206 protein-coding genes, 1 tRNA gene and 1 riboswitch (2 of these 208 only partly in view) are annotated in these 230,686 nt (G+C 48.8%); of the genes, 120 read left to right on the top strand and 87 right to left on the bottom strand.

Translation table 11 applies throughout. The features are described from left to right. The 3 genes from acs to NH568_RS06595 all read left to right on the top strand — a co-directional run. Positions 1-393 carry the end of an acetate--CoA ligase gene (acs, locus tag NH568_RS06585; RefSeq protein WP_253045932.1) on the top strand. It extends 1,545 nt beyond the left edge of the window, so only the last 393 of its 1,938 coding nucleotides appear in the window; its start codon lies beyond the left edge, outside the window; it ends in the stop codon at positions 391-393. 86 nt (positions 394-479) lie between these two features. Further along, the gene (locus tag NH568_RS06590; protein ID WP_054014446.1) at positions 480-1,133 is read left to right on the top strand and encodes a response regulator transcription factor; all 654 of its coding nucleotides are present in this window, start codon (positions 480-482) and stop codon (positions 1,131-1,133) included. Positions 1,134-1,171: 38 nt separating this feature from the next. Next, the gene (locus NH568_RS06595) at positions 1,172-1,597 is read left to right on the top strand and encodes a hypothetical protein (protein ID WP_253045936.1); all 426 of its coding nucleotides are present in this window, start codon (positions 1,172-1,174) and stop codon (positions 1,595-1,597) included. A gap of 74 nt (positions 1,598-1,671) precedes the next feature. Here NH568_RS06595 and purU read toward each other — a convergent pair whose 3' ends face one another. Beyond that, positions 1,672-2,502, bottom strand: coding sequence for a formyltetrahydrofolate deformylase (purU, locus tag NH568_RS06600; protein WP_253045939.1), 831 nt, complete (start codon positions 2,500-2,502; stop codon positions 1,672-1,674). A 276-nt stretch (positions 2,503-2,778) separates the two neighbouring features. Between purU and NH568_RS06605 the strand changes: the two genes are divergently transcribed. Together NH568_RS06605 and NH568_RS06610 are read left to right on the top strand one after the other, a co-directional pair. Then, a complete protein-coding gene (locus NH568_RS06605; RefSeq protein WP_253045943.1) occupies positions 2,779-6,345 on the top strand; it encodes an amino acid adenylation domain-containing protein in 3,567 nt (1,188 codons plus the stop codon). A 71-nt stretch (positions 6,346-6,416) separates the two neighbouring features. Further along, positions 6,417-6,902, top strand: coding sequence for a DUF1579 domain-containing protein (locus NH568_RS06610; RefSeq protein WP_253045947.1), 486 nt, complete (start codon positions 6,417-6,419; stop codon positions 6,900-6,902). Between the two features lie 48 nt (positions 6,903-6,950). Here NH568_RS06610 and folE2 read toward each other — a convergent pair whose 3' ends face one another. Together folE2 and NH568_RS06620 are read right to left on the bottom strand one after the other, a co-directional pair. Continuing rightward, the gene (folE2, locus tag NH568_RS06615; RefSeq protein ID WP_253045949.1) at positions 6,951-7,844 is read right to left on the bottom strand and encodes a GTP cyclohydrolase FolE2; all 894 of its coding nucleotides are present in this window, start codon (positions 7,842-7,844) and stop codon (positions 6,951-6,953) included. 16 nt (positions 7,845-7,860) lie between these two features. Continuing rightward, positions 7,861-9,192 (bottom strand): dihydroorotase, encoded by a 1,332-nt coding sequence (locus tag NH568_RS06620; protein WP_253045951.1) that lies wholly within the window; start codon positions 9,190-9,192, stop codon positions 7,861-7,863. A 200-nt stretch (positions 9,193-9,392) separates the two neighbouring features. Between NH568_RS06620 and NH568_RS06625 the strand changes: the two genes are divergently transcribed. From NH568_RS06625 to NH568_RS06645, 5 genes are all read left to right on the top strand, one after another. Beyond that, on the top strand, positions 9,393-11,546 hold the full coding sequence (locus NH568_RS06625) for a M3 family metallopeptidase (protein ID WP_253045954.1): 2,154 nt from the start codon (positions 9,393-9,395) through the stop codon (positions 11,544-11,546). A gap of 293 nt (positions 11,547-11,839) precedes the next feature. Continuing rightward, entirely contained in the window at positions 11,840-12,514 is a 675-nt protein-coding gene (locus NH568_RS06630; RefSeq protein ID WP_253045957.1) for a DUF1826 domain-containing protein, read from the top strand. Positions 12,515-12,565: 51 nt separating this feature from the next. Beyond that, positions 12,566-15,040, top strand: a complete 2,475-nt coding sequence (locus NH568_RS06635) for a M1 family metallopeptidase (protein WP_253045959.1) — start codon at positions 12,566-12,568, stop codon at positions 15,038-15,040. Further along, positions 15,033-15,533 carry a DUF6702 family protein gene (locus NH568_RS06640; RefSeq protein ID WP_253045964.1) on the top strand — a complete coding sequence of 167 codons (501 nt, stop codon included), beginning with the start codon at positions 15,033-15,035 and terminating at the stop codon, positions 15,531-15,533. Before NH568_RS06635 ends, NH568_RS06640 begins: the two co-directional genes overlap by 8 nt. A gap of 66 nt (positions 15,534-15,599) precedes the next feature. Continuing rightward, a complete protein-coding gene (locus NH568_RS06645) occupies positions 15,600-16,502 on the top strand; it encodes a GTP-binding protein (protein ID WP_253045973.1) in 903 nt (300 codons plus the stop codon). Positions 16,503-16,528: 26 nt separating this feature from the next. Here the strand turns inward: NH568_RS06645 and NH568_RS06650 are convergent, their stop codons facing one another. From NH568_RS06650 to exbB, 8 genes are all read right to left on the bottom strand, one after another. After that, positions 16,529-16,918, bottom strand: coding sequence for a MerC domain-containing protein (locus NH568_RS06650; RefSeq protein WP_253045978.1), 390 nt, complete (start codon positions 16,916-16,918; stop codon positions 16,529-16,531). 221 nt (positions 16,919-17,139) lie between these two features. Next, positions 17,140-17,904 carry a hypothetical protein gene (locus NH568_RS06655; protein WP_253045979.1) on the bottom strand — a complete coding sequence of 255 codons (765 nt, stop codon included), beginning with the start codon at positions 17,902-17,904 and terminating at the stop codon, positions 17,140-17,142. 26 nt (positions 17,905-17,930) lie between these two features. After that, positions 17,931-19,808 (bottom strand): 6-hydroxymethylpterin diphosphokinase MptE-like protein, encoded by a 1,878-nt coding sequence (locus NH568_RS06660; RefSeq protein ID WP_253045980.1) that lies wholly within the window; start codon positions 19,806-19,808, stop codon positions 17,931-17,933. A 326-nt stretch (positions 19,809-20,134) separates the two neighbouring features. Further along, positions 20,135-20,620: a YbaN family protein gene (locus NH568_RS06665; protein WP_366040903.1), complete on the bottom strand. Its 486-nt coding sequence runs from the start codon at positions 20,618-20,620 to the stop codon at positions 20,135-20,137. Beyond that, entirely contained in the window at positions 20,610-21,227 is a 618-nt protein-coding gene (locus NH568_RS06670) for a biliverdin-producing heme oxygenase (protein WP_253045981.1), read from the bottom strand. The genes NH568_RS06665 and NH568_RS06670 overlap by 11 nt, the downstream gene beginning before the upstream one ends. Before the next feature lie 123 nt (positions 21,228-21,350). After that, positions 21,351-22,223 (bottom strand): energy transducer TonB, encoded by an 873-nt coding sequence (locus NH568_RS06675; RefSeq protein ID WP_253045982.1) that lies wholly within the window; start codon positions 22,221-22,223, stop codon positions 21,351-21,353. Further along, positions 22,220-22,651 (bottom strand): biopolymer transporter ExbD, encoded by a 432-nt coding sequence (locus NH568_RS06680; protein WP_253045983.1) that lies wholly within the window; start codon positions 22,649-22,651, stop codon positions 22,220-22,222. Before NH568_RS06680 ends, NH568_RS06675 begins: the two co-directional genes overlap by 4 nt. Beyond that, positions 22,651-23,490, bottom strand: a complete 840-nt coding sequence (gene exbB / locus NH568_RS06685; protein ID WP_253045984.1) for a tonB-system energizer ExbB — start codon at positions 23,488-23,490, stop codon at positions 22,651-22,653. The genes NH568_RS06680 and exbB overlap by 1 nt, the downstream gene beginning before the upstream one ends. Positions 23,491-23,741: 251 nt before the next feature. Here exbB and NH568_RS06690 point away from each other — a divergent pair, with 251 nt between their 5' ends. The 4 genes from NH568_RS06690 to NH568_RS06705 all read left to right on the top strand — a co-directional run bounded on the left by NH568_RS06690 (position 23,742) and on the right by NH568_RS06705 (position 30,552). Continuing rightward, entirely contained in the window at positions 23,742-24,251 is a 510-nt protein-coding gene (locus NH568_RS06690) for a sigma-70 family RNA polymerase sigma factor (RefSeq protein ID WP_253045985.1), read from the top strand. A 10-nt stretch (positions 24,252-24,261) separates the two neighbouring features. Further along, the gene (locus NH568_RS06695; protein WP_253045986.1) at positions 24,262-25,248 is read left to right on the top strand and encodes a FecR domain-containing protein; all 987 of its coding nucleotides are present in this window, start codon (positions 24,262-24,264) and stop codon (positions 25,246-25,248) included. Between the two features lie 124 nt (positions 25,249-25,372). Beyond that, positions 25,373-28,069, top strand: a complete 2,697-nt coding sequence (locus NH568_RS06700) for a TonB-dependent receptor (RefSeq protein WP_253045987.1) — start codon at positions 25,373-25,375, stop codon at positions 28,067-28,069. Between the two features lie 29 nt (positions 28,070-28,098). Then, complete coding sequence (locus NH568_RS06705; RefSeq protein ID WP_253045988.1) at positions 28,099-30,552, top strand: hypothetical protein; 2,454 nt, start codon at positions 28,099-28,101, stop codon at positions 30,550-30,552. Positions 30,553-30,637: 85 nt separating this feature from the next. Here NH568_RS06705 and NH568_RS06710 read toward each other — a convergent pair whose 3' ends face one another. The 3 genes from NH568_RS06710 to NH568_RS06720 all read right to left on the bottom strand — a co-directional run bounded on the left by NH568_RS06710 (position 30,638) and on the right by NH568_RS06720 (position 33,295). After that, entirely contained in the window at positions 30,638-31,021 is a 384-nt protein-coding gene (locus NH568_RS06710; protein ID WP_253045989.1) for a hypothetical protein, read from the bottom strand. Between the two features lie 47 nt (positions 31,022-31,068). Continuing rightward, positions 31,069-31,665 (bottom strand): hypothetical protein, encoded by a 597-nt coding sequence (locus NH568_RS06715; protein WP_253045990.1) that lies wholly within the window; start codon positions 31,663-31,665, stop codon positions 31,069-31,071. Positions 31,666-31,795: 130 nt separating this feature from the next. Continuing rightward, positions 31,796-33,295 (bottom strand): calcium-binding protein, encoded by a 1,500-nt coding sequence (locus tag NH568_RS06720; RefSeq protein ID WP_253045991.1) that lies wholly within the window; start codon positions 33,293-33,295, stop codon positions 31,796-31,798. Positions 33,296-33,605: 310 nt separating this feature from the next. Here NH568_RS06720 and NH568_RS06725 point away from each other — a divergent pair, with 310 nt between their 5' ends. The 6 genes from NH568_RS06725 to NH568_RS06750 are packed head-to-tail and all read left to right on the top strand — an operon-like array spanning position 33,606 to position 41,285. After that, the gene (locus tag NH568_RS06725) at positions 33,606-36,443 is read left to right on the top strand and encodes a TonB-dependent receptor (protein ID WP_253045992.1); all 2,838 of its coding nucleotides are present in this window, start codon (positions 33,606-33,608) and stop codon (positions 36,441-36,443) included. Between the two features lie 58 nt (positions 36,444-36,501). Continuing rightward, positions 36,502-37,815 (top strand): DUF5690 family protein, encoded by a 1,314-nt coding sequence (locus NH568_RS06730; RefSeq protein ID WP_253045993.1) that lies wholly within the window; start codon positions 36,502-36,504, stop codon positions 37,813-37,815. A gap of 28 nt (positions 37,816-37,843) precedes the next feature. Continuing rightward, positions 37,844-38,650, top strand: a complete 807-nt coding sequence (phnX, locus tag NH568_RS06735) for a phosphonoacetaldehyde hydrolase (RefSeq protein WP_253045994.1) — start codon at positions 37,844-37,846, stop codon at positions 38,648-38,650. Then, complete coding sequence (locus NH568_RS06740; RefSeq protein ID WP_253045995.1) at positions 38,647-40,041, top strand: FAD-dependent oxidoreductase; 1,395 nt, start codon at positions 38,647-38,649, stop codon at positions 40,039-40,041. The genes phnX and NH568_RS06740 overlap by 4 nt, the downstream gene beginning before the upstream one ends. Then, positions 40,038-40,586, top strand: coding sequence for a phosphohydrolase (locus NH568_RS06745; RefSeq protein ID WP_253045996.1), 549 nt, complete (start codon positions 40,038-40,040; stop codon positions 40,584-40,586). Before NH568_RS06740 ends, NH568_RS06745 begins: the two co-directional genes overlap by 4 nt. Positions 40,587-40,592: 6 nt before the next feature. After that, positions 40,593-41,285, top strand: a complete 693-nt coding sequence (locus NH568_RS06750) for a UTRA domain-containing protein (protein ID WP_253045997.1) — start codon at positions 40,593-40,595, stop codon at positions 41,283-41,285. 66 nt (positions 41,286-41,351) lie between these two features. Here the strand turns inward: NH568_RS06750 and phnW are convergent, their stop codons facing one another. Continuing rightward, positions 41,352-42,446 (bottom strand): 2-aminoethylphosphonate--pyruvate transaminase, encoded by a 1,095-nt coding sequence (phnW, locus tag NH568_RS06755; RefSeq protein WP_253046172.1) that lies wholly within the window; start codon positions 42,444-42,446, stop codon positions 41,352-41,354. Between the two features lie 427 nt (positions 42,447-42,873). On the opposite strand from phnW, the gene NH568_RS06760 reads away from it, so the two are divergent. Beyond that, positions 42,874-44,166 (top strand): FG-GAP repeat protein, encoded by a 1,293-nt coding sequence (locus NH568_RS06760; protein WP_253045998.1) that lies wholly within the window; start codon positions 42,874-42,876, stop codon positions 44,164-44,166. A gap of 112 nt (positions 44,167-44,278) precedes the next feature. Here NH568_RS06760 and NH568_RS06765 read toward each other — a convergent pair whose 3' ends face one another. From NH568_RS06765 to gorA, 3 genes are all read right to left on the bottom strand, one after another. Continuing rightward, positions 44,279-45,169, bottom strand: coding sequence for a hypothetical protein (locus NH568_RS06765; protein ID WP_253045999.1), 891 nt, complete (start codon positions 45,167-45,169; stop codon positions 44,279-44,281). After that, a complete protein-coding gene (locus NH568_RS06770) occupies positions 45,169-48,594 on the bottom strand; it encodes a hypothetical protein (RefSeq protein ID WP_253046000.1) in 3,426 nt (1,141 codons plus the stop codon). Before NH568_RS06770 ends, NH568_RS06765 begins: the two co-directional genes overlap by 1 nt. A gap of 384 nt (positions 48,595-48,978) precedes the next feature. After that, positions 48,979-50,337, bottom strand: coding sequence for a glutathione-disulfide reductase (gorA, locus tag NH568_RS06775; RefSeq protein WP_253046001.1), 1,359 nt, complete (start codon positions 50,335-50,337; stop codon positions 48,979-48,981). 254 nt (positions 50,338-50,591) lie between these two features. Between gorA and prlC the strand changes: the two genes are divergently transcribed. The 6 genes from prlC to NH568_RS06805 all read left to right on the top strand — a co-directional run bounded on the left by prlC (position 50,592) and on the right by NH568_RS06805 (position 60,238). Further along, positions 50,592-52,637 (top strand): oligopeptidase A, encoded by a 2,046-nt coding sequence (gene prlC, locus NH568_RS06780; RefSeq protein ID WP_253046002.1) that lies wholly within the window; start codon positions 50,592-50,594, stop codon positions 52,635-52,637. A gap of 157 nt (positions 52,638-52,794) precedes the next feature. Beyond that, a complete protein-coding gene (locus NH568_RS06785) occupies positions 52,795-53,934 on the top strand; it encodes a response regulator (RefSeq protein ID WP_253046003.1) in 1,140 nt (379 codons plus the stop codon). An 86-nt stretch (positions 53,935-54,020) separates the two neighbouring features. Then, entirely contained in the window at positions 54,021-54,776 is a 756-nt protein-coding gene (locus NH568_RS06790; protein WP_054014482.1) for a class I SAM-dependent methyltransferase, read from the top strand. Between the two features lie 716 nt (positions 54,777-55,492). Next, positions 55,493-57,418 (top strand): methyl-accepting chemotaxis protein, encoded by a 1,926-nt coding sequence (locus tag NH568_RS06795; RefSeq protein ID WP_253046173.1) that lies wholly within the window; start codon positions 55,493-55,495, stop codon positions 57,416-57,418. Between the two features lie 140 nt (positions 57,419-57,558). Next, positions 57,559-58,557, top strand: coding sequence for a DUF4350 domain-containing protein (locus tag NH568_RS06800; protein WP_253046004.1), 999 nt, complete (start codon positions 57,559-57,561; stop codon positions 58,555-58,557). A 121-nt stretch (positions 58,558-58,678) separates the two neighbouring features. Then, the gene (locus NH568_RS06805) at positions 58,679-60,238 is read left to right on the top strand and encodes a bifunctional GNAT family N-acetyltransferase/carbon-nitrogen hydrolase family protein (protein WP_253046005.1); all 1,560 of its coding nucleotides are present in this window, start codon (positions 58,679-58,681) and stop codon (positions 60,236-60,238) included. 134 nt (positions 60,239-60,372) lie between these two features. On the opposite strand, the gene NH568_RS06810 is transcribed toward NH568_RS06805, so the two are convergent. Together NH568_RS06810 and NH568_RS06815 are read right to left on the bottom strand one after the other, a co-directional pair. Next, the gene (locus tag NH568_RS06810) at positions 60,373-60,798 is read right to left on the bottom strand and encodes a hypothetical protein (protein WP_253046006.1); all 426 of its coding nucleotides are present in this window, start codon (positions 60,796-60,798) and stop codon (positions 60,373-60,375) included. A gap of 11 nt (positions 60,799-60,809) precedes the next feature. Next, positions 60,810-62,618 (bottom strand): S8 family peptidase, encoded by a 1,809-nt coding sequence (locus NH568_RS06815; protein WP_253046007.1) that lies wholly within the window; start codon positions 62,616-62,618, stop codon positions 60,810-60,812. Between the two features lie 274 nt (positions 62,619-62,892). On the opposite strand from NH568_RS06815, the gene NH568_RS06820 reads away from it, so the two are divergent. Next, positions 62,893-65,310, top strand: a complete 2,418-nt coding sequence (locus NH568_RS06820) for a PAS domain S-box protein (RefSeq protein ID WP_253046008.1) — start codon at positions 62,893-62,895, stop codon at positions 65,308-65,310. 311 nt (positions 65,311-65,621) lie between these two features. Here the strand turns inward: NH568_RS06820 and NH568_RS06825 are convergent, their stop codons facing one another. The 3 genes from NH568_RS06825 to pepA form a co-directional block, all read right to left on the bottom strand. After that, a complete protein-coding gene (locus tag NH568_RS06825) occupies positions 65,622-68,468 on the bottom strand; it encodes a valine--tRNA ligase (protein WP_253046009.1) in 2,847 nt (948 codons plus the stop codon). Between the two features lie 23 nt (positions 68,469-68,491). Then, entirely contained in the window at positions 68,492-68,938 is a 447-nt protein-coding gene (locus tag NH568_RS06830; protein ID WP_046004999.1) for a DNA polymerase III subunit chi, read from the bottom strand. A gap of 148 nt (positions 68,939-69,086) precedes the next feature. Next, positions 69,087-70,598 (bottom strand): leucyl aminopeptidase, encoded by a 1,512-nt coding sequence (gene pepA, locus NH568_RS06835; RefSeq protein WP_054014488.1) that lies wholly within the window; start codon positions 70,596-70,598, stop codon positions 69,087-69,089. Positions 70,599-70,829: 231 nt separating this feature from the next. Here pepA and lptF point away from each other — a divergent pair, with 231 nt between their 5' ends. Both lptF and lptG read left to right on the top strand, forming a co-directional pair. Next, positions 70,830-71,942: an LPS export ABC transporter permease LptF gene (gene lptF, locus NH568_RS06840; RefSeq protein ID WP_253046010.1), complete on the top strand. Its 1,113-nt coding sequence runs from the start codon at positions 70,830-70,832 to the stop codon at positions 71,940-71,942. Continuing rightward, on the top strand, positions 71,939-73,009 hold the full coding sequence (gene lptG, locus NH568_RS06845; protein WP_253046011.1) for an LPS export ABC transporter permease LptG: 1,071 nt from the start codon (positions 71,939-71,941) through the stop codon (positions 73,007-73,009). The genes lptF and lptG overlap by 4 nt, the downstream gene beginning before the upstream one ends. 69 nt (positions 73,010-73,078) lie before the next feature. Here the strand turns inward: lptG and NH568_RS06850 are convergent, their stop codons facing one another. Next, positions 73,079-73,576: an RDD family protein gene (locus tag NH568_RS06850; protein ID WP_253046012.1), complete on the bottom strand. Its 498-nt coding sequence runs from the start codon at positions 73,574-73,576 to the stop codon at positions 73,079-73,081. A 250-nt stretch (positions 73,577-73,826) separates the two neighbouring features. On the opposite strand from NH568_RS06850, the gene NH568_RS06855 reads away from it, so the two are divergent. The 3 genes from NH568_RS06855 to NH568_RS06865 all read left to right on the top strand — a co-directional run bounded on the left by NH568_RS06855 (position 73,827) and on the right by NH568_RS06865 (position 75,668). Then, positions 73,827-73,911, top strand: a tRNA-Leu gene (locus NH568_RS06855). Between the two features lie 651 nt (positions 73,912-74,562). After that, a complete protein-coding gene (locus NH568_RS06860; RefSeq protein WP_253046013.1) occupies positions 74,563-74,937 on the top strand; it encodes a hypothetical protein in 375 nt (124 codons plus the stop codon). A 341-nt stretch (positions 74,938-75,278) separates the two neighbouring features. Further along, positions 75,279-75,668, top strand: coding sequence for a DUF6746 family protein (locus NH568_RS06865; RefSeq protein WP_253046014.1), 390 nt, complete (start codon positions 75,279-75,281; stop codon positions 75,666-75,668). Positions 75,669-75,808: 140 nt separating this feature from the next. On the opposite strand, the gene NH568_RS06870 is transcribed toward NH568_RS06865, so the two are convergent. Beyond that, positions 75,809-79,771 carry an ATP-binding protein gene (locus tag NH568_RS06870; RefSeq protein WP_253046015.1) on the bottom strand — a complete coding sequence of 1,321 codons (3,963 nt, stop codon included), beginning with the start codon at positions 79,769-79,771 and terminating at the stop codon, positions 75,809-75,811. Between the two features lie 262 nt (positions 79,772-80,033). On the opposite strand from NH568_RS06870, the gene NH568_RS06875 reads away from it, so the two are divergent. Both NH568_RS06875 and NH568_RS06880 read left to right on the top strand, forming a co-directional pair. After that, entirely contained in the window at positions 80,034-81,551 is a 1,518-nt protein-coding gene (locus NH568_RS06875; RefSeq protein WP_253046016.1) for a hypothetical protein, read from the top strand. Positions 81,552-81,671: 120 nt separating this feature from the next. Further along, positions 81,672-82,100: a BLUF domain-containing protein gene (locus NH568_RS06880; RefSeq protein ID WP_054014496.1), complete on the top strand. Its 429-nt coding sequence runs from the start codon at positions 81,672-81,674 to the stop codon at positions 82,098-82,100. Positions 82,101-82,165: 65 nt separating this feature from the next. Here the strand turns inward: NH568_RS06880 and NH568_RS06885 are convergent, their stop codons facing one another. The 3 genes from NH568_RS06885 to NH568_RS06895 all read right to left on the bottom strand — a co-directional run bounded on the left by NH568_RS06885 (position 82,166) and on the right by NH568_RS06895 (position 85,063). Beyond that, positions 82,166-83,422, bottom strand: coding sequence for a uracil-xanthine permease family protein (locus NH568_RS06885; RefSeq protein ID WP_253046017.1), 1,257 nt, complete (start codon positions 83,420-83,422; stop codon positions 82,166-82,168). 10 nt (positions 83,423-83,432) lie between these two features. Continuing rightward, positions 83,433-84,062: a uracil phosphoribosyltransferase gene (upp, locus tag NH568_RS06890; protein ID WP_253046018.1), complete on the bottom strand. Its 630-nt coding sequence runs from the start codon at positions 84,060-84,062 to the stop codon at positions 83,433-83,435. 143 nt (positions 84,063-84,205) lie between these two features. Further along, positions 84,206-85,063, bottom strand: coding sequence for a hypothetical protein (locus tag NH568_RS06895; protein ID WP_253046019.1), 858 nt, complete (start codon positions 85,061-85,063; stop codon positions 84,206-84,208). Between the two features lie 121 nt (positions 85,064-85,184). On the opposite strand from NH568_RS06895, the gene NH568_RS06900 reads away from it, so the two are divergent. The 5 genes from NH568_RS06900 (at position 85,185) to NH568_RS06920 (ending at position 92,422) form a co-directional block, all read left to right on the top strand. After that, on the top strand, positions 85,185-85,592 hold the full coding sequence (locus tag NH568_RS06900; protein ID WP_253046020.1) for a hypothetical protein: 408 nt from the start codon (positions 85,185-85,187) through the stop codon (positions 85,590-85,592). 191 nt (positions 85,593-85,783) lie between these two features. Next, complete coding sequence (locus NH568_RS06905; protein ID WP_253046174.1) at positions 85,784-86,227, top strand: DUF411 domain-containing protein; 444 nt, start codon at positions 85,784-85,786, stop codon at positions 86,225-86,227. Beyond that, a complete protein-coding gene (locus NH568_RS06910) occupies positions 86,227-87,561 on the top strand; it encodes a TolC family protein (RefSeq protein ID WP_253046021.1) in 1,335 nt (444 codons plus the stop codon). Before NH568_RS06905 ends, NH568_RS06910 begins: the two co-directional genes overlap by 1 nt. Then, positions 87,554-89,257 (top strand): efflux RND transporter periplasmic adaptor subunit, encoded by a 1,704-nt coding sequence (locus NH568_RS06915; protein ID WP_253046022.1) that lies wholly within the window; start codon positions 87,554-87,556, stop codon positions 89,255-89,257. The genes NH568_RS06910 and NH568_RS06915 overlap by 8 nt, the downstream gene beginning before the upstream one ends. A 15-nt stretch (positions 89,258-89,272) precedes the next feature. Beyond that, a complete protein-coding gene (locus NH568_RS06920; RefSeq protein ID WP_253046023.1) occupies positions 89,273-92,422 on the top strand; it encodes a CusA/CzcA family heavy metal efflux RND transporter in 3,150 nt (1,049 codons plus the stop codon). Positions 92,423-92,427: 5 nt separating this feature from the next. Here the strand turns inward: NH568_RS06920 and dctP are convergent, their stop codons facing one another. After that, entirely contained in the window at positions 92,428-93,486 is a 1,059-nt protein-coding gene (dctP, locus tag NH568_RS06925) for a TRAP transporter substrate-binding protein DctP (RefSeq protein ID WP_253046024.1), read from the bottom strand. Positions 93,487-93,780: 294 nt separating this feature from the next. Here dctP and NH568_RS06930 point away from each other — a divergent pair, with 294 nt between their 5' ends. Continuing rightward, on the top strand, positions 93,781-95,601 hold the full coding sequence (locus tag NH568_RS06930; protein ID WP_253046025.1) for a HAMP domain-containing sensor histidine kinase: 1,821 nt from the start codon (positions 93,781-93,783) through the stop codon (positions 95,599-95,601). Here the strand turns inward: NH568_RS06930 and NH568_RS06935 are convergent. The 7 genes from NH568_RS06935 to NH568_RS06965 form a co-directional block, all read right to left on the bottom strand. Continuing rightward, on the bottom strand, positions 95,598-97,436 hold the full coding sequence (locus NH568_RS06935) for a DUF885 domain-containing protein (RefSeq protein WP_253046026.1): 1,839 nt from the start codon (positions 97,434-97,436) through the stop codon (positions 95,598-95,600). The genes NH568_RS06930 and NH568_RS06935 overlap by 4 nt on opposite strands. 132 nt (positions 97,437-97,568) lie before the next feature. Continuing rightward, the gene (gene hemW / locus NH568_RS06940) at positions 97,569-98,705 is read right to left on the bottom strand and encodes a radical SAM family heme chaperone HemW (RefSeq protein WP_253046027.1); all 1,137 of its coding nucleotides are present in this window, start codon (positions 98,703-98,705) and stop codon (positions 97,569-97,571) included. Further along, a complete protein-coding gene (gene rdgB, locus NH568_RS06945; protein WP_253046028.1) occupies positions 98,702-99,295 on the bottom strand; it encodes an RdgB/HAM1 family non-canonical purine NTP pyrophosphatase in 594 nt (197 codons plus the stop codon). Before rdgB ends, hemW begins: the two co-directional genes overlap by 4 nt. A 1-nt stretch (position 99,296) precedes the next feature. Continuing rightward, positions 99,297-99,743 carry a DUF4426 domain-containing protein gene (locus tag NH568_RS06950; RefSeq protein ID WP_253046029.1) on the bottom strand — a complete coding sequence of 149 codons (447 nt, stop codon included), beginning with the start codon at positions 99,741-99,743 and terminating at the stop codon, positions 99,297-99,299. Positions 99,744-99,761: 18 nt separating this feature from the next. Further along, on the bottom strand, positions 99,762-100,295 hold the full coding sequence (locus NH568_RS06955; protein WP_253046030.1) for a YggT family protein: 534 nt from the start codon (positions 100,293-100,295) through the stop codon (positions 99,762-99,764). Positions 100,296-100,305: 10 nt separating this feature from the next. Beyond that, positions 100,306-101,127 (bottom strand): pyrroline-5-carboxylate reductase, encoded by an 822-nt coding sequence (proC, locus tag NH568_RS06960; protein ID WP_253046031.1) that lies wholly within the window; start codon positions 101,125-101,127, stop codon positions 100,306-100,308. A 15-nt stretch (positions 101,128-101,142) separates the two neighbouring features. Then, positions 101,143-101,826 carry a YggS family pyridoxal phosphate-dependent enzyme gene (locus NH568_RS06965; RefSeq protein WP_253046032.1) on the bottom strand — a complete coding sequence of 228 codons (684 nt, stop codon included), beginning with the start codon at positions 101,824-101,826 and terminating at the stop codon, positions 101,143-101,145. A 29-nt stretch (positions 101,827-101,855) separates the two neighbouring features. On the opposite strand from NH568_RS06965, the gene NH568_RS06970 reads away from it, so the two are divergent. Genes NH568_RS06970 through NH568_RS06980 form a run of 3 tightly spaced genes read left to right on the top strand, consistent with a single transcriptional unit; the run spans position 101,856 to position 104,961 of the window. After that, complete coding sequence (locus NH568_RS06970; RefSeq protein WP_054014515.1) at positions 101,856-102,902, top strand: type IV pilus twitching motility protein PilT; 1,047 nt, start codon at positions 101,856-101,858, stop codon at positions 102,900-102,902. Positions 102,903-102,917: 15 nt separating this feature from the next. Then, positions 102,918-104,042, top strand: coding sequence for a PilT/PilU family type 4a pilus ATPase (locus tag NH568_RS06975; RefSeq protein ID WP_253046175.1), 1,125 nt, complete (start codon positions 102,918-102,920; stop codon positions 104,040-104,042). Continuing rightward, positions 104,014-104,961, top strand: coding sequence for a hypothetical protein (locus NH568_RS06980; RefSeq protein ID WP_253046033.1), 948 nt, complete (start codon positions 104,014-104,016; stop codon positions 104,959-104,961). Before NH568_RS06975 ends, NH568_RS06980 begins: the two co-directional genes overlap by 29 nt. On the opposite strand, the gene ruvX is transcribed toward NH568_RS06980, so the two are convergent. From ruvX to NH568_RS07010, 6 genes are all read right to left on the bottom strand, one after another. Then, complete coding sequence (ruvX, locus tag NH568_RS06985) at positions 104,924-105,370, bottom strand: Holliday junction resolvase RuvX (protein ID WP_138544015.1); 447 nt, start codon at positions 105,368-105,370, stop codon at positions 104,924-104,926. The genes NH568_RS06980 and ruvX overlap by 38 nt on opposite strands. Before the next feature lie 62 nt (positions 105,371-105,432). Further along, entirely contained in the window at positions 105,433-105,990 is a 558-nt protein-coding gene (locus tag NH568_RS06990) for a YqgE/AlgH family protein (RefSeq protein ID WP_054014518.1), read from the bottom strand. 18 nt (positions 105,991-106,008) lie between these two features. Further along, entirely contained in the window at positions 106,009-106,968 is a 960-nt protein-coding gene (gshB, locus tag NH568_RS06995) for a glutathione synthase (protein ID WP_054014519.1), read from the bottom strand. 75 nt (positions 106,969-107,043) lie between these two features. Beyond that, positions 107,044-107,778 carry a 16S rRNA (uracil(1498)-N(3))-methyltransferase gene (gene rsmE / locus NH568_RS07000; RefSeq protein ID WP_253046034.1) on the bottom strand — a complete coding sequence of 245 codons (735 nt, stop codon included), beginning with the start codon at positions 107,776-107,778 and terminating at the stop codon, positions 107,044-107,046. A gap of 63 nt (positions 107,779-107,841) precedes the next feature. After that, on the bottom strand, positions 107,842-108,324 hold the full coding sequence (locus tag NH568_RS07005) for a hypothetical protein (RefSeq protein WP_253046035.1): 483 nt from the start codon (positions 108,322-108,324) through the stop codon (positions 107,842-107,844). Positions 108,325-108,336: 12 nt separating this feature from the next. Further along, a complete protein-coding gene (locus NH568_RS07010; protein ID WP_138544010.1) occupies positions 108,337-109,230 on the bottom strand; it encodes a hypothetical protein in 894 nt (297 codons plus the stop codon). Positions 109,231-109,301: 71 nt separating this feature from the next. Between NH568_RS07010 and glnE the strand changes: the two genes are divergently transcribed. After that, positions 109,302-112,097 (top strand): bifunctional [glutamate--ammonia ligase]-adenylyl-L-tyrosine phosphorylase/[glutamate--ammonia-ligase] adenylyltransferase, encoded by a 2,796-nt coding sequence (gene glnE / locus NH568_RS07015; RefSeq protein WP_253046036.1) that lies wholly within the window; start codon positions 109,302-109,304, stop codon positions 112,095-112,097. Between the two features lie 35 nt (positions 112,098-112,132). Here glnE and NH568_RS07020 read toward each other — a convergent pair whose 3' ends face one another. From NH568_RS07020 to tolC, 3 genes are all read right to left on the bottom strand, one after another. Next, positions 112,133-112,741, bottom strand: a complete 609-nt coding sequence (locus NH568_RS07020) for a TcpQ domain-containing protein (protein WP_253046037.1) — start codon at positions 112,739-112,741, stop codon at positions 112,133-112,135. Between the two features lie 31 nt (positions 112,742-112,772). Beyond that, positions 112,773-113,696, bottom strand: coding sequence for an LpxL/LpxP family Kdo(2)-lipid IV(A) lauroyl/palmitoleoyl acyltransferase (gene lpxL, locus NH568_RS07025; protein WP_253046038.1), 924 nt, complete (start codon positions 113,694-113,696; stop codon positions 112,773-112,775). A gap of 163 nt (positions 113,697-113,859) precedes the next feature. Beyond that, entirely contained in the window at positions 113,860-115,206 is a 1,347-nt protein-coding gene (tolC, locus tag NH568_RS07030; RefSeq protein ID WP_253046039.1) for an outer membrane channel protein TolC, read from the bottom strand. Between the two features lie 233 nt (positions 115,207-115,439). On the opposite strand from tolC, the gene NH568_RS07035 reads away from it, so the two are divergent. From NH568_RS07035 to NH568_RS07065, 7 genes are all read left to right on the top strand, one after another. After that, positions 115,440-116,069, top strand: coding sequence for an NUDIX domain-containing protein (locus NH568_RS07035; RefSeq protein WP_253046040.1), 630 nt, complete (start codon positions 115,440-115,442; stop codon positions 116,067-116,069). Positions 116,070-116,093: 24 nt separating this feature from the next. Beyond that, positions 116,094-116,534: a DUF1249 domain-containing protein gene (locus NH568_RS07040; protein WP_253046041.1), complete on the top strand. Its 441-nt coding sequence runs from the start codon at positions 116,094-116,096 to the stop codon at positions 116,532-116,534. Next, positions 116,521-117,294, top strand: a complete 774-nt coding sequence (locus tag NH568_RS07045; protein ID WP_253046042.1) for a metallophosphoesterase — start codon at positions 116,521-116,523, stop codon at positions 117,292-117,294. The genes NH568_RS07040 and NH568_RS07045 overlap by 14 nt, the downstream gene beginning before the upstream one ends. Continuing rightward, a complete protein-coding gene (locus NH568_RS07050; protein WP_253046043.1) occupies positions 117,279-117,869 on the top strand; it encodes a YqiA/YcfP family alpha/beta fold hydrolase in 591 nt (196 codons plus the stop codon). The genes NH568_RS07045 and NH568_RS07050 overlap by 16 nt, the downstream gene beginning before the upstream one ends. A gap of 2 nt (positions 117,870-117,871) precedes the next feature. Next, the gene (parE, locus tag NH568_RS07055; RefSeq protein ID WP_138550469.1) at positions 117,872-119,761 is read left to right on the top strand and encodes a DNA topoisomerase IV subunit B; all 1,890 of its coding nucleotides are present in this window, start codon (positions 117,872-117,874) and stop codon (positions 119,759-119,761) included. Positions 119,762-119,870: 109 nt separating this feature from the next. Then, positions 119,871-122,177 (top strand): DNA topoisomerase IV subunit A, encoded by a 2,307-nt coding sequence (parC, locus tag NH568_RS07060; RefSeq protein WP_253046044.1) that lies wholly within the window; start codon positions 119,871-119,873, stop codon positions 122,175-122,177. A 365-nt stretch (positions 122,178-122,542) separates the two neighbouring features. After that, positions 122,543-123,115, top strand: coding sequence for a hypothetical protein (locus tag NH568_RS07065; RefSeq protein WP_253046045.1), 573 nt, complete (start codon positions 122,543-122,545; stop codon positions 123,113-123,115). A gap of 138 nt (positions 123,116-123,253) precedes the next feature. Here the strand turns inward: NH568_RS07065 and NH568_RS07070 are convergent, their stop codons facing one another. Continuing rightward, the gene (locus NH568_RS07070; protein ID WP_253046046.1) at positions 123,254-124,591 is read right to left on the bottom strand and encodes a radical SAM protein; all 1,338 of its coding nucleotides are present in this window, start codon (positions 124,589-124,591) and stop codon (positions 123,254-123,256) included. Between the two features lie 46 nt (positions 124,592-124,637). Then, positions 124,638-124,817, bottom strand: coding sequence for a hypothetical protein (locus NH568_RS07075; protein WP_054014534.1), 180 nt, complete (start codon positions 124,815-124,817; stop codon positions 124,638-124,640). 386 nt (positions 124,818-125,203) lie between these two features. Between NH568_RS07075 and NH568_RS07080 the strand changes: the two genes are divergently transcribed. Further along, complete coding sequence (locus NH568_RS07080) at positions 125,204-126,676, top strand: alpha/beta hydrolase (RefSeq protein ID WP_253046047.1); 1,473 nt, start codon at positions 125,204-125,206, stop codon at positions 126,674-126,676. Between the two features lie 85 nt (positions 126,677-126,761). On the opposite strand, the gene NH568_RS07085 is transcribed toward NH568_RS07080, so the two are convergent. Next, on the bottom strand, positions 126,762-127,643 hold the full coding sequence (locus tag NH568_RS07085) for a LysR family transcriptional regulator (protein ID WP_253046048.1): 882 nt from the start codon (positions 127,641-127,643) through the stop codon (positions 126,762-126,764). A 101-nt stretch (positions 127,644-127,744) separates the two neighbouring features. On the opposite strand from NH568_RS07085, the gene NH568_RS07090 reads away from it, so the two are divergent. After that, positions 127,745-128,860 (top strand): FAD-dependent monooxygenase, encoded by a 1,116-nt coding sequence (locus NH568_RS07090; protein WP_253046049.1) that lies wholly within the window; start codon positions 127,745-127,747, stop codon positions 128,858-128,860. A 66-nt stretch (positions 128,861-128,926) separates the two neighbouring features. Here the strand turns inward: NH568_RS07090 and NH568_RS07095 are convergent, their stop codons facing one another. Beyond that, positions 128,927-129,187, bottom strand: a complete 261-nt coding sequence (locus NH568_RS07095; RefSeq protein WP_253046050.1) for a hypothetical protein — start codon at positions 129,185-129,187, stop codon at positions 128,927-128,929. A gap of 313 nt (positions 129,188-129,500) precedes the next feature. Here NH568_RS07095 and NH568_RS07100 point away from each other — a divergent pair, with 313 nt between their 5' ends. Next, positions 129,501-131,006 carry a hemolysin gene (locus tag NH568_RS07100; RefSeq protein WP_253046051.1) on the top strand — a complete coding sequence of 502 codons (1,506 nt, stop codon included), beginning with the start codon at positions 129,501-129,503 and terminating at the stop codon, positions 131,004-131,006. Between the two features lie 198 nt (positions 131,007-131,204). Here the strand turns inward: NH568_RS07100 and NH568_RS07105 are convergent, their stop codons facing one another. Together NH568_RS07105 and NH568_RS07110 are read right to left on the bottom strand one after the other, a co-directional pair. Then, positions 131,205-131,531: a hypothetical protein gene (locus tag NH568_RS07105; protein ID WP_253046052.1), complete on the bottom strand. Its 327-nt coding sequence runs from the start codon at positions 131,529-131,531 to the stop codon at positions 131,205-131,207. A gap of 17 nt (positions 131,532-131,548) precedes the next feature. Continuing rightward, positions 131,549-132,094: a DinB family protein gene (locus NH568_RS07110; RefSeq protein WP_253046053.1), complete on the bottom strand. Its 546-nt coding sequence runs from the start codon at positions 132,092-132,094 to the stop codon at positions 131,549-131,551. Between the two features lie 238 nt (positions 132,095-132,332). On the opposite strand from NH568_RS07110, the gene NH568_RS07115 reads away from it, so the two are divergent. After that, positions 132,333-132,896 (top strand): phosphoribosyltransferase family protein, encoded by a 564-nt coding sequence (locus tag NH568_RS07115; protein WP_054014546.1) that lies wholly within the window; start codon positions 132,333-132,335, stop codon positions 132,894-132,896. Between the two features lie 116 nt (positions 132,897-133,012). Then, on the top strand, positions 133,013-133,942 hold the full coding sequence (gene glsB / locus NH568_RS07120; protein WP_253046054.1) for a glutaminase B: 930 nt from the start codon (positions 133,013-133,015) through the stop codon (positions 133,940-133,942). A 51-nt stretch (positions 133,943-133,993) separates the two neighbouring features. Here glsB and NH568_RS07125 read toward each other — a convergent pair whose 3' ends face one another. Next, on the bottom strand, positions 133,994-135,298 hold the full coding sequence (locus tag NH568_RS07125; protein WP_253046055.1) for an inosine/guanosine kinase: 1,305 nt from the start codon (positions 135,296-135,298) through the stop codon (positions 133,994-133,996). 170 nt (positions 135,299-135,468) lie between these two features. Here NH568_RS07125 and tadA point away from each other — a divergent pair, with 170 nt between their 5' ends. Beyond that, complete coding sequence (gene tadA / locus NH568_RS07130) at positions 135,469-135,990, top strand: tRNA adenosine(34) deaminase TadA (protein ID WP_253046056.1); 522 nt, start codon at positions 135,469-135,471, stop codon at positions 135,988-135,990. Here tadA and NH568_RS07135 read toward each other — a convergent pair. Beyond that, positions 135,981-136,145 carry a hypothetical protein gene (locus tag NH568_RS07135; protein ID WP_171045292.1) on the bottom strand — a complete coding sequence of 55 codons (165 nt, stop codon included), beginning with the start codon at positions 136,143-136,145 and terminating at the stop codon, positions 135,981-135,983. The two genes, tadA and NH568_RS07135, sit on opposite strands and share 10 nt — an antisense overlap. Before the next feature lie 281 nt (positions 136,146-136,426). Next, on the bottom strand, positions 136,427-137,815 hold the full coding sequence (mltF, locus tag NH568_RS07140; protein ID WP_253046057.1) for a membrane-bound lytic murein transglycosylase MltF: 1,389 nt from the start codon (positions 137,813-137,815) through the stop codon (positions 136,427-136,429). A gap of 182 nt (positions 137,816-137,997) precedes the next feature. On the opposite strand from mltF, the gene purL reads away from it, so the two are divergent. From purL to NH568_RS07165, 5 genes are all read left to right on the top strand, one after another. After that, a complete protein-coding gene (gene purL, locus NH568_RS07145) occupies positions 137,998-141,882 on the top strand; it encodes a phosphoribosylformylglycinamidine synthase (RefSeq protein ID WP_253046058.1) in 3,885 nt (1,294 codons plus the stop codon). Between the two features lie 355 nt (positions 141,883-142,237). Next, positions 142,238-142,780 (top strand): hypothetical protein, encoded by a 543-nt coding sequence (locus NH568_RS07150; protein WP_253046059.1) that lies wholly within the window; start codon positions 142,238-142,240, stop codon positions 142,778-142,780. Between the two features lie 120 nt (positions 142,781-142,900). After that, positions 142,901-145,492 carry a YdbH domain-containing protein gene (locus NH568_RS07155; protein WP_253046060.1) on the top strand — a complete coding sequence of 864 codons (2,592 nt, stop codon included), beginning with the start codon at positions 142,901-142,903 and terminating at the stop codon, positions 145,490-145,492. Positions 145,493-145,504: 12 nt separating this feature from the next. After that, entirely contained in the window at positions 145,505-145,684 is a 180-nt protein-coding gene (locus NH568_RS07160; protein WP_010383032.1) for a YnbE family lipoprotein, read from the top strand. An 11-nt stretch (positions 145,685-145,695) separates the two neighbouring features. Then, positions 145,696-146,016, top strand: a complete 321-nt coding sequence (locus NH568_RS07165) for a YdbL family protein (protein ID WP_253046061.1) — start codon at positions 145,696-145,698, stop codon at positions 146,014-146,016. 30 nt (positions 146,017-146,046) lie between these two features. Here the strand turns inward: NH568_RS07165 and NH568_RS07170 are convergent, their stop codons facing one another. Together NH568_RS07170 and waaA are read right to left on the bottom strand one after the other, a co-directional pair. Next, positions 146,047-146,595 (bottom strand): DUF1415 domain-containing protein, encoded by a 549-nt coding sequence (locus NH568_RS07170; protein ID WP_253046062.1) that lies wholly within the window; start codon positions 146,593-146,595, stop codon positions 146,047-146,049. After that, complete coding sequence (waaA, locus tag NH568_RS07175) at positions 146,596-147,867, bottom strand: lipid IV(A) 3-deoxy-D-manno-octulosonic acid transferase (RefSeq protein WP_253046063.1); 1,272 nt, start codon at positions 147,865-147,867, stop codon at positions 146,596-146,598. 147 nt (positions 147,868-148,014) lie between these two features. Between waaA and NH568_RS07180 the strand changes: the two genes are divergently transcribed. From NH568_RS07180 to hldE, 3 genes are all read left to right on the top strand, one after another. Next, entirely contained in the window at positions 148,015-149,463 is a 1,449-nt protein-coding gene (locus NH568_RS07180; protein ID WP_253046064.1) for a capsule assembly Wzi family protein, read from the top strand. 90 nt (positions 149,464-149,553) lie between these two features. Then, positions 149,554-150,147, top strand: a complete 594-nt coding sequence (locus tag NH568_RS07185; protein WP_253046065.1) for an SIS domain-containing protein — start codon at positions 149,554-149,556, stop codon at positions 150,145-150,147. After that, entirely contained in the window at positions 150,144-151,589 is a 1,446-nt protein-coding gene (hldE, locus tag NH568_RS07190) for a bifunctional D-glycero-beta-D-manno-heptose-7-phosphate kinase/D-glycero-beta-D-manno-heptose 1-phosphate adenylyltransferase HldE (protein WP_253046066.1), read from the top strand. The genes NH568_RS07185 and hldE overlap by 4 nt, the downstream gene beginning before the upstream one ends. A 30-nt stretch (positions 151,590-151,619) precedes the next feature. On the opposite strand, the gene NH568_RS07195 is transcribed toward hldE, so the two are convergent. Further along, positions 151,620-152,354, bottom strand: coding sequence for a 3-deoxy-D-manno-octulosonic acid kinase (locus tag NH568_RS07195; RefSeq protein ID WP_253046067.1), 735 nt, complete (start codon positions 152,352-152,354; stop codon positions 151,620-151,622). 134 nt (positions 152,355-152,488) lie between these two features. On the opposite strand from NH568_RS07195, the gene NH568_RS07200 reads away from it, so the two are divergent. The 7 genes from NH568_RS07200 to NH568_RS07230 all read left to right on the top strand — a co-directional run bounded on the left by NH568_RS07200 (position 152,489) and on the right by NH568_RS07230 (position 157,729). Next, positions 152,489-153,532 carry a glycosyltransferase family 9 protein gene (locus NH568_RS07200; RefSeq protein WP_253046068.1) on the top strand — a complete coding sequence of 348 codons (1,044 nt, stop codon included), beginning with the start codon at positions 152,489-152,491 and terminating at the stop codon, positions 153,530-153,532. After that, the gene (gene gmhB, locus NH568_RS07205) at positions 153,529-154,086 is read left to right on the top strand and encodes a D-glycero-beta-D-manno-heptose 1,7-bisphosphate 7-phosphatase (protein WP_253046069.1); all 558 of its coding nucleotides are present in this window, start codon (positions 153,529-153,531) and stop codon (positions 154,084-154,086) included. Before NH568_RS07200 ends, gmhB begins: the two co-directional genes overlap by 4 nt. Before the next feature lie 172 nt (positions 154,087-154,258). After that, the gene (locus NH568_RS07210) at positions 154,259-155,455 is read left to right on the top strand and encodes a glycine C-acetyltransferase (protein ID WP_138550438.1); all 1,197 of its coding nucleotides are present in this window, start codon (positions 154,259-154,261) and stop codon (positions 155,453-155,455) included. Positions 155,456-155,521: 66 nt separating this feature from the next. Next, positions 155,522-156,547 carry an L-threonine 3-dehydrogenase gene (gene tdh, locus NH568_RS07215; RefSeq protein WP_253046070.1) on the top strand — a complete coding sequence of 342 codons (1,026 nt, stop codon included), beginning with the start codon at positions 155,522-155,524 and terminating at the stop codon, positions 156,545-156,547. A gap of 86 nt (positions 156,548-156,633) precedes the next feature. Then, a complete protein-coding gene (gene glpE / locus NH568_RS07220; protein WP_253046071.1) occupies positions 156,634-156,951 on the top strand; it encodes a thiosulfate sulfurtransferase GlpE in 318 nt (105 codons plus the stop codon). Further along, entirely contained in the window at positions 156,948-157,175 is a 228-nt protein-coding gene (locus NH568_RS07225; RefSeq protein ID WP_253046072.1) for a hypothetical protein, read from the top strand. Before glpE ends, NH568_RS07225 begins: the two co-directional genes overlap by 4 nt. Positions 157,176-157,177: 2 nt before the next feature. After that, complete coding sequence (locus tag NH568_RS07230) at positions 157,178-157,729, top strand: rhomboid family intramembrane serine protease (protein WP_253046073.1); 552 nt, start codon at positions 157,178-157,180, stop codon at positions 157,727-157,729. Between the two features lie 18 nt (positions 157,730-157,747). Here the strand turns inward: NH568_RS07230 and NH568_RS07235 are convergent, their stop codons facing one another. Continuing rightward, positions 157,748-158,143 carry a flagellar basal body-associated protein FliL gene (locus NH568_RS07235; RefSeq protein WP_253046074.1) on the bottom strand — a complete coding sequence of 132 codons (396 nt, stop codon included), beginning with the start codon at positions 158,141-158,143 and terminating at the stop codon, positions 157,748-157,750. Between the two features lie 239 nt (positions 158,144-158,382). Between NH568_RS07235 and NH568_RS07240 the strand changes: the two genes are divergently transcribed. Beyond that, the gene (locus tag NH568_RS07240; protein WP_253046075.1) at positions 158,383-158,829 is read left to right on the top strand and encodes a chorismate lyase; all 447 of its coding nucleotides are present in this window, start codon (positions 158,383-158,385) and stop codon (positions 158,827-158,829) included. Next, positions 158,826-159,692 (top strand): 4-hydroxybenzoate octaprenyltransferase, encoded by an 867-nt coding sequence (gene ubiA / locus NH568_RS07245; protein WP_253046076.1) that lies wholly within the window; start codon positions 158,826-158,828, stop codon positions 159,690-159,692. Before NH568_RS07240 ends, ubiA begins: the two co-directional genes overlap by 4 nt. Before the next feature lie 183 nt (positions 159,693-159,875). Here ubiA and NH568_RS07250 read toward each other — a convergent pair whose 3' ends face one another. From NH568_RS07250 to NH568_RS07260, 3 genes are all read right to left on the bottom strand, one after another. Next, entirely contained in the window at positions 159,876-160,781 is a 906-nt protein-coding gene (locus NH568_RS07250) for a LysR family transcriptional regulator (protein ID WP_054014569.1), read from the bottom strand. 109 nt (positions 160,782-160,890) lie between these two features. Continuing rightward, positions 160,891-162,417 (bottom strand): DUF3369 domain-containing protein, encoded by a 1,527-nt coding sequence (locus NH568_RS07255; RefSeq protein WP_253046077.1) that lies wholly within the window; start codon positions 162,415-162,417, stop codon positions 160,891-160,893. A gap of 59 nt (positions 162,418-162,476) precedes the next feature. Further along, positions 162,477-162,875 carry a DUF2721 domain-containing protein gene (locus NH568_RS07260; protein ID WP_253046078.1) on the bottom strand — a complete coding sequence of 133 codons (399 nt, stop codon included), beginning with the start codon at positions 162,873-162,875 and terminating at the stop codon, positions 162,477-162,479. Between the two features lie 63 nt (positions 162,876-162,938). Here NH568_RS07260 and NH568_RS07265 point away from each other — a divergent pair, with 63 nt between their 5' ends. From NH568_RS07265 to tsaD, 3 genes are read left to right on the top strand one after another with little or no spacing between them, the layout of a single operon-like run. Beyond that, positions 162,939-163,271: a DUF2007 domain-containing protein gene (locus tag NH568_RS07265; RefSeq protein ID WP_253046079.1), complete on the top strand. Its 333-nt coding sequence runs from the start codon at positions 162,939-162,941 to the stop codon at positions 163,269-163,271. Next, entirely contained in the window at positions 163,255-163,851 is a 597-nt protein-coding gene (locus tag NH568_RS07270) for a YjaG family protein (RefSeq protein WP_253046080.1), read from the top strand. The genes NH568_RS07265 and NH568_RS07270 overlap by 17 nt, the downstream gene beginning before the upstream one ends. 36 nt (positions 163,852-163,887) lie before the next feature. Continuing rightward, positions 163,888-164,901 (top strand): tRNA (adenosine(37)-N6)-threonylcarbamoyltransferase complex transferase subunit TsaD, encoded by a 1,014-nt coding sequence (tsaD, locus tag NH568_RS07275; RefSeq protein ID WP_253046081.1) that lies wholly within the window; start codon positions 163,888-163,890, stop codon positions 164,899-164,901. Between the two features lie 10 nt (positions 164,902-164,911). Here the strand turns inward: tsaD and plsY are convergent, their stop codons facing one another. Continuing rightward, positions 164,912-165,502 (bottom strand): glycerol-3-phosphate 1-O-acyltransferase PlsY, encoded by a 591-nt coding sequence (gene plsY, locus NH568_RS07280; protein ID WP_253046082.1) that lies wholly within the window; start codon positions 165,500-165,502, stop codon positions 164,912-164,914. A 109-nt stretch (positions 165,503-165,611) separates the two neighbouring features. Between plsY and folB the strand changes: the two genes are divergently transcribed. Genes folB through NH568_RS07295 form a run of 3 tightly spaced genes read left to right on the top strand, consistent with a single transcriptional unit; the run spans position 165,612 to position 167,252 of the window. Further along, a complete protein-coding gene (gene folB, locus NH568_RS07285; RefSeq protein WP_138550426.1) occupies positions 165,612-165,962 on the top strand; it encodes a dihydroneopterin aldolase in 351 nt (116 codons plus the stop codon). Position 165,963: 1 nt separating this feature from the next. Next, the gene (gene folK, locus NH568_RS07290) at positions 165,964-166,452 is read left to right on the top strand and encodes a 2-amino-4-hydroxy-6-hydroxymethyldihydropteridine diphosphokinase (protein ID WP_253046083.1); all 489 of its coding nucleotides are present in this window, start codon (positions 165,964-165,966) and stop codon (positions 166,450-166,452) included. Continuing rightward, on the top strand, positions 166,449-167,252 hold the full coding sequence (locus tag NH568_RS07295; protein WP_253046084.1) for an undecaprenyl-diphosphate phosphatase: 804 nt from the start codon (positions 166,449-166,451) through the stop codon (positions 167,250-167,252). Before folK ends, NH568_RS07295 begins: the two co-directional genes overlap by 4 nt. A 35-nt stretch (positions 167,253-167,287) precedes the next feature. On the opposite strand, the gene NH568_RS07300 is transcribed toward NH568_RS07295, so the two are convergent. Continuing rightward, positions 167,288-167,827: a GNAT family N-acetyltransferase gene (locus NH568_RS07300; protein ID WP_253046085.1), complete on the bottom strand. Its 540-nt coding sequence runs from the start codon at positions 167,825-167,827 to the stop codon at positions 167,288-167,290. Between the two features lie 63 nt (positions 167,828-167,890). Between NH568_RS07300 and NH568_RS07305 the strand changes: the two genes are divergently transcribed. The 5 genes from NH568_RS07305 (at position 167,891) to NH568_RS07325 (ending at position 174,163) form a co-directional block, all read left to right on the top strand. Next, a complete protein-coding gene (locus tag NH568_RS07305) occupies positions 167,891-168,559 on the top strand; it encodes a tRNA-uridine aminocarboxypropyltransferase (protein WP_253046086.1) in 669 nt (222 codons plus the stop codon). An 882-nt stretch (positions 168,560-169,441) separates the two neighbouring features. Further along, positions 169,442-170,446, top strand: a complete 1,005-nt coding sequence (locus NH568_RS07310; protein WP_253046087.1) for a Fe(3+) ABC transporter substrate-binding protein — start codon at positions 169,442-169,444, stop codon at positions 170,444-170,446. Continuing rightward, positions 170,447-172,078, top strand: coding sequence for an iron ABC transporter permease (locus NH568_RS07315; RefSeq protein WP_253046088.1), 1,632 nt, complete (start codon positions 170,447-170,449; stop codon positions 172,076-172,078). It begins immediately after the preceding gene. Next, positions 172,078-173,109 (top strand): ABC transporter ATP-binding protein, encoded by a 1,032-nt coding sequence (locus NH568_RS07320; protein WP_253046089.1) that lies wholly within the window; start codon positions 172,078-172,080, stop codon positions 173,107-173,109. Before NH568_RS07315 ends, NH568_RS07320 begins: the two co-directional genes overlap by 1 nt. 142 nt (positions 173,110-173,251) lie before the next feature. Then, on the top strand, positions 173,252-174,163 hold the full coding sequence (locus NH568_RS07325; RefSeq protein WP_253046090.1) for a Dyp-type peroxidase: 912 nt from the start codon (positions 173,252-173,254) through the stop codon (positions 174,161-174,163). Positions 174,164-174,172: 9 nt separating this feature from the next. Here NH568_RS07325 and argR read toward each other — a convergent pair whose 3' ends face one another. Beyond that, entirely contained in the window at positions 174,173-174,640 is a 468-nt protein-coding gene (gene argR / locus NH568_RS07330) for a transcriptional regulator ArgR (RefSeq protein ID WP_054014583.1), read from the bottom strand. Positions 174,641-174,913: 273 nt separating this feature from the next. Here argR and mdh point away from each other — a divergent pair, with 273 nt between their 5' ends. Next, positions 174,914-175,846, top strand: a complete 933-nt coding sequence (gene mdh / locus NH568_RS07335) for a malate dehydrogenase (protein ID WP_125716590.1) — start codon at positions 174,914-174,916, stop codon at positions 175,844-175,846. A gap of 92 nt (positions 175,847-175,938) precedes the next feature. On the opposite strand, the gene serA is transcribed toward mdh, so the two are convergent. The 5 genes from serA to NH568_RS07360 form a co-directional block, all read right to left on the bottom strand. After that, complete coding sequence (gene serA, locus NH568_RS07340) at positions 175,939-177,168, bottom strand: phosphoglycerate dehydrogenase (protein WP_253046091.1); 1,230 nt, start codon at positions 177,166-177,168, stop codon at positions 175,939-175,941. A gap of 12 nt (positions 177,169-177,180) precedes the next feature. Then, positions 177,181-177,834: a ribose-5-phosphate isomerase RpiA gene (gene rpiA / locus NH568_RS07345; RefSeq protein WP_125716588.1), complete on the bottom strand. Its 654-nt coding sequence runs from the start codon at positions 177,832-177,834 to the stop codon at positions 177,181-177,183. Positions 177,835-177,980: 146 nt separating this feature from the next. Then, positions 177,981-178,598, bottom strand: coding sequence for a 5-formyltetrahydrofolate cyclo-ligase (locus NH568_RS07350; RefSeq protein ID WP_253046092.1), 618 nt, complete (start codon positions 178,596-178,598; stop codon positions 177,981-177,983). Beyond that, positions 178,598-179,134, bottom strand: a complete 537-nt coding sequence (locus NH568_RS07355; RefSeq protein WP_253046093.1) for a hypothetical protein — start codon at positions 179,132-179,134, stop codon at positions 178,598-178,600. Before NH568_RS07355 ends, NH568_RS07350 begins: the two co-directional genes overlap by 1 nt. Before the next feature lie 225 nt (positions 179,135-179,359). Next, positions 179,360-180,886 (bottom strand): carboxypeptidase, encoded by a 1,527-nt coding sequence (locus NH568_RS07360; protein ID WP_253046094.1) that lies wholly within the window; start codon positions 180,884-180,886, stop codon positions 179,360-179,362. A 337-nt stretch (positions 180,887-181,223) separates the two neighbouring features. Here NH568_RS07360 and NH568_RS07365 point away from each other — a divergent pair, with 337 nt between their 5' ends. The 4 genes from NH568_RS07365 to mrcB all read left to right on the top strand — a co-directional run bounded on the left by NH568_RS07365 (position 181,224) and on the right by mrcB (position 186,680). Beyond that, complete coding sequence (locus NH568_RS07365) at positions 181,224-182,459, top strand: diguanylate cyclase (RefSeq protein WP_253046095.1); 1,236 nt, start codon at positions 181,224-181,226, stop codon at positions 182,457-182,459. 192 nt (positions 182,460-182,651) lie between these two features. Next, on the top strand, positions 182,652-182,990 hold the full coding sequence (locus tag NH568_RS07370; RefSeq protein WP_138543947.1) for a P-II family nitrogen regulator: 339 nt from the start codon (positions 182,652-182,654) through the stop codon (positions 182,988-182,990). Between the two features lie 11 nt (positions 182,991-183,001). After that, on the top strand, positions 183,002-184,231 hold the full coding sequence (locus NH568_RS07375; protein ID WP_138550412.1) for an ammonium transporter: 1,230 nt from the start codon (positions 183,002-183,004) through the stop codon (positions 184,229-184,231). A 106-nt stretch (positions 184,232-184,337) separates the two neighbouring features. After that, positions 184,338-186,680, top strand: coding sequence for a penicillin-binding protein 1B (gene mrcB, locus NH568_RS07380; RefSeq protein ID WP_253046096.1), 2,343 nt, complete (start codon positions 184,338-184,340; stop codon positions 186,678-186,680). A gap of 22 nt (positions 186,681-186,702) precedes the next feature. On the opposite strand, the gene NH568_RS07385 is transcribed toward mrcB, so the two are convergent. From NH568_RS07385 to NH568_RS07405, 5 genes are all read right to left on the bottom strand, one after another. Beyond that, positions 186,703-188,544, bottom strand: coding sequence for a methyl-accepting chemotaxis protein (locus tag NH568_RS07385; protein WP_253046097.1), 1,842 nt, complete (start codon positions 188,542-188,544; stop codon positions 186,703-186,705). Positions 188,545-188,683: 139 nt separating this feature from the next. Then, on the bottom strand, positions 188,684-189,970 hold the full coding sequence (hemL, locus tag NH568_RS07390; protein WP_253046098.1) for a glutamate-1-semialdehyde 2,1-aminomutase: 1,287 nt from the start codon (positions 189,968-189,970) through the stop codon (positions 188,684-188,686). A gap of 78 nt (positions 189,971-190,048) precedes the next feature. Next, positions 190,049-191,065, bottom strand: a complete 1,017-nt coding sequence (locus tag NH568_RS07395) for an aspartate carbamoyltransferase (RefSeq protein WP_054014594.1) — start codon at positions 191,063-191,065, stop codon at positions 190,049-190,051. A gap of 173 nt (positions 191,066-191,238) precedes the next feature. Beyond that, positions 191,239-191,673, bottom strand: a complete 435-nt coding sequence (locus NH568_RS07400; protein ID WP_138550408.1) for a CopD family protein — start codon at positions 191,671-191,673, stop codon at positions 191,239-191,241. A 28-nt stretch (positions 191,674-191,701) separates the two neighbouring features. Next, on the bottom strand, positions 191,702-193,384 hold the full coding sequence (locus NH568_RS07405; RefSeq protein ID WP_253046099.1) for a chloride channel protein: 1,683 nt from the start codon (positions 193,382-193,384) through the stop codon (positions 191,702-191,704). Between the two features lie 249 nt (positions 193,385-193,633). On the opposite strand from NH568_RS07405, the gene erpA reads away from it, so the two are divergent. Further along, positions 193,634-193,972, top strand: a complete 339-nt coding sequence (erpA, locus tag NH568_RS07410) for an iron-sulfur cluster insertion protein ErpA (RefSeq protein ID WP_054014597.1) — start codon at positions 193,634-193,636, stop codon at positions 193,970-193,972. A gap of 156 nt (positions 193,973-194,128) precedes the next feature. Here erpA and NH568_RS07415 read toward each other — a convergent pair whose 3' ends face one another. Continuing rightward, the gene (locus NH568_RS07415; RefSeq protein WP_164881440.1) at positions 194,129-194,305 is read right to left on the bottom strand and encodes a hypothetical protein; all 177 of its coding nucleotides are present in this window, start codon (positions 194,303-194,305) and stop codon (positions 194,129-194,131) included. 339 nt (positions 194,306-194,644) lie between these two features. Between NH568_RS07415 and NH568_RS07420 the strand changes: the two genes are divergently transcribed. Beyond that, complete coding sequence (locus NH568_RS07420; RefSeq protein WP_010382949.1) at positions 194,645-194,890, top strand: helix-turn-helix transcriptional regulator; 246 nt, start codon at positions 194,645-194,647, stop codon at positions 194,888-194,890. Positions 194,891-194,982: 92 nt separating this feature from the next. Here the strand turns inward: NH568_RS07420 and NH568_RS07425 are convergent, their stop codons facing one another. From NH568_RS07425 to NH568_RS07440, 4 genes are read right to left on the bottom strand one after another with little or no spacing between them, the layout of a single operon-like run. Continuing rightward, entirely contained in the window at positions 194,983-196,365 is a 1,383-nt protein-coding gene (locus NH568_RS07425) for an MFS transporter (RefSeq protein ID WP_253046176.1), read from the bottom strand. Between the two features lie 55 nt (positions 196,366-196,420). After that, a complete protein-coding gene (locus NH568_RS07430; protein ID WP_054014657.1) occupies positions 196,421-197,023 on the bottom strand; it encodes a peptidylprolyl isomerase in 603 nt (200 codons plus the stop codon). A gap of 36 nt (positions 197,024-197,059) precedes the next feature. Further along, positions 197,060-197,623: a YajG family lipoprotein gene (locus NH568_RS07435; protein ID WP_253046100.1), complete on the bottom strand. Its 564-nt coding sequence runs from the start codon at positions 197,621-197,623 to the stop codon at positions 197,060-197,062. 2 nt (positions 197,624-197,625) lie between these two features. Further along, positions 197,626-198,789 (bottom strand): methyltransferase, encoded by a 1,164-nt coding sequence (locus NH568_RS07440; RefSeq protein ID WP_253046177.1) that lies wholly within the window; start codon positions 198,787-198,789, stop codon positions 197,626-197,628. A 78-nt stretch (positions 198,790-198,867) separates the two neighbouring features. On the opposite strand from NH568_RS07440, the gene NH568_RS07445 reads away from it, so the two are divergent. From NH568_RS07445 to ung, 21 genes are all read left to right on the top strand, one after another. Further along, positions 198,868-199,470, top strand: coding sequence for an alpha-ketoglutarate-dependent dioxygenase AlkB (locus tag NH568_RS07445; protein WP_253046101.1), 603 nt, complete (start codon positions 198,868-198,870; stop codon positions 199,468-199,470). Between the two features lie 55 nt (positions 199,471-199,525). Further along, positions 199,526-199,843 carry a BolA/IbaG family iron-sulfur metabolism protein gene (locus NH568_RS07450; RefSeq protein WP_253046102.1) on the top strand — a complete coding sequence of 106 codons (318 nt, stop codon included), beginning with the start codon at positions 199,526-199,528 and terminating at the stop codon, positions 199,841-199,843. Positions 199,844-199,915: 72 nt separating this feature from the next. Continuing rightward, entirely contained in the window at positions 199,916-201,106 is a 1,191-nt protein-coding gene (gene fabV / locus NH568_RS07455; RefSeq protein ID WP_253046103.1) for an enoyl-ACP reductase FabV, read from the top strand. A 381-nt stretch (positions 201,107-201,487) separates the two neighbouring features. Next, positions 201,488-202,831 carry a Na(+)-translocating NADH-quinone reductase subunit A gene (locus tag NH568_RS07460; protein ID WP_253046104.1) on the top strand — a complete coding sequence of 448 codons (1,344 nt, stop codon included), beginning with the start codon at positions 201,488-201,490 and terminating at the stop codon, positions 202,829-202,831. A 1-nt stretch (position 202,832) separates the two neighbouring features. Next, entirely contained in the window at positions 202,833-204,032 is a 1,200-nt protein-coding gene (locus NH568_RS07465) for an NADH:ubiquinone reductase (Na(+)-transporting) subunit B (protein WP_046002970.1), read from the top strand. Beyond that, positions 204,025-204,771 (top strand): Na(+)-translocating NADH-quinone reductase subunit C, encoded by a 747-nt coding sequence (locus tag NH568_RS07470; protein ID WP_253046105.1) that lies wholly within the window; start codon positions 204,025-204,027, stop codon positions 204,769-204,771. Before NH568_RS07465 ends, NH568_RS07470 begins: the two co-directional genes overlap by 8 nt. Next, positions 204,771-205,403, top strand: coding sequence for an NADH:ubiquinone reductase (Na(+)-transporting) subunit D (locus tag NH568_RS07475; protein ID WP_010382928.1), 633 nt, complete (start codon positions 204,771-204,773; stop codon positions 205,401-205,403). Before NH568_RS07470 ends, NH568_RS07475 begins: the two co-directional genes overlap by 1 nt. A 10-nt stretch (positions 205,404-205,413) precedes the next feature. After that, positions 205,414-206,022: an NADH:ubiquinone reductase (Na(+)-transporting) subunit E gene (nqrE, locus tag NH568_RS07480; protein ID WP_010382927.1), complete on the top strand. Its 609-nt coding sequence runs from the start codon at positions 205,414-205,416 to the stop codon at positions 206,020-206,022. Between the two features lie 20 nt (positions 206,023-206,042). Next, positions 206,043-207,269: an NADH:ubiquinone reductase (Na(+)-transporting) subunit F gene (gene nqrF, locus NH568_RS07485; protein ID WP_058797332.1), complete on the top strand. Its 1,227-nt coding sequence runs from the start codon at positions 206,043-206,045 to the stop codon at positions 207,267-207,269. Between the two features lie 344 nt (positions 207,270-207,613). Continuing rightward, the gene (locus NH568_RS07490) at positions 207,614-208,591 is read left to right on the top strand and encodes an FAD:protein FMN transferase (RefSeq protein ID WP_253046178.1); all 978 of its coding nucleotides are present in this window, start codon (positions 207,614-207,616) and stop codon (positions 208,589-208,591) included. A 109-nt stretch (positions 208,592-208,700) separates the two neighbouring features. Then, positions 208,701-208,913: a (Na+)-NQR maturation NqrM gene (nqrM, locus tag NH568_RS07495; protein WP_010382924.1), complete on the top strand. Its 213-nt coding sequence runs from the start codon at positions 208,701-208,703 to the stop codon at positions 208,911-208,913. 77 nt (positions 208,914-208,990) lie between these two features. Next, positions 208,991-209,590: a histidine phosphatase family protein gene (locus NH568_RS07500; protein WP_253046106.1), complete on the top strand. Its 600-nt coding sequence runs from the start codon at positions 208,991-208,993 to the stop codon at positions 209,588-209,590. An 8-nt stretch (positions 209,591-209,598) separates the two neighbouring features. Then, positions 209,599-209,724, top strand: a riboswitch (cobalamin riboswitch). A 305-nt stretch (positions 209,725-210,029) separates the two neighbouring features. Then, complete coding sequence (locus tag NH568_RS07505) at positions 210,030-210,827, top strand: ABC transporter ATP-binding protein (RefSeq protein ID WP_253046107.1); 798 nt, start codon at positions 210,030-210,032, stop codon at positions 210,825-210,827. Continuing rightward, entirely contained in the window at positions 210,824-211,816 is a 993-nt protein-coding gene (locus NH568_RS07510) for an iron ABC transporter permease (RefSeq protein ID WP_253046108.1), read from the top strand. The genes NH568_RS07505 and NH568_RS07510 overlap by 4 nt, the downstream gene beginning before the upstream one ends. 16 nt (positions 211,817-211,832) lie before the next feature. After that, positions 211,833-212,897: a nicotinate-nucleotide--dimethylbenzimidazole phosphoribosyltransferase gene (gene cobT, locus NH568_RS07515; protein WP_253046109.1), complete on the top strand. Its 1,065-nt coding sequence runs from the start codon at positions 211,833-211,835 to the stop codon at positions 212,895-212,897. Further along, positions 212,894-213,670 (top strand): adenosylcobinamide-GDP ribazoletransferase, encoded by a 777-nt coding sequence (locus NH568_RS07520; RefSeq protein WP_253046110.1) that lies wholly within the window; start codon positions 212,894-212,896, stop codon positions 213,668-213,670. Before cobT ends, NH568_RS07520 begins: the two co-directional genes overlap by 4 nt. Beyond that, positions 213,667-214,209 carry a bifunctional adenosylcobinamide kinase/adenosylcobinamide-phosphate guanylyltransferase gene (cobU, locus tag NH568_RS07525; RefSeq protein ID WP_253046111.1) on the top strand — a complete coding sequence of 181 codons (543 nt, stop codon included), beginning with the start codon at positions 213,667-213,669 and terminating at the stop codon, positions 214,207-214,209. Before NH568_RS07520 ends, cobU begins: the two co-directional genes overlap by 4 nt. Beyond that, entirely contained in the window at positions 214,206-215,687 is a 1,482-nt protein-coding gene (locus NH568_RS07530; RefSeq protein ID WP_253046112.1) for a cobyric acid synthase, read from the top strand. Before cobU ends, NH568_RS07530 begins: the two co-directional genes overlap by 4 nt. Continuing rightward, positions 215,684-216,283, top strand: coding sequence for a cob(I)yrinic acid a,c-diamide adenosyltransferase (cobO, locus tag NH568_RS07535; protein ID WP_054014613.1), 600 nt, complete (start codon positions 215,684-215,686; stop codon positions 216,281-216,283). Before NH568_RS07530 ends, cobO begins: the two co-directional genes overlap by 4 nt. Continuing rightward, positions 216,283-217,161 carry a cobalamin-binding protein gene (locus NH568_RS07540; protein ID WP_253046113.1) on the top strand — a complete coding sequence of 293 codons (879 nt, stop codon included), beginning with the start codon at positions 216,283-216,285 and terminating at the stop codon, positions 217,159-217,161. The genes cobO and NH568_RS07540 overlap by 1 nt, the downstream gene beginning before the upstream one ends. A gap of 2 nt (positions 217,162-217,163) precedes the next feature. After that, a complete protein-coding gene (gene ung / locus NH568_RS07545) occupies positions 217,164-217,823 on the top strand; it encodes a uracil-DNA glycosylase (RefSeq protein ID WP_253046114.1) in 660 nt (219 codons plus the stop codon). 44 nt (positions 217,824-217,867) lie between these two features. On the opposite strand, the gene NH568_RS07550 is transcribed toward ung, so the two are convergent. Together NH568_RS07550 and tal are read right to left on the bottom strand one after the other, a co-directional pair. After that, positions 217,868-218,059 (bottom strand): DUF3545 family protein, encoded by a 192-nt coding sequence (locus NH568_RS07550; protein ID WP_125557981.1) that lies wholly within the window; start codon positions 218,057-218,059, stop codon positions 217,868-217,870. A 312-nt stretch (positions 218,060-218,371) separates the two neighbouring features. Next, positions 218,372-219,322 (bottom strand): transaldolase, encoded by a 951-nt coding sequence (gene tal, locus NH568_RS07555; RefSeq protein ID WP_253046115.1) that lies wholly within the window; start codon positions 219,320-219,322, stop codon positions 218,372-218,374. Positions 219,323-219,621: 299 nt separating this feature from the next. Between tal and yaaA the strand changes: the two genes are divergently transcribed. Genes yaaA through NH568_RS07570 form a run of 3 tightly spaced genes read left to right on the top strand, consistent with a single transcriptional unit; the run spans position 219,622 to position 221,902 of the window. Then, the gene (yaaA, locus tag NH568_RS07560) at positions 219,622-220,401 is read left to right on the top strand and encodes a peroxide stress protein YaaA (RefSeq protein ID WP_125716554.1); all 780 of its coding nucleotides are present in this window, start codon (positions 219,622-219,624) and stop codon (positions 220,399-220,401) included. Positions 220,402-220,414: 13 nt separating this feature from the next. Beyond that, positions 220,415-220,672, top strand: a complete 258-nt coding sequence (locus tag NH568_RS07565; protein WP_253046116.1) for a hypothetical protein — start codon at positions 220,415-220,417, stop codon at positions 220,670-220,672. Between the two features lie 54 nt (positions 220,673-220,726). Further along, the gene (locus NH568_RS07570) at positions 220,727-221,902 is read left to right on the top strand and encodes an MFS transporter (RefSeq protein ID WP_253046117.1); all 1,176 of its coding nucleotides are present in this window, start codon (positions 220,727-220,729) and stop codon (positions 221,900-221,902) included. Here the strand turns inward: NH568_RS07570 and NH568_RS07575 are convergent. Continuing rightward, a complete protein-coding gene (locus tag NH568_RS07575) occupies positions 221,874-222,674 on the bottom strand; it encodes a hypothetical protein (RefSeq protein WP_253046118.1) in 801 nt (266 codons plus the stop codon). The genes NH568_RS07570 and NH568_RS07575 overlap by 29 nt on opposite strands. Positions 222,675-222,743: 69 nt before the next feature. Continuing rightward, complete coding sequence (locus tag NH568_RS24185; protein ID WP_253046179.1) at positions 222,744-224,291, bottom strand: tyrosine/phenylalanine carboxypeptidase domain-containing protein; 1,548 nt, start codon at positions 224,289-224,291, stop codon at positions 222,744-222,746. Here NH568_RS24185 and NH568_RS07585 point away from each other — a divergent pair. Continuing rightward, entirely contained in the window at positions 224,211-224,507 is a 297-nt protein-coding gene (locus NH568_RS07585) for a hypothetical protein (RefSeq protein WP_253046119.1), read from the top strand. The two genes, NH568_RS24185 and NH568_RS07585, sit on opposite strands and share 81 nt — an antisense overlap. Before the next feature lie 69 nt (positions 224,508-224,576). Here the strand turns inward: NH568_RS07585 and gshB (NH568_RS07590) are convergent, their stop codons facing one another. Together gshB (NH568_RS07590) and srmB are read right to left on the bottom strand one after the other, a co-directional pair. Beyond that, the gene (gene gshB, locus NH568_RS07590; RefSeq protein WP_125778864.1) at positions 224,577-225,623 is read right to left on the bottom strand and encodes a glutathione synthase; all 1,047 of its coding nucleotides are present in this window, start codon (positions 225,621-225,623) and stop codon (positions 224,577-224,579) included. A gap of 171 nt (positions 225,624-225,794) precedes the next feature. After that, the gene (gene srmB, locus NH568_RS07595; RefSeq protein ID WP_054014621.1) at positions 225,795-227,027 is read right to left on the bottom strand and encodes an ATP-dependent RNA helicase SrmB; all 1,233 of its coding nucleotides are present in this window, start codon (positions 227,025-227,027) and stop codon (positions 225,795-225,797) included. A 67-nt stretch (positions 227,028-227,094) separates the two neighbouring features. On the opposite strand from srmB, the gene NH568_RS07600 reads away from it, so the two are divergent. After that, complete coding sequence (locus NH568_RS07600; RefSeq protein ID WP_253046120.1) at positions 227,095-227,793, top strand: methyltransferase; 699 nt, start codon at positions 227,095-227,097, stop codon at positions 227,791-227,793. Between the two features lie 134 nt (positions 227,794-227,927). Next, positions 227,928-228,461: a hypothetical protein gene (locus NH568_RS07605; protein ID WP_253046121.1), complete on the top strand. Its 534-nt coding sequence runs from the start codon at positions 227,928-227,930 to the stop codon at positions 228,459-228,461. A 48-nt stretch (positions 228,462-228,509) separates the two neighbouring features. Here the strand turns inward: NH568_RS07605 and NH568_RS07610 are convergent, their stop codons facing one another. Together NH568_RS07610 and NH568_RS07615 are read right to left on the bottom strand one after the other, a co-directional pair. Then, a complete protein-coding gene (locus tag NH568_RS07610) occupies positions 228,510-228,743 on the bottom strand; it encodes a helix-turn-helix transcriptional regulator (protein WP_054014624.1) in 234 nt (77 codons plus the stop codon). Between the two features lie 335 nt (positions 228,744-229,078). After that, on the bottom strand, positions 229,079-230,686 hold the 3' portion of the coding sequence (locus tag NH568_RS07615) for a hypothetical protein (RefSeq protein WP_253046122.1). The gene runs 189 nt beyond the window's last position; 1,608 of the gene's 1,797 nt are visible here — the last part of the coding sequence; the start codon falls outside the window, past its right edge — the gene reads right to left on this strand; the stop codon is at positions 229,079-229,081.

Genomic DNA, 230,686 nt, shown 5'->3' on the forward strand with positions numbered 1-230,686 from the left:
GTGCTGAATGTCTCTGGCCACCGTTTGGGCACCGCCGAGATTGAAAGTGCACTGGTTGCGCACGAAGCTGTTGCGGAAGCAGCCGTAGTGGGTTACCCGCACGATATTAAGGGTCAGGGGATCTATGTATACGTCACTCCAAACGAGGGGGTCGCAGTCACAGAAGAACTGACCAAAGAAGTGCGTAACTGGGTACGCAAAGAGCTCAGCCCAATTGCCTCACCGGATATGATCCAATGGTCACCAGGCTTGCCGAAGACGCGTTCGGGTAAAATCATGCGCCGTATTTTGCGTAAAATTGCGGCCAATGAGTATCAGCAACTGGGCGATACCTCGACTTTGGCTGACCCAAGTGTGGTCGATGAATTGATCGAAAACAGACTAAACCGTTAATTGAGCGTTAATCGCTTGAATTGTGACAAAATATTGACCTACTATATCGGCTGTCGACATGACAGCCGATTTTTTAGGAGCTAAGCATGAACCAGTTTTTAATTGCGGACGATCACCCTTTGTTTCGCGAAGCATTAAAAGGGGCGCTGCAAAACCAGTTTGACGGGTTGGAGATTTTCGAATCTGAAAACTTCGAGCAAACCTTGCAACAATTATCCGAACAGGACGAGCTGGATCTGCTGTTGTTGGATTTACATATGCCGGGCAATGGCGATTTGTATGGCCTGATCCGCATCCGTGAGGATTATCCGAGTTTGCCTATTGTGGTGGTCTCGGGCAGTGAAGACCTCAATGTGATCTCTAAAGTGATGGGCTATGGCGCCATGGGTTTTATTCCCAAGGCGTCTTCATCAAAGGAGATTGTCGAGGCACTTAACCAGGTGCTCGAGGGCGATGTCTGGTTACCAGCCAGCCTTAAAGATCAGATTGCTGAGCTCGACGGAGAAGATAAACAGCTGGCACAGCAAATTGCGTCACTGACACCACAACAATACAAGGTGTTGCAATATTTGCACGAAGGGCTGCTTAACAAGCAAATTGCTTATGAACTGAATATCTCAGAGGCGACGGTCAAGGCACACATTACGGCGATATTCCGTAAACTGGGGGTCTACAACCGTACTCAGGCGGTATTGATTGCAGCTAAGCTGCAACTGGAGCCCCTTGACAGTCAGAGTTAACCTTTACAAGGTAATGATGTATCAGAGTAAATAATATTATGGAGATTAAGCAGTTAAAGGGGTACCGGACTGTTGCGACGATAACAGCGCTAATTTGCTTAGTTAGCATTCAGACCTCATTCCAATCCGAGGTTCTTGATGGAGTTGGTTTCATTGCTGGTGTGTTAGGCAGCTTTTTACTTGGACTTGCGGCAATCAATGTCACCATCAGGTTTGTGATCTGCCTTATTACCAGATTTACTCAAATTGGCTTTGTTAATTGGCTCTCAGGTTTGCTATTACTGTTATTAAGTGTGCTGCTATGGCTTTCTGCACTTGTCAGATTTGTTATCGGACCACTAGCGCAAAGTGATATTGAGCAACTGGGTCATTTTGTTGTCGTAGCTGGTTTGATAAATGGGGTTGCTGGGATTGTTTATTTCTACTTTATCTGGCCATTAAAACAAAGATGTATACCAAGCTAAGAACAATCAAAGAGTTAGCCAGCCACTATTAAAGTGAGACGCCAGTACAAAGGTGCTGGCGTTTTTATTGGATGCTAGGCAAACACCACGGTTTTGTTGCCATTAATAAACAGCTTATGTTCCGCGGCCAGTTGAATGGCTTTACAGAACACCACTTTTTCAATATCCCGGCCCATTTTCGCCATAGCCTCTGCGCTATCGGCATGACTCACCTGAGTGACATCCTGCATGATGATCGGACCTTCGTCCAATTCGTCATTGACGAAGTGTGCCGTCGCACCAATGATTTTTACCCCGCGCTCAAACGCCTGATGGTAAGGCTTTGCTCCGATAAACGCTGGCAGGAAAGAGTGGTGAATATTAATGATCTGATTGCTAAAACGGGCAACAAACTGTGGGCTGAGCACCCGCATATATTTGGCCAGGCCGATATAATCGGGCTGGTATTGCTCAATAACCTGAGCCATGGCATTGTCATGTTGCTCTCGTGTTAGTCCCTGATGAGAAACCAGATGGAAAGGGACGCCAAAGCCCTCTACCAAAGGCTTCAGGGTATCATAGTTGGCGATCACCGCCTGAATATCAACGTTAAAGGCATTCTCGTATTGCTTTAGCAGCATACCACCCAGGCAGTGAGCTTCTTTGGTGGCAAGCAGGACCACTTTGGTTTTTTCATTACCATGTAAGTGTACTTGTGCACCGTCTGGCAACACACTGCGTAGTTGCGGCAAAAACTGTTCACCGACATCACCTGTCAGTTCTGTACGCATAAAAAAGCGCTCACCAGCTTTATCTACAAATTCGTTGTTACGGACTATATTCAGGTTATGCTCAAAACAGAGCCCGGTCACTTTGGCAATTAATCCCACATCATCACGACACTGGGTGGTTAAAACAATACTCATATCCTCATTCCATATGCGCTTTTTATGAACCTTCCACCTTACCCCGTTGAGCGTAAAAAACAACCAGACAAAAGTCCGCCGTATCTGGGTCTTTCAGGTTGCTGGCTTCCTTGTGTTAATAAGTGTTAGTGTTGGTGTTGAATTTATATGAATAAATGCGGGTTTTGCAACGTCTGCTGTTATATCCAACATCCGCAAGGTCATTAAGGCGACGTAACGCATTCAGCGCCCAATAAAGTATCGACAAGCTTGATAATAACAACAAAGGAAATCAATATGGATCAGTTAACGGACTCGTTAGTCTCACCTTATCAATCAACGCACTTACAAAGAAAAGATATCACCCACAATGCAATCGCTATCACCGATTCGGTCGCTGATATATTTACCGCCCAGGCGCAGCGACACCCCGGCAAAATCGCGCTGATTGATGGCACACAGGAAATAAGCTTTCAGACATTATTACACCGTACAGAGGCGATTGCCGCTAAACTGGCAGAAAGTGGCATTGTACCCGGTGCTTTAGTAGGCGTGTGTATGGAGCGCAGCTGGGAGCTGGTAGCAACCCTGCTTGGTGTGCTCAGAGCGGGTTGCGTTTATGTGCCGTTGGATCCGGCCTATCCGCGTGCCCGCACTGACTATATGCTGGCGCACAGCAAAGCCGCTGCGGTGATTGTAGATAGCACTGCGTCGGCAGAGTTATGTCAAAGAGTCAGCACGCATATTGTGCTGGCCGACATAAACGATGAGCCATTGTCTCTGTCAGCGCCTGAATGTGATCCACAAGCTCTGGCTTATGTGATTTACACCTCGGGGTCGACAGGTGAACCAAAAGGTGTCGCAGTCACACAAAGCAATGTCCTTGCGATGTGTAATGCTATGGGCGAGTTGCTTTGTGAGGAAGAGCTGAGCGGCGTATTGGCGGCCACCTCGGTGTGTTTTGACCCGTCCGTGATGGAGATCATTGGTACCCTGTTACTCGGGGGGACGGTGATCCTGGCAAAAAATATTCTGGCATTACCTGATCTACCGCATTTGTCACGTGTTCGGACTTGCATTGCTGTGCCTTCAGCCATCCGGGCCATGCTCAGTGGTTATACCCTGCCGAATACGTTGCGCTGTGTGATTTTTGGTGGTGAGGTGCTTAATCCTGCACTGGTTAAACAGGTCTATAACCAGCAGCCGGGCCTGCGTGTGATCAATGTTTATGGCCCGACCGAAGATACCGTCTTTTCGACGGCTGTACAACTGCATCCAGACATGGCAGAAATCACCATTGGCCAGCCTGTGGCTAATACCCGGGCTTACGTGCTGGATAGAGACTTGCAACCGGTACCTGAAGGTGCAGCGGGAGAGCTTTATCTTGCAGGAGACAAGCTGGCTGCGGGCTACCTGTTTGATATACCACGCACAGATGCGCGCTTTGTTACCCCTGCACCTGATAGTGACATTAGTGAATCGCGCTTATACAAAACCGGGGACATGTGTCAATGGACCGAACAAGGCGAATTACGCTTTATTTCCCGGGTGGATCAGCAGGTCAAAATTCGTGGCTTTCGCGTTGAGCTTGAGGAAATCGAAACGGTGCTGAACACCATGCCGGGAATCGCAGAAGCCGCTGTGAACGTGTTGCAGGGAGAAAACAGACAGGCCAGATTGCAAGCCTGTATTGTCTGTCAGCAGGGGGAAGTACTCAGCCCCGATGTGATTTTATCCTTTGTGGCCCGTCATCTGCCAAATCATATGGTGCCACGTAGTGTCCGGTTTATTGATGCATTGCCTTATCTGCCCAACGGCAAGCTGGACCGCAGCCGTTTACCCGATATATCGGAGGATCGAGAACCACGGGAGTCATGCAACACTGGCGATTCTGAACAGGCAGTAATAGAGATGATCTGTGATGAGCTGAGCACTTTGCTTGGCCACACTGCTGATACTGTGTTGTCGCAAACTTTTGAGCAGGCAGGGCTGGACTCATTAACGACGCTGGAACTGAGCAATCGTCTGGGCAATATACTTGGTGTAGCTTGTTCCGTGCAGGCAATTTATGAGTTTAATACGCCCCAGCGTCTGGCTCAGCATCTGCTGAGTGTAAGCGCGGGTGAATCATTAACCGTCTATCAGAGCCCACTGCGCGATACACTCGAAGAGTTACAATTTCAATTACGTGCCAGTCATCCCCCCTTTGCTTTGGCTAAGGCCCAGTCGTGGTCGGCCGCGGATAAAAGTAAATTGGTTCAGGCTGCCACTCAGATGGTGAGTAAGCGTCGTGCTAACCCCTATAGCAAGGTGCTGCGCACCGGAAGCGGGACGCGTGGCACGGTAGCCGATGCCCGGCACAGCGATGCACGTGAGGCGATTATCTGGACCACTAACTTATACCTGGGGCTGAATCGCGATGCTGCCGTTATTGAAGCTGCACGTCAGGCTGTGGCAGAGTTTGGCACTGGCATGGGGACCTCCGCGGCGGCGTCTGGTTTAACGGATCTGCACCTGGCATTTGAGCAACAGTTTGCCAGCCTGGTGGGCAAACCCGCCGCTTGTTTGTTTCCAACGGGCTATACCGCCAATGTCGGTGCGGTAGCTGGATTATTGGGTGAAAACGATGTCGTCGTGATCGATCAGCTCTGCCACGCGTCCATCGTTGATGGCGCGCGTTTGTGTGGTGCCAAAGTACGTACTTTTAAACACAATGATGTAAACGATTTGGCCTCTGTGCTTGAGACTGAGGCTTCTCCCTATCGCACCGTATTGGTCGTTATCGAAGGTGTTTACAGCATGGGAGAGGGCGCCGCGCCTGTGGCAGAGATTGTCCGCATGGCAAAGTATTATCAGGCACTGGTACTGGTTGATGAGGCACACTCCTTTGGTTTTTATGGTAAGCAGGGTGCCGGGATTTGTGCTGAGCAGGGGATAAGCAAGGATGTTGATTTTATCATGACCACGCTGAGCAAATCGCTGGGCAGTCTGGGCGGCGTCGTTGCAACCAGTGCTGAGTATGTTGAGCTGCTAAAAGCCTCTTCCAGAGCCTACATTTTTCAGGCGTCAGTGAGTCCGGCAGATATCGCCGCAGCGCTTACGGCATTGCAGCGGATCAGTCAGGATGACTCACTGCGTAAACGGTTGTGGGACACCGCCCGTTACATGCGGGCTCAATTCAGTGCTGCCGGGTTTGATTTGGGCAGTGGGGACGGACCGATTGTGACCCCACATTTTGGCGACAAAGATAAACTATATGCGATTGTGCAGCGCTTGTTTGAAAAAGGCATTCAGGCTTCAGCCGTGACTTATCCGATAGTCGAAACCGGTCGCGGGCGGCTGCGTTTTATCTGCTCTGCAGCGCACACCAAAGACGATGTAGATGCGACCTTGGCGGCATTGCAAGATGCGGTGCAAGAAGTGGAAGTATTGTTTGCCAGGGCACCGGTATCCGAGCCTAAAAGGTCGATTGAGGCAACGGCGCTGGATAATTGGTGGGCTGAATTTTTAGCCTATCTGCAAAGGTGGCAAAAGACGCAGCCTGGCAAGGTACCTGACTTACGACTGGAGATCAGCACATCAGCCAGTAAACATACGCTGACTTTGTTGCAGGGCACGGTCAGCGAGGATAGTAAGATTAGGGCGCAGTTACCCGTATGCCGTATACGTCTTATAACACCTGAGGCGGTCGCTGCTCTGATCTGCGCAGATGTGCAGCAGGTGCTACAGGGCATATGCGACGGTGAATGCAACTTGAGCGGCCAGAGCGAAGTGTTCAGCTGGTTTATGGGCCGACTACTGGCATTTTGCGCCAAGTCAGAACCAGTCACTGCCATGTCTGAAACTGTCGGGATTTCGTCATAAATGCACTGTTTACTTATACAGTGCCCATGCTAGAGTAGCTGCCAATGACGATAATAAAACAAGGGATTACTATGCTTCAATCCAATGCACCTGGTGCACCCGGCGACTTCGATTTTATGATTGGCCAGTGGTCGGTACAGCACCGCCGTCTGAAGGACATACTTAATGGCGGCGATGAATGGATAGAGTTCACCGGGGAGTCATCAACGCTCAACACGCTGGGCGGATTTGGCAACGTGGAAGACAATTATCTGCATTTTCCAGAAGGCTCTGTGCGAGCAAAGGCGATCCGTTCATACAACGAGCGCACCGGGCAGTGGTCAATCTGGTGGTTGGATGGGCGCAACCCAGGCATGATGGATACCCCGGTGGTAGGCGAGTTTAACGATGGTGTAGGGCGTTTTTATGCGGACGAGGAGTATAACGGTGAAGCCATTAAAGTGCGCTTTATCTGGGACGCGACTAACCCTGAGCAACCAACCTGGGCACAGGCTTTTTCTAAAGATGGTGGCCAGAGCTGGGAAACCAACTGGGAAATGAGATTTACCCGTCTCTAACCCTTACAGCACATCCGCGCACTATGCCGCGTGGATGTGCTGTTTTACTTATGATTTGCGGTCGTATACGACGGCGTTATGAGCATGTAAGCTTTCCTGATGCTCCACTTTAAACTGATAATCCACGACCTCAGAAATGGACTCCAGCGTTGCTTTAATGCGCCTTGCCGCATCCTCACAAAACATCAGATTTTTCGCATTCAATGCAGCAAATGCCTGCTCATCTTCGCGTTTCACCGCCGTTTGTACAGGTGTTGCCAGCGTTTCTTCAAACAGTGCAAGCCAGTGCGCCAGATCCGGCAAGTGACCGCCAGCCAGATCGGCTTCAATGTACGCATAAGAGCGCTGGCTGTGTGGCGTAGCGACAGAGCCGAGCGGTCCTTTCAGCCATTCCAGCAGCTGCGCCTTGTCTATATTGTCCTGTGTGGCAAATTGCTGTGCCACTGTTTCGCTCAGTAACTGGCGAGACAAAGCTGCTGAGCAAGGGCAAGTACTGCTGTAGGTAATGGTACTGATAAGCTTACAGTGGGTTTTACCTTCAAGGTGCTCACAGTGCAGCTCTATTGGGTAGGCGTTGTAGCCGCTGTAGCTGCTTTTCAAAGCTGGTCTGCTCAATGGCAGCTCAAACTTCAGTACTAACTTGGCAGACCGACTGAGGCCTTGTTGAGACGCGACTATCTCTTTGAGTACCTTATCGAGCTGTGCAAAAGTGAGTTCTGTCCCCACCAATGCTTCGTTGGCAAGCAGGTAAAGGCGCGACATATGGATGCCTTTTGCGCCTGTATCCAGGCTGACAAAAACGTCCATAAGCGTGTTGATGTTGACGCTGGTCTGATCGCAGCGTACCAGCATCGGCAGTGCAATTTTTTCCATCCCAACCCACTTTAGCGGGCTCTGGCTGTCTGGCTCAAAATGGGTCGCAATATCGGGAAGTTGCATCATAGGTTATGAGTCTCACTTAACGGTTAAAACGTAATGCCTGTGCGGCATTGTGATGTGTGGTGACCTTGTCACCATCAAATACCATTTCGCCATTTACAAAGGTGGCGCGGATCTGATGAGAGAAAGTGGTGTTGTGAAACGGACTCCACTGACATAGGTAACGGGTTTGCTCGTGTTGTACGTGTGTTGAGTGATTTGGATCAACCAGCACCAGGTCGGCAAAGTAACCTTCTCTGAGATAGCCCCGCTTGTCGATGGCAAAGCGGGTTGCAACGTTGTGTGCGGTTTTCTCGACCACTTGCTCAAGCGTCATTGTGCCGCGTTTGACCTGCTCCAAAAGAGTTAGCAAAGCATGCTCAACCAGTGGCAGGCCTGCAGGGGCCTGCGGATAGGGCACGTTTTTCTCTTGCCAGGTATGAGGGGCATGATCGGTGGCTATGATATCAATGCGTCCGTCATGCAGAGCTTTTAGCAAAGCAAGCCGGTCGGATTCTGCTTTAATGGCCGGGTTACATTTGATCAGATTCCCCAGCGCCGGATAATCTTGCTCGTTAAACCACAAATGATGGACACAGGCTTCTGCTGTGATGTGCTTTTCTGCCAGAGGGGCAGTACTGAATAAGCTCAGTTCTTTTGCTGTGGTTAAGTGCAGCACATGTAGTTGAGTACGGTATTTTTTAGCAAGCGCCACAGCATACGAGGATGACTGATAGCAGGCTTCGTCGTCGCGGATCATCGGGTGATGGGTGATTTGCGGCGTGCCGTATTGTTGCTCGATGCGCTTGGCATTTTGTTGGATCACTGAACCTTGCTCGCAATGCGTGGCAATCAGTGTGGGACACTCTCTGAAAATTGCATCCAAAGCAGCTGGATGCTCGACCAGTAAATCGCCGGTCGATGCACCCATAAACACTTTAACCCCGCACACTGATTGTGGGTCAACGGCTTTGATTTCATCTAAGTTATCGGGCGTGGCGCCGAGGTAAAATGCGTAGTTAGCGACTGAATCTCGTTGTGCAATGGCTTGTTTGTCTGCCAGTGCCTGTCGGGTGGTGGTCGAAGGGGAAACGTTGGGCATTTCCATAAAACTGGTGATCCCACCGGCAACTGCCGCGGCTGATTCGCTGGCAATGGAGCCTTTATGCGTAAGGCCCGGCTCTCTGAAATGGACCTGGTCATCTATCATGCCGGGCATCAACCACATGCCCTGGGCATCGATGACTTCTTCATTAGACTTAGCCGATAAGTCCGGGCCAATCTCTGCAATATACTGGTTTTCAATTCTGAGATCAGAAACGTAAAGCTTACCTTCATTCACTAAGGTGGCGTGTTTTATTAAGCGTGCCATTGGTATCCTGATTAATTATACAGATAAACAAAAACTTAAGGCGGTTCAACTGGGCCACGACGCAGGCCCAGGCGACATTGCGCATGCCTTTTCTTTTCGTACCCAACTCACATATGGGTCTGTTTAGCGCAACAAAGATTGTTGATTGTTTTGTTATATTATAACATATCTATTCTATTTTACAGATGAGAGAAACAACGATGAAAAAGTTGCTAGCACTGGCGGTGAGTTCCGCCTTACTTGTAACGGCCTGCACGGGTGGGGATCGTACTTCAGGCTTGCAAAAAGGCGCAGCCTCTGCGACGGTAACTGAAGGGAACCCACTACAGGTATCAAGCACATTGCAATATCAATCACCGGATTTTAATACCATCAACGACGCACACTTCGCGCCGGCATTTGAACAGGGCATGGCTGAACAAATGACTGAAGTGAATGCAATTATCAGCCAAACTGATCCTGCCAGTTTTAGTAATACCATTGTTGCGCTGGAGCGAAGTGGTGAATTACTAAAGCGGACCCAGGCGATATTCTTTAACCTGTCTGGCACCGACTCCAATGCAGAGCGCCGGGCGCTACAGTCTGAATTGGCTCCTAAACTGGCCGGTCACTACGACAACATTTACCTGAATAAAGCCTTGTATGAGCGTGTAGCCCAGGTTTACGGACAGCTGAATGTGCTTAATCTCGGCGCGGAAGAAAAGCGTCTGACAGAAGTCTTTTACAAGCGGTTTGTCAGAGCGGGAGCCAAACTCAATGAGACACAACAAAAAGAGATCCGTGAGATCAATGCGTCATTATCGTCATTAACCACGCAGTTTTCACAACATTTGCTGGCACTGTCGAAAAGTAATGTTGTTTTAGTTCAGGACAAAGCAAAGCTGGCAGGCCTGACAGATGCCCATATCGGGCAGCTGGCACAAGCGGCTGAACAAGCCGGGCATCCGGGACAGTATCTGATCAAAATTACCAATACCACGCGTCAGCCTATTCTGGCCAAGCTCGAAGATCGTCAATTGCGTGAGCAGGTATGGCGCGCATCGGCTTATCGTGGTTTAAAAGGTGAAAACAACAATCGTGAAATTGTCGCACAGCTGGCACAGTTGAGAGCAAAAAAGGCGGCGCTATTGGGCTATGAGAGCTGGGCACACTATGGCCTGGATGAGCAAATGGCCAAGACACCAACCGCGGTTTATGACATGTTTGCCAGTATGGTGCCTGCGTTGTTGAAAAACGTTGAAGCCGAAGCACAAGCCATCAAAGACAAAGTTCGCGCCACGGGCGGCGACTTTGAACTACAGGCCTGGGACTGGTTATACTATGCCGATAAGGTTCGTCAGGATAAGTTCGATCTGGATGAGTCACAAGTCAAAGCCTACTTTGAATTTTATCGCGTTCTGGAAGATGGCCTGTTCTTTACGATGGAGCGCTTGTATGGCGTAACCTTTAAGCCACGTAACGATATTCCGGTTTACCACCCGGATGTGAAAGCCTATGAAGTCTTTGATGCCGACGGTACCAGTCTGGCACTTTTTATGGCTGACTACTTTGCCCGAGATGGCAAGCGCGGTGGCGCCTGGATGAGTTCGTTTGTACAACAATCAGGCCTGGATAATCAGCGCCCGGTTGTTATCAATGTGATGAACATCGAAAAAGCGCCTGATGGCCAGCCAACATTACTGAGTTACTCTGAAGCGACCACCATGTTCCATGAATTGGGTCATGGCCTGCACGGCATGCTGTCTCAGGTGACTTATCCGAGCTTAGCGGGGACGTCTGTATCCCGTGACTTTGTGGAGTTCCCGTCAACGTTTGAAGAAGACTGGGCGATCCACCCGGAAGTTATCCAAAACTATGCGAAGCATTACCAAACCGGAGAAGCGATCCCACAGGCATTGCTGAACAAAGTCATTGCCAGTCGCAGTTTTAATATGGGTTTCGATACACTGGAGTATGTAGCCGCTGCGCTTTTGGATATGGAATGGCATGCACTGGCAGCGGATGCGCCTTTGCAGGATCTGGTTGAGTTCGAACAAACTGCGCTGAGCAAGCACGACGTGAACATCGATTATGTGCCACCCAGATATAAATCGGCTTACTTTGCTCACTCAATGGGGGGCGGCTACTCTGCAGGTTACTATGCCTACATGTGGAGTGAGATCCTGGCGGCCGATGCCTTTGCCTATGTACAGTCACAAGGCGGGCTCAATCGCAAGATTGGCACTCACTATCGTAAGAATATTCTTGAAGTGGGTAACTCCCGCGACCTGATGGAATCTTACAAAGCTTTCCGTGGTGCAGAGCCGACCACCGAAGCGCTGCTTAAGCGCCGCGGACTGAACGTCGCACCATAAAGCCAACGACAGAAGGACTGCCATCAGGCAGTCCTAATACCAATTCACATTAATACATAACCAAATGGAGAGATTAAATTTGCCGATAACAGGGTTGAAAATTTCTCATTTAGAACCTTTACCTGAGGTATCAGTTCGCAAATTTTTGCCTCGTTATCGGCGAGATTTACTCGTCTCAAGATTGGCTGCTTAATTATGCGGGTTGGTATTACCAGCTTAAAATTCTTCGATATGTTATAATGTATCCTTTGTTGTGAAAGCCGTACAACCAGATACAGATGTAGGAGAAGATCATGACTAATGCTTTAGCCACCAATGAAAACCCAGAAATCCCAGCCAATCGGTATGCTGCCATATCCTCTGAGCCGAATATTCTGACGGATATTTATCGCGAAGAAATCAACCTGAGTGTCTGGCAATGTACGCTGAGTCAAGCACTTAACTCAGAAGTGGCGGATCTACTTAACGCTGCTAGTGAGTTGCAGCTGTCGATTGCGGCGACACCTGAGCATACCCTAGGTGAGTTGCACGCGGCGTCTGCTCTGCTTATTGATAAGCCAGCGCTGAGTGAGCATTTGGCAATGCTGGTGGATATGTTTTGTACGCTGTTTGAACTCAAACGTACCGGGCTCAGGCTCACGGTACTCAATAAAGCCATGTGTCCTAAATTCCATGTTGATCACATTCCCTGCCGACTGGTGAGTACATTGGGCGGGGTTGCCTCTCAGTGGTTGCCGCATGAAAAAGTGGATCGCAGCAAGCTGGGCGCGGGAAGCAAAGGCAAAAAGGACCATGAATCCGGGATTTATATCTGTCAGTCGGACATTCAGCAACTCAATACTGGCGATGTTGCCCTGTTGAAAGGATCTGGCTGGCTTGGCAATGAAGAGGGAGCCCTGGTACACCGTTCGCCGGCTCCGGCAGCAGGTGAAACGCGCTTATTGCTCACACTGGACTTTATTGACTAAGTGGTCGTTACTGTCTGCTGTTTGAGTGCACTATTAACTTAAGATAATGATATGAATAATAAAAAATATATATTTCCCTTTATAGCTTTGCTTACTCTGGTCGCGACTGATGCAGCTAAGGCATCTGTGGTTAACCAGACTAAAGGCAGTTTTGAGGACAAGTTTCGTCAACTTGACGAGGTATTGCCGACACCAAATGGATACAGGAATGCCGCTGGTGAGCCTGGAGAGCGATACTGGCAGCAGCAGGTTGACTACAAAATTAATGTGACTCTGGATGAAGCGCGCCGTCGTCTCTCTGGCAAGGAAGAAATCACTTATCACAATAACTCACCATACACACTGAAGTATTTGTGGGTGCAGTTGGATCAGAACATCTTTAAGCCAGATTCAATGGCGAACCAGAGTAATAATTTTGGTGGCATTGGGCGCAGGGGACCTAAAACACAAATTGGTAATGGCAAAGAGCCTGCCAAACTGAGTCTGGGGGAACTTCGCCGTCAGCAATTTATGGCCGATAATGAACTCGGTTATGAGATCCATGGTGTGACTGATAATTTTGGTAAGGCACTGAGTTTCACAACTGTGGGCACACAAATGCGCATTGACTTACCGCAGCCATTAAAGCCAAACAGCCAGCTCACATTTAACATTGATTTTGCCTTTAATATAGTAGAAGAAGATGCTGTATCAGCGCGTTCTGGATATGAGCATTTTGCTGACGATGCTCGCCCTGGCGGTAACGACATCTTTTTGCTAGCGCAGTGGTTTCCGCGTTTACATGCCTATACTGATTATGAAGCCTGGACCAATAAAGAGTTTTTAGGTCGCGGCGAGTTTACCCTGGAATTCGGTAACTACGAGGTGAATATTACTGTGCCTGCAGACCACATCGTCAGCGCGACGGGTGAATTGGTCAATGCTCAGGAGGTGCTGACTGCAACACAACTTGAGCGTCTTGAACAAGCCAAGCACACTAAGCGTCCGGTCTTTATTGTGACTGAGGAAGAAGCATTGGAAAACGAAAAAGCTGGCACCTCGAAACAAAAAACCTGGCAATTCAGAGCAGACAATGTGCGGGATTTTGCCTGGGGTTCATCACGCAAGTTTATGTGGGATGCCAAGGCATACCATCAGGATAGTGAAGAAACACCGATGGTGATGGCCATGTCTTTTTACCCTAAAGAGGGTGGAGACTTATGGAAGAAATACTCGACTGAGTCTGTTATTCATACCATGGAGGTCTATTCTCGCTTCTCTTTTGACTATCCTTACCCAACGGCGCAATCAGTCAATGGCCCGGTTGGTGGGATGGAATATCCCATGATCACCTTCAATGGCCCGCGTACAGAGCTGCAAGAAGATGGCTCCCGAACCTATTCACAGGCTGAAAAACGCTTTCTGATAGGGGTCGTGATCCATGAAATTGGTCATATTTACTTCCCTATGATTGTTAATTCTGACGAACGTCAGTGGACCTGGATGGATGAGGGCCTTAACAGCTTTTTAGATGGCGTTGCTGGCCGGGAATGGGATCCTAATATTCCCTGGGGCGTAGAGCCCAGAGACATCGTGGACTATATGAAATCTGAAATCCAGGTGCCGGTGATGACCCAGTCTGACAGTGTGCTCCGCTTAGGGCCAAATGCTTATACTAAGCCTGCAGTTGCTTTGAACATTCTAAGAGAAGTTATTTTGGGGCGTGAATTGTTTGATTTCGCTTTTCAGGAATATGCACAACGCTGGAAGTTTAAGCGCCCTACGCCTTCGGACTTTTTCAGAACCATGGAAGAAGCGTCAGGTGTTGATCTCGACTGGTTCTGGCGCGGTTGGTTTTATACGACAGATCATGTAGATATCGCTATCGACAAAGTATACAAGCTGCGTCTGGATACCCATAACCCGGACATCGACTTTGCCCGTTTACGCACTATTGAACAGAACAAGCCATCTTCTTTATTTGTTGAGCGTAATAAGGAAGAAGGACGTACTTTGTGGGTTGAGCGTAACCCGGATGTCCTTGATTTTTATGATGAACATGACCGCTTTACGGTCACGAATAAGGAACGAAATAAGTATCAGGAGTTTCTGAAGTCTCTTGAACCTTGGGAGCGTCGTACTCTGGAACGTGCTGTTCAGGAGGATAAAAACTACTATGTCTTAGAGTTTTCTAATCTGGGTGGTTTGGTGATGCCAATTTTGCTGGAGCTGACTTATATGGATGGCACCAAAGAGCAGCAATACATACCTGCTGAGATATGGCGTCGGGCCCCGAAAAAAGTACGAAAGCTCATTGTCACCGAAAAAGAGAAAGAAATCCAGAGTGTGGTCGTCGATCCGGGTTGGGAAACCGCCGATGTTGACGTCGAAAACAACCACTATCCAAGACAGATTGTTCCATCACGGCTGGAAGCGTTTAAAGCCAAAAAGCGCTCACAAAAAGTGCATCGTGACATTATGCAGGACATTAAAACTGAATTAGCACCTGAGAAAGAAAAGGATGAGACACAAGAGCGACATGATTAAGAGGTTACTAAGTACGCTTGGGGCTCTATTGTTAATGATAGGGCCGGCTTATGCGCATCAGCTAAAAGCTGCCCAGACAACGGTATTGTTTAACGAACAGACACGTTTGCTGGAGGTAATGCATCGTTTTTATCTACATGATGCTGAGCATGCCGTGGAGCACTTGTTTGGTGGGGGAGCGGATATTCTCCGCTCTGCTCATACACAGGCACAGTTCTCTCAGTATGTGGCTGGACAGTTTGCTATCAGGTCATTGCAAGATAAAGCCTTACCTCTGGCGGACGTTGGATTCGAAGCAGAAGGTAAGTTTTTCTGGGTTTACCAGGAGACAGCAATCCCTGAGCAGGTGAAAGGGCTTAAACTTTTCAATGGCGCATTGCGGGATCTGTGGCCAACGCAAGTTAACATGGTCAATGTAGAGGGCAAGGGTAAGGTAAAAACCTTGTATTTTGCCGATCAGGCTGACTGGTTACAGGTCACGTTAGAGCACTGATTTAGCGTTAGTTGCTTGTTTTTGCGTTTTATTGCCCTACTCAGATAGGGTTTTTCCGGAGGTAGAGTGGAACCTATCCTTGTACTGGTAGGCTTTTTGGGGGCGGGCAAAACCACGCTGTTGAAACGCTTGCTGCTTGAAGCTCAGCAAGCCGACAGGGATCCCTATGTGATCCTCAATGATTATGAGCACGCCGAACTGGATGCCAGACAACTGGCCGGACAGCTGAGCAAAGGGGCGTTAAAACCGCTTGATGGCAGCTGTATTTGTTGCAGCGGCATCACGGCATTGCGTGACAGTATTAATCGCATTCCACAGCGTAAACAGGGGATCACACTGATTGAAGCGAATGGCACATCCGATGCCTGCCGTTTAATGGGGTTTCTTGGCGTGGGATTGGATACTCGTTTTAAACCACCGGTACAGATTGCAGTGGTTGATGCCAAAAACTGGCAACGGCGTGGTGAGCACAATGCGCTGGAAGCGAATCAGGTGCAGGTCTCTTCGCTGGTTGTGCTCACACATACCACAGGGTTATCTGACGTGCGCATACAGGCCGTTAAGGATGAGCTGCACCAGGTCAATCCGAATGCCGCAATTCAGGATGTCAGTGAATTTGCCACTCTGCAACTGCCAGAGCTGTCGCCGGTATCGGGCAGTGTTGATGCATTTGAGCATCAAAAATCACACTGGGCATCCTGCTCTGTGGCGTTACCTTCGTTGCCAGACGAGGCTTGTATTGAGACTTTGTGCGCGCGCATTCCAAAGACCATACTGCGCGTTAAAGGCTGCACCCGGGTTGGCACAAGTCAGGACTATACCTATTTTGAGCGATGTCCGGATGGTGCTGTGTCGATAAGGCCATTTAAGGGGGAGCCGACCACAGGAAGCAAATTGCTGGTGGTTGGGCCAGGGAGTGACCCAACCAGACTGGGAGAGATTGTCAGTCTGGTTATGAGCGCGCGGTGAGTGCAAAGTGCGGCCATGTTGGTTGTCTAATGACAACGACCTGTTTGGCACAGATTGAAATTTTTATAGTGGCTGATCACCAGCAACACGCTGCCCAAAATAGTCAGCAGCTTTTCCCCTTCTTCGGCCATTAAGTCATGGGCAAAAAAGGCCGCGAAAAATAACACGCCAATGCCTGCCGTACCGTAGCCTAAAATACGCCACTGATTATGTTTTTTGCACCCGAGGAACAATGCGCTACTGCTGGTGGCCAGCACGCCAATCAGCAACCAGCGATGAAACGCTTCATCTGAAAAGAAGGTGGCACCGAATGCCGGAAGCAGAGCTACCAGCAGAGGCACAAACAAGCAATGAATGACGCACATCGCAGACAGGCTGATGGCGTATCTATCTAGCTTTTCAGATAAGTTCTTCATAGGTTCCTCATTTCAACAGACTGCTTAGATATTGTAAAAAGTGTGAGAACAACGACACAGATCTGATGGCGCAGATAAGACCTGAGCTGCTGGGTTTGTTATGTTATAACAATTTTGGTGTGTTGGAAATATGCAAATGACGAGCTTGTATAGATGAGATATAAGGTAAAGATAAAAAAGGCCTCAGTAGAGGCCTGATAAGTTGCTAATTGGCAGCGATATTAATGCCCTGAAGAGTTAGAACAGGACTCGTTATAATAGGCATCAGCCCCTTTATAATATGCACGAACCTCGCCCATGAAATCCTGTCTTAAATAGGTCTGACCATAAAACTCATACTTACCAGCGCTCGCATCTGTCTTAGTCAGTCTGATCCGTTCCTGTTTGTCGCTACGGAAGTCATTCAGGTTAAGTTTCAATGACTGAAACTTCTCTCCATTGCTCCCTTTGCCGTAATTGCCTTTCATTATGTAGCGACGATTATGCTGGCTGTAGTCGAAATGAGAGTAACCGCCGATAACCATCTGCCTGCTGGATTTTACGCAAACATGCAAATATTCCTGAAAGTCACTGAACGGATCACGCTTTATTTCTAAGTACAGTACGCCGTGATGCATAAAGTCACCGGTGAAGAAGTGTGGTTCGTTGGTTGGAAATGGCACGAAGTCGCCTGGACGAGTGGCTGAACCTGATGAATCACCTGCACCGAAAGAGTCGCTGCCGCCAAATGAATCACTCGCACCGAAAGAGTCGCTACCGCCAAATGAGTCGCTCGCACCAAATGAGTCATTTGCACCGAAAGAATCATTTGCGCCAAACGAATCGCTGGCCATCAGGGTGTCTTCAAATGCTTGTTGCTCAAACCCCGTTTCGTGATAGGGGGTTTGCTGGCCATCCATAATGGCGTCAACGGTATTCGCGATGGATTTACCTGCTGTGGTTGCCGCAAGTGCAACAGGCAGTACGGTCATAATATTGAATTTCATTTTCTATCCTTATGTTTTTTTGGAGGTTATTGTCCAAGGGACAATTTTGTTAAAACAGACTCACAGAATGTATCTAAACAGGGTTTCAGCTCAGTGAAATAATCCTGACTGGTTGCTGGTGGCAGATGATTAATATGGCTTGCTATCTGGCTATTAAGGTATTTGATTGACCCACTGAGAATGACATGGCTTAGCATCAGTTCAGGTTTATGGGTCAAATCTGTCAATGTGTTTATCAGGGTATTTTGCACCTCGAGGGTTGAATGGGCACGCAGCAGCGCGTTGCGCAATTGCTGTATTATCGCTATGCCAGGGTGTAATAATGAAGCGATATCAATGCCGCATGGCGTGTGATCTGAGGCATAAGTCTTTATGGTAGTGCGCGTTGCATCAATCGAGTGTTCCCCAAGTGTGATATCGGCAAGTCGAATAGTACGAGTGCCTTCAATAAACGCGCCGTGGCTGGTGTTATCGACGCGCAGGCGGGGTTGGGTTCGAAGAAGGGCTTCCTGTGCCAGCCTGGATTCATTATAAATCCTTGTTGTATAGACCTTATCACAGAAGTTACCCCGTACACTAAACTCTGCTGCAAACCTGGCCTCAGAGAGTGCACTGTCTGGATTAAAATACCCCGAGTGCCGGCTATGATGGTGCTGAGCTGTTTCGTAGCCATAATCGCAACCAAGTAAAATAAGGTGCTGAAATCCAAGCCGACACAGCGCAGCCGTAGCCATATTAGTCACTGTCGGGTTGCAGTGAAAGAGCGGGGTTAACCCAGGTTGTCGACTGGCCAGTGCGTGCGCACCAAGGTCATGACCTTTAGCAAACAAGATACGGTATTTAAACTGGTCGACAAAAGCCGGGTAGAGTGTATTCAGCCCTATCAGCACGACATCATTGAGTCTGGGGTCGGTCAGTTGCTCCTTTTTTAAGTAAAAAGTTGCTGCAGTACGTTCCATCTCGATTTGCAGATCGGGCACTATATTGTTGTGCAGCAGTGCGTTTAAGGCCGTACCGCACGATGCAACCAGCACTCGATTACGCACCGATTTTAAATAGGTGATATCTTGGTCCAGTGAAGGGCCATTACCAACCACAACCACTGGCACTTCCCCAACACCTGACAATGCAGCGCCATGGCCTGTGATGCGGTGCTTTTGGCTATTACTTTGGGTGTGCCTGAGCCCCATCAATTCGTCCTCAACAAAGCCCCACATACTTAATGCACTGTTGCGCCAGGCTTTAAACTCAGCCAAAAGTTGGTCAAACAAGGGGTGTGAGTAATGCCTGAAGACGCTGATGTCTGCAACCAGTTGTGTACCATGTTGTTTTATCAGTTGTTTGAAGGCTTGCTCAAAGTGTGTAAATTCGCTGCAACTCAGCACTGACAAGGTGCCGCTACGCTGCTGACAGAGGCGCTGTAATGCTTGCAGGTCACTGTGTATACAGGTCATTGCCCATTGCTCAGCATGCGGCTCGATCACTATCACATCGCTGTAATTGATGCGCTGAAGTAGTTCACTAATGTGATAGCCCGCACCACTTCCTAATATGACTAACGTGCCGCGCTGTGGTTTGGAGTTTGGCCGCCACCCCAGCTTAGTGGCATGTTCATTGAGCCGATTTATGGCTTGCTGGTGTGCATTATCTGAGTTTGGGGCGCTTTGGAAATGGACACTCAGATGCTGAGGATGCTGTAAGAATACCCCGGTTTGTGCCCGGCAACTCGCCTGTGCATCTGCACCGTAAAAGTCATGGGTGAGCTGCTGACTATCGGCCAGACTGAATGAGGTTATCTGCTGATTTAATGCATCGGGCAGTCGGTCAGCAAGAAAAGCCTGATTGCTTGACAGCAAGCGCTGCTGATCAGACGAAGGGGTGAGTTCCTTTACCGGTGAATGCACAGTTAAGCGTCCTTTTATTTTGTTTTTCTATACAGTTAAAGCCAGCTCATTGTACTCAAATTGATGTTGAGTGTATGCAATAAATTAGAGCAAATGTTATTTTAAGTCAAAATGATATGGAGCCTTCCAGAGGGGGGAAGGATTGCTTGCAAACGCAATTGTTGCAATTGTTTATTCTTGCGATTGGATAATGAAATAGTATGATATTTGGCTGTAAGCAGAGTCAGGTAAATAAGAGAAAGCATACCGAGTCAGGTGCACCGTAAATACTCGGATTTGTCGCTATTTTTTAGTTGTAAATGAGGTATTGTGGTGCAGCTCTAGGCTTACGGCTGCACGAAATATCCTTGCCATATGATAAGGAGGCAAACCGAGGTGATAGCCAGTGCAAGGTTAATGTATTTGTGTCTCTTTGTATTTACCATGTCCGTCACGGCACTTGGTTTGGAAAACAAGTAATTACATATAAAAGCAAACACTATAAATAAGCACACCTGTAGCCAGCTGAAGTTAAACAGTAATCCCGTCAAAATCAAGCTGCCAATCATGCTGAACGCGGCAAAATATTTAGCCTTTTTAGGTATTACCTGACATGCGCGCCAGTCACGTAAAATACAGCCAAATTTAGGGTGGTTAAGTAGCCAGGCTTCTAAAAAATCTGATGAGCGAGTAAAGCACCACAGTGCAATGATCAGGAACACTGTGGTTGGCATGACAGGTAAAATGGCGCCGATGAACGCCAGTATTAGTGCCACATAGCCACCTAACATATAGCTATATTTGGCGGCATTTTGTTTTAGTTTAAGCAACATCGGTTGTGAGGTTTGGAGTTTGGTTATAGCTCAACTCAACTAGCTGGTTGGCAAATTTAAAGGCTGCCTGAGCGCCACTGAGCATCTCTTGTTCTTGCTGTTCACTCAGGGTCAGTGATTCAATGTCTTGCATAAACTGGCGCCAGTGTGAACCCCTGCCTGCACCGGAACCAGAAAGAAAACGCGCGCCAAATGCACTATCCAGGCCCAATTTTTTAGCCTCTTTAGCCAATACCGCTGCACCCAGTTTTGAGCCTTCAACAACATAGAGCCAGCCCAGGCTTTCATGCAATGAAGCATTGAATTGAGCATTATTAATTATCTGAGTAGGTTGGGCCATATCCAAATCTTGAAAATCAGCAAGTAGCTGCTCGGTACGGTCTCGTGATTTTAAGTTGTTAATCATCAAGGCTAGCTGGTCACCCTGATATAAAGACGCAACATAGTTCATCAGGTGATATTGATAGCGTAAGAACAGGCCATAATGTTCTTTGCTGGCAAACGGAGACTGATCCATGATCTTTTTATCAAGCTGATCATGCACAGCGGATGTAGATGTTCTCAGTTTACTCATTCGGGGGTAATGCTCTGCTCTTAAGTTACTCATTTTGTCACTCAATAAAAAAGGTCTTACTATAGAGAACGAATGAGTTGGCAAAACCCTCAATATTCAGTGAAAAAAGAGTAGTGAGGGTTTTTTGAGCAGTGAAGGGGTAGGTAAAGTTGTCTGTCACTTCTTAATGAAAAAGGCAATGGGAACAGCCATTGTGATAGGGTTGCCCTCAACACTCCCCGGCGGTACTGGTAATGGCGCTGCTCTGTTGACCAGCGCGACAGCTTCATCATCCAGGGCGGCAATGCCACTAGCCCGATACAGGCTGACACTGAGCACGTTTCCCTGTCTGTCGATACTGAACTTGACCCAGGGCGCACCCTGTTGTGCACGAATTTTGGCACTGCGAGGGTAACGCTTCTTTCGTTCCAGGTGTGCCTGTACCTGGCCCCGCCACTGCATTTCAGCCTGCATATGGCTATTATTTTGCGTACCCTGCTGCTTAGCTGAGGTGTTCTGGCTGGCCTGGGCTTGTGCACTGGCCGGACTGCTTTTGGCACTATTATGGCTACTTTGAGTATCGCGCGGGGTATCTGGTTTTGCTGGTTCTGGTTCCTTTTGAACTTTCGACAGCGCTTTTTTTGGCGGCTTTGGTGCAGGCTTAGTGTCTGGCTGTTTCTGCTCTTTTGGCTTTTCCTTTGGTTTTGCTAATTTGACAGGAGATTCCGCGGACTCATTGGGTTTGACCTGAGTATCCGGCTGTGGTTGAACTTCTGGTTGTGGCTCAGTTTGTGTCGGCTGTACAGCTTTGGACTCTTCCTGCTGAGGGCCTTGTAATTCCTGGTTTTGCACCTGAGTTGATGCCGAAACAATACTAACCTCAAAAGTCTTTGGGCTTGATGCGGGAGGTGGTATCAGTTTAGTCGGAGCGTGCCACAATAGCGCCAGGGCAATGAACAGATGCAGTATCAATGCAGCTGCAATGGCAAACACCCACTTTCTGCGTTGTTGAGTATGCTGTGCGTAACTAGGACCTGCGAGCAGACTCATGGGTTTTGATCTACCTGCTCTTCACCCATCAGGGCGATTTTACTATAGCCAGCCTCAGCCAGTTGATTCATTAGTGCAATAAAGTCGCCATAGGGGACTGTGGTATCAGCACGTAATAAAATACTTTTGTTAACATCGACGCCTTGGTTTTTCAGTGTTTCAGCCAATGCACTACGCACAACAGGGGTCTCTTCTCCCAGTGTCAAAGACAAGTCTTTTTGCAGTGTAAGATATATCGGTTTTTCGTCCTGTGGTGTTGGCTCGCCGGTAACTGCGGGCAGGTTGACTGGCACATTGACTGTGGCTAATGGCGCTGCCACCATAAAAATGATTAGCAGTACCAGCATCACATCAATAAATGGCGTTACATTGATTTCGTGCTGCTCATCGGGTACTGCCGGGTTTTTATTGCCGCTCGAAAAAGCCATTAGCTCGCCGCCTTTAGGTTAGTTTGCTGATCCTGCGCGGTTATATTAAGCTCTTCGGACATCGCTCTGGCTTGAGGGTGAGTCCGATCCAGATCTCGACTGATAAGCACCATTACTGCGGTGACAATGTCGGCGGTTTGAGCGCTATAATGGGCGATGGCGCGAGAAAAATGGTTGTAAATCACTACGGCTGGAATAGCGGCAACAAGGCCTATTGCTGTGGCCAGCAAAGCCTCGGCAATGCCCGGAGCAACAACAGCCAGGTTGGTAGTCTGAGTCTCTGCGATACCGATAAAGCTGTTCATGATCCCCCAAACGGTGCCAAATAACCCGACGAAGGGCGCAACAGAGCCCACTGTCGCCAGCACACCCGTACCCTGATTCATATTGCTAGAAAGGCTTGTTTGTACGCGTTCCAGTCGTGCTATTATCCGTTCCTTGAGGCCGTCATCCGACACCACACCAGCACCAGATAGTTCGAGCTCATGCTTGGTAGCTGCCATCAGTAACATGACTTCGTGATCTATGTGCTCTGCGGCCTTATCAGCGTCTTTGAAGCTCTGACTGTTGACGAGTTTGGTTAACAATGTACTCGCATGGCTTGTGGCTTTATTCAGTTGCAGCGTTTTGAGTAACCAAATACCCCAGGTTGCAACGGACGCCAGTACAAGTCCTATCATTACACTTTTAACAACAAAGTCGGCAGCCATATACATGCCCCAGGGGGATAAATCATGGCCGGCAAAGGCGCTGTCTGTGCTATTTGCCAGCGCAAAACCCGGTAAAAACATGCAGGCAAAAAGAGTGAACATAAAACCTTGTATCGGGCGAAGAGACATGGACAGCTCCTGAATAACTAGAATATTGGTTAATAGAATCAAAATATTAAATCTTTTATATGAAAAGTGCTGCTCCATAGCGGGCGATAAATTTATCGCTTCCACTAATATTAGACGGCTGAAAACGCTAAACCCGTAAAATAAAAACGAAAAAAGTTATCAGAATAATTTATCAAAAATTACGCTTTAAATGAGATTGAATATCATTTACACTTTTGCGCTTTCCAGAACATAGTCCGAGAGAAAACGCTTTGTCCAGTAACACTTCAAACAGTCTTGATAGCTTATACCAGGAGCATTATGCGTGGCTGGTAAAGTGGATTTCGCGCCGTACACAAAACTGGGGAGATGCCCAGGATGTAGCGCAGGATACCTTTGTAAAATTACTGGGACGCCCAGATAAACTGGAAAACGTAAAAAGTACTAAAGCCTGGCTTGCAAAAATTGCAGATAATCTGGTTATCGATAAAGTGCGTCGTGAGATCCTGGAAAAAAATTATCTGACCATGCTGGCAAATATGCCAGAGGCACACACGCCTTCTGCCGAACAGAAGTGGGAAACATTGGAGTTACTTGAGCAGGTAGACCGATTATTGAATGGTCTCAAGCCAAAAGAAAAGTTGGCTTTTTTGTTGGTGCGCCTAGAGGGGATGGCGTATAAAGACGTGGCAGCTCAGCTGGAAGTGAGCTTGTCTTCAGCTGAAAAGTACGTGGCAAAAGCAATGATGGCTTGCTATGTCAATATGTATGGCCTGGAATGAGAAGACCGCTATGCTTGAATCATCACATACATCTTTAAGCATCTCTGAAGAAGTGGTGCGTCAGGCAATCGCCTGGCGAGTACGTTTGGAATCACGCGGGCAGGACGGTGACATAGTACGGGCATGTGAGCAATGGCGGCAAGCTGAGCCAGAACATGAACAGGCCTGGCAAAGGCTCTGTATGCTCGATGCCACGTTTAATAAAGTGACTGACTCGTCCACTGAGTTGGTCAAGCAAACCATTATCAATACCGATAGTGAAGTGAAGCTCAGGGGACGCAGGCAAGCTATCAAAACGTTGGGCGGTTCAGCCTTTGCACTGGCTAGTGTCAGCTGGTTGTCGTATGAACAAGGCTTATTAGACCCAATCTATACAGATCACTCCACCCGTGGAGAAAAAGCGCATGTGGCGTTGGCCGACAATAGCCAATTGTGGCTCAATCAGCATAGTAGTGTCAGCGTTGATTACAGCGACACCTGGCGCCGTATCGAAGTACCGCGTGGAGAAATACACCTTAGCGCAGCAAAAGATAAGCGACCGTTCGAAGTACATTCTAGTCATGGAGTGTTGAGCACCTTATGGGCGCAATTTAATTTGCGTGAGGGCAAAGATGCCTCCGTCATTCAGGTTGATGAAGGTGAGGTATGGATTGCAGCGAATAGTGGTTACGCACAGCGTGTAAAAGCAGGTGAAGTTGTGCAGTTTAGTCAGTATGACACTGATCAGCTTGTTGCAGAGATGTTTGATTACAGCGCCTGGGTAAATGGTTTTTTATCAGTGCGTGATATCCCATTGCAGCAATTACTCAGTGAACTGGGGCGCTACCGTACAGGTATACTGCGAAGCGATCCGAAACTGGCAAAGCACCCGATATCAGGTGTTTTTCAGCTGAATGACCATGATCTTATCTTGAAAACACTCGCACATACCCTAGGTGCAGAGCTTCAATATCGAACCCGTTTCTGGGTTCAACTTTCTTTAAAAGCAAACGCTTAAGTTCACTTACCTCAGTTAGCTCCAGACTCAATTGAAGTAATGAGAATAAATTTCATTTTCTTTTACGGGTTTGGGACCGCTATTCGGCTCAGTATATGAGAAACAAATTACGGAACCTAGTTTAATGCACAATCGCACGTCTTTACCTTTTATCCCAACTGTATTGGCCGCAGTCCTGAGCTGTGTTGGTTTACCTGCCATGGCAAACGAAACCAATATGCTGCCACAAACAGTCGAGTTCCGTCTGCCTGCTGGTAAGCTGGGTGATGTGCTGAACATATATTCGCGTCAGGCTCGGGTGACCTTATCGTTTGAAGAGCAGCTAGTTGAAGGCGTAACAGTACCTGCGATTTCAGGTCAGTTTGACAGTCAGACCATGTTGCTGACTTTGCTGAGCAATACCAATTTACAGGCCATTCCTGTTGGGGCGGGTGCTTGGGTCATACAGCCTAAATCCACCGAGGGTGTTGTCACCCTAGATACCATCCAGGTTGAAACACGCAGTGACAGTGCCAAAGCCAAAACTTATCAGACCTCAGCATCCGTGAATGTCGTTACAAAAGAGAATATTGAACGCTTTCGCGGTACCAGTGTGGGGGATGTTTTCCAGGGTATCCCCGGTGTCTTAGTCAGCGAAAATCGTAACTCGGGTGGTCTGGATATTAATATTCGTGGTATGCAAGGGCAAGGTCGGGTACCGGTTGTGATCGATGGTAGTCGTCAGGAAACAACTGTTTATCGGGGATATTCTGGCGTTTCAAGCCGCAGTTATATCGACCCGGATCTGATTGGTAACATGCAGATCAACAAAGGCCCTACGATGAGTGCATCGGGTACTGGAGCTACCGGTGGTGTTGTAAATGTTAAAACACTAAGAGCTGAGGATATTGTAGCCGAGGGAAAGTTAAGTGGTTATAGGGTGCGTCTTAGTGGCATAGGAAATAGCACCGAAGCTCCTGAACCTGGTACATATGCCGGCTACTATCTACCGCGTAATGCTTATCGCTCGGATTGCCGTTTTTCGGAATATTGTGAAGAAAAGTATTTAATGCCCGAACGTTTTGCACCGGAAGAGGGCATGGATCGTCCGTCTCTGTTTGATTTTTCCAGCTATGCCATGAGCCTGGCTGGCGCACAGCGGTTTGAGTGGGGTGATGTGCTGATGGCATATGCACATCGCAAACAGGGTAACTACTATGCAGGTACAAACGGGCCTGCACCCTCGTTGCACTATAGTGAGCCCCAAAAGCAGGCTTGGTATACCGAAACTGAAGTAGCAATGGAGGGGGTGTCACGCTTTCGAGCGAGTGAGCGTATTCCCAATACCAATTTTGCAAGTACCTCATGGCTACTTAGTACCACATTGGTATTACCACACGACCAAAGCCTGGAGTTGAGCTACATTCGCTACGATAGTGAATATGGTGAAATGATGCCGTCGCAGATACAGTCATTTGGACACGCTCGACAGTGGTTGAATAGTGAAGTGCTGAATCAGACCTATACCATCTCATATGGCTGGCAACCAGTGGAACTGGATGGTATCGATTTGGAGGCAAACTTGTGGCACACAGATACTGTAACAGATTTGAACACGCCTGGCGTTGGGTCGATTGAGCTGGAATCAAACACGGCGCGTACCGATGCATATCAACGTTGGGGGGCGGATGTCTCAAATACGATGCGCTTCTACCCAAAAGGTGAGTTGAAGTGGTCTTACGGTATTGCCGGCCAGTGGGAGGATATGGATACAGATACGCCGACAGACAGTGGGTTTTATGCTGGTTCCAGAAGTGGCTGGCGGGATGAATATAGCGCATTTACCAATGTGCTCTGGCAGCCTTGGCAGGCCTGGACCTTTGAGGCCGGCCTGCGATATACCCGCTTTACGTCGAAAGACAATAACCCATTGCCATTGAGCACCGATGATCCGGCCTGTGTAAGTGATGGTACTGGAGGATGTGAGGCTGTTTACTATCGTAATGAACACTCGGGCGGTGCACCTGTGTTCGCAGTTACGTGGGGATTTGCCAAACATACCCAACTATACGTACGTCATGCCAAAGCACTACGCATGCCGAGTTTATTTGAAAACACCTCTGGCTGGTCTGTGAGCCCGACATTGGATGTCGCTGTTAAACCCGAGCGTGCACTGAACCGCGAGCTAGGGATTAACTATTTCAATGAGAGTGCTTTCAAATGGGGGCATCAGGTTGGCGCCAAGTTGGCGGTGTTTAATAACCATGTTGATGATTATCTGACTCGTACTCGAGCTAATGCATGGGAGCAATCTCAGGGTTTGCAGGGCTATTTCCGATTGCGCAATATTGACAGTCTGACACTCAATGGAATGGAGGCGAACCTTAGCTATGATGCCAGAACCTGGCTGGTTGAATTAAATGGAACCCATTACAGCAAAATTGAAGTATGTAATGTTGCCAGCTACGTACGCTACTACTGCAACGACTGGGGCCTGCCTGAAAGCTATGTCAATAACATGATACCGCCAAACTGGCATGCCAGCCTGAATCTTGGTTTGCGACTGATGGGAGAAAAGTTGGAGTTAGGTTTGCGTGGTACGCTAATGGGCAAACGGAACTCTGTACCTGCAAACAATGCGAACCCCGGTTTTATCAAGCCTGTAGAGTGGCACAGCTATCGCCTTATTGATTTTTATTCTCGCTACAAATTTAACGACATGGTCGCAGTGGACCTGACCATAGACAATATCACGGATCGTTACTACCTCGATGCTTTGAGCCTCGGCTTAGTACCAGCTCCAGGCAGAACTGCAAAACTCAGCTTAACCCTCGAGTTTTAAACTCTTTAATCCTGACAACGGAGACATATATGAATCGCGCACTCAGTATTCTGGCTGCATTAGGGGTATCTGTTACCTTGACCGCCTGTGGCGGCAGCTCTGAAAACACTCAAACCACAACGCCATCAACGCAGAGGGGCAATGTTGCGAAACCGGTTGCAACCATCACGACAACATCAGCGAGTGAGAACATCTTTTCCGTTGAGGAAGGTGCCGTCAAAGTGCAATTAAGCGGTTCGCAAAGCTCAGGTGCCGAAAATAGTACCTTAACCTATGATTGGCAAATCACGACATTACCAGCCTTTAGTAAGGCTACTCTGAGTAGTAAAGATAGTGTGAATACTGAGTTTGAAGCAGAACTGCCGGGTGACTATGTGATCACGTTAGTGGTCAGCGACGGTGAGGTGAGCAGCGAAGTGAGCAAAGTTCAGTTTGAGGCAACCAGTAAAAAGCCGGTTGCGGTAGTGCCAAAAACACATTACCAGGTCCCTCTGGGCACTTATTCACTGGATCTGGATGCCAGCAATAGTATCTTGCCAACAGGTTCAGAAGGTGAGCTAACCTATACATGGAAACTACTCGAAAAACCAGCCGATAGCGCGGGTAAGTTAAACAATGCAGGCAGCGATGTTGCGTCAATTGAGCTGGATGTGACCGGTGATTATAAAATGCAGTTGGTGGCTAGCTTGGGCGACAACAATAGTGAGCCAGTTGATATTGTGGTAAGCGTTGAAGCTGCAAATGTGGCACCTGTGGCTAAGGTAGAGGATGTGACTGTTACTTTGGGTCAGACTGTGGTTTTGGATGCACATGAAAGCTACGATGCGGAAGGCAAGCCATTACAATATCGCTGGCAATGGCCATCAAGAGCTGTTGAACCGAGCAATGCTCCTGTACCTGAACTGACTGGTGATAAAACCAGTGCTGTGAGCTTTACACCGGTTGCAGCCGGGGAATACACCATGACCTTGTTTGTTTTCGATGGTGACCGAAAGAGTGATCTGACGGAAGTTAAAGTGACGGTTGAAGCCAATCCTAATGCACAGACTAATGCCGCCCCTGTGGGTGAACTACAGGCGACAGGTTACTTCCCATCTTACAGCATTGGTGAGCAAGAGTTAGGCCTGAGAGCCGAGTTTAACTTTGTTGGCTACGATCCTGAAAACGATGATATGCAAATTGTGGATGCCCAGCTGATCACAAAACCTCAGGGAAGCACCGCAGAATTGGTCGACATTGGGTCTTGGAAGCCACTGGGTAAAAAGATCCAAAAACTCGATGTTGTGGGTGATTACATTGTCCGCATGACGGTATCTGATGGTGTTAATGAGGTGACACAGGAAGCCAAAATGGTGGCCAAGATTGGCAATGTAAATGGCCAACCTTCTACACGTAGTGTTGATGCTCAGGCGAAGTCTGTGATTGTCGGTAATGATCTGGTCTTCGACGCTTCCAGCAATGATCCTAATGATGACCCTATTACTTTCCACTGGGAGCTGATTGATAAACCAGATGGAAGTAATGCTGTAATTGAGCCAGTTATTGAACCTGAGTCGCAGGAATATCGCCGTGCTAAGGTGAAGACTGATGTGCCTGGGTCCTATACTGCCCGCTTGATTGTTGAAGATGACCGTGGGCTGCGAGCTAAATCGTATTCACAGGACAGTGGTTTTGCGAAAGTCTCGAATTCAGTACCAGAGATTAGAACAGTGGTGTGGGCGCGCAACTGGAGTCGATTAAGTGCAGGTGAAGACTACTATCAGATCTTGCCATGTATGTCTTTATTGCATCGTCCGGTTGTTGTTGATGCGGATGGTGATGAAGTTTATACCCATGAAGAGCTGATCAGTACGCCAGCCTCTGGTGGCGAATTTACCAGCTATCCGGACGAAGCAGATTGTCCTGATAGCCGCGGTCAGGTATTCACTAAACCAGGTACTTATGTATTCCGTTATTCGGCAACTGATCTGATAGATGACGCTGAAGACTACGACTTTGTTGTGAAGGTAGATGCGATGGAAGATGCCAAAGGTGTCCGCCTGCGTAGTCTGAACGAAGACAATGAAAGCTTATGGCACCCATTACCATACGAAAATAAACCGCCTTACGCGAGTGACTTCTACGCAAGCTCTAAACCTCATCTGACAGAAGGCGCTGTGCAGTGGTCATTAACTGCAGTTGATAGTGATTACACGATTGAGAACGTCAAGGTTAGTCACATCAATGGTGGTCTTGCTAGTCTGACTCCTTATTTTGAGGGGCTGGCCGAAGGCACTGTGATCCCAAAAGGTGGTGATCTGGACTTCCGCACCATCGTACCAGCCGTCCCTTGCGTTCGTACTGAAGACAGAGCTGAAGGGTTCCACTTCTCTTTCAATATTAAAGAGGTACCTGAAATTACGTATGTATATGAAAGTTGGCGCGCAGCCAGCAATGGTATTTTGAGCGAATGGAAAGAGTGTGAACCAGGCGAATTGAACTAAATCATTGAGAGCAAAAGCAAGCCAAAGCGCGTTGAGGTAATTTAACGCGCTTTTTTATATCTGATAAATATAGAAAGTAAAGCTGTCAGTTTTGACCGTTTACCCCAGCGGTTAAAGTGAGCACACTCACCACAGCAAACAATAGCCAGGACCAATGCTTTCCTTTTGATAGACCTAACGCCAGCACGCTGTGAAGCGCAAAGGTCACCGCGGTGATTTTCAGCAGCGCAGCAGCGGTAAATTCAGGTGATGCCAGTGTAATTAACAGTGTGGCAAACCCCAGCCAGGCGATGGAAGTCAGATGCCAGGCAAAACGCAGCGTGCGAATGGTAAAATCGCTACTGCCAAACAGTTCAGGCAGGTTATCGCGCTTAAACAGCCGAATGAGAATATAGCGCTCACCAAGGTAGGAGTGGGCCAGCGAAACTAAAATTAACAACGCAGCGGCAAGGTAAAGCAGTACAGTCATAAATAAACTCCTGATTTGTAAGTTATTATATTAATTTTCTTTCGAGGCTAAACTCGGCATTGATCAGGTGTCAGCCTCAATAAGGAACACGGTGCTGCTCTGATCATGTCATCTGTTACCGACTGCGTCTTCGGTGACGGGAAGACATATTCGCTTTGCGCCGTTTGATATAAGTTGAAGACTGAAGTTGTATGGTGTGTTAGTTGTGTTAACGCTTCTTCCGTCAGGCCATCATAGCTGCAACTAATATTTGCGCTGTGCGTATAGTCTCCCCGGTCAAATCTGGCCTGGATAAGTACTTGGTATGATTCAGACGTCGGGCTTTCACGGGTAAGGCTGAACTGTATTGGCGTATTTACACCGGATAACTGAAAGGATTGCTGGTATTCCCTGTCTGTTGTTCGAATGGTCGTTAACTCGCTGAAAGCAGAGCTGTCTGCCAGGCCTGTCATGGTTGGCCAGTCTCCTGTCAATACGTGATTTCTGCAAGTGCGCCAGATCAATTGGTAACTGGGCATCACCACCTGGGTACGAATAAAAGATTCAGTGTAGCGTTCGGTGTCTGGTTGATTGACGTGTGCTGGTGAGGTCATGCACCCACAGAGCAAAGCAGGGAGCAGGCAATATCCGGGGTGGGCGTTCATAGGGTCACAATCCTTGGCTCAACAGGCTTTCTTTGTACCTTATTTATTCGGATATGGCTATGTTTTACAGGCCTGAATGCCAGAACACATGTCTCTGGCTGGCGTCCCTGCCAGTGAGAACAAAGCGTGATTAACTACAGCTAATAGAGTCACCACTGCTGTTATAACAGGTCTCAGTTTGCTGAATAATGTGACGGCACATATAGGCCACATTGTTTTCCATGCAGTTGAAGTAAGTGCCATAAATGCCTGAGCTTCCGACATTATAATCAACCCGCCATTCATAGTAAGAATACGGCAGAGTCGATTGGTCGCTCAGCCAGCGCGCAAAGACGGCACCGGATACAATGTCGTATAACGGAGTCGGGCGGACACCCAGGCTACGCCAGCCATTGTTATAGCCAGAGTATTCACCGGACATTTCAACCACCGCGTTGGCCGCCTCGTAATAGGGGTTATTAAAGTTACTGCGGTTATCCACCTTAGACAACAAGCCCTGATAGTCTTTTACCCAGGTGGTGCCTTCACAGCTGTTCAGAAACACCATACCCTTGTCATCGCCTTTACCACAGGTGCCCTGAGGCGCAGCGTCGGCACTCCAGATGTAGTCGGCACTTTTTCCGCCATGAATTTTTGCTTCATAGCCACTCGAAGAAGTGATGATCACATCATTGTCTTTACCGCCTTCCTGGTTGGAGTTTTCGCCATTGGTAAAGAGGATATCGTCACCATTGTTACCCCAGGCTTTGTGCCAGCGCAGGCTGTTTGGATTACCATCGCCATTTTCGAACAAGGCATCGTTGCCATTGCCGCCATGTAAGCGATCTTCGCGGCCGCCATTGCCGGTCAGGTAGTCATTGCCATCTTCGCCATACAGGGTGTCATGACCGTTGTCGCCGCTGAGTACATCATGACCCGCGCCGCCGTAGAGTTTATCGTTACCATCGCGATTACTGTTACAACTGCTCTGCTCATAAATATAGCCATTGTTGGCATTGGCCAGACGACAGCCACCGCCCAGATAGTCGTTGTCGTTGCCACCATAGAGTACATCGGTACCCTGGCCACCCATCAGCAAGTCGCCGCCATTATCACCCCATAGGGTGTCGTCGTTATAGTCACCAAACAGTTTGTCATGATGGTTGCCGCCCTTGAGCTGGTCGTTACCCCAGCCACCGTGAAGCGTGTCGCTGCCATCTTCACCGAACAGCTGGTCATTACCACTATTGCCCTTGAGGGTATCGTTGCCCCGGCCACCGTAGAGCCGATCGTTCTGATTACCCGAGATCAGGGTGTCATTACCATATTGACCGTACAAGGTTTGCGGCACCGAAATATTGCTGGCATTGAACGAATCGGCCCCATTGCCCAGGCGGGCTTCAAGCGCACTGATCTGGCTCATAAAGAAGGTTTCACAGCTACTGTTGCTACCCAATTTACGGGTCACGGTCAGAGTATCGCCAGATTTACTGAGGGTGAACTGTTCGCTGTGACCTGAGCCCTTAACTTTCAGTGTTTCGCCATCCAGGTATGCTGAAGCGCCGCCCGTAAGCCCGCTACAGGCTGCCATTGCCTGCCCAGAGGTGCCCAGCGTAACCGCCAGGCAGAGCGCATTTAACTTGGTGTTCATTCGCGTTCCTTAGTTTCTTATTTTAGGTACTTTTATGCTGAGGGTAGCGGACAAATCTGCATGGAATATGGAGTGACTGGTCTGTACTGTTTTGTTTTTACTTCTTTTTAATGAAAAAGCACTATGCAGCCAGTGAACAATACCAAGTACCCGTACAGTCGTTTGTGCCACGCCGAAATGCCACCTGCCCATTAATATCAGTTTCAAAAATGCGACACACCTTTGTCATACATGCCCCATAAACTGTTTCTCAAAATCTGGTCTAGACCAAATGATTGCTAATTATTAAATAACTTTTCTTGGGGATGACATGAACAAACTGACACCGATAGCCGCGGGCATATTGGCCATGACAAGTTTTTCTGCGCTGGCAGATGGCTCAATTACAGGCTTAATTACGGATGCATCAGGCACGCTATCAGGCGCTAAAATTTCAGTGGTGGGTACTAAATCAACCACATCGACCGATTATCAGGGGCAATTCAATTTATCGCGCCTGCCTGCGGGCACACACACGCTGCGTGTGGAGTATCTGGGCTATCCGTCTGCTGACTTTGATATCACGGTCGTGGATGGGGAGGTTGTGGATTTGGGCAGTTTAAGCCTTAATCGTAACGACAATACACTGGAAGAAGTGGTCGCCGTGGGCCATATGCGCCGTGGTGCTATGAAGGCCATCAACATTCAAAAAGAGTCCGACAATATTAAAAATGTACTGTCGGCGGATGGTATAGGTAAATTGCCGGATCGTAATGCGGCGGAAGCCGTGCAGCGTATGCCGGGCGTATCCATTGAACGGGATCAGGGGGAAGGTCGCTTTGTGGCTGTTCGTGGCTTGCCGGCTCAATGGAACTCTACGTCGATAAACGGTGATCGCTTACCGACCGCGGAAGAAGAGACGACCAGCCGTGCGGTGGCCTTTGATTTTTTCCCGACCGATATGATTGAGCTGGTGGAAGTATCCAAAGCCATTACGCCGGATATGGAAGGAGATGCGATTGGCGGTAACATCAATTTTGTGACACGCCGGGCACCAGATGAGCGCCTGCTTTCTGTGAATGTGGGCGTGGGAGATTCTGAGAAAGCCGAAGGCGGCAGTCATTCCTTTAACCTGCTCTACGGTGACCGCTTAGCCAATGATAAGTTTGGCTTTTTAATTAACGCCACCGCCTGGGAACGTGACTGGGCGACTGACAACTATGAACCACGCCGCGAAGTAGATGAAGAGGGCGTCGCAGGTGTACACAGATTAGAACTACGTGACTACACAGGAACGCGCAAAACCTACGGTCTGAATATGTCGGGCGAATACCTGCTGGATAAGGGAGTTGTCTATGCTAAAGCCATGTATGGCACCTTGTCGGACGTGGAAACCCATTACAAGCATCGAGTGCGCTACAACAAAAATCGCGTAGAGCTTCAGCATATTCATGATGAACTGATCACCGAGATGACGGGGTTTGAGTTTGGTGGTGAGTTCGACATCGACTTCAATACGCGTCTGGAATGGAAGCTGAGCACCTATGAGAATCAGTTTGAGTATGGTGACATTCCTAATGGTAAAGACAATGCCTATTATGTGGTTAAGTTTAAACAAGGTGTCGAGTTTGATGCTGATGTGGGCATGCGCGATGGCGAAAACAAAGAAACCGGCCTGATCTATAACACCATAGATGGCGGCACCGATCCGGCGCACCAGATTGGCATGCATCTGCCGGATGACTGGGTGATGGATCCCAACAAAGCCGTGCTGGCAGATGTTGAGCTCTATGGGGTAGATATTAAAGAAAAAGACAAAATCGTCGCCCAGTTTGACCTGATCCACACATATTCAGACCAGCTTGAGTTTAAAACTGGCTTTAAATACCGAGACAAAGAACGTAATGCCAGCTTCTTCGATAAGTTTTACAGCTGGAACGACGACGAGTTTGGACCAACGCCGACACTGGCGCAGGTAGCAGATGAGTTAGGCGTCAGCTTAGTGGATCAACCTGGTCGACGTGACTACCTCGATAACTATGAGATTGACTATCAAAAGCACTTCTCAAAAGTGATCCCAGTGAATGATCTGAAGCGCTGGTGGGACGAAAATAATCACAAGTTAAATTACGACCTGGACGACTCTGAGGTGGTAGAAAACGGCGGTGGTTTAAGTCGTAACTTTGACCTGGAAGAAAGCCATTTATCTGTCTACGGTATGTCGACTTACACGCCTTCAGAGCGCTGGACAATCTTAGGTGGCCTGCGTGCAACGCAGACCAAAACGGATGTATTTGGTTATGTGGCGGTGAAGAATGATGACGGAACCCGCGTTGAACCAGAGCATGGCGGTAAAGACTATTGGTCCGTGTTGCCTTCAGTACATGTTACCTATCATCAGGACGAAATGACCAATGTACGACTGGCGTTGACTCGTACGTTCGCCCGTCCTGGTTTTGGCCAGCTATCACCGGGCAGCACGTACCTGGAAATTGAAAACCAGTTGCGCTCAGGCAACCCTGAGCTGGACCCGACTTACTCAAATAACCTTGATTTGATGTATGAGCACTACTTTGATAATGCTGGCGTTATCTCCGCAGGGTACTTTTATAAACAGATCATCGATCCGGTTTTCTCTCAGAGCTATCAGGGCACTTATCGGGGCAATTCCGTGACGGTGAAAAGCCCGCTGAATGGCGATGATGCCTGGTTGCATGGGATTGAGTTCAATGCCAACTCCAGTCTGGCATTTGTCAATGAGTCATTCGATAACTTTGGTATGAGCGTGAACTTTACCCTGATGGATTCAGAAATGGACATCCCGGGTCGTGACGATAAAGTGAAGATCTCCCGTCAGGCCGATGCGCTGTATAACGTTGCTTTTTACTATGACAATGGTGACTTTGCGGCGCGTATTGCAGTGAACCATAAGGGGGAGTACATCGAAGATCACGGCGATAACACGACGCTGGACACGTATTATGGAGATTATACAAGCGTCGATGCCACCGCGTCTTACTACCTCAACGACAATGCCATGATTTATCTGGAACTCAACAACCTGACCGATGAGCCGCTACAGTATTTCACTGGATCGGAACAGCGTCCGAACCAAATCGAATACTACGGTATCCGTGGTCAGATTGGTTTTAAATACGATTTCTTTTAATCGCACTGTCAACTGGGAAGGTTAGCCTTCCCAGTCTTCTTTTTCAGGTAATAGTGTTATGTCATTCATCAATCGCGTTATTCAGCGCAGCCACACCTGGGTGTTTGTTGTGTATGCTTCTTCGGCGGCATTTATGACTTACTTCTGCATGTATGCGTTTCGTAAACCCTTTTCTGTTGGCAAGTTCGAGCAGGTTGAGGCGTTTATTGGCGTGCTTGATTTTAAGATAGCGCTGGTGCTGGCTCAGGTGTTTGGCTATTTGTTGTCTAAATTCATAGGTATCAAGGTGGTATCCGAGTTAACTGCAAATCGCAGAGCGCTGGCCATACTGACACTGGTGATGGCCGCGCAGTTAGCGCTGGTGTTATTCGCACTGGTACCGGAGCAACTCAAACCGCTGATGATGTTCTTAAATGGCGTGCCGCTTGGCATGATCTGGGGGATTGTTTTTAGCTTTTTAGAAGGGCGAAAAACCTCTGAGATCCTCGGTGCGTTTTTAAGTGTGACCTTCATCGTGGCATCGGGTTTGGTGCGCACTGTGGGGCAATGGCTGATAGTCGATCTGAACGTAACAGAATACTGGATGCCAGCCACAACCGGGGCCATTTTCACGGTACCTTTATTTGTATCGGTGTATTTGCTGGCGCAAACCCCGCCGCCTTCGCTGGACGACCAAAGTGCAAGGCAAGCCCGTGCGCCTATGAATGCTCAGCAGCGTCTGGCGTTTTTCCTCCGTTATGCGCCGGGCATTTTACTGCTTATCACTAGTTTTTTGCTGTTTACCGGTTTGCGAGATTTTCGCGATAACTTCTCTGCGGAGATCTGGCAGGCACTCGGTCACGGCGAAGAGCCTGCGATTTTTGCCTATGCGGGCATTCGCATCGCCGGTGTCGTGTTGTTTGTGCTCGCTGCTATGGTGATGATTAAGAACAACACCAGTGCGTTTTTAAGTAATCATGGCTTTATTTTGTTGGGTTGCGTGCTGCTTGGAGGCACCACCTATGCGTTTGAGCAGCACTGGATAGACGGCAAAAGCTGGATGGTGTGGCTGGGTGCCGGACTGTATATCGCTTACATCCCTTATAACTGCTTTTTGTTTGATCGCATGATTTCAGCCGTAGGCTCAACGGCGAATGCGGGTTTTTTAATTTACCTCGCCGATTCAGCGGGTTACCTGGGGAGTGTCAGCATCTTGTTGTATCGCACATTTGCCTCCCCGGAGATCAGCTGGCTCGCGTTTTTTATTCAACTTTGTTACCTGGTAGCAATCCTTGGTGGCGCGCTGGTGGTTGGCTCTATGGTGTATTTCAGTATCCGCCTGTTACGCCGGGGCCACATGCCACTGACCAACTCGCCTTCACGGCCGGCATAAGCGCCGCACATTATCATAAGGAAACCACATGAATCATATTGAAGCTGTCATTTTAGACTGGGCTGGAACTGTCGTGGATTATGGCTCTGTTGCCCCCACTACCATTTTTGTTGAGGCCTTCAAGCAGGCTTATGACTTTGATATTTCTCTAGCAGAAGCCCGTGTACCAATGGGCATGGGCAAGTGGGATCACATAAAAACACTTGGTCAGCTGCCTTCGGTTGATGCGCGCTGGCAGGCACAGTTTGGCCAGGCCATGAGCGATGACACGGTCGATACTATTTACAACACTTTTATGCCGTTGCAAAAAGCCAAGGTGGCGCAACATGCAACGCCGATTGCCGGTGCACTTGATACCATCGGCTGGTTACAGGCGCAGCAGATCAAAGTGGGTTCTTGCTCAGGCTATCCACGCGAAGTGATGGAGATCCTGGTACCAGAAGCGGCAAAGCAAGGGTATAGCCCGGACTGCTGGGTCGCCAGTGACGACACCATAGGGTCAAGACCGGGTCCCTGGATGGCATTAGAAAATGTACAGAAGTTGGGGATCAATGACGTGGCCAACTGCATCAAATTTGACGACTCAGCGCCGGGTATTACAGAAGGGCTACGTGCAGGTATGTGGACTGTGGGTCTGGCGGTCACTGGCAATGCCATCGGTTTAACCGAAGCTGAGTGGCGGGACCTGACGGCTGAGCAGCAAAGTGTGCTGAAAGAAAAAGCTTATTCTGAGCTGTATCAGGCTGGCGCCCATTTTGTGGTCGACTCTTTGGCGGATGCCATTCCCGTGATCCAGCAGATCATGGCGAAACGAGCCAGACACCAGCGCCCATGAGCCACAGTCAGCCATTTTGGTTCAGGCAGGCGCAGGCGTTGACGGACGACAAAACAACCAAGCCATTAACTGCCCATATTCACAGTGATGTGTGTATTGTCGGTGGCGGTTATACCGGGCTTTGGAGTGCCATTAAAATAAAGCAACAGTCGCCCAACACCGATGTCACCCTGGTTGAGAAAGGCCGCTGTGGCGAAGGGGCATCCGGGCGCAACGGCGGTTGTATGCTGACCTTTGCGACTAAGCTGAATACCTTGCTCAGGCTGTTTGGTGTTGAAGAAGCCATTCGTCTGGTACAGGCATCCGAGCAGGCGGTATTCGATATTCAGCGATTTTGTCATCGCTACAATATTGACGCTGAGGTGCGCGCTGAAGGCGCGCTTTACACTGCCACCAATGCGGCACAGGCGCAATCTTTGTCACATCCAGTGTCTTTGCTTGAACAGCATGGTATCAATCGCTGGCAGGCGTTAGCGCAGGCTGATGCCATCAGGCTTTCAGGCAGCACACAAACCCGTGCAGCGATTGCCACTGATGCCGCAGGCAGTGTGCATCCGGGCAAGCTGGTGCTGGGCCTCAAAAAAGTGGCCCAGTCGCTGGGCGTGAAGATTTATGAGCAGTCACCTATGACGGGGTTGCAGGGCAGCACTAATCCGACGGTTGAAACACGCCTCGGTAGCGTGAAAGCAAAGAAAGTGGTTATCGCCATTAATGGCTGGATGGGGCAATGTTTCCCGCGCTTTAATCGCCACTATGTACTGGTGTCTTCCGATATGATGATCACCCGGCCGATGGGGCAAGCCCTGGCCGACATAGGCCTGTCCCACGGTAAAGCGGTGGCTGATTCACGTATTTTTGTACACTATTACAGAACCAGTGCGGATGGCCGCCTGATGCTGGGTAAGGGCGGTAATCTGTTTGCTTATGGCAATAAAATGCTCAGCGCATTCGACAAACCCAGTGGTTTTGAAGCCATGCTCAAAGCCAGCTTTCGGCATCTGTTTCCTGCACTGGGTGGCGCGTTTGAAACGAGCTGGACAGGGGCGTCAGACAGGTCTGCTACCGGCCTGCCATTTTTTGGCCGACTGAATGGTAACCCCAATGTATTTTATGGGCTGGGTTATTCGGGCAATGGTGTTGTACAAAGCTATCTGGGTGGTGAGATCTTGTCGTCGCTGGTATTGGGGTTAGACAATGCCTGGGCACGCAGCGGTCTGGCACAAGGACCGCTGGGCACATTCCCGCCTGAGCCAATACGTTATTTAGGGGCGCAACTGGTAAAACAGTCGGTGCAGCGTAAAGAGCGGTGTGAAGATGCCGGCCACTCCCCCTGGTGGCTTGATATGCAGTTATCAAAGCTGGCGGCCGCCGCCGGTAAGGCTGATAAATGACAGACACCATAGATGAAATTGCCTGTTTGTTTAGACTGTTCGGTGACAATACTTACGGCGAAGCATGCACACAGATCAGCCATGCAGTCAGCAGCGCCTGGCATGCACAACAGCATCAGGCAGCGCCTGACATGGTGTGCGCAGCATTTTTGCATGATATTGGCCACTTTATCGCGGACAAAGCTCAGTTAGAGGGGCTGGACCAATGGGGGCACAGTGAGCATGCTGACATTGCCAGTCACTGGCTCGCACAAAAGGGGTTTCCCGCTAGCGTTTATTTGCCAATTCGCTATCATGTGCAGGCAAAACGCTACGCTGCCAGAATAGCTGGAGCCCGGTGCTTATCTGACGCAAGCTGGCAGACCTTGCAACAGCAGGGCGGAGCAATGACTGACAGCGAAGCGCGTGCGTTTGAAGCGCTCGGCTGTTTTGCTCAGGCGATGGAACTGCGCCGATATGACGACTCAGGCAAACCCAGCCACATCATCGACACAGACATTGCACCCTGGCTGGCGCTGACCACTCAGGTGTTAACAGGACAATAGGGACTTATGCTGCTTTATAAAGAAATCAGGCAATATTTATTTGCGTTGATCGCCGATCATCCCGAGCTGAAAAAGCTGCCTTCCGAGCGCGAGCTACAAGATACGTTCCGCTCCACCCGGATCACTGTAAGAGAAGCGCTTATCAGGCTGGAAGCCGAAGGCGTGATTTATCGTCAGAACCGTAAAGGCTGGTTTATCTCTCCACCCCGGCTGAAGTGGGATCCGGTTAAAAAGGTGAACTTTTACCAGCTTGCACAGGAGCAGCAGTTTACGCCATTAACCCAGGTGGTGTCCTTTGAGACAACCCTGGCTTCGAATGTCGTCAATCAGGCATTTGCAGTACAAAGCCCGGCAACGTTCCATGCCATTTGCCGGGTGCGCTCTTTGGATGAACGTCCTGTGATGGTTGAAGAGATCTACTGTTTGGCCGCCCAGTTTGATGATCTGGCGTCTAAGTCCTTAGAAGGCTCGGTGACCACCATTTTTGAACGAGATTATGGGATTAACGTGACCCATGAACGCAGCAGCCTGGTTGTCACAGCTATTCCCGATGACAAAGCTGACCTGCTTAACGTGAACAGTGGCGCGTTATGCCTGAAGATAATTCGCCATCGCTTTAATCAGGCCGACAAGTTGGTCGATTACAACATAGAATACTGGGTACACAGTGCGATAGAAATCGAAGTGGACAGTCAGTAGGTTGACTCGCTGTTTGACCCATAAAAGGCCGCACATTGCGGCCTTTTTAGTGGCTTATGGTGGAGTTTATTCCCAGTATTTGACCTCAGCAATCGCGCTGATAAGTCGTGCTATGTCTTCGGGGTACACGGCGCCGATATTGCCAATTCGAAAGCAGTCTGCGTCGGATACTTTACCGGGGTAAATCACAAAGCCCTTAGCCTTCAGAGCTTCATAAAAGCGTTTAAAGTCATAGTTAGGTGCCGTGGGGGAGTAGAAAGAAGTGATGATGGGCGAGTGCAAATTAACCGGTAACAAAGGCTCAAATCCTAATTCCTGCATGCCCTGACATAACAGCTGCTGATTTTGCATATAGCGCGCCTGTCTGGCTGCTACGCCGCCTTCATCGGCCAGCTCAGTGAGTGCCTGAGCAAAGGCCCTGACCACATGGGTTGGTGACGTAAAGCGCCACTTGCCATTCGATACTTCCATGGTATGCCACTGATCATACAGATCCAGGCTGAGCGACTTTGCATTGCCTTTACAGCGCTCAATGGCTGCTTGCTTGCCGATCACAAAGCCAAAGCCTGGGACACCCTGAATACACTTATTGGCGGAGCTGATTAAAAACTCAATATTCAGCTTTGCCACATCCATAGTGATGCCGCCAAAACTCGACATAGCGTCAAGGATAAAACGCACCTCATAATCGCTACATAGTTGTGCTACGGGCGCCAGGGGGTTGAGCATACCTGTGGTGGTTTCGCAGTGCACCATTGCCAGGTGACTAAACCCGCCAGTAGCCAGCTTTACAGCAATCTGTTCTAAATCTGGCAGCTGGGTTTCTTTAAAGCTCAGCACTTCATGCGCCAGGCCAAGTATCTGACAGATCTCTGCCATGCGTTTGCCATATGCGCCATTGTTGATCACCAGTATTTTGTCTTCGGGCAACAGGGCGCTGCCAAGCACAGATTCAACAGAGGCGGTGCCGCTGCCTTGCATCAGTACGCTGGTGTAACCGGCTGAGGGGGTTGCCAGCTTAATTAATGTACGGCGGATTGTTTGGACTACGTCCAGGTTATAGTCATCATCCCAGGTGCACCAGTCTTTCAGCATTGCTTGTTTCACTGTATCTGAGGTGGTTAACGGGCCAGGTGTTAAGAGTAAGTAGTGAGTCATAATGGGTATACCTCTGTTGGTCTAGACCAAATTGTATGAAGCCCAAAGTGTTTAAACAATATGGCACCGTCACCTTTCACAGAAATGTCATGTTAAAGGGGCAAGCACGCGCTGTGTGCGAGGTCGCTTAAAGCAGGATAATTATCTGTATTTATAATTGGTTACATTTATTTCAGCGCACAGGTATCGCCCTACCTGAAGTGCTATGTTGTTTTATTACTAAATCCCTAAAAAAGGTAAAAGTAACGCGCAGTTAGTCACTTAGGGCTTACCGGGCCGTCAACGGTGTCACTTCAGTCAGAAGCAGGTATGCACTTTTGTCAGCTCAGGCTCATTGAGAATATCTTGGTTAGTAAAATAGATTGTTGAAATTTCATCAAAAATGAGACAAGTTTGGGCCCGATGTATTGGAAGAAAAAGGAAGGAACGGGTGAAAATACAATCAACTATGAAATATACCCTGTGTGCCATGCTAACAGCACTGGCTGGTCATAGCTTTGCGGCGCCAGACCGATTGCTTGCCAATGACGGCAAGGCGGAAGACTATTTTGGCTATGGTGCAGCGATTGACGGCAACACGGTTGTGGTGGGCGCGCACAAAGCGGATATCAATGGGATTAATGACGGCGGCGTGGGCTATGTCTACGTATTAGGGGAGAAGGGCTGGCAGCAACAAGCTAAGCTGGTTGCAAAGCCTCTGTCTGCTGATGACACCCTGGGTGGTAAGGTGGTCTTAAAGAATGACATCGCCATGCTCGGCGGTATGAGACGAGATGACAAAGGCAAAGATGCCGGTGCGGTGGTGGCCTTTGCGCGTAAAGCAGACACATGGACACAAACTGAGATTTTCACCGCGCCAGATGCCAAACCGGGCGATGCCTTTGGCCAGAGTGTGGCATTTACTGACAAAGTGCTGGTGATCGGTGCTCCACGTAACGATGCAAAGGCGAATGATGCCGGTGCTGCATATATTTATATTCGCTCTGGTGATATCTGGCGCTATCAGAGCAAAATCATGGCCAGTGATGGCGCGGCAGGCGATCTGTTTGGCATCGACGTCGCAGTTGATGGCAATACCATAGTCGTTGGCGCTGACTTGCATGATAAAACGGCAGAAAACGCCGGAGCCGTATACATTTACGTGCAAGACGGGGAGCAATGGCATCAGCAGGCCAAGTTGATGGCGTCCGATGGCGGTGATACCGATATCTTTGGCGTCAGGGTCGCAATTTCAGGAGATACGGCACTCATCTCGGCACGACGCGATGACGTAGAGGGTCTGGGCGTGGATGCCGGCTCTGCCTATATTTTTGAGCGCAACGGCACACGCTGGACCGAGGCGCAAAAACTGACTTCTCCTGATGGTGCAGCTGATGATCGCTTTGGCCGCGGTGTGGCACTCAGTGGTGACATGGCGATCATCAGTGCGATGAACCATGACGCACAAGGCAAAGACACCGGCGCGTTATATGTTTATAAAAAGCGCGCTGATGGCTGGCACTATTCATTCAAAGTGGTCGCTAAAAATGCGCAGCCAGGCGATCAGCTCGGCTGGAATGTCGGCCTCTCCGACGGTAAAGCTGTGATAGCCACTCCACATCATGACGCCAATGGTAAAGAGTCCGGTGCGGTCTACGTACAGGACCTGAACCAGTACAGCGCATTTCATATTGAAAACCATATTTCTGTCGCGGAGAAAGGGAAAGTGAAGTCTACGCGGTAATGTGATTTCACTATATGGGGGGAGTAAATCGCTACAGTAAGAAATAGAATCTTAGGTTATTTTCGACTGGGCTTCAGGGTGAAGCCCTTTCTTTCAGAGCTGAATCGAAAAATTAATTTTTTTCTGAGATACAGTCTTTTAAGTATGAGAGCAATTCATCTTTGTTACACGGCTTAGATGAAAAATATGTTCGAGCTTTTGCTAATAGTTTACCTACCTCAGGTCCGGGAGCCAATCCTAATATGGTAATAATATCATTTCCCGTTATGGGGATAACTAAGGTGCTATCATCAAGCATTGACTTTTCTATGAGCCTGGTAGCTTCGAACTCAAAACTAAAGCCGTCTTCAAGTATTTCTAGTGCTTTGGTCCATCGGCGTAGGTTTCTGTTTCTGAACTCAACTGTGTTCAATGAGTTTCTTCCCAAACGTATTTTGATATCTTCGATTAGAGGATCAAATTTTGCTGCTGGCCATGAGCGCTTTAATCTATTGTGCCATTCAGCTGCATAGTATGCACAGTTCTCTGAATCCTGTTCTAAGCTTCTAACTACTTCTTCTATTTTTTTTAGTAAAGAAGTCGCTTCAAGAACTAATTGTGTGTAGCAAGCTGCCCAGTCTTCATCTTTATTTGGTATTGAAGTGCTACATGCCCCTCTACACCAACTCTCTGCTACACGCCTAGTTTCGGCATCGGAGTTTTCAAAACCTAAGTTGTGATGCAGTTCTGTCCTGAGTGAACGAACAACCTCAAGATGCTCGTCTATGATACTTTTATCTACAACTGAATAAGTTTGCCCTAAGTCTTTTAGAAATTTTATACTTACACGACCACTCTCAAAATACAGGCAATATAACCAAGAAGTAGCCCTAATAAACGATGGCTCCGGACTATTTCGGTTAGGTAAAGCTACATTTTGTTCCTGAAACGCATGAGTATGGATAATGCTTTGAGATAGCCGATTAATACGTTGGCTAATAATAAGGATTTCTTCAAAACTCATTACCTTACTCCTCTTCTTCGTACAGGTTCAGCGACTGGGCCGATAAAGTTAAATGCGATGTAAAAGCCTCCTCTGATTTGGGCTCCACGCCTAAATTCTTGCTCTGGAAAATCTTTTTGAAAAATATCGATCTGTTGTCGAGTACCCTCAACTTGCACGCGAGCTTTCCCTGAGTTATTTCTATCATTTTGCGTTATTTTTCCATAAAACAGCTTTGGTTTTCCATCGGAACCAGTCCATAGGTGATGCTTAATTATCCTCCTTGGGTCGCTAAAAGCTGTATCACGGCTCAAGTCTCGCCAAATTTCAATAGCTAGGTTCTCTCGATTTGATCTCCAACGAATAACTGCTTGTAAGTATTTGAAACGATTATCCCCATTATCGCCCTCTATACTCTGCAAGTGCTCTAGTATGTTAGATATACTTTGCAAGTCTTGGGCGTCATTTGGTATGGCGGATTTTTCTTTATCAAATAGATAGCTACGTGTTGCTACTAGCCAATGCGCGCGCAGCAAATATCTAAGGCTACGAGAGTCAAACTTAATATCCTCCCAGTTGCTTTCTAGGAATGGAATAACTTTACCTGCTCGGTCAATATCCTGTTGTTTTTCTTCTTTGTTTCGCAGTGAACCGCCCAGCTTATGGGCCCTTAGATAAAATCCAGCTGGAGAATTCATTAAGTCCAATTGCTCAAGTGCGTGCTCTTCGAGCTTTTTGTCTTCCAGTACTAATGAGAGTTTATGTTGACGCTCTAAATATTGTTGTCTTTGGACTGAGTCTAGTTGCGTGTCATCGACCTGTTCTAAACTATCTAGAATATCGGCTACTAATTCCGCGTGATGAGTGAGCTCCCATGTTCTTTTTTTTAGCAAGTCATGAGGCACCCACAAGCTGACATCAATTGCATGGTATGTGTCTGCCACATTTCTAGCGGATTTCGCTGAAGCTCGGGCTGCTTCGTAAAACCCCCAAATTTCATGTTCTGCCATAGGCTCTTCGATTTGTTGTACAGCCCTAAAACCATAAATTGCTGCCCTCTCAACTCTTAGGTTTGCACAAGCTCGCTTTAAACCCGGAGAGCTACTATCACCAAATTGAGCTAAAGCAAGATCAATTATTTGGCGAGCATCGTCCAGTATTTCGCTAGTATCTAATTGATCAACTGCACTTGGTGCCTTTATTGCTCTACGCCGAAGAGTTGCTTCTTGCAACATCAAACTAGGATCTGCAAATCTCCGTTGATTTCTCATGTCAGTCAATGCTAATGCTATATCGTAATACCATTCTTGATATCGCGTATTGAAGAGACCATCGACACCGAGCCGATTAATTAGATCTAACAGAAATCTCTTTTCACTATTTGAATTTGAAACTGATGTCGGGTTTGCTGCCTGTATAAGCTCTACAACAATCGCCGCTTCGGCGGCTGTGCTGCCTAACCTGCGTGCAGTTATCAGCTCTGCTTCGACTTGCAGCCTTGGGTGAATAAATACGTCATCATATTCATTGGAGCTCCAACGAAATAAGTCGATTTCAGAAAATAAGCAGCTAATATCTGTTTTGTTGTCGCTACCTTCAACTAGTCTCATTAGCAGACTTATTGGGACTGCAACATCTAGCTTTCCTGCCATCATTACACAATCTACTATCTTGGATGCGCCGTCAGAGACAACTCCCATGAATTCATTTAAACGCTTTGCTAGTAGCTCTATTGGCGGCGATTTGTAGCCTGCATCGATAAAGGCTTGCGCAAATGCGTTATTGGACTTTATTGAACTTGTTCTTTTTTGATGTCCTTTTGTGCGCAGAGTGCTTTCCATAACATGGGCTTCTTTACCTAGGCCTTGAGCAAGCTGATATCTCGATGTTGGTAAGAGTCTGTATATTGTAGGAAGTAGATAGGACGTGTCTGAAATTTTGTAATCTTGATCTGTATATTCTTTAAGAAGTGTTACAAGAATGGTTCTCTCTAATTCATTCAGCTCTGCATCGGCTTCAACTAGCTTCTGACGTGAATCAGATTCGATTTTTATTCGGTAAGTGCTACCAACAACAATAACTTTTCTACCTCGACTATAAAAGCCCCGAACAAGGTCTTGGTACCACTTCATTGGAGCATTGGCGTCGCAAACTATGAGTGTACATGCGGCCCCTACGTTTTCAGATAACAAACAAAAATCATCGAGTTCCTCTACTGAAGGCACTCTTTTTGCCCTGCTAGATAACAGTACGGGAAACTCGTATTCTTTACGAATATTATATGCAAGTTTGGCCAGCGATATGCTTTTCCCTGATCCAGATTGGCCATGAAGTAAAATAGGTTCTTTATTTTTAGTTGGATCAGAAAGCGCACTCTTGACTATATGTAAAAGCTCATCGTCAAACTGGCGATCTATGGAGAAGCCTCGTTGTATGCCTTCAATGATGTTTAATGAGCCTTCACTGTGCCCATGGAACTTTCTAAATTCGGCAAAATTCAAGTCGCTTGCTAGAGGCTCAGGAGCCGCTAACCAAGAATCTTCAATAATGCTAGCGCCTGTAGAAGTTTTAAGCCTAACAGATGGGTCAACATCTAGAGTGCGGTCTTTGATAGTAACGCAACTCGGAAGGAGAGTGTGTGCTACATCTTTTAGAGGTAGCTGCCCGAGTTCTTTTAATGTAGATACAGCAGAAGATAGTCTTTCAGGTATAAATGTTATAGGACCATTTGGTTCAGACAACATCTGCAACAAGCTACTGTTTTTATTTTCACTTGAGGACCATCCGAACCACAAAACCTGTCCAGGTTTAAACTTTGCGAGCACACCATAAAGATCTTCTGGATCAAGCCAATCATCTTCTAAACTCACACCATCTATTATTAGTGTTCCAATTGACGTTGTTGTATCGTAAAGCCTACTCAGAAGGGGAGAAGCGTTACTAACTCTTCGTTGATAGTATTGCTGAATGCTTGAAGGGGGTTTTTCATTATCAGCTAGTTCCCCTGCAACTCCATAAAGGTAAGTCAAATGTAAGTTATTTTTCTGACGAGGAGAAATGAGGGAGTGCGAATTGCACAAGACAGACTCAACATCTCTGATTCCTGTTCTGAAAAAAGATGGAAGGGTAGGGCTTATGTGGCTTGTAAATACTGCATTCCAGGGTAATTGAGCAATATTTTCAAACCAGTCAGGCTCAATTTGCATCTGATAGCGAGCAGCTATCCACTCATAAAATTTATCATCAAGCTGTGTTTTATTTAGGAGCGATGATAGAGAAGCTGTTTGATTTAAGGGTATCTCCAATTGAAATCTTTCAACAGCTGATTGGATTACTGGGTCTGGGTGTTTACCAGTAGATAGGAATCGTTGACCTGCCAAAAGGACAAGCGGTCTTTTTTCAAGAACGGTTTCAACTAAAATTTGAAGGTCGGATACTGATCGCATAGCTACCTTAATAATGTTATTACTATGTCGTATGCAACACCTTGAATGGCAACTTAAATTTCACAATTTGTATGCAGAAAGAGGCTGTGATAACTAAGTGTTAAGGTATCGGTGAATACTTATTGGTTAAAATACTAACAGGCTACACTAAGGTTTTACAGGTTATTTCATCGTAACATTAAAGTTTACCTAAATATTTTCATGATTGAAGTAAACTGTCATATTGACTTAAGTTTAGCAGTAGCTACTACCTCTGTTGCGATTTAGTTCGAATGAATACTAACAATTCATGTTTAAAGTGGTACCGGAATAGTTAATACATTGTTGAGTTTCTTTAGGCTCAACAATGTATGCATGTTTGTTATATTGCAGGAATGACTGCGCTTAGCGCATAGTAACAAACTCTTCAGACCCTGTTGGGTGAATCGCCACTACCGAGTCAAAATCCGCTTTGGTGGCGCCCATCTTCATGGCCACACCAAAGCCCTGGATCATTTCATCTACGGCAAAGCCGATGCCGTGCAGACCGACGATTTTTTCGTCCTCGCCGGCACACACCAGTTTCATTTTGCAGGGCTGGCGGTGCTGGGTTACCGCGGTATACATGGCCGCAAAGGTGGAAGTGTATACCTTGATGTTGTCTTCACCATACTGTTCGATGGCTTCTGGCTCGGTCAGGCCGATGGTGCCGATGGGCGGGTGGCTGAAGACCACGGTTGGGACCAGGTTGTAGTCCATTTTTGCGTTGGGCATATCCGGATTAAACAGGCGCTCTGCCAGCATACGGCCAGCTTTAACCGCGACAGGCGTCAGCTCAATGCCGCCGTCCATAATGTCGCCCAAAGCATAAATGCCAGATACCGAAGTGTTCTGATATTCGTCTACTTTGACGTAGCCGCCTTCTGTGATGGTCACATCGGTGGCAGCCAGGTTGATTTTATCAGTCACTGGCTCACGACCAATCGCCCAGATCACTTGCTCAACCGTGTGTGATTCGCCGTTTTCTAAGTGCAGGGTTACGCTGCCGTCGTCGTTTTTGCTCAGTGATTTAGGTACGCTGTGAGTGTGTAGTTTGGGCCCTTCTTTGTCCATGACTTCGGTCAGGGTGTCGACCAGGATAGGGTCAAAGTTACGCAGCGGGGCATGCTTACGCACAAACAGATGTGTTTCTGTGCCCAGGCTGTGTAGTACGCCTGCCAGTTCAACGGCAATGTAGCCTGCACCAATCACAGCCACGCTCTTTGGCTGTGCCTTGAGCTCAAAGAAATCATTAGAATCTATGCCCAGCTCCGCACCCGGGATATTTGGAATCGACGGGCGGCCACCCACGGCGATACAGATATGGTCAGCGGTGTAGTGCTCGCCGTTAACTTCTACCGTGTTGTTATCAACGAATTTGGCAAAGCCGTTGATCACGGTCACGCCATTGCTGGCCAGGTACTTATTATAGCCCTGGTGAATACGGCCAATGTAGGCTTCGCGGCTTTCAACCAGTTTGCCCCAGTCGAAGTCTTTAACTTCTACATCAAAGCCATAATCCGGTGCGTACAGCTTAATGGCTTCGGCCACCTGGGCACCGTGCCACATCACCTTTTTGGGCACACAGCCCACGTTTACACAGGTGCCGCCCATATGCTTAGCTTCGATGAGTGCCACTTTGGCGCCACGCATTGCAGCGCGGTTGGCTGAGGCAATACCACCGCTACCGCCACCAATGGCGATATAATCAAAATGTTGTGCCATGATTAATTCTCTATAAATGCTGATAAATGGCACTAGCTTAACACTATATTAGCCGGGGCAAAGTCCGGTGGGATAAATTTTTCCGATAGAGGCCATCGCTTTTTTCGATGGCACACGGGTAAGGTCCATCAGGTCAAACTAACACCGACTGAACAAACCCCGGTTTAATTTGTCTGGATTGGCTGGTGTACCTTGTTTTTTTTAAAGAAACACCCCAAATACAAAAGATAATCAAAGATCAACAGAGAGGCGTTATGACTAACCCGTTAATTGGCATGGAAGGCTTGCCACCGTTTTCAAAAATTAAACCAGAACACGTTGTGGAGGCACTGAAACAAGCCATCGCACATTGCCGAGACACCATAGACGAGGTGCTGAAAAACGATTCATACAGCTGGGAAAACCTGGTGCTGCCACTCGAAGAAGCCGACGATAAGCTGTCGCGCATGTGGTCGCCGGTTTCGCATATGCACTCGGTGGTTAATAACGATGCATTACGTCAGGCATTCGATGCTTGTCTGCCTTTGATCTCAGAATACAGTACTTATGTAGGTCAACATCAGGGCTTATATCAGGCATACAAGTCGCTCAAAGAATCAGACACCTTTGCAACACTGAGCACTGCCCAGCAAAAAACCTTAGAAAACGCATTGCGTGACTTCAAGCTGTCGGGCATTGCGCTGGCACCAGAACAGCAAAAACGGTACGGCGAGATCAGTGCGCGTTTGTCTGAGTTGTCGTCTAAGTTTGGCAATAATGTGATGGATGCGACACAAGCCTGGACTAAGCATGTGACCGACGAAGCTGCATTATCAGGTCTGCCTGAGTCCGCACTGGCACTGGCGGCACATACAGCGCAAAGCAAAGAACTTGAAGGCTGGGTGTTCACGCTGGACATTCCTTCGTACCTGCCGGTCATGACGTATGCCGATAATCGTGAGCTGCGTGAAGAAATGTACCGTGCTTATGTGACCCGTGCGTCTGATCAAGGTCCGAATGCTAAAGAATTTGATAACTCAGAATTGATGAGCGAAGAGCTGGCACTGCGCCATGAACTGGCTCAGTTACTGGGTTTTGACAGCTATGCGCATAAATCACTGGCCACAAAAATGGCACAATCTCCTGAGCAGGTATTTACTTTCCTGAACGATTTGGCGCTACATGCCAAGCCTCAGGCCGAAAATGAGCTGGCTGAGTTAAAAGCATTTGCTGAAAAAGAGTACGGAGCTACAGAGCTGGCTGCCTGGGACTATGGCTATTATGGCGAGAAGCTGAAACAGGCCAAATATGCTATTTCTGACGAAATACTGCGCCCTTACTTCCCGGCAGATACCGTATTAAACGGCTTGTTCGAAACCGTGAGCCGTCTGTTCGGCATTAAAGTGACTGAGATTCAGGACTTTGATACTTATCATCCGGATGTGCGCTTCTTTGCAATTCACGATGCACAAGGCACTTTGCGCGGTCACTTCTATCTCGACCTGTATGCCCGTGAGCACAAACGTGGCGGCGCCTGGATGGACGACTGCATGGGTCGTAAAGTACGTGTCAGTGGCGAGTTACAAACGCCGGTTGCCTACCTTGTGTGTAATTTCAATAAAGCGGTAGGTGATAAACCTGCGCTGTTTACTCACAACGAAGTAACCACTTTATTCCATGAATTTGGCCATGGTATTCACCATATGCTGACTCAGGTTGATGCATCAGCGGTTGCGGGTATCAACGGGGTTGCCTGGGATGCGGTAGAGCTGCCAAGTCAGTTCCTGGAAAACTGGTGCTACGAAGAAGAGGCACTGGCGTTTATTTCCGGTCATTATGAGACGGGTGAGCCATTACCAAAAGCACTACTGGACAAGTTGCTGGCGGCGAAAAACTTCCAGTCAGCCATGCAGATGTTACGTCAGTTAGAGTTCTCGTTGTTCGATTTCCATATCCATGCAGACTTTGACCCGGCTAAGCCATGCCAGATCCAGCATACTTTGAATGCGGTCAGAGAGAAGACTGCGGTCGTCAAGGCGCCGGAATTCAATCGCTTCGCACACAGCTTTAGCCATATTTTTGCTGGTGGTTACAGCGCTGGTTACTACTCGTATAAATGGGCTGAAGTACTGTCGGCTGACGCATTCTCGCGCTTTGAGGAAGAAGGGATCTTTAACGGCCAGACAGGTTCCGACTTTATGCAGCATATCCTTGAGAAAGGGGGATCTGAAGATCCTATGACGCTGTTCACTCGTTTCCGTGGCCGTGAACCCAGTGTCGACGCACTGCTGCGTCACAGTGGCATCGAAAAAGCGGCATAAGCCGTCTTTCTGGCGGCTTTTTGAACACCTGTTCCCCGCATGCCGCCAGACCTGACTTAAAAACACCACATAAGTCGCTTGTGTGGTGTTTTCCATTCGCAAATTAGACAGTTCGCGCTATGCTGTTTTAGAGAACCAACCTTGTAGGGACCGCTGCATGAGCAATTTAGTACTGGCCATTGATGACGATAAACTGGTACATCACATTGTCGAACAATCCTTATTGCACAGCTGTAAAGTTATCCACGCATACAGTGGCGAAGAAGGGCTGAAAATGGCCCAGGAGCAACAGCCGGATATTATTTTGCTCGACATAGAAATGCCTGGCCCTTCGGGCTTTGAAGTGTGTGAGCGGCTGAAAGCGAACCCTCAGTTGTGTGATATTCCGGTGATGTTTTTGTCGTCTAAGAGTGCCATTTCTGAGCGAATGCGCGGCTACAATGCTGGCGGGGCCGACTACATTGTTAAGCCTTTCGACAGCGATGAAATGCTGGCGCGTATTAAGGTGTTGGATGAATATCGCCGCCAATCGCTCAAGCTTAAGCAGGATGTGCAAAAAGCACAGATCACTGCCGAAATCGCGATGTCGGATTCTGGCGATATGGGTCGGATCATGCGCTATGTGGGTCAGTCATATCATGCTCATGACCTTAATACCCTGTCTGAGTACTTTTTTGAATTTTTTGTACCCCTGCAATTGCAGGTTGCGGTGGCATTTTGGTATCACGAAGGCGAAGTCTTTTATTCTCAGGAAGGCGCCATTCAGCCACTGGAGCAGGAGCTGCTTGAGAAACACCGCGATGGCGATCGCTTTGTGGACTTTGGTCGTCGTACCATTATTAACTATCCCAAAGTATCTCTGCTGATCAAAAACATGCCGATGGACGACGTAGGGTTATACGGCCGTTACAAAGATTTGTTGCCGCATATTCTCGAAGCCACCAATGCTAAAATCAAGGATATGGAGGTCAGTGAGGTGGCATTGAACAAAGTAGAGCAAATTGGCCTGGCGTTTGAATCGCTGAGCGATCAACTCGGTGATGTTGCCGCGGCATTTAACAGCAAACTGACCGAGTTTTCAGAGTATGTGGCCGATGAGCACGTCAATGGCAAGCAGGCTGAAATAAAACAATTGTATGAGCACTTTTCACTGGTTAATGATGAATTCTCGATTATTCGCTATAAACTGGGTGAAATCACCGAAGTTCGGCATGAACTTATCCAGAGTTTAAATCAGATGGCTAAACCCTGGGGTGAAGAAGACGTGCCAGCACAGACAGATATCGAGCTGTTTTAATCGCAGCTCGGCATGTGTAAGACAGAGATTTCATAACCGTGATGATCCAGATATAATCTCTGCGTTACTATTTGCGGAGCCTGCTGTTGATCATCCATACCCCTTTTGCCGAAAACCGTCCTTATTTAGCGCGTATTGAACAACAGTTTGCCTTGCAAACCTGGCAGCAGGACAATCCTAATTTTCGTTTAACCTTTGATGAGGCCGGATTGCAGCTATTAAAGCTTGATGAGCCTAAGCTGGGGGGGATCAGGGTTGACTTTGTTACGGGAGCGAGCGCACATCGTCGTAAGTTTGGCGGCGGTAAAGGGCAGGCCATAGCCAAGGCAGTGGGGCTAAATAAAGGGGCTACTCCTGTGGTACTGGATGCCACTGCGGGGCTAGGGCGAGATGCCTTTGTGTTGGCAGCGCTGGGCTGTGAAGTGATCTTACACGAGCGTCACCCGGTTGTGGCGGCATTGCTGTTTGATGGCCTGGAGCGCGCTTATCAGGACGCTGAGATAGGCAGCTGGATGCAGCAAAATATGCGTATGGTGTTTGGCTCCAGCCACGACCTGCTGGCACAGAGCGAGCTACAGCCAGATGTGGTGTATCTGGATCCTATGTTTCCGCATCGTGAGAAATCGGCGCAGGTTAAAAAAGAAATGCGGGTGTTCCAGTCTTTGGTAGGCGGAGATGCCGACGCCGATGCCTTGCTACCGTTTGCTCATGCACTGGCATCGAAACGTGTGGTGGTCAAGCGACCCGACTATGCGCCATTTTTGAATGAGCAAAAACCCAGTATGCAGATCGAGACCAAAAAGAACCGCTTTGATGTTTATGTTAAAGCGGCAATGAAGTAATACCAATCTCCAAAACTTTGCCTGTTATCTCGTATTCGATTTGAGCGCTAAGAAACAGGCGGCTCATCCGGTCATCCCGTACTTGATGCGGAAACTACCAGCAGACGGCTCAGCAGATCATCCATGGCACTAACCCTAAACCCACCCCCAGTCATCCCGCACTTGATGTGGGATCTATCAGCAAGCTGCTCAGCAGATCACTAATGGCACCAACCCCAACCCCACCTCCGGTCATCCCGCACTTGATGCGGGATCTACCAGCAAGCGGCTCAGGGGGTATTGGTGGTCCATATTAAAATGCTAATGGTTCCCGGCTCGGAGGCCGGGATGACGAAGGTTCGGAGGCAGGGATAACTGAGAGGCCGAGATGACGAAGGTGGTCAATCATCGATACCGTATGCAACGGTATTGAGCTGGTATATCGGCTGAGTAGCGAGCGGTAGAGCCACACAGTCAGAACCACAGTCAGAACCACAGGTAAAGTCATAAAAATGGATGTCCAAACAGATTTTGGCTACAACAAAAGACAGCCAAAGCACCTGTCAGATCTGCTTGTCATTTGTTTGACGTAAAGTTCCTGTAAAAGGTATTCACTTCTTCTACGCCAAAAGTATGTTTTTAAAATTGACTGGTTGATTTCTGAGCAATCTACATCAAACTGTCATAAAATGTTAATAGTCTACGCCCGAATTTGAATCAATATGGCTGTAGTATCTATGCGTGTTTCTACTTTTACTCGGTTGCTTGCCGTGTTACTGGCCCTGGCCAGTATCGTGCTGGCTGCCACCTTGTTCTGGGCCAGTCAGGTCTTTAGTGAATTAGACAAACAAAACAACGCTTATGTTACGCTGAAAAACACCATACTGATCGATCTTGCCGGTACGATCGAAGATTATCTGAGCACAGGTGACAGCCAGGAGCTCAGCAAGGCCAGCGAACAAATAGCGACCCTCAAACAGCATCAATTGACAGCGTTGCCTTCAGTGCTTGCTTCTGACATGACGAATCAACTTGATGCACTCGATAGCGACATTAATGGTAAATACCGTGCCCTTGGTAAGCTGTCGGGCAATGAAATGGCGCTGCTGGACAACGCCATCAGACAAATGTCGGGCTCGGCGTCCTCTTTAATGAGCTATACGGCCAAAGCCCCGGATCATCCGCTTGCACCACGCTATTACGCGCTGGCATCAGATTACTATGGGGAAGTCAGCAACCTCAGTATTTACACCTATCAGCTGGTGATCCACTTTGAGCAGCAAACACGTCAAAACCTGTTAAACAGCGTGCGTCGCCTTCAGGATTTGGCACAGCAGATAGACCGCCTGGCCGACTTAGGGGTAATGAGTGAAATTGACGAAGACGAGTTATTTCTGGGGGCTGAGGCAGAAGACTTAGCACTGGAGATCAAAGCGGAATTGATCAGCTGGCCCAAGCGTTTTAGTCGCGACCTGGAAAATACCTTGGCTCAGGCTGAACAGCGTCAGCAGGGCATAGCTCAGCTGCGAGGGGATATTAAGGCGATTTCGGCGCTGGTGTTGAGCGCTGAAGAAGCCCTGCAGGCAGAGCAAAATACGCTTAAGCAAAACGTCTTTACGATTTTTGGTGTGGCCATTGGCTTGCTGGTGCTACTAGCCATTGCTGTATATATCGTGCAGTTTAGTCAGGTACTGACGCCACTTCGCCAGCTCCGCAATGGCTTTGCGTTCCTGATAGAAAGCAATGAGCTGAAAAACATCGACAGTCAGAATGCCAATACTGAGATTGGCGAGATAGCCAGTTACTTTAATCAGCTTATTGAACGTCAGCGTGGTGAAGCGCAGGAGCGGGAGCAAATGCTGGCGGTGATCAATGACTTTATGCAGGATATGAATACCAACCTGGCCAGTATTAGTGAGCTGGCAGAAACCACCTCCTCTCAGGTGGAGCAGAATCAGCATCAGCTTGACGAGATCAAAGCGTTGGGTTCAGAGGCCAGTGAAATCAATCAGCAGGTGTCGGATAACGCCAGTGAAACTTTCTCTGCGATGAAGCAAAGCGTGAGCTATGCCGAGTCAATGCTCAGCGCAAGTTCCAGTACCCAGCAGCGAGTAGAGCAGGGCTTATCCAGCCTCAACGAACTGTTAAACGGGGTGGCTGATGTGGGCAAAGTGATTGAAATGATCCGCACTATTGCAGAGCAAACCAACTTGCTGGCACTGAATGCGGCCATTGAGTCGGCGCGTGCCGGGGAGCACGGGCGAGGGTTTGCAGTGGTGGCCGATGAAGTGCGCAAGCTGGCTCAGCAAACGCAGGACTCGTTGTCAGACATCAATGAACAGCTGAACATCCTCAGTGACAATTCAAGTAAAGTGTCGTCGCAGATCAGCGCACTGGCAGACGAAGCACAGCAACAAACTGAACATGCGCAGGAACTGAAGAGTAATTCTGAAGGGGTTGCTGAGCGCGCTCAGGGAGCCAGCCAGGTGGCTGAGCATGCCATGGAGCTGGCTCAGCAACAAAGTTCGCTGGTAGATAACTTCAGCAGTGCGATGGCCCTGATGAAACAACAGGTGAACGGCTCAAATCAGCAGGTACGGGATATTCAACACAGTTTGCAGGAGCAGATGATCAAAATTCGTGAAAGTATTGGTATTCAATAACTCACACAGCTGTTCTTTGCTCGCTGACATGATGTATTGATGTCGGCGAGCAGCTGCTCACCTTTTCGTCTATTTCTGGTAACTTGCCGGTATCTTTGCTACAACTTGGCCATGCGTTATCTGCTATTAAGGACAGCAAGATGAATTGGTTAGTTAACACGCTAACGGCAAGTTTATTTGCTCTGACTCTGAGCGCCTGCTCCGACAGTGCACAACAAGCCGACCCTGACTTTACCCCACAAAACACCGAGCGCAGCTTTTTATCCGACAATAGTCCGGTCGTTTTTATCGATGAAGCCCACCATAACTTTTTAACTATGAATGGTCGTTTCCGGCCTTTTACGCAGGTGCTGCAAAGTGATGGCTATACGGTTAAAGCAAGCAAGGTTACGTTCAATACAGAGCACCTGAATCAGGCTGATATTTTAGTGATAGCCAATGCGCTGGACAAAGACCGGACTGACTGGAATCCCCCCTTTGGCAATGCTCTTACCATGCAAGAAGTCACGGTCGTGACAGAGTGGGTGAAGCAAGGTGGCGCGTTGTTTTTAGTGGCCGATCATACGCCGTTTCCTAAAGTGATAGAAAACCTGACCCATGCACTAGGATTTGAATTCAGCCATGGTCACGTAGGTAATGCACAGTTCACAACTCATGCTAATACCTTAGCACAGCATGCAATTACCTTAGCGGTCGTGCCTGCGCTGAGAAAGCTGCCAGGTGCGTCATCCATGACAGGGTTTGGTCTGACGGGCGCTGTAGGTGGTGCAGCTTCAGCGGCAGCAACAGACCAATCGACAGGTCAAATCGAACAGGTTCGCTCGTTTGGTGGCTCGGCATTCAGAGCACCAGAAGGCGCGATTTCACTGCTTACGCTTGGCCCGCAAGCTATGTCGGTTAACCCTCAGGTACCTTTTCAGATCACGGCGGACACGCCACGTATGTCTGTGGATGGCTGGAGCCAGGGCGCGGTGCTCGAGTTTGGTAAAGGGCGGGTCGCTGTATTTGCCGAAGGCATGATGTTTTCCTCGCAAGTGGATACACAATCAGGGCAAAAATATGGGCTGACTTCAGAAGGGGCTGAGCACAACGAAGGTTTTCTGCTCAATGTGATGCGTTGGCTGGCAAACGCCGAGTGATCGTCAGGGCATACACTGGGTGACTTGGTGTGTGTCAGTTTGTGAGCCGGTTTAGCAGCGACTATCTTTATCAGGGTGAGTGTCTTACAAAGAAAAAAGTTGAAAGCAAGCAGGAGTAATAATGAGCGACAGTAACTTAACTGAAAACTTTGAACATAAACTCAATCTGCGCAGCCTGAAGGTGGAGGATTATGCAGCTCTTAAAGAGGTGATGGGTATTGTTTACCCTGATCTGGGAGGCGCCCCGTCAGAGAAGCAGTTCAAGGCTCAGCTCAGCAGCTTTCCCGAAGGTCAGATCTGTATTGAAGACCATGGTAAAGTGGTCGCCGCAGCATTCTCCTTGATTGTGGATTACGACAAGTTTGGCGATCACCACACTTATGATGAAATTACCGGTGACGCCTACCTCACCACACATGACCCGCAGGGAGATGTGCTTTACGGTGCCGAAGTTTTTGTGCACCCTGACTATCAGGGCATGCGTCTGGGACGTCGCTTGTACGAGGCCAGAAAAGAGCTATGCCAAAACCTCAACCTTAAATCGATTGTAGCCGGTGGTCGTATTCCTAACTATCAACACCATGCCAGTGAAATGTCGCCACAAAAGTACATTGAGCTGGTAAAGAAAAAAGAAATCTATGACCCCATACTCAGCTTTCAGCTGTCAAACGACTTTGAAGTAAAGCGCGTACTCAATAAATACCTGCCGGAAGATAAAGAATCCAAGGGGTATGCAACCTTGCTGGAATGGACCAACCTGTACTACGAGCGCCATGAATCCCCTTTGTTTGGCGCGGTCAAAAAATCCGCCCGGGTAGGCTGTGTACAATGGCAGATGCGTCCGCCTAATTCCGTTGCAGAGTTGACCCAGCATGTGGAGTTCTTTATTGATGCACTGGCTGACTATCAGTGCGATCTGGCATTGCTGCCCGAGTTGTTTAATGCGCCATTGATGGGCATAGAGGCGCACGAGAACTCGCTGGACTCCATCAAAGCATTGGCGGCATTTTCCAATGAAGTAGTGGAAGCCATCTCCCATCTGGCGGTCAGCTACAACATTAATATTATCGCAGGGTCAATTCCGGTGATAGAAGACAAAGCACTCTACAATGTGTCTTATTTTTGCCGGCGCGACGGTACCATAGAGTCGCAAACTAAAATTCACCCGACCCCGTATGAAAAAAGTGCCTGGATCATGCAAGGTGGCGACAGCCTGAGTGTGTTTGATACCGACTTTGGCAAGATTGGTATTCTGATCTGCTACGATGTGGAGTTTCCTGAGCTGGCGCGCCTGCTGTCAGAGCAGGGGATGCAGATCCTGTTTGTGCCTTTCTGGACAGATACTAAAAATGCCTACCTGCGGGTACGTTGTTGCGCGCAAGCCCGTGCCATTGAAAACGAATGTTATGTGGTGACGGCGGGCAGTGTGGGGAACCTGCCCAAGGTGGATGGGGCCGATATTCAGTACGCTCAGTCTGCAGTGTTTTCACCGTCTGATTTTGCGTTTCCCCACGATGCCACTATGGCCGAAACCACCCCCAACACAGAGATGACTCTGATAGTCGATTTGGATCTGGAGAAGCTACACGAGTTGCGTCACGAGGGCTCCGTCAGAAACTATCTGGACAGGAGGCGGGACCTGTATCGAATTAACTGGTTGGGCGAACAAAAAATTAAATAAACGGGCTATGCGCTGTACTGATATGGTCGTAGCCTCTGGCGTATCGAATCTCTGTGAGTTGATTAAGGGGGCCTGATTTATTAGGCGTCTTTGAAGGGCGATATCCAGCGCCTGTGCTGGATATCGCGACTGGGTTATTCTGATTCTAACCCTTCGATTTCAATGCCGAATTGTGTGCTGGTGACCCCCGCCAGGCTTGCAATATACGCTTTAAATTCACGCAGCTCAGTGTTGGCGTCGGCAGCGAAGATAGCACGGTTGGCTCTGACATAAACCAGCTTCAGCTTGTGTGCTGCGGCAAACTCCCGGGCATCAATCAGTGGCTCCAGTTCCGCTACTACCTCACCTGTTAGAATATAGATCGAACCAGACTTGGCATCTGTGATGGTGGCACCGCTCAGTAATGTCTCGCTGGTGGTGAGGTAATGTTTACCGTTCAGTGTAACGCTGTGACTCAGTGCAGAACTCAGTGGTTGTGCCTCATAAACATCTGTGGTGGACGCGCTGGCAGTGGATATACCGCAGGCGAGTAGCACGGTCGCGATTAGTTGTTTTTTCATGTCAGTACTCCTTATTTACGACCGATGAAACGAATGTCCCACGATTTCAGCAGGCCATTTTCAAGGTTGTTTCTGTGCACCATATTAACATTAGGTGCGCCTGCAGTACGGGGATCAAAAATATAGTATTCATCCTCAGCGGCTGTATCAATAACACGTAAGGTCCAGTCACCTTGTGCCTGTTCCCCATAGAAGTGGTGGGTCAGCATTTGCGTGTTGTCCATACCACTTTTACCCAGAATTGTACCGGTGCGTGGTGTCATGATGACGCTGCGAGTACCAGCTGGAGAGATCAACTCAATCGCGAGATCTCGGGTGCTGGTGTGGTCGATATTGACGCGCACCTGAACAGCGTCAACCGTCATCTCTTCTGTGGACTGGTAAGTGCTTTGTACACCGTTCACATCACCGTCTGGGATCTCAGCGTTAGCGCTAATCACAAAGCGCTCGGTCTGAGTAAACTGCCCCAGAGTCTGGTTGTAGAATCGCGCCATATTGACCGCCGCGTCTACATCCACGGCACCAAAGCCGTAATAATTATGGAAGGTATAGCCAGCAGCATTGGTCTGCCAGGCATCAATAGCCTGATAACTGACGGTAGTACCTTGTGCATTATCAAAAGCCAGCGAGACACCCGGGTTATCAGCATCAATTTTGCGTGCCGTCGTGGCCAGGATATGGCGCACATCTTGCCATGTTAGCGCGGGGTTGGCCGACATGATCAGGGCGATGGCACCGGCTGCACTGGGTGCGGCAGAAGAAGTACCGTTAAAACGTGCGCCATAATCACAGGTCGGATCCAGTGGATGACCGCCGTGCAGATCGTTGCGGCCGTATGCCGGGTTATAGCCAGCATCACACCCGCTCAGATCAGTGGTGATCATCGCCGGAGAATAGACTCCATACTGTCCGCCTGTGGCAGAGACGAAAACGGCAGAGCCTACGGTTGAATATGAAGAGAGCTGACCATCAGCATTATAGGCCGATACAACCAAGTTCCAGAATGACGTATCCATTCGCTCCAGATTGACATTTTGCAGCGGTAAACCATGGTTATCATTGTCGAAACGCAGGTAGCCGGAACCTAAATTAGGGTCCTTAAAGGTTTGTCTGGCATAGCCGTTACCAGCCGATTTGACGAAGAGTGCACCGCGGCCACCATGTGTTGTACGCGTAATTTCTTCCTGTGCATCTTCATAGGTTTTAAGCCAGGGCTCTTGGTCATAGTCAAAGCTGACAGGTGAGGACAGTGTACGGCCATAACTTTGGTTAAAAACTCTGGGAAAATCAAAAGAGTGCTTGCTGTAACCATCCGAGTACATGCCGTGTGACTGTAGCCAGTTGGCGGTGTTGTAATTACCTGATGAGATCAGATTAAAGCCCACAAGCCCTGCACGAGGGGCAATACCTCTGCCGCCAACGCCATTAAATGCACTTGCCGCGATAATACCGGCAACGGCTGTACCATGGCGATCTGTGGGGCCGCTGGGCTCCAGGTTGGGTGTATCAGTGGTAAAATTCCACGAACCCGGCCGCACATTATCGCGCAAGTCCGGGTGAGTCAGCTCTACGGCTCCGTCAATCACGGCAGTGGTAACGCCGGTGCCCAGAATGCCCAGCGCATGGGTCAGAGACAGGTTCATATCCTCGCCTGCCTTACCGCCGCGCTCTGAAAAGGCAGCCTGTCCGGTATTTTGTAAATGCCACTGGTGAGATACCAGTGGATCGCCCAGCATCAGTGGATAGTCGGCAGCCGAGACGGCCACACTGTGCGAAGCCGCGATACATGCAGCCAGTATGGTGAGTTTCGTTTTGATCATGAGTTTGGATTCTTCTTGTTGATGATTTGTCCCTGTTTTCATGTACCCTATATTGTCACATTTGAAAATGCAAGGTTGCCATATTTAATGTATGGTTAATAGCTTTAGGTGTTACAAGGAAGTAAGGTCTAAAAATGCGGCTATTTGGCTGATTTATGAAAGACTTTTACCTGAACGGCTAGGTGTGTGTTCTAACTCATGCGCAAAAATGCACACTTTCTAATTCGCTCAATTTCGCCTACATTTTTAACATAAATTCTTTCTTGATTTCATTATGACCAACTTATCGGATATAAATGGCGTTGATGGAGGGACATATAGTGAAGCAGACTTAACCGCATTTCCTGCATCGATGAATGAGGCCGAGCTGCTCAGCTTTCTTAAAGTGTCTATGGAATACGCCGCTGATGAAGTGTTTTGGGTGACATCTGACTCTAGAGTTCTCTATGTGAATAAGGCTGCATGTAAAAAGTTGGGCTATAGGAGAGAAGAGCTGATAGGGATGAGGCTGTGGCACTGGGACCCTTGTTTTTCTCGGCAGCGATGGCCTGCGTTTTGGCAACAGCTTCAGAAAAACAAGCATATTGATTTTGAAACCCAGCATCAGCATAAAACAGGGACATATTTTCCTGTCAGAGTGCGCGGTCACTTGATTGAACAAGGCGGTAACGCTTTTTTGCTGGCATTTGTCTCTGATATTTCTGACATAAAAGCGCGAGAGCATGCGCTTCAAGATAGCAGCGACAAGGTGAAGGTGCTGCTGGAACAAGAAAGGCAGAAGTTTGCAGAGTTTGTAAACCTCGCGCCGGTTGGTATTGCCATCAACCATCTCGAAGATGGGCGGTTCGATTATATCAATGCAGAATTTAGTCGCTTTACGGGCTACAGTGTTGATGAATTGAACCAGATGGATTACTGGCAACTGACTCCCAAAAAATATGCCGAACAGGAGGCGAAACAACTCGCTGATATGGCTGACTCGGGGAGTTATGGGCCATATCAAAAGGAATATATCCATAAACTCGGACATACCTATCCTGTGTTGTTATCGGGTGTTCTGATCACTGATGCGAGCGGTCAGGACTTTATCTGGTCCATTGTACAGGACATCTCAAAGCAAAAAGAAGTTGAAGAGCAGTTACGTGCAGCCAAAGAGAAAGCGGACGTCAGTGCATTCAGAATGCAGTTGGCGAATGACTCGGCCGGGATAGGTGTTTGGGAGTGGGACTTGCTGAGCAATGCTTTGGTATGGGATGACTGGATGTATAAGTTGTACGGTATATCAGAAGAGGCATTCTCAGGCGCTTATGAAGCCTGGGAGAATAGTGTTCACCCTGATGATATTACGTCAGCTAAAACTTTGCTTGAGTCGGCCATCGCAGGCACTGGTTACTATGATACTGAGTTTAGAGTGGTCCACCCAGATGGGCAGATAAGAACAATGAAAGCGACAGCTGAGGTGATCCGAAATGAGCAAAATCAGGCTGTCAAAGTTATAGGCGTTAATTACGATATCACTGAAAAAGTGAACGCCATGAAAACTATGGCAAAAGCCAAACAAGTAGCGGAGAATGCTGTTAAGGCTAAAAGTGATTTTCTTGCCAATATGAGCCATGAGATCCGCACGCCGATGAACGCCATACTGGGTGGGCTGCAGCTTCTTCATCAAGCCAAACTGGAACCTGATTTAAAAGTTATTTTGGATAACGCCGCTTTTTCTGCTCAGAGCTTGTTGACCATTATTAATGATATTTTGGATTACTCTAAGATCGAATCGAACCAGTTAACACTGGAGCAGGTGCCTTTTTCTTTGCTTGATGTGCTGGATTCAGTGAAATATGACCTGGATAGTTTGGTGAGCCGAAAAGGTATTGATCTTCTAGTGACCATTGATGAGTCTTTTACTGATGGGTGGTCTGGGGATCTGGTCAGGGTCAAACAAGTATTGCTGAATCTTGTCTCGAATGCTGTGAAATTTACGGATCAGGGCTGTGTTAAAGTCATTGTCAGCTGTATAGAGCACAATCGGCAGCAGGCGTTGTGTATAGATGTTATTGATTCAGGTATCGGGATGAGCCCGGAAGCTCAGCAGCGAATATTTGAACGTTTCTCTCAGGCTGACAGTTCAACGACACGAAAATATGGTGGAACAGGTTTAGGTATGTCCATTACTTTGAGCCTCGTGAAGTTAATGAATGGCGCGTTGGAGCTAACCAGCCAAGCGGGAAAGGGGACCCAAATCAAAGTTGTATTGCCATTGGCACAAACGGCTCTCAAATCAAACGCGCAACAAAGCGAATCACTGTCGCCTCCGGATATGAAAGGTCGCCACATTCTAGTTGCAGAGGACAACAAGATTAATCAAATGCTCATTAAGGCATTTTTAAAAGGTACACAGGCAACACTCACGATTGTTGAAAATGGCAAGCTGGCGGTTGAGGCGGCAATGTGCACCGAGTTTGATTTAATACTAATGGATATTCATATGCCTGAAATGGATGGCAATGAAGCTCAGCGACAGATACACGCTCGTAACCCAGGTATTCCGGTCATTGCACTGACGGCGAATGTGATGACGGAGGATGTGAAAGGCTACCAGGCACAAGGCTTTGTGGCGCACGTTGGCAAGCCTATAGATATGAATAGCTTATATCAAGTTTTGGCACGGTTCTCAGTGCCTGAGAAAGAGTGATAATACCAATTTGCTTAATTAAGTGTTCTATTTTGAGGCGAGAAAATATGGTCGATAACACCGCTCACGCGTCCTGCTATCGCTGAGGTACCTACGTCCATATAGGCAAGGCGAAAATTTTGCTATTTAGTTGTTCTAAATGAGAAATTTTTAACGCCGTTAGCGTCATATTTGCTCCTTCAAATTGAACAGGTATTAAGTGAAATTGGTATAATATTATGGTCATTACAAAGAGTTAAAAAAAGAAGCCGCTTAGCGGCTTCTTTTTTCATATTTAACCCAGAGCCAGGTAACCGACTCTGGTTAAACCATTACAGACTCTCGATTTTCGCTTTTTGCTCAAGCAGCTTAGCTTTTGCATCGCTGTACTCGGCCAGTTTGGCTTTTTCTTTGTCGAGTACCGCAGCAGGTGCGTTGTTGACGAACTTCTCGTTTGCCAGCTTTTTCTCGACCTGTGCCAGACCTTTTTCTGCTTTTTCAAGTTGCTTGGCGATACGGGCCATTTCAGCTTCGACGTCAATCAGACCCGCCATTGGGATCATGATCTCCAGGTCGCCGATAAAGGCAGTTGCCGATGCCGGCGCATCGTCTTTGCTTGCCAGTACCTTGATGTCTTCCAGTTTAGCCAGTGAGCTCAAAAATGCCTGGTTGTCGTCAAGACGACGCTGGTCCTGCTCAGATACATTGGCCAGTAACACGCTAAGTGGCTTGCTTGGGCTAATGTCCATTTCACCACGGATGTTACGAATAGCCAGAATGAATTGCTTAACCCACTCCAGATCTTCCATCGCCTGCGTGTCTACCTGCGATGCATCAAACTGTGGGAAGCTCTGTAACATAATGGTATTGGCTTCGATACCGGCCAGTGGTGCAACACGCTGCCAGATGGTTTCTGTGATGTAAGGCATCAGTGGGTGCATTACTCGCAACAGGCCTTCGAGCACAGTGATCAGGGTATGACGTGTACCGCGTTGTTGTGCTTCGTTACCCTTGAACAGAATTGGCTTGGTCAGCTCCAGATACCAGTCACAGAATTGGTTCCAGGTGAACTCATAAATGGTGTTTGCCGCCAGGTCAAAGCGGTAGTTGTCCAGGTGCTCACTGAAGGTTTTTACTGTGTTCTGGAACTGGCCCAAAATCCAGCGATCAGCAAGAGACACCTGCATCTCGCCACCGTTGAAGCCACAATCCTGCTCTTCGGTGTTCATCAGCACGTAACGGCTGGCGTTCCACAGCTTGTTACAGAAGTTACGGTAACCTTCCAGGCGGTTCATGTCCCAGTTGATATCACGACCGGTTGAGGCCATCGCTGCCAGGGTAAAGCGCAGCGCGTCTGTGCCGTGTGCTTCAATACCGTCAGCAAAGGTCTTGCGGGTGTTCTTTTCAATCTTTGCGGCCAGCTGTGGCTGCATCATGTTGCCGGTACGCTTCTGAACCAGGCTTTCCAGATCGATACCATCGATCATGTCCAGTGGATCCAGCACGTTACCTTTGGATTTTGACATCTTGTCGCCATTTTCGTCGCGGATCAGACCGGTCACGTAAACGGTTTTGAATGGTACCTGAGGTTTGCCTTGGTCATCTTTCACAAAATGCAGTGTCATCATGATCATACGGGCAACCCAGAAGAAAATGATGTCGAAACCGGTTACCAGCGTGTCTGACGGGTGGAACATTTTCAAATCGTCGGTGTTCTCTGGCCAGCCTTGCGTGGAGAAGGTCCACAGGGCAGAAGAGAACCAAGTGTCCAGTACGTCGTCGTCCTGGCTCAGAGCCACGTCATCTGCCAGGTTGTTGTCGCGGCGCACTTCGGCTTCGTCGCGGCCAACGTATACATTACCTTCGTTGTCGTACCAGGCCGGAATACGGTGTCCCCACCACAGCTGACGAGAAATACACCAGTCCTGAATATCACGCATCCAGGAGAAGTACATGTTTTCGTATTGTTTAGGCACAAACTGAATGTCACCGTCTTCTACTGCTTTGATTGCCGGCTCAGCCAGTGGTGCAACGCGCACATACCATTGGTCAGTCAGCAGCGGTTCGATGACTACACCAGAGCGGTCGCCGTAAGGCACGGTCAGGCTGTGGTCATCGATTTTTTCCAGCAGGCCGGCTTGCTCAAACTCGTCAACGATCAGTTTACGGGCTTCGAAACGGTCCAGGCCATGGAAGCGCTCAGGCAATGGTGCATCCAGCTCCAGTGGTTTGCCATCAAAAGTGAAGGTTTCGCCTTCGCTTAAGATTGCCGCATCTTTGTTGAATACGTTAATCATAGGCAGCTGATGACGCTTACCAACTTCGTTATCGTTGAAGTCGTGCGCTGGTGTGATCTTCACACAACCAGTGCCTTTTTCCATATCGGCGTGCTCATCGGCAACGATTGGAATACGACGGTTGACGATTGGCAATAAGATCTCTTTGCCGATCAGGTCCTGATAACGCTCATCGTCCGGGTTGACTGCTACACCCGTGTCACCCAGCATGGTTTCCGGACGCGTTGTTGCAACAACTATGTAGTCTTTACCGTCTTTGGTTTTAACACCATCGGCCAGCGGGTAACGCAGGTTCCACATGTGGCCCTGCTTGTCTTTGTTTTCTACTTCCAGATCAGAAATCGCAGTGTGCAGTTTCGGATCCCAGTTCACCAGGCGCTTACCGCGGTAGATCAGGTCATCTTTATACAGACGAACAAACACTTCTTTCACCGCTTCTGACAGGCCGTCGTCCATGGTAAAGCGCTCACGATCCCAGTCTACTGACGCGCCAAGGCGACGTAGCTGTTTTGTGATGGTGCCACCTGACTCGTTTTTCCACTGCCAGATGCGGTCGATGAATTCATCGCGGCCCAAATCATGACGGGTTTTGCCTTCTTCGGCTGCCAGTTTACGCTCAACCACCATTTGAGTAGCGATACCGGCATGGTCCGTTCCCACCTGCCATAAAGTATTTTTGCCCTGCATACGCTGGTAGCGGATCAGGGTGTCCATGATGGTGTCCTGGAAAGCGTGGCCCATGTGCAGGCTACCCGTGACATTCGGTGGTGGGATCATGATCGAATAGGCATCGCCCTGACCTGATGGCTTAAAGTAGCCATTCTCTTCCCAGCCTTGGTACAAAGACTGTTCGATATCTTGCGGATTATAGGTTTTATCCATTACACAGAACCTTAAAAAATACTTTAGTTGTCAATTTCTTTGGTTGAAATTTCAGCGCCGAGCTGACGCAGTTGCATGAACCGCTGGCGTGCCGCGTGTTTGGCATTGCTTTCAACCGGCACAAAATCATAGATCTTGTCGAATCGGCGCACAAAATCCGGCAGCTGCTGTGCCAGATTAATTAAAATAGTGCGTCTGCCAACGGGTGGCATTTGGCCGATCTCGACCGGTGCGCCCCCTTTGGGGCCTTCGCCTTGCAGATTATGAGGCACAAAACTGTCGGCCTCAAAACACCACAAGTGCTCGTCAACCGCATGGGCATCTTCAACGCTGTCTACGTAAATAAAGACACGTTGTCCGGCGCGATACAGCTTAGCGGCGCTGCGTGCGGCGAGATCAAAATGAGCCGGTACTGGCTTGCCCGGCTCATTGTCTTGCTTTAATACAAAAAAGCGTGCGTTGATGGTCATGACATGTGGTTTTCTAGCTAGCGAAACGCCCTGTCATAGTGGGTAAGTCTGCATATGACACAGCGTTCAAAATAAAGCCGCATTCTGACACAGAATGCGGCTATCATCAATCAACGTGGAGGGGTGACATGGGATGTCACACCATCAATTAGTCCTGAGGTTGCTCAGTGACGTCCACGCGGTTAAGCAGGTATTGCATTAGCATAGGCACCGGACGGCCGGTTGCGCCTTTGTTAGCACCACTACGCCAGGCTGTACCTGCGATATCCAGGTGTGCCCAGTTGTACTTCTTAGTGAACTTGGATAGGAAGCAGGCTGCGGTGATAGTACCCGCCGGGCGTCCACCCAGGTTCGTGAAGTCAGCAAACGGACTTTTCAGTTGATCCTGATAATCATCCCACAAAGGCAGCTGCCATGCGCGGTCGCCACTTTGCTCTGAGGCTTTTAACAAGTCATGCGCCAGTGGGTTGTGGTTTGACAACAAACCCGTTGCATGGTGGCCCAATGCAATAATGCAGGCACCGGTCAGGGTCGCCACATCAACCACGACTTCTGGTTCAAACGCTTCTACATAGGTCAGTGCATCACACAGTACCAGTCGGCCCTCGGCATCGGTATTGAGTACTTCAACCGTCTGACCAGACATAGTGGTCAGGATGTCACCCGGGCGATAAGCATTGCTGCTTGGCATGTTTTCACAGCCAGCCAGTACGCCGATGACGTTGAGTGGCAGTTGCATTTGCACCACGGCACGCATCAGACCCAGTACGCCCGCGGCACCACCCATATCGTATTTCATTTCATCCATGCCTTCGCCTGGCTTGAGAGAAATACCACCGGAATCAAATGTCAGGCCTTTGCCAACAAAGACGATAGGCGCTTGCTTTTGCGGAGCGCCATTGTAGTGGATCACCGACATGACAGATTCATTGTCACTACCGCGACCAACAGCCAGATATGAGTGCATACCCAGCTCTTCCATTTCTTTCTCACCAACCAGGTTTACAGTAACGTTGTCGAACTCATCGGCCAATGCCTGTGCTTGTTCACCTAAGTAGCGAGGGTTGCAGATGTTTGGCGGCATGTTTGCGACGTCTTTACATAAGGTGGCACCGGCCGCGATGGCAAGGCCATGCTCGATGGCGCTCTCACCAATTGGCAGTTCGCGACGCGTCGGGACATTAAAGACGATTTTACGTAGCGGGCGGCGCGCTTCGCTCTTTTTGCTTTTCAGCTGGTTAAAGGTGTAAAGGCTGTCCTGAGTGGTTTCGACGGCCTGGCGAACTTTCCAGTAAGTATCGCGTCCCTTAACGTGCTGTTCAGTCAGGAAGCAAACGGCTTCCATTGAACCTGTGTCGTTTAAGGTGCTGATGGTTTTGGCGATGATCTGTTTGTATTGTTTGTCGTCCAGCTCGCGCTCTTTACCACAGCCAACAAGTAGCACACGTTCACTCAATACGTTTGGTACATGGTGAAGTAAAAGCACCTGGCCGGGTTTACCTTCTAGGTCTCCGCGGCGCAGCAGGTTAGAAATATACCCTTCGCTGATTTTATCCAGCTGCTCCCCGACGGGTGAAAGGCGGCGTGGTTCGTATACGCCGACAACAATACACGCACTGCGTTGTTTTTCTGGGCTACCACTTTTTACGCTGAATTCCATTGCGACTCCTGAGTCAATGTGCTGTCTTTTTTGAACTTTTTATGCCTCAGCCACTCAATTTCTGAAGGCTGAACTAAAAAACGGCTAATTGACGCGTGCATTTGGCGCTTTAGCCTGTTGCTTTAGTAGGATATTTGGATCCGATGGCATATAATAAAGTGATTAAAATAACCAGTTTACTCAAAATTTCCTACTATTCCAGTGAAATGAGACGTTTTATAGGGGCGGACATTGCTTATTTTTCGTTATCTGACTGCTGAGATTTTAAAATCTCAGGTCGCCGTTTTTATGACCCTTATGACCATTTTCATCTCGCAGAAGTTTGTCCGGATCCTGGCAGAGGCCTCTGGAGGCAGTATTCCGGGTAAGCTTGTCATGTCTTTTCTCGCGCTTAATTTGCCCAAACTGGCGGTATATATTCTGCCATTGAGCTTATTTTTGGGCATTATCCTCGCCTATAGTCGAATCTATGCCGACAGCGAAATGACGGTACTGAAAGCCTGCGGTGTTAGTGAGTGGTACGTCGTGCGTGTGACTCTGATATCGAGTTTTGTGATTTCTCTGATGGCGGCCGCGCTGAGTTTATATGTGGCCCCCTGGGCTGGTGAAAAAGAAAACCAGCTGCGTGAGCAAGCCAATGCAGAATCCGGGCTCAGCCAGATCCGGGCCGGACGGTTTCAGCAAACCGGTAACGAAAAGGCCGTGGTATTTGTCCATAACACCAGTGATCAGGGGAAAGAGCTGAATCGCGTGTTTGTTGCTCAGTTGCCTGATCGCGAATCAAATCAGGCGGCGCGGATCGTCTTTGCTCAGAGTGGCCGGGTAGTGGAAGAAGGCTCCGGCGAGCAGCAACTGGTGCTCAGTGATGGTAAGCGGTTCGAAACAGACGGCTTTAGTCAGGCCCTGAATAAAACCGAATTTAGCAGCTATCAGGTGCAGATCCGCGAACAGGAAATAGAGCAACGACGTCGTAAACTTGAAGACTTACCCTCATCCAATCTATTGAAAATGGGTACGCCTGAAGCCATTGCCCAGTTCCAACTGAGGTTATCCGTGCCCATCTCGATTATTTTGCTGACCCTGCTGGCGGTACCGCTCAGTGTGGTAAACCCCAGACAGGGTAAGTTTGCCAAACTGGTACCCGCCATTTGTATTTATCTGGGCTACTTTATCATGCTCAATGCGGGTAAATATCTGGTGGCTGAAGGTAAAGTACCGACCTCGGTAGGACTGTGGTGGATCCACTTATGTGTGTTGTTTATAGGTGCTTACTTGATTGCTAAAGGCCGGCCTTTTGGCGTTTGGGTGCGCTCCATGCTGTTAAAACGGGAGCCACAACAATGATGAAAACGCTGGACTGGTATCTTGGACGCAGCATTTTGCAAACCACTGGCTTTGCGCTGCTGGTGTTTGTGGGTATCAATACCTTAATCAAATTTATTGAACAATTGCGCTCAGTCGGTCGTGGTACCTATGAAGTGATGGACGCCTTGTTGTTCACTTTGTACAGCATGCCCAGCGATATTGTGGTGTTTTTCCCGATGGCAGCCCTGATTGGTGGCTTAACAGGCCTGGGCGCGCTGGCTTCGAGTAGTGAACTGGTAGTGATGCAGGCGGCGGGCATGTCGCGGTTGCAGATCATTGGCTCGGTGATGAAGTCGGCCATTGTGCTGGCACTGTGTATGATGGCGCTGGGCGAGTGGGGCGCACCACAGGCAGAGCAAACCGCTAAGCAATTGCGCAATCAGGCAATTAATGGCGGCGAGGTATTTGAAGCGCAGCAGGGCGTGTGGGCCAAAGATGGCAGTAATTTTATCAATATTGCCAATATCGAGAAGTCCGGCAATCTGCAAAATATCAATATTTATCACTTTGATGATGACCTGAACCTGCTGAAAATCACCCGGGCTAAATCGGGCACAGCAACGGACGAGGGCTGGCAGTTACGAGCCATTGAAGAAGTGCTCATTGAGGAAGAGCAGATCCGTACAGAGTACGCGCAAACGCTTGTTTATGCCTCTCAGCTGACACTGGACCGACTGGATGTGGCTTCGGTCGAGCCAGATGCATTGTCGTTTTCAGGCTTGTGGTCATATTTACAATATCTGGAGCAAAATGAGCAGGATACCAGTAACTATGAACTGGCGCTGTGGCGCAAAGTCATGCAGCCGCTGACCATTGCTGTGATGCTGCTGGTTGCTCTGTCCTTTATTTTCGGGCCGCTGCGTTCGGTCAGCATGGGCGCACGGATTATTATGGGCGTGATCACGGGGCTTATTTTCCACCTCAGCAATGAGATTTTTGGTCCGATTGTGATGGTTTACGAGATTCCTCCTGTGGTGGGCGCGGTGATGCCCAGCGTGCTATTTACCGCGACGGCGTTTTATCTTCTTAACCGCCAGCGTGGTTAGCAAAGATAATGCATACAAAAAAGCCTGACTCAGTCAGGCTTTTTTGTTGCTGTTTTTAAGCTTCGCTGGTTAGTCCAGGCTATCGTAAATCCGTTTATTTTCTTCTTTACTTAACACCACGACTTCGGTGCCACAGATCATATCTTGCAGCGCACGTTTGTGTTTAAAGTCGAGCAGTACCAGCAGGTTACCCAGTCCCAGCAGCGCACATAATGCCCGTGCACTGGCTCTGGGCCAGCTGAGCAACTCGCCATCTGGTGTTTGTACTTTCAGTCGCCAGGCGCGCATGCCTATGGTCTGGCCGCTCTTAGTCCAGAAATAAGCAAAAAACAGCACTGAGACGGCGATCAGCACAAATCCACGGAAAAATGACAACAGAGGAGAGGCCTGGATCAGCGCCGAGACGTCTTCATGGTTGCCCTGCGATAGCCAGCCTGCCGAGATAAAGCCCTCAATCACCAACAAAAATACCACCATAGACAGCATTGCAAATGCAATTACGACCAGACCATCATAGATCAGAGATGCAAGACGACGGGTTAAACCCGCACGGGGAAACGAAGCCATGTAGTTCACTCATTAAAGCCGAAATATGGCCTATTCTACCTGATTTTTAATCTAACACTAAAAAACCCGGCGAGTTTTCAGCAGCTGTTCATTTACCAAGCACTTGAACGACGTTTTGTAAAAAACGCTTGCTACCCTCCCGCCAATTTGTATAATGCTGGGCATAGAGACGAAGGCATATAAAACAAAGCCTAAGCTCAAAGTGGTTTTTCTTTATTTTCTCTAAGTTAGAAGATAAAAGAAAAATTATGCCAGTGTGATGGAATTGGTAGACATGACGGATTCAAAATCCGTTGCCTTCGGGCGTGGCGGTTCAAGTCCGCCCACTGGTACCACTTTTTATAACCCAGCTTTTTAGCTGGGTTTTTTTATGCCTGAATTTTGATGTTTAGCTGAGTGTGGTGTCGGACTTGAGCCCCACGCCGGGCGTGGCACTGATGTAAGTTAAGAGTCCGCCCACTGGACCCACTTTTTATAACCCAGCTATTAAGCTGGGTTTTTTTATGTCTGAAATTCAAGTAATCATCTTGAAGCAAAGTGGAGTCGGACTTAAGCCCCACGCCGGGCGTGGCGCTGATGTAAGGTACGAGCCCGACCATTGGGACCTCTTTTTATAACCCTGACCGAATAGGTCGGGGTTTTTTTATGCCTGAATTTTGATGTTTAGCTGAGTGTGGTGTCGGACTTGAGCCCCACGCCGGGCGTGGCACTGATGTAAGTTAAGAGTCCGCCCACTGGACCCACTTTTTATAACCCAGCTATTAAGCTGGTTTTTTTATTCCTGAAATTTACTTCCTGTGAAATGGAATCGGACTTGAGCCGCACGCCGGGCGTGGCGCTGATGCAAGTTAAGAGTCTGCCCACTGGACCCACTTTTTATAACCCAGCTTAATAGCTGGTTTTTTATGCCTAAAATTTATGTGTTAATATAATTTGACCACTAATTAGAGTGAACCTTATGAAAATCAGGAAGAAAGAGTACAAAGATGGCATATGAATTAATGATTTGGAAAGATGAAGGTATTACACTTGAGGATTGGCTAGAAGCTGTTGATAAGTGCGAATTAACTAAGCCTGACATCGCGGGTGTAGAGTTACGAAATCCAAGTAATGGTGAAAAAGTCTCTATACAAGGAGAGCACGGAGATGTCGCAGTAAAGTTTACGGAAAAAGGATTCCTAGGGCTCCTGAATAAAACGAGTTGGCATACTTCATTCTTTTTCAGACATTCTTACGGAGCTTTTGCATATGCAGACAGTTTAGAGTTACCTGAAAACCCAGTTAGAATAGCTGCTGTTAAATTGGCCAAGCTACTCGACGCAAAAATTATCGGTGAAGAAGACGAAGAATATCACTGGTAACACCGCGCCAATTTAATGTCGGAAGATATAGTTTGCATAATAAATTGTAAATTTCTACTGCTTCTGGACGTCTTGCACTGATAGAGTAATGCGGTTTTTAGTTTGTGCTTGTATCGAAAGAAAAATGGACCGGATCAGAGTAAGTAGCAAGTGGTGTCAATTGCAACGTGTATAATGCCGTTACGGATGTACGCTATTCAAGCTCTGAGGAAGTTCACTTTGTTGTATCTTACGCCGATTATGGGCGGTTAAACAACTTCCATCATTTGACCGACTTTGTCAGTACGCCATACTTATAAACCATCTTTTTGACCCTTATATTTCAACGCTAGAGAGATTAAATGAAAACGTTAATTGTATTGCTTATGACCGCTGTGGTTGCTTTTTCAGCCCATGCAGATGAAAAGTCCATTCAGCACCTTAAGGTCGCGGATGTAACTTCGGTTGAGGATGCGAGAAAGATTTTTATAGAAAAAACGTCAGAAATCAGAAGTAAAAGGGACCTGGATGCGACCGAGCTTCAGGATATCCATGTTATCACTTACACCCTTGAGAAAAGCGTTGAGTTTTTCACGCTTAACCTGATTGGTGACAAGAAAAAGCTGGCTGAAGACATTGCCGTTGTGGTTGAAGATATCCACATTAATTCAGAAAGAAACCGTAAAGAAGAGACACAAAAGCACTTAAACCAGTACTTTGTGCTGGCAGATAGATTCATCAAGAGTTTTTAATTTAACGCCCTCATTGATTTATCTCTTGGGTGCGAGCTGTTACAAATGGCTCGCACTCACCCTTCCTGAGTTTCTAAGGTCCGCTAACCTGAACCTTGGTTGTTTTGCATAAATGGCAAGATGCTGAAGTTTCCTGTGAGCTAAAACTCGGTCAAACTACCCGACTGGTTATCCGTTTTACTGGACTGTGACTTTGCATATTGCTTTGCCGTCATACCAAATTGCTTTTTAAAACAGGCACTGAAATATGAAGGTGAATTAAAGCCACAGTGCTCCGCGGTTTGGGCTATGTTGTGCCCGGCAAGTAGCTGTGGCAGAGCCTGATATAAACGGTACTGACGCAAATATTCATTAGCACCGATAGACGTTACGGACGTTAATTTACGATGCAGCTGGCGCTCGCTCAGGGCCATTTCACTGGCGACCATAGAGACGGTAAGTGTTGGATCGCTGAACAGAGTTTCCAGCACAGATTCCAGTTTATCTAAAAACGCGAGTGTGGCGGGGTTATTGGCAAACTGTTGCTTCGGCGTTTCCGGTGCTTGTATCAGGCGCTTAGTGGCAGGCATAAGCTGCGCTTTCAACTGAGCTTGCGTTGCTTCTATCAGTTTGAAGGTATTGCGTATTTTTAGTTTGAAAGCGTCCAGATTAAAGGGTTTAGTGAGGTAATCATCCGCTTGCAGTGTAAGTCCTTTAAGGTGTTTCTCTTCATTCAGGTTCGCAGTGACTAACATCAACGGAATATGGGCGGTTAAAGGGTCGGATTTTAGCGCTTGTGTGAGCGCAAAGCCATCCATGACTGGCATCATAACATCAGAGATGACCATATCCGGTAAGTGAGCACGAGCCGATGCTAGTCCAGCTTCACCATCACTGGCTGTGAGCACCTGATAGTCCGGTGCCAGTACAGTATGCAAATATTCAAGCATATCCGGGGTGTCATCGATTAACAAAATACATTGAGTCTTATCATGCGGCACCTGTGGGGAGGCGGCTTCAACGCTGACATGAGTCTGAGTAGGCGCTTTGGTAAGGGGCAAGTTCACGGTAAAACAAGTGCCTTGACCTGGTGCAGACTCAAGCTGGATCTGACCACTGAGCTGATCGACTATTTCTTTGACCCGGCTCAGACCCAACCCCTGTCCGGAGGTAAATTGATGGCCTGCCTCGGTTCGGTACTCGGGCTCGAAAATACGCGTATGATGCTCTGGTGCGATGCCAATCCCCTGGTCAGATACACTCAGTACCGCGTGCTGACTTGAACGAGCCGCTTTCAGAGAAAGGTGTATTTCGCCGCCCTCATAGCTGTATTTGATAGCGTTACTGAGCAGGTTGCTGATGAGTTGATGCAGTTGATCTGGCGGTGTATTCACTAATAACCCGGGCTCTATCTGATTATTGCAGTTCAGAGATTTGTCGGTTAACAAGGGCGTGAAAGCGCTGAGCTGTTCTTGAAGCAACGCTGATATATCCTCAGGTTGCCAGTTATCTTGTGTGACAGGCGCTGCCTGTGAGTTGTTCGATGAAATGAACATGAGGTGCTCTATGAGCACTTTGAGTCGTTTGGTGTTACTGATCACCAGATTGGCCATCTGGGTTCTTTGCTGTTCATCGGTACTATTGCGCAATTGTTCAGCCGGACCCTGAATTAAAGTAACCGGCGTCATCAGCTCGTGAGAGAGGGTTTTAAGCAGGGCTGTACGTTGTGCTTGTGCGGCCTCAAGCTGACTATTTTGCACTTGCATCGTTTGCGTGTGCGCACGAATTGTATCCTGTAACTGCTGTTGCCGGCGTTTCAGCGCTGAGATTCTGATGCGGTAGGCACTATAAATCAACAAAGTTGCCAGCAGAGCATAGCTTGTTTTAGCCAGCGCTGATGCATACCAAGGTGTGTGCACCGTAAAGTGTAATTCAGAGACTTGTTCGGACCAGTTGCCCTGGTTGTCAGTGGCTTTCAGCCGCAGGGTATAGTCTCCCCAGGGTAAACGTGGGATCATCAAGGTATGCTCATTACCCAGTTCGACCCAGGTATCGGCCACGCCAGACAGTTGATAGCGGAACTTTTGTTTGATGTTATTGATCAGATCGCCATTGGCCAGACGCAAACGCAGGCTAGCATGTTGTGGATCAATGGCTGGAACAGTACTGGTATTGTAATAGTGTTGCTGTTCTCCGTGGGGCGCCGTGATTGTCAGGACGCTGATCCGGGGGCGTGTGTCGATCCGGTTTAGCTTATCAGGGTTCAGGCGCGTTATTCCTTGTGTGGATGCGAACCAAATGTGTCCGTCAGAGTGGGTTGCAGTGCCTTCCAGATAGCCCTTCCTGAACAACCCGTCTCCATGGTTATAAAATGCCACTGCACCAGAATTATGTTGCCAATGCCACAGGCCTTGTCCGGTTGAGATCCACACAGTGTGTTTATCATCAAAAGCCAGGCTGGTCGCACTCAGTTTATTTAGCGGCTCGGGTAAGTCCTGCCAGCGTTGCTGCTCAGAGTTGTATAGGCGCAAGCCGCGGTCGGTTTGCACCCAAATCCTGCCATCGGGTGCCGGCGTGACGGAATATGTTGCTGTAAAAGGCTGACTGGCAGAGCCCGGAATGGCTATAAACTGCTCAGAGCTGAGTGAATACACCTGCAATCCCGAATCGGTTGCCAGCCAGAGTTTGTCTTGTTCTTTTGCCAGGTGATGAAGCTGATTGCTTAGTAGCGGGCTATTTGTGCTGGTGAAGTGGGTGATAGCCCGGGTATCTGGGGCAAATCGACTCAGGCCATCAAAACTGTGTGCCAGCCACAGTGCCCCGTCGTCGGATTGCACCAGGGTATTGATTGCCTCAGGAATCGTGTAGTCGGCCAGGCTGTAGCGGGCATCGACCTTGGCATTTTCCGGGTTCACCACCAGTAGTTCGTGATACATAGCGGCCCACAGGCGTCCGTCTGGTGTCGGTGTCATCGCCTGAGCAGAGTGACTTTCGGAAGACACGCAACGTTTAAACTTGCCGTTTAGTGTGTACTGACACAGACCAGCCAGTTGATCTGCAAGCCACAGATAGTCATTGAACTGTGTCAGCTGATTAATTTCATATTTGCCTGTTTCGCTGGGGTGAGAAAATCCAAAGTTGCTGACAGCACTGTGATTGACGGATTCAATAATCACGCCTTCGTTAAAGGTGCCAAAGATGCGCAGGCTGTTGTCTTTGTATAAAGATAAAAGGGGCGGATATGATTGTATGTGAGTCATCACTCCACTGGTAAGTTTTAGCATACCTGTATTCAAAGACGCTGCGTGTATTTCACCATGCTCTTTATATAAGTCAAAAACATAGCCAACCGTATCAAACTCATTGGGATCCCGGTAGATGAGCTCAACCTTATTCTGGCTCTGGTTATACATACCCAGTCCGAGCCCATGCATGGCCACCCAGATCTGTCCGCCTTCGACAGTCCAGAGTTTATCGGCCGTAACGGACTCTCCGGGTGGCAAAGTGACTGGAGTAGCCTTGCCACTGATCGTGTCAAACAGATACAAACCGCGTGTGGTTGCCAGCATCAGTGCATGCTCTGATGCCTGTGCTATCGAGAGGATCTTAAAGCGCTGCACAACGTTGTTAATATGAGTCTTGACAGGGAGTAGTGCGTCTTTGCTCACCATGTACAGGCCATCGGCAGCGCCTGCCCAGAGTCGATTGTCTTGAGCCTGGAACAAGGCATAGATGTTCAGTGGTTCAGTGCGTCCTGTGATGCTAAGGGCGCGAAAGTACTCTGAGTTTGGCCCGCGCACTTCTAGCCCCTGTTTGCCGGCAACCCAGAGGTTATTTTGTGCATCAATCAGGATGTCTCTGATCCACAATGCGTTGCTGAGGGTCGGAGTATGGTCACGAGAAAAAACCTCAATGGCAGCGCCATCGTAGCGCGCCAGCCCTTTGTCGGTAGCAAACCAGGCAAACCCCGTGTGATCCCGCTCAATATCAAATATACGGTTGCTGGGTAAACCGTCTGCCACGGTTAATGTGGTGTAGGTGGTTGCAAGTGCACAAAAACTAAGTTGCAACATCAATAGAAGCGCAATGAGTTGAAGTAAAGCAGGTCGCAAGGCAAATCTCATGTATTCAAGTCTTTGTTATTGTTGTTTTTATTTTTTGTTGTGGGAGGTTTCAAGCAAAATTAAACAACTATCATAGCCTGCAAGCAGGCAAAAAAAAACCGCCAGTTTTAAAGAAAATGGCTGGAAATTATCGAAATATGTCTGATTTCAGATACAGAACAAGACCGATAGCAAGGTACAATTTGAACCATCATCAATCCTGATACGATTTTTAATCGGGTGTTCTGCGTATCAGGTGAAGCAGTACAAAGGAAGCAACAATATGAACAACAAACAACTTAGCTCGCTCAGTTTACTGGCCTTATGTATAGGTACTCTCACCGGATGTGGTGGCTCAGATAATAACCTCAATCAGCCTGTCTCAGCCAACAACAGTAGCCATACACAGAATAACTCTGGTACTGATTCGGGTGATGGGAACCAGGTTACGGGAGACGAGAATAAATACAGCCAGCGTGGACGGGTGATTGATGGCTATGTATCCGGGGCCAAGGTTTGGCTGGATCTGAATAACAACGGCTCGCACGATGCAGATGAACCCAGCGCGCGCTCGACAGATCAGGGAAGCTATTTACTTGAACTAACAGCCGCTCAGAGACAATGTAGTGTGTATGTACCTACTTACGTTGATGTGCCTGTAGGCGCTATTGACGAGGATTTAGGTGAAGTGACCAAGGCCTACCAGCTGGTATTACCCCCGTCTCTGGAGGCCATCGAAGATGACCGCATTGCGGCGCATGTAACGCCTCTGACAACGGTATTGTGGCAGTCATTGAGTGAGTCTGAGGCCTTCAAAGGAAAAAGCTGTGCTCAATTGCAACAGGAACCCAGACTGTTAAGTGAGTTGCTGAGCATCTTACGTCAAACCACAAACGAAGTAATTGCACATTACAACATTTCTGAACAGCAGTTGTTCAGTGATTACATTGCGAATGAGGACGAACAGGCAAAGCAGTTAGCAGAGCGGATTGTATTAGGGCTTCAGGCAAGTTTGAAAAAGCGCCTTGAGTTAGCTGAGCAATACCCGGATGCGGATGAGATCCGCGTTATTCACTACCAAAAAACGCCTCGGTCTGAGCATAGCAGCGAACAACTCTGGTATCGCGACATTGTGGTATTTGGCAAAGACGACAGTACTTTTTTCAGTGAAACGGCACAAATGGATAGCGAACTGGAAAACGTGGTATTTGTGGAGTATCTGAGAAACACGGTATACCAACCCTGGGGAGCTGCAGGCCAATACAAGCAGCAAGTTGATCTTATCAGAGAGAATGCGGAAGATACTGGCCGTTGTGTATTTAAAGAGGGCATTTCAGTCACCCTGCAAGGGATTAAATATGCGCTCTCAAACTCACTGGATCGTAAACGCGACAACGAAGTGCAAAGCTGTGACTGGCAACAGGACTTTAGCGCGAGGAATGAACGTTTGCTGTCGATCACATACGGCACAGAGCTGGTAAAAAAATACACTCAGATAGAACAGCGTGACGGGATGCTTGAGGGGTTGAATGACTGGCATTCTCTGGGAAATAAGCATTCTGTGCTGGTATCGCAAGAGTTGGCTGACTATTTTGTTGCAAGTGGCTATGAATTAGAAAAGACACTGACTCTGCCTGCTTTTAGCTGGTATAAGCGGATGACGGATGATAGCGGTGAGCACCGGGTGATGACGGAGCGATTTGCCGACACAGACTGGCTTAAAACCACGTATCAAAGCGATGGCACTTACACAACACAATGTAGTGAAGATGGCATAATCTGGGGATCCTGTCAGCGATAATTGTGTTTACGCTCTGGGTGCAAAAAAAGTAATTTCACGCCCTCTTGAATTTGATTGATTTGTTTTGCGCAATAACCGCGTTCAACTATGCTTATCATCAGACAGAACAAGGGGGTTGTGATGGCTTTAGTTGAGCTTATTTATGTCAGTACTGTTACTGCGCCTTTGTCGGACGAGCAGCTGATAGAGTTAAACCGTTACTGTAAAAGTACCAATCAACTCATGGGTATTTCCGGTATGCTGCTGTACGACGGTCATCATTTTATGCAAGTGATTGAAGGCGAGAGAGATCACGTTGAGCGCTTGTATAAAAAAATCCAGCAGGATTCGAGGCATACAGGTGTCGCTGCGTTAATTGTGAATGATATTACCAAGCGTAATTTTGCGCGTTGGTCCATGGGGGTCATTGATCTGTCAAAGCATGCGAGCTATCGCAAGGTGAAAAACTTGCGTCCACACAGGCGCCTGCCTTTGAGTTATAAGCTACTTAAATCGTTTCGGGATCATGAAATGGAGTTCGATGAACGAGTTCGCAAGTCATTCGGTTAAATATATATTTTGGAAAACATAGCTGCTGCCACACACAGCAGCTATGTTTAGGTATTTGCGCTAAGCTAGCTTTCTTGACCTGTCTCGGGTTTTGGATGAGGAAGCACAAGGTTAAGCACTATGCCTAAAATGGCACACAGGCTTACTCCTTGGAGGCTAAACTCGGTGCTGCCAAGCTGCATACCGCCAATACCAAACACCAGGATCAGGGCGATGATACTCAGGTTACGCGGTGCACTGAGGTCAGTCTCTGACTTAACCAGAGTATTTAAGCCAACCACAGCAATGGAGCCAAACAACAGGGTCATGATACCGCCCATAACCGGGGTTGGAATGGTCTGTAACCCAGCGCCCATTTTGCCAACAAATGCCAGCACAATCGCAATGACTGCGGTCCAGGTCATCACCTGAGGGTTGAAGTTGCGCGTAAGCATCACTGCCCCTGTAACTTCTGAATAGGTGGTATTAGGTGGACCTCCAAACAAAGAGGCTGTTGAGGTTGCCAGACCATCTCCCAGTAAAGTGCGGTGCAGACCGGGTTTTTCCAGATAGTCTTTACCGGTTACGTTACTGATTGCCATCATATCGCCAATGTGTTCAATGGCCGGCGCAATTGCTACGGGCACCATAAACAAAATGGCAGGCCAGTAAAACTCCGGCCAGACAAACGCAGGAACAGCCAGCCAGCTGGCATTGGTGACGGCATCAAACTGCACTATGCCGAAAACCAGCGATAAGGCATAGCCGGTGATAATCCCTGCCAGAATGGGGATGAGACGAAAAATCCCTTTGGCCGTGACGGCAACCACTAAGGTCACAATGAGTGACAGCAGAGAAATAACCAAAGCCTGTTCATAGGCAACCAGCTGAATGCTGCCATCACCACTTTTACCCATGGCCATATTAACGGCGACGGGGGCCAGCGCGAGGCCGATCACCATGATCACGGGGCCAACAACCACAGGGGGTAAAATCTTATGCAGTATATCAGCTCCTTTAAAGCGTACCAGCAAGCTTAGCAGGATATACGCAAACCCCGCAGCCATGAGTCCGCCCATGGTCGCGGGGATCCCCCATACCTGTACGCTGGCAATGATGGGCGCGATAAAAGCAAAGGAAGAGGCCAGAAAAACGGGTACCTGTCCGCGCGTCACAAACTGAAAAACCAAAGTGCCCAGGCCTGCGGTAAACAGCGCCACATTGGGGTCCAGACCGGTCAGTAGTGGTACCAGTACCAGCGCACCAAAGGCAACAAACAGCATCTGGGCACCGCTGACAATGGTTTTAAGCGATGTGAAAGAAGTCATTGATGTGTTGGACATTCAGCGTGCCCTACACCGTGCCAAAGATTTTATCACCAGCATCACCCAGGCCAGGCACTATGTAGCCTTTTTCATTCAGGTGACTATCCAGTGACGCGGTAAAAATTTCTACGTCTGGATGGGCTTCCAGGGTTTTGTTTACCCCTTCAGGTGCCGCAACCAGCACAATGATTTTGATTTCTTTACAGCCGGCTTTTTTTAGCATATCGATGGTTGCGATCATAGAGCCGCCAGTGGCCAGCATTGGGTCGATCACCAGACTCATGCGCTCCTCAATATTACCAACCAGCTTCTCAAAATAAGGCACAGGTTCGAGTGTTTCTTCGTTGCGTTGCAGGCCGACCACACTAACCTTAGCGCTTGGGATTAACTGCATCACGCCTTCCATCATGCCCAGTCCGGCGCGCAGGATTGGCACAACGGTGATTTTCTTACCTTTGATGTGTTGAACTGTCAGGTCATCTCCTTGCCACCCCTTGATGGTGATATCTTCTAATGGAATGTCCTTTGTTGCTTCATAGGTCAGCAGGGTACCCACTTCCTGACATAACTCGCGAAAGCTCTTAGTGCTGATCCCGTGCTCACGCATCAGGCCAAGTTTATGCTGTACAAGGGGGTGTTTGATTACATGAATACTCATTGAAAAGATACTCCAGATAAAATTTATCGCTATTTTAGCTTAGCTCTTCAAGAATTACCCTGAGGTAACGCAAATAATTTATTCAATGAGTTAGGTGTAGTTTACACGGCTAACCTCGATACCGTCCGCAGCGCTGCACAGGCTCAATGTGATGGTAACGGCAGAGGCTCTGATTGAGCGGGCGCAGGTGGTAATGTCAGGGAGATAACACGTCGCTGCGATAGTCTGTGGCGCTGTTGCAGATAGCCAAAGTGCTTGCGCAGTAACTGAGCTTGCAAGCCGCTGTCGCGCGCTTGCTCCAGTGCGCGTGTGAGAATAGAGATATGGACTTTGTTCTCGGGGTGCAGATAAAAATGAAAGTCCAGTGGGTAACTCAACACCAAGTGAGGCTCTATGATCAGACCGTTGCTCAGAGTGTAGTCATCTATTTCGTTGAGACCCCGAGAAAAGTAATCAAAGCCTCGGTTACCGTCTGTGAGCATTCGTAAAATGGTGGTATGATCGCTGGCACTTTCAACATAAGGCAGGTGGTTGGCCTGCCAGATTTGGGTGTCGTACCAGCCAGGTGCAAAGACACCGACCAGTTCGCTGTCTCGAAAGGTGTCCAGCGATGTGACCGTGTCAAAACGCGGCTGATTGCGCTGATGAATGAGTAACAACCGTTTGCCTATCAGGCCCTGAGTAAGCGGCACCGCGATCTTATGAAAAGTGGCATCACGCTGGGGTGTTGCCAGACGCATGATCATCGTGATCTTGCCACTATTGAGCAGTCGTGACTCACGTTTATAGAGTGGGTTAGGGGTCATGGTGAGCGTCAGGTTGTAGCCCAGTTCATAAAGCGACACATGGAGTAATTCGCTCAGGTACTTTTGTAATTTGACCTGCCGTACCGGCAAGGTTATTTTCAATTCTGGCTGAACTTGCTGACTGGTTTGTGCAACGACACAAGGGCTGAACTGCACGAGTAATATCAGATAAAAAAAGTGTTTTACTACCCACACAAGCCTACTACCATTGAAGTCACATCTCTGAGAGTATAGGCAATTTAAAGCGGCTGTTATGCCAATGCTTTTCTTTTTTTGTCGTTTATGTGAGAATTCACAGCGATAAACCGAGGACCCTATGAGCAAATTCTCCGCCACATTACTGATGATAGCCGCTTTGCTTGCCTTTATTGTACAAGGTATGGCGAATGCTGTAATGGCGTGTGAAGCACATATGCAGGGTCACGATATGCACACTGCTATGATGCAGCATCACCATGAAGCTGCAGCGCCAGAATTAACGGGCACCTCTGTTCAGCTCAAGCATGACCATGGCAAGATGAGTCACACGCAGCAGCAAATGGACTGCTGTGATGATGACAGTGATTGCGTATGCCTGACGCACGCTTGCGGTAGTGCGCAGCTGCTGCCTGTTGCCGAATTTTCTCTCACTACAGACTTAGTTTTCCTTGCTGCCATTTGGCATGAGGACCAACTCCCTGTTGCTGTCGCTCAGTCCTTATATCGCCCCCCCATTTTTGCCTGACCCAGGTGAAGTGCGTCTGAAATTCGGCGCCTGACCTGTCAATCCAACTGCTTATTATGATTTCACTGCGTTTTGCAATGTGATGTTTACATAATCCTTGCCTGCGCTCGTCGTTTTATCGCGCAGGAAGAAGACGGAGGCAAATTGTGTCTTTTACTACTAATAAATATGTTCTATTTCTGAGCGCCTGTTTGTTCTCGCTGCTGAGCCTGAGCAGCGAGGCTCAGCCGGGCCCGTTACAGGCGTTAACTGTCTATAAAACGCCAACCTGTGGCTGCTGTAAAAAGTGGCTGTCACACCTGTTGGCGCAAGGCGTTGCGGCGCAGGGAAGGGAGCTGGCGTCTTTAAGTGCGCTTAAATCACGTCACGGTATTGCACCGCGTTATCGCTCTTGCCATACCGCGCTCAGCCATGACGGCTGGGTATTTGAAGGGCATGTCCCGGCTAAATTTATTCAGCAGTTTCTGGCCAACCCTAAAGCGGATGCCATCGGGCTGAGTGTGCCTGCCATGCCACTGGGTTCGCCTGGCATGGAAGTGGATGAGCGTTTTATGCCATACCAGGTCTTACTGCTGATGAAAGATGGCAGCCATCAGGTTTATGCGCAAATTGATACCTATGAGGAGCAGTTTTGATGTCGTTTTTAATTCCTGCAACAGCCCGTTGCGCGCTGTTGGGCGCACTGATAATGGCAACCAGCTCTGTGCAGGCCTCTGCCAGTTTGCCTTTACAAAAAGCCATAGAGCAGGCAATTGCTCAGGATCCTTTATTGCAAAAACACCAACATCAGCAGCAAGCCACTTATGCGCAAGGCCTTGCCGCCGGTACGCTACCCGACCCAAAAGTGTCCTTGTCTATGATGAATCTGCCGGTGGATGGCTGGCAACACGACCGCGAGGCAATGACCCAGCTTAAGGTGGGCGTGAGCCAACAGTTTGGCCGTGGCGATGAGCTGGCACTTAAACGTGAACAGCTACAGATTGCCAGTGAAGAGTACCCGCTGCTGCGCGCCGACCGGGTTGCGCAAATACGGGCACAAGTCAGTCAGCTATGGCTCGATACCTATCTGGCCGAGCGTACCATTGCTTTGATTGAGCAGGATAAAGCCCTGTTTGAGCAACTGGTCGATGTCAGTAAAGCCAGTTATGCCAATGTGGTCGGGCGTACCCGTCAACAGGATGTGATCCGCGCGCAGCTGGAGTTGGTACAGCTCGACGACCGTCTCAGTGTTGAATACCAAAAACGGGAGTCTGCGCGTGCACAGCTGCTGGCCTGGCTGCGAGGCGCTCAGGCGCATATCGCCTGGTCTGATATCAATTTGCCAGAGACCTTGCCTCAGCTAAAAGTGGCTGTCCCGGCTATTTTTGTGCAGGGCAAGCCGGATGCCGCGCGACTACTGGCACGGCTTACCAGCCATCCGGTGGTGCTGGCGCAGGATGTGCGTATTGAGGCAGCTGGCAAAGGGGTTGCGATTGCCCGCCAGCAATATAAGCCGCAGTGGGGCGTCAATGCCAGCTATGGATATCGCAGTGATATGCCAGATGGCACCAGCCGCGCCGACTTCTTTTCGCTGGGGGTGACGCTGGATGTGCCTTTATTTACGGACAACCGTCAGGATCAGTGGCTGAGTTCAGCTCAGTCAAATCGCGAAGCCATCAAAACCGATAGACTGTTGCTGCTGCGTGAGTTGTCCGGCCAGGTTGAAAAAGAGGCGAGCCAGCTGAGGCGCCTTGCTGAGCGTCAGGTCCTATATCGGGAGCTGTTGCTGCAACAAACACACGAGCAGGCGGAGGCGGCGCTTACCGCCTACACCAATGATAACGGCGATTTTGCCGAGGTCGTGCGAGCCCGCATTGCTGAGCTCAATGCCAGAGTAGCGGCCAAACAAATTGACGTAGATGCCCTAAAAACCGTTGCCAGACTGAACTACTACCTCACCACTTATCAGCCAGGAGTGACCGATGAATAATACGCTGAAACTATTGCTAGCTGGCTTATCAGGGGGGGCGCTGAGCTATGCCCTGATGACCCTGACCGCCGCACCCTCTCATACCGCTGACGCAGAGGCTGACAGCAACCAGCCGCTCTACTGGGTGGCGCCAATGGACAGTAATTATCGCCGTGATAAACCCGGAAAGTCGCCCATGGGCATGGATCTGGTGCCCGTTTATGCCGAGAGTGAAGAACAAGTGCCGGGGGCCGTTACTATATCTCCTGAAGTGGTGAACAACCTGGGCGTGAGAACCGCTGCGGTTGAGGTGGGGCCGATGCACAGCACAATTTCGACGGTCGGTTATGTGCAATATGATGAAGACAAACTGGTGCACATTCACCCGCGCGTTGATGGCTGGGTTGAAACCTTATACATCAAAGCAGCTGGTGAGCCGGTTGAGCAGGGGCAGCCATTGTATTCGCTCTATTCGCCACAGCTGGTGAATGCGCAGGAAGAGTTTTTGATAGCGCTGAATCGTAACAATGCAGCGTTGATCAAAGCGGCGCGCGAGCGGTTAATGGCGCTGCAATTATCGACTGATTTTATCGCCAGTTTGGAAACTCAGCGTCAGGTGCGTCAGACCATTACCTTCTACGCCCGTCAGAGCGGCGTGATAGCCGAGCTGAAGATCCGCGAAGGGTTTTATGTTAATCCGGGCAATACCCTGATGAGCGTTGCCCAACTGGATCAGGTCTGGGTGGAAGCCGAAGTATTCGAGCGCGATACCGCGCTGGTCAAAGCCGGTCAGCCCGTTACCATGACGCTGGATTATCTGCCCGGTGTGCGCTGGCAGGGCAATGTAGATTATGTTTATCCAACCCTCAATGAAACCACCCGGACCCTGCGGGTACGATTGAAGTTTGACAATGCAGCAGGGCAACTGAAACCCAATATGTTTGCTCAGGTGCAAATTCAGGCCGGCAGTAAAGCACAAGCCATGCAGGTGCCGAGCGAGGCGGTGATCCGCACCGGTAAGCAGGATAGGGTTGTTATGGCGTTGGGCGAAGGGCGCTTTAAATCTGTGGCCGTTACTTTGGGCCGGGTAGGGCTGCAAAGCACTGAGATCCTCGAAGGACTTCAGCAGGACGACCGGGTCGTCACCTCGGCTCACTTCCTGATTGATTCGGAGTCCAGCAAAAGCTCTGACTTTAAGCGTATGAGTGCGGATGCAAAACCGACTCAGGTCTGGATGGCCGGCACTGTGAACCACTATGAGGCGCAATCGGATGTGATCAACATGACCCATGATGCCGTGCCCGAGTGGGAATGGCCTGAAATGACCATGGACTTTCAACTTGCCGATACGCTCGACAGCAGTGCGCTAAAAACCGGCCAGTCGCTGCATTTTGAGGTTACCAAAACGGATGCCGGGTATGAAATCACCACCATTCATATCATGGCTGAACCGACCTTACCAAGAGCGACTGTGGACGGCCATATCAAGGCAATCGACGCCGCCTCTCGTATCGCTACTATCCATCGCGGTGCCATTGAAAAATGGGGGCGAGCAGCGGCCACCATGGACTTTGTGATAGCCGAGGATATTGACCTGAGTGCGTTTAATGTGGGCGATCAGATAACCTTTACCTTTGAGGTGGGGGATGACTTTGTTGTGACCCAGATGCAGCACAGCGAGCAAGACTCAGCCATGTCTGAACATGCGCATCATTAAGCCGGGAGTATTATCATGATAGCAGCAATCATAACCTGGTCTTTGCACAATCGCGTACTGGTCCTGCTGAGCACGCTGATGCTGGTGGCAGGCGGCCTGTTTGCACTGAAGCAAACGCCGGTTGATGCCATTCCTGATTTATCGGATGTGCAGGTCATTGTAAAAACCAGTTATCCGGGCCAGTCGCCCCAGGTAGTCCAGGATCAGGTCACCTTTCCACTGACCACCGCCATGTTGTCGGTCCCCGGCGCAACCACAGTGCGTGGATATTCCTTTTATGGCGATTCCTATGTGTATGTGATCTTTGATGATGACACGGATCTCTACTGGGCGCGCAGCCGGGTACTGGAGTATCTTAGCCAGGCGGCCAACTTACTGCCACCGACTGCTAAACCGCAACTCGGACCGGACGCCACCGGGGTGGGCTGGGTGTACATTTATGCCCTGACGGACCGCTCAGGTAAGCATGACATCAGCCAGTTACGTAGTCTTCAGGACTGGTTCTTAAAATACGAGTTACAGACGGTGCCCGGGGTCTCCGAAGTGGCTTCTGTGGGTGGTATGGTTAAGCAATATCAGGTGCAGGTTGATCCCGATAAACTGCGCGCCTATAACCTGCCCCTGAGTCATATTCAGCAGGCGCTGCAACGGGGGAATCAGGAAACCGGTGCGTCAGTCATCGAGATGGCAGAAGCCGAATATATGGTGACGGCCACCGGCTATATTCGTTCGGTCACCGACCTTGCCCAGATACCGCTGGGCCTCAACGAGCAGGGCACCGCACTGACCTTGGGTGATGTCGCGCAAATAACGATAGGCCCGCAAATGCGACGCGGCATTGCTGAGCTTAACGGCGAAGGTGAAGTAGTCGGTGGGGTGGTGGTCATGCGTTTTGGTGAAAATGCACAGCAGACCATTGCCGGCGTGAAGGCCCGACTGGATGAACTCAAAGCGTCCTTGCCCGAGGGCGTTGAGGTGGTTACTGTGTATGACCGCAGTCAGCTGATTGAGCGGGCGGTTGATAACCTATGGCAAAAGCTACTTGAAGAGCTGCTGGTAGTGGCTGTGATCTGCGTCGCCTTTTTGTTCCATCTGCGTTCTTCGCTGGTGGCGGTGATAACCTTGCCGCTGGGGATACTGGTGGCCTTTATTGTCATGTATTTGCAGGGAATCAACGCCAACATCATGTCGCTTGGCGGGATTGCCATTGCCATTGGCGCGATGACCGACGGAGCGATTGTGATGATAGAAAATTTTCATAAGCACATGGAAAAGACGCCGCTGACCGACGACAATCGCTGGCAGGTTGTAGCAAAAGCAGCCACGGAAGTGGGTCCAGCCCTGTTCTTCAGCTTGCTGATCATCACAGTATCATTCCTGCCGGTGTTTATTCTCGAAGCGCAGGAAGGGCGTATGTTTGCGCCGCTGGCATACACGAAAACCTATGCCATGGCGGCGGCTGCCGGACTGGCAATTACGCTGGTGCCTGTGCTGATGGGTTACTTTATTCGCGGCAAAGTCACGCCAGAGCGAAAGAACCCGCTTAATCGCTTGTTAATCGCCGCTTATATGCCGCTGCTGCGTCAGGTGATGCGCTTCCCCAAAACCACGCTACTGGCAGCGGTCGCGCTGACTGTGGTGGGCTTTTATCCGCTGAATAAAATCGGCAGCGAATTTATTCCACCACTGGATGAGGGCGATCTTATGTATATGCCCACCACTTATCCGGGGATCTCCATCGGTAAAGCGCGTGAGCTGTTGCAGCAAACCGACAAGCTAATTAAGACTGTGCCGGAAGTCGAAAATGTGTTTGGTAAAGTCGGACGTGCAGAGTCAGCCACCGATCCCGCGCCGCTGACCATGATTGAAACCTTTATTCAGCTTAAGCCTCGCAGCGAATGGCGTGAGGGAATGACCACAGATAAGCTCAAAGCCGAACTGGACCGTTTGGTGAAACTACCGGGTGTCAGTAATGCCTGGGTGATGCCCATCAAAACCCGTATCGATATGCTCGCCACGGGGATCAAAACACCGGTCGGGGTGAAGATTGCAGGTCCGGATCTGGCTGTCATTGAATCGCTTGGTCAGCGCCTCGAAACCATTCTGAATACGGTGCCGGGCACGGCGTCAGTATACTCCGAGCGGGTTGCAGGCGGGCGTTATATTAAAGTGGATATTCGCCGCGAGCAGGCCAGTCGTTTCGGGTTGAACATTGCCGACGTACAGCAGGTGGTGGCCACCGCCATTGGTGGTATGAATGTCACGCAAACTGTGGAAGGGCAGGAACGTTACCCGGTTAATTTACGTTATCCGCAGGACTATCGTAGCTCGCCTGAGCAACTGGCGCGCTTGCCGATAGTGACGCCCACCGGTCAGCGTATTGCACTTGGGGATGTGGCCGATGTGTACGTGGAAAGTGGCGCGCCGGGGATCAAAAGTGAGAACGCCCGCATCAATGGCTGGACCTTTGTCGATATAGACGGCGTTGACCTGGGCAGTTATGTCGAGCAGGCGCGTAATGTAGTGGCCGAGGAACTGGATTTACCCGCCGGGTACTCTTTAAATTGGGCCGGACAGTACGAATATATGATCCGGGCACAAGAAAAGCTCAGTTATGTACTGCCGTTGACTTTGGCGATCATCATGTTGCTGCTGTATCTCAACTTCCGTCGTTTTGGCGAAGTAGCACTGATCCTGCTGACTTTGCCTATGGCTACCGTGGGCGGCCTGTGGTTGATGTATCTGCAAGGCTTTAACTTCTCTGTTGCGGTTGGGGTTGGCTTTATTGCGCTGGCCGGTGTAGCGGTTGAGATTGGGGTGATCATGCTGGTGTATCTGGAACAGGCGTTTAAAGGCTTGCAAAGCGAGGCCAGTGCCCGCCAATTGCCGGTGAGCGAGTCGCAATACATTGACGCCCTACTGCATGGCGCTGCACTGCGGGTAAGGCCGGTAATGATGACCGTCGCGACTATCATTATTGGTTTGCTGCCCATTTTGTATGGCACAGGCACCGGCTCTGAAATTATGAGTCGGATTGCGGCCCCTATGGTAGGCGGCATGGTAAGCGCACTGGTGTTAGCGCTATTGGTATTGCCGGTGTGTTATAGCTTGATGAAAAAGCCAGCGTTGCAGCGCTTTAATGCGCAAATGCAGGAGGCTCGCTAACGAGACTAGGTTGGGAAAGTCGGACCGTTATTGACCTGAGTGGCCGCGACAAAGGCATCAAAGGCACTGACTTTCCCAAGCAGCTCCACTTTAGTGGCGTGCCATTCCCGGCGCTGATAACCTCCAATCTCCTGCCAGGCAGCCATTTCATCGGCACTGGGGTAATAAATGGTCGCGCCATTTCTAAGCAAGCCACGCTGGCAGTAAAGCGCAGCCTGACGGGCCATCGGCAGGTGCTGAGTGAAGGTTTTCTCGGCGCCTTCCCAAACGGCGATGCGCAGCTTACGAGGCAGCGACTTGAGCCAATGCTGGTTAATCACCGATACCCAGCCGTCTTGCACCGAGTTGATCAAAGAAACGGCCCCGATGTGACGGTTTAACCCGATTGGGCCGTTATATAACCCGGTTACCGATGGGTCCAGGGCATCGAAACGTTTACTCGCCGCCAGCATGGCTGTTTTTTTCCAGGCCACCTGAACAGGTGTGGTGCCACAGAGTTGATAAAACTGTCTGAGTACCTGACTGGCAGGCACACGAAAGATCACATCAATGATATCACTGGGCGTTTTCAGCAGTTTGCCGTACTGGCGTGTGGAGGTCAGGGTTCTGGCGCCGGGCAGATGATAGAGCAAGATTGCAATCTCGCTCTGAGCACGGATCTGCTCGGTGATCTGCTGCTGCCATAATTTTGAGGTGATGAGATTCAGATAGGGCTGAGATTGGGCAGCCCAAAAGGGGATATTGAGTATATCCAGTTTGGGTACGATAGGCGACAGGTTAGACACACTCAGCAGTGCGCCCTGAATCGCGCCTCGGGACACCTGGACAGCCAACTCATGGCCAACGCCTTGCCGGCCTTTATCGCGGATCTCCACACAAATTTTGCCATTAGAGAAGTCTTCAATATTGTGTTTCAGTTGCTGGTGCATATGAGGTGAAGAGAGCCACTGTTCGCTATTGTAGGGAGAGGCGAAGACCAAGCGATAGCGCGCTCCTGTGCAGTCTGGTTGCTTTGCTTGTAGTTGCGTTCCCAGTAGAGGCAGCAAAGCGGCACTCTGGCGCAAGAAAGTGCGCCTGCAGAGTGACAATGGATTCTTGGGTTTACTTAAGCTGCTCATGTCCTCACTCTAAGTAACTGCAACCCAACTGCATCAGGTCTGAATGAACTACTAGTATGTAAGTCTAGACCGCTCTAGATGAAATGAAAAACGGGCCATGGACATCCATCGCGAGCGGCGCTCTGGACAAGACGATATTTTTAACCAAAAGCGAATGATGCAAAGTCTTGGGCAATGCTCGCCGAACGCGATTATGTTGTCTAAGCTTAGGAAGACTAGGGGCAGGTCGGGAACTTATTTGTGCAGTTAAAACAGTCACTTTTGTTATTCAAAGTGGCCGCCATTGGTGCGGCGTTGATTATTGCGACCGTGAGTTGGTTTCTCTATCGGGAGTTGGATCACAGCAAGCAGCTCAACGATCATTTATTTAAATTACAAACCCAGATCCAGCGGTTACTGGATCAGGAAGAGCGATTTGTGATTGAAAGACAGAAAGCATCGTTGCTCTCTATTGATGACTATCGCTATGCATATCGGGATAGCTTCAATGAGCTGGTTGCTTTACTGGTGACTGAGCATCAACACCTTGAGCTGTTGTTTAAACTCGATGAGCAGGTTAACCAATTCGCCGAATTGTATGAGCAGCTGGCCTCTATGCAGGCACTGCTGGGCTACGATAAAGACGATGGCGTGTATGGTGAGTTCCGCAGCAAAGCGCATGCCTTACAGGCGCTGGCCAAAGAGGCACAAGATCCGCAACTGGAGCTCTTACTCCTGGAGTTGAGGCGACGGGAAAAAGACTTTTTGCTCCGGCTCGACAGAAGCTATCTCAATCAGCATGGCGATCTGATCTTGCAAGCCAAAAACCGTATCCGAACACAGTTTCCAGATCGTGCAGAGGCATTTCTGTTAACGCTGGAGCATTATCAGAATGGTTTTGTCGTTTATACCAATGTGCTGCAAAAACAGGGGCTGGATCATAATCAGGGCGTACGTGGTGAGTTAGGAGAGCTGAAACTGGCAATACGCGGCCATTTTACGATTGTGGCTAAACAGCTTTTCAGTGCGTATCAGGAGGAGCAGCAACAGCTGATCCTGATCAGCTTGCTATCAATCGTACTCAGTAGCGGTTTTAGTCTGCTGTTGTTGTACTATCTGAACAGTCGGGTATCCGAGCAGGTCATGGCCATTGGCAGAGTGCTTGTCAGGGTTGCTAGACATGAAGACTTTTCTTTACGGGTAAACCTCAAAAGTGAAGATGAAATTGCTCAGATAGGGCACCATCTTGATGAACTACTCGATTTTATTGAGACCCTGATGGCTCGGCTCAGTGCAGCCCAGCAGCGGCTGATTGAAGAGGCCAAAATGGCCAGTCTCAGTAATATGGTCAGTGGCTTTGCCCATGAGCTAAATACCCCACTGGGCATTGCCATTACCAGTCAGTCGCATCTTAAAGCGCAGGTTGAGAATATGCGTCGCGATTTAGATAGTGGACAGCTGAAGAAAACCACGCTGACCAATCTTATCGGGGAGGCTGAGTCGGCGCTATTCTTGCTCGAAAACAACTTGCACCGCACAGCCTCGCTTATCGACGACTTTAAAAAGGTATCGGCACAGCAACATTACGATACGGAAATGGAGTTTGATCTGAAAACTCTGGTGGAAGGGGTGTTTGACTGTTATCGCAGCGAGCTGCCAGAGGAGGAGTATAAAATTGAAGTCGAAATACCGGATAATCTGATTCTCAGCAGCTATCCCAATGTGTTTAATCAGATCATCGGATATAGCCTGAATAACAGTATTTTGCATGGTAAACATCCGGACAGGCAGCTGACCATCATTGTCTCGGCGCATATCGTGAATGACTATGTGCACTTCTATTTTAAAGACGATGGGCTGGGCATTGATAAGGAACTGCTGCCAGTGATTTTTGAGCCTTTTGTTACGTCAAAACGTCATTCGGGCGGCACAGGTCTGGGGCTGAGTATTATCTACAATCTGGTGACACAAAAGCTTGGCGGAGAGATTAAAATACAAAGCCCCGCACATGGCGGGGCTTGCTTACACATTATTCTGGCAAATACCGCGTTTAAGATGGTATCACCAGAGCCATGTGATTAGGCTTTTTTGCTGGCAACCCATTCGTTCACGAACTGCTCTAGTACGTTTAGCGGGACAGGGCCACTTTTCAGTACTACATCGTGGAACTGACGGATATCGAACTTGTCGCCCAGCTCTTTCTTAGCAGCTTCACGTAGTTCAACAATTTTCAGCATACCAATCTTGTAAGCCGTCGCCTGAGATGGGATCACGATGTGGCGCTCTACCATTTTCACAGCGTCTGACTTCGCGTTTGGCGTATTGTTTACATAGTAATCAATACCTTCCTGACGCGTCCACTTCATTGCGTGGATACCTGTGTCTACGACCAGGCGACAAGCACGCCATAGTTCCATCGCTAAGCGGCCAAAGTCTGAATACGGGTCTTCATACAGGCCCATTTCTTTTGGTACCAGCTCAGAGTACAGTCCCCAGCCTTCAGTGTAAGCGGTATAGCGGCCAAACTTACGGAACTTAGGCATGTTTTCCAGTTCCATTGCAATGGCGATTTGCATGTGGTGGCCAGGAATACCTTCGTGGTAAGCCAGTGCTTCCATCTGATAGGTTGGCATAGCTTCCATGTCATACAGGTTTGCATAGTAGACACCCGGGCGTGAGCCATCAGGAGCTGGTTGCTGATAGAAGGCTTTACCAGCTGACTTTTCACGGAAAGCTTCTACGCGTTTGACTATCATGTCGGCTTTTGGCTTGACAATGAACAGCTCGTCAAGACGACCTTTCAGGTTGTCGATCATGGCTGTTGCGTCTGCCAGGTACTTGGCTTTACCTTCTTCTGTATTAGGCAGGTAGAACTGCTTGTCGGTACGCATGAACTGCATAAAGGCTTTTAGATCGCCCTTGAAACCAACTTTTTCTTTGATTTCACGCATTTCATCATGAATACGTGCAACCTCAGACAAGCCAATTTTGTGGATTTCTGCGGCGGTTAAGTCTGTGGTGGTAGTACGTGCCAGGGCGTTGTTGAAGTACTTCTCACCATCAGGGAACTTCCAGGCACCATCACGGGTATCGGCACGTTTTTCAAGCTGCTGTAAGTAACCAACCAACATGCTGTAAGCTGGCTTGACAGCCGTTTTAAGCGCTTCTGTGGCCTCTCCAATCAGTGCTTGTTTTTCGTTGTCAGCAATGTCCAGCTTGTTGACTTTACGTTTAAAGTCAGCCAGTAAAGTTGAGTCTTCACCTGCAACGAATGGCGCACCTTTAATAATGTTCTTGCTTGAGTCAATCACGTGAGGGAAGACAAACTTAGGGGCAATAATGCCTTTGTCGGCACGGATCTCAAGGTTCTTAACCAGTTGCTCAAACACAGCAGGTATGCCATTCAGACGTGAGATATAGGCTTGGGCATCTTTAACGTCGGTGATCTGGTGCTGGTTGATCAAGAATGCCGGTAGCATAGAGTGAGTACCGTACATCTGGTTAACAGGGTAGTTATGGAAACGCCACTGGTAGTCGGCAATTTGATTTTCCAGGTTCTGTTTAAACAGGTCGTAGCTGACCTGAGTCTGTGCATCCAGTTTGCTGCGGTCGAAGGCTTGCAGGGCAATCAGATCTTTTTTAGCCAACTGAAGATCTTCAAGTTGACGTGCTTCTGATTCATCGTCCCATTTGTCGTAGTCTTGCTTAATACCCAGATAAGTTTGGTAAACCGGGCTGCGCATCACGCCGCGCATAAAAACTTCATCAAAAAAGGCATTGACCTTTTCTACTTCGCTTTGTATCACTTGTTGTGTTACGTCCGCCTTAGCGGTGTTAGTTGGTTGCTCTGCAGTTTGCTGACAACCTGAGAGGAGCGCTGCTGCCACGGCTGCGGCAAGGAGTGTCATTTTACGCATGGGTTACCTTTTTTATTGTGTTCCACTTGGATTCGGGTGTTGGTGCACTGTCACCAACAAAAATTGTCTCCGGCAGGTGTATTTCCATCCACCGGTAAGCTTACCAGCCCAATCTTATCCTAAGAGCAGGTATCAGACGAACAATTCTAGCAGGTCATTCAGATATCTGTGGCCCTTAATTGTTACCAACCATGAATCGCCCTGATCTATTAGCAGTTCTTGCTCAATCGCCCTGGTAATCGCGGGTTCAATATCGCTCAGTGATAAGCCGGTATAATCACAAAAATCCTGTTTTGCGCAGGGGGCCTGTAAGCGAAAACAGTTCATAAAGAACTCAAACGGGCGATCGGCGGGTTCTACCTGCCAGCTCTCGTATAAATAGGGCTTAGTGAGATCCATGTAGCCGCGCGGGTGCTTGACCTTAACGGTTCGCAATATCTCGTTGCTATCTGGTAGTGTGATTTTGCCATGGGCCCCACACCCGATACCCAGATAATCGCCGAATCGCCAGTAATTCAGGTTATGTCGACACTGGAAACCGGTCTTGGCATAACCAGAAATTTCGTATTGCTGATAGCCGTGTTTGGCCAGTAAAGCCTGACCTTGCTCCTGGATATCCCACAAAATATCATCCTGAGGCAAGGTGGGTGGCTTAGAAGCAAATTGTGTATTGGGTTCTATGGTGAGCTGATACCAGGATAAATGCGGTGGGTTCAGGTCTATGACTTGTTGTAGATCGCTTAGTGCATCTGCAACGGACTGATCCGGCAGGCCATGCATCAGATCCATATTGAAGCTATTAAGCCCGGCATCATGGGCTTCAAAGGCGGCATGTCGTGCTTCTTGTTCACCATGAATACGGCCCAGCGCTTTTAACTTATCTGCTTGCAAGCTCTGCACGCCGATAGAAATGCGGTTAATGCCAGCGGCAACATAGTGTTTAAAGCGATCCGTTTCCACCGTACCCGGGTTAGCTTCCAGGGTGATTTCTATGTCATCAGCAAAGCCAATCAAGGCTGCAATTTCACCCAGTAGCTGAGTATAAGCTGCGCCACTGAGCAGGCTGGGTGTTCCCCCACCAATAAAGATACTGTTGAGCTTACGGCCCTGTACCAGCGGCAGGTCGGCTCGCAAGTCCGCAAGCAGGTGCTGAATATATTCCTGCTCCGGGATCTCGCCTTTTTGGCCATGGCTGTTAAAGTCGCAATAAGGACACTTTTGCACGCACCAGGGCACGTGAATGTACAAACTTAACGGCGGAAGTTTCACAGCTGACCTTTAAAATGCGCCAGCAGTTGCTGTAATGCCTGGCCGCGGTGACTGCGGGCATTTTTCTCTTCTTTGCTCAACTGAGCTGAAGTGCAGTGCATTTGTTCAACCCAGAAAACCGGGTCATAGCCGAAGCCCTGTAAACCTTGCTGATTGTCGGTAATGCGCCCCTCCCAGCTGGCCTGACAAATGACTGGCGTAGGGTCATCGGCGTGGCGCATGTAAACCAGTATGCACCAGAATCGTGCTGTCCGCTCTGTAACGCCTGTCATTGCTTCAAGCAGTTTATCGATATTGTCCTGATCGCTGGCATCTGCACCAGCATAGCGGGCTGAGTATACACCTGGTGCCCCCTTGAGGGCATCAACTTCAAGGCCGGAGTCATCCGCAATGGCAGGCAAGCCCGTGATTTTGGCTGCATGACGGGCTTTAATAATGGCATTTTCCACAAAGGTAGTGCCGGTTTCTGCGACATCACCCACGTTAAACTGGCTTTGCGGCAGGATTTCGATATTCAAATCTTTAAGCATGCTGCCAAGCTCGGCGACTTTGCCCGGATTACCTGTGGCGAGAACAATTTGTCTGGTCATATTAATCTACATAAAACTTTTGCTGAAATTTAAGCACGTGGCGCGTGTTACCCTGCTGGATGGTGACTTCGAAGCGATAGGTGTCTTCGTGATCCACATCCATCTGCGCCAGATAGTATACCGCATCGCCTTCAACCACTTCTTTAAATGTTAAGGTGGTTTTGTTGCCGATCAGGTTGCGCGCCTGACCGGTGAGCGTGGCGCGCTGCGCTGTGTTGTTGGCATCATCAGCCAGGACGGAAATATTAATGATGGCCTTGCTGTTGCTCCGGGTTAACCCATATGCGCTGGCAATATTCGGCTGAATAAAGGTCGACGGGAAGGCGATATAGTGTACCTGCCAGTCGCCGAGTTGTTTGTATTGGCCTCCTTGTGGATTGGAAGCCTGTGCTGGCTGAGCTAAAAGCAGCATGGCCAGCATTGAAAAAAGTGTCAAAAAGGGTTTCATTGTTACGACTCCGAATGCTTAACGAAGCAGATCCATCATTAAAATTTGTAAAAACTGCATGCCAATTATTACCACCAGGATCGACAAATCGAAGCCGCCCAGCGGTGGAATAATTTTACGGATTGGACGCAGCATAGGTTCAGTAAGCTGGCTGAATACCGCAGCAATCGGGTTGTAGCCCTGAGCCACCCAGCTAAGAATGGCACGGATAACTAACACCCAAAACACCAGAGAGAATGCCTCTTTAAGGACTGTCAGGGCACCAGAGATGGCTGCCTGCATAGCGTCCCAGTAGCCGCCAAACATCAGCATCAGCACCGACATTTTGGCAAAGCCGACCAGCAGCGCCAACACCAATGAGGCCAGATCTAAACCGCCTAACCCCGGGATCAGTTTACGCAATGGGTTCACGGCAAACGATGTCGCTTTGATCACGGCCTGACTCAGCGGGTTATAAAAATCCGCTTTGACTAATTGTAGCCAAAAACGCAACAGTACGACCATCAAAAACAGGTCAAAAATAATCCCTACCAAAAATTGCATGGCGTTCATTGTGTGTCCTCTAGATTTGTTGTTCCATTTCTTCTGCCCGTGCAATACAGGCATCCATGGCATCGGCCACGGTTTGTGGTAACTGGTTTGCTTTTAAATGTTCAACGGCTGCGTGGGTCGTGCCGCCTTTGGAAGTAACGTTAGCACGCAATTGCGCAATACTGATGTCTTGCTGAGAAAGCGCCATCTCAGCAGCGCCCAGTGCGGTTTGTTGCACCAGTGCGCGCGCTTGTTGCGGTGAAAAGCCCAGCGCAATGGCTTTCTCTTCAATGGCTTCCATAAACAGGAAAAAGTAGGCAGGTGAAGAGCCCGTAACGGCAATGACATCATTGATCTGTGATTCTTCGTCCAGCCAAATGGCGATGCCAGTCGACGAAAATACCTGTTCGATATAGGTTTTTTCTTCATCACTGATATCAGCGGCAAACAGACCTGAAACGCCACGCCCAAGTAGTGACGGGGTATTCGGCATGCAGCGCACAAGCTTAACGTCTTGTGCCAGCATTTCTCTGAGGCGTTTGACGGTGATCCCTGCCGCGACAGAGACAAACAGCTTAGTGTTGATATCCAACCCGGCATCCACAAAAGTCTGGCACAGCTCAGCCATCATTTGTGGTTTCACAGACAGTACGATGACATCGGCTTGTTGAACTGCTTTTAGGTTATCTTGCTCGGTACGCACCCCGAAATCGGCATGGGCCTTAGCGAGCTTTTCAGCATTGCGATTGGTTGCGATGATGCTCTGTGGAGCAAAACCATTTTTTATCATGCCGCCAATGATGGCGTAGCTCATGTTTCCGGTCCCGATAAATGCAATCGTTTTATTAGCCATTAGGAGTATGTCACCTTATTGTCGTTTGCCAAAAATGTCCGTGCCTATGCGTACCATGGTTGCACCACCCTGAATTGCCATTTCAAGGTCGCCACTCATGCCCATCGACAAGGTATCCAGCTTTTGATATTGAGTCTTTAGTCTATCAAAGCAAGCCTTCATTTGGCTAAAATATTCCAGCTGTTGTTGGGCATCATCGGTTTGCGCTGTGATTGTCATGAGTCCACGCAGCTCCAGCTGACGCGCGCCGTCGATATAGGCGGCCAGTTCATCAAGCTCATCCAGAGCACATCCTGATTTTTGCTCGTCGTTACTGATATTCACCTGGATCAGAACGTTAATCGGCATCAAATTATTGGGTCTTTGCTCATTGAGACGACGCGCGATCTTGAGACGATCGACACTCTGTACCCAGGAAAAGTGTTCTGCAATCTGGCGCGATTTGTTAGATTGAATGGGACCAATAAAATGCCATTCAATGTCTTTTTGCTGCTGAAAGTGGCGGACTTTATCTACGGCTTCCTGAACATAGGATTCACCAAACCGGCGTTGTCCGGCAGCGTATGCTTGCTCAATGAGTTCGACAGGTTTGGTTTTTGATACGGCCAGTAATGCGACCTCTTGGTCTGTGGCACACTTTTGCTGTGCTTTTGCTATGCGATCATAGGCGTTGTTCAGCCGTTCTGCTATTGTAACCATATTATTATTTGCTCGTTGTGGAGTCTTAGATGGATATTACTGAATTATTGGCCTTTAGTGTGCAACACAAAGCATCGGATTTACACCTTTCGTCGGGGGTTTCACCGATGATCCGTGTCGATGGCGATGTACGCCGGGTAAACATTCCTGCACTGGAAGCGAAGGACGTTAACAGCCTCGTTTACGATATTATGAATGATAACCAGCGTAAGGACTATGAGCAAAATCTTGAGGTGGATTTCTCGTTTGAAGTACCTAATCTGGCGCGTTTTCGTGTCAATGCCTTTAACGCCAGTCGCGGTCCTGCGGCGGTGTTTCGGACCATTCCCAGCTCAGTGCTAACATTAGAAGACCTTGGGGCGCCCGACATCTTCCGAAAAATTTCGGATTGTCCGCGTGGTTTAGTGTTAGTCACGGGTCCTACCGGGTCGGGTAAGTCAACAACGCTGGCTGCGATGGTGGATTACATTAACAGTAACAAGCACCACCATATTCTGACCATCGAAGATCCGATTGAATTTGTGCACGACAACAAGTTGAGCCTGATCAATCAGCGTGAAGTGCACCGTGACACGCACAGTTTTAATGCTGCACTGCGCAGCGCGCTGCGTGAGGACCCGGATGTCATCCTGGTGGGGGAATTACGTGATTTGGAAACTATCAGACTGGCGATGACTGCCGCAGAAACCGGTCACCTGGTGTTCGGCACACTACATACTACCTCAGCGCCTAAAACCATTGACCGTATCATTGACGTTTTCCCTGGTGAGGAAAAAGACATGGTGCGCTCTATGCTGTCTGAATCATTGCAGGCGGTTATTTCACAAACCCTGGTGAAAAAAGTCGGTGGCGGCCGGGTAGCCGCTCATGAGATCATGATGGGGATCCCGGCAATTCGTAACCTGATCCGTGAAGACAAAATTGCGCAAATGTATTCGTCCATTCAGACTGGTGCAATGCACGGTATGCAGACCATGGATCAGTGTCTCACCAATTTGGTGAATCGTGGTCTTATCACCAACCAGGATGCGCAGGCGAAAGCCCATGATAAGAGTCAATTCGGTACTACATATTAATCTCGGGAGGTCATGATGGAGCTTGAACAGTACCTGCAAATGATGAAAGACAAAGGCGCATCAGATTTGTTTGTGTCTGCCGGTTTGCCTGTGAGTGCTAAAATTGACGGCGAGTTACGTGCACTGGATGACGATGTGCTCGATGCAGAGGCATCGCTGGCTATGGTCGAGTCGGCGATGAGTGAGAAGCAAAAGCAGCTGTTTCACAACGAAAAAGAGTGCAATTTTGCCGTCGCGAACGAGATTGGTCGTTTCCGTGTATCTGCATTTTGGCAACGGGATTGTGCGGGCATGGTGATCCGCCGTATCGTAACGGATATTCCTGAAGTAACCGATTTAGGTCTGCCTTCGGTTCTGACTGATGTGATTATGTCTAAGCGTGGCCTGGTGTTGTTTGTGGGCGGGACCGGCACGGGTAAGTCAACCTCATTGGCCGCTTTACTAGGCTATCGTAATCGTAACCAGCGCGGTCATATTCTGACTATCGAAGACCCCATTGAATTTGTGCACCAGCATCGCAAGAGCATTATCACTCAGCGAGAAGTCGGACTGGATACAGAAAGCTTTGAAGCGGCGTTAAAAAGTTCATTGCGTCAGGCGCCTGATGTGATCCTGATTGGTGAAATCCGTTCCCGTGAGACCATGGAGTATGCATTAAGCTTTGCGGAGACTGGCCACTTGTGCGTTGCGACTTTACACGCCAACAATGCCAACCAGGCGATTGACCGGATCATGCACCTGGTACCAAAGGAAAAGCACGATAAGCTGAAATATGACCTGGCATTGAATCTGCGCGCCATTGTCGCGCAGCAGCTGGTTCCGTCTGCAAAAGGGGAAGGGCGTGAAGCTGCCATTGAAGTTTTACTTAACTCTCCGATGATTGCGGAGCTGATCAAAAAAGGGGATATTGGTTCAATCAAAGAAACCATGTCTAAGTCCAAAGAAATGGGTATGCAAACCTTTGATCAGGCGTTGTTTGATTTATACAAGCAGCAAAGGATCAACTATGCCGATGCATTACACCATGCCGATTCACCCAACGATCTTCGTCTGATGATTAAATTACAGAACAATGAGCAACAAGGCGCGGGCTTTTTGCAAGGGGTTACTGTTGACGGCCTGGACGATAAAAAGCGCTGACAGCGGGTTTCACGGGGCCACACTGGCCCTGTGTTTACTTGTCAGCATGTTGTCTGTGCCGGAAACGGCCAAGGGCAGCGAGCAACATAGTGACACACACAATGCGGTAGACATGTATATCCGTGATGATGTGTATAGCGATTATTTGCGGTTTCTGAATGGCCGGGCGCCACTGGAAGTCACCCAGTTTTCTGGCGACTATATCCGCCGGGATGTGGTGGATATGGTGCTGGTACAACAGGCCCTGGCGCTGGGAGGCTTCAAGAAAACCTTCATCTACCGCCCCGGAAACGTCAGTTTTCGTCACTCTAATCTGCTGGAGCAGGGCAAGCTGCTGCTGAGTTTTGATAGCTACTGGCTTGATGATGCGCAGGCTAAGGCTGATAAACTGTTCATCAGTGATGCAGTGATCCGACGGGGAGAGTATTTTGCCGGGATTTTTTATGCGCCGGAGAATCTGGCTGTTGCACGCCTGACCCGCTTGAATGAGTTGCGTGAGCTCAGTGCGGTGTCAACCAGCCGCTGGCGAACTGACTGGAACACACTAAACAGTTTGGGGCTTAAACATTTAATGAATGAGCCTGTGTGGGCCTCTCAGGCGCAAATGGTCAATCGTCAATGGGTGGACTTTATGTTGATGCCTTTGATGCCAAGCCTGAATAATGAGTTCAGGCTGAATGACATTTTGTTAGTGGCCCATCCAAACTTAGTGGTCCAGCTTGATGGCAGTCGTCATTTTGTGGTGTCGCGGCTGCATCCTGACGGTGAGCGGGCATTTAAGGCACTGCAAAGCGGGTTAAACCAGCTCAGATCACAAGGGCGGATCCGCCAGGCCTATCAGCAGGCTGGATTTATACCTGATCTGAGGCGCTACCGGGTACTTAACCCCATTGTGCCTCAAAAAAACTCTCCAGAATGATGATGGCCGACATGCCATCGATTTTATCTTTCGCCAGTGAGCGGTAGCCACCTTGTTCAAATAAGCGTGCTTTGGCATCGGCGGTTGTCAATCGCTCATCCTGAGTTTCTACAGGAAGCCTGAATTGATTGTGCAGACGGTTGGCAAATTTCTTGGCTCGGAAGGTCAGATCCTGGTTTGTCCCGTCCATATTTAATGGCAAGCCGACAACCAGCAAATCGGGCTTCCACTGTTCGATATAAGGTGCGATATCCTGCCAGTCGGGAATGCCATCACGGGCTTTTACGGCGCCTAAACTGCTGGCCGTGCCGGTTAGTTCCTGGCCAACGGCCAAACCGATACTGCGGGTACCAAAATCAAACCCTATGACCGTACGCTGGCCGGGTGCTTTTTTCTCGTTATTACTCATTGTGTATTCTCAAACATTAGGCGCAGAAATCGCCACATACAGCGTGACGATTGCTTGAGCACTCAGGCGTGACCGGCCTCGGTGCTCAGTTGTCCGGCATCAATGCCAAGCATTTCGACGGCTTTTTCCCAGCGCTTTTCCGGTGGGGTGTTAAAAATAATGGCTGGATCTGCTTCAATGATCAGCCAGGAGTTTTCCAGGATCTCTTTTTCGAGTTGGCCTTGTTCCCATCCAGAGTAGCCCAGTGTGATGATAAATGCATCCGGACAGTTATGTGAGGTCAGCGATGCAAGTACGTCTTTTGAGGTGGTGATCATGATGTCTGAACTCAACTCACGACTCGATGCGTAACCAGGCTTAGGGGTGTGGAGAACAAATCCGCGGTCAGTGTGAACTGGCCCACCTGCAAACACAGACTGGCTGGCAGCCTGGCTGGATTTATCGTTATCTATTTCTATCTGGTCGAGCAGCTCACCCACAGTCACGTTAATGGGGTGATTGACGACCAGGCCCATTGCGCCTTCTTCGTTGTGCTCACAAATGTAGGTGACTGTGTGCTTAAAGAAGGGATCTTGCAAATTTGGCATGGCTACCAAAAAATGATTTGCGAGTGATTGCATAGCGAGACCCCCTTTTCGTTACTCTTTAGTATGGTCGAGTTTTGCCGCAATGGCATCAAAAAACTTGTCCATGATGGAAATATCATACGCGGCTTCTATTTCCTTCACACACGTTGGTGCTGTCACGTTAATCTCGGTGAGCTTGTCACCTATGATGTCCAGGCCAACAAAAATGAGTCCTTTTTCTTTTAAAACAGGCGCAACGGCTTCGGCAATTTTACGGTCACTGTCGCTGATAGGACGTGCTTCACCGCGACCACCCGCTGCCAGATTACCCCGTGTTTCGCCCCCTTGTGGAATGCGTGCCAGACAGTAGGGCATGACCTCACCGTCAACCACCAGAACGCGTTTGTCGCCGTCTTTGATGGCCGGGACATAATTTTGCGCCATGGCAAAACGACTGCCGTGCTCGGTGAGTGTTTCACAGATCACACCGATGTTCGGGTCGTCGTGGCGTACTCGGAAAATTGAGGCGCCGCCCATGCCATCCAGTGGCTTAAGAATGATATCACCATGTTTTGTCAGAAACTCACGGATCTGCGCACTTGAGCGTGTCACTAAGGTGTCTGGCGTATGTTCGCTAAACCAGGCTGTAAAAAGCTTTTCGTTGGCATCACGTAAACTTTGTGGCTTGTTGATGACCAGCGTGCCGGCTTGTTCCGCACGTTCCAGCATATAAGTGGCGTAAATGTACTCGGTATCAAAGGGCGGATCTTTGCGCATCAGGATCACATCCAGATCGCTCAGCGCGATATCGTCTTTCTCTGCCAGTTCGTACCAATGCTGTTCGTTGTCAAACACGGTTGCTTTGGCAGCGGTTGCCCGGGCTTCACCCTGGTACAAGTACAGATCCTGCATTTCCATGTAATAAAGCTCATAACCACGTGCCTGTGCTGCCAGCATCATGGCGAAGCCAGTATCTTTTTTGATATTAAAGCCACTGATTGGATCTGAGATGATCCCAAGTTTCGCTGCCATTGGGGTAACCTTATATAAAGTGAATCAATTCAACTGCTAACTGTTTGACTAGGATATGAGGGCAAAACTGGCGTTTTAAAGGGCCAGGTCGCCGAACTCAAGTTGTAATGCGCTGAGTACGGTCAAAGCGGCTGTTTCAGTGCGCAGTACGCGTGGACCGAGGCGAATATCGATAAACCCCTGTTGTGCAGTTGCAGCCATTTCTTCATCGGTAAAGCCCCCTTCAGGACCGACGATAAAACGAATACCATGCTCAGGTGTTGGCAGCGTTTTGATAGAGTGCTCTGCTCTGGGGTGAAGTGTCAGCTTGAGTGCCTCGCTGGATTGGGCCAGCCACTCATCGATTGTAATGGGTGGATGTATGGTGGTAATGGTGTTGCGGCCAGATTGTTCCGCAGCTGCGATGGCGATTTTCTGCCATTGCTGATGTTTCTTTGCCAGACGTTCTCCGCTGAGTTTGACGCCACAACGGGTGGTAAACAAAGGGGTAATTTCAGTGATCCCCAGCTCGACCGACTTCTGGATGGTAAAGTCCATCTTATCACCCCGGGAGATGCCCTGACCGAGGTGAATGGGCAACGGAGATTCAACGTGCTTATCAAAAAACTGCTCTGGTGTGACCCTGACTTTCTTTTTACTGACTTCGCTGATGGTTGCCAGATACTCTCCGCCCTGACCATTAAACAAACTCAGTTTATCCCCTTCGCTCATACGCAGCACTCGGGCTACATGCCCGGCAGCATCATCGCCAAGGTCAATCGTCTGGCCAACGACAAGATCGGAAGGCTGGTATATATGAGGTATGCGCATGGTGGACTATTCCGCTGTTAAATAGCCGTAATGGTAAGGGGTTATTTACAGTGAGTCCAGCACCTATTCGGCTTTGTCAGTGTGATGCTGTGCAAAGTCGATAACGGTATCCTGGGTGGTTGCGGAGACGGTGGAGTGGCATGTCAGGTGATTGTTATTAAAGGGATCTCTGAGCGGGTGATAGACATAGCCTCGGGCAGTTTGCTCGACGGTGATGCGTTGACGATGTAATGAATTAAATATAAACCTCTGTGTCTCGTCGGCGAGGTGGTAGTCAATTGCGTAGATCAACACGCCACGGACTTTATGATGCTCGTGCAGGTAAGAGGCCAGCTCAGACACACTGATTTCATTTGCAAAGTCACAGTAACAGTAATCTTTAACCTGCTCCTGAAACATCATTTTCAGCATCTGTTTGGTGTTGTCTCCAGCGATCAATAAGTCACTGGGCACATCAGGACGCTGCGCTTTCAGATGCGCAGCAAACTCTCTGCTGAACTCCCAGTTGCTGTCGACCAGCAAAAAGTTTTCTAGGTTTAAACGCACTAACAGGCCTGGTTACATTGAGAACATGTTAATAAGTAAATAGCCTATTGCGCAGAAAACAGCAAACTCCAGACAGGCAATCCCGATATTGTCCTGATGGTCCACTTCCAGTCCAATGTCTACTCTGGGTAACGCCAGTTGCAGCAATAAGTAACTGATACCATACAAAAGCAGCCACATTACACCGCAATGCATGACAATCACAAACAGGTTTTCGACCACTTTTGCACCATGATACGGCGCACTGTGCAAACCGGCATAAATCGCCAGTGCTAGTCCAATACTCTTGCCGGCGTAGCGGATCCCGATAGAGGTATTGGCCAGATTAAAGTTTTGTTGCAAAGAAGCACCCTGGTTATATTTGGCAAAGCGGCGCTCGCGAATTTTACTGTCCAGTGCACACATTAGCTGAACGACCAAAAAGCTCAGCGTGACAACCAGTAAGTTGCCAAACCCTTGTGGATGGATCCAATGGTACAGCCCAAGGACTAAAATGGTGTTGCCAATCAACATGCCTGAATCGACCACGGCGGCACAGACATTTTGTTTTAAAATTGCCTGCTCTTCATTGAATTGATAGAGGATCCACTTGCGATGGATATGCTGGCCGAAGTAAATAAAGACCAGAATAAGGAGTAAAATAACGCCGCTGCGAAATGATTCTGCTTGCAACACCATCATGCCGGTGTCATTGAACACATAGGCACAACAAATCACCAGGACAGCCAGATGAGTGGCATAACTGATCCCTAAAGCAAAATTATCCCGTTTAGCCAGTTCATCTTCCAGCATTTGTCTGGCGCTGAACTGAACATATAAACGCAAAGCGACCGTGAACAGACAAATCACGACAAAACTCACTAAGATGGCGAAAAAGTTGATATTGGCTAAAGACAAATAACTCATGCTAAGTGTAAGGTGATGGCAGTTAAGTTTACTATAACACCGCTTTTTGCAATTGCACTGGAGATTTTTCTATGGATTTCGGTGGCTTGCCCCATGCGCTTGGGCATCTGGCACTTGAACGTTGTCAGGCACTATTTGCCCAACACACGAATAATCAGGCCGTTTTGAGGCTACTCGCACTGAGTGATTTTGCCTATCGTATTTTGCAGCGTCATCCCGAGTGGATCGACTGGTTGCTGGATGCTGAACAAATGCGGCTGCGGACCTGTCCAGCGCCACTGTCTGAGCCTCTTTGTGAACTTGATGAAGCCAGCGGTTTCAGACAGCTGCGGGAATATCGTAAGCGTTACTGGCTCAAGCTGATGTGGCTCGACCTGGTAGAGGGGAACCCCATTGACGACAGTATCGCCTATCAGTCACGGTTAAGCGAAAAGCTGATTGATGCGGCAAACCGCTGGGCACACGCCAGTGTGGCAAAAAGCAATGGACAGGTGTGCGATGAGCAGGGAGAAGCTGTGCCTATGCTGGTGCTGGGGATGGGTAAGCTGGGCGGAGGTGAGCTGAATTTTTCTTCGGATATCGACCTGATTTTTACCTATCCATTTGCAAAACCGACTGAAGGCGGGCGCCGCAGCATTGAGGCGCAAGTATTTTATACCAAAGTGGCACAAAAGCTCATTGCTGCATTGGACCAGTGTACCGCCGATGGTCAGGTGTTTCGGGTTGATATGCGTTTACGCCCCTTTGGTGATAGCGGACCGCTGGTGATGAGCTTTGCCGCTATGGAAGACTATTATCAGGATCAGGGCCGTGAGTGGGAAAGGTATGCCATGCTTAAGGCACGCCTGTTGGGTGAGAAAAATCACTACTGGGATGAGTTTAAAACCCTGATACGTCCCTTTGTGTTTCGTCGTTATATTGATTTCTCTGTGATTGAATCCTTGCGCAAAATGAAGCATATGATTGCACAGGAAGTAAGACGCAAAGGGCTGACAAACAACATCAAACTGGGGGCTGGCGGGATCCGGGAAGTGGAGTTCATTGTGCAGGCATTGCAGATGATCCGCGGTGGCCGCGAGCCTGAGTTACAGACGCCGTCTTTGTTATCGGCATTGCAGCAACTTCAGCACCTGTCTTTGATCCCAGCTGAAGTAGGTGAAGTGCTGTCTCAGCAGTACCTTTTGCTACGCCGCACAGAGCAGTATTTACAGGCTTTTGATGACAGTCAGACACAAACGCTGCCGGATAATGAACAGGATCAGTTGCGCTTAGCTGTGTTGCTTGAATGCGCCCAATACAGCGAGGTACTGAACAAACTGGAGCAGGCCCAGGCGGCAGTCAGGGCCGAATTTACTCAGGTCATTGGCGAAGAACCTGAGTTGGGAGAAGCGCTGGCGCCGGAGTTTGTTTCAGCGTGGGAGCAACGTGATATCAGTTATCTTGAATCACCCCTTCCTGAAGCGGTCTGTGAAGCCTGGCAAAAATCACTGGATGCGTTTCATTTGGGATTGAGCAAGATACAAATGGGGACGCGTGGCAGAGATGTACTGGATAAATTGATGCCAGCGCTACTCAGTGAGATTACCCGGGCACCGGTTGCAGAGATACTGGATCGGGTACTGCAGGTGATACTGAAAGTTGCCTCGCGAACGGCTTACCTCGAGTTGCTGTTTGAAAATCGCGGTGCACTGCAGCAGCTCATTAAATTGTGTGCGCACAGTGTCTGGATAGCAGAGCAGGTGGCCCGCTATCCGATTTTGCTGGATGAGCTGATCGATCCGGCGGTGCTTTACCGGCCGTTGCCGCTGAGCGCCTATTACAGTGAAGTACAGCAGTATTTTTTGCGCATCGACAGCGAAGATCTCGAATTACAAATGGAAGCGCTGCGTCAGTTCAAGCAAACTCAGGCGTTGCGTATAGCTGCGGCAGATGCAACAGGTGTGTTAGATATCATGAAAGTGAGTGATCACCTCACCGCGCTGGCGGAAGCCATTGTTGCGAAGGCTGTGGATATTGCCTGGCAACAAATGGTAGCTCGCTATGGCGCGCCCGAAGGGGCTGATGTTGAACATAAAGGTTTTGCCGTCGTGGCCTACGGAAAAGCGGGTGGGCTGGAGCTGGGGTACAACTCAGACCTTGATCTGGTGTTTGTTCATAATCGCGATGGCAACAGTGTCACCACAGGTGATAAGTCCATTTCTTCACGTCAGTTCTACTTAAAGCTGGCACAGCGTCTGATGCACTTGTTCAATACCCGTACTAACTCGGGGATCCTGTATGAATTGGACACGCGTTTGCGCCCGGAAGGCAATTCGGGCTTACTGGCAATCAATATCGAAAGCTTCTATCAGTATCAACAGCAGCAGGCCTGGACGTGGGAGCATCAGGCGTTGGTACGCTCGCGTATGGTGTTGGGTGAGCCTGAGCTTATCTCACGATTTAACGAGATCCGTAGCGAAATTGTATCTCACAGCAGGGAAAGTGACGCACTTCGCAAGGACATTGTTGAGATGCGTGAAAAGATGCGAGGACATCTGGATAAGAGCACAGATACACAATTCGATCTGAAGCAGGGCGTAGGTGGTATGACAGACATTGAGTTTATTGCTCAGTATCTGGTTTTGAATTATAGCCATGCGCACTCTGAATTGGCGCGTTTTCCCGACAATATTCGTATTTTCGAAATGGCATATCACGCGGGTGTCATAGATGAGGCCACTCAGAAGGCGCTGACCCAGGCCTACTGTGAGTTTCGTGATCAGTATCACTTGCACAGCCTGAACGCCGCTGGACGGTGTGTGCCCATGCAGGATGTCTCGGAACTGGTTGTTGCAGTGCGGGCTGCGTGGCAGTTGCTATTAGGATAAAACCGGAGAAAGTCGCTTTCTCCGGCTGCAATGGACTATTTAGTCAGGCGGCGGCAGTTTTCACGCACAAAGCGTGACGGGTTTTGGGTGATGACTGCCGCTCGCTGGCGATGACAAAAGAAGGTATAGACTTCAAATTCAAAGTCGTCGTTGATGGCGGTACCAACCTGATAAAGAGTCGAAACAAAGTTCGTGTCGACCCGGAAATTGTGTTTTACCACATAGTCTTTATCCAGATACCAGAATAGCTCAATGTCTTCTTTCTTTGCGTAATTGCTCAGCACACCACGCAGGGTCTCACCGCTATCAAAACGACGGGGCTGGATCTCACCGGTCCAGCGCTGTGGGGCGGGTTTTACCACTAAGCCGCGCTGTGCGATGGCATCGTCCAGAGGGTAGGTGGGTTTGCCCAGATCCAGTACGTATTTGTCCCGCTCAGTATTACGCTCATTGAAGTTGCGTTTAAACCCCTCGTAAAACTGCGTAAACCCCTGTGCGGCGGCATTGGTGGTATCCCTAAACTCCATTGAGGGGAGATTGCCATACAAAAAGTAATACGCGGCCCACACCAGTAATACACCTAACGACAGGTGTTTGGTCCAGAACCACATGTTTGATAAGCGTTTTGAACGTTTTCTAGCCATAATGTCACGACACACTTAATGCTAAAGGTTACTAATAATACGATGGCGCGTTTTCATCCGGACGCGTTTTAAAGCGTCGATGCAACCACATATACTGTTCCGGGGCCTGTTCAATGGCCTGTTCCATACGCTGATTGACCCGCGTGACGTCGGTTTGGGGATCGCCACTGGGAAAAGCTGCAAGTGCAGGTTGGATTTCTATATGGTATTTACCCTGATCATCCCGGGCGCCATGTAAACTTAATGTCTCACAATTTTTGCTTCCTGCAAAGAGCAGTGTTCCTGTTGTAGAAGCTGCATCGGGTACTGCAAAGAAAGGAGCGAACTCACAGCGATTACGGCCATAGTCCTGATCGGGCAGGTAATAGCAGAGCTTTTTATTTTTCAATGCCTGTAGTAATCCTTTTACGTCTCGCTTGCCGATCAAGAATTCGTTGGAGCGCAACCGACCTTTGGTCATAAAGTACTCCATCAGCGGATTATTATGCGGACGATAAAAACCGATACCAGGTTGTTCTGTGCCCAAGATTCTGCCAAGCATTTCCAGATGCAGCATGTGCGGCACCAACAGGAGTACGCCTTTGCCGTTATTCTGCGCCTGTTCAATATGTTCCATGCCTTTGATTGAGCCTATCACGCGGTTGATACGCCACTGCGGCCACCACCATGCCATTGATGTTTCGAATGTAGCTATGCCCGTGTTTTCCATATTTTTTAATACCATATTGGCACGCTGCTGTGCATCCATATCAGGAAAGCACAAACGCAGATTCACATCGGCAATATGACGACGCTTCTTCAGCAGGCGATGTACCAGACGGCCAAGCATTTTTCCCAGCCACAATTGCAGGCCCTGCGGAAGCCAGGACAGGGCATATAAGAAAAATACGCTGAGCCAGGTTGGCCAGAACTTAGGGGCTAAAAATGCCAGCTTAAAGGTGGGGTTGTTAACCAAAGGTGGACTCTCGTTCAAACTTCAAAGGGTTAGTTTAGCGATATCGGCTGAACAGCTCAAGAGAGCGGCAATGAGCGCCGACCTCTTATCTATACCAGAGCAAGACTTTCTAAGGACAGAAAAAAACCGGCTTACGCCGGTTTTCTACTTAAGTTATATAAGCTTAGCCTGCAATCAGGCCTTTATTGATCGCTTCTAAGTCGCTGCGACTCAGGGTACCCGCTGCCTGCTTCAGTCTCAGTGTCGACAACACGTATTGATAGCGAAGATCTGACAGGTTACGCTTGGCGTTATAGAGGTTCTGAGTACTGATAAGTACGTCAACAATGGTACGTGTACCAACTTCGAAACCTGCTTCTGTTGCCTGTAATGCACTTTCGGCTGACACAACGGCCTGCTCTAGTGCACGATACGTCGCGACATCCGACATCACCTGATTGTAAGAGGTGATCACTGAGCGAGTCACGTTACGCATTGCAGCTTCCAGATCTTCACTGGCTGCAACGTATAATGCACGTGCCTGATCAGTGGCTGCTACAGTTTTACCGCCTGAGTAAATTGGTACGTTTAACGTCAGGCCAATGCTGGTGCCATCAGTACGAGGCTGTAATTCAGCGCCTTCGCTGTTGCTCAGCGTATCTGCATAAGACGCAGTCAAGTTCAGAGTCGGGTAATGGCCAGACTGAGCGAGGTCGATTTGATCCTGAGCAATATCTAACGCTGATTTAGCGACCTGCAATGACAGGTTTTGCTCTTTAGCCAGAGTAATAAAGTCGTTAGTCTGTTTGCCTGGTTTAACGGTTGAGAACTTGTCAGTGTTCAGTTTGTCCAGCTTAGCGTGGTACTTACCTGTGATAGTACGTAAGGTCTCACGGGCAGTTTCGACATTATTTTGTGCCACAATCTCGTTTGCCACAGATTGGTCAAACTGTGCCTGGGCTTCGTGTACGTCGGTAATAGCGGTCAGACCCACTTCATAGCGCTGTTTGGTTTGCTCCAGCTGACGCTCAATAGCGCGTTTTTCAGCCTGTACAAACTCCAGAGTATCCAGCTTGCTCAGTACGTCGAAGTAGCCTTCTGCAACACGCACAATCAAGTCCTGCTGTTGCTGCTCATAATTGGTCAGCGACTGCATTGCTTGTTTTTCTGCAATAGTCAGGTTTTGCCAGGTCGCCATACTAAATATGGTCTGGTTCAGCGTTACAGTACGAGTCAGTTTGTCTCCCCAGGTATCAACAACGGTGTAGCCGGTTGAATCGCTCTGACCAGGCAGTGTAGATTCACCATCGTTGTCCGTATAATTCATACTGAATCCCAGTGACGGTAAAAGGTCGCCAAGGGCTGCGTCCTGGGCATATTTTTGTGCGTCAGCCTGGGCTTTGGCTTTTAATACAGTGGGATCGTTTGCCGTGGCAATTTCGTACACTTGCAACAGATCTTCTGCCTGTGAGGCTGTGCTGGAAAGGGCGCAGGCAACACCGATAAACAGAGATAGAATGCTTTTTTTCATTATTTGCTCAGTCCTTAGACAATTTTCATTGTCGGCATGTTACCTTGTTTTCGTCAATTCCTATATAAGGAAAGTGGCAAATCCGTCAGAACAAGTGTAACAGAATATAATACAGTTCAGTTTGGGGCTTCCCCGGTTAAAGAACGGTAAAATAAAGTAAAATTCGAGAACCCCTATGATGGGGGCTTGGGGTTAAAAATTAAACCCCGATCATGAAAAAAATGGGATTAAACATGAAACCAATTGCACAATTTAATCATCAGGATGTCGAATTTAATGAGCCTGAGCGCTGTTATGACAAATTCTTTAAGATTGACCTGTATGCATTTAAACATGCCCTGTTTGCCGGTGGCCAGTCGCAGACTATTTATCGCGAGATTTTAGAGCGGGGCCACGCGGTAGCTGTGCTGCCATACGATCCCAAAACGGATCAGGTATTACTCATTGAACAGATCCGCATTGGTGCGCTGGCAACGAAGGATTCTCCCTGGTTGCTGGAATGCATTGCGGGCATGGCGGAAGGGAGCCTGGATTATGAGGGGGTGGTACGCAAAGAAGCGATGGAAGAAGCTGGGCTGGTGTTAGATGAGTTGCACTATATGACGTCGTATTTATCCAGCCCGGGTGGTTCTACGGAGCGTTTGTACTTATATCTGGCCAAAGCCGACCTCAGTGAGGCTGGTGGTATTTATGGTTTGCCTGAAGAGGGGGAAGACATCAAAGTGCATGTGATGCCTTTTTCTGAGGCCATGACACGGCTCGAAAATGAGGAAATAGATAACGCTGCTACTGTGATTAGTCTACAATGGTTGGCGTTACACAAACCCGAGATGTTGGCGCAGTGGCAATCTCAGTCCATCTAAAATGAGGTCGTTTGATCAGCGGTTATGCAAAAAGAGTACATCCAGTCATTACCCAAATACATTACCTTGTGCGAGCGCAATTATCTGCGGGCGCTGAAACTGCTGCCCGAAGAGAGCGTAGGAAGCAGTCGTGAAGTACACCTGGGCGCAGCCAGTTACCAGATCCGCGTTGACGGCATTGCCCGTTACACCACAGATATTGCGGTGGTGCAGAAGCAACAGATCAGCGCCCACCTGGATGATTTTGCTTTATCTGTGCGCTTATATCACGATGCCAAAGTGGCAGAGGTGATCCATCACGATTTCCATCAGCGCATTAAACCGTCCTATCGCTATCCTAATCCGGACATGCACCATAAAGACGAAAAATATCAGCTCAATGCGTTTTTAGCGGACTGGTTAATGGCCTGTCTGGAAAGCGGCCGGGAACCACTCAACTGGGATGTCAATAATGGCCTGGTTTGAGCAGTCATATCAGTTCAGCGGTGCAGAGTTACGTCTGGCACATATCACAGACAGCCACCTGTTCGGGACTCGCGAGGGATGCTATTTTGAGGTTAACACGGCGGCGCATTTTTGCAGGGTGCTGGATGCCCTGGCTGGCGAGCAGCTCGATGGCGTGGTATTTGGTGGTGACTTAACTCAGGATCACAGTAGCGCCTCTTATGCATTGTTTGCAGAGTTGCTGGCGCAATCAGCGCTCGATTGCCCACTCTTTTGGGTGCCTGGCAATCATGATGATCTTACTTTGCTGGCACAGATCAGCGAAGGACAGATCAGTGCCGCTAAGTACTTGCAGTGCGCGCAGGGTGATATTGTGTTACTTAACAGCAAGGGACCGACACCCGCAGGCTGGTGCGATAATACGCATCTGGCAGAGCTGGAGGCTGTGCTGTGCGACGCAACACAGCCGGTATTGGCATTTTGTCACCATCATCCGGTCCCGATTGATGGCTATCTGGATAAACATATGCTGGAAAACGGCCCTCAGCTGCTCAATACACTGGTAAACAGTAAGCGTGTTGAGGCACTTATTCATGGTCACGTACATAATGCCTATTCACTTCGGTACCGAGGGTTACCTGTCTATGCCACGCCTGCCACATCTATTCAGTTCACTAAGCATTCGACGCAATGGCAGCAGCATAATACAGGCCCTGCTTATCGGTTGGTCCACTGGACTGCACAAGGTCTGCATACTGAGGTCAAATGGCTCGCAAATTAATCTACATTCATGGCTTCAACAGCTCGGAACAATCCTTTAAGGCACAACAATTAGGCCAGTGGCTTGCTCAGCAGCCGATAGACTGCACCTACCTTACACCCCGCTTACATTACGACCCGGCGATAGCAATGCTCCAGCTGGAGCAATTGATAGACAATGACACAGCGTTGATTGGCAGTTCACTGGGTGGCTTTTATGCGACTTATTTGTCGCAACGCCATGGTGTACGCGCTGTGGTTGTGAATCCGGCGGTCAGGCCATTTGAACTATTGCATGACTATCTTGGAGCTCAGTATAATCCCTACCAGCAACAGCATTACACGTTGACGCACCAACATGTTGAAACTCTGCGTCAGCTCTACGTTGAGTCACTGCACTCACCAGAAAATATTTTATTGCTACAACAAAGCGGCGATGAAGTGTTACCCTATCAACAGGCTGTAAACTACTTCAGCGCCAGCCCCAGTCGCATTGAGTTTGGCGGGGACCATAGTTTTATTGGTTTTGAGCGGTACTTTGACACCCTTGTCAGGTTTCTCGAAATCACCAACACGAACAAAGAAAATCAGATCTAATTATGAGTCAGCAGAATTATAATGCCGAAGCCATTGAGGTGTTGAATGGCCTGGAGCCGGTGAAACGCCGGCCTGGCATGTATACCGACACCACACGACCCAATCACTTGGGTCAGGAAGTAATAGACAACAGTGTCGATGAAGCCCTGGCTGGCCATGCCAGCAAGATCGATGTGATCCTGCATGAAGACAATTCGCTCCAGGTGATTGACGACGGGCGTGGCATGCCGGTTGATATTCACCCCGAAGAGGGGATCCCCGGCGTAGAGCTGATCCTGACCAAACTGCACGCTGGTGGCAAATTCTCAAATAAGAACTATCAATTTTCCGGTGGTCTGCACGGGGTGGGGATCTCTGTGGTCAACGCCTTATCAACCCGGGTTGAAATCACGGTTAAGCGGGATGCCCAGGTATATCAGATGGCATTCGAACATGGCGACAAAGTCGAAGACTTAGAAGTGACTGGCACAGTTGGTAAACGCAATACTGGTACTTCAGTGCAATTCTGGCCAGATCCCAGTTATTTTGATTCCGCCAACTTCTCGCTCAGCAAGCTCAACTATCTGCTCAAAGCAAAAGCCGTGCTGTGCCCGGGTCTACGTATTCGCTTTATCAACAAGCAAACCAAAGAAACGCAGGAATGGTGTTATGAATCAGGTCTGGAAGATTACTTAAAAGACAGTGCGAAAGGCTATGAAACACTGCCGAAAAGCCCGTTTGTGGGTAGTTTCAGTGGCTCTACAGAAGGCGTTGACTGGGCATTGCATTGGCTGCCAGAGGGTGGCGAGTCGATAACCGAAAGCTATGTAAACCTCATTCCCACCGCGCAGGGTGGTACGCATGTCAATGGCCTGCGTCAGGGTCTGCTGGAAGCCATGCGTGAATTTTGTGAATTCCGTAACCTGTTGCCACGTGGCGTGAAGCTGACCCCCGATGATGTCTGGGACAAGTGTAGTTATGTGTTGTCGGTGAAAATGCAGGATCCGCAATTTGCCGGTCAGACCAAAGAAAAACTGTCATCGCGTTCTTGCGCCACCTTTGTTTCTGGGATTGTCAAAGATGCTTTCAGTCTGTGGCTGAATGAGCACACCGACACCGCCGAAGCATTGGCTGAGCTGTGTATCAGCAATGCCCAGAAACGTATGCGAGCGGCCAAGAAAGTGGTGCGTAAAAAGGTCACCAGTGGCCCGGCATTACCAGGTAAGCTAACCGATTGCTCAGGTTCAGAAACCGAACGTTCCGAGCTGTTCCTGGTGGAAGGTGATTCCGCGGGGGGCTCTGCCAAACAGGCGCGTGACCGCGAGTTTCAGGCCATCATGCCGCTGCGTGGTAAGATTCTGAATACCTGGGAAGTGGATTCCGGGCAGATTTTGGCCTCGCAGGAAGTCCACGATATCTCTGTGGCGCTGGGGATCGATCCGGACTCTGAAGACTTGTCAGCGCTGCGCTACGGTAAAGTGTGTATTCTGGCCGATGCTGACTCCGACGGACTGCACATTGCGACTTTGTTGTGCGCCTTGTTCGTTAAACACTTTCCTGAGTTGGTGCGTCGTGGTCATGTGTATGTGGCAATGCCTCCTTTGTTCCGAATTGACGTGGGCAAAGAAGTGTTTTACGCGCTGGATGAAGATGAAAAGCGCGGCATATTAGACCGCATTGAAGCTGAGAAAAAGCGCGGCAAAGTAAACGTACAGCGCTTTAAAGGATTGGGTGAAATGAACCCGATGCAGCTGCGTGAAACCACCATGGATCCCAATACCCGTCGTCTGGTGCAACTGACCCTGGATGAACCAGAAGAAACGCTGGAAGTGATGGATATGCTATTGGCTAAGAAGCGTGCCGGCGACAGAAAGACCTGGCTGGAACAACATGGTGATAAGGCAGAAGTGTAAGCTGGCTGCCATGGTGCTGCGCCGATGAAGCGTGCCACCAAGTATTAAATTCGGATGATTACGCCAACGCGATAACTCGTGTGCGGTACAACAAACAATAAGGTGTATCATGACAGATCCGCAAACCCTGTCGTTACAGGGGATTGAACAACTGGCGATGGGCCGCTTCACAGAAGACGCCTATCTCAATTACTCCATGTATGTGATCATGGACCGGGCCCTGCCACACATTGGTGACGGTCTCAAGCCAGTACAACGGCGTATTGTGTATGCCATGAGCGAGCTGGGCCTGTCGGCCGCAGCCAAATATAAAAAGTCTGCCCGTACTGTGGGTGACGTGCTGGGTAAATACCACCCGCACGGCGACAGTGCCTGTTACGAAGCCATGGTGCTGATGGCGCAACCATTCTCCTATCGCTATCCGTTGATCGATGGTCAGGGTAACTGGGGGGCAGCTGACGACCCTAAGTCATTTGCAGCAATGCGTTATACCGAAGCGCGTTTGTCTAAGTTTTCAGAAGTGTTGCTAAAAGAGTTGGGCCAGGGCACGGTTGACTGGATCCCGAACTTTGACGGCACCATGAATGAGCCAATGGTACTACCGGCACGACTGCCACATATTCTGCTTAATGGTGTGACCGGTATTGCCGTAGGTATGGCCACAGACATTCCACCGCATAACGTGCGCGAGCTGGCTGAAGCCTGCTGTACTTTGCTGGACAAGCCGAAAACCACACTTGAAGAAGTGCTGGAGATGGTGCAGGCGCCGGACTATCCAACTGAAGCCGAGATCATCACACCGAAAGCAGAGATCCAGAAGATTTACACCACCGGACGCGGCTCTATTAAAATGCGTGCGGTGTATGAAGAAGATCAGGGTGAAGTGGTGATCACCGCTCTGCCTCATCAGGTATCCGGTGCCAAGGTGCTGGAACAAATTGCGGCGCAGATGACGGCGAAAAAGCTGCCTATGGTCGCTGACTTGCGTGATGAATCGGATCATGAAAACCCAACCCGCATCGTGGTGGTACCGCGCTCTAACCGGGTGAAAGTTGAGCCACTGATGGCCCACTTGTTTGCCACCACAGATCTGGAAAAGAACTATCGGGTTAACCTCAATATGATTGGCCTGGACGGTCGTCCTCAGGTTAAAGACTTACGTTCTATTCTGGCCGAGTGGCTGATTTTCCGCCGCGAAACTGTGCGTCGTCGTTTGCAGTATCGCCTCGATAAGGTGCTGGCGCGTTTGCATATTCTCGAAGGTTTAATGATTGCCTTTTTGAATATCGACGAAGTCATTGAAATCATCCGCACCGAAGACAAGCCCAAAGAAGAGCTGATGAGCCGCTTTGGACTGTCGGACAAACAAGCCGAAGCCATCTTAGACTTAAAACTGCGCCACCTGGCGAAGCTTGAAGAAATGAAGATCCGCGGCGAGCAGGATGAGCTGAGCGCTGAGCGTGACAAGCTGGAGCAAACGCTGGGCTCAGAGCGCAGAATGTCGACGCTGCTGAAAAAAGAAATTCGCGAAGCCGCCGAATTACACGGTGATGAGCGTCGCTCACCTGTAGTAGAGCGCCTTGAGGCCAAAGCCCTGAGCGAGAAAGACCTTATTCCATCGGAATCGGTTACTGTGGTGCTGTCTGAAAAGGGCTGGGCCCGGGTTGCCAAAGGCCATGACATTGACGCCGAAGGGCTCAATTACCGCGCCGGAGACAGCTACAAGGCATCGGCCAAAGGCCGCAGCAACCAACCCGCGGTGTTCCTCGACAGCTCTGGCCGGGCATTTGCCACCGATGCGCATAGTCTGCCATCGGCACGTAGTCAGGGGGAGCCCATGACCGGACGCTTTAACCTGGCAGCAGGCACCAACTTTGAGCATGTGGTCATGGGCGAAGAGCAGTCGCTTTACCTGATGGCCACCGATGGCGGCTACGGCTTTATTGTTGAGTTTAACGACCTGGTCAGTAAAAACAAAAACGGTAAGGCGCTGGTTAGCATCCCGAAAGGGGCTGAGCTGATGGCACCCATCACAGTGGGTGATGTGGCGACCGACCGGTGTATGGCCATTTCTAACGAAGGCCGGATGCTGATCTTCCCACTGCGCGATCTGCCTAAACTGGCCAAAGGTAAGGGTAACAAGATCATCTCTATCCCGAGTGCTAAAGTGCAGGCCCGCGAGGAGTTTGTAAAAGTGCTTGCAGCAATACCCGATGGTTGTGCTGTAACACTACATGCCGGCAAGCGTAAACTCACACTTAAGCCTGGTGATCTGGAACACTACTATGGTGAACGCGGTCGTCGTGGTAACAAGCTGCCCAGAGGCCTGCAACGGGTCGATGGCTTTGAGATTGAGCACAATGGCAATGACATCGCTGAAGCAGACGACAGCGAACAGCCATCGAGCGAGTCTTAATATATCGAGTGGACATTGTGCATGCATGATGTCCACTTGCTTTTCTTCACTCTGTACTCATGAACATCAAACTCATCACCAGACAGAGGTCTCCTCTTCACGTGCCCAGGATTATACAGTGGCTGTTTTTTCATTTAAGAGGTTATGCGGACTCTGCAGAGTTAAATTCGCTACCATATTGGCAATATTGCGGTTGGGGGCAATATGAAAACCACGCGTTTGGGTAGTGGAGACCCAATGAATGACTTTCTCTTGGGCGGGTATTTGAACCCCTGGTCTGAGGTGGTTGACCAATCGGGCAAGAGTTGCGGTTTCTTGGGCTTTGCATGTTACCCATTCGACGACAATTATAAGAAAGGAGCGCTATGATGAAAGTGTGCAGAAGTGGCAAAGTAGCACTGATAAGTTTGTCATACTATTTGATGGGGTGCTCAGCAAGCCCTAATTTGGCGAATGATACGCGTTATGCGCAATTTAGCAGTCAGTGCTATCAACTTTCCCAAGATAGTTTTTTGTACACTATGAATTACTGTAAAGGGGAAACCAAGGAGTGTTTTGGTATTCAGGCTTTTGGTGCACAATCCAATCGTAGTGAGCAAGGCCGACATGTTCCTAACACATTAGAAGAATTGCATGCCAATCCAGCTAGATGGAATGCAAGGATAGAGCGGTGGTCAGGCACTGCAGGCCTGAGAGACAGCGAGTATGTTGCAAGTGTTCCCAAAGGCAGCCGATTTAAGATAGTCGGCTTATTCAGGGATACGTATGGCACAATGGGAACCTATTGGTATATCCAAATTCAGTTTGAGGACACCCAGCAGAACAAGGTGGTTGCAGTGCCATCACCTTATTATTTGCTACAGCCTTATTGGCAAACTACGGATGGTAAATTGTCGTTTTCGTCCAGGTTTGTTGAGAATTGTACTGGTGGAAACTGAGGCTACAAATAGCAATATACACATCAAGCCGGTGATTACCGAGGTGTACGAGTGTGTCTCTGCCGAGTGTCAAATTGCAGAAACTGACAGAGCGGCCTGCTTTTAGTCAGAGGCCGCCTGTATGCCATGGCGTGAGTTTTAGTTAACCAATGACCGATAACTCTCAATGGCACTGGCTTTTTCTTCACGAATAAGGGCGAGCAGATCCAGTCCGTCTTCTTGCCAGCGAGCAGGGATCGCCATGTTATCAATGCGGAACTGATCTGAATCTTCGTTCACAATACACAGCTCGTCGTGTATCGCAAAGACCCCATGGTCGAACGGCTTGCCAGGAGCAGCTTGTTTAACATAGAACCTTTCTCTTTGATTCTTAGCTGCTTTTTTCAGTGCTCTGTGATGACAATAGGGGTTATTACCGCGCTTGCCAAAAAACACATGAGCGGTCCAGTGACAGCCTGCACGGCATACAGAGGCAAATTCACAGCTGCTGCATTCGCCCCACAGGTGGCGGGTGGCATCTTCGGGTGTGGTGATGTCGTTGATGCGCAGCTCGGGACTATTCTGGTAAATGTCCTGCAGCTTACGGTCGCGAATATTACCACCTGTATATTGATCGCTTGGTAGTGATGGACAGCCCTTGATACTGCCATCGGCTTCAATGCCTATTGCATTTTGACCTGCGCTACAGCCACGGGTGAAGGCCCACTTTGCCTCGGATGCAATGGGCTCTTTCAGTAATCGCTCATAAGGCCCAAAATAGCCAATGTTATTACCCATGTGAACGCGTATACCTTCGCTGTTACCCCGTTTGGACAGGTAGGCGAGCAACGGGAACACATCCAGGAGTTCATAAGGCTGTAGTAAGATATGCGAGTTTTCGACGGCATTTCCCATAGGGACCGTGAGGGCCAATTGCCACGCGGAAATACCTGCTTTAAGCAACTCTTCGTACAGGGAAGGGAGTTCGGCAATGGACTCGCGATTTACCTGTGAGTTACAGCCAACCGGGATCCCCGCTTCACGCAGATGGGCAATGGTTTCAAAACACTTTTGCCAGGCGCCTTGTTTGCCTCTGAGTAAGTCATGGCTGCGCTCCATCCCGTCAATTGATAAAGAGACCGCCGCAATCCCTGCTTCCTTCATCCGTTTGGCTGTACCGAGAGAAATCCCGTAGCCACCCGTTGTCATGGTTGCCTTCATGCCTTTTTTGGTGATCTCTGCTGCAATTTGTAGCCAGTCGGGGCGCATAAATGCCTCGCCCCCGATTAGGGTGACTTCTTTAATACCCAGATCTGCCATCTGCGCGACTAAATCCAGTGCTTCACTGGTGGATAATTCATCAACCCTTGCATCGCCAGCTCTCGAACCACAGTGGTTGCAGGCGAGATTGCATTTCAATGTAATTTCCCAGACTGCATAAGTTTGTCTGTATGCAGCATTTATTCGAATATCAGATCTGTTTGTTAAATCAGTCATACTGGCCCCTAATCGTTTGATATTGTGCGTATTACTAAGCAGGCTATTAGTCAGCCAGGCTACATCCGTAGATTTGTACACCCGGACCAACTGCATCTGCACACATCACGTCATGTGCCATGCCTTTGCTCATATAGTTGTTGCTCAGCTTTGAGCCACCTTCAATTTTTGCTAGTAGCTCTTCTGCTTCGATGACTGCCTTTACGTTTTGTTTAGTTGTTTTCATGGTATTTCCTTGTAATGAGTTATTTATCAATCATATGGTCTGTTGACCTGTCAGTAGCGATAACTGAGCTACTGATGCACCGAATTAGATGTGCAAGCCAGTTCTAATCGGTACGCCATCAATCATGCGAGTTCTCCTGAAGGCTGTCAAAACCAGTGAATAATAAAAATAAACTTTAAAAACATATGCTTAGGTCATTTTGTTATAAGCGGGATTGAACTCAATAAGGTTTGATAAGTGGATATTGTGGAGGAGCGGAGCCGAAGGTGTGGCCGGTTAACCGCATTGATGGTCAGGCAAGTGATGCGATTGTACTCAAAGAAAATAGAGTAAATATTTTATTGTGCAGGACGTCATAGCTGGCGGTGATCAGACAAGGAACTATTATGAAACATCTACCGCATATATTAGGACTGGCTGCTCTGGCAGCCACATCATCAGTGAACGCCGCGGCGTTGCCTGACCCCCAGGCGTTGTTGCAACAATATCTTTCAGGCGATTATACCGATGGAGATGCGCCTTTAAATGCTGCTATGGGCTATTTTCAGCACCATGACCGGGAGTTGAGAGAGGTGCTTTTAAATCAATCTCCGGAGTTGGTCGATATACTGGAGAGCGCGAGCTATTGTTATGCCGCAATTGCGACAAAACCCGGTCCGGATTTATTACCTGAACTTTTTCACTACCAAGATGGACGCTGCCTTCTGGTTCAGGATGAAGTGACGGAGCAGGGGCGCTACTACAGTGACAGCCAATGTCGAATCGATATCGACTATAAAACTGAAACGGATGTAGATTTTTGTGTGCGTGAATTTGACCACAAAGCGGAAAAATATGGCAGTACGGCTGATTTAAACTCTACCAGTGATGCCTGGATGCCTGGCTACAGTGCCACATTACCTGTTACAACTCGTCCTCAGTCTTTTAGTGAGATCCCACTGCTGCAACGCAGCACTTATAAAAGAGTGCACAATGAACAAGGCATGTGTCATCTTGAAATGCGTGTTTATAAAAACATGGATCATCATAGCGCAACTCCCGTCATGCTCATCCACGGTGGTGGGTGGTTAGCAAGGCTGAAAACGGCACGCTTGATGGAGGCGCAAATTGCCCAGCTGACCGAGGCTGGCTTCGTTGTATATATGCCTTTTTATCGTCTGGCTCAGGATAAAGAGGCAGGGCCTGCGTGTAATAATGTGTCGATTGAGGATAGCAAAAACGACATAAGAGATGCTTATTTGTGGGTATTGTTTAATAACTACAAGTACACACACAGCTTCAAATCTATTCGTTTACTGGGGCAGTCTGCCGGCGGGCATATGGCGGTATGGCTGTCGCAGCAGTTTCCATTTTTAATCAACAAAATTGCGCCTATGTTCCCGGTAGCAGATTTTGCTCATCAGCTGAAGGAATTGCAAGATGGCAGCTATCCACACAGCTATATCAAAAATATGCTTGCGATTTTGTCCGGCAAATCGGATTGGCAAGAGCTCAGTGGCAATGAGCCACTGATAGTGAATAACAGCCTGTTGGAATACATAGAGCAATATCCTGACATCGCCCCTGATATGTTTATCAGTCACGGGATGGCGGATATCATCGTTTCTCCCAGTCAATCGCTGAGGCTTTGTAACGCACTTTCAGGCGATATTAGCGATGGGCCCGCCCAGGTTAACACGCTTAATTTTAATCAGCAGTATGCGCAAATCCAGTGTCGAAGCGGAAGTGAGCTACACCTGCTGGAAAATGCGGGGCATCACTTTGATGGCTGCGGGTTAGGTTTATGTGATGTTGGCGGTGAGGAAGGGAGTGTTGCCACCAAAGCACTGATGGAAAATATGGTGAACTGGCTGAAATAACCAGGCGCAAATTACCATTCATAGAGTGTTGCGGGCTTGTCTGATAACGACGACAGGCACGCAACGCTTATATTTCAGCCGAGTACTACATAGTCAGGCCCTGCTTTATATGTGATAGCAGTGCGGTTACTTTTTTCTGCGGGTACTTTCTGCCCGAATAAAATGCATAGAGAATAAGATCTTCAGGCTCATGGTCTAACGGGATTTTGACCAGTGTGCCCGCTGCGATTTCTGCCTCGCAGGCATGCTCGGGCAAGATGGCAAATCCCAGCCCTTTAAGAGCAGCCGCTTTAGCCATATGGCCACTGTTTACCTTGTAACGTGATGGCAGGTGCAGGGTCTTATTGCCCTTAAAGCGCCAAGGTGCCCCCTGAAGTACAGTGAAACTGGATATGCAGGGCATTTTGCTGAGCATATCAAGGGAGTCAGGCAAACCCCGGGAAGTAATTAATTCCGGGGAGGCGACAACGCAACTTGGAAAGTGGAGCAGTGTTTTAGCCACCCAGCCCGAGTCTTCCAGTGTGCCGCGGTCAAAGCGCACTATCATGTCAAAGCCTTCGAGCACCCCTTCCGTTGGATTGAGTTGCGTGTCACAGCTGAGTTGTATATCTGGATGCAGCTGGCAAAAGTGCGTAATGAGCTCTGCCAGAATGGGCAGATCCGGGATAACAATTTTAAGGTGTCCCGACAGCTGACTGCTTTGCTGTGACACTTCGACCAGTGCATCATTCATCGCCAGAGTCAGTGGCTTGAGTGTCTGATAAAGCCGGGTACCAGCAGCAGTGGGGCGCATTTTACGGGTTGTGCGCTCCAGTAAGCGGATATTCAGGTGTTGCTCCAGCAAAGCGACATGCCGGCTTACATTAGATGTGGGTAACTGGCGTTGTTGTGCTGCGCGTTTAAAACTCAGTTGCTCATATACAGCCAGAAAGCTTAGCAGCCACTGAAGATCGCTTCGCTCTATCATAATTCTCTCATTAAATGGGATTAATAAAGTCATACTAGCATGTTTATCCCATTTGGTTGCTTTGTAACACTTCATGAAGACATCAATGAATGGAGAAAAGCATGCAAGAAAAACGTCGAATCGCGATTATCGGCGCAGGTATCGCTGGCATGGCATTGGCACTGCTGGTCAGAAAACAAGGGCATCAGGTTGTTTTATACGAGCGTACGCAGGCACCAGCTGCGATGGGGGCTGGTGTCACCTTGTGGCCAAATGCATTATTTGTATTGGAGCAAATGGGCCTGACTCAGCAAATCGTTCAGGCTGGCGGCTTACCTGATTCACTATGTCAGTATGACCATCGGGGCACTGAGATCAGCGCGCTGAGTGTTAAGCAGTTAAACAAATTAAGTGGCTATCTAACGGTGACCATACTGCGTCGTGATTTGATCCGCTTATTGGCTGACGCGTTAACAGCCTTGGGGGGCGTGATCCGGTTTAATACGACCATTTCTCACGAGGAAATTGACGGGCTTAGGAAAGAGTATGACCTGGTTGTTGGAGCGGATGGCAGGATGAATTCGGCGGTACGCCAGTACTTGTATCCTCAACATGTTCAGCCAGTGTATCAGGGCGTGGTAAATGTTATTGGCATAAGTAAGGCTGAGCCAGGGACGCTGAACAATAGCATTTGTGATTTTCGTCGTCCGGGCGAACGTTTTGGCATTGTACCGGTAAAAAAGAACTTATGTTTCTGGGCTGGTGCCTGGCGTTCAGTAATTGAGAAAAACCGACCTGGAAAATCCTTGTATCATGAGTTAAATCAGCGTTTTAGTTCTTGGGCTGAGCCTGTTCGGTCAGTGCTCAAAGCGGCTGATACTGACGCGATACAGCGTATTTTCGTGCATGATTTGGATACACTGCCATATTGGCACAGAGATAATGTTGTACTCATTGGTGATGCGGCTCATGCATCATTGCCGACCTCGGGGCAGGGGGCCTGTCAGGCACTGGAAGATGCCTGGCACCTGGCTGGACTGATATCAAAATATGATGACCCATCAGTTTTGCTGAGTACATTTTATGAGCGGCGTATTGCCAAGGCAACGGCTGCACAGCACAGTGGCCGGCAACTGGCCAGGCAGATTTTCTTTGCACATCATGATAGCCCAACAGAGCGCTCGCCACTTTCCGTGGCAAAGCTGAATCAACTGTGGATGCAGGGGTTAGAATCCTAAAAAAGCCGTGGATATTGCTGTTGATGAAATAGCGTGTTGGTTACGGTTTTATTGTTGCAGTAACCGCTAGCAGTCGGGTGGATCTCCCTGATCTTCTTTGCGCTTGCGTTGTTCCTGCTTTGCTTTGGCGACATTTTTGAACACGGGTGGTGGGATGGGAAACAAAGAGAGTAATGGAAAAATCGCCATAACCAGGTAGGCGGCTTTGGGCATGCCTTTGGCCCACCTGACGATCCTAACCAGGCACCAGAGGCAGGTTACAACCAGTGTGAAGAGCAGCGCCACTCGCATGAGCAGGTCAAATAGGGTGAAACCGTCGGTGTCCATAGTCTTTGTTCCTTTAAGTCAGATAGGATACGAGATAGGGACGTGGCGGCGAAAAATCAAGCAGCTTGTATTACATTGAGATTATTTAAAAAATTTTAATTTTGCATGTTTTTAAGTGTAAGTTAATCCATTTTTCGTATTTTATTGTTGATTTTTTGTGTTGCTCAGCGCATCATATCGTCAGATTGCAAAGATAATAATGGAAGCACTCATCCTAATGGAATAGGAAATCGCATCGTACAATGGACGTGGATGTGTCATTACTTTGTGTTGTATTAGCCTGAATTTGGATGAACCGAACGAGTTTATTACCATGCTAAAAACATCACTTTCTTTGATTGCCCTGGTGGCGTCTTCCGTTTCTTCCGTGAGCTTCGCAAATACCTGTACCGGTCAGCTATATGGCATTAATGCAGGGCGTGGCGATGTGGGGATCTTATTTGGTCTGAATGAGCAAAATAACAGTGCGTTTGCTCAGACCCTGGCAGAATTTAGTGCATCTGCACTGGCCTACGATGACACCAGCAAGCGAATGTACTATCTCTCCGCCCCGAGGCCTTTTGAATATCAGGTTGACGTGAGTCATCTGAACCTCAGTGCTGAGCAATTAACACACTTACCGATTGAAGGTAAACGCTTTAAATATCTGCGCCTGGCCTACTATGACTTTGCAACTGACACCCATACTGTGGTTGGCAGGAGCTCTCAGGTATTGAGTATGGTCTATGATCCTGAGCGCGATGCGCTGCTTGGTACCGATTTTAAAAAACTCTATGAGATTAACAAAAATACGGGTGAGGCGACAGAGCTGGGTGCACTGGGCTCGCTCAAAGGTAAGTTTCGCGGCGATCTGGTGATCCAAAATGGCAACTGGTACCTGATCACCAGTCGCAGTGTTTATCAGATAGATAAAACCACCTTCCAGGCAACCAAGCTGGCAAATCACAGCCTGACTGCGGCAACCGGGGCTGCGTTGAATCAGGCCGGTGACATAGTGGTCAGCCGCACGTTGATCAACGACTATGGTCACGTTAACCGTTCTAAGCTCTATAAGCTTAATCCACAATCAGGTAATACGTGCTTGCTTGCTACCGTGCCGGTCAGGCTTAATGATTTGGCGGTGAATACGGATCAGCCTGTTGCCTGTTATACAACACCAAGCTGTGAGACAGATCCTGAACCGACCTTTACGCTGGCGCCGCTCACAGATACTGTGCCTGAAGGTGGGCTGCTGCAATATCAGGTTACCCTGAGTCACCCTTACTATCAGGATGTGGTACTTGATGTCAGCGTCCTGGATGGCACGACGTCCGCGGATGACTATACGGCGCCGGTTTCCAGTATCACCCTTGGCGCCGGACAAACGAGCGCGACCATAGAAATCCCGACCCTTGATGATGCAACGCACGAAGCCAGTGAGACACTCACTTTACAGCTTGATGGCGCGACAAATACCAGTGGTACAGCCACATTGAGCGGCACAATTGAAGATAATGATCCAGCCTGTGTACCAGATGACTACACGCGCATTCATTATCAGTTTGTCAGTGAAAGTGCAGGTTATAACAACGACTGGGGGATCAGGGTTAATGGCAGTTACGTTAAGTTGCTGGATGAGTACGGTGGTGCGGGCAGCTATGATGTGATTGACGGCGCCAGTTACGACTATGTGTTGTCAATCAATGGCAACCCAAATCAGTTGACTTCCAACTACCGTGTATATGGTGATAAGCAATTCTGGGAAGATCAAAATGACCGCGATTACAACGACTTTGTGTTGAAGGTCTGGACGTCCAGTATTCAAAAAGGCTGTGACTAATAAGTCCGGGACTGCCTCAGGCAGTCCTGACTCGTTTGTGAGGGTCGGTTATTCGCCTTGTATAAAAGCGTGATATTCCTGGCCCAAATGCCCTGGCGATTGCTCACGTTATACCTCTGTGTCATTGCCTTGTAAAAAGCCTTTGATGGCATACCATAGCGTCATAGGCTTCTTATCTTGCAGGCTGTTTAGTTCACTCTATATATGAACTGCAGACCAGCGTCGCATCTGGTTCGCAACCGAGAGCGCAGTATTGTCGTATATTTTGATCGGCTCAGGGGCAACGATATGAGTGTTTGTGCGCAGGACCTCCAGAGATTTCGCATACTGTTGATTGGCATACTCTCCCATACCAAACATGCTGTTGAGATGGGCCTCAATCATTTTCTCCAGCCAGGCATTACTGTATTTTATTGCACAGAGCTCAGGTTGTGGGGTCAAATCTTCTGCTTCAGTGATAAGTTCTGCAGGGATAAGACTGAACTGCTCAAATGGGTAATGTTGAATGTGTGCCCAAAGAGACATTGGTATTATACGAGCTGCTATATCTGGATGTCGACATTGCCAATGAGCAGCAATAGATCTGTATCACCTATATCTTCATCCAGTTGAGAAAAGAGAGTAGAAACTTGCCCCCTGTGATGAGTCTGATGATTAAAAAAGTGCACAAGCACGCTACTCAGAGGCTTGCTGAAAACAACGCCTTTGGTATTTCGGTAGGTCAGGGGGGTGTCTAATTCGGATTCTTGTAGTTCACTAATAAAACATAAAATGTGTTTGTCGAGCCACTGACGATGTGTAGTCAGGCTAGTCAGGTCTTGAAAAAGGCACTGGTCCAGACTGGCGGGGTCTGGTTGTTCCAACATGGGTTGCAGAGCTCTGGAGCAGGCAGCGTTCGAAGCAAAGCGCTTTAGCCAGATAGTGTCAGCCACCACAAGATGGTTTAAGGTGCCCAGTACCGAGCCAAAAAAGGCACCCAGGTCCTGTTTTAATGCCCCTTCGCTCAGACGTGCCGCTGCCTGATAGACTCTTTGATTCATCCACTGGTTGTAGTCGGCGAGTAATCCGAACTGAGTAAGTTGGTTCATAGCTGTTTCCTTCAGAATACCTGAGCAGAGTTATAAACCACTGTGAGCTGATAACACAAGCCTTATTCAGATTCATCATCCTGTAAAAAAACTGCGCTAGCGCAAGCAATTTTTTTTCGACTCAGCTAAAATACTCGGTTATACGTTATTCTCAGCCGTGCTGATTGCTGTGGTGTCTGTAGTGGCACGTAAAACACAGGTTTGCGCGGTGTTCTTTGCTCAATGACACGGGGTTTGTATGTCTGACAAGTGCTATATCACGGCGCAACAATTACTTGAAGATTCATTTCGACTGGCGGCTCAGGTTTATGAAGACGGCTTTCGTCCCGACTTTATTATCGGTATTTGGCGTGGCGGCGCGCCTATCGGTATTGCGGTTCAGGAGTATTACGATTACAAAGGCATAGAAACAGATCACATTGCTGTGCGTACCTCGTCTTATTATGGTATTGGCAAGCAGTCGAAAGAGATCAAAGTGCACGGTTTGCACTACATTATCGAGAACGCAAATGCCGGCGATTCGTTGCTAATTGTGGACGATGTATTTGATTCTGGTCGCAGTATTTATGCGTTACGTGAAAAGCTCGAAGAGCTGATGCGCCTGAACCTGCCAAAAGATATTCGTGTTGCTTGTCCGTACTACAAGCCGACAAATAAAAAAGTCCCTATGACGCCGGATTATTTTATCCATGAGTCGGATGAATGGTTGGTCTTCCCCCATGAGCTGTCAGGGCTAACACCAGATGAGCTGATCGCCGGAAAATCAGACTTGGCCAATATCAAAGACTTATTTACTAAGTAAATCGGGTCGACTAGTTCGCTAAAAAGCCGTACCGGCAAACGCCCGTGCGGCTTTTTTGTGGGCGCAGATCTGTTACACTCGCGCTATTGTGCTTTTTGATATGATATTTGCTCTCTATGACTACAGCTACGCCCGATTATCAGGCCATTTTGCAGCAGGTTGCACAGCAAGTGCAGCCCTTGTCCCATCAGGGAAAAGTGGCCGATTATATTCCCGCTTTGGCTGAGCAACCACTGGGACAATTTGCCATCGCCTTGCACACCGCCGACGGGCAGACTTATAGTGCAGGTCACTGCGATAGCCGCTTTACCATTCAGTCTGTCTCCAAGGTGATGACTCTGACGCTCGCCTTGCAGCGTTATGGCGATGAACTTTGGCAGCGGGTAGGTAAAGAGCCGTCGGGCACGGCATTTAACTCATTGACTCAGCTTGAGTTTGAAAATGGTATTCCCCGTAACCCTTTTATCAATGCCGGTGCCATTGTTACCTGTGATGCGTTATTCAGCCGTCTGAGTGCGCCAATCCATACTATGCTTGAGAGCTACCGCAGCCATACCGCCAATCCTAAAGTGGGGATCAACAAGGTGGTGGCACAGTCAGAGTATGATCACCGCTATCGCAATGCTGCCATGGCGTATTTGATGAAGTCATTTGGCAATTTTGACAACCAGGTTGAAGAGGTACTGTGGTCGTATTTTAACTTTTGCGCCATTGAACTGAATGTATGTGAGTTAGCCCGCGCGTTTTCTTACCTTTCAACCGGTGGTGTGTGTCAGCAAAGTGGTCAGCGGGTGTTGAGCACACGTCAGACTCAACAGCTCAATTCTCTTTTGTTTACCAGTGGGTTATATGATGCCGCCGGAGACTTTGCATATCGGGTTGGTATGCCGGGTAAATCCGGGGTATCGGGTACCATTATTGCGGTCGCGCCTGAGCGGTTTACAGTGGCGGTGTGGTCACCTGGACTAGATAAAGTGGGGAATTCCGTGGCTGGGATTGCTGCGCTTGAGAAGCTGGCTGAAAAACTGGGTACCGCGTTGTTTTAACCGAGTGCAGAGACATAAAAAATGGGAGCCGTGGCTCCCATTTTTTATTATTTACTGGTCCCAGTACGTCTGTTCCAGTGAGTCTTCACGTTCAGGCAGACCGCGTGACAAGCGTGGCGAATGCTGTACTAATACTTCGTAGCTGGCTCGGTTAGCATATTTGCTGATCTGCGCCAGAGAAGAGTAGGTGATGGCATGCTGCTCATGCTTAGCCGAATTGGGTACGTTGATCTTGTGGTACACATTGGCTGACAGGTCATGCAATACCGCAGCCAGTGCGCAATCCCCTGCACCATTGGTGTTTTTGATGGTGTCTGGACCACCCATGTAAGGGGCGGTGTGGCTGTAAGCTTTAATTGGCTTTTCGCAAGCGCTGCGACGCATTGCCCGTGAGAATTCATACTGATTGAATTCAGGAATGGCACCAGGCAATAGCGGGTATTCGGTTTCGCGTTTCTTCTCATCATCGACGTAACCGGCCATAAACAGGCCTTTTGGTCCGGCCGTACAGATCACTAAATCTACCCAGTCCAGTGCTTTATCGGCGGCCAGCAGTGGATCGTCAAAGCCGGTGATGGCTTCGCCTTCTTCCTCGTTCATGGCAAGAATATCGACGTGTTTTTCAACAAACTCAGCCCACCAGGCGGGGTCTTGTTCGATCAGAAACTTAGTGCCGAGCGTGAGTACGACAGGCACACCTGCATCGTTCGCGTACTTCACAGCCTGCATGGTCGCCTGGGTCATGGTTTCTTCGCCAGAGGTGCGCATCAGGTAGGCACTGATCACTAAAGCTGAGGCATTCTCAATCAAAGACTTGTCAATGGACTCTGGCTTGAGATGATTCATCATACCGGCACTGATCGCGAAAGTACGTTCGCCACTGTCGTCAATCAGGGTAAAGCAACGGCCGATAGGACCGGGCACTGGTTGCAGGTAATCGAGATCGACGCGGCTGGAAGTGTTACACAAAAACTTGTAGGCATAGCTGCCTATTTGAATGTTTTCGCTCATAACGCCCAACAATACCGAACGGCTATCCGCCAGCACGGAGTAGTTGTGCATCGTGTTCCCTATGGTGCCGCCAGCAAATTCATAGTCAATCATGTCATCACGTTTCAGGCGGTCATAGAGCGCGTTGGTGACATCATTGTCTATCACTTGAGACATACCGCGTTGCAGCCCAAACTCATCAAGGAAGGCCTGATCAACCTTAGCTTCGATGTCTACTACGATCTGGTCTATACCACAAATGTAGTTGCGTTTAAGTCGGTCGACGACGTGTAACTGGTTAATTATAGGGTCTTTATCTTCGACTGGAAAATAATGTTTATGTCTTCTGCGGCCCGGAAATTTCATGTTTTACCCGTGTGTGTTGAGCTCGTCAAATAAAAAAAGCGGCGAATTATAGCTTAATTTGATGTCAATGAGCCATGGCAATTTGCTAATTTTAGCAATATAACTGTCACAGTGCGCAGTTCGCGACAATACGCTAGAATATCTCTCATTTTGTACCCAGGAGCACACAGGTGGACGAACAACAGCAAGATCTTTATTGGATGCAGCGGGCACTGGAGTATGCCGACAAGGCCGAGCAGGAAAATGAGATCCCGGTTGGCGCCGTAGTGGTGAAAGATGGTGCGCTGGTTGGGGCAGGCTGGAACCGCTCGATTTGCTGCCATGATCCTTCCGCCCATGCCGAGATGATGGCGATCAGAGACGCCGGGCAGCGTATTGAAAATTATCGGCTGGTGGATTGCACCCTTTATGTGACATTAGAGCCTTGCCCTATGTGTGCCGGCTTGCTGGTGCATAGTCGTATTAAGCGGGTGGTGTTTGGCGCACCGGATGCGAAAACGGGTGCTGCGGGATCGATTATGAACTTATTGCAGGAACCCAAACTCAATCATCAGGTTGAGGTTACGTCAGGGGTATTAGCAGAGCAATGCGGTGATAAGTTATCGGCGTTCTTTCGACGCCGTCGTAAAGAGATAAAAGCACAGAAAAAGGCCAGACAGGCCGACTTAAACGACAAAGCGGCTCAGGGTTGAGCCGCTCTTTCGTCTGCCGCTATCTGGATTAATGCATAGATACGGCGACGCAGTAAAATTTTACGATGAATGTTGCGGAGCATAATACGGCGACGATTTGGATTCGTGTTGCGCGTGTTACGCTTAAATTGATGAGTACGACGTCTTCTTAGCATCGTAACCTCCATTTTGAGTGAGAGAACAACTACGCGCGACAGCTATAGCATAATAGTATGTCAGCTTAATGACAGAGTCAGGATATAATACCGGATACTTAATACCAATTTCACTTAATACCTGTTCAATTTGACGGAGCAAATATGGCGCTAACGGCGTTAAAAATTTCTTATTTAGAACAACTAAATAGCAAAATTTTTGCCTTGTTATCGACCCTATTTTCTCGCCTCAAAATAGAACACTTAATTAAGCAAATTGGTATAACACCGTGCCTGGCAGATCAGTTGGTTGGTTGCTCTGAGTCTTTATTGACTTGAAGGGCCCCATTGTCATCTAACCAGATCAGGGCGTCGTAGTACCGGCGAATATTATCCACATAAGTTACTGCCACATCGCCGCGCGCATATCCATATTTTGTCTTTCGATAGTAGCGCTTTTTGGTGAGCAGTGGTAGTCGTTTTTTCACCTCGGCCCAGCTCATCGGGTCTGCGCCCTGGCCTTCGGTCAGCTTACGTGCATCATTCACATGACCCCACCCGACGTTATACGCAGCCAGTGCGAACCAGGTTCTGTCTGGTGCACTGACCTGTTTGGGGATACGGTTGATGAGCTTACGCAGATAGCGGGCCCCGCCGCGTATGTTTTGTTCGGGTTTCAGCCTATGAGTTACGCCCACCTGTTTAGCGGTACGTTGGGTCAGCATCATGATCCCACGCACGCCTGTGGGAGACTTGGCTCTGGGGTTCCACATGGATTCCTGATAACTCAATGCGGCCAGTAAGCGCCAGTCGAGCTGGTGTTGCTCTGCATATTGGATAAACCAGTCCTGATATTTGGGCAGCGTGGCTTTACTCGCTTCGACAAAAGCCAGGGTGTTGACATAATTAAAGCGTTTGACATGACCAAAGTACTTTTCTTCGAGTGCCGCCAGCTGTGCAGAGTGTTGCATCTTGGCAAAAAACGGTGGCAGTAACGCGAATAATGAGTCGTCTTTATCACGACGCAGCACCCAGGCAACCGGATCGGCCTGAGTGACTGAAAAGGCAATACTGACATTGGGGTGATAGCGCCGAAACAGTGCCAGGGAGTGCGAATCGACAACGGTATACTGAACGTCACCATCAATGATCCCTTGCAGTAATTCTTCCTGGTCCCGGTCATCGACGCTCTGCCAGCTCAGCTCGGGATATTGCTGCTGCGCAGTTTGTAAAGAGATAACATGGTGACTGTCAGCCAAAACGGTGACGGGGCCGCTCAACTGAGCAAAGTTACGTGGTCGGGTATTCCCTTGTTTAAAGACTAATTTTTGGCTGATCTCCCGATAGCTGGGGCCAAAACGAAAATGGGCAGCACGCTGCGGATGATAACTGAGCCCGGCAGCAGCAATGTCCAGATCGCCGCTTTGCAGGCGCTCAAACAGCTTTTTCAGACTGAAAAAAGGCACCATCTGTAACTCAACGCCCAGTTCATCAGCAAACTGCTCTGCCAGCTCGTATTCAAACCCCTGTTCACCGCCAATGCCCTGATAAAAGGTGGCGGGCCCAACCAAAGTGCCAATGCGGATCACTTCCTGCGTTTTGATCCGTTGTAACTGAGTGGCAGGTATTTTTTCGCAGCTGCTCAATAACAACAAACAGCACAGTATCAGCACAGAGGAAAGCAAACGCATAAGTGACTTTTGGCTCCTTGGTTAAAAGAGGGTGGCAGAGGGTCCATGCTCGCAATTAACGGCGCTTTTGTGAAGGGGCTTTTTTTCGATAATTGCTAAATTTGAGTTAAATAAGGAGGCCAAATCGACTATAATAGCGGCCCAAAATATCGTTCAATCCTTAACCCCGGATGAAAATACCTATGTTGATCCTACGTGGTGCACCTGCACTTTCTGATTTCAAAGTTCAAAAAATCCTTAAAAGCTGTAATGATGCGCAATTGCCAGTCACTGGCGTGTATGCCGAGTTCATGCATTTTGCTGACCTGACAGCGGAACTTTCTGAGTCTGAACTGGACAAGCTGAGCAAGCTTTTAAAGTACGGCCCGACCATTGCCGAACATGCGCCTGAAGGAACCCTGATTTTAGTTACGCCGCGAATTGGTACTATTTCGCCCTGGGCATCTAAAGCCACAGACATTGCTAACAACTGCGGCCTGGATAAAGTACACCGTGTAGAGCGTGGTATTGCTTACTATGTTGAGGGCGCACTGAGCGCAGCGCAGACAGCTGAGGTCGCTAAGCTATTGCACGACCGCATGACTGAGTCAGTGCACAACACACTGGAAGACGCGGGCCAGTTATTCCGCGTTGAAGAGCCGCGCCCAATGTCATCGGTTGATATTTTAGGTGGTGGCCGTGAAGCGCTTGTTACCGCAAACGTAGAGCAAGGTTTTGCATTAGCGGATGACGAAATTGATTATCTGGTTGAGAACTTCACTAAACTAGGTCGTAACCCGAACGACATCGAATTATTCATGTTCGCACAGGCGAACTCTGAGCACTGTCGTCATAAAATCTTTAACGCTGATTGGACAATCGACGGCGCAGAACAGCCTAAGTCGCTGTTCAAAATGATCAAGAATACTTACGAAACACACCCGGAAAACGTACTGTCTGCTTATAAAGATAACGCAGCAGTCATGAAGGGGTCTAAAGCGGGTCGCTTCTTCCCGAATAAAGACGGTGAGTACAGCTACAATCAGGAAAACATTGAAATCCTGATGAAGGTTGAAACCCATAACCACCCAACAGCGATTGCCCCATTCTCAGGCGCATCAACGGGTTCAGGTGGTGAAATTCGTGACGAAGGTGCAACAGGCCGTGGTTCTAAGCCAAAAGCAGGTCTGGTTGGTTTTACCGTATCTAACCTGCGCATTCCGGGCTTTGAACAGCCGTGGGAAAGCAACTTCGGCAAGCCAGGTCGTATTGTTGATGCACTCGACATCATGATCGACGGCCCTCTTGGTGGCGCGGCGTTCAACAACGAGTTTGGTCGTCCTAACCTGCTTGGTTATTTCCGTACTTACGAAGAAAAAGTAAACAGCCATAACGGCGAAGAAGTACGTGGTTACCACAAGCCAATCATGCTTGCAGGTGGTCTGGGTAACATCCGTACTGAGCATGTTCAAAAGGGTGAAATCCCCGTTGGCGCTAAGCTGATCGCACTAGGTGGCCCTGCAATGAACATTGGTCTTGGTGGTGGTGCTGCATCATCAATGGCATCGGGCCAGTCTAACGAAGACTTAGACTTTGCTTCTGTACAGCGTGAAAACCCAGAGATGGAACGTCGTTGTCAGGAAGTTATCGACAAGTGTTGGCAGCTGGGCGACGAAAACCCCATCGCATTTATCCACGATGTGGGCGCAGGAGGTCTTTCAAATGCATTCCCTGAGCTGGTAGACGATGGTGGTCGTGGTGGTAAATTCCAGCTACGTAACATCCCGAATGATGAGCCGGGCATGGCACCACACGAGATCTGGTGTAACGAATCACAAGAGCGTTACGTACTGGCTGTTGCGGCAGAAGACTTTGCGCGTTTTGAAGAGATCTGTAAGCGTGAGCGCGCGCAATACGCAGTAATCGGTGAGGCAACTGAAGAGCGCCACCTAACCGTTGCCGATAGCCACTTTGATAACAACCCGGTTGATCTTCCGCTTGAAGTGCTACTTGGTAAAGCACCTAAGATGCACCGTGACGTTGAGTCAAAGCAAGTTGAAGGTGAAGCACTAAACACAGATAGCATTGATGTAGAAGAAGCCGCTAAGCGTTTACTTCGTTTACCGACGATTGCTGAGAAAACATTCCTTATCACGATTGGTGACCGTACGGTGACAGGTCTTGTAGCACGTGACCAAATGGTTGGTCCCTGGCAGGTACCAGTAGCAAACTGTGCTGTAACGGCAGCTGCGTTTGATACTTACCACGGTGAAGCGATGTCAATGGGTGAGCGCACTCCTGCGGCACTTCTAAACTACGGTGCATCTGCACGTTTAGCAGTAGCAGAAGCGCTAACGAACATTGCTGGCGCAAACATTGGTGGCCTTGAGAACATCAAGCTATCTGCAAACTGGATGGCAGCAGCAGGTCACCCGGGTGAAGACGCGGGTCTTTATGAAGCGGTTAAAGCGGTAGGTGAAGAGTTGTGTCCGGCACTTGGCCTAACGATCCCAGTTGGTAAAGATTCAATGTCAATGAAGACAACATGGCAAGACAACGGTGAAGACAAAGCGGTTACTGCACCACTTTCTCTTATCATCACTGCATTTGGCCGTGTAGAAGACATTCGTAAAACAGTCACGCCTCAGCTTCGCACTGATAAAGGTGATTCAAGCCTAATCTTAGTTGATTTAGGTGCAGGTCAAAACCGCATGGGTGCATCAAGCCTTGCACAGGTTTACAAGCAGCTTGGTGATAAGACGCCTGACGTTGATAGCCCAGAGCTATTAAAAGGCTTCTACAACGCGATGCAAGCACTTGTAGCTGACGAGAAGCTACTTGCTTACCATGACCGTTCAGACGGTGGTTTATTCACAACCGTTGCTGAAATGGCGTTCGCAGGTCGTACAGGTGTGACAGTAAACCTTGATAGCCTGACTGGCTCTGACATCGAAGCACTTTATAACGAAGAGCTAGGTGCGGTAATTCAGGTTCGCAACGACGACCTTGCAGCAGTTGAAGCTGTATTAGCTGATAACGGTCTTGCTGCAATCAGCCATACTATCGGTGCACTAAACACAGAAGATAAAGTTATCTTCAACCGTGGTGGTGAAGCGGTACTTGCAAATACACGTACTCAACTACGTACTATCTGGGCTGAAACAACCTATAAGATGCAAGCACTTCGTGATAACCCTGAGTGTGCTAAGCAAGAATTTGATGCCAAGTTTGACGAAAAAGATCCTGGTCTTAACGTAAACTTGAGCTTCGACATTAACGAGGACGTTGCTGCACCTTACATTGCAACGGGTGCTAAGCCTAAGATGGCTATCCTACGTGAGCAAGGTGTTAACTCACACGTTGAAATGGCAGCGGCATTTAACCGTGCAGGTTTTGCAGCAGTAGACGTACACATGAGTGACATCCTTGAAGGTCGCCTAACGCTAGAAGAGTTCAAAGGTCTGGTAGCTTGTGGTGGTTTCTCCTACGGTGACGTACTCGGTGCCGGTGAAGGTTGGGCTAAGTCAATCCTGTTCAATGACATGGCACGCGACCAGTTCCAAACCTTCTTTGAGCGTCAAGACACGTTCAGCTTAGGTGTGTGTAACGGCTGTCAGATGCTATCGACATTGAAAGAGCTTATCCCGGGTACTGAGCACTGGCCACGTTTTGTAACCAACCAGTCAGAGCGTTTTGAAGCACGTTTCAGCCTGGTTGAAGTGCAAGAAAGCCCGTCGGTATTCTTCCAGGGTATGGCAGGCTCTCGTATGCCAATCGCGGTATCTCACGGTGAAGGTCATGCTGAGTTTGCCAACGACGCGGCAGTGAAAGCGGCACTTGAGTCTGGCACAGTAGCGGTTCAGTACGTTGATAACTATGGTAATCCAACAACGCAATACCCGAACAACCCGAATGGTTCACCAGAAGGTATTACCGGTATTACATCAACTGACGGTCGTGCAACAGTGATGATGCCACACCCAGAGCGTGTATTCCGTGCCATCGCTAACTCTTGGCACCCGGATGAGTGGAAAGAGGACAGCCCGTGGATGCGTATGTTCCGCAACGCACGTAAGAATGTGAGTTAATTGAGAACTCTATAATAGAAAAAGGTCACTTCGGTGGCCTTTTTTATTGCCTGAAAAGAGCTAACTCTTGGCAGCGATACCCACGACAAGAGTGGAAAGAGGACAGCCCGTGGATGCGTATGTTCCGTAATGCTAGAAAAAATATCGGCTAATTATTTAGTTTGATGAAAAAGGTCACTTCGGTGGCCTTTTTTATTGCCTGCAACATCTTCCTGTTCATCGTTTAGTATTATTTGTCTCTTATACTTTCTCTCCTTAAGTTTTCTGTGCAAAGACCGATAAGTTGTTTGAATTAGCGGCCCTCTTGATCGCCAAAGCGGTGCGGAAGGCCAATAATGGCAATCAAGGAGTGAGTATGGATATACAAATACATCCAGGCAGCGCGCCTGTAAGTAAGCCCGTATCGCATTCGCAAGTTCGTAACAACAGCGATAAAGTCTCTGATGCTACCTCAGGCGAAGAAGCTCAAAGTGGCGATGAGGTCGACACAGTCCCCCCGTTGCTATCAAAAGAATTGGATGAAGAAGCGGGACAATATAAAGAAGACAACCCGGTATTCAAAGAGGATTATGAGGATCTTGAAAAAGCCATGGAGCTGATCCAGGCTTTAATCCGTAAACTACAATCACAGATCAATAAGTTAATGCAGTCCGTTCAGCAGCGCCACCTGCAGGTACAACAGCACGCAGAAGCTGACACATCAGAGGAGTCAGTCGCGATTGAGCATATAGGCCTGAAGCAGTATCGTGACGCTTCAAAAGTGGATGAAATAGAAGTGCTTGAACAGCAGTTGTCTGAATATAAGCAACAGGAAGCGGATATTCGCGTTAACATGATTAAAATGATCCTCGTTGAGCGTGAGCGACTGGAAGAGCTTAAGCGCAAGGGCAAATTATAATCGTGGCGGCCAACTTGTAAGGGACTTTTGCAAGCTTAACATCTTCTTACTTTGGCAGACATTACATCGCCATCAAGATCCCTTACACTTAAACCAGTTTTCACTGACTGCCTGGTACCTATGCGTCGCTTTTTTCTTATTCTGCTATTTGCTCTGTTTACGATAGGGATCACTGTCTATTATTTTCGCGTGCCACTGACACTCACTATTGGCAAGCAGATACTGACTGAAGAGCAGGGCTTACTTGAGTGTCTGGACTGGTCTGTCGACAGCTGGGATCGTCTGGCGGTCGAGCGACTGTGCTGGCGCAGTGAAGCGGTGTCGGTTGAAGTCAGTAACGCCACCTTTGATGGTGACCACTTTCAGGTAGCCAGTATGATGGTGACTCATCAGCATACCCAAACCGATAATGCGACCGAGGTGGCCCATTCCTCGGCGCCTTTAGAGCTCGACTTGCCAGAAGGCATGCCTAGTATCGAGGTTGAAGCGCTCACCGTATCCAGTCCGTTACTACCAGAGCCACTCAATCTCAGTGTAATGCAGAAGGGGGATTTCGCTTTTGTCATCAGTGGTGACGTGGAGGCAGATATTACCCTGAGTGATACACAATTGCGAACAGCACTGAAGCTGTCCAGTCCGGTTATACAGACGTTTTTACAGCAGACGGAACTCCCCGTTACTGTTTCTGAGCTGGCCGGAACCATAGAATCAACATTTGATGGTCAGGCTGTCAATGTGGATATCCAGCTGGACAGCTTATTGGCTTACCCACTGGCTCAGTGTCAGCCAGTGATCCAGGGTAACGGGGTTATCTCTGGACAATGGGACCTCAGCAGCAGTATTGGCAAGCTGGACCTGAGTCAGCTACCAGTTGGCGTGAACGCACTCGGGTGCGAGTCGATGTTTGCTCAGTTGCCTGAGACCTGGCTGGACACCCTTTGGTCAGGGCAGTGGCAGGCCCAGATGGCAGAGCCTGTGACATTTAATACGCAAATGGTCAGCTTACCAAAATTATCTGTGTATGGGGCGAATGAAGCCACGTCAGCCACGTTTAGCGAACTGGAGTATCAGATTGCTGGTCAGCAGATACAGGGTAAGTTGAGAGTTTCACATCAAAGCGAGGTACTTAATCTCCTTGATGTGCAAGCGGATTTTTTGCTCGCTGACATGCAGCTGGAGAGCACTGGTGTTGCCACGATTGAAGTGTCTCAGGCACCGGCAGGGCTGTCCTTTGATTGGCAGGAACTGGCGTTGCAAGGTCAGTTTTCACTGGCCGGAGATATGACTGAGCTGCTGACGTTCAATACCATACTGCAGCCACAAGCTAATTCAGTTTCGCTGCAAGAGATACGATTAGATAACCTGTCTGGCACCCTGTCCACTAGTACAGTGTTGGCCATGACTGAAGACAATAAACTGGCGGAACATGCGCTATTTGAACAGGTGAAGTGGGAATTAGAAACACAAGCCGAGCGCTATCAGATAGGCTCAGTTCAGGGCCGTAGTTTAGCCCTCAGCGGTCAGGGTGACGTCAACGGACAGCTGGAAACAACCATCAAAGCAGACATTCAGGTTGGCTCATTTAAACGTGATGAGATCCGCGGCAAAGATCTCAGCCAGCACCTGGCGTTTACCGGCCAGTGGCAACCAGAAGGACCAAAAGGTGAGCTGACAGGGCATTCAACGATAGAGCTGCTCGCGCATCCGCAATTAGTCCTCAGAGATATTGCGTTGCAAAGCGAAGGAAATGTCGCCGGCAGCGAGCAATTGACATTAGATCACCGGCTCACTCTGGATAATCTTGAGCTGCAGCTCACACATTGTCTGGAAGCGGGGTTGATGCCATTTACTGTGACTCTGGCGGAACACGGCCTGGGCGCAATGCAATCGCTGGTCAGCCAGTTTGTACCTAAGCTTAATATTGAGCAGGGTCTGATAAATGCTGAGATTTCAGGTGAATTAACGCGTCAAATATTTGATTTTCGGCTTAACGTGGATGATGCTGCATTTTTGTATGAGCACCATTATGTCTCTGAGCTGGATTTACCTGTAAAGGGCAAATGGCATGCTGGTGAACTAATCATAGAGTCGTCACCCTTGAGTGTCACACAAGTGCGCTCTGGGCCTGTATTGACCGAGGTGCGGGGCCAGCTAACGTCAGATAACAATCTGCCGGTATTGCGTGAGTTTAGTGCCAGAGTCTTTGGCGGTCAGTTGGCGGCCGAGCAGATATTACTCAGTACGCAGGACCAGGAGATTTTAGTGACGGCCAGTGGTCTCGATTTGATGTTGATCTCAGAAGCGGGTCGGGAATCAGGGGTTGAGCTCCATGGCCGGGTATCTGGCAGATTACCTGTGTTTATGCGTGGCGGCCAGGCTGAGATCCGCGATGGTTACCTCAGTAATGAGATAGATAGCATGCTGAAAGTAGAAGATAATGCGTCATTCAATGCGTTAAAATCCCAACGTCCGGAACTGGAAACTGTGTTCGGTGTGCTGGATGAGTTGAGTATTGAAACCCTGAGCTGTGCTGTGAATATGGCTCGGGACGGGCAGCTGGAGTTAGCGGTGAAAATTGCCGGTGAGAATAAACAACAAAAACAACCGGTGAATTTTAATTATACGCACAGTGAAAATATATATACCCTGTTCAGGGCATTGCGCCTGAGTGATGAAATCACTCAGGAAGTGGAAAAAGCTTTAAACCAATAGGAGCAACTCAGCATGAAATGGATGCTAACTTTGGTGTTTGCTTGTTTGGTATCGGCTTGTACGCACAAAGTACAGGTCGAAACCAAAGAGCCTATCACCATCAATTTAAACGTCAAGGTTGACCACGAGATCCGTGTTAAGGTCGACAAAGAGCTGGATGACCTGTTCAGCGATGACAGTGAACTATTCTAAGGAGCCAGATCATGAATGCATCTAAGTTACTGACAACGATTGCCGCGGCTTGCATGAGCTTTTCGGTATTGGCTATTTCACTGGATGACGCTAAGTCACGAGGTCTGGTGGGAGAAACCGCAGCGGGTTACCTTGGCGTGATTAAAGGCAACGGTGAAGTCCAAAAACTGGTTGATAAAGTAAACAGTAAGCGCAAGGCCAAGTATCAGCAACTTGCCAAGAAAAACGGCATCAGCCTGAGCCAGGTAGAAGCTATGGCAGCTAAGAAAACTTTTGCAAAAACGGCCCCTGGCCACTTTGTTAAAGTCGACGGTAAGTGGGTTAAAAAATAGCAACCCGGGCGGCTCTAACCGCCCCAATATTTAATCCTGGCGCGGGTGACACTGGCGTAGCAGTTGCTGCCAAAAGGCGGCGCCTTTTCTGCGTGCCAGGCGGATATTATTATCCGGAATTGACTCCGGATCGTCGTAGGTTTCCAGCGCTTCTGCCATACTCGCTTCACGGATCACATGTAAAGCAGGGTATGGAGCCCGGTTGGTGTAGTTGGCTGGATCATCTTGCTCTGAATCAGCGAAGACATAATCGGGGTGGAAGTTAGCAAGCTGGAAAACCCCCTCATAACCCTGTGCGACCAGCAGTGCATTGGCTAAATCGACCAAATCTAAGAACTCATCAAAATCGCTAAAGCCAGCAGTAAAAATAAGCAAGCTGGTTTCCCGCTCAGGTGTGTCTGACAGTGCCTGACACTCATCCAGCATGTCCATGACGGCATCTTCGTGTTTTTGTGACTCGCAGACACGGTAATGAATGGCATTTTGCTCAACTTCCTTACGGGCGAACGGACAAAAGTTATATTTTACGATCACTGAGCTGACCCAGTTTTGCATCGCTTTGACGGCAATATGGTGCATTTATTTTCCCAAAAGAGCGTTTATCATAGTAATACTGCGCGAAATGGCGCCTTGATTGCGTGCCAGACAGGCTTTGGCGTGTGCCCCAAGCTCTGTGGCATCTTGCTTCGAGCGCAGATAGACCAGCAAAGTATCGGCAAGCATCTGAGGATCTGCCACCTCTATGGCACCTTGCATCGAGATTAGCTCGGGGTAAATATGGGCAAAGTTATAGGTATGTGGTCCGGTCAGAACCCCCACCGAACAGGCTGCGGCTTCCAGTGGGTTGTGGCCGCCGCGCTCAATCAGACTGCCGCCAATGTAGGCAACCTGACCACATCCGTACAGCAGCTTTAATTCGCCCAGAGTGTCTGCCAGCAAGACTTGTGATGATGTGTTGTACTGATGACTACGGCGGCTATAGCTAAGTGTCTGTGCTTCAATCAAAGCCGCGACTTTCTCAAATTGTTCAGGGTGTCTGGGAGCTATGATCAACAGCGCGTCGGGCAGCTGAGTCAATATTTGCTGATGCGCTGCCAGCACCTGTTCGTGCTCCATAGGGTGCGTGGATCCAGCAACCCAGACAGGTCGTGTGCCCAGTTGCGCTTTGAGTGTATCAATTTTTTCCTGTTGATTATCATCCAGGCTGATATCGAACTTGATGGATCCCGTTACTGTCACTTTTTCTTTTGCCAGCCCCAGCTCGACAAACCGTTCTGCGTCCTCTTTATTATGGCTTGCGAGCATATCTATCTGGCCCATCAGAAAGGTGCTCAGTGGTGCTACTTTTTGATAACCGGCCTGAGACTTTTCAGACAGGCGCGCGTTAACCACAGCAACAGGGCAGGCTGACTTTTTTGCGTAATAGAATAAATTAGGCCAAAGCTCGGTTTCGAGCACCAGCAGCAGTTTTGGGCGCAATTGGTTGATAAATCGTCGTGCCGCGAAAGCAAAGTCAATTGGCAGGTAGCAAATCGTGATATCCCGAGTCTCCTTATCAAACAACTGAGAGAGTTGCTCCCGTCCCGTTGGTGTGTTGCATGTTAGTACAAAAGGGGCATCGGGGTGTTCCGCCAGTAGTGCTTTGATAAGTGGTGCTGCGGCTAATACTTCGCCAACAGAGGCACAGTGCACCATAATCGCCTGGCGTGACCTGCTTGAGGGGACAAAACCGAAACGCTCAGAGAAATTGGCCTTATATAAGGCGTTCTTTTTTCCTCTGATAACGTACAGATACGCCACAATGACAGGGCACAGCACTAGCAGTAACAGGGAATATAAACGTCTAATCATGGTAGCCATCAGTGTAAAAAACGCTTATTTTAACTTGTCGGACTGAAAAAGCGATAACAGGCGTACAAATTATCACAGTTGTTCAGGTGCTCCACGGGCGGGAATTTGCTAGGATCGGGCAAAATCTCTAATTTCAAAGGTTTTAAGTTGTCCTTTCGTAAAATCACGCTGTCTTCTTTGTGCTTGCTGGGTGCGGCGCAGTCTTTTGCCATGCCAACGGCTTTTCTACCGCTAGGCAAAGACAACATTCTCGAGTATCAAATTGATCAGATGTTCGCCTTAACGGGCACAACGCCTATGGCAAAGCCATATCGTATTACTGAAGTCAATAAAACCTTGTTTCAGCTAAAAACACTAGACCCGGCTTTGTTTCAGAGTATAAAAACACGATTAGCCCCTTATCTGCAAAGAGATGCGATTACGCGCCGCGGCGTCAAATTACGGATAGACTCGGGCGAAACACAGCAGCTTGCGAACGATCGGGGAAACTACAGCAGTGAGTATGCGGAGCTATCGCTCGATGGCGTATGGCGCGGTAGTGATACCAGTCTGGTTCAAATCGGCGCGGAATATCGCGTAGATGCCGGAAAAACTGTGCCCTACAACACTTTTTATGCGTTAGGCGGAGAGAATCTACAACTGACTTTAGGCTACAAAGAACACTGGTTCTCACCATTCAAACACAGTGCTCAGGTATATTCGAACAATGCCAAAACCCCATTGTCCGCTTCGTTAGGGTTAAACCTGCCGCTCGACAATTGGTGGAATTTTGACTTCGAGCTATTTTATTCCGAACTGGAACATGTTGAGAAAGGCATTCATTACCAGAACGAGCTACATGACGGTACACCAAAATTAGCGGGCACGCATATCAGCTTTGAACCGTTGGATAACTGGAAAATCGGTATAAACCGCATGATGCAATTTGGTGGGGGGCCAAGAAAGGTTGACCTGAAAGATGTCGTGAAAGCGTATTTTGACCCTGCTGGTAGTGACAACCGAGGGCTGACTGGTAGTATGGATAATGAGCTTGGAGATCAATGGGCTACCATCACCAGTACATTCACAACCAACTGGATCCAACCTGTTCAGTGGTATCTTGAATACGGTGGGGAAGATACCAAAAATCATAAGAACTACCAGTTTGGAAATACCGTCGTCAGTTTTGGTGTGTACTTTCCATCACTGACCAAAGATATCACATTGCGCTATGAGTATACGAATATGCACAGCCTTTGGTATGTCAATGAAATATACGCCAAAGCGGGCAATACAATAGACGGTTTTGTAGTAGGCCATGCGGCGGCAAATCAGCGTACGTTTGGGGATGCGGCGCCTACAGATGCACACATGCTGGAAGTGAGTTATCGAGAGAGTCTGGCTTCTCTGTGGCGAGTAAAACTGTCAACGGTTGACAATACCAGCAATTACCTCAATGAACAGGGCCAAACCGGCGACGCGTATGAACAAGCTGTTGAGCTGTCGTTGTCCAACACTCGGCAGATGTATGACAAGCAAGTGGAAACAGCATTGACCTATGGCAAAGACGTTTTCGGAGAAAGCTACACTTGGCTGTCTGTCAATGTATACTGGTAACTGGGTGCGAAGCGTCTCCTCAATATTGAAACACGGGTTATATTTGATTTTGCAACGAATGCAAAGTCGCATTATTTTTTAAGGATCACTATGTCAATCAATGATCACATCAAACAAAGCTATCAGGCCAGTTTAGAGCGACACATGGCGTTGTTCGCAAAAATGGCGGACTATCACACCCAGTCACTGGAGTTACTGGCTGCTTGCAAAACAACGCTGGATGCAGGTGGCAAGGTGATCTGGTTTGGTAACGGTGGCAGTGCGGCAGATGCGCAACATTTGGCTGCTGAGTTTGTCGTTCGTTATAAGTTGGAGCGTGGGCCGCTGGCGTCCATTGCGTTGACGACTGATACCTCCATTTTGACTGCGCACAGCAACGACTACCATTTTGATACGGTTTTTGAGCGCCAGGTTCAGGCTCTGTGTAAACCTGAAGATTTGGTGATTGGCCTGACGACATCCGGCACCAGTGAAAACATTAATCTTGCGCTCAAAGCCGCGAACGAGATTGGCGCTTTTACGGTCGCTTTGACAGGTCGCCGTGGCGGAACCGTGAAAGACATTGCTAAATTACCAATTATCATAGATTTTGACGAAACTGCGCGGATCCAGGAAGCGCATATGTTTATCGGTCACTGGTTATGTGAAGCTGTGGACATGGTCATTGCGGAGCAATCGGCATGAATCTGAATGCGCTGAGAAACTTAAACCAGGCTAAAGTCCTGGTAGTCGGCGATGTGATGCTGGATCGATACTGGCATGGCGACACAGGGCGCATATCCCCTGAAGCGCCGGTTCCGGTTGTCAAAGTAAGCAGCCTTGAAGACAAAGCCGGTGGTGCCGCAAACGTGGCGAAAAACATTGCCCATCTGGATGGACAGGTTGGCTTGTTGGGTCTGATTGGTGAAGATGACAATGGCCGCCAGCTTGAATCGATTCTGGCTAAAGAGCAAATCGCCTCGCAATTAGTGACAGTTGCTGAGCTGCCAACTATTGCTAAGATGCGTGTGATCAGCCGTCATCAGCAGGTTGTTCGGTTAGATCTTGAAGAGCCATTTGTACAGTCTCATAGTCAGCTGCTATTAACCCGCCTGGAGCAGGTTGTCAAAGACTATGATTTTGTCCTGTTTTCGGATTACAACAAAGGGGCGCTGACCTGCATTGAGGAGATGATTACCGTGGCCAAAGCGGCGGGTAAAACGGTTTTGATTGACCCGAAATCGTCTGACCTAGGCCGTTACCGGGGGGCGGATTATATTACGCCTAACCTTAATGAATTCCGCCTTGCGGGTGGCGATGACCGTGATGAAGCAGCGCTGACAGCCAGTGCCAGAGCGCTGATAAAACAAGCCGGTATTGGTGCTATGCTACTGACTCGCTCAGAGCAGGGCATGTCCTTGATCACCCAAGATGAGAAACACGATTTTGCCGCACAAGTCCAGGAAGTGAGCGATGTGACAGGTGCAGGTGATACTGTGATTGCGACATTAACGACTATGCTGGGTGCAGGTTTGTCACCGAGTGAAGCCGTAGAACTGGCTAACCTGGCGGCAGGTATCGCCGTTGCTAAACTGGGCGCAGCGACTGTGACTCCGGAAGAGCTGAGCCGCAAGTTAGGTCAGTACCTGCGCCAGACTGGTGAGCATTATCAGACGCCATATGAAGAAGTGCTCAAGCACATTGAGTTTGCCAAGCAAAATGGTGAAACCATCGTGTTCACCAATGGCTGCTTCGATATTCTGCATGCCGGACATGTCCGTTATCTGGCGCAAGCAAAAGCCAGAGGTGACAGACTGGTGGTCGGTCTCAATAACGATGAGTCAATTGCCCGCCTTAAAGGTCCGGAGCGGCCAATTAATCCGCTCAATGAACGGGCTATGGTGTTGTCTGCGCTGGCTTCTGTTGACTGGGTGATCCCCTTCGGCAAAGAGAGTGAAAACGATACCCCTGCTAAACTGATTGAGCAGATCAGCCCACATATCCTGGTGAAAGGGGGTGATTACCAGGTGTCTGAAATTGCTGGCGCAGATCATGTTTTAGCGATGGGCGGGCAGGTTGATGTCCTGCCATTTCTGGATGGATGCTCGACATCTAACATCATCGCTAAGGCGCGAGAAACTGAATAACCCGCGATGTTATAGAACGAATAAGCCGGTTTATACCGGCTTTTTTGTCATTGCATCCTGGTAAGCATCGAGACATGTTTGCCAGTCGCTCTCAGAGCAGAAGAACTGTGCTGAACGGGATGCCTCTTTTTTAAGTGAGCGTGCCAGCCTGTCTATGTTTGCTTGTTGCCAGGCGGTCTCGGGCGTTCTGAGTGCACCTTTGTCAAAATCTATCAGATAAACCTCGCCGCTTTCATCAAAGAGAATATTGTTGCAGTTTAAATCGTCATGATACGCACCGGCCTGATGAAATCGAGCGAGTGTGGATGCAACCTGCTGCCAGTCTTGCGCAGGCAAAGGGGCCGATTGCAGCCGTTCACATAAGCTTTGTGCACCAGCGATTGCATCCGTTAATATATCGGCGCGATAAATTCCGGCTGATACGCTCACGCGAGCTCCTAATGGCGTTGGAACCGGCAAGCTCAGATTGGCAAGCTGATTGAGCAAATCCAGCTCCTGGTACACTCGGGTATGTTTCAGGCCGGTATACAAGTATTGATCTTTGAGTAACTTGCCAATCAAGCCACCACGCCAATAATGTTTGAGCACTGCGATATTATGCGGTGTATAGCGCACGAACCAGGCCGCTGCGCGCCCCTGCTTAGAAGTCACAACGGCGTTGTGTTGTTGCCAGTAGGTCAGGTTAAACCAGTCCAGAGACAGCGCCTCAGGTGTATGGCTGGTACGAAGCAAATAATGAGTATGGTGTTTTTCTATTTTTAGCATGACTTCTCTGTAGTGCGCGCTGCAACGACAGGCGCCAGTGTAACGACTTTTCCCTTCGGGGAAAATCTCACTGGTTGCAAAATGATGGGTTTTATTTAAGATCGGATGCTTATTTTCAGTTACAGGCGAAATGTGTGTCTCAGGCAATTTCTTCTATTTGTATTCTTCGGCTTTCGGCCATTGGTGATGTATGCCATGCCGTTGCAGCGGTTCAGGCGATTCAGCGGGCGCATCCTCAGGCAAAAATCACTTGGGTGATTGGCAAGGTTGAAGCCATGCTGCTGGCGGATCTGCCTGGGGTGGAATTTGTTATTTTTGACAAAAAGCAGGGGAAAGCGGCGTTTAAGCAGCTAAAAGCTAGGTTTAAAGGACATAAGTTCGATGTGCTTCTGCATATGCAGGTGGCGTTTCGCGCCAACCTGGCCGCCCGGTGTATTCCTGCAAAAGTTAAAATTGGCTTTGATAAGGGCCGCTCTAAAGAGTTGCATTCACTGGTGGTCAACCAGCGCATTGAACCGCAAAGTGAGCCCCATGTGCTGGAAGGGTTTCAAAATTTTGCCCGTGCGATAGGTGCACAGTGTGATGCCCCACGCTGGGAAATGCCAGTGAGTGAGGCAGATAAGCGGGAGGCAAGCGCACTTTTAAGCGGGCTGACACGTATCTTTGTCATTTCTCCCGCGGCCAGTAAAGCCGAACGAAACTGGTTGCCCGAACGGTATGCTGCACTGGCAGATCATGCAGCGGCACAAGGCTTTAATGTCGTGCTGACTGGTGGGCCGACCGAACTCGAGCGTCATCTTAGTGATGAAATACTGCGCCATGCTCAATGCGATATTGTGAATCTGGTTGGTAAAACCAAACTAAAAGCCTTGTTATGCGTGTTAGAGCAGGCACAGCTGGTATTGGCGCCAGACACCGGACCTGCCCATATGGCGGTGACGGTTGGTACGCCTGTGATTGGTTTATACGCTCACTCTAATCCTAAACGCACCGGTCCATACCTCTATCAGGATTATGTGGTTGAGGTTTACCATGACAACGTCTTGACACAAAAGGGCAAAAAGGCACAGCAGCTTAAATGGGGCACTCGTGTGAAGGGGGGCGATTTGATGAGCCAAATCTCTGTAGAGCGAGTGACTCAGATGTTTGATCATGTAGTACAGCAGGAGCAGTTATGACACACAAAGCCGTGTTTTTAGACAGAGATGGGGTGATCAATCAAGACCATGCCTATGTCTACAAGATTGAAGACTTTCAATTTATTGATGGTGTGTTTGAGGCATGTCAGCTCTTTCAGGCTCAGGGCTACAAGCTAATTGTAGTTACTAACCAGTCAGGCATCGGTCGAGGTTATTATAACGAAGCCCAGTTTGCACAACTGACAGACTGGATGTGCCAGCAGTTTCTGGCGCATGGCATAGAGATTGAGCGTGTGTATTTTTGCCCTCATCATCCACATAAAGCCCAGCCTCCCTACCAGCGAGAGTGTGATTGTCGTAAACCCAATCCAGGGATGTTGCTTCAGGCTATTGAAGAGTTTGATATCGATCCCAAACGCAGTGTGATGGTCGGAGATAAAGGATCTGATATGCAGGCGGCACGCTCAGCAGGCGTGGCAACCAAGATACTGGTGGAATCAGGCCAGACTTTCAGTGAAGAAGTGCGGGCAACGGCTGATTATGTGTGTAGCTCACTTCGTCAGGTTATTGATGTACCTCCGTTTATCTCATAAACGTTTACAATACGCTGGTGAACAAGATAATCACAAACCGTGCAATTAAGGTGCGAACCTTTTAAAATATCAACAATGATCTAAATGACACAGTCGGTATTGACCATAAACGATATCGGCGTTTTAGTGTGTGCCTGGTGTACACACTCCGTGCAACTAATGGAGACTCCCGATGAGAGCAGCGGCATTTTTCAGCCAGCTTCAGCAACAGATTGAAGAAGTAAAAGCTGAGGGTTTATACAAAAAAGAACGTGTGATCACTTCTCAGCAACAAGCAGAAATCGCAGTATCAACCGGCGAAAGTGTTATCAACTTCTGTGCAAACAACTACCTTGGCCTGGCCAATCACCCAGACTTGATTGCAGCTGCTCAGCGTGGTCTGGATGATCATGGTTTTGGTGTGGCGTCTGTGCGCTTTATCTGTGGTACTCAGGATATCCATAAAACACTGGAAGCCAAAATCAGCGATTTTCTGCAAACCGAAGACACCATCCTGTATTCTTCGTGTTTTGATGCCAACGCGGGTCTGTTCGAAACCATTTTAGGTCCGGATGATGCGATTATTTCGGATTCTCTGAACCATGCATCTATCATTGATGGTGTGCGTCTGTGTAAAGCAAAACGTTTCCGCTATGCTAACAACGATATGGCTGACCTTGAAAAGCAGCTGATCGCAGCAGATGAGGCGGGCGTAAAAACTAAGCTGATTGCAACTGATGGTGTGTTCTCTATGGATGGGGTTATCTGTAACCTGTCTGAGCTATGCGATCTGGCGGATAAATATGACGCACTGGTCATGGTCGACGACTCTCATGCCGTGGGCTTTGTTGGTGAAAATGGCCGTGGTACGCCGGAGTATTGTGGTGTTATGGATCGTGTTGACATCATCACCGGTACTTTGGGTAAAGCGCTGGGTGGCGCGTCAGGTGGTTATACATCTGGTAAAAAAGAGATTGTAGAGTGGTTACGTCAACGTTCTCGTCCTTACTTGTTCTCAAACTCGCTGGCTCCTTCTATTGTCACAGCTTCAATTAAAGTGCTGGATATGATGAAAGAAGGTCAGGCACTGCGTAACAAGTTATGGGAAAATGCCGCGCATTTCCGTACTAAGATGGAAGCTGCGGGCTTTACCTGTGCAGGTAAAGATCATGCCATTATTCCTGTGATGCTGGGTGATGCAAAAGTGGCATCAGATATGGCTGACCGTTTGCTTGCGGAAGGTATTTATGTGATTGGTTTCTCTTACCCGGTGGTACCAAAAGGCCAGGCACGGATACGTACTCAAATCTCTGCGGCGCATACCACAGAGCAGCTGGACAAAGCGATTGATGCCTTTATCCGCATTGGCAAAGAGCTAGGTGTCATTTAATTATTCAGCTATAAGCGAATTTTAACGCAAGCCACAGGCTTGCGTGTTTCTAACGAGTGAAAACACATGAAAGCACTATCCAAGTTAAAAGCAGAAGAAGGGATTTGGATGACGGATGCGCCCAAACCGGAAGTCGGGCATAACGATCTGCTGATCAAAATCCGTAAAACCGCCATTTGTGGCACTGATGTCCATATTTATAAGTGGGATGAATGGGCGCAGAACACCATTCCAACCCCCATGGTGGTCGGGCACGAATACGTGGGTGAAGTGGTCGATATGGGTCAGGAAGTACGTGGCTTTGAGATTGGCGACCGCGTATCAGGCGAAGGCCATATTACTTGTGGTCACTGTCGTAACTGTCGCGGTGGTCGTGTCCATTTGTGTCGCAACACAATCGGTGTTGGGGTAAACCGTGAAGGCTCTTTTGCAGAGTATCTGGTTATCCCGGCGTATAACGCGTTTAAGATCCCGGATAATATCTCAGACGAGCTTGCCTCTATTTTTGACCCATTTGGTAATGCGGTGCACACGGCGCTGTCTTTTGATCTGGTTGGTGAAGATGTTTTGATCACGGGGGCTGGCCCGATTGGGATCATGGCTGCCGCTGTCGCTAAGCATGTGGGTGCCCGTCACGTTGTGATCACCGACGTGAATGAATATCGTCTTGAGCTGGCGCGCAAAATGGGGGCAACCCGTGCTGTGAATGTTGCCGAAGAAAAGCTTGAAGATGTCATGACAGAGCTGGGCATGACAGAAGGCTTTGATATTGGCCTGGAAATGTCGGGTGTGCCAGTAGCGTTTAATAGCATGCTGAATAACATGAACCATGGTGGTAAAATCGCCATGTTAGGTATTCCACCAAGTGATATGGCGGTAGACTGGAATCAGGTTATCTTTAAGGGCTTAGTGATCAAAGGCATTTATGGTCGTGAAATGTTCGAAACCTGGTATAAAATGGCCAGCTTGATCCAGTCGGGCTTGAATCTTGAGCCGATCATTACCCACCAGTTCCACGTCGATGAGTTCCAGCAGGGCTTTGATACGATGATCTCTGGTCAATCAGGTAAAGTGATCTTAAACTGGGATTAAGGTCCACACTTACCTTGTTAAAACACCTCGGGCCTGTGGCCATCAACGAGGTGTTTTTTGTGTCTGCTTAATAAATTGAGAGTATTATGAGTTTTAAACATATTTCAGTGACCCAAACGAAAGACATGCTGGCGCAATCGGATCTGGTTATTGCGGATATTCGCGACGCTAACTCGTTTGCACAGGGACACATTCCCGGTGCCGAGCACCTGTCTAATGACAATCTGGGACACTTTTTACAGGAAAAAGAGTTTGAGCAGCCTATTATTGTCGTGTGCTATCACGGTATCAGCTCACAAGGTGCTGCAAATTATCTCGCTGAGCAAGGCTTTGAAGACGTCTACAGCATGGATGGCGGCTTCACACAGTGGGCGCAGGAACTGCCTGATAGCGTAGCAAAATGAAACTGTCAGGCTCCCACGATAACCCTCGCGCGGTTCAGGGAGCCACAGCCTGTCTGAGGACTCAGCATATTCACTGCCGCGTTGTCAGAAAAAATGGACAATGGCCACAGGCAATCAATACCTGGCAGGAATGTGTTACCAGCCTATATCACGACCAGTATCTTGATACCTCCTGGCAGCTGCCCCGACGGGCTCACCACTGGTATATCAGGGAATTTGGCTGAATATGTGGCGCCGTTTTTGCCAACTGAGTTGGATCCTCAAAGCTGTCTTTATTACCTCGTTGGGTATTTTTCTGAGTTTCTATGTGTATGGTGTCGAGTCTGTCTTTAATATCTTCCAGTTTGAGCCTCACACGCCCTGGCGCTGGATCACACCTGCTTTTTTGCATTTTGGTTTATTGCACCTGGTAGTCAATCTTTTCTGTTGGGTATATCTGGGCCATCTGGTAGAGCGTCGTTTAGGAAACTGGGTGCTAAGCGCGCTGTTCATTGTAGGTGCCTTGCTGAGCAACTGGGTGCAGTATCTGCTGGCAGGTGCTAACTTTGGGGGACTCAGTGGTGTAGTTTATGCCCTGTTAGGGTTTTGCTGGATCCACTCGGTATTACACCCTAAATCACCGCCGTTGATATGCACGCCCGTTGTGGGGCTTATGTTGGCTTGGATGGTGTTAGGTTTTACAGATGTTTTGTTTATCAATATGGCGAACTGGGCACACTTGTTTGGTTTACTTGCCGGTATTGGTGTGGCGATCTTGGTCCGAGCTCGAGCTGAGTAGCAGGCCCATTTGATATGTCTAATGATATAAATATTTGGTAAACAGCACTTCCCGGATGATTTCTTGTCCGGTCTCTTCTTTTAATAAGGTTTTAAGCTTTTCAGCACAGCGCTGGCGAATTTCTTCACGTCCGGTTAGTGACTTTATTGTTTCTTCTGGCTCTTTACTTAAAATCTGGACAATGGCGTCACGCAGTAGTGGGGTGTGGTGTTCGACAACCGCGATATTACTCACGTCATCGAGCATTAAATCGACTGTAACGCGCACATACCCCAGCTTCTTATTAGATTGTCCGATATAGTTTGTAATGATGTCAGGCTCAAATCCGAAGTAACCAACGGTTGATTCAGCGCGTAAGTTTGTACTCACACAAATCAGCACAACTGCCATCAACGCGACACAGATACGATTCATAATAGCCTGAAAATACTTAACTAAATACCAACAATAGGATTAGTTTATACGTAAAACCAGTTTATGAACAGCAGTGAGTAGGGGAAAGGTAAACTTTTTTGCCGGAGTAAGCTTTGCTATTATGACGCGGTTATTACCTTAATTGAATTATCGACTTGTTTAATCTGCCAAAATTATTGCGATCAAGCTGGGAACCACTGTCCCGGTATAAGGACATCATTCCAGACAGGTTGCACCCGTTGTTGTGTGAGACTGGCTCTCTGACAGCTCTGCTGCGTTCTCAGTGTGATGCTTTGCATGTAGAAGTGCTCAGCGAACAAGTGTGTGAGCTGGAACATGAGGTGCAGGCTATTCTTAAGTGTGACAGAGCGCTATGTCGTGAGGTCGTGTTATATTGTGATGATATCCCTGTGGTGTATGGGCAAAGCTGGATCCCAGAAAGCGCGAATTCACTCGGGCTGAACAATATAGGTAACACGCCGCTGGGCGAGCGTTTGTTCGATCAGCAGGCATGGCAACGGGGTGAGATTGAGGTAACAAAACTTCAGAAAAAGACATTACCTTCATTTTTGCCAAGTAAAGACACATTAGGCAGCGATAGCTGTTTTGCAAGGCGTAGTGTATTTACGCGCCAGAATAGCAAAGTACTGGTGTGCGAAATCTTCCTCAATGGAGTTAAGGTATGAAGCTATCTCGGCTTCGAGCTAATCACATCGAAGAATATAAACAATTAATGCGGGTTGAGAAGCCGATCGGCACTTTGTTGCTGATGTGGCCAACACTTTGGAGCTTGTGGATAGCGTCAGGCGGTGTGCCACATTGGCATTTGTTGCTTATATTTGTTTTGGGCACTTTTATGATGCGCAGCGCAGGCTGTGTAATCAATGACTTTGCTGATCGTAAAGTGGATGGTGCAGTTAAAAGAACAGCACAAAGGCCTCTGGCCAGGGGCGCTGTGAGTGAAGGTGAGGCACTGACCTTATTTGCCTCACTCATTGGTGCTTCTTTTATCCTGGTCCTGATGCTCAATTGGCAGACTATTTTACTGTCGTTTGGTGCCTTGGTGTTGGCGAGTATTTACCCCTTTATGAAGCGTTACACCCACCTGCCTCAGGTTGTGTTAGGGGCTGCGTTCAGTTGGGGGATCCCCATGGCCTTTATGGCGGTTCAGGAAACAGTCCCTATGATTGCCTGGGTGCTGTTTATTGCGAACCTGCTTTGGACGGTTGCCTACGATACTAAGTATGCCATGGTTGATAAAGATGACGATGTGGTCGTCGGGATCAAGTCGACTGCCATTTTATTTGGGCGCTGGGACAGACACGTGATCGCAGGGTTGAATGTGGCCTTTCTGGCTTGCATGGCCTGGGTGGCGACTCAGGTAAGTATGTCAATGTGGTTCTGGGTTGGGTTTGCAGTTGCCGTGATCTGGCTTGCAAAACTACAATGGCAGATCAATGACAGAAGCAGGGATAAGTGCTTTAAGGCATTTTTGAGCAATAATTATGTTGGTCTGGCGATGTTTGCAGGTGTGGTTGCTGGCGTTTAATCAGCGAATAAAACGGCAGGGCTGAAATGACATTAAGGAAGATGAGGGTGAGCGAATTTTTTACTTTCTGACTCCGTTCTTCAGGCCCAAAACTTCGCCATCCGAACTGAGTGTATTGCTTAAAACTCGCTCAAAACTCCCATTTAACTAAACAGGACAAGAAAAACGGTTAGCCATAATTGGTTAACTGTTTACGGCTGTTGCAACCGCATTTTTCTGTGCTGTTTGTTCAATTAATGACAACAAGTTACTGACATGTGAACCACTACCAAGTTGGTGACTGGTTTGCACGACAATTTGTTCATGACTCGCATCCTTGTTAGTCTTAAGTAAGATTAGCTCAGGATCCTGTGCGATGACTTTAGAATGTTCAATGCTTGCAATTGCAAAGCTCTGGCTATTCTTCAGTCCATCAATCACCTGGCTGATGTTACCGATTTTGACGTTGGTTGACTTGTTAAGCCCTTCAACCGCCTCATTGAGCATATTCTGCACCTGTTTTGACTGAGAAAAGCAGCCATACATAGGGTACTGAGCAAGCTCGCTGCGACGAATACTGTCTTGTGTTGCCAGTGGATGTTGTTTAGCAACAAACAAAACAAGTTGGTCGGGCAGGTGGATATCACTCACTAAGCTGGTTGCAGATTCCAGATAAACACTGATATCGATTTCGCCAAGCTGAAGCTTGCGAAGTAGATCGTGTTCACTTAGAAGTTGCATTTCAACTTTGACGTTAGGGAAATCCGCCAAAAACTGTCCACATGACGTTGGCACTATGCTACTTGCTTGTGCAGTGTAACCAACAACAACGCGCTGCTGATCACGACCAAACAAACTTTGTTTGATAGTGTTTCTGGTTATGTCTAATTCCGACAAGGTTGACTTACAATAATTTAAAAAAAGCTCGCCTTGCTCGGTCAGTTTGACGGAGCGGGTAGAACGTTTGACAAGTTCACAGCCAATTTCATCTTCCAGTGTCTGAATGCTTCTGGTGAGTGCGGAAGTACTGATATTGGTTTGTTCTGCGGCTTGCCTAAAGTGGCGTAAATTGCCTAAAGCAACGAATTGCTCGAGTTGTTCAAATCTCATGTGAAATTCCTTTTATTTCAACAAAAATGCAATGACAACGTTGATTCCCTAATACTAATACAGTTTAGAGAAACATCCAAGTGAATTTTTTACATTTCGCTTACAAAAACTAATCTGGATACTGATCACGTATTGCGACGAATTGTTCCAGATTTTCTACAAACAGATCAACCAGTTTGGGATCAAATTGTTGACCTCGTTGGCTTTTTATCTCTGTTAGAATTTCTTCAAGTGTCCAAACAGGCTTGTAACATCGAACACTACCCAGTGCATCGAACACATCTGCAAGCGCTGTAATTCTCCCGGCGATGTCTATTTGCTCACCTTTCAGGCCTTGAGGGTAGCCACTGCCGTCCCACTTTTCATGGTGTTGGTGAGCGATGATCGCGCCACATTGCAAAATATCATTTGTTGAGTTTTTTAGTATTTCATAGCCTTGTTGGGCATGTGTCTTCATTATTGCCCATTCTTCGTCATTCAGCTTTCCAGGCTTATTAAGAATGACGTCCGGGATACTTATTTTTCCAATATCGTGCAAGGGTGAAGCAAGCTTTATAATTTCGGCCTTATAATCGTTCAATCCGACCAATTTGGCTAGTAATAAACTGTAATGTGCCACCCGCTTTACGTGTGAGCCTGTTTCTTTGGAGCGCTTCTCAACCGCTTCTCCGAGTATATAGGAGAGCTCTTTTTGTGATTCTTTGACTGTTTCTCTGAGATTCAGGTTGTCGTATGCAAGGGCAATGTTGTTAGCAAAAAATGCGAGTAACTGACAATCGGTAGGCTGCAACAGACCTTTTTTACTGACATACAGCATAGTCTCTAATCCAGCCTGGCTGGTAAAATAGCCCACATATTCATGATCTGATTTACTGGATGTTTTGCGATTATGTGTTTCTATAAAACGGCTTTTCACTTTATCGGGCAGTGCGGTTTGTTCTGGCTCAATACCTGCGCCAGAGGCAGCGAGTAGCTGAAATTCAGCCCCGGCACCATTTTGCTTGTTGACTGCGGCTGCGCAATAAATGTCCGAATCGCTCAGACCCATTACATCAGCAACGTGAGACAAAATGGTTGATGCGAAGTCCTGAACATTATTGCACTTCAAAAAGCTGGAGGATGCATCAATAATGCGTTCCAGACCCTGTTTATGTCGCTCAATTGTCTGAATATCTCGGTGGGAACGCAATGCTGAATAGAGTAAGGTTTTTAATTTGACTGCCGTCAGTTCGGTTTTGTTTTTGTAATCGTTAATGTCGTAGTCGCGGATGACTGACTCTTCCGGTGCCTCACCGGGTTGCCCCGTGCGCAGAATCAGGCGAATATCATGGTTGGCCATATCGTTACGGATGAATTTGATAAGATCCAGGCCCGCATGGTTACTTTCCATCACAACATCAATTAAACCAACAGAAATGGACTCCTCCGAATTCAGTATGTCCATTGCCTGTTTGGCTGAATATGCATGATGAAAGCGCAGTGGCTTTTGCTCAAACCGGAAGTCCGACAGCACCAGTTTGGTAACCTGATGAATGTCTTCTTCGTCATCGACCACCAGGATATCCCAATATGCATTATCTATGGTAATTTGCTCGTCATCCTTAAGTGGCTCATTTGAAAAGAGAAAACTGCTCACATAGAACCTCTGCTCAGTATGCATTCTCTGTTAGTATAGCCAGCAAAAAACTGAGTTGCTTAATCTTGTATTGGCTTTTTTTCAATATTGTTAAGTTCTATCGCAATGGCATCACAGGAAATGTGGATCTCGTACAAGGAAAGCAGCAAAGAGAGTGTCAGGCAGCACAGACTGGCGCCAAACAAGATCACGCCGAAGATAGCCACGTCGATAAACAATGCAAACATCGACAAGGTGCACAGTAAAAAGGCGATGACCCCCCATACCTGCATCAGGCGAATCAATTTGATACGTTTTTTGAGGTTATCAATTTGGGCAATAACCAGTGGTCTGAGATGTTCCCCCTCCCTGGCGTTTAACTCTCTGATCAGCTGTGCCAGCACTAAAAACCGGTTGGTATATGCCAGCAGCAGCAGGGAAATTGCGGGGAACAACAACCCGGGTGTGGTGAGCGTCATTTTTGTACTCCGTATAAGCACGCTACAATAGTGATTATCATAGCAAAATTTTGGAGTCCGGCGATGAGTAATGCAATGTTTGACTGGACGTGTGTGTATCGCACGGATAATCCGTTAGAAGCCCATATTATTTTGGGCTTGCTGACACAGGCGAGACTCAAAACACATGTCGAGGGTGCAGTGCTTGCCACCGCATTGGGAGAGATACCATTTTGTCAGGAGACAATAAAAATATTTGTCTGCGCGATAAAAGTACCCGAGGCGGAGGAAATCTTGGTAAACTACCAGCAAAATAACTTATCGGAAGATTGGCAGTGCCGCGGCTGTTCTGAACACAATGGTTCAGGATTTCAATATTGCTGGCACTGTGGAAAAAGCTATGACGAAAGCAAATAATTTTCAGCGCATCAGAGAGCTAAATTATTTACAAAAGGCTGTTCTGGCCGCGGCCATACTGGAACGTATGCTGCCCAACTACGGCCTGTTCAGTGAAGCAACCGGGTTCGGCGATGAGGCGATATTGCGCAGTGCGCTAAATGTATGCTGGGAAAAAGTGCTTTTGCCAAAAAGCAAAATCAGTCTGGAAAAGCAAATCGAGAAGATTGAGCCCAATGTCCCGGAGCTGAAAGATTTTGATATGTTTGGCACGTATGCTGCGATCGATGTGGCAACCGCATTACTTGGTTTTATTCAGGGTGTGATGAGTAAGGATGAGAGCGAGTTTGTCAATGTGGCGAAGATCTCTCAGGCAACCGTCGCAAGATACATTGAGTTTTTGTTAATAGCAGAAGACATTCAGCCCGACAATCAACAGGTGAGAGAACATCCTCTGATGCAGTACGAGATAGAAGTACTTGGCGAACTCATTGATTGTGTTGCTGACATGCCTCGGATCGATAATCAATCGGTTAAAACACTCAAAGCATTGGCATTGAGTGATGGGCAGACCAATATCGGTCTGGCAATTGAAGTCTGATTTTTTGTCCAAATTTTTACTAGTGGAGAATCAAAATTGCGAATTTTAGGTATCGAGTCTTCTTGCGATGAAACGGGGATTGCTATCTACGATGATGAACAGGGACTTTTGGCACATCAATTATATAGCCAGGTAAAAGTTCATGCTGATTATGGTGGGGTCGTTCCTGAACTGGCTTCAAGAGATCACGTTCGCAAAACCATTCCGTTAATTGAAGCCGCTTTTAAACAAGCAGGCTGTGGCCCCGAGTCTCTGGATGGCATTGCTTATACAGCAGGCCCCGGGCTAGTGGGCGCTTTACTGGTGGGGACTTCTATCGGCCGTTCACTGGCATTTGGCTGGAACATCCCAGCTGTGGCGGTACATCATATGGAAGGTCATTTACTCGCCCCGATGTTAGAAGAAGAGATGCCTGAATTTCCGTTTGTTGCGCTGCTGGTGTCAGGCGGTCACACTATGATGGTCAAAGTGGCTGGCATCGGTGAATATGAGGTGCTGGGAGAGTCTGTGGATGATGCCGCAGGTGAAGCCTTTGATAAAACGGCTAAGTTACTGGGACTGGATTATCCCGGTGGCCCCATGCTGGCTAAGCTCGCGACCAAGGGCGTGGCAGGTCGGTTTGTATTTCCGCGGCCCATGACGGATAGACCCGGGCTGGATTTCAGCTTTAGTGGCCTGAAAACAGCGGCCGCCAATACCATTAAGTCGGCCGGTGATGATGAACAAACCAAAGCAGATATTGCCCATGCATTTCAGACGGCAGTGGTGGATACGCTCGCCATTAAATGCAAACGGGCGTTAAAAGAGACAGGCATAAAGCGCTTGATCATCGCAGGGGGAGTCAGTGCTAATACGGAACTACGGACCAAGCTTGAGCGTATGATGCAGGGCATGCAAGGTAAGGTGTACTATCCAAGAACGGAGTTCTGTACCGACAACGGTGCGATGATCGCCTACGCGGGTATGCAGCGCCTTAAAGCTGGCCAAACCGCTGAGTTGAGCATGAAAACCCAGCCGCGTTGGCCACTAGATAGCCTGCCACCATTGTAATACGTTGGCACTAGTCGACGTTTTTCTTACCGAGCTTTGGCTCGGTGCCGTTCAGGAGTCGACGTATGTTGGCTCTGTGACGGAATATAATCAAGAGCGTCAGGAAGGACACCGGCAGCGTGTACAAAGGCTTTATCATCCAGGTATAGGCTGGTGCAGCTAATACTGTGACAATGGCCGCCAGTGATGAGTAGCGCGTGAGGGCGACAACCAGTAGCCATGTACCAATTAACATCCCACCGAGCGACAGTCCGATTGGCAGTAGGGCACCAAAGGCCGTTGCAACTGCTTTTCCGCCATTGAAATGAAAAAACACAGGATAAATGTGACCCAGGCAGGCACACACTGCAACTATGCCCAGCCAGATCGGTTCAATACCAAGAAAATAGGCACCCCAAACGGGAATGGTGCCCTTGAGAATATCAAATACCAATACCAGTACTGCCGGGAGTTTACCGCCAAGACGCAGTACATTGGTTGCGCCTGGGTTATTTGAACCTGCAAAGCGGGGATCGGGCAAAGAAAAGAGTCTCGAAATCAAAATCGCGGAAGAGATTGAACCAAATAAATAAGCACAAACACATATTAAACTGACTATCACAAGCTTCCTTATTTTTTCTTGCCGTTATTTGGGCTATCATCGTCGCTTTATTTCAAGGCGGCTGGGTACGTGAAAAAGCCGATCCGAATCAGTCATGTCAGGAGTTTACATGGACACGGTCTATATCTCGCAATTACACGTCGAGACCATAATAGGAGTTTACGACTTTGAAAAAGAAAGTAAACAAAGCCTTTTCTTTGATATAGAGATGAAGACCGATATCTCGGCTGCTGCGCAACAGGATGACATCACTCTGGCCGTGGATTATGCCAGGGTGAGTGAGCGTGTAATTGCACATACTGAGGCAAGCCGGGTTGAACTGCTGGAGACACTGGTCGAGCAACTTGCTGCCATTATTTTGCAAGAATTTGCAATTCAGGCAATCACCATTCGGGTCAGTAAGCCGGCAGCCGTTCCTCAGGCACAAACTGTTGGCCTGGAAATCACGCGGACAAGATAACATGGCGCACGTTTTTATCAGTATTGGCTCCAATGTGGAGCGTGATCGTCATTTTCGTCAGGGGCTTAGGGCCCTTATTGAGTATTTCCCTGATTATATTCATTCAGATGTCTATGAAAGTGAGCCTGTAGGCTTTAGCGGTAAAAATTTCTACAACTCAGTGTTTGCGACGCACACGGATATGCCATTGCCAGACTTATGCACATTGCTCAAGCAGATAGAGCGTGACAATGGCAGGACGCCACAGGATAAGAAGTTCAGTCCCAGAACTCTGGATCTGGATATCCTGTTTTACGACGATATGATCTGTGATACCCCAGCACAATTGCCACGAGATGAGATCACCAAGAATGCATTTGTCTTAAGGCCGCTGGCGGAAATTGCGCCTGAATTTGTTCACCCTGTGCAGGGCTGCAGCATGGCTGAAATCTGGCAAGCGTATGACAATCAAACACAAAAGCTATGGAAAGTGGAGTTTTCTTTATCATGAGTATCATTGAAATCATTGTACTGGCTCTGATCCAGGGGTTGACCGAATTTTTACCTATTTCCAGCTCGGCGCATCTGATTTTGCCTTCGCAGATATTAGGCTGGCAGGACCAGGGGTTAGCGTTTGATGTGGCCGTTCACGTTGGCTCGTTGGCTGCTGTACTGATTTACTTTCGTAAAGAAGTGGCAGATATACTGGGTGCCTGGTTTAAATCGTTCGGCAAACAAGGTGTAACGGAAGACAGTCGCTTGGGCTGGTGGATCATTGTCGCGACTATCCCGGGTCTGGTCATTGGCTTCTTGGCCAAAGATTTGGTTGAGGACTTTGCCCGCAGCGCCTGGGTCATTGCGGCGACTACTATTATTTTTGGTCTCTTACTTTGGTATGCCGATGCCACAGCAAAACAAACTAAGACGATTTACCAGCTCAACTGGCGTAGTGCCCTGATCATTGGTTTTGCACAGGTGGTTGCCGCTTTACTGCCTGGTACATCACGCTCTGGTATCACCATGACGGCCGGTATGATGCTCGGACTAAATAAGCAAAGTGCGGCTCGTTTTTCGTTTTTGATGTCGATCCCGATTATTGCCGCCGCAGGTGGTTATTACACGCTTAAGCTGGCCACCGGAGATGAAGTGATTGATTGGGGGGCCATTGTGACTGGCACCATTTTATCTTTTATTTCCGCTTATGCATGTATTCACTTTTTCCTTAAGGTGATTGAGCGCATGGGCATGTTACCGTTTGTTATCTACCGATTATTGCTGGGTCTGTTCCTGGTGATTTTCCTGATGGTGTAATGTCTCAGGGCGGGCTCAAAAGCCCGCCAACCAGCCTATATTGCTTTACGGTAGTACACCACATCCACAGGTCCATCCGGGCCGGTGTGTTTTCCTTCTTTTAAAAATGTCATCGACAGTTTCTGCATGATATTAATTGAGCCCAGGTTGTCTTTCAGGGCAATGGCGCTCAAATAATCCATCTTATTCTGCTCAGCAAGATGCTCTGCAATATGCTTAGCGGCTTCAGTGGCATAGCCTTTCCCCCAGGCCGCTTGTTTGAAGCGCCAACCGATCTCCAGATCTCGTTCTTCCATGTCACCCTCGAAGAAATTCATGGGGCGGATCAATACCCAGCCCAGAAATGTATCGTCGTCAAGTAAACTACAGTGCCACAGGCCCCAGCCTTGTTGCGGGTGAGTAAATTTTGCCAGGCGTGGCAGATAAAACTGCTCAATTTGCTCGCGAGAAGTTGGCTGGCCATTGGTAATGTAGCGCATAACAGCAGGATCACTGTCGAGTTCAGCGAGCAGATCACCGTCCTGTTGTGTCATAAGGCGGTATTTTAAGCGTGTTGAAGGCGCAATTATCATCATTGTTATACTGCTTTTATCATCAGAATTGTCTAAGATAGCCGGCCCAAGTTTGAGGAGAGAAGTGTGGAAAACTCGGTACTGGCATTACGAGCCCAACAAATAGCATCCGCGCGGCGGGAATTCAAGGCCCGGGGATCAAAATTACCCCGCTGCGAGCGGTGTTTACTGGCCGAACCTTTATGTATTTGTGCCGGTATTCAGGAGGCTGAATGCGGCAGTGCAGTGTGTCTGTTGATGTATCACAATGAGAGTTTCAAGCCTTCCAATACGGGCCGTCTGATTGCGGATATTGTGCCAGACAATCATGCGTTTCGCTGGGACCGCACCGATCCTGACCCTGATTTACTGGCTTTACTGAATGATCCTGCCTACCAGCCGGTGGTGGTTTTTCCGGCTGAGAATGTTGAACCTGAGCGGGTGATACATCAGGTGACGCAGCAAAGAGGCAAAGCGCCGCTCTACATTTTTCTCGACGGGACCTGGCGTGAAGCGAAAAAGATGTTTCGAAAAAGCCCTTACCTGGATCAGTTTCCTGTCTTGTCCGTGACACCGGAAAGCTTGTCTGATTATAAGTTGAGGGTAGCTCCGCATGCTCACCAGCTGGGAACAGCGGAGGTTGCTTGTGTGGTGTTGGCAGAAAATGGCGAAACACAGGCTGCGGAATATCTGACTCAGCATTTTGTGGATTTCCGTGATGCGTATCTGAAAGGGAAGAAAAGCAAATTGGCGTGAGCAGTTAAACGCGTAATACCAATTTGCTTAATTAAGTGTTCTATTTTGAGGCGAGAAAATATGTTCGATAACTAGGCAAAAATTTTGCTATTTAGTTGTTCTAAATGAGAAATTTTTAACACAGCTAGCGTCATATTTGCTCCGTCAAATTGAACAGGTATTAAGTGAAATTGGTATAAATTTAAAAGGGCCACAAATAAGAAGAGCGCGACCCTTGCGGGCCGCGCTTGACGGAATCTTCTAAATAGCGTCCTGCTATGTTGATGAGATCAACTCCTTACATGCTCGTCCATGTCTCGCCTTGCGTTGTCATTCTGCGAGATGTACATCCTGTACTGTCCTTAAAGCAATCAGCGCTCCCATATGCTGACTTAGTCCGTGCTTACCATCCTTTGTGTCGTCATCCTGACTTGTTCCTGTCTCCCTGTATTCCAATGCACCATCCACCTGTGCATCAACATCCTTACTTAAACGGCATGTCCTGTTGTCCGAAGCCTAATCCTAGTTCCTGACACTCCTACCGCACAAACTCCCTGACCGGCAACTCAATCCATTTCCCTGTTGCTTTGTGCTCTCCCCTTGAGATGACTAAAGTATATGAGACTCTGGGTGAGATAACACCACAAAAAAACGCTTTGAAATTCGGGTAATTAACTTGGCCACAAAAAAACTTGTTATCTAACAAAGACCTTTTTGTATTTTGTTGATAAAGTCAGCGTTATCTTCATAGATAGCGACAAGCTTAGTGAGAGATATCTCACAAACAAACGTCCGTATGTCGCTATTTAATAAAATTGCAATATGCCGAACTATCGGCTGTATTTTGCCTGGTTTCGGGTTACCATATCCTGAGAATAGTAATTGTTTTTATTTGGAGCTCCTATGAAAAGTGCAATCGTAACTCTGCTTGCTGCTGTTACTAGTTTATCTGCTGTCGCTGCGGATGAGGTAAATATCTATTCCTATCGTCAACCTTTCCTGATCCAGCCGATTCTGGATGATTTTACTAAGCAGACTGGTATTAAAACTAATGTGGTGTTTGCGAAAAAAGGCCTGATTGAGCGAGTCAAACGGGAAGGAAAACATGGTCGTGCCGATCTTGTACTGACGTCGAACTTCAGTGCGATGATCCAGCTTGAGGAGCTTGGGTTGACTAACCCGATAGAAAGCGAAACGGTTGACAAAAATATTCCAGCTAGCTTTCGGGATCCGGATGGCCACTGGGTCGCACTGACCAAGCGTGTACGTAATGTTTATTCCTCAAAAGACAGATCAGGCAAGCTAACCAGCCTGAGCTATGAGGAGCTTGCAGACCCTAAATACAAAGGCAAAATTTGTACGCGTTCAGGTAAACACCCCTATAACCTGGGGCTGGTAGCGTCCATGATTGCACACCATGGTGAGGCTGAAACCAAAACCTGGCTGCAGGGGGTGAAAGCGAATCTGGCACGTAAGCCACAGGGTAATGACCGTGCGCAAGTTAAAGCCGTAAAAGAAGGCCTGTGTGACCTGGCGCTGGGTAACAGCTACTATTTTGGTAAAATGCTGGAAGACAGCAAGCAAAAAGCCTGGGCTGATGCGGTTTATATTAATTTCCCAAATCAGACCGACCGTGGCTCGCATCTGAATGTTTCGGGTGTGGTAATGACCAAGTACTCGAAAAACAAAGAAAATGCCTTGAAACTGATCGAGTTTATGACCGACAATAAAGCCCAGAACATGTACGCCTCGATGAATATGGAATATCCGGTTAAACCGGGCGTCGAATTGTCGAAACTAGTGGCATCCTGGGGCACCTTTAAGGAAGACAGCTTACCTTTGTCCGAGATCAGTAAATACCGTCCGATGGCGCTTAAGCTCATCGATGAGGTAAAATTTGACCTGTAAATGCAATTAAAACAAAGTCTGTCCTCGTGGCAGTGCGTGGCGTGGTTGATAGGCATAGCCCTGTCAATCCCGCTGGCATTTCTGATTTTCGAAGCACTGCAAGGTGAATCGGAAGTATTCAGCCATTTATGGCAAAGCGTGTTATGGGATTATACCCGTAATACCATAGTGCTGATCGCTGGTGTAGTGACGCTCAGCTCACTCATTGCCCTGCCGCTGGGGTGGTTAACAGCCTACTGTCAGTTTCCCGGTAAGCGGATATTTGAATGGGCATTGATGTTACCTCTAGCACTTCCAGCTTACATCATCGCATACGTTTATACTGATTTACTCGATTATGCCGGGCCGGTGCAGATCTGGTTGCGACAGCAATTTGGCTGGCAGGGGCCGGATGATTACTGGTTTTTTGACCTGCGTACTTTGCCGGGCGCCATAGTTATGATAGCCCTGGTGCTTTATCCCTATCTGTATTTGATTTTCAAAACCGCTTTGAGAGAGCAGTCTTTCAAGCTGGTGCAGGCCAGTCAACTGATGGGCATGAGTCCGGCGCAGAGTTTCTTCAAAGTGAGCTTACCTTTATCCCGTGGCGCAATTGTCGCGGCATTGGCGCTGATCAGCATGGAAACCATGGCCGACTTTGCCACCGTGCATTACTTTGCGGTAAGCACCCTGACAACAGCTGTGTATGACACCTGGCTGGGATATTATTCGCTTACTGCCGCAGCCAAGATCTCGGGTATCATGCTGTTGTTTTTATTTGTCGCGCTGTTACTTGAGCGAATGAGTCGCAAAACACAAGTGGTACATGAGCGACAGTCCGGGGTGAACGACACTTATCTTTACGATTTGACGGGTTACCAGGGGTGGCTGGCTTGGGGGTTCTGTATGCTGATCCTCGGTGTCGCGTTTTTTGTGCCGGTTGGAATACTCCTCAATTACGCGTGGCATTATTTTGATCAGGCCTGGAATGCGGAGTTTTTTACTTACGCGCTGCAGAGTCTGAAGATCAGTTTATACGTGAGTGTTATCGCAATGATGATCAGTTTATTGGTGGTGTATTATCAGCGTATTGAACCGGGCAAACTCTCGCCGTTGCCAGGCCGGTTTGCCAGTACCGGATATGCATTACCAGGGACCGTTCTGGCAATTGCGGTGCTGTTACCGCTCACTTTAATGGACACCAAACTAAATGAATGGTTTGATGGCTCAGGCTTTGAACCCGGCCTGTTACTGAGTGGTACTTTGTTCGCTATGGTTTTTGCCTATGTCGTGCGGTTTTATGCGATTGCCCATGGTGCCGTGGAATCGAGTTTTGTGCGTATTAGTCCGAGTATTGATATGGCCAGCTTATCTCTTGGGAAAGGGCGCTTTCAGACCCTGACCCGGGTTCATATGCCTTTACTTAAACGCGGACTGCTGACCGCTGGCTTATTGGTGTTTATTGAATGTATGAAAGAACTGCCAGCGGCACTGCTGTTAAGACCATTTAATTTTGAAACCCTGGCCACCCATGTTTATCAGTATGTCAGCGATGAGCAACTTGAACTGGCCTCTATCTCTGCCTTGTTTATCGTCCTGGTTGGACTGATCCCGTTATACTGGGTTAATCGCTCAATGGAACAACACAACTAATGCCAAGCTTAGAAATTCAATCGTTACACTACCATTATGATGGTCACCCAGTGATCCAGCAGCTCGATTTAACGGTGGCTGAGAATGAAATAGTTTGCCTGCTCGGTGCCAGTGGCTGTGGTAAAACGACAACCTTAAAGGCAATTGCCGGGTTATTGCATCCCCAGCAAGGTGAGATCCGGATCAATGGCAAAAGTGTCAGCGGCGAGCGACATTTTGTGGCGCCTCAGCACCGCAACATCGGTATGATGTTTCAGGATTATGCACTGTTTCCGCACCTGACTGTTGAGCAGAATATCGCCTTTGGTCTCAATAAATTGAGCAAGTCCGAAAAGCACAGTCGTGTGGCACAAATGTTGGAACTGGTGCATCTGGAAGGCTATGCGAAACGCTTCCCCCACGAGTTATCTGGTGGCCAGCAGCAGCGGGTAGCGATTGCCAGAGCCCTTGCATACCATCCCAACTTGTTGTTGCTGGACGAGCCGTTTTCAAACATCGATGCGCAGGTGCGCTTTCAGCTGATCAAAGATATTCGCGATATTATTAAAGATCAGCAGGTATCGGCGATTTTTGTCAGTCACTCCAAAGATGAGGCCTTTGCTTTTGCCGATCGGCTCGCCATTATGCATCAGGGGCAAATTGCCCAACTAGGCACACCCAAAGAGCTCTTCCAGCATCCAAGCAGTCGCCAGGTGGCGGAATTTTTGGGACAGGGTGCCTACGTGACGGCACAGCGTCACAACGGTGCTCAGGTTGAAACGGCATTTGGATCTGTGGAGTCCCTGATTGATATTCAAAACCCGGTACCGGAAGGACAAATATATCTCAGGCCCAGCCATATCGAACTGTTTAATGCAGAGCAGGGTCAGGTTGAAGTGACGCAACATCGCTTTGTCGGGACTGAGTATTTGTATGCCATTGAGCTGGAAGGTCAGAAGTTAGAAGTGGCGATGCCATCAGATAAACCACTGGATCTCTCTCGGCCTGTGAGTTTGAAAATTAAGCCCCATGCGATAAACTTCTTTTCTTAAGGCATAACAATTCGTTACATTACCTAATAGCAAATTAGGGAAGGGCGGTGACCGGGCGTGCGTGGTGATGCCCAATAGAGACGGGTACAACCGCACCAGCCGGGTTTAGTATGGCGCGTTGATTTGATGATAGGAAGGGGTGATGGCGCAAGCACAATCAGGGGTATGTGCCGAGGCAAATCTGCATGGTTTGCACTTATTTTTTAATGTACTGGATGGCCAGGACGAAGTTGTGCGCTCGGCGCTCAGTCAGGCTGGCAGGTTGCAGGATGAACTCAGTGATCGTTTTTCTGAGGCCATGCTGAGCAGTTTTGTGGCCATTGGCGCACAATACTGGCCTCACATTTATCCCGAGTTTATACCTCCTCAGCTAAAGAGCTTTCCCCTGATTAAAAGCAGTGAGCACTTGTGCCACAGCCAGCCGTTTGATCTGCTCTATGTGATCCGCTCAGACAGAGAAGACGTTAATCACCTGTTTGCGCAAAGTGTACTGCACATGCTGGCGGGCAGTGTTGAGCTGGTTGCTCAGGTACGCGCATTTCGATTTCTCGATGGCCGTGATTTCAATGGCTTTGTCTATGGCGCTGATATCCCTCATGGGCGCTTCAAACGCCAGGTTGCGCTGGTGAGCAACCCGGACGGCCTGGATGATCAGGGGAGTTATATTCACGTGCAGCGTACTCAGTTTGATTTGGCTCGCTGGCAGGCATTGCCCTTGTCTGATCAGGAGCAACTGATGGGGCGTACTCGACTGGATAATGAGTTGATTGAAGATGCTCCCCCCTACAATCATGCCCGGCTCAACGAGATAAAGGACAGCGAAGGGAAGCCTTTGTTACTTAATCAAAGTATGCCGTATGGGGATGTTTATGAACAAGGCAGCCTGTGGCTTAGTTGCGCAGCGAAAGGTAATGCGTTTGAGCAATTACTGCATAGCCGGTTTGGGTTGTGTGGAGATGGTGATTACGACCCTCTGCTGGACTACTCTCAGGGTGACATGGGGGCGGCGTTTTTTGCGCCATCGCTAAATTTTCTAAAGCAAATGGCGCAGTAGTCACCGCTATCAGACATTATCAAACAGGGTCTTCACTCGCTCCAGAGTCTCATCAATCTCAGAGACCTTGGCGGGGGCAATAAAAATGGTATCGTCGCCTGCGATGGTACCAAGCACTCCGTCTGCAGAACCTAAAGAGTCCAGAAGTCGGGCAATAAGCTGTGCTGCTCCCGGGCTGGTACGAATAATAATCATCATTTCATTGTGTACTATGTCAATCACCAGCTGTCGCAGCGGGCTTTTGGCTGTGGGCACACCCATTTCTGCCGGTAAACAATACACCATTTCCTGTTTAGCATTGCGGGTCCGGACAGCACCGAACTTGCTCAGCATACGAGAGACTTTGCTCTGACTTATATTATCGAACCCCTGTTCTTTTAGGGCATCGACTATTTCACCTTGAGAACCAAAATTTTCTTCTTTTAACAGGGCCTTAAAGGCTTTGACGAGGGCTTCTTGTTTTTCCTGCGGCTGCATATTCAGTACTTCTTTGTGACTCAATTGCTAGGATTCTACACAAAACCACTCTGTTACCCAAATTTATGCACAAGAAGATTCTTCAAGCGGGCAGGATTTCCTATATATGAAACTGACATTGGGGCGTAAACCATTAGTAGCAGTATTTGTCGCGAACTTTACAACTATAGTCGAAAAAAAGACGAAAATTGCGCGGATAAATTTGTTTTTGGCGGCGCTTTTCATTATCTTTACAGCACATTTAATTCCACCTTCAAATTATGGAGAATTCCAATGAAAGTTGCTGTATTAGGTGCCGCTGGCGGTATCGGTCAAGCATTGTCTCTTTTGCTTAAAAACGGTTTGCCTGCTGGTTCTGAGCTTGCGCTATACGACGTAGCGCCAGTAGTACCTGGCGTAGCGGTTGATCTGTCTCACATCCCTACAGCGGTAAAAGTCGCTGGTTTTGGTAAAGATGACCTGGATGCAGCGCTGGTTGATGCAGACATCGTTCTGATCCCTGCGGGTATGCCACGTAAGCCGGGCATGGACCGTGCTGATCTGTTCAATGTGAATGCAGGCATCATCAAGACTCTGGCTGAAGGCATTGTTAAGAACTGTCCCAAAGCCCTGGTTGGTGTGATCACTAACCCAGTTAACGGCACAGTGCCAATCGTTGCTGAAGTGTTCAAAAAAGCAGGCACTTACGATCCAGCTCGTGTATTCGGTGTGACTACTCTGGATGTTATCCGTGCAGAGACTTTCATCGCTGAGCTGAAAGGCCTGAACGTAAGCGATGTGAAAGTGCCAGTGATTGGTGGTCACTCAGGTACTACTATTCTGCCTCTGCTTTCACAGGTTGAAGGTGCTGAGTTCTCTGATGAAGAAGTCGCTGCACTAACCAAGCGTATTCAGAACGCCGGTACTGAAGTGGTTGAAGCTAAGGCGGGTGGCGGTTCTGCAACTCTGTCTATGGGCGCAGCTGCAGCACGTTTCTGCTTCTCACTGGTTAAAGGCCTGCAAGGCGAAAACGTGGTTGAGTATGCGTACGTTGAAGGCAACACTGGCGATGCAACTTTCTTCGCACAACCAGTACGTCTTGGTAAAAACGGCGTAGAAGAGCTACTGCCATACGGCGAGCTGAGCGCGTTTGAGCAACAAGCAAAAGACGACATGCTGGCAACTCTTGAAAAAGACATCAAAGAAGGTGTTGATTTCATGGCATAATTGCCAGCTTACTGAGCAAAAATTTTGCCTGGTAAGTGAAACGAAAAAAGCCTGTCATTAGACAGGCTTTTTTGTGTCTGCTTACAAAGCCGCTAGTGCAGGATACGGGCACGAATAGTGCCTTCAACCGCACTCAGCTCTTTTAATGCAACTTCGGAATGATCGCTGTCCACATCAATCACCACGTAACCAATGCTTTCGTCGGTTTGCAGGTATTGGGCTGCGATGTTGATACCATGCTGTGCAAACGCCTGGTTAATTTGTGTCAATACGCCAGGGCGGTTCTCATGCACGTGCAACAGGCGACTGCGGTTAGATAGCTCAGGGAGTGATACTTCAGGGAAGTTCACCGCCGTAACTGTTGAGCCATTGTCAGAGTACTTGGTCAGTTTACCGGCAACTTCGATACCAATGTTTTCCTGCGCTTCCTGAGTAGAGCCTCCGACGTGTGGCGTTAGGATCACATTGTCGAATTGGCGCAGTGGCGAGACAAACTCCTCATCATTAGACTTGGGCTCGACAGGGAATACGTCAATGGCTGCACCTGATAGCTTACCTGCACTGAGTGCTTCTGCCAGTGCATCGATATCTACGACGGTACCGCGTGAGGCATTGATCAAAATGGCACCTTGCTTCATTACTTCCAGCTCAGCCATACCGATCAGGTTCTTGGTTTGCGACGTTTCTGGTACGTGTAAACTCACCACATCAGCCCGTTGCAATAGCTGAGTTAAACTCTGAACCTGCTGCGCATTGCCTAAGGTGAGTTTATCTTCGATGTCGTAGAACTCGACCTTCATGCCGATGTTTTCAGCCATGATCCCCAGCTGCGTCCCTATATGACCATACCCTATGATCCCCAGCGTTTTACCGCGTGCTTCATAGGAGCCGATAGCTGATTTGAACCATTCACCGCGGTGTGCCATGGCGTTGCGTTTTGGAATGCCCCGCAATAGCAGCAGGATCTCACCGAGTACCAGCTCTGCCACCGAGCGCGTATTAGAAAATGGTGCATTAAATACGGCAATACCGCGTTTTTTAGCTGCGTCCAGGTCAACCTGATTAGTGCCAATACAGAAGCAGCCAACCGCAACCAGCTTTTCTGCAGCTTCCAGTACGGCTTCACTCAGGTGAGTACGGGAGCGGATCCCGACAAAGTGGACATTCTTAATCCGCTCAATCAGTTCACTTTCAGGTAGCGATGTCTTCACGTACTCGATATTGCTATAACCGTTGCGTTTGAGTGTTTCAACTGCGCTTTGGTGTACGCCTTCCAACAATAAAATGCGAATTTTGTCCTTTGACAACGATACCTTACTCATGACTTATTCCTGTTACTTAATTTGTGGCCCCTCTGGGGTACCTGTAATGACGATGTTGGCGCCGCGCTGAGCGAACAAGCCATTGGTGACAACACCGACGATTTGATTAATTTTTTCTTCCAGTTCAGCTGCCTGGGTGATGGACAGACCATGCACGTCTAAAATCACGTTACCATTGTCCGTCACGACGCCCTGACGATAGACAGGATCGCCCCCCAGCTTGAGTAACTCACGCGCCACATAGCTGCGTGCCATTGGGATCACTTCAACCGGTAAAGGGAACTGACCCAGTACGTCAACATGCTTAGTGTTGTCGACGATACAGATAAACTGTCTGGCAACCGCTGCAACAATCTTCTCGCGAGTCAGTGCTGCACCACCACCTTTGATCATCTGGTTGTGCGCATTGATTTCATCCGCCCCATCCACATAGATGTCCAGCTCAGAGACATCATTGAGCTCAAACACCTCGATCCCCAGCGCCTTCAGCTTTTCTGTGGAAGCTTCTGAGCTTGAAACCGCCCCTTTAATAGTATCTTTGACACTGCCTAATGCATCGATAAAGTGGTTTACGGTGGAACCTGTACCCACACCAACAACTGTACCAGCTTCGACATATTGTAGTGCCGCCCAGGCAGCTGCTTTTTTCATTTCATCTTGAGTCATAACGCGATCACTGTTTTAGTTAATTATTGGTTCGCAATTATACGCCCAAAGCGCAAAAAAGTATGCCAGATGCCTTTAATCGGAGAATTTATGATCTGGCACTTATGTGATGAATCAGTAGTGGGAAAAATACATTATCAATGCGTTCACCACTGATAGCATTTTTGCGGCGTGATTATGGTTGGTAAGGGCACGTCCCAGGCCTCTGTTGGCAATGCCGGGACTTTCTGACAGTCATGTGCCAGGCCAATTAACTTTGGTTGTTGCCAGTTTTCACGATAATAACGCGCCAGCGTGCGATCATAGTAGCCACCTCCCATACCGAGGCGATTGCCAGCGTCGTCAAACGCCACCAAAGGAAGCAGTAAATAGTCTAACTGCGCCAGTGGGCAAATTTGGCTACAATTTAATTCAGGCTCTAAGATAGCATAGCGATTCTGCCTCATGGGTGAGTTTTTTTCATACTTCTGAAACAGCAAAGTGACCCCGCTAAAGGGGTGGATTACAGGGAGGAAAAGCGTCGCACCTTTGGACCAAAGTGATTGAATTAAAAGGTTAGTTCTGAGTTCCCCATCGTTCTCCAGATAGATCCCGATCCGGGCCTCTTTGGGGAAGTTTATGTGTTGAATAAAATTAATATTTAATTTTTCTTCTGCATCTTTCTGCTGTAGTTCTGAAAGTCCATTACGAATTTTTCTAATGTTTTTTCTAATTTCCTTTCTGATACTTGCAGTATCTTCATCTAAACGTGAATTTATTTTCATTACATGGGTACCAACTCAGGGAAAGCGAGGCTGATGCCCAGAACGACCAGCAACAACACTAATAGTGATAGCAGAATATATAAGAGTTTTTTAGATCGTTTAGGAGGCTCACTGTCCAGTTCAAATTCGCTGAACAGGGATTCGTCTTCCCATTCATCGTCTTCACTTTGCTCATTCTGTACCTGCTTACCGTCGATACGTTGTTCAAGCTCATCCAGTTTTTCTTCAATGCGGATCAGGCTGCTGGTGATGTAATCCAGAGCATCAAATACGCGCTCATTCGCAGCGCTTTGAGCGACTCCTGCGCCTGGTGAGGCTTGTGATTGTAATTTGCTCTGGATCCCATACATTGTAAGTAATTTTGCCTGCTTCAGACACTTTTGTTTGTCTGCGGGACCAAACAAGGGTTTACCTGAGGTAAAGTCGGTGACCTTTTGTTCCGGTACTTTTAACTTGGCTGCGAGTTGCTCTATGGCTGCCTGGTTGTCGGAACCGGGCTTAAAACCAGAAAACACAACGCGAAATTGCTCGCTCATGAGGTTTCCTCACTATCTGTACTTCAGGCCCACGGCTCACTCTGAACCCTGCGGATTGTTGTTAACTTATTGCTGAGTAAGCAGAATAAAAACATGGGCATCGTCAATTGTTGTTTTGAGTATACCTAACTTTTCCAATCTGTGTGTGAAGTTATCTGTGCGCGTCGCAAGGGAAAGAAAAACGGCGCCTCAGTTGGGCGCCGTATTGTCGTGATTCAGCTAGGATCAATATTTCGCTGCCTGGTTATATTTGAGCGAGTCTGTAATGAACGCTCGTAAGTCCTGATTGGCCTGAGTCAGGTCTGGGCGACGCAGATACATCATGTGGCCTGAACGATAACCCTTAAAACGTAATCTGTCCTGCATTTTTCCGCTGGGATCCAGGTGCCAGAGGTTGTACTTGCCATCAAAGTAGTTGGTGGCACCATCATAGTAACCTGATTGCACCATCACGTTCAGGTATGGATTTTTCGCCATTGACAATCGCAGTTGTTCACCCACCTCATTATTGCTGCGGTCCCAGGGGCGTACGTCACCAAACATGTTGTATTTTATGTCGGTTTTATAATTCAGCTCGGAGCGGAAATAATGATTGATGGCTGGTGTAAATGCGTGCAACCAGGCATCTAATTCTGGCCAGTAATCTGGGCCTTCACCTGCTTCTCGTTTATCAATCCCCAGGTAACGTGAGTCCAGACGGCCGACAGTATAACCCCGTTCGCGTAACAACTCTTTCCAGAAAGCATGGTTGGGAATGTCGAGGTTATTCTGCAGAACGAACTGCTCCGATAGCCCACTGAAGTGCGCAACTTTTCTAGCTACTTCCCGGCGTGTCTGCTCACTCAACATCGCTCCTTTGGCCAAAGCGGGCAGGTAATAGTCTAACGTATACGCTTCTACCTGCTTAAGTACGCTCAGCAGGTCCTGGTTTTGCAGCTCTTCAGAGAGCGCATTGTGATACCAGGCCGTCGCAGCAAAGTATGGCAAGCGGTTAGCACTTTTCACTGGCCCTTGTCGTTTAATGCCAATATCCGTCGGAGAAACCAGTACGACGCCATTGAGAAATAGCCACTGCTTGTTTTGTAGCTGATGGGCTAAACCAGAAACACGGGTCGTTCCATAGCTTTCTCCGATCAGAAACTTCGGAGACAGTGCGCGGTCATGACGGTTAATAAAAGTATTCAGCCAGCCCGCTAGATATTCCACATCGGCATTGACACCAAAAAAGCGTTTTTGCAGAGTTTGCTTGTCTGCCATCGAACCATCTTGCTCGGGTAATACACGCGAATAACCTGTATTAACTGGATTCACAAACAGGATATCTGCCACATCCAGCACGGAATCCGGATTGTCTTTCAAGCCATATGGCTGCATTGGGTAGCCTTCATCGTCTATTTTCAGTACCCGAGGACCGGTATAAGCGATGTGCATCCAGACCGAGGCTGAACCCGGTCCGCCATTGAATGAGATCAGTAACGGGCGGGTGGCGGGATCTTTGACTTTGCTCTTTTTATAGTAAGTGTAATGCAGCGTCGCGATGGGGTGGCCTTCTTTATCCCATACCGGTTGAGTGCCCGTGGTGGCCGTGTAGGCTAAGCGCGCTCCGTTAAAGGTGCCTTTGTGCTCGGTGACAACCTGGGCATCAATTTGCTGGGTTAACTGACCTTGGGTTTGGGCTTGTGCCAGTCCTGTTTGCGGCAGCGTGGTAAGCAGGGTCGCAGAAAGAGCGAAAAGTAATGGCTTCAACAACATATTCTTTTAATTTTTGATGAAATGAGTCGCGCTATTTAAGACGGATATGTCGGAGAATTCAAAGAACTTGAGACTAATAGCCAAAAAATAGGCTATGTGTGCCAGGTGTTAATTTTTATAGTTTGATTGGTTTCTTTTTTGTGTTTTAAATCACGAGAACTGGTGGTGGTTCGGCGCAGGTCTGTTGCTGTCTGTTTACAATTTAATTGAGTCGTGAGTTTTTTTTGTCACAGAAATCGCGTATATTTAATCCTTATGTCCGTAGTATGAAAGTATTTAGCACTGTTAAATTCTTGTATCTCTTCCCTTTTCTCGTAGTTTTTAGTAGAGCATAGTAATGCAAAGAGTATTAATCGTCGAAGACAGTAAGGTCGTGCAGCAGATCCTACGCCACCTTGCGTCACAACACCTGGATGTGGAAATTGATTATGCCTGGTCACTGAAAGAAACCCAGGCATTACTCGAGAGCCAACATTACACCCTGGCACTGGTTGATCTGACCTTACCTGATGCATCGGATGGTGAAGTGGTTCAGCTAACCCTGAGCCGCAATGTCCCTACGGTGGTACTGACCTCCAAAATAGATGAATACAGTCGTCAGCAAATGCTTGAGATGGGCGTTGTGGACTATGTGATTAAAGACAATCGGGATTCCTATTTGTACGCCATCAAATTGGTATCGCGTTTGTTGCGTAACGAGGGGTGCCAGGCGCTGATTGCAGACGACTCCATGATCAGTCGTGCTGTGATGCGGCAAATGTTGGAAAAGCAACTGTTCACTGTATTTGAGGCTCAAGATGGTGAGCAAGCCCTCAATATGCTCAATGCTAAACCAGAGATAAAACTTCTTTTGACCGACTATGCGATGCCGACCATGGATGGCTTTGAGCTGGTCAAAGCTGTGCGAAACAGTCGTGGACGAGATGACCTGGCTATCATAGGTTTGTCAGGAGCGGGCAGTCACGGTTTGTCTGCAAAATTCATTAAATATGGCGCCAATGACTTTTTGACTAAGCCGTTTATGAATGAAGAGTTCCACTGTCGTGTAATGCAAACGATGGATCAGCTAAACCTGATTGCGGACATCAAAGAATATGCCCACCGGGATTTTCTGACAGGTCTTTATAACCGTCGTTATTTTTGCCAGCACATGGATAAGGTACTCAAAAATAAGCCGGATCAGTTTACGCTGGCCTTACTTGACCTGGACCACTTTAAGGCCATCAATGATCAGTATGGTCACCTTGGCGGTGATAAAGTCTTGTCTCAGGCTGCTGAATTGCTGAGTAGTTCATTCAACCACTGTTTGGTGGCCCGTGTCGGTGGGGAAGAATTTGCGGTGCTGATGCCGGGCAATGATCTGGACGTGGCCAAAGACAGTTGTCAGGACTTTAGAGAACGTTTTGCCAATACCCAGTTTATGATCCAGGATGAGTCGCTGCACTGCACGCTCAGCGTTGGGATTGCCCGGTGCGATAAAGCGACACTCAGTGATGTTATGCGTGCAGCAGATAATGCACTGTACCGAGCGAAAGAAGCCCAGCGTAACTGCGTCATGGTCAGTGAAAGCTAAAGCGGGCGACGCCACATTCAACTTTGCACCATTTCAAGTCAGACAACAAACAAGCGCACCAGTACGGTGCGTTTGTCCTTTCTAAAACGCGATAATAATATCCTAACTTATTAAAAGCTATAAACATTTAGTTTTGGCACAAAGGTTGGATTACCCCCTGTGACAGGATCAGCTGCCCTGGGGGGGCAAATAATGAAAATGATAAGCGCAATAATTAAACCATTTAAGCTGGATGAAGTCCGCGAAGCCCTGGCAGAACTTGGCATTGAGGGCATGACCGTGGTTGATGTAAAAGGCTTTGGCCGTCAGCGTGGTCACACCGAGTTGTACCGTGGAGCCGAATATCAGGTCGACTTTATTCCTAAAATTAAGCTGGAGATTGCCACGCGCAGTGAAAATACCCAACGTGTTGTTGACGCTATCACTGAGATCGCCAGCACAGGCAAAATTGGTGATGGCAAAATCTTTGTTTATGACCTTGAACAGATAGTCCGGATCCGCACCGGTGAACTCGACGAAGAAGCGATTTAAGGGGCAAGACGATGGAAAACACGGTAATCGAATTACAATTCTCTCTGAACACATTTTACTTTCTGGTCTCCGGCATTCTGGTGATGTGGATGGCTGCGGGATTCGCCATGCTCGAAGCTGGGCTGGTTCGCTCCAAAAACACCACTGAAATTCTGACCAAAAATATTGCCCTGTATGCCATTGCCTGCACCATGTTTTTACTGGTCGGCTATAACATTATGTATGTGGATAATGTAGAGGGCGGAGTGGTGCCTAACTTCGGGGCGTTGATTGGTAGTGCTGCAGCGGATGCGGATCACGCACTGGAATCTGACTTTTTCTTTCAGGTCGTGTTTGTAGCCACGGCGATGTCGATTGTCTCCGGCGCGGTTGCAGAGCGCATGAAGCTCTGGGCATTTTTGCTGTTTACGGTCGTTCTGACAGGCCTCATCTATCCGATTGAGGGATACTGGACATGGGGCGCCGGGTTTTTGTCTGAGCTGGGTTTTGTAGACTTTGCGGGGTCTGCGATTGTGCACGGCGCCGGTGCAGCTGCCGCATTGGCGGGGGTATTGCTGCTGGGAGCTCGAAAAGGTAAATATGGTAAGAATGGAGAAATTTATCCAATTCCAGGTTCAAACCTGCCATTGGCAACACTGGGGACCTTTATTTTATGGATGGGCTGGTTTGGTTTTAATGGCGGCTCTCAGTTGTTTTTGGCTGATAAAAGTAACGCTATCGCCGTCAGTCAGATCATGGTCAATACCAATGCGGCGGCGGCTGCCGGTGCCATTGCCGCATTGGTGGTGTGCAAACTGATGTGGAAAAAAGCGGATCTGACTATGATCCTAAATGGTGCGCTGGCGGGCTTGGTCACCATTACGGCAGAGCCTGCGTCACCGACCCCCATATTGGCATGTATCCTCGGCATGTTGGGGGGATCTTTGGTGGTATTCAGCATCGTTGCATTGGATAAGCTACGCATTGATGACCCTGTTGGCGCTATCTCGGTGCATGGTGTATGTGGTGCGCTGGGTATTATGATGGTGCCATTCTCCAACAGTGACGCCAGCTTTGCGACCCAAGCCATTGGTCTGGTGACTATTCTGGGTTTTGTATTCATTGCGTCATATATCGTCTGGGGTATGATCAAAACGCTGATGGGGATCCGAGTCGGGGAAGAAGAAGAGCTCAGTGGCATGGACCAGCATGACTGTGGGATTGATGCTTATCCGGAATTTGTGACCATTCGCAATAAGTAGGGAAGAAATAACCAAAAAGTGCGGCTCATCGCGCTTTTTGGTTTAAGCGGAAGTTAATCTGAGATAATCTAGCATCCATTAACTCTCAGCAAGCATTCCATGGGCAATGGCAGACAATAAAAAAGCACCAGGCAAACCCCGCAAATCCCCGCGTAAAACTCCTGCCAAATCAGGCAAAAAAAAGACAGCTAAGTCTGCAATGACAGTAAAGCACCGTTTGAGTGCATTTCGTCGCCGGGCCCTGAGTACGCTGTGGTCGTTGTGCTGGAAGCTGAGTCTGGCCATGGCGTTTGCCGTTGCCGGTTATGTGGTTTATCTCGATGCCAAAGTCAGTCGCCAATTTGAAGGCAATAAATGGCAACTGCCAGTACAGGTATACGCCAGGGCGATGTCGTTTTATCCGGATCAGTATCTGGCAGAGCAGGAGGTGATTTGGGAGCTGGAGCGGCTGAATTATTCACGTGTTAATCGTATTAGACATACGGGACAGTTCGTGGTTCAGGGGCGCACCATCACCGTTTATCGCCGTACTTTTGAGTTCCATGACGGGGTTGAACAGGCCCGTATATTCACGCTGAACTTTGCCGGGAAAAAGCTTGCCAGCATAGTTAATGAGCAGGGCAGACGAATTCAGGCGGCAAGGCTGGAGCCTGTGCAAATTGCCCGGATAGGTAATGAAAGCCGTCAGGACAGAGAGTTTGTGCCACTGGCGAAAATACCGGATATTCTCAAAGATACCTTGCTGATTGTTGAAGACAGGGCGTTCTATGACCACCATGGGGTATCCGTTTGGTCAATCATGCGTGCCCTCTACCATAATATTCGTGCCGGACGCACTGTGCAGGGGGGCAGTACCCTGACCCAGCAACTGGCAAAGAACTTTTATCTGACCCGGGAGCGCTCTTTGCTGCGCAAAGTCAATGAGGCCTTTATCGCACTCATTTTGGATTTCCGTTACAGCAAAGATGAGATCCTGGAAGCTTATCTCAACGAAGTCTATCTGGGACAGGCTTATAATCAGGGTGTGCATGGAATGGGTCTGGCCGCCGAGTTCTATTTTGCAAAGCCGGTCGATGAACTTGAGTTTGATCAGATTGCCATGCTGGTTGCTATGGTGAAAGGCCCTTCGTATTACAACCCACGCCGTTATCCGGAGCGCACGATGGAGCGACGCGATCTGGTCCTCAGGTTGATGGCTGAGAATGGCCTGATCACCACGAATGAATACCGCCAGGCGCTGGAGCGGCCCATCAGTATACAGCCTTTAAAAGAAAGCCTGATGCAAACCTATCCGGGATACCTGGAACTGGTAAATCGTGAGTTACAACGCTTGTTACCTGATGAAAACGTGGTGAACGCCGGGATCCGGGTATTTACTTACTTCGACCTACAAAAACAGACGGCAATGGAAGATGCCATCAGTGAGGGGTTACCCTATCTTGAGCGACGTTTTTCGACGGCGCAACTGGAAGTGGGCATGGTTTCGGTGAACATTGAAAAAAGTGGTGTTTCTGCACTGGTCGCCGGGCGTCAGCTAAGATACTCCGGGTTTAACCGGGTACTGGATACCCGCCGTAATGTGGGATCTCTGGTAAAGCCAGCTATTTACCTGTCAGCGCTGGAACAACCCCAGTATAATTTGGGCACTTTGCTTGAAGACGCTCCGCTGCAAGTCACCAATGCAGCTGGCAAAACCTGGCAACCGGAAAACTTTGATCACAAATTCCGGGGAGCCGTGCCGCTGTATCGTGCATTCAGTGAAAGTATTAACATTCCAGCTGTGAACCTGGGTCTGGATGTGGGCGTTGATTCGGTTGCCCAGACTGTACAACAGCTGGGAATAGACAGTGATATTCCTCTTTACCCTTCTATGTTGCTGGGCGCTGTTGAATTGTCGAGCTTTGATGTCGCACAGATGTACACGACACTGGCCGCCAATGGTCACTATGCCCCACTCACGAGTATTTCAGCCATTACCAACACCACTGGAAAGCGTTTGTATCAGCATCGGGTTGCCCGGCAACCTCGCTTTTCTCAGGAAGCCATGTATATGACACGCTATGGACTCAAAAGAGTAACAAAAAGCGGTACTGCAAAGCGCCTTAATCAGCACTTTCCGTCTGTTCAGCTGGCCGGTAAAACGGGAACAAGCAATGAGTTAAGAGACAGCTGGTTTGCGGGGTTCGATCATAATACAGTGACGGTGACCTGGGTCGGCCGTGACGACAATAAACCTGCAAAACTGACTGGGGGCCGAGGGGCGCTGGAACTCTACATTCGCTATTTAAAACCCCTGAACCCGCAGGCAATAGCGGATCAGCGTCCTCAGGGAATACGCTGGGCGTTCATCAATGAGCAAACCGGAGAGCAAGCGGCACCACATTGTGGTCCAACTATCCAGTTACCCATACGTATTGAGGAATTTAACCCACGCCCCGGGTGTGGTTAAACCGAAGGCTGGTTTCAATCAGTTACTCGGTTTTGAACTTAGCGATCAGCTGTTTTAACGTGGCCGCCATATTACTGAGTTTCTGAGCATCACTCTTTGTGGCCTCAGCCGAACTCAGGGTGTGGTCAGCAAGGTGGCTTATTTCACTTGACTCTGCCAGTGCCTGTTGTGTTGCAACAGCCTGGCGTTTTACCTGATCGCTGATCACATGACCCTGCTGGTCAATATCGGCCATACTTTGTTCGGCGGCGCTGAGTACCTGGTTTGTCTCATTCGCTGCACTGACACCTTGCTCCATTTTTTCGACACTGCTGAGCATTTTCTTTTGCGTATCATTCGAGGCTTGTTGTAATGAATGAATGATAGAGTGGATTTCTTCAGTCTGTTGTTGAGTCCTCTGCGCCAGAGTACGTACTTCGTCTGCCACAACGGCGAATCCGCGGCCTTGCTCTCCTGCCCGTGCCGCTTCTATGGCAGCGTTAAGTGCGAGCAGGTTGGTTTGCTCCGCAATTTCACTGATCCCCAGACTAACCTTACTGATGTCCTGACTATCCTGGGCCAGTTTATCCAGCGCAATACGACTTTCTTCGAATTCTTGTTGCAATACCGTCATGTGCTCTGCCAGCCGGGTGGTATTTTCACTGCCCTGCTTGACCTGCTGCGCGGCAGTGGCAGCCAGCTCTGTGGCATGATGAGCTGAGTTTTCAACGGCATCCGCAGCATTGGCCATTTCACTGAGTGCCTGGTGAACTGTCTGGATTTTAGCTTGTTGCTGTGCCACGTCTTCTCTGGTGTCCTGGCTTATCTGACTGAGCTTATCCGTTGCGCCGTATAAGTCGGTTGATGTGGTTCTGACATTCCCCAACAAGTGGACAAAGGCATCCAGCACGGCATTATACTGGCGCAAGATTTCGCTAAGTTCATCTTTGCCCCGAGGGACCGCTCTGGCTGTTAAATTGCCCCCGGAAGCGTGTTGTGCTGACGCTGAAAACTCCGCAATGGTATCTACCACAGCAAAATAGAAACCGAGCATAAGATAAAGTGCTAACAGCAGGCTGAGCACAGAGGCCAGCGCCACCAGATTACGGATCCTGCGTTCGCTCGTCAGTTTGGTATCGAGTAGTGTTTTCAATGTCGGCGTTGCTTCGTTGATCAGACCACTGAGCTGGGTCAGCACATCACGGTGCGCGCTGTTAAATGCACTGTTGGTCAGCTCAATGTCATCGGGCTCAAGCAGTTTATCTTTGATGGCTCTATGGTAGTTATCAAGTGAACGATTCAGCGCTGAAATTTTGTCTTTAAGCCGTTTATTCACTTGTTTGTTATGCGTTGTTGCCACGCCCAGTTTGTCGTTCATCTGCGCTTTAACCAGTGGCAGGACTTTGTTTAGGTTAGACAGTGCGATAAAAGAATCCGGCGTAAAACGGCCTCGACCAATGATATCAGTAGCTTGCTGGGCAATATTGTTCACCTGGGCTATCACGTTTGGCAGGGATTCAACCAGAGAGCGGTTGAGGTAAGAGCGGCTGAGATCATTGTCTATGGCGAGCTTAGATGTGATTGACAGATGTTCCAGTTCATTACCTGGCTTTAGACCGGTGGCAAATGGACTGCGTGCCAGCACCTGGGCATTACGCTGGGCTTGCTGGTTGAGTAGGTTTTCCAAAATAGGAGGATAAAATTGTAACCCGGCACGCTGTTGCTGACTGACCTGAATAGACTGGGTCAGGGTTGAGTTCAGAAAAAACAAGCTCAGACTGAGTGGTACTAAGAGAATACCAAATACCAGGCTGATTTTAGTTTTGTATTTTAGCTGTGCCATAAAAGCGATGGCTGGGCTGGCGGCTGATCTGAGTCCTGTCATAATGTTATCTTTGCTTATAAGTCACTGTTAGGAGACCGAGAATAAGCAAAGAATAGTTCAAAGCATCGAAAGTTTTTACTGTCAGCCATAAAAAAAGCCCCAAAAGGGGCTTTTTAGATAAGTGAGCAATGCGGATTGATCAGGCGGCAAGCTTAGCGAAAGCGCGTTCTGCAGCTCTGATAGTTTCAGTAATATCTTCGTCGCTGTGCATAGTACTGACAAATCCGGCTTCGAACGCGGAAGGTGCCAGATAGACACCTTCTTCCAACATCAGGTGGAAAAAGCGCTTGAAACGCTCTAGGTCGCATTCAGTCGCCTGCTGGTAGGTATCAACACGTACAGCCTCTGTGAAGAAGAAGCCAAACATACCGCCGGCATAGTTGGTGGTTAGTGCAATACCCGCAGCATCTGCAGCACGCTGGAAACCGTCACAAAGTTGCTTGCTTTTAGTCTCAAGCGTATCGTGCAGCCCAGGCTCAGACAGCAGCTCAAGGGCTTTCAGACCAGCGGCCATGGCAATCGGGTTACCGGATAGTGTGCCGGCCTGATAGACTGGGCCTACAGGGGCAATATAGTCCATGATTTCACGCTTACCACCAAAGGCACCCACTGGCATACCTCCGCCGATCACTTTACCTAAACAAGTCAGATCCGGCTCGATATTGTAATAGGCCTGAGCACCGCCCAGTGCAACCCTAAAGCCCGTCATGACCTCATCGAAGATCAGGACAGATTGATGGGTATCACAGAGCTCGCGCAGACCTTCCAGAAAACCTTCGACCGGAGGAATACAGTTCATATTGCCCGCCACAGGTTCAACAATGATACAGGCTATTTGATCCGGGTATTGTGCAAAGATGGCTTTCACTTCATCGATATTGTTGAACGATACCGTGAGTGTATGTTTGGCAAAATCAGCGGGGATCCCCGGAGAGTTAGGTACGCCCATTGTCAGCGCGCCTGACCCTGCTTTAACCAGTAGAGAATCCGCATGGCCATGATAGCAACCTTCGAACTTCAAAATTTTATCTCTGCCGGTATAACCGCGAGCCAGACGGATGGCACTCATCGTCGCTTCTGTACCTGAGCTGACCATACGTACCTTGTCAATTGACGGAACAAGCGCTTTGACTTTTTCAGCCATTAGAATTTCGCTTTCTGTCGGAGCGCCATAGCTTAGGCCATTTTCAACGGCATCCAGCACCGCTTGTTTAATTTGAGGGTGGTTGTGGCCCAGGATCATAGGTCCCCAGGAGCCAACATAGTCGATATAACGTTTGCCATCGGCATCAAAGGTATGCGGGCCTTCAGCCTTATTGATAAACAGCGGCGTGCCACCCACGCCGTTAAACGCACGAACGGGTGAATTAACGCCACCCGGGATAGATTCCTGGGCACGAGAGAAGAGATCTTGACTGATTGTCATAATGTGTCCTTTGTTATGTGCATAAGGTATCTGGTGTTTTTACCAAATATCTCAAATCATGAAAACGAGTGTAACAACTTAGCTGTCGCGCTTGCGGCTGAACCAGGGCACATCCACTTCATACTGCTCAACCTTGTCGGCAACGCCCAGTGTCAATGCAAACAGCGCCATGCGGATCAACACACCGTTTTGAACCTGACGGAAGATAGCCAGGTTATCGTTATTGTTTAAATCATTATCCAGCTCGTTGGCATCCCCGCGGCTGTCGCGCGGCAGCGGGTGCATCAGTACCGACTCCGGCTTACAGTGCGCGTCATAAATCGCCTGACTGATGCGAAAGCCACCACGGTATTTATTGGCTTCTTCCTGTGACGGGAAACGCTCTTCCTGAATACGTGTCTGATAGACGATATCTGCAGCCAGATTACCTTCCATCTGAGACACCAGCTCAATTTGATGGCCAGCATTGCTGACCGCATCAAGAATGTAATCTGGCATCTGCAACCCGTCCGGGGCAACCATGGAAAAGCGCACGTTTTTGTAGTGACACAGTAATTTAGAAAGGGAGTGGACTGTTCGGCCATATTTAAGGTCGCCAACCAAAGCGATGTGCATGCCGTCAATGCCCCGCTCAAATCGCCCCAGTTCACGTTCAATCGTCAGCAGGTCCAGCAAGGCCTGAGTGGGGTGCTCGTTCGGACCATCACCACCATTGATCACTGGCACGTCAGAACCCGTGGCAAATTCTGCCACTGATCCCGCATCTGGGTGGCGCATCGCTACTGCATCTGCATAGGCCGAGATGACTCGGGCTGTGTCATACAGGGATTCGCCTTTGGCTAAAGCGGAACTTTGCATACCTGTGGTTTCGCGGACCGTACCACCTAGCAAATTAAAGGCGGTTCCGAAACTGACACGCGTTCGGGTACTGGGTTCAAAAAACAGGTTGGCTAATACAGCGCCTTCTAATACGTTGGTACGTTTGTGCTTCTTAGCGTAGGGTTCCATTTTCTTAGCAACACTGAAAATCAGCTCAATGGCATCTCTGTCGAGTTCGTTGACGGAGAGGATGTTTTCACCTTGGAAACTTAACATGCGGCGATTCCTAATCACAGATTGACAACAGGAGGCGGGGAGCACTCCTAACCGAGCTCGCAAAGCAGGGGCATAAAGCACACGCTGCGTTGGGTAACTGGAGCGACATAATAGCACAATTGTGGTTTTTTGGGCGTGGAAAATGACGGCTGACTCGCCGCCATACTGTGATATCAGAAAACCGGTTTCAAGATAGCGAGCATCACAATGATCAGCAGCAAAATAACCGGGAATTCGTTAAAAATACGATAGAAGCGATCGCTGCGCTGATTTCGATCGTGCTTAAAGTCTGCCAGGAGTTTGAAACAATAGGCATGATAGAGATACAGCATGATCACCGGTACCAATTTATAATGTAGCCAAAGGTTAGCGCGGAACCATTCGCGCCCGTAACTGGCGATCAGTAAAATGCCAAAGACTGCAGTGAGAATGGCAAACGGAGTGACAAAATAGAGCAGACGACGCTCCATGATTTTAAGCATTGCCGAGCAGGGCTTTTCGTCAGTCATAGCATGGTAAACAAATAGCCTGGGCAGATAGAAAATCCCGGCAAACCAGGCAACCATAAAAAAGATGTGCAGCGCTTTGTACACAAGTATTGTCGTCATAAAACCCCTTGGTTGTCTTTAGATGCAATTACAGCAAGCTGTTTCTCGTAGTGAGAATATGGCGGATCTGATCCCACCTTAGCAAGCCCATAATTTGTTCGTTATTCTTTTGATTATACACGTATACTGCGCCGGAGCGCTTGTCTTTAAGAATGTCGAATGCGTCGGCGAGTGTGGCTTGTGTACTCAGACCTTGAAGCTCAATATAGGTGATAGTCATGCTCTGCTCTGAAATCAAACTAAGGTCATATTCCGCGAGTCGATAACCATGCTCCGCGTCGTGCACTATCAGAGGCGTCTGACTGTCGACAGCTGACAAAGTTTCTCTTATCTGATCCTTATCATCTGAATAGAGGAGCTTGAAGCCTTCTTCCATTTCTTCCATGATCCCCACCTTTTGCAGGGCCTCCTTGGCGGGAGAAACCTGATAGGGCAACCCCTGGAAATCAAGCTGTTGCAAGAAGATTGAGCGGTTACCAAATACCTGCAGTGCGGTGACATAGGCACAGGAAATCACTATCATGGCTGGCACCACAATCTGTGGACTGGAAGTCAGTTCCATGACCGCAGTTAAGGCAGCCAAAGGCGCATGCAAAGTGGCCGCCAGCAGGCCTGCCATACCCAGTACGCCATAAGTACCAGCAACACTGACATCCGGTGAAATATACTGAGCGAAATACGCCATCAGGGTGCCAATTAACACGCCTAAACCAATCACCGGGCCGATGATACCACCTGGGATCCCAAGCCCAATGGCAAAAATAGTGGCAAGTAATTTAGCAATCAAAATTGTGGTGAGTAATTGAAGTTCGCCGGGGGTTTCGACTGCGATCTTAATGGCGCTCATTCCCGAACCCATGGCTTCTGGTACCAGAAAGCCGATCAGGCCGGCCAGTAACCCTGCAAGCATCAGACGGGGAAACATACTGATGGGCTTAAACGTTTTTATGATGAGCATCAGGTTTTGGTTAAATGCAAAGGCAATGGCCCCAAGCACAAAACCACACAAAACGAGAAATGGATAGTGCCAGAAAGAGAGTGTTGAAACGCTGATCAATGACAATTCCAGATCATGGCCAAACACATATTGTGTAGCCAGTGCCCCGGTGACCGCGGCAAGCATAATAGGCACAAAGATATGGATCTTATATTCCCTCAATACAACTTCCATAACGAAAATCACCGCAGCCAGGGGCGTATTAAATGATGCTGCGATGCCGGCTGCAACACCACATCCGGCGAGTGTACGGGCTGCGTTCATGGGGAGGTGCAGACGCTCAGCCAGAATGCTGGCACCGGTGGCACCCATGTGCACGGACGGGCCCTCACGGCCAACGGAAAAACCACTGATGAGTGCGACGGCACCACCAAAAAATTGGTTGACAGAATTCCAGATTGGCATTTGTCCGTAGTGCTGTTTGATGCGATAAATAACAAACGGGATACCCAGGCGGTAGTGCTTAAAACCCGTCAGACTGGCAAATAAGGCGATCAGCAGGGCAGCGCCAACAGGCAGTAAAACGCGCTGGTGCTCTGGTAATGTGGTGAAATCATCCGGACTATCTAAAAATACGCTTTGCACCAATAAGATGGTCAGACGAAATAAGATGATCAAGACTGCAGCAATCAAGCCGGCACCAATGCCCAGCAAGCACAGCTGAATGGACGTTTTTGGTTTCGCTAAGCGACGGCGTAAATTATCGAGCGACATACAATATTGGCCTGTAGAGAGTCTTGGTTGTGAGCAGCCTAGTGCCTTAGTGCTGCATTGAGTACCTTTAATGCATCTGATAAGTGTATCAAATATTCTAAGTCCTTGTAATTAAGTAAATCAGGCAACAGAGTACTTGAGTAGGAGTTTAGCGCTTAAACCGGCACATAGCGAAGGTGACTCTATACTTGATTAAAATAGTCAGGTATTAGATAATTCCGCTACTAAATGTACAGGGGTCGAATACACATGTCTGATCAGATACCGATTAAATTTTCCGACGCGGCGGCAAATCGCGTGAAAGAGCTTATCTCTGAGGAAGAAAACCCTAACCTCAAGCTGCGAGTGTATGTGACTGGTGGTGGATGTTCTGGGTTTCAGTATGGTTTTACTTTTGATGAAAAAACCAATCCGGGTGATTTAGAAATCGAGAAAAATGGGGTGTCTATGGTTGTGGACCCTATGAGTATTCAATACCTGGTTGATGGTGAAGTAGATTACACCGAGGGCCTTGAAGGCGCGCGTTTCTTTGTCAGTAACCCTAATGCAACGACGACTTGTGGTTGCGGCGCGAGCTTCAGCGTATAAAACGACACTGAATCGGCGTTTTTAAACACCCTGGCCATGCACTCGCATGGCTTTTTTGTTTCTCTATTAGACAAACAGCTACCATTCTTTGTCCCTGAGTTCTGGTACAGTATAAGGTACTGTGTTGATCGTCTGTGGGAAGTCAGAGCAGTCTTTCTAGCCTGGGTTGGTAAGATGCATCATAAGTACAAAGAATCCCAACACCAAAGTGGAAAAAGCGAGAATATAGATGAATCCGCGTTTGCCTTGTTTGAGCGGAACGCCGTTGACGCGCAAAAAGTAATACCAACCCACACACAGCAAAATGGGTAGCAAAAATATGAGCCGGATCATCAAAAATTCTCCTAAAATTTGTTATTTTGTTACAGACTAGCTCTAAACCACTATTTTTTAAAGAAAAAATAAATTATTTCGTATACTGGTACAAGTTATAAAATTTTTGTTAAAGTGTCACAGTAATCTTACCTCTCTATTTTAGGTAAGAAAGTTGAAAATTTAATTAGGTGTTAGAGAAAAGATCGTCTATACCTAATTTGGTACATAGGAACAAGCCAGCGTAAATCGGTATTTCATGATTTGTTTACCTGGCTTGCTATATAACAAGCCGCCAGTCGAGACGGGCAAATTTCGTATGGCGGTATTAATTAATCATCGAGTAGGAGATGTTTTATTATGATGGGGAAAACGGTTTCTTCTGAAGAAAACAGTAAGTTGACTAAGTGGCTGAAATCAAAACGTCACGAGAAAGGTCATACAATGCGCAGTCTGGCCCAGGTGTTAGGTACACCGCATTCTTTCATTGGCAAAATTGAAAATCAGGAGCGTCGTTTAGACGTGATTGAGTTTCTGCGTTACTGTGAAGCGCTGGAAGTCGACCCATATGAAGGTCTGGCTCTTATCAAAGAAGAGCAGATGTAAACGACTGGCATCGCCAGTATGTGTGCAGGTGCAAGGAGCTGCACCTCTATCCTCTTAAAATGGATCTGACACACCAGTCATTTATTCCGCCGTTACTTACCCTGACTATGATAGTTTCGCTCAATCTCGTAGAGCTTATGACGAATGGCATACAAGAAGATCAGAGACGGTACAACCATCAGAGCTGTCAGCGCGAAAAACACTGCCCAATTGCCACCTAACCAATCATCTATTACGACACCACTGTAACTGGATAGCACTGTTCTTCCCAGGCTACCCAGTGATGCCAGCAGGGCGTAATGGGTTGCGCTGAAAGCACGATCGCAGAGCATTGAAATGAATGCCACCATAGCCACCAGTGACCAGGCCTGAGTAAAGCCATCGATCACGATTGCGAGGGCATATAAATGCTCTTTTGGCCCTGCAATGGCTATCCAGGAGAACATCAGGTTGGATGCGGCCATCGCGACACCACTGATAAACAGCCCTTTAACGATGCCATATTTGTGGTTAAAAATACTGCCCAGAAACGCAAAAATAATTGTGATAAGGCCAGTTCCGAGCTTTGAATATTGAGCTATCTGGCTGTTACTAAAGCCAATTTCTTTGTAGAAAACGATAGACATACGGGCCAAAAAGGCTTCACCGATCTTGAATAAAAAGATAAATGCCAACAGTGCCAAAGCCGCTTTCACGCCATTGCGGTTGAAGAAACTGCGAAACGGCTCTACCAATGTGACGGCAAGCCACGCAAGAATGCGTTGCAGCCTGCTATGATCCAGTCCGGCCAGTTTCGACTGGTATTGTGCTTGTAGCTGTTGTTGGGTGTGCTCACGGTGAGAATGAGGTTCTCGCGCCATCAGCGTAATGAAAAACAATGTCAGCATGATCATGGCCAGTAATGCGTAGATGTCGGCCCAACTGATTCCAGGCAGATCCGCTGCAAAAAATGGAATAGCACCAAGCAGGGCGTACCCACTCCACCACCCTGACGTCGCCATGGCTGCCGCGGCGGTAGATTTTTCACTTTCCTCTGGGGGAAGGATGTCGATCCGATAAGCGTCTATTGCAATATCATGGGTAGCCGCACTCAGAGCAATAATGAAACACAATAATGCAGCCTGATAAAGATCCGCTTTGAGGTCGACCTGACTTAACGCCAGTGCTGACAGCGCAACAATCAATTGCCCGGCGGCTATCCAGCTGCGTCTTTGTCCCAGCCACTGGGTCAGTAAGGGCAAGCGAACCCGGTCCAACAGAGGGGACCATAAAAAGTTGATCGTGTAAGCACTGAAAACGATACCAAACAAGCCTATCATACTGCGGCTCAGGCCCTCATCTTTGAGCCAAGCAGACATCACTGAACCAATGAGCACCCAGGGAAAGCCCTGGCTAACCCCAAATGCAAATACGGTGAGCAAGCGCTTATCCCGATAGTAACTGGCATAGTCACGCAGGCTGGATGAAATGATCATAGTGTTTTCCAACATTGTATCGCCCGCCTGGTGGTGAGCGATACAGGGTAAGTGGTTATTCGAAGGTCTCTTCCGGCAGCATTTCAATGCTGTGGATGATCACGGGCACTTTGGGGATAAAGGTGTAACCCAGCTTTTTATTGTAGTCAGTTTCGACCTGCATAATTTTGTCCAGTGTGTCAAAGCCATCTGATACGCTGCCAAATACCGCAAAACCCCATCCGCGGCCTGGGTTAAGGTGGTCGTTGTCATCCATGTTAAAGAAAAACTGGCGCGTACCTGAGTGTGGTTTATTGTCCTGATAGGCCATTGCTATGGTGTACATATTGTTCTTCAGGCCATTGCCACTTTCGTTAAAAATAGCCGGACGCTCAAACATGCCATCATAGTCTTTATCATAGCCACCACCCTGGATAACAAAATCCCGCTCGTTCGCGTCATCCCGCTCAACGCGGTGAAAAACAGAACCTTTGTAATCTCCGTTGATCACATAGGTCAGAAAGTTATTAACCGTGATTGGAGCACGGGAGCGGTCGAGTTCGACGATCACTTTACCCAAAGAGGTGTTGATCTGAACTTTAGGAAAAAGGTTGTCTTTTTGGACGAAACGTCCTTCTTTATTGTTTGCAAATGAGAAACAGCTCACCAATGCCAACATGAACAGGATAAGGGTACGAAGCATAGCTAGACCTTTTTATTGTTGCAAAAAGTTGATTAATTCTTTGTCTGACAACATGCGTGTGATCACCTGCTCGGCGAGGCGGTTTAACTGTCCCTCAACTTGAGACTGGTCATGTTTCAGCGGTTTACTGAATTGCGCTTCGCCATTGAAGGATTTTGAAAAGGTTCGCTGTCCTTTGATTACTTCGACAACAAAATCAGCATTTGCCGTGCTTTCGTGACGACTGAGAGATTCATCAACCTTGGCGACAAAGGTACGAATACGCAGTGTCAGCTGAGTGTCACTGTGTTGTGCCAGCGTCACGCCGTTGGCTTCCAGAGCCTGAGAAAGCAGCTTGGTTAAAGTGACTGGCAAATCCGCATTTGGCAGATAAACAGCGGGCTCTTGTTCCAGCACTTTAATGGTAAATTTAGTGGTACGATTGTCGACAACCTTAATTGCCATTGTATTGGATAGCTGGCTTATATTACCGCCCTGATAACTGGGATTGAGGATCACAGATTTTGGGGCACTACTACATCCGGCCAGTAGTGTGATTGCTGCACCGAAGAGAGTGGCAGAAAATGCTAAACGCATGATTAGCTCCTTTTAATAGAACTGAGTACCGTAAACTTTTTATTGTTGCCTATCACCTTACAATTCCCGAACAGGCGCTGCAACTTATCAAGGTAATCAAGGTGACGATTGCCAATGATCCTCAGCTCGCCGCCATTTCTCAGGGTATGCTTGGCCTGCAAAAACATCTGCCAGGCGATGTGGTCGGTGATAGCCTGTGCCTGATGAAAGGGCGGGTTGCACAACACCAAATCTGCGGTATTGGGTGCAAAGTCACTGAGGCAGTCATTTTGAGTAAACTGACAATCTGCCAGCCTGTCTGGCAAATTAAAACTGACGTTCTCTTTGGCACTGGCCACCGCCATGGCAGACTCATCTACAAAAGTTACCTGGGCATTTGGCATACGTGCCAGAGTTTGCAGTCCGATCACGCCGTTACCACAGCCCAAATCTATCACCCGCAATGGCTTCTTACCCGCCGGCAGGTAATTCATAAAAAAGCGTGCGCCGATATCCAGTGAATCCCGGGAAAACACATTGGCATGGTTGTGAATTGTGAAGGGCGAGTTTTCCAGAGGCCAGCTGACCGGGAACTTGTCTGCCACGGGTTTGCCTGTAGTGGCACAGAAGATCAGGCGAGATTTCTTAACTGCCAGGCTGGTGGTCGGCTCTTGCAAAAAGTGGCTAAAACTTTTCAGTGTAGAAGTATGAATTTCTTTGGCTTTACCTGCTGCTACAACGGGTATCCCCGGAGCGAGGTGACTAAGTTGGGATAGCTGATGCTGCAGTAGTCCAGCATTTTTTGGCACCTTTATTAGAATCAGATCGCACTGCTTTGGCAAGTCAGCCAGACTATCCAGCTGGGTGAATTTAGCGTCGTCTTGTATCCAGTCCAGTTGATTTTCAGCCAGGTTATGGCATGTTGCCTGCCGGGCCACGAATGAGTCACTCACCTGTGTGATCTGCCACTGCGGGTGATCTTTCAGTTGTGCTGCAAGCGTACAGCTTAATGCCCCAAAGGCATCATTGAGGATCAGGATATCGCGTGCATCCGGATAGGCTGTGGTAATATGGTCCAGCAAGTATTCGTCTGCCGCATCCCAGGCTTGCAGGCTGCGGTTTTTTTGCTCAAGGGGAAAACGATGCAGGGTCAGAGCCGTGCCGGCCAGTACAGCGTCGGTGATCATGACGGGGCTAATCTCACTCATGGTTGGTGCAAACACTTTGCAAAGTGTTGGCAAAACTAACAGAACACGTAATATAGCATGTCGAGACTGAACAAAGAATGTTTGCCCGGGCAAACGCCGCAATTGCCGCCTGGCTTTGAGTTTTTACCCACCTGTATCGGGTTTGAGAAAAGCTTGTCGCTGTATGAACATTTGGCGACAACGCTGAGCTGGCAGCAGCCCAGTATCACACTTTTTGGCCGAACCTCGCCAATTCCCAGGCTCCAGTGTTTTATTGCCGACCCGTCGGTATCATACGGATATTCGGGCACTCAACTCAACAGCACCCCCTGGCCAGATGTACTCAGAGCAATGCGTTCCCGTCTGAAGCGTGAGTATGAGCAGGACTTTAACGCTCTGTTGGTTAATTGGTACCGAGACGGTCAAGACAGCATGGGCTGGCATAGCGATGATGAAGCTGAGCTGGGCCTCAACCCGACGATTTTTTCCTTATCGCTGGGCGCAACACGCGCTTTTAAAATTCGCCACAAACAGACTCGCGAGACAGTGACGCTACCCCTGTCAACTGGATCAGGGCTATTAATGACGGGCCGCAGCCAGCATGACTATCAGCATGCACTGCCCAAACAAGCGCGGGTAACTCAGGGCAGGATCAACCTGACGTTCAGAACAGTTGGTTAATGGCGTATAAATGCGTATAGTATGCGCTAAATTTTCTCCGTACTGGGAGTGAGTTATGTCAATGCAACAACAAATCTACAGCAAACTCGCTGATGCCATTGCGTGCAAACACCTCAATGTTCTCAATGAAAGCCATATGCACAGCCGAGGCAGCGAGTCACACTTTAAAGTGATTGTGGTCAGCGACAAGTTTGCCGGACAGCGCCTGTTACAGCGCCATCGTTTGATCAACGAGGTATTAAAGGAGGAGCTGGCAAATCACATTCATGCGCTGGCGATCCACACTTATACCCCGGAAGAATATGCCGAGCAGCATGGCGCAGTACCAGATTCACCGAGCTGCCTGGGTGGTTCAAAATTCGACAGCGAGTGATCAGACCTGTGTTTTCAGGATCTGCATTTAAACTAACGCGGTTTTCATAATACAGAATATGTAGGAATAGACATGGTCATCAAACCTAAGATCCGTGGTTTTATCTGTACTAATGCCCATCCAGTGGGCTGTGCCGAGCACGTAAAAGAACAAATTGCTTATGTTAAGGCTCAGGGCCCAATCAATAATGGCCCTAAAAATGTGTTGGTGATCGGCGCATCAACCGGCTATGGCCTGGCTTCTCGCATCACCGCTGCATTCGGTGCTGGCGCAAAAACTTTAGGTATCTTCTTCGAGAAAGAAGGTACAGAGAAAAAAACGGCCTCTGCTGGTTGGTATAACACTGCAGCATTTCAACAGGCTGCTGATGAAGCTGGCCTGTGGTCAAAGAACATCAACGGCGATGCTTTCTCAGATGAGCTAAAAGCCAAAGCAGTTGAAACCATCAAAGCCGAAATGGGCAAAGTAGACTTGATCATCTACAGTCTGGCATCTCCGCGCCGTACCGATCCCAAGTCAGGCGAGACCTTTTCATCGGTACTTAAGCCAATTGGTCAGACAATCACAACCAAAAACCTCAATACTTCAAAGCGGGTTATCGACGAGGTGACTGTGGAAGCTGCGAATGAGGAAGAGATCGCGAACACAGTGAAAGTGATGGGCGGTGAAGACTGGGAGCTTTGGCTGGAAGCACTGAAAGAGGCGAATGTACTGGCCGAGGGATTCAAAACATCGGCATACACCTATATTGGTAAAGAACTGACCTGGCCTATTTACGGTCATGCGACTATTGGTAAAGCCAAAGAAGATCTGGACCGTGCGGCTGACGCTATCAAAGCCTCAACAAAAGCGTTAAATGGTGAAGCTTACGTGGCGTCATTAAACGCCGTGGTCACTCAGGCGAGCTCGGCTATTCCGATTATGCCTTTGTACATCTCTACGCTGTTCCGGGTAACCAAAGAAGATGGTACTTATGAGGGGACTATCGAGCAGATCCAGGGGTTGTTTAGCGAAAACCTGTACGGTGAGACGCCACGTTTTGACGAAGGCGGTCACCTGTTCCAGAACTATAAAGAACTGGAAGACGGTGTACAGGCACGCATCAAGGTGATCTGGGATAAAGTAGACACCGACAGTATTGATGAGCTGACAGATTACGCTGGTTATCACAATGAATTTCTGAAGCTGTTTGGCTTCGGCATTGAGTCAGTTGACTATGATGCAGATGTCAATTCTGTGGTTGAGATTAACCATCTAATCTAGCCGACAAGCGGGCGAATTCGTGTAGTTTGCCCGTTTTAACTTGTGCTCACAGTAGAGAAAATGCCCTCCCAATTTGCCTTTCATTTTTCATCAATACCACTTTGGTCTATATTTAAATTCTTGCAGTGACGCCCAATGAACTAAATCCATTGTTAAGTCGTATTATTTTCATATTTCCACTCGCATAGTCAGTACGATTAATGTTAAAATTGCGGAAATATGTAAGGACTATATACCACGGTGCTCGTTTCCCGTTGCGGACAGGTTGGCCCGACTTTGTGTATGTTGTGCCAGCTCTTTGACTCCAATACAACTCAGAGAATAGTGCCGTGGTAAGTAAAGATTTATCAATTTCTTTCCGTTAATGTAATGCAAGTGCGTATGATCAACATAAAAAAAGGTCTGGACTTACCCATAGAGGGCGCACCACAGCAAGTTATTCATGATGGTTCTACTGTCAAACGAGTAGCTGTGTTGGGTGAAGAGTTTATTGGTATGCGTCCAACCATGCGAGTTCGTGTGGATGACCAAGTCAAGAAAGGCCAAGTTCTTTTTGAAGACAAAAAGAATCCTGGCGTCAAGTTTACTGCGCCAGCCTCTGGTGTAGTTAAAGAAATTAACCGTGGAGCCAAGCGTGTTCTTCAGTCCGTTGTGATTGAAGTACAGGGCGATGAGCAAATCACTTTTGAAAAGTTCCCGGCTGCTGAACTCGGCAACCTGGATCGTGAAAAGGTGAAAGAAGTGCTGATCGAATCGGGTCAATGGCCAGCGTTGCGTGCACGTCCTTTTAGTCGTGTAGCAGTACCTAGCGCGTCGCCAAGCTCGATCTTTGTTACCGCAATTGACACTAACCCTCTAGCTGCGGATCCTGCTGTTGTGATCGCTGAAAACGTGGAAGCGTTTGAGGCTGGTCTGGCTGTGGTTTCGCGTCTGACTGATGGCAAAGTGTTTGTTTGTAAGCAAGCTGGCAGCAAGGTGCCGAGCTCTTCGCTTTCTCAGGTAGAAGTACATGAGTTTGCGGGTGTTCACCCTGCTGGTCTGGTTGGTACACACATTCACAATCTTGATGCTGTTGGCGCTAACAAGCAAGTATGGCACCTGGGTTACCAGGATGTGATTGCTTTCGGTAAGCTATTCCTAAGCGGTGAAGTCTACTCAGATCGTGTTGTTGCTTTGGCCGGTCCGAGTGTGAAGAACCCGCGTCTTGTTAAGACTCAAGTTGGTGCGTCGTTAACCGATTTAGTTGCAGGTGAACTTGAAGATGGTGAAAACCGGGTCATTTCTGGCTCTGTGTTAGCTGGTAAAACAGCCACTGGTCCTCATGCTTACCTGGGTCGTTACCATGTACAGGTTTCTGTGTTGTCTGAAGGTCGCGAAAAAGAGCTGTTTGGCTGGATCGCACCAGGTAGTACTAAGTTCTCTGTAACCCGTACCTTCATTTCTCACTTTGCGCCAAGCCGTCTGTTCAAGATGACTACCTCTACCGGTGGCTCAAAGCGTGCGATGGTGCCAATTGGTAACTATGAGCGTGTAATGCCGCTTGATATCCTGCCAACTCTGTTGTTGCGTGACCTGATCTCTGGTGATCTAGACAGCGCGATTTCACTGGGTGCGCTAGAGCTGGATGAAGAAGATCTGGCGTTGTGTACTTTCGTTTGTCCAGGCAAATACGACTATGGATCAATTTTGCGTGATTGCCTGACTACAATCGAGAAGGAAGGTTAAAATGGCCTTAAAGAAATTTTTAGAAGACATTGAACCTCACTTTGAACCTGGCGGTAAACACGAGAAGTGGTATGCCCTGTACGAAGCAGTTGCAACTGTTTTCTACACGCCTGGTTATGTCAACAAAGGCGGCACTCACGTACGTGATAATATCGACCTGAAACGTATCATGATCTTAGTTTGGATGGCGACATTCCCAGCTATGTTCTTTGGTATGTTCAACATTGGCCATCAGGCAGCTATCGCGCTGGGCAATGGTTTTGAAATTGCAAACACTTGGCAGGCGGCGCTATTCCAGCTGTTTGGCGGTGAGCTTACGGCTGATTCTGGCTGGGGCGCGAAGATGTTCTACGGGGCCTGTTTCTTCCTGCCGATTTACGCGACAGTATTTATTGTTGGTGGTTTCTGGGAAGTATTATTTGCCTCAGTGCGTAAGCACGAAGTGAATGAAGGTTTCTTTGTAACATCAGTACTGTTTGCCCTGATCCTGCCTGCAACGATCCCGCTATGGCAAGTTGCGCTGGGTATCACCTTCGGTGTGGTAGTGGCAAAAGAAGTATTCGGTGGTACAGGCCGTAACTTCCTGAACCCGGCACTGGCTGGTCGTGCATTCCTGTTCTTCGCATACCCTGGTGACATCTCAGGTGACACAGTGTGGACAGCGGTAGACTCTTTCTCAGGTGCAACTTACCTGGGTCAGGCTGCAACAGGTGCGCTTGATTATGACAACATGGTACTGTGGTGGAATGCATTCTACGGCTTTATTCAAGGCTCAGTAGGTGAAACTTCTACACTGGCTATCATGATTGGCGGTTTGTTCCTGATTTATGTTCGTATCGCATCGTGGCGCATCGTCCTGGGTACTTTCCTGGGTATGGTCGTGATGTCTATGCTGCTGAACATGATCGGCTCAGACACTAACACAGTATTCGCTATGCCTTGGCACTGGCACTTAGTACTGGGTGGTTTTGCATTCGGTATGTTCTTCATGGCAACCGACCCGGTATCTGCGTCTTTCACAGACAAAGGTAAGTGGGCATATGGTGCATTGATTGGTGTAATGGTTGTGCTTATCCGTGTTGTTAACCCGGCATACCCAGAAGGTATGATGTTGGCAATTCTATTCGCAAACCTGTTCGCACCACTTTTCGACCACATGGTTGTGCAGTCAAATGTGAAGAGGAGATTAGCACGTGTCTAGTAACAATGAATCTATCGGCAAAACGCTAGGCGTTGTTGTTGGCCTATGTTTAGTGTGTGCGGTTGTCGTATCTTTTGCGGCAGTACAGCTTCGCCCACTGCAACAGGCAAACAAAATCGAAGACGTGCAGCGCAACATTTTGGCAGCTGCTGGCGTTGAGAACGTTGAAAACGTGTCAGAAACCTACAACCAAGTGATTGACGCACGCGTTGTAGACATGAACACCGGTGAGTTTGTAGACACAGATCCTAACTCATTTGATTTCACTATGACTAAGTTCGATGCGGCGCGCAGTGTTGCTTTGCCAAAAGCAAAAGACGTTGCGGGCGTTCAGCGTATGACGACTGAGTCTCCGGTTTACCTTGCAAAGAACAGCAACGGTAAATATGAGTCTGTGATCCTGCCAATTCAGGGTTACGGTCTTTGGGGTATCATGTACGGCTTCGTAGCATTGGATTTGGATGGTGAAACCATTCAGGCAATCAAATTCTACCAGCACACTGAAACTGCAGGTCTGGGTGGCGAAATCCAAAACCCAAGGTGGACTGCAACCTGGGAAGGCAAAAAGCTACCAATCGACGTAGTGAAAGGCACAGCAGGTAACGACGCGCATAAAGTAGATGGTCTGTCTGGTGCAACGTTAACGTCTAACGGTGTTGAAAATACATTTACGTTCTGGACAGGCGACGATGCGTTTGGTCCATTCCTTGCGAAAGTACGTGAAGGGGCATTGAACTAATGGCAAACTCAAAAGAAATGAAGCAAGTCCTGTTTGGACCTGTCTTCGCAAATAACCCAATTGCACTGCAAGTACTGGGTATCTGTTCTGCGCTGGCAGTAACTTCAAGCCTGAAAAACGCACTGATCATGTCAATTGCATTGACTGTGGTAACTGCGTTTTCAAGCTTGTTCATCTCTATGATCCGTAACCACATTCCGTCAAGTGTGCGGATCATCGTTCAGATGACCATCATCGCGTCTCTGGTTATCGTTGTTGACCAGGTACTTCAGGCATTTGTGTATGCCACGGCAAAAGAGCTGACGGTATTCGTTGGTCTGATAATTACCAACTGTATCGTAATGGGTCGTGCCGAAGCATACGCAATGAAGTCGCCACCTCTGATGTCATTCCTGGATGGTATCGGTAACGGTCTGGGCTACTCAGTTGTACTGATCGCAATTGGCTTCGTACGTGAACTGTTCGGTGCCGGTGCACTGTTCGGTGTTGAAATTCTGCCGCTAATCTCTAACGGTGGTTGGTACCAGCCTATGGGTCTGTTGGTTATGCCATTTAGCTCGTTCTTCTTAGTAGGTATCTTTATCTGGGTACTGCGTACCTGGAAGAAAGACCAAGTAGAAGCTAAGGCATAAGGGGAGAGAGATGGAACATTATCTGAGTTTATTTGTAAAAGCGGTTTTCGTTGAAAACTTAGCGCTATCTTTCTTCCTGGGGATGTGTACTTTCCTGGCGGTATCTAAGAAAGTCACTACCTCATTCGGTCTGGGTGTTGCGGTAATCTTCGTACTGGGCGTTGCTGTACCAGTAAACAACGTGGTTTATCACGCTATTTTGGCACCAGGCGCACTTGAGTGGTTAGGTTTCCCAGAAGCTGACTTAAGCTTCCTGAAGTTCCTGACATTTATCGGTGTAATCGCGGCACTTGTACAGATCCTTGAGATGACTCTGGACAAGTTCTTCCCGGCACTTTACAACGCTCTGGGTATCTTCCTGCCTCTGATCACAGTTAACTGTGCAATCTTTGGTGCGGTATCCTTCATGGTTGAGCGTAACCTGAACTTTGGTGAGTCAGTGATCTTTGGCTTAGGTTCTGGTGTGGGCTGGGCGCTTGCTATCGTATTGCTAGCAGGTCTTCGCGAGAAAATGAAGTATGCTGATATTCCTGATGGTCTGCGTGGTCTGGGTATTACCTTTATCACGGTAGGTCTGATGGGCTTTGGCTTCCTGTCATTCTCTGGTATTTCACTTTAAGGTAGCGAGGAAACTATACGATGGAAACTATTGTATTAGGTGTAAGTATGTTCATCGCTATCGTTGTGGTGTTGGTACTTATCATCATTGCAGCGAAATCTAAGCTGGTACCTAGCGGTGACATCATGATCGGCATTAATGGCGATCCTGAAAAAGCAATTAAATCTGCACCAGGCGGTAAGCTGTTAGGCTCACTGGCTGATGCTGGCATCTTCATTTCATCTGCCTGTGGTGGTGGTGGTTCATGCGGTCAGTGTCGCGTCCACGTTCACTCTGGTGGTGGTGACATCTTGCCAACTGAACTTGATCACATCACTAAAGGTGAAGCTCGTGAAGGCTGTCGTCTGGCGTGTCAGGTTGCTGTTAAAACAGACATGGAGATTGAAGTTGAAGACTCAATCTTCGGTGTGAAGAAGTGGGAATGTACGGTTATCTCTAACGATAACAAAGCAACCTTCATCAAGGAGCTTAAACTGGGCATCCCTGACGGTGAGGTTGTACCTTTCCGCGCGGGTGGCTATATCCAGATTGAAGCGCCTGCACACCATGTTAAATACGCAGACTTTGATATTCCTGATGAATATCGTCCGGACTGGGAGCGCTTTGGCTTCTTTAACCTGGAGTCTAAAGTTGACGACGAAACAATCCGTGCATACTCAATGGCGAACTACCCGGAAGAGTACGGCATCATCATGCTGAACGTACGTATTGCAACACCGCCGCCTAATAACCTGAGCCTGCCTTGTGGTAAGATGTCATCGTACATCTGGTCACTGAAAGAAGGCGACAAAGTCACGATTTCTGGCCCATTCGGTGAATTCTTCGCGAAAGACACTGATGCAGAAATGGTCTTCGTTGGTGGTGGTGCAGGTATGGCGCCAATGCGTTCACACATTTTCGACCAGCTTAAGCGTCTTAACTCTGATCGTAAGATGTCTTTCTGGTACGGTGCACGTTCTAAGCGTGAAATGTTCTACGTGGAAGACTTTGACGGCCTGCAGGCTGAAAATGATAACTTCCAGTGGCATGTTGCACTTTCCGATCCTCAGCCAGAGGATAACTGGGAAGGTTACACAGGTTTCATTCACAACGTACTTTATGAAAACTACCTGAAAGATCATGAAGCACCAGAAGACTGTGAATTCTACATGTGTGGACCACCGATGATGAACGCGGCGGTTATCAACATGCTGAAAGACCTGGGTGTTGAAGATGAAAACATCCTGCTTGATGACTTCGGTGGTTAAGCTGAAATACATATGATCTTAAAGTGGTTTTTAAGATAAAATAAGAGCCCCTCTGCAGCGATGCAGGGGGGCTTTTTTATGGGTAATGCTCCGTACAGAGCGGGGGTTACTGGCAAACGATGCCAATTTGCTTAATTAAGTGTTCTATTTTGAGGCGAGAAAATATGTTCGATAACAAGGCAAAAATTTTGCTATTTAGTTGTTCTAAATGAGAAATTTTTAACACAGTTAGCGTCATATTTGCTCCGTCAAATTGAACAGGTATTAAGTGAAATTGGTATAAATTACAAGGGATGACACTGATGCTAAGACAGAGCCAGTTTTGTTTAGTTTTTTTATTGAGCATGCTGCTTGTGGCATGTGGCCAGGCAAACAAATCAGCTGAGCCTATTGTGCTACAGGGCAGTACGATGGGCACAACCTATAACATTAAGGCTTTTCCACAGCAAAGCACGCTGACAAAAGTGCAGTTACATACAGAGGTAGAGTCCGCCCTCAAAGCAGTGAATCAGTCTATGTCGACCTATATTCCGAACTCGGAAATTAACCAGTTTAATCGTCTGGCTGCCAACCAGGTCATGCCGATAAGCGATGATTTCAGGAAGGTGATTGCTGAGTCCATCCGTTTGGGTTTGTCTACTCAGACACTGGATGTGACTATGGGACCTCTAATTGATTTGTGGGGGTTTGGCCCTGACAAGCGTCCGACCAAGCGACCTTCTGAGCAGCAGCTGGCGCAAATGCGTGACGAAATTGGTCTCGACAAGCTCACGCTGACAGACGCTGGCCTGGCAAAATCACTGGACCATCTGGAGCTGTCTTTTTCAGCAACCGCGAAGGGCTACGGTATAGATAAAGTGGCCGAACTCATCGAGTCTCACGGTATCACTAATTATATGGTGGAAATTGGTGGCGAGCTGAGATTGTCGGGTACTAAGCCGAGTGATGAGCCATGGCGAATTGCCATAGAGAAGCCGGATGCACCAGCAGGGCAGAGACAAATCCACAAAGTGATTGAGCCGGGTAAGAACAGTGTGGCGACGTCAGGCGACTATCGTATTTTCTATGAAATGGATGGTGAGACTTTTACCCACCTGATTGACCCGGGTACGGGTAAGCCAGTAAAACACGACCTGGTGTCTGTCACGGTATTGCACCCTTCCGCGATGACGGCCGATGGGCTAGCCACCGCGCTAACCGTGATGGGTACAGAACGCGCCAGAGCGTACGCCGAGCTACACGACTTAGCGGTCTATTTGATCAGCAAAAGTGATGAAGGTCTGAAGGTGTATGCCAGCAGCGCATTCAAGCCTTATTTATAATGAGATCTGCGTCGCGAACGTTTTAACTTAAGCGCGTTTAGTTATATAATGAGCACAATTCACCGTCACACATCCACACTTGTGGATGAATATGCAAAAGGGGCCTGAGATGTCACTATTTTTACTTACCTTCGGATTGCTGTTATTGATCGCCGTTGCGATGGCGGTAGGCGTTATCGTACAGAAGAAATCAATGGCCAGCAGTTGTGGTGGTCTGGGCTCCATGGGTATCGACAAGATCTGTGATTGTGACGATCCGTGTGATAAGCGCAAAAAGCGTCTCGCGAAAGAACAAATGTGGAAAGAGAATCAAATTCTTTAATCCGCTGATACTATCGAAAACGCAAGCCCAGGCTTGCGTTTTTGCGTTTCAGGCCCGAATAACAGAGCCCTAACCCAATGCAACAAATCCTGTATTTTATTCGCCATGGTGAGCCGCTTGAAACTGGCCGTTTGCTCGGAAGCACAGATATGCCGGCAAGCGAGCGGGGCAATGAGCAGGTGTATGCCCAACTGCAGGCTTGTGGTGCCATTACACAAGTGATTAGCTCTCCATTGTTGCGGTGTCAGACAGTGGCGCACGCGTTTTGTGAAACAGCCGGTTTGCCATTACAGGTTGATCCCAAGCTCAGTGAAATGGACTTTGGTGACTGGGACGGACAAAGCTATGAAGCGCTCTGGCAGTCAACACAGTCGCCCGGTATTGGAGATTTCTGGCAAAGCCCCTGGCAGTATACGCCACCAAATGGCGAGCCGATGTCGGTATTCCATCAGCGCTTAGTTGACTGGTGGCAACAGTTCACAGCACGCCCCTCATCTGAGTCTGTGGCAATTGTCACTCATGCGGGCGTTATTAAGCAGTTGCTGGCCATCTGGTTAGGCTTACCTGAGGGCTTTGATACGCATTTATCTTGTCTGGAGATAGGCTATGCCAAAATGGTTAAAGTAACTGTGTTCTACGATGAAGCAGGTCGTGCCTGGCCGAAAGTTGTGTTTTAGACGTCTGGACTTCATAATAGGCGCTAAATCTAGAATCGTAATGTATTGGCAGTCATTGGGAATGAGGTGCAAATCCTCAGCTGTCCCCGCAACTGTAATGGACTTTTATACCAATTTGCTTAATTAAGTGTTCTATTTTGAGGCGAGAAAATATGGTCGATAACACCGCTTCCGCGTCCTGCTATCGCTGAGGCACCTACGTCCATATAGGCGAGGCAAAAATTTTGCTATTTAGTTGTTCTAAATGAAAAATTTTTAACGCCGTTAGCGTCATATTTGCTCCGTCAAATTGAACAGGTATTAAGTTAAATTGATATTAGTCTGAAGCCAGATACCAAGGCCAATACCTACACTTAAGCGGGCGCACTTAAGTCAGTACAGAAGGCCAGTCGTGACAATGCGAGTGGCCAGCTCTGCTGCCGCCTGCATTTGAGGCGGTATGACTTCACCACAAATCTCCGTGCACAACCTGAGCCTGACCCTGGGTGACAAGCCGATTCTGTCAGCGTTAAACTTTACCATTGCGCGTGGGCAGTTTATTGGTCTGATCGGGCCAAATGGCGCTGGTAAATCTAGCTTGTTGCGCTGTTTGTACCGTTATTGGCAGCCCTCACAGGGGAGTGTCCGATACGCAGGTAAACTTGTGTCGGACTATTCTCGTCGCGATTATGCTCGTCAGGTAGCCGTTGTCTTGCAGGAGATCCCCAGCCAGTTTAATCTGGCGCTGTCCGAGGTTGTTGCGATGGGCGTGACACCTCATAAAACGCTCTTTCGCGCTGTCAATGCCGATGATAAACAGCGTATTTTAGAAGCCATTGAGCGCGTGGGTCTGAGCCACAAGGCGCAGCAGGCTTTTGATTCCCTGTCCGGGGGCGAAAAGCAACGGGCGATGATCGCCCGGGCCATGGTACAGCAGCCAGATTTATTAATTATGGACGAGCCAACCAGCCACCTGGATGTGAAGTATCAGATCCAAATCATGGAGCTGGCTAAAGCCATGGGAGTGACTGTCATTGCGTCTTTCCATGACTTAAACCTGGCAGCGGCGCTCAGTGACGAGTTACTGGTGCTGGCACAAGGTAAGCTGATGGCTCAGGGCACACCTCTGGATATCATAACCCCCGATTTACTCAGCGACATTTTTGGGGTGTGTGCAGAAGTAGAAACAGTACCCGGACTCCACAGCAGTGCACCGGGCGTGCCACACATTCGTTATCATTATGGGTATCAGCTATGAGGGTTTTGCTTATACCTGGCCTCATTTTTGCCTGCATGTTCAGTCTGCTCAGTGCGCTGTCTGTCGGGGCTGTTTCTCTGAGCTGGGGTGAAGTCTGGCAGGCGTTAAGCAGTTATGACAGCAGCATACTGAGCCAGAAAATTGTGGTAGAGCTGCGATTACCCCGCACTTTACTGGCTTTTTTCGCCGGTGCAGGGCTCGCCATCGCCGGACTCATTCTGCAAACGGTCACCCGAAACCCATTGGCTGATCCCTACTTGTTTGGTATTTCCTCTGGTGCTTCCTTCGGCGTAGTGTTGCTGGTTGCGCTGTTTGGTGTGCAGAGTGCGCTGGCATTGTCTGGTGCGGCCTTTGCTGGCAGCGCCGTGGCAATGAGTCTGTTACTGCTGATTGCCTTTCACAAAGGCACTGCACTGGTTGAAAACATGCTGTTGTCGGGTGTCGCTTTGACCTTTTTATTCTCGGCCTTTACCAGTTTGCTGTTGTACTGGAGTGACCCTCAGGCCATCAGCGCGATTATATTCTGGAGCCTGGGCAGTTTCAGCCGCGCAGACTGGCAATGGCTGTGGTTACCCGCTTTGGTTGTTTCGCTGGGGTGTGTCTTGATGTTACTGATGCGCCGCAGCCTGAACGCCTTGCTGGTTGGAGACGAGAGTGCGGTGACGCTGGGGGTGAATGTCCACCGACTCAGGCTGGGCATGCTGATTTTGGCGTCGATACTAACGGCGGTGATTGTCGCTGCCTGTGGTGGCGTCGGCTTTGTTGGTCTGATGATCCCCCATATCGTGCGCTTTTTTATCTCTCAGGTTCGCACTGTGGGTATGTTAGCGACGGCCTTATCTGGCGGACTCATGATGCTTTGGGTCGATGTACTCGCCCGTACCCTGATAGACAACCAGGAGCTGCCGATTGGGGTGATCACCTCAGCGATTGGCAGCGTGTTTTTCTTATCGCTGTTAATCGCCAAAAAGCGCGCCGCCAGCATCTGATCTAACCGGAGACTTTATGATCCCACAACTCAACCGCCAGCATGACGCGCATATTCAGCACACCATAGATATGAAGACTAAGCCTCAGGGCGCATTGGGCAAGCTCGAAACGCTGGCGCATCAGCTGGTCACAATTTTGAGTCAGGGCATGGAGCGCTGTCAGCTTGAAAGCGAAAAACCAGATATCGTGCGTCCTCAGATGCTGATTTTTGCCGGCGATCACGGTATTGCAGGCGAAGGCGTTTCTATTGCACCCAGCGAGGTGACAGCCCAGATGGTGGCTAACTTTGCCACCGGTGGCGCGGCCATCAATGTTTTGTGTGCTCAGCTTGGCTGGCAATTGAGTGTGATTGACTGCGGTATTTTGACGCCACCAGCGCCTGAGCTGAATGTGGTGTCGCAGCGTCTTGGTAATATCACCCGGCCTTTGCACCTTGAACCAGCACTGAGTGAAGCGCAGCTGGAGCAAGGCCTGGCATTGGGTCAAGAAGCGGTAAAGCCAGCGCTGAGCTCAGGCACTAACTTATTTGCATTGGGCGAAATGGGGATCGGCAACACCACCGCCGCTGCAGCCATTTTTTCTGCCCTGAGCGGGCTAACTAGTGCTGAAACGGTCGGGCGAGGCACTGGCGTCAGCGAAGGGGTGGTAGAGAAAAAGCAACAACTTATCGAGCAGGCTTTGCGATTACATCGTGAGGCATTGCATGACCCGTGTGAGGTATTGCGCCGTCTCGGTGGGTTTGAAATCTGTCAGATGGTCGGTGCCATACTGGAGATTGCCCGAGCTCAGAAGGTCATTCTGGTGGATGGCTTTATTGCGACAGCCGCGGCCATGCTGGCCTATCGGATAGACCCTGCGTGTAAAGATTATATGGTTTTTGCACATTGCTCGGGTGAGCAGGGGCATCAGGCGATGCTGAACTGGCTCAATGTTGAGCCATTGCTGAACCTGAACATGCGACTTGGCGAGGGCACGGGTGCCGCACTGGCCTTACCTCTGTGTCAAAGTGCGCTGGCGTTTTATTATCAGATGGCCAGTTTCGAGGCCGCGGCCGTCACTCAGGTGGTCGAACCCTCATGAATGCGCTGAGACAATTTAAACTGGCGGTGATTTTTCTGACCCGCATCCCCGCTAAAGTGACGGGCGAGGTCAGCGATCAGGATATCAATCAGGCCAGTGGCTACTTTGCCTGGGTGGGCGTGTTATTGGGTGCTCTGCTGGCCCTTATCTACTTAGTGCTGAGCAGCTTCTTGCCCGAAGGCATTGCGGTATTGCTCACGCTTGGCGGCGGACTGCTGATCACCGGCGCGTTCCATGAAGATGGCTTTGCCGATGTCTGGGACGGCTTTGGAGGCGGCTGGCGCGTAGCCGACAAGCTCACCATTATGAAAGACAGCCGCCTTGGCACTTATGGTGCTGCCGCATTGATCATCTTGCTGCTTACCAAATATCAAGCTTTGCTGACACTGAGTGAGCACGCCCTTTATGTCTGCGGTGCGCTCATTCTTGCCCATGGCCTGAGCCGTGCCATGGCGACCAGCCTGATCGGTAAACTGGACTATGTGCAGGCGGATGCGCAAAGTAAAGTGAAACCGGTTGCTCAGTCTCTTGCCTATGAAAGTAAGCAGTTACTCTATGTGTGTGGTCTGAGCTTGCTGATAGTGAGCTGGATAGCCGGGCTGTTTACGTTATGGCAAAGCATTGCGCTGCTTAGTGTACTTTGGCTATGCCGCGCGATTTGTATTTACTGGTTTAAGCGTCAGCTCGGTGGGTATACCGGAGACTGCCTGGGCGCGGCGCAGCAACTGGGTGAGGTGGTCGTGTATTTATTTTGTCTGGGCGTCTGGTTATGACAGGACGGGTGGAATTGCTCCTCGGCGGGGCTCGCTCAGGAAAAAGCAGATTAGGTGAGCAAAGGGCCGAGCGCTGGCTTAGTGATGGCAAAGTGGCCCGGCTAATTTATGTGGCCACGGCGCGCCCCGGGGATGAGGAAATGGCCGCGCGGATCGCCCACCATCAGGCAACACGCACCAAGCACTGGCAGCTAGTTGAGGAGCCCTGGGCACTGGATCAGGTTCTGAGCACACTTGGGCCCGATGATGGCGTCTTGATTGACTGCCTGACTTTATGGCTAACCACAGCGCTGTGCGACTACCGCGACTCGGCATTTCAACACAAGCGCGGGGCGCTGCTGAGTGCCCTGAAATCCAGCCATGCACAGATTATTCTGATCAGCAATGAAGTGGGCCACGGTATCGTGCCACTTGGTGAGTTAAGTCGCCGTTTTGTTGATGAAGCCGGCTGGCTGCATCAGGACATTGCCGCGCTGGCGGATAAAGTCGATTTTGTGATGGCGGGTTTGCCGCTGACACTTAAAGGAGGGGAGATATGAATACGTTAATGGTACAGGGCACCACCTCCGATGCGGGTAAAAGCACGCTGGTAGCGGGCTTGTGCCGGGCATTACAGCGCCGCGGCATTGAGGTCGTTCCGTTTAAACCACAAAATATGGCACTTAACAGTGCGGTCACGCCGGATGGTGGCGAAATTGGCCGGGCTCAGGCGCTACAGGCCATAGCCGCCAAGGTACCGCTCAGCACCGACCTCAACCCTATCTTACTCAAACCGAATTCAGATACCGGTGCGCAGGTAATCGTGCATGGCCGGGCGCTGAGTAATATGGAAGCGGCGGGCTATCACGACTACAAAAAAGTCGCCATGCAGGCAGTACTGACCTCACATCAAAGGCTCAGCGAACAGCATGCACTGTGTGTGGTAGAAGGAGCCGGGAGCCCGGCGGAAATTAACCTGCGGGAAAATGACATCGCCAATATGGGGTTTGCCTGTGAGGTGGATTGCCCGGTGATCATCATTGCGGATATCGATAAGGGCGGGGTGTTTGCCCATCTGGTTGGCACTCTGGCGCTGCTAAGTGAGTATGAGCAATCCCTTGTTAAGGGATTTGTGATTAACCGCTTTCGCGGCGATATTGCCTTACTGCAAAGCGGCCTGGACTGGCTCGAGCAGTATACCGGTAAACCTGTATTAGGCGTGCTGCCTTACCTGCATGACCTGGCGCTGGATGCCGAAGATGCCGTGACCGTTGCCAATCGCATCGACAGCCCCGAGGTGAAAGTGGCGGTTCTGCTACTGCCACATATTAGCAACCACACCGATTTTGATACCCTGCGATTAGACCCTAAAGTGGACCTGCGTTATGTGCGCCACACCGAAACCATAGGCGCTGCCGACTTGGTGATCATTCCCGGTAGTAAAAATGTCCTCAATGACCTGGCCTTTTTGCGCGCAGAAGGGTGGGACATTGAGCTGCGACGCCATGTGCGTTATGGCGGTAAGGTACTTGGGATCTGTGGCGGATTTCAAATGCTGGGCAAGAGCATTTGCGATCCGGAACAGGTTGAGTCGACGCTCGGCACTACTAAAGGTCTCGGTCTGGCGGAGTTTGATACTAAACTGACGAGCAATAAAACCCTGACTCAGGTGCAGGCAAACTGCCTTTTAAACGCACAGCAAACGCCATTGAATGGCTATGAGATCCACTGCGGGATTAGTCAGGGCCCGGCACTGGCGCGGCCATTTTTGCAGTTTGTTGCACATCCATCGGGGTGGCAAGTTGATGGTTTTATCAGCGAGGACAACCAGCTGGCGGGCACCTATCTGCACGGGTTATTTGATAGTCCCGAGGGGCTAACCTGTGTGCTGCAGTGGGCAAGCGAAGGTCGCTACAGTGGCAGCGGATTCAATCTGGCTGAGCACCGGGAGCAGCAACTTGAGCGGCTGGCAGATATGTGTGAAACCCATTTAGAGATAGATAAAATTCTGGCAATCAGTGAACAGAGGACAGCATGAGCGAACACAATCAAGATAAACACAAGGCAAGACAGCAAAAAGTGAAAGAGCAGGTCGATGCCAAAATCGAGCAGGCACAGGAAGAAAAAGGCATATTGCAGGTGATCACCGGCAATGGCAAAGGTAAGTCCACTTCAGGGTTTGGTACCGTGGCCCGGTGCGTGGGTCATGGCATGAATGCTGCGGTTGTGCAGTTTATTAAAGGCATGTGGGAATGCGGCGAGCGTAACTTGCTGGAGCGTGCTGGTGTGCCGTTTGCCGTCATGAAGACCGGCTTTACCTGGGAGACACAAAACCGTGAGACAGATACCCAGGCGGCGCAGGCTACCTGGCAACAGGCAAAGCTGTGGCTCCAGGATGACAGTATCGACCTGGTACTGCTGGATGAGCTCACTTATATGGTCAGCTACGACTATCTTGATTTGGATGAAGTGATTGAGGCGCTGGAAAATCGCCCTGTGATGCAGTCGGTGATCATCACCGGCCGTGGTGCACATCGTCGTCTGACTGAGCTGGCCGATACCGTCAGTGAGGTGCGCAATGTGAAACATGCTTTTGAAGCGGGGATCAAAGCACAAAAAGGATTCGACTTTTGATGAGCAAGGCCCTTATCATCTGGCTGAACATGGTGTTCTTGTTGACTGCGATATCAGCGAGCGCAGATGATAGCTCCGCGTCGCCTGCCAAGCGGATTGTGGCTTTGGCGCCACATATAGTCGAGAACCTATATGCCATTGGCGCAGGGGAGCGCATCGTCGGGACCGTGGAGTACGCGGACTTTCCTGCTGAGGCCAATCAGATCCCACGTATTGGCGGTTATCATGGTATTGCACTGGAGAAGCTACTGGCTTTATCGCCCGACCTCGTGATTGCCTGGCAGGGGGGCAATCAGCAAGCCGACCTGGATAAGCTTGAGCAACTTGGCATCAAAGTGGTGTACAGCGAAACCAAAGATTTACAACAGATCCCTGATGCGCTGCGCTGGTTGGGTCAGTTAACAGCACTGGAAGAAAACGCTGAGCAGGTTGCTCGGCGCTTTGAGCAAGGCCTGACAAAATTGCAGGAACGTTATCGCTCAGCTATGCCTGTATCTGTATTCTATCAGCTGTGGCCTGCGCCTATGATGACAGTCAATGGCACCACCTGGATCCATCAAACCCTGGAGGTGTGTGGGGCCAGTAATGTATTTGCTGATGCCACCACAGCATATCCGCAGATCAGTATCGAAAACGTACTGCATACTAAGCCACAGGTGATAGTGATCCCGCAGGAAAAGTCCAAAAAAGCACAGCCAAAAATTGACTGGCAAAAGTGGCCAGAAATCCCGGCTGCCAAGCATCAGCAATACATAGAAGTGAATGCTGATTTATTGCACCGATATACCAGCCGGGTGCTTGAAGGGCTGAGCGGATTATGTGATAGACTTGATACTTCGCGAACTTACTATCAGAAACTCACAACAACTGGGAAATAAACATGACAACCTGGAGTGACGTGCTCGGGCACGAAAAACAACAAGCGTATTTTCAGGACACCCTAACCTATGTTGCTGAGCGTCGGGCGCAGGGCGTGACTGTTTACCCACCTCAGGAGCAGGTATTTGAGGCGTTCAAGGCGACCCCTTTTGATCAGGTCAAAGTCGTGATCCTGGGTCAGGATCCTTACCACGGACCTGATCAGGCTCACGGACTGTGTTTCTCTGTGTTGCCAGGCGTCAAGGCGCCGCCATCACTGGCCAACATGTACAAAGAACTGGCGCAAGACATCGCGGGCTTTCAGATCCCTGACCACGGCTATTTGCTGCCCTGGGCAGAGCAGGGCGTCCTGCTGCTCAATACCGTACTGACGGTTGAACAGGGACAGGCACACTCGCACAAACACCTCGGCTGGGAGCGCTTTACCGACGCCGTCATTGCACAGCTGAACCAACACAGCGAAGGGGTTATTTTCTTGCTGTGGGGCGCGCATGCGCAAAAGAAAGGCAAAGCGATTGACCAGCAACGTCATCACGTGCTGCACGCACCTCACCCGTCTCCGTTGTCAGCGCATCGTGGTTTTTTTGGCTGTCAGCACTTCTCGCAAACCAATATGCTATTGCAAAACATGGGCAAAACGCCCATCAACTGGCAAGTCTAAGCCGGATTCAAAAACAAAAAAAGGCGCTCAATGCGCCTTTTTCGTTAAATAAAGTCAAGCTCGTCCAGATCGATGCTGTCTGCGAATATGTCCAGTTCTTCCAATTCCTTACGCAGGCGTTGTTTGTCTTTCAGCGCTTCAATTTCACGCCACTTTCTTTTTTTGCCTTTAGATGAGGTTCTTCTCTTTGGTGCAGGACTTTCTAGTGTTGAAATAAAATCGTCTAGGCTATCCATGAATTTCTCCTATTGATGTACTAACCTCAAAGATTTGTGTTTACGCATTACCCAATTTGAATGAAAAACACACTTCAAGTAATGCTGGTATACCACAGACAAGAGAAAAGTAAAATAAAAATGTGTCCGTCAGGTTAAAAGCAGGTGACAGTTTGATGAAGCTCAAATTTGCTTCAAGTTATGCTGAAGTTAGGAAAACAAAGCGCTGGCGGGTAGAGAGCCGATGAGCCGGGCAATAAATCGTAGGGAATAAAAAAACGCCACATAAGATGGCGTTTTTCGCATAGTTGATGAGCGCTGGAAGCGATATGCTTACAAGGCTTTAAAGCGCGCTTCCAGAGTTTCCTGAGCTGCCGCAAATGAACGAATACCTTCAGCCAGCTTTTCAGTGGCCATGGCATCTTGGTTATGCAACCAGCGGAATTCGCTTTCACTTAATGGAGCAGGCTTCGCTGTAACCTCATAATCGCTATCCAGTAAGTAGTCCTCTGTGGCAGGCAACTCACCCAGCTCTTCTAACAGTGCCGGACTGATAGTCAGCTTGTCACAGCCTGTTAGTGCGATAATCTCGCCGGTGTTACGGAAGCTGGCACCCATCACAACCGTGTTGTAGCCATGACGTTTGTAAAACTCGTAAATACTGCGTACAGACTGTACGCCAGGATCTTGCAGCGGATCAGTCGGCTTTTCCAGGCCATTGGCCACGTGCCAGTCCAGAATACGGCCAACAAATGGCGAGATCAGGAACACGTTAGCGTCGGCACATGCACGGGCCTGCGCCTGACTGAATAGCAAGGTCAGGTTACATTTCACGCCTTGCTTTTCCAGAGCTTCTGCGGCTTTGATGCCTTCCCACGTAGACGCGATTTTAATTAAAATCTTGTCTTTGCTGACACCCAGCTGCTCATAGAGCGCCAGTAACTGCTGTGCTTTGGCAATGGTCGCTTCGGTATCAAACGATAAGCGTGCATCGACTTCGGTTGAGATATAGCCAGGTACAATATTGGCAATCTCTTTACCAATCAGTACGGCAAAGTAGTCACAAGCCAGTTCCAGTTGTTGTGCCGCGTCGTCATGCTGACTTTTGGCGTAATCCCAGGCTGCTTTCAGGTAATCCTGATAAGCAGGCATCTCGGCTGCTTTTAGAAGCAGAGACGGGTTAGTGGTGGCATCTTCCGGTTGGTGTTTACGGATTGCCTCGATATCTCCGGTGTCGGCGACGATAGATGAATGCTGTTTTAGCCTATCTAATGCTGAAGTCATGCTGTCCTCATTCCAATTCATAGCAGCGTGTCAAAAAGTCTACTTTTCCTATGTTGCATTACCGTGACCTGTGTGAATAGGTCATATGTCCGTATTTGCGAGGTCGCTTCACGAGAAAATCCGAATGCCGGATGCGGGTGCACTTCGTCAGTCGGGGATCTGTGTGACGAACTGCAAACAGGCTGGTCTGCCAGCAACTGGGCAAGCAGTGTCGAACCCCCCAAGAATATTGCGCTTGCGCTCACCGGGGGATAGTGTTGAAATTGACATTTATCAATAGTTAAGTCAATAGGCAGGCCATGATCACTCTCGTTTCCCCGGCAAAAAATCTCGATTATGATACTCCGGCGCACACCGCGCGTTTTACCCAGCCCGAACTGCTCACACACAGTGAAGAATTGATCCACGTGTGTCGTGACTTATCACCGCAACAGATAGGCACGCTGATGAAGATCAGCGATAAGCTGGCGGGTCTGAATGCGGCGCGCTTTGCCGACTGGTCGCAGCCTTTTACTCCCGATAATGCCAAGCAGGCTGTGCTGGCGTTTAATGGCGATGTGTACACCGGCCTGGATGCGGCAAGTATGGATGACGCAACACTGGACTATGCACAGCAGCATTTGCGTATTTTGTCTGGCCTCTATGGGGTACTGAAACCGCTTGATCTGATGCAGGCGTATCGCCTTGAAATGGGCACTAAGCTGGATAATCCGCGCGGTAAAAACCTCTATGAATTCTGGGGTCGTATCATTGCCGACAAGCTCAACGAAGCGCTGGAAGCGACTAATAGTCAGGTGTTGATTAACCTGGCATCAAATGAATACTTTAAAGCGGTAGACAAAAAGGCACTGAAGGCTGAGATCATCTCGCCGGTGTTCAAAGACTGTAAAAATGGTCAGTTCAAGGTGATTAGTTTCTATGCCAAAAAAGCCCGCGGCATGATGGCGCGCTACATTCTGGACAATCAGGTCGAGTCACCTGAGGCATTAAAAGCGTTTGATGTCGCGGGTTATTACTACAGCGAAGAAGCCACTCAAAAAGCCAGTGAGCCGGTGTTTTTACGCGCTGAGCAAAACTAATCGGGAGTTATCCATGGTGGCTAAAGGGTTGATTTTGGTTACATTCATTGGGCTGTTGACTGGCTGTCAGGGTCAGCTCAGCACACATGCAGGTGGCATCGTCCTTACATGTGAACATAATGAGCGTGCCTGTGTGCAGCGCTGCCAGGATGACTATGTCAGTGCTGATCCGCTTCAGGCACGGTGCATTCAGCGTTGTTATGAACAGGCGAATCAATGCAGGGTGAACGCGCCTGCTGAGCGTAAAACTCTCCCTCCTGAGTGGGAGTGATAACCAGCGTGCGGGCGACAAGCCCGCTTCTCAGATTTTTGGAGTATTATCTCATTGAATAAAAATGTCTTGCTGCTGGCCTGCTGCCAGGGCCTGATCACCACGGGAAATATTCTGCTGGTGACCATCTCTGCGCTGGTTGGTCAGTTGCTCAGCCCGTCGGCGGCGCTGACCACTTTGCCGGTAGCAATGCAAATGGCCGGACTGTTGATGGCGACCATTCCGGCCTCGTTGATCATGGCTAAAACCGGTCGCAGATTGGGCTTCTCACTGGGTAATCTGGTCGGTATCAGCGGCACTTTACTGGGTGTCTGGGCGCTCAGAGAGAATCATTTTGCCCTGTTTTGTGTGGCGACCACTTTGATTGGTATCGGTATTGGTTTTGCCACCTTGTATCGATTTGCGGCCATAGAGGCCAGTGACAAGCCCGCTACGGCCATTTCGACCATTATGGCCAGTGGTGTGGTGGCAGCGATTTTAGGACCGAATCTGGCCGTTTGGGTCAATGAGGCGTATCCGGCACTTAATTATGCTAATTCATTTGTTGCGCTTAGCGGCTTGTATGTGTTTGCCTTATTGCTGTTACAGGGCGTACGCTTTGCTGAAGTGGATCCACATACCACTGATGCACCCGCTCGGACCCTGAAAGAGATCGTGGCACAGAAGCAGTTTCAGCTGGCGGTGCTGGTGGCTATGATCAGCTATTCCGTGATGAATTTTCTGATGACCGCAACGCCGCTGGCCATGCATCGCCATGGATTTGATCTGGCGGACTCCGCGCTGGTGATTGAATGGCATGTGCTGGGTATGTTCCTGCCGTCGTTTTTCACCGGTAAGCTGATTGAGCGCTTTGGGGCACGGGTGATGATCCTGTCGGGTTGTGTGCTGTATCTGGCTAGCGCTGGTATTAACCTGCTGGGCGTGAGCCACTGGCATTTTTTACTGGCCTTATTTGCCCTTGGCGTGGGCTGGAATTTTATGTTCATCAGTGCAACGCAATTAGTCAGTCAGACGTATGCGCCGCAGGAGCGCGCCAAGGCACAAGCCTGTAATGAATTTCTGGTCTTCAGCATGGTAGTGGCATCCTCACTGAGTGCTGGGTTTTTGGAAGCCACGGTGGGTTGGCAGACGCTCAACCTGTGGAGTATGCCTGTGGTGCTGGCCGCTTTAATAGCCACCCTTGTGCTGTCCAGAGGCAGTGTTACACCTGCACGTTTACCGGCAGGCTGAGGTAGGCAAGCACCACTTCATCGCGAAACAGGATATCCAGGTGTTTGCCCTCGCTGCGGTAGTGCTGACACATGGCCTGGGCACTGCGTGTTTGCGCTTTTAACAGCTGGCTGGGCATATCAACACTGGCCGCGGCGCTGTGCCATTTGTCAGTAAGTGTAGGTGGCGGTGCTGGCAAAGTGGGCAGCATCCGCTCGACCAGCTCAAAGGCACTGTCGCGTGCCAGCAGCAGCATGTCGTCGTTGGCGGCGGCAAACCAGCTGACACCGGTATGGCTCACACACACCAAAGGCAAAAACGGCGCCAGTGCCGGGAAAATCTCATTACGATAGACTTCGACCTCCCAGTAGCTGCGAGCGATTTTAACGAACTGCTCAAAGCTGGTAATGGCACCAAACCCCGATTCTGCGAGTAAGCGGATCTCGACCCGGGGTTTATTGGGGTTGACGGTATCATTGGCTGCATCCAGGTACCAGGGGCCGGCCACCAGCGCATTCTGAAAATACTCATCACGCAGCGAGCCCCATACCGGCTCGAGCGTCAGGCCGGTGTCCAGCAGGGCTTTGAGCGGTTGCAGAGGTGCCGCAACGGGCTCTTTTGCCAGCTCAGCTTTGAGCAGATCCTGGATAGCATTGCGAACTTCTTTGCAGCGCCCGAGTGGATAAGGTTTGCCCGCAAAGGTGGGATACTTTTGTGCCAGTGCGGGGTCAACTTTCAGGCGTAAATGGGCCAGATACACTTCCAGAGCGGTGACTTGTTGTGCTGTGAGCATCGGGGTTCCTGCATCAGTGAGTACTGTATGCAGTGTAACCCCGTGTCTGACAAGATAAAAGCCGTTGGCTTATTTTATACAGCTAATCAGATAGCTGAGAATAGCATCCGGTTGAGCTGGATCGCGGCTATAATCCGGCAGGTAGGCCGGTTTATCCAGTAACTGACGTTCAACCAGCATGTCAATGGCATCCAGCTGTGCCAGCCCGGTTTTGCCCAGATAACTGGTATCTCGTAAAAACTCATACACCTGATAAAACTGCTCACCTTTGACCATTTTATCCACGGCCAGCACCCGCAACGCCAGGGTTTTCAGGCGCATGAGATTGATATTCTCTGACTGGAACTCACGGAAAATCGCCAGCCCTTCCTGGGTATAGGTATTGCCCGGCAGCCCCAGGCGCAGAAGATGTAGCGGCTGTTGCTCAGCATTGAGCGTGGTGAGCAGGTGCACACCAATTTCATGCTCAATCAGCGCTCGCACATCCAGTTCTGAGAACATCGCCGTGCTGTTGACCCGCAGGGTTTTCTTGCCGTTATCCACCATGGCCTTGGCCACCAGCTTAGTCGACAGGCTCACCTTACAGGGCAGCTGCATTTGTGCAATGGCCTGCTCAAAGCGGCCCAGTGCCTGTTCGGCATTAATGGTTTTTGGGGCCGCCGGCTGTGGCTCCGTGGCATGAATGATAAAGCGCGCGTTGGCGATGTCATCGACACTCGGTTCACCATAGTAACGCAGCGAGTTATACAAGAACTGCTCTTTGCCGACCTGAGTGATCACATCAATTTTAGTGGCAAAGTTATCAATCAACTTGCGATAAATGTCTTTGATCAGCGGATCGCCGATGTCCGCCACGGGCAAGCGATAGAGCTGCTCTTTAAATTCATAGGGATCCATGCGCAGCGGACGATACTTAAACTGGGGCCGGTAATGGCTTTTGTTAAAGAAGCGGCGCTTTTCCTGAGCAATGTTCGTCGGGTTGACATAATGCAGGGTATCCAGGTTACGGGCCAGTTTATACAGCGCCAGATCGACCGCCTTAATGGCCGGATCTATATGTTGCTGAACATGGTTAAACTGCACCATGCCTTTGGAGCAATAGCGTTTAATAAAAAACCGCGCGGTCTGGGTCAGGGCAATATGCAAATTGCGCTTGAGCTTTTCGAACACCAGCGGGTAGAGCTCCCCGGTCAGCTCATCCATGAAGAACTTACGCACTTCCAGCGGCAGGATCAGGGTGTGTTTGTATGTTTTGGTTACAAACGTGGCCTGGTAGCCGTCACCCTGAAACACATTGTTTTCGGCAAAGCTCAGCGGCGCGCCCTGAAACTTTTTACGACACAGCTGTTGCCTGAGGGTATTAAACACCGGACGCCAGCGCAGTGCATCGAGCTGGGCAGTGCCGAGGTTAAAGTCGGGCGCAAAGTCGTACTGGCGAACCTGCCAGTTGTAGCTGTGGATGTCGAACACCAGACAGGCACCGAATTTTTTCTCCAGTGTATCCAGTACCAGCTTGATCACCTGATAGTAGGCCGCATGTTTAGACAGACTGAGATCACGCTCGGGGCCATCGGGCTGCTGTTGCCAGACTTCTTTGCCCCAGGCCTGGGTATAAATGGCCTGTTGCGGGGCACGGTTGAGGTCGTACTCTTAACGGGAATAACGGGCTATCAACACAATCGGCATGGCATCAATCAGCTCGCCGGTGTGGGGATTTTCCTCTTCAAAACGGGCCTGTTCGCTCAGCGCCATATTGCCGTGCAAGGAGGTCCGCAAGCGGCTCCCGGCATGGACGGCTGTCGCCACATAAGGCACATATTCGCGGATGTGTAAATACACGGCACCGCCGGCCACTTCCCCTTCAAAGGGTTGCAGGGCGGCAAGGGCGCGACCAGCGCTTGTTCAGACTGCATGGGCATCTTCAATTACCTGACGAAATGCATTTTTACGATGGTTTACCAGCTCTTTGGCATGCACTACACTTTCAACAAAGTCGATCACTTGTACCTGCAAGCGGGTGCGATTCAGGCGGTTAATCCGCGAGATCCCGCCCGGACTGAGTACATTGACTTCAATCAGCTTGCCGCCAATCACATCAATGCCCACAAAGTACAGTCCATCGCGTACCAGTTTAGGGCCTATGTGCTTGCACAGTGCCTGCTCCTGCGCTGTCAGTTTGTGCTTAACCACTTTGCCACCGGCATGCACATTGGCACGCACTTCATTACTGGCCGGAATGCGTTTCATCGCCCCGATGGGCTCGCCATTGAGCATCAGGATCCGCACATCGCCCTCTGCAGCGCCGGGCACATATTCCTGTAAGATCACATAATTACTGCCTTTGCCAGACTCATCGCCACCAATATAAAACTCCAGCAGGGAGCTGAAACTTTGCTTGGCGCTTTTCTCCAGCACAATGACCCCGCGGCCACCGTAGCCATCGAGCGGCTTGAGGATCATTTTGTCGCAGCTGGATTCGGCGAAGATCCGCTCCAGGTACTCTTTGTTTTTTGACACATGGGTGGCTGGAATAAACTCACTGGCGGTGCCCTGAAAGGACGCGGTGTACAGCTTATTGTTGGCAATACGCAGCCCGTCGATGTCGTTCACGATAAAGGTATCGTCGCGCACAGAATCAAGAAAGTTCATGGCCAGGGTATCGAGCGGCGGATTGGCGCGCATAAAAATCACATCAAAACCGGCCAGTGGTAACTGAGTGCGCTTAAACTGGGCTTTGTTGTAAAAACTGACGAAGTTATCGGAGACTTTGTCCTGCTTGACGAATACGTCGCAAAACGCGCTGGCAACGCTGTCGCGGATGGTCAGGGCGTTGACTGTGGTAATGGCCACTATGTGATTGCGCGATACCGCTTCGTGGATCAGGCGCAGGGTACTGTCGTTCTCGGCGTCAACCCGCTCCCACGGGTACATAATAAAACAAATTTTCACTGTCGGAATAGTTCACTTAATCAGGCTTATTTTGGGCGACTATAACGACAAAAGCAGTGCTTAGCTCGCGAGTTATTTTTATCGTCAGGATAAAAAATAAAGGGGGATACTAGAAAGTTGAGTAAGTTAGTACAGGACGCCGGGCAGCGTCCTGATATGGCTCAGGTCAGGCTACTTCTTCTTTTTCGCTTTGACTTTGGCGGCCTTTTTCTTGGCTTTGATTTTTGCCGGATCTTTTTTCTTTTTCGGCAGCTTAGCTTCTTTGTGTTTTGGCTCCAGCCCTTCAATCACGCGGCGTTTTAGTTTCTGCTCTGTATAGCGTTCAACCTTGCCGAGGATCTCAGCATCATGGGCCTCAACCAGTGAAATGGCGGTGCCTTTTTTACCGGCACGACCGGTTCGGCCAATACGGTGCACATAAATGTCGGCGGTACGCGGCATATCAAAGTTAATGACATGGCTGATGTCCGCGACGTCGATACCACGCGCTGCCACATCGGTGGCGATCAGAATACGGGTGCGACCACTGTGGAAGCTGGCCATGGCGGCCATGCGCTTGTCCTGCGGCATTTCACCACGCAGCCAGGTGGTTTTGATGTCCTGGGTGTATAGCTCGCCAACCAGTTTTTCGAGGCGTTCGCGGGTTTTGACAAACACAATGGCTTTAGTGACGTCTTCACTTTGCAGCAGGTTGGCCAGCATCGCCAGTTTATGCTCGTAATCATCGGCCAGATGGATCCACTGATGAATTTTGCCTTTTTCTTTACGCGATGACTCCGCCTCAAGCAGCGCCGGATCTTTTAAGATACGCTCGGCAAACAGCTCAACACTGTCGCCTTCCAGGGTCGCTGAAAACAGGAAACACTGACGGCGGTTTTTGGCTTCGTTGCAGATCTTGAGCATTTCTTTTTTAAAGCCCAGGTCCAGCATGCGGTCGGCTTCATCGAGGATCAACAGCTCAACGTTATCGGCATGGAAGTTCTCGGTTTCAAGGTATTCCATCAAACGCCCCGGTGTGGCTATCAGAATATCGTTGTTCTTTTCGAAGATCTCTTTGTGACTGCCGTAGTTAATTCCCCCTGTCACCACCCCGATTTTCAGGTGTGTGCCTGCAGCCAGCGCTTCGCATTGCTCAAACACCTGATAGGCCAGCTCTCGGGTTGGCGTCATGATCAGCACACGGGCAAACCCTGGGTCGCGACGCGGAAAATCCATCAAATACTGAATTGCCGGGATCAGGAACGCGGCTGTTTTACCTGTGCCCGTTGGTGCGGAAGCAAGGATATCGCGGCCCATCAGGGCCTCCGGAATGGCCAGCTGTTGAATGCTGGTGGCTTGCTCAAAGCCCATTTTTTTTATGGCAGTCAGTAGTGTGCCGTCGAGATCGAATTCAGTAAATTGCATAGTGCATCACAAATAAAGGACAATAGCGGAATTATACTTGGCAATCCGGGTTTCTCAAAGGAGCAAAATGGCTGGCTTTGCATTTAAGCAATTTACGGTGGCACAATCACGCAGCGCAATGAAGGTGTCGACCGATGGGGTGCTATTCGGCGCCTGGGTTTGTGTGACGGGCGCGCAGCGCATGCTCGACATTGGCGCGGGTACGGGGTTACTGAGTTTGATGTGCAAACAGCGCGCCCCATCGCTTGCTATTGATGCGGTTGAAATTGATGCGCAGGCCTGTCTGGATGCTGTTGATAATATCAATGCCAGCCCTTGGCAGGGTATTGCAGTACACCAGACACCCATTCAGACATTCGTCTCGGGCCAGCCTTATGATTTGGTGATCAGCAATCCGCCGTACTTTAATCACAGTTTAAAAGGGCCAGATGCCGCTCGTAACACTGCGCGCCATACCGACAGCCTGAGTTTTGTGCATCTGATAGACGCATTTATGCGTCGCAGTCACTCAAAAGGTCGGCTGGCGGTGATTTTGCCAGCTCACGAAGGGCATGAATTTATTGCGCTGGCACAGCAGCACGGTTTGCATCTTGCGCTTCGCTGTGATGTGTCCATGACGCCCGACAAGCCTGTTAGCAGGCTAATGCTGGAATTTCATCGTGACAAAACCACGCAGGAGCAGCAAAGTCTGTGTGTGAGAAATAAAATGGGTGAGTATAGCGAGGCGTTTATTGATCTGTGTCGTGATTTCTATTTGAAAATGTGACCTCATCCTACGGTACAATGGGCGCTATTGAGGTAATCTTGTGTAATACCTATTGTGTTTTACTAACGTTACACTCGCACATAATGACATAAGACTAAACTGGGTGAACGCTTACCCAGTGCAAGGAGCCGATAATGGATCAAGATACTCGAATCATATGTAACTTTCTGAGTGACATTAATTTGCCCCATGCGCTTTGCCCTGTTGAGGGAGCAATGTTTCTGCCGGGATTACAAATTGTACATGGCGTACTTCATATAGATGTAGATAAGTTGGTTTGTCCGGGAGATATATTACATGAAGCAGGCCACATAGCGGTGTGTGAGCCGATATTCAGGTCACAGCTTCACAAAGATGTCTACAAAAACGGGCTCAAAAACGGGCGCGAAAAACAAGCGATGGAAGGCGAAGAAATGGCGGCAACCGCCTGGTCTGTTGCTGCGATTTGGCATCTAGGCTTGTCAATCGATCTGGTGTTCCCTGAAAATAGTTATCAGGGCATGAATCAGGCGCTGAAGGAGACATTCCAAAACGGTGGTGTGTTTGGTGATCCACTGCTTACAGCATGGGACATGACCTGCCCTGAAAAGGGGTTTCCTGCGATGACGAATTGGATGAGAGAAATGCGCTGGGTAACAGAACTGCCGCAGCCGCTTGCGCAAGCTTAGATACGGCTAAGAACTTCCCTCAGAGCATTATGCTCTGAGGGACTTTAATTAAGCTTGACCATGCTGGCGTATCTTGGTCAAAAAGTCAGAGACATCAACAGAGCAAAAAGTCACCATGGCAAAAAATTGATTGAGCTTTGGCTGGCCCACATCTCGCTCCCAGTTTTCATAAGTCTTACGGCAAACCCCCAGTTGAGTTGCCATCGCCTGCGTTGTTACCCCTTTGTTCTTTCTTAACTTCCTAAGGTCATCACCGGTAATATAACGGGAAAAGAAATCCATGCTGTTTATTCCTTTGTTTATTTTTTGAAGGTAAAGCCGGTACCGCATGATGCACTTATCGCATCACTTAAAAGACGGATTGCCGGGCGCCTATTGCTATTTCCTGCAATGGGTAATTTGTAACTCAGATTGCGATGAAATAAATAATAATATGCACCAAATTTGTATGTTATGAATTGATTCATCATGGGGATAGTGTGCCGGTGAAGTAAGCGGGTAAAGTAGACGCTGCAAAGTCAGAATGGTCCGCTAGAGCCAGACTCCGGAACAACTAACTATCCCCGTATATATACCGGGTATAGTTAATTGTTCTATGGATGTTACATAGCAGTAGTTTAACTGGTGATTTTTTTAAAATAGTAATAGTTACTGAAAGATTTATGTGCTGAGAAATCGGGTACATCAGGGAAGGCATAGTCGATCAGATCGTAGTCCGTCGATACTAATTCAAAGCCAAATTCGCATACTAAGGCAATAAACTCATCTTTAGTCCACGCATTTTGGTGATTAAACTGAAAATTGCTTTCTGTATTGCGTATTTTTTCCGTCAGTATTTTCGAAATTTCGTTAATGGACTCTATTTTAAAAATCTCTGCATACTCTGAGCTTGAAAGCTTGGCTGGGCCACAATAACCTGCGCGGTCGGCACCCTGATCTTTATATAAATGTCCGTAATCGGCATCCCAGAAACTGGTGATTACATTGGCCGCATGGGTGAGTGTGCACCGCGGGTCGACATTATATGAGTACCAGCTTTTTAGTTTCTCTTTTGACTGTGAGAACTGTTCGAAATAGCTCATATCACCCTCTAGCCCTGCTGTACGTGCTGCGTCAAAATCAGGAATTTTGATCAGTAGATCACCGTTTTGTTGCAAAATACGCCAGCTCTCAGCGAGCAGGTTGGCGAGTGTTTCGTGATTAATGTGTTCAAAAAAGTGGGATGAATAAACTAAGCTACAGGTGCCATCTGGATTAGGCAGAACGGTCTTGGGTGTAAAGCTAATTGGTTCAACGTTTGCGCCATCACACTCGTCATAGCAGATCCAGTTTTCTCCATTAAAATTGGCTCCACCACCTAAGTTTATTTTATATGCACCACATCTTTGCCATGGCTTGTATGGAAATACCGATGTTTGGCCGACGCTGCGTACTTGAGTATCTTTATACTGGCTGGTGGCAATGGTCAGTTCGCAGATAAATTTGTTTTGTTGCTCAGTAGTGGCACTTTTATATTGTAAGCGACAATTTTGCGCCAGAAAAAATGTGCCAGCCGGGCCTGATATCTTTGTCTGATTGTCGTCGTCCCATTGTACAGCATCTGAGGGAGGGCTTATAAAAAGTACGAGCTTGTTTACTGCGTTTGGACCTTTTTGCTGTTGTGGCTGATTGGCATTTTTATCGGTATGACTTGCGTTGGTCGACTTTAAAATTTCACTGTTAACGATCTTCCAGTGGCTGCCGAGTTGCTCTGCAACTTCATCATAGTGTTGTATTACAAACTTTTGGATCAGCTGATAAGCCACTGGGGATAGTTCGAGCCACTGCAAATGGCTATGTTGTGTGCCCTTATGAGTAGGAAAATAGTCAAAATCTTGTCGGTTTGAACCAGCTGTTGGAGCACATTCAGGTAGCGTATTGCACAGAGCGCGCAGTTTGTCAGCCATCATTACATCGGATTTTCCAATATAAAAACCTTGCTGATAAAACTGAGAACCAACCCAGGCGTGTTTCTGTCGGTATCCAGTTTCTGCCAGCGTCTGATATTCAGCCCAGGCTGCTTCAGAGATATGAAGCCTGTTTGTCACATTGTCGCTGTATGGCGTTAACGGGATTAGTTTAGACTTAAATTGTTTGTTGTATTTCACTAGCGCGTGTTTGATATCACCGTAAAAAGAAATAGACGATACAACGACAGGGTGGTCCACAGACTGCATCTCATACGC

It is taken from the genome of Pseudoalteromonas sp. XMcav2-N, assembly GCF_024124545.1.
Classification (GTDB): Bacteria; Pseudomonadota; Gammaproteobacteria; order Enterobacterales; family Alteromonadaceae; genus Pseudoalteromonas.

Coding starts and splice junctions, on each gene's coding strand:
- NH568_RS07210 (WP_138550438.1), top strand. CDS start 154,259: ATGAGAGCAGCGGCATTTTTCAGCCAGCTTCAGCAACAGATTGAAGAA.
- parE (WP_138550469.1), top strand. CDS start 117,872: ATGAGTCAGCAGAATTATAATGCCGAAGCCATTGAGGTGTTGAATGGC.
- NH568_RS06640 (WP_253045964.1), top strand. CDS start 15,033: ATGATTAAGAGGTTACTAAGTACGCTTGGGGCTCTATTGTTAATGATA.
- NH568_RS07085 (WP_253046048.1), bottom strand. CDS start 127,643: ATGATAGAGCGAAGCGATCTTCAGTGGCTGCTAAGCTTTCTGGCTGTA.
- cobU (WP_253046111.1), top strand. CDS start 213,667: ATGACAGGACGGGTGGAATTGCTCCTCGGCGGGGCTCGCTCAGGAAAA.
- NH568_RS06810 (WP_253046006.1), bottom strand. CDS start 60,798: ATGAAAAAACAACTAATCGCGACCGTGCTACTCGCCTGCGGTATATCC.
- NH568_RS07505 (WP_253046107.1), top strand. CDS start 210,030: ATGACTTCACCACAAATCTCCGTGCACAACCTGAGCCTGACCCTGGGT.
- NH568_RS07385 (WP_253046097.1), bottom strand. CDS start 188,544: ATGACAGGACTCAGATCAGCCGCCAGCCCAGCCATCGCTTTTATGGCA.
- NH568_RS07550 (WP_125557981.1), bottom strand. CDS start 218,059: ATGGATAGCCTAGACGATTTTATTTCAACACTAGAAAGTCCTGCACCA.
- NH568_RS06730 (WP_253045993.1), top strand. CDS start 36,502: ATGTCATTCATCAATCGCGTTATTCAGCGCAGCCACACCTGGGTGTTT.
- NH568_RS06695 (WP_253045986.1), top strand. CDS start 24,262: ATGCTTGAATCATCACATACATCTTTAAGCATCTCTGAAGAAGTGGTG.
- NH568_RS06820 (WP_253046008.1), top strand. CDS start 62,893: ATGACCAACTTATCGGATATAAATGGCGTTGATGGAGGGACATATAGT.
- argR (WP_054014583.1), bottom strand. CDS start 174,640: ATGCAGCCGCAGGAAAAACAAGAAGCCCTCGTCAAAGCCTTTAAGGCC.
- NH568_RS06770 (WP_253046000.1), bottom strand. CDS start 48,594: ATGCGATCAGTATCCGACCTTCAAATTTTAGTTGAAACCGTTCTTGAA.
- NH568_RS07325 (WP_253046090.1), top strand. CDS start 173,252: ATGGCGCAAGCACAATCAGGGGTATGTGCCGAGGCAAATCTGCATGGT.
- lptG (WP_253046011.1), top strand. CDS start 71,939: ATGATGAAAACGCTGGACTGGTATCTTGGACGCAGCATTTTGCAAACC.
- NH568_RS06715 (WP_253045990.1), bottom strand. CDS start 31,665: ATGAACGCCCACCCCGGATATTGCCTGCTCCCTGCTTTGCTCTGTGGG.
- NH568_RS06920 (WP_253046023.1), top strand. CDS start 89,273: ATGATAGCAGCAATCATAACCTGGTCTTTGCACAATCGCGTACTGGTC.
- glsB (WP_253046054.1), top strand. CDS start 133,013: ATGACTACAGCTACGCCCGATTATCAGGCCATTTTGCAGCAGGTTGCA.
- NH568_RS07010 (WP_138544010.1), bottom strand. CDS start 109,230: ATGAGTTATTTGTCTTTAGCCAATATCAACTTTTTCGCCATCTTAGTG.
- gmhB (WP_253046069.1), top strand. CDS start 153,529: ATGACACACAAAGCCGTGTTTTTAGACAGAGATGGGGTGATCAATCAA.
- NH568_RS06605 (WP_253045943.1), top strand. CDS start 2,779: ATGGATCAGTTAACGGACTCGTTAGTCTCACCTTATCAATCAACGCAC.
- NH568_RS07150 (WP_253046059.1), top strand. CDS start 142,238: ATGGATATACAAATACATCCAGGCAGCGCGCCTGTAAGTAAGCCCGTA.
- NH568_RS07605 (WP_253046121.1), top strand. CDS start 227,928: ATGGATCAAGATACTCGAATCATATGTAACTTTCTGAGTGACATTAAT.
- NH568_RS06815 (WP_253046007.1), bottom strand. CDS start 62,618: ATGATCAAAACGAAACTCACCATACTGGCTGCATGTATCGCGGCTTCG.
- NH568_RS06785 (WP_253046003.1), top strand. CDS start 52,795: ATGAGCAATTTAGTACTGGCCATTGATGACGATAAACTGGTACATCAC.
- rdgB (WP_253046028.1), bottom strand. CDS start 99,295: ATGACCAGACAAATTGTTCTCGCCACAGGTAATCCGGGCAAAGTCGCC.
- NH568_RS07075 (WP_054014534.1), bottom strand. CDS start 124,817: ATGAAAACAACTAAACAAAACGTAAAGGCAGTCATCGAAGCAGAAGAG.
- NH568_RS06805 (WP_253046005.1), top strand. CDS start 58,679: ATGAGCGACAGTAACTTAACTGAAAACTTTGAACATAAACTCAATCTG.
- folB (WP_138550426.1), top strand. CDS start 165,612: ATGGACACGGTCTATATCTCGCAATTACACGTCGAGACCATAATAGGA.
- gshB (WP_054014519.1), bottom strand. CDS start 106,968: ATGGCAGCGAAACTTGGGATCATCTCAGATCCAATCAGTGGCTTTAAT.
- NH568_RS07320 (WP_253046089.1), top strand. CDS start 172,078: ATGCCAAGCTTAGAAATTCAATCGTTACACTACCATTATGATGGTCAC.
- NH568_RS06990 (WP_054014518.1), bottom strand. CDS start 105,990: ATGCAATCACTCGCAAATCATTTTTTGGTAGCCATGCCAAATTTGCAA.
- NH568_RS06680 (WP_253045983.1), bottom strand. CDS start 22,651: ATGGCTTTTTCGAGCGGCAATAAAAACCCGGCAGTACCCGATGAGCAG.
- NH568_RS07300 (WP_253046085.1), bottom strand. CDS start 167,827: ATGATGATAATTGCGCCTTCAACACGCTTAAAATACCGCCTTATGACA.
- folK (WP_253046083.1), top strand. CDS start 165,964: ATGGCGCACGTTTTTATCAGTATTGGCTCCAATGTGGAGCGTGATCGT.
- nqrM (WP_010382924.1), top strand. CDS start 208,701: ATGTCACTATTTTTACTTACCTTCGGATTGCTGTTATTGATCGCCGTT.
- NH568_RS07265 (WP_253046079.1), top strand. CDS start 162,939: ATGAGTAATGCAATGTTTGACTGGACGTGTGTGTATCGCACGGATAAT.
- NH568_RS07445 (WP_253046101.1), top strand. CDS start 198,868: ATGTCGAGACTGAACAAAGAATGTTTGCCCGGGCAAACGCCGCAATTG.
- NH568_RS07110 (WP_253046053.1), bottom strand. CDS start 132,094: ATGAACCAACTTACTCAGTTCGGATTACTCGCCGACTACAACCAGTGG.
- glpE (WP_253046071.1), top strand. CDS start 156,634: ATGAGTTTTAAACATATTTCAGTGACCCAAACGAAAGACATGCTGGCG.
- tolC (WP_253046039.1), bottom strand. CDS start 115,206: ATGAAAAAAAGCATTCTATCTCTGTTTATCGGTGTTGCCTGCGCCCTT.
- NH568_RS06625 (WP_253045954.1), top strand. CDS start 9,393: ATGAAAAAGTTGCTAGCACTGGCGGTGAGTTCCGCCTTACTTGTAACG.
- NH568_RS06900 (WP_253046020.1), top strand. CDS start 85,185: ATGAGCAAATTCTCCGCCACATTACTGATGATAGCCGCTTTGCTTGCC.
- ruvX (WP_138544015.1), bottom strand. CDS start 105,370: ATGAGTAATAACGAGAAAAAAGCACCCGGCCAGCGTACGGTCATAGGG.
- NH568_RS06650 (WP_253045978.1), bottom strand. CDS start 16,918: ATGAAGAACTTATCTGAAAAGCTAGATAGATACGCCATCAGCCTGTCT.
- NH568_RS06610 (WP_253045947.1), top strand. CDS start 6,417: ATGCTTCAATCCAATGCACCTGGTGCACCCGGCGACTTCGATTTTATG.
- NH568_RS07450 (WP_253046102.1), top strand. CDS start 199,526: ATGTCAATGCAACAACAAATCTACAGCAAACTCGCTGATGCCATTGCG.
- NH568_RS07600 (WP_253046120.1), top strand. CDS start 227,095: ATGGCTGGCTTTGCATTTAAGCAATTTACGGTGGCACAATCACGCAGC.
- NH568_RS07440 (WP_253046177.1), bottom strand. CDS start 198,789: ATGATCACCGACGCTGTACTGGCCGGCACGGCTCTGACCCTGCATCGT.
- NH568_RS07425 (WP_253046176.1), bottom strand. CDS start 196,365: ATGATCATTTCATCCAGCCTGCGTGACTATGCCAGTTACTATCGGGAT.
- NH568_RS06745 (WP_253045996.1), top strand. CDS start 40,038: ATGACAGACACCATAGATGAAATTGCCTGTTTGTTTAGACTGTTCGGT.
- NH568_RS07065 (WP_253046045.1), top strand. CDS start 122,543: ATGATGAAAGTGTGCAGAAGTGGCAAAGTAGCACTGATAAGTTTGTCA.
- NH568_RS06630 (WP_253045957.1), top strand. CDS start 11,840: ATGACTAATGCTTTAGCCACCAATGAAAACCCAGAAATCCCAGCCAAT.
- NH568_RS07185 (WP_253046065.1), top strand. CDS start 149,554: ATGTCAATCAATGATCACATCAAACAAAGCTATCAGGCCAGTTTAGAG.
- upp (WP_253046018.1), bottom strand. CDS start 84,062: ATGAGTATTCATGTAATCAAACACCCCCTTGTACAGCATAAACTTGGC.
- NH568_RS07170 (WP_253046062.1), bottom strand. CDS start 146,595: ATGCACCATATTGCCGTCAAAGCGATGCAAAACTGGGTCAGCTCAGTG.
- NH568_RS07040 (WP_253046041.1), top strand. CDS start 116,094: ATGCAAAAAGAGTACATCCAGTCATTACCCAAATACATTACCTTGTGC.
- NH568_RS07350 (WP_253046092.1), bottom strand. CDS start 178,598: ATGAAAATAAATTCACGTTTAGATGAAGATACTGCAAGTATCAGAAAG.
- NH568_RS07460 (WP_253046104.1), top strand. CDS start 201,488: ATGATCAACATAAAAAAAGGTCTGGACTTACCCATAGAGGGCGCACCA.
- NH568_RS07100 (WP_253046051.1), top strand. CDS start 129,501: ATGCTAAAAACATCACTTTCTTTGATTGCCCTGGTGGCGTCTTCCGTT.
- NH568_RS06875 (WP_253046016.1), top strand. CDS start 80,034: ATGAACAACAAACAACTTAGCTCGCTCAGTTTACTGGCCTTATGTATA.
- NH568_RS07500 (WP_253046106.1), top strand. CDS start 208,991: ATGCAACAAATCCTGTATTTTATTCGCCATGGTGAGCCGCTTGAAACT.
- NH568_RS07465 (WP_046002970.1), top strand. CDS start 202,833: ATGGCCTTAAAGAAATTTTTAGAAGACATTGAACCTCACTTTGAACCT.
- NH568_RS07310 (WP_253046087.1), top strand. CDS start 169,442: ATGAAAAGTGCAATCGTAACTCTGCTTGCTGCTGTTACTAGTTTATCT.
- NH568_RS07565 (WP_253046116.1), top strand. CDS start 220,415: ATGGTGGCTAAAGGGTTGATTTTGGTTACATTCATTGGGCTGTTGACT.
- NH568_RS07400 (WP_138550408.1), bottom strand. CDS start 191,673: ATGACGACAATACTTGTGTACAAAGCGCTGCACATCTTTTTTATGGTT.
- NH568_RS06865 (WP_253046014.1), top strand. CDS start 75,279: ATGAAAACGTTAATTGTATTGCTTATGACCGCTGTGGTTGCTTTTTCA.
- fabV (WP_253046103.1), top strand. CDS start 199,916: ATGGTCATCAAACCTAAGATCCGTGGTTTTATCTGTACTAATGCCCAT.
- NH568_RS06595 (WP_253045936.1), top strand. CDS start 1,172: ATGGAGATTAAGCAGTTAAAGGGGTACCGGACTGTTGCGACGATAACA.
- waaA (WP_253046063.1), bottom strand. CDS start 147,867: ATGATTAGACGTTTATATTCCCTGTTACTGCTAGTGCTGTGCCCTGTC.
- NH568_RS07165 (WP_253046061.1), top strand. CDS start 145,696: ATGAATGCATCTAAGTTACTGACAACGATTGCCGCGGCTTGCATGAGC.
- NH568_RS06965 (WP_253046032.1), bottom strand. CDS start 101,826: ATGGTTACAATAGCAGAACGGCTGAACAACGCCTATGATCGCATAGCA.
- NH568_RS06700 (WP_253045987.1), top strand. CDS start 25,373: ATGCACAATCGCACGTCTTTACCTTTTATCCCAACTGTATTGGCCGCA.
- NH568_RS07370 (WP_138543947.1), top strand. CDS start 182,652: ATGAAAATGATAAGCGCAATAATTAAACCATTTAAGCTGGATGAAGTC.
- NH568_RS06795 (WP_253046173.1), top strand. CDS start 55,493: ATGCGTGTTTCTACTTTTACTCGGTTGCTTGCCGTGTTACTGGCCCTG.
- NH568_RS06830 (WP_046004999.1), bottom strand. CDS start 68,938: ATGACCATCAACGCACGCTTTTTTGTATTAAAGCAAGACAATGAGCCG.
- mltF (WP_253046057.1), bottom strand. CDS start 137,815: ATGCGTTTGCTTTCCTCTGTGCTGATACTGTGCTGTTTGTTGTTATTG.
- cobO (WP_054014613.1), top strand. CDS start 215,684: ATGAGCGAACACAATCAAGATAAACACAAGGCAAGACAGCAAAAAGTG.
- NH568_RS06955 (WP_253046030.1), bottom strand. CDS start 100,295: ATGAACGCCATGCAATTTTTGGTAGGGATTATTTTTGACCTGTTTTTG.
- NH568_RS07530 (WP_253046112.1), top strand. CDS start 214,206: ATGAATACGTTAATGGTACAGGGCACCACCTCCGATGCGGGTAAAAGC.
- NH568_RS06665 (WP_366040903.1), bottom strand. CDS start 20,620: ATGTTGCTTAAACTAAAACAAAATGCCGCCAAATATAGCTATATGTTA.
- NH568_RS06915 (WP_253046022.1), top strand. CDS start 87,554: ATGAATAATACGCTGAAACTATTGCTAGCTGGCTTATCAGGGGGGGCG.
- NH568_RS07540 (WP_253046113.1), top strand. CDS start 216,283: ATGAGCAAGGCCCTTATCATCTGGCTGAACATGGTGTTCTTGTTGACT.
- NH568_RS06950 (WP_253046029.1), bottom strand. CDS start 99,743: ATGAAACCCTTTTTGACACTTTTTTCAATGCTGGCCATGCTGCTTTTA.
- NH568_RS06935 (WP_253046026.1), bottom strand. CDS start 97,436: ATGCGTAAAATGACACTCCTTGCCGCAGCCGTGGCAGCAGCGCTCCTC.
- NH568_RS07520 (WP_253046110.1), top strand. CDS start 212,894: ATGAATGCGCTGAGACAATTTAAACTGGCGGTGATTTTTCTGACCCGC.
- NH568_RS07405 (WP_253046099.1), bottom strand. CDS start 193,384: ATGTCGCTCGATAATTTACGCCGTCGCTTAGCGAAACCAAAAACGTCC.
- glnE (WP_253046036.1), top strand. CDS start 109,302: ATGGATTTCGGTGGCTTGCCCCATGCGCTTGGGCATCTGGCACTTGAA.
- serA (WP_253046091.1), bottom strand. CDS start 177,168: ATGAGTAAGGTATCGTTGTCAAAGGACAAAATTCGCATTTTATTGTTG.
- NH568_RS07080 (WP_253046047.1), top strand. CDS start 125,204: ATGAAACATCTACCGCATATATTAGGACTGGCTGCTCTGGCAGCCACA.
- proC (WP_253046031.1), bottom strand. CDS start 101,127: ATGGCTAATAAAACGATTGCATTTATCGGGACCGGAAACATGAGCTAC.
- nqrF (WP_058797332.1), top strand. CDS start 206,043: ATGGAAACTATTGTATTAGGTGTAAGTATGTTCATCGCTATCGTTGTG.
- NH568_RS07070 (WP_253046046.1), bottom strand. CDS start 124,591: ATGACTGATTTAACAAACAGATCTGATATTCGAATAAATGCTGCATAC.
- purU (WP_253045939.1), bottom strand. CDS start 2,502: ATGAGTATTGTTTTAACCACCCAGTGTCGTGATGATGTGGGATTAATT.
- erpA (WP_054014597.1), top strand. CDS start 193,634: ATGTCTGATCAGATACCGATTAAATTTTCCGACGCGGCGGCAAATCGC.
- mdh (WP_125716590.1), top strand. CDS start 174,914: ATGAAAGTTGCTGTATTAGGTGCCGCTGGCGGTATCGGTCAAGCATTG.
- folE2 (WP_253045949.1), bottom strand. CDS start 7,844: ATGATGCAACTTCCCGATATTGCGACCCATTTTGAGCCAGACAGCCAG.
- NH568_RS07365 (WP_253046095.1), top strand. CDS start 181,224: ATGCAAAGAGTATTAATCGTCGAAGACAGTAAGGTCGTGCAGCAGATC.
- NH568_RS07050 (WP_253046043.1), top strand. CDS start 117,279: ATGGCTCGCAAATTAATCTACATTCATGGCTTCAACAGCTCGGAACAA.
- NH568_RS06870 (WP_253046015.1), bottom strand. CDS start 79,771: ATGAGATTTGCCTTGCGACCTGCTTTACTTCAACTCATTGCGCTTCTA.
- NH568_RS07155 (WP_253046060.1), top strand. CDS start 142,901: ATGCGTCGCTTTTTTCTTATTCTGCTATTTGCTCTGTTTACGATAGGG.
- NH568_RS06850 (WP_253046012.1), bottom strand. CDS start 73,576: ATGGCTTCGTTTCCCCGTGCGGGTTTAACCCGTCGTCTTGCATCTCTG.
- NH568_RS07125 (WP_253046055.1), bottom strand. CDS start 135,298: ATGAAATTTCCGGGCCGCAGAAGACATAAACATTATTTTCCAGTCGAA.
- srmB (WP_054014621.1), bottom strand. CDS start 227,027: ATGCAATTTACTGAATTCGATCTCGACGGCACACTACTGACTGCCATA.
- NH568_RS06825 (WP_253046009.1), bottom strand. CDS start 68,468: ATGGATAAAACCTATAATCCGCAAGATATCGAACAGTCTTTGTACCAA.
- NH568_RS06725 (WP_253045992.1), top strand. CDS start 33,606: ATGAACAAACTGACACCGATAGCCGCGGGCATATTGGCCATGACAAGT.
- ung (WP_253046114.1), top strand. CDS start 217,164: ATGACAACCTGGAGTGACGTGCTCGGGCACGAAAAACAACAAGCGTAT.
- NH568_RS06740 (WP_253045995.1), top strand. CDS start 38,647: ATGAGCCACAGTCAGCCATTTTGGTTCAGGCAGGCGCAGGCGTTGACG.
- NH568_RS07270 (WP_253046080.1), top strand. CDS start 163,255: ATGACGAAAGCAAATAATTTTCAGCGCATCAGAGAGCTAAATTATTTA.
- NH568_RS06975 (WP_253046175.1), top strand. CDS start 102,918: ATGGAGCTTGAACAGTACCTGCAAATGATGAAAGACAAAGGCGCATCA.
- NH568_RS06675 (WP_253045982.1), bottom strand. CDS start 22,223: ATGAGTCTGCTCGCAGGTCCTAGTTACGCACAGCATACTCAACAACGC.
- NH568_RS07045 (WP_253046042.1), top strand. CDS start 116,521: ATGGCCTGGTTTGAGCAGTCATATCAGTTCAGCGGTGCAGAGTTACGT.
- rsmE (WP_253046034.1), bottom strand. CDS start 107,778: ATGCGCATACCTCATATATACCAGCCTTCCGATCTTGTCGTTGGCCAG.
- NH568_RS07225 (WP_253046072.1), top strand. CDS start 156,948: ATGAAACTGTCAGGCTCCCACGATAACCCTCGCGCGGTTCAGGGAGCC.
- NH568_RS07490 (WP_253046178.1), top strand. CDS start 207,614: ATGCTGCTTGTGGCATGTGGCCAGGCAAACAAATCAGCTGAGCCTATT.
- phnX (WP_253045994.1), top strand. CDS start 37,844: ATGAATCATATTGAAGCTGTCATTTTAGACTGGGCTGGAACTGTCGTG.
- NH568_RS07420 (WP_010382949.1), top strand. CDS start 194,645: ATGATGGGGAAAACGGTTTCTTCTGAAGAAAACAGTAAGTTGACTAAG.
- NH568_RS07360 (WP_253046094.1), bottom strand. CDS start 180,886: ATGTTGTTGAAGCCATTACTTTTCGCTCTTTCTGCGACCCTGCTTACC.
- NH568_RS07315 (WP_253046088.1), top strand. CDS start 170,447: ATGCAATTAAAACAAAGTCTGTCCTCGTGGCAGTGCGTGGCGTGGTTG.
- NH568_RS07105 (WP_253046052.1), bottom strand. CDS start 131,531: ATGTCTCTTTGGGCACACATTCAACATTACCCATTTGAGCAGTTCAGT.
- NH568_RS06590 (WP_054014446.1), top strand. CDS start 480: ATGAACCAGTTTTTAATTGCGGACGATCACCCTTTGTTTCGCGAAGCA.
- tal (WP_253046115.1), bottom strand. CDS start 219,322: ATGACTTCAGCATTAGATAGGCTAAAACAGCATTCATCTATCGTCGCC.
- NH568_RS07435 (WP_253046100.1), bottom strand. CDS start 197,623: ATGCGTTTAGCATTTTCTGCCACTCTCTTCGGTGCAGCAATCACACTA.
- mrcB (WP_253046096.1), top strand. CDS start 184,338: ATGGCAGACAATAAAAAAGCACCAGGCAAACCCCGCAAATCCCCGCGT.
- NH568_RS06720 (WP_253045991.1), bottom strand. CDS start 33,295: ATGAACACCAAGTTAAATGCGCTCTGCCTGGCGGTTACGCTGGGCACC.
- NH568_RS06750 (WP_253045997.1), top strand. CDS start 40,593: ATGCTGCTTTATAAAGAAATCAGGCAATATTTATTTGCGTTGATCGCC.
- purL (WP_253046058.1), top strand. CDS start 137,998: ATGTTGATCCTACGTGGTGCACCTGCACTTTCTGATTTCAAAGTTCAA.
- NH568_RS07035 (WP_253046040.1), top strand. CDS start 115,440: ATGAAACCAATTGCACAATTTAATCATCAGGATGTCGAATTTAATGAG.
- hemL (WP_253046098.1), bottom strand. CDS start 189,970: ATGACAATCAGTCAAGATCTCTTCTCTCGTGCCCAGGAATCTATCCCG.
- NH568_RS07295 (WP_253046084.1), top strand. CDS start 166,449: ATGAGTATCATTGAAATCATTGTACTGGCTCTGATCCAGGGGTTGACC.
- cobT (WP_253046109.1), top strand. CDS start 211,833: ATGATCCCACAACTCAACCGCCAGCATGACGCGCATATTCAGCACACC.
- NH568_RS06880 (WP_054014496.1), top strand. CDS start 81,672: ATGGCTTTAGTTGAGCTTATTTATGTCAGTACTGTTACTGCGCCTTTG.
- NH568_RS06705 (WP_253045988.1), top strand. CDS start 28,099: ATGAATCGCGCACTCAGTATTCTGGCTGCATTAGGGGTATCTGTTACC.
- NH568_RS06655 (WP_253045979.1), bottom strand. CDS start 17,904: ATGAAATTCAATATTATGACCGTACTGCCTGTTGCACTTGCGGCAACC.
- NH568_RS07415 (WP_164881440.1), bottom strand. CDS start 194,305: ATGATCCGGCTCATATTTTTGCTACCCATTTTGCTGTGTGTGGGTTGG.
- NH568_RS06860 (WP_253046013.1), top strand. CDS start 74,563: ATGGCATATGAATTAATGATTTGGAAAGATGAAGGTATTACACTTGAG.
- NH568_RS06800 (WP_253046004.1), top strand. CDS start 57,559: ATGAATTGGTTAGTTAACACGCTAACGGCAAGTTTATTTGCTCTGACT.
- NH568_RS06635 (WP_253045959.1), top strand. CDS start 12,566: ATGAATAATAAAAAATATATATTTCCCTTTATAGCTTTGCTTACTCTG.
- NH568_RS07260 (WP_253046078.1), bottom strand. CDS start 162,875: ATGACGCTCACCACACCCGGGTTGTTGTTCCCCGCAATTTCCCTGCTG.
- pepA (WP_054014488.1), bottom strand. CDS start 70,598: ATGGAATTCAGCGTAAAAAGTGGTAGCCCAGAAAAACAACGCAGTGCG.
- NH568_RS07090 (WP_253046049.1), top strand. CDS start 127,745: ATGCAAGAAAAACGTCGAATCGCGATTATCGGCGCAGGTATCGCTGGC.
- NH568_RS06670 (WP_253045981.1), bottom strand. CDS start 21,227: ATGAGTAACTTAAGAGCAGAGCATTACCCCCGAATGAGTAAACTGAGA.
- NH568_RS06910 (WP_253046021.1), top strand. CDS start 86,227: ATGTCGTTTTTAATTCCTGCAACAGCCCGTTGCGCGCTGTTGGGCGCA.
- NH568_RS07575 (WP_253046118.1), bottom strand. CDS start 222,674: ATGCTCACAGCACAACAAGTCACCGCTCTGGAAGTGTATCTGGCCCAT.
- ubiA (WP_253046076.1), top strand. CDS start 158,826: ATGAAGCTATCTCGGCTTCGAGCTAATCACATCGAAGAATATAAACAA.
- yaaA (WP_125716554.1), top strand. CDS start 219,622: ATGATCACTCTCGTTTCCCCGGCAAAAAATCTCGATTATGATACTCCG.
- parC (WP_253046044.1), top strand. CDS start 119,871: ATGACAGATCCGCAAACCCTGTCGTTACAGGGGATTGAACAACTGGCG.
- NH568_RS07510 (WP_253046108.1), top strand. CDS start 210,824: ATGAGGGTTTTGCTTATACCTGGCCTCATTTTTGCCTGCATGTTCAGT.
- NH568_RS07610 (WP_054014624.1), bottom strand. CDS start 228,743: ATGGATTTCTTTTCCCGTTATATTACCGGTGATGACCTTAGGAAGTTA.
- NH568_RS07585 (WP_253046119.1), top strand. CDS start 224,211: ATGTTTAGACAGACTGAGATCACGCTCGGGGCCATCGGGCTGCTGTTG.
- NH568_RS07195 (WP_253046067.1), bottom strand. CDS start 152,354: ATGCTAAAAATAGAAAAACACCATACTCATTATTTGCTTCGTACCAGC.
- NH568_RS07235 (WP_253046074.1), bottom strand. CDS start 158,143: ATGAATCGTATCTGTGTCGCGTTGATGGCAGTTGTGCTGATTTGTGTG.
- NH568_RS06620 (WP_253045951.1), bottom strand. CDS start 9,192: ATGGCACGCTTAATAAAACACGCCACCTTAGTGAATGAAGGTAAGCTT.
- nqrE (WP_010382927.1), top strand. CDS start 205,414: ATGGAACATTATCTGAGTTTATTTGTAAAAGCGGTTTTCGTTGAAAAC.
- NH568_RS07160 (WP_010383032.1), top strand. CDS start 145,505: ATGAAATGGATGCTAACTTTGGTGTTTGCTTGTTTGGTATCGGCTTGT.
- rpiA (WP_125716588.1), bottom strand. CDS start 177,834: ATGACTCAAGATGAAATGAAAAAAGCAGCTGCCTGGGCGGCACTACAA.
- NH568_RS06885 (WP_253046017.1), bottom strand. CDS start 83,422: ATGTCCAACACATCAATGACTTCTTTCACATCGCTTAAAACCATTGTC.
- NH568_RS07430 (WP_054014657.1), bottom strand. CDS start 197,023: ATGTTGGCATTGGTGAGCTGTTTCTCATTTGCAAACAATAAAGAAGGA.
- NH568_RS06710 (WP_253045989.1), bottom strand. CDS start 31,021: ATGACTGTACTGCTTTACCTTGCCGCTGCGTTGTTAATTTTAGTTTCG.
- NH568_RS07475 (WP_010382928.1), top strand. CDS start 204,771: ATGGCAAACTCAAAAGAAATGAAGCAAGTCCTGTTTGGACCTGTCTTC.
- NH568_RS07095 (WP_253046050.1), bottom strand. CDS start 129,187: ATGGACACCGACGGTTTCACCCTATTTGACCTGCTCATGCGAGTGGCG.
- exbB (WP_253045984.1), bottom strand. CDS start 23,490: ATGTCTCTTCGCCCGATACAAGGTTTTATGTTCACTCTTTTTGCCTGC.
- NH568_RS07230 (WP_253046073.1), top strand. CDS start 157,178: ATGTGGCGCCGTTTTTGCCAACTGAGTTGGATCCTCAAAGCTGTCTTT.
- NH568_RS07250 (WP_054014569.1), bottom strand. CDS start 160,781: ATGAGATTTGAACAACTCGAGCAATTCGTTGCTTTAGGCAATTTACGC.
- NH568_RS07020 (WP_253046037.1), bottom strand. CDS start 112,741: ATGGCTAGAAAACGTTCAAAACGCTTATCAAACATGTGGTTCTGGACC.
- hldE (WP_253046066.1), top strand. CDS start 150,144: ATGAATCTGAATGCGCTGAGAAACTTAAACCAGGCTAAAGTCCTGGTA.
- NH568_RS07375 (WP_138550412.1), top strand. CDS start 183,002: ATGGAAAACACGGTAATCGAATTACAATTCTCTCTGAACACATTTTAC.
- prlC (WP_253046002.1), top strand. CDS start 50,592: ATGACTAACCCGTTAATTGGCATGGAAGGCTTGCCACCGTTTTCAAAA.
- tdh (WP_253046070.1), top strand. CDS start 155,522: ATGAAAGCACTATCCAAGTTAAAAGCAGAAGAAGGGATTTGGATGACG.
- gorA (WP_253046001.1), bottom strand. CDS start 50,337: ATGGCACAACATTTTGATTATATCGCCATTGGTGGCGGTAGCGGTGGT.
- NH568_RS07135 (WP_171045292.1), bottom strand. CDS start 136,145: ATGCTAAGAAGACGTCGTACTCATCAATTTAAGCGTAACACGCGCAAC.
- NH568_RS07115 (WP_054014546.1), top strand. CDS start 132,333: ATGTCTGACAAGTGCTATATCACGGCGCAACAATTACTTGAAGATTCA.
- NH568_RS06970 (WP_054014515.1), top strand. CDS start 101,856: ATGGATATTACTGAATTATTGGCCTTTAGTGTGCAACACAAAGCATCG.
- NH568_RS06765 (WP_253045999.1), bottom strand. CDS start 45,169: ATGAGTTTTGAAGAAATCCTTATTATTAGCCAACGTATTAATCGGCTA.
- NH568_RS07395 (WP_054014594.1), bottom strand. CDS start 191,065: ATGTTAAGTTTCCAAGGTGAAAACATCCTCTCCGTCAACGAACTCGAC.
- NH568_RS07355 (WP_253046093.1), bottom strand. CDS start 179,134: ATGAGCGAGCAATTTCGCGTTGTGTTTTCTGGTTTTAAGCCCGGTTCC.